This is a genomic window from Mycobacterium sp. 155 (assembly GCF_000373905.1).
Classification (GTDB): domain Bacteria; phylum Actinomycetota; class Actinomycetes; order Mycobacteriales; family Mycobacteriaceae; genus Mycobacterium.
On the sequence record NZ_KB892705.1, the window covers coordinates 1437324 to 1668009 of the forward strand.

Annotated in this window: 221 protein-coding genes, 1 tRNA gene, 6 pseudogenes and 7 riboswitches (2 of these 235 only partly in view); of the genes and pseudogenes, 94 read left to right on the forward strand and 134 right to left on the reverse strand. The window is 64.5% G+C overall.

What is annotated here, in order from left to right; translation table 11 throughout:
• Together B133_RS0106580 and B133_RS0106585 are read right to left on the reverse strand one after the other, a co-directional pair.
• Positions 1–880 carry the 5' portion of an iron chelate uptake ABC transporter family permease subunit gene (locus tag B133_RS0106580; RefSeq protein ID WP_018599933.1) on the reverse strand. Its footprint begins 161 nt before the window's first position, so the window shows 880 of its 1041 coding nt (coding positions 1–880); its start codon is at positions 878–880; its stop codon lies beyond the left edge, outside the window.
• On the reverse strand, positions 877–1692 hold the full coding sequence (locus B133_RS0106585; RefSeq protein WP_018599934.1) for a siderophore-interacting protein: 816 nt from the start codon (positions 1690–1692) through the stop codon (positions 877–879). Before B133_RS0106585 ends, B133_RS0106580 begins: the two co-directional genes overlap by 4 nt.
• A 125-nt stretch (positions 1693–1817) precedes the next feature.
• Between B133_RS0106585 and B133_RS25285 the strand changes: the two genes are divergently transcribed.
• Both B133_RS25285 and B133_RS0106590 read left to right on the forward strand, forming a co-directional pair.
• A complete protein-coding gene (locus B133_RS25285) occupies positions 1818–2018 on the forward strand; it encodes a WhiB family transcriptional regulator (protein WP_369751486.1) in 201 nt (66 codons plus the stop codon).
• Between the two features lie 256 nt (positions 2019–2274).
• On the forward strand, positions 2275–2487 hold the full coding sequence (locus tag B133_RS0106590) for a DUF664 domain-containing protein (RefSeq protein WP_018599935.1): 213 nt from the start codon (positions 2275–2277) through the stop codon (positions 2485–2487).
• Here the strand turns inward: B133_RS0106590 and B133_RS0106595 are convergent.
• Positions 2476–3012 carry a cysteine hydrolase family protein gene (locus B133_RS0106595; protein WP_232423261.1) on the reverse strand — a complete coding sequence of 179 codons (537 nt, stop codon included), beginning with the start codon at positions 3010–3012 and terminating at the stop codon, positions 2476–2478. The two genes, B133_RS0106590 and B133_RS0106595, sit on opposite strands and share 12 nt — an antisense overlap.
• Before the next feature lie 500 nt (positions 3013–3512).
• Positions 3513–4151: a cutinase family protein gene (locus B133_RS0106600; RefSeq protein ID WP_036418983.1), complete on the reverse strand. Its 639-nt coding sequence runs from the start codon at positions 4149–4151 to the stop codon at positions 3513–3515.
• 584 nt (positions 4152–4735) lie between these two features.
• On the opposite strand from B133_RS0106600, the gene B133_RS0106605 reads away from it, so the two are divergent.
• Positions 4736–5629 carry a phenylalanine 4-monooxygenase gene (locus B133_RS0106605; RefSeq protein WP_018599938.1) on the forward strand — a complete coding sequence of 298 codons (894 nt, stop codon included), beginning with the start codon at positions 4736–4738 and terminating at the stop codon, positions 5627–5629.
• A gap of 100 nt (positions 5630–5729) precedes the next feature.
• Here the strand turns inward: B133_RS0106605 and B133_RS0106610 are convergent, their stop codons facing one another.
• On the reverse strand, positions 5730–6329 hold the full coding sequence (locus B133_RS0106610; protein WP_232423262.1) for a TetR/AcrR family transcriptional regulator: 600 nt from the start codon (positions 6327–6329) through the stop codon (positions 5730–5732).
• Positions 6330–6371: 42 nt separating this feature from the next.
• On the opposite strand from B133_RS0106610, the gene B133_RS0106615 reads away from it, so the two are divergent.
• Positions 6372–7202 carry an alpha/beta fold hydrolase gene (locus tag B133_RS0106615; protein WP_026256063.1) on the forward strand — a complete coding sequence of 277 codons (831 nt, stop codon included), beginning with the start codon at positions 6372–6374 and terminating at the stop codon, positions 7200–7202.
• Positions 7203–7221: 19 nt separating this feature from the next.
• Here the strand turns inward: B133_RS0106615 and B133_RS0106620 are convergent, their stop codons facing one another.
• Positions 7222–8046, reverse strand: a complete 825-nt coding sequence (locus B133_RS0106620; protein WP_018599942.1) for a class I SAM-dependent methyltransferase — start codon at positions 8044–8046, stop codon at positions 7222–7224.
• A 131-nt stretch (positions 8047–8177) separates the two neighbouring features.
• On the reverse strand, positions 8178–8633 hold the full coding sequence (locus B133_RS0106625; protein ID WP_018599943.1) for a DUF1942 domain-containing protein: 456 nt from the start codon (positions 8631–8633) through the stop codon (positions 8178–8180).
• 244 nt (positions 8634–8877) lie between these two features.
• On the opposite strand from B133_RS0106625, the gene B133_RS0106630 reads away from it, so the two are divergent.
• Positions 8878–10074 carry a DUF480 domain-containing protein gene (locus tag B133_RS0106630; protein ID WP_018599944.1) on the forward strand — a complete coding sequence of 399 codons (1197 nt, stop codon included), beginning with the start codon at positions 8878–8880 and terminating at the stop codon, positions 10072–10074.
• Positions 10075–10142: 68 nt separating this feature from the next.
• On the opposite strand, the gene B133_RS0106635 is transcribed toward B133_RS0106630, so the two are convergent.
• Positions 10143–10304 (reverse strand): pyruvate ferredoxin oxidoreductase, encoded by a 162-nt coding sequence (locus B133_RS0106635; RefSeq protein ID WP_157625793.1) that lies wholly within the window; start codon positions 10302–10304, stop codon positions 10143–10145.
• A gap of 195 nt (positions 10305–10499) precedes the next feature.
• Here B133_RS0106635 and B133_RS0106640 point away from each other — a divergent pair, with 195 nt between their 5' ends.
• The gene (locus B133_RS0106640; protein WP_081618277.1) at positions 10500–10874 is read left to right on the forward strand and encodes a cellulose-binding domain-containing protein; all 375 of its coding nucleotides are present in this window, start codon (positions 10500–10502) and stop codon (positions 10872–10874) included.
• 145 nt (positions 10875–11019) lie between these two features.
• Here B133_RS0106640 and B133_RS0106645 read toward each other — a convergent pair whose 3' ends face one another.
• From B133_RS0106645 to B133_RS22420, 6 genes are read right to left on the reverse strand one after another with little or no spacing between them, the layout of a single operon-like run.
• The gene (locus B133_RS0106645; protein ID WP_018599948.1) at positions 11020–11718 is read right to left on the reverse strand and encodes an urease accessory protein UreF; all 699 of its coding nucleotides are present in this window, start codon (positions 11716–11718) and stop codon (positions 11020–11022) included.
• A complete protein-coding gene (locus B133_RS0106650; RefSeq protein ID WP_018599949.1) occupies positions 11699–12184 on the reverse strand; it encodes a hypothetical protein in 486 nt (161 codons plus the stop codon). Before B133_RS0106650 ends, B133_RS0106645 begins: the two co-directional genes overlap by 20 nt.
• A 9-nt stretch (positions 12185–12193) precedes the next feature.
• Positions 12194–12979 carry an urease accessory protein UreD gene (locus B133_RS0106655; protein ID WP_018599950.1) on the reverse strand — a complete coding sequence of 262 codons (786 nt, stop codon included), beginning with the start codon at positions 12977–12979 and terminating at the stop codon, positions 12194–12196.
• Positions 12976–13596 carry an urease accessory protein UreG gene (gene ureG, locus B133_RS0106660; RefSeq protein ID WP_018599951.1) on the reverse strand — a complete coding sequence of 207 codons (621 nt, stop codon included), beginning with the start codon at positions 13594–13596 and terminating at the stop codon, positions 12976–12978. The genes B133_RS0106655 and ureG overlap by 4 nt, the downstream gene beginning before the upstream one ends.
• Positions 13597–13609: 13 nt before the next feature.
• Complete coding sequence (gene ureC, locus B133_RS0106665) at positions 13610–15331, reverse strand: urease subunit alpha (protein WP_018599952.1); 1722 nt, start codon at positions 15329–15331, stop codon at positions 13610–13612.
• A gap of 2 nt (positions 15332–15333) precedes the next feature.
• The gene (locus B133_RS22420; protein ID WP_018599953.1) at positions 15334–16035 is read right to left on the reverse strand and encodes an urease subunit beta; all 702 of its coding nucleotides are present in this window, start codon (positions 16033–16035) and stop codon (positions 15334–15336) included.
• Between the two features lie 425 nt (positions 16036–16460).
• On the opposite strand from B133_RS22420, the gene B133_RS0106675 reads away from it, so the two are divergent.
• From B133_RS0106675 to B133_RS0106690, 4 genes are all read left to right on the forward strand, one after another.
• Positions 16461–17456: a helix-turn-helix transcriptional regulator gene (locus B133_RS0106675; RefSeq protein ID WP_018599954.1), complete on the forward strand. Its 996-nt coding sequence runs from the start codon at positions 16461–16463 to the stop codon at positions 17454–17456.
• Between the two features lie 226 nt (positions 17457–17682).
• Positions 17683–17949, forward strand: a complete 267-nt coding sequence (locus B133_RS0106680) for a hypothetical protein (RefSeq protein ID WP_157625794.1) — start codon at positions 17683–17685, stop codon at positions 17947–17949.
• Positions 17949–18605: an AmiS/UreI family transporter gene (locus B133_RS0106685; protein ID WP_036418989.1), complete on the forward strand. Its 657-nt coding sequence runs from the start codon at positions 17949–17951 to the stop codon at positions 18603–18605. Before B133_RS0106680 ends, B133_RS0106685 begins: the two co-directional genes overlap by 1 nt.
• Before the next feature lie 265 nt (positions 18606–18870).
• Positions 18871–19479, forward strand: coding sequence for an LGFP repeat-containing protein (locus tag B133_RS0106690; protein ID WP_018599957.1), 609 nt, complete (start codon positions 18871–18873; stop codon positions 19477–19479).
• A 129-nt stretch (positions 19480–19608) separates the two neighbouring features.
• On the opposite strand, the gene B133_RS0106695 is transcribed toward B133_RS0106690, so the two are convergent.
• The 8 genes from B133_RS0106695 to B133_RS0106730 form a co-directional block, all read right to left on the reverse strand.
• The gene (locus B133_RS0106695) at positions 19609–20553 is read right to left on the reverse strand and encodes a PDR/VanB family oxidoreductase (protein ID WP_018599958.1); all 945 of its coding nucleotides are present in this window, start codon (positions 20551–20553) and stop codon (positions 19609–19611) included.
• Positions 20554–20589: 36 nt separating this feature from the next.
• A complete protein-coding gene (locus tag B133_RS0106700; RefSeq protein ID WP_018599959.1) occupies positions 20590–21834 on the reverse strand; it encodes a cytochrome P450 in 1245 nt (414 codons plus the stop codon).
• A 46-nt stretch (positions 21835–21880) separates the two neighbouring features.
• The gene (locus B133_RS22425; RefSeq protein WP_232423263.1) at positions 21881–23638 is read right to left on the reverse strand and encodes an ABC transporter ATP-binding protein; all 1758 of its coding nucleotides are present in this window, start codon (positions 23636–23638) and stop codon (positions 21881–21883) included.
• 83 nt (positions 23639–23721) lie between these two features.
• Positions 23722–24585 (reverse strand): ABC transporter permease, encoded by an 864-nt coding sequence (locus tag B133_RS22430; RefSeq protein ID WP_157625796.1) that lies wholly within the window; start codon positions 24583–24585, stop codon positions 23722–23724.
• A gap of 56 nt (positions 24586–24641) precedes the next feature.
• Complete coding sequence (locus tag B133_RS0106715; protein WP_232423353.1) at positions 24642–25649, reverse strand: ABC transporter permease; 1008 nt, start codon at positions 25647–25649, stop codon at positions 24642–24644.
• 39 nt (positions 25650–25688) lie between these two features.
• Positions 25689–27314: an ABC transporter substrate-binding protein gene (locus B133_RS0106720; protein WP_018599964.1), complete on the reverse strand. Its 1626-nt coding sequence runs from the start codon at positions 27312–27314 to the stop codon at positions 25689–25691.
• A gap of 252 nt (positions 27315–27566) precedes the next feature.
• The gene (locus B133_RS0106725) at positions 27567–27986 is read right to left on the reverse strand and encodes an aconitase X swivel domain-containing protein (RefSeq protein WP_018599965.1); all 420 of its coding nucleotides are present in this window, start codon (positions 27984–27986) and stop codon (positions 27567–27569) included.
• Positions 27983–29239, reverse strand: a complete 1257-nt coding sequence (locus B133_RS0106730) for an aconitase X catalytic domain-containing protein (protein WP_026256067.1) — start codon at positions 29237–29239, stop codon at positions 27983–27985. The genes B133_RS0106725 and B133_RS0106730 overlap by 4 nt, the downstream gene beginning before the upstream one ends.
• A 214-nt stretch (positions 29240–29453) precedes the next feature.
• Here B133_RS0106730 and B133_RS0106735 point away from each other — a divergent pair, with 214 nt between their 5' ends.
• Together B133_RS0106735 and B133_RS22435 are read left to right on the forward strand one after the other, a co-directional pair.
• Positions 29454–30344 carry a dihydrodipicolinate synthase family protein gene (locus B133_RS0106735; RefSeq protein WP_026256068.1) on the forward strand — a complete coding sequence of 297 codons (891 nt, stop codon included), beginning with the start codon at positions 29454–29456 and terminating at the stop codon, positions 30342–30344.
• Positions 30345–30504: 160 nt separating this feature from the next.
• Complete coding sequence (locus tag B133_RS22435) at positions 30505–31182, forward strand: GntR family transcriptional regulator (protein WP_018599968.1); 678 nt, start codon at positions 30505–30507, stop codon at positions 31180–31182.
• Here the strand turns inward: B133_RS22435 and B133_RS0106745 are convergent.
• The 4 genes from B133_RS0106745 to B133_RS0106760 all read right to left on the reverse strand — a co-directional run bounded on the left by B133_RS0106745 (position 31179) and on the right by B133_RS0106760 (position 35732).
• A complete protein-coding gene (locus B133_RS0106745) occupies positions 31179–31901 on the reverse strand; it encodes an aldehyde dehydrogenase family protein (protein WP_018599969.1) in 723 nt (240 codons plus the stop codon). The genes B133_RS22435 and B133_RS0106745 overlap by 4 nt on opposite strands.
• A gap of 63 nt (positions 31902–31964) precedes the next feature.
• Positions 31965–33467, reverse strand: a complete 1503-nt coding sequence (locus B133_RS0106750; protein WP_018599970.1) for an aldehyde dehydrogenase family protein — start codon at positions 33465–33467, stop codon at positions 31965–31967.
• Positions 33468–33615: 148 nt separating this feature from the next.
• Entirely contained in the window at positions 33616–34119 is a 504-nt protein-coding gene (locus tag B133_RS0106755; protein ID WP_036418460.1) for a hypothetical protein, read from the reverse strand.
• Positions 34120–34121: 2 nt separating this feature from the next.
• Entirely contained in the window at positions 34122–35732 is a 1611-nt protein-coding gene (locus B133_RS0106760) for a GMC family oxidoreductase (RefSeq protein ID WP_018599972.1), read from the reverse strand.
• Positions 35733–36640: 908 nt separating this feature from the next.
• On the opposite strand from B133_RS0106760, the gene B133_RS0106765 reads away from it, so the two are divergent.
• Positions 36641–37309 carry a hypothetical protein gene (locus B133_RS0106765; protein ID WP_157625797.1) on the forward strand — a complete coding sequence of 223 codons (669 nt, stop codon included), beginning with the start codon at positions 36641–36643 and terminating at the stop codon, positions 37307–37309.
• Between the two features lie 140 nt (positions 37310–37449).
• Here B133_RS0106765 and B133_RS0106770 read toward each other — a convergent pair whose 3' ends face one another.
• Entirely contained in the window at positions 37450–37812 is a 363-nt protein-coding gene (locus tag B133_RS0106770; RefSeq protein WP_018599974.1) for a metallopeptidase family protein, read from the reverse strand.
• A 126-nt stretch (positions 37813–37938) separates the two neighbouring features.
• On the opposite strand from B133_RS0106770, the pseudogene B133_RS25165 reads away from it, so the two are divergent.
• Positions 37939–38091, forward strand: a pseudogene (locus B133_RS25165) (antitoxin MazE-like protein); the annotation flags it as partial.
• A gap of 28 nt (positions 38092–38119) precedes the next feature.
• Here B133_RS25165 and B133_RS0106775 read toward each other — a convergent pair.
• Entirely contained in the window at positions 38120–38686 is a 567-nt protein-coding gene (locus B133_RS0106775) for a dihydrofolate reductase family protein (RefSeq protein WP_026256071.1), read from the reverse strand.
• Between the two features lie 284 nt (positions 38687–38970).
• Between B133_RS0106775 and B133_RS0106780 the strand changes: the two genes are divergently transcribed.
• From B133_RS0106780 to B133_RS22440, 3 genes are all read left to right on the forward strand, one after another.
• Positions 38971–39204 (forward strand): hypothetical protein, encoded by a 234-nt coding sequence (locus B133_RS0106780; RefSeq protein WP_018599977.1) that lies wholly within the window; start codon positions 38971–38973, stop codon positions 39202–39204.
• Positions 39194–39505 carry a type II toxin-antitoxin system PemK/MazF family toxin gene (locus B133_RS0106785; RefSeq protein ID WP_018599978.1) on the forward strand — a complete coding sequence of 104 codons (312 nt, stop codon included), beginning with the start codon at positions 39194–39196 and terminating at the stop codon, positions 39503–39505. Before B133_RS0106780 ends, B133_RS0106785 begins: the two co-directional genes overlap by 11 nt.
• A 357-nt stretch (positions 39506–39862) precedes the next feature.
• Positions 39863–40147: a DUF4304 domain-containing protein gene (locus tag B133_RS22440; RefSeq protein WP_232423266.1), complete on the forward strand. Its 285-nt coding sequence runs from the start codon at positions 39863–39865 to the stop codon at positions 40145–40147.
• A 121-nt stretch (positions 40148–40268) separates the two neighbouring features.
• On the opposite strand, the gene B133_RS0106795 is transcribed toward B133_RS22440, so the two are convergent.
• Positions 40269–40478, reverse strand: coding sequence for a hypothetical protein (locus B133_RS0106795; protein WP_018599980.1), 210 nt, complete (start codon positions 40476–40478; stop codon positions 40269–40271).
• Positions 40479–40857: 379 nt separating this feature from the next.
• Between B133_RS0106795 and B133_RS0106805 the strand changes: the two genes are divergently transcribed.
• The gene (locus tag B133_RS0106805; RefSeq protein ID WP_026256072.1) at positions 40858–41091 is read left to right on the forward strand and encodes a hypothetical protein; all 234 of its coding nucleotides are present in this window, start codon (positions 40858–40860) and stop codon (positions 41089–41091) included.
• A complete protein-coding gene (locus B133_RS0106810) occupies positions 41043–41423 on the forward strand; it encodes a type II toxin-antitoxin system PemK/MazF family toxin (protein WP_232423267.1) in 381 nt (126 codons plus the stop codon). The genes B133_RS0106805 and B133_RS0106810 overlap by 49 nt, the downstream gene beginning before the upstream one ends.
• A gap of 325 nt (positions 41424–41748) precedes the next feature.
• Here the strand turns inward: B133_RS0106810 and B133_RS0106815 are convergent, their stop codons facing one another.
• Together B133_RS0106815 and B133_RS0106825 are read right to left on the reverse strand one after the other, a co-directional pair.
• Complete coding sequence (locus B133_RS0106815; RefSeq protein WP_026256074.1) at positions 41749–42300, reverse strand: YaeQ family protein; 552 nt, start codon at positions 42298–42300, stop codon at positions 41749–41751.
• A 686-nt stretch (positions 42301–42986) separates the two neighbouring features.
• A complete protein-coding gene (locus B133_RS0106825; protein ID WP_198291045.1) occupies positions 42987–43892 on the reverse strand; it encodes a helix-turn-helix transcriptional regulator in 906 nt (301 codons plus the stop codon).
• 118 nt (positions 43893–44010) lie between these two features.
• Here B133_RS0106825 and B133_RS0106830 point away from each other — a divergent pair, with 118 nt between their 5' ends.
• From B133_RS0106830 to B133_RS23580, 4 genes are all read left to right on the forward strand, one after another.
• Positions 44011–44988: an aldo/keto reductase gene (locus tag B133_RS0106830; protein ID WP_018599987.1), complete on the forward strand. Its 978-nt coding sequence runs from the start codon at positions 44011–44013 to the stop codon at positions 44986–44988.
• Positions 44989–45028: 40 nt separating this feature from the next.
• Positions 45029–45877 (forward strand): aldo/keto reductase, encoded by an 849-nt coding sequence (locus tag B133_RS0106835; protein WP_018599988.1) that lies wholly within the window; start codon positions 45029–45031, stop codon positions 45875–45877.
• A 22-nt stretch (positions 45878–45899) separates the two neighbouring features.
• Positions 45900–47075 (forward strand): aldo/keto reductase, encoded by a 1176-nt coding sequence (locus B133_RS0106840; protein WP_018599989.1) that lies wholly within the window; start codon positions 45900–45902, stop codon positions 47073–47075.
• Between the two features lie 202 nt (positions 47076–47277).
• Entirely contained in the window at positions 47278–47553 is a 276-nt protein-coding gene (locus B133_RS23580) for a hypothetical protein (protein WP_198290980.1), read from the forward strand.
• A 51-nt stretch (positions 47554–47604) separates the two neighbouring features.
• Here B133_RS23580 and B133_RS23285 read toward each other — a convergent pair whose 3' ends face one another.
• From B133_RS23285 to B133_RS0106860, 3 genes are all read right to left on the reverse strand, one after another.
• Positions 47605–48108 carry a cyclophilin-like fold protein gene (locus B133_RS23285; protein WP_018599991.1) on the reverse strand — a complete coding sequence of 168 codons (504 nt, stop codon included), beginning with the start codon at positions 48106–48108 and terminating at the stop codon, positions 47605–47607.
• Positions 48109–48139: 31 nt separating this feature from the next.
• Entirely contained in the window at positions 48140–48319 is a 180-nt protein-coding gene (locus B133_RS0106855) for an alpha/beta hydrolase (protein ID WP_018599993.1), read from the reverse strand.
• A 257-nt stretch (positions 48320–48576) separates the two neighbouring features.
• Positions 48577–49818 carry a multidrug effflux MFS transporter gene (locus tag B133_RS0106860; protein ID WP_157625800.1) on the reverse strand — a complete coding sequence of 414 codons (1242 nt, stop codon included), beginning with the start codon at positions 49816–49818 and terminating at the stop codon, positions 48577–48579.
• A gap of 126 nt (positions 49819–49944) precedes the next feature.
• On the opposite strand from B133_RS0106860, the gene B133_RS0106865 reads away from it, so the two are divergent.
• The 4 genes and pseudogenes from B133_RS0106865 to B133_RS24305 all read left to right on the forward strand — a co-directional run bounded on the left by B133_RS0106865 (position 49945) and on the right by B133_RS24305 (position 53189).
• Entirely contained in the window at positions 49945–50802 is an 858-nt protein-coding gene (locus B133_RS0106865; RefSeq protein ID WP_018599995.1) for a helix-turn-helix transcriptional regulator, read from the forward strand.
• Between the two features lie 90 nt (positions 50803–50892).
• The gene (locus tag B133_RS0106870; protein ID WP_018599996.1) at positions 50893–51228 is read left to right on the forward strand and encodes a carboxymuconolactone decarboxylase family protein; all 336 of its coding nucleotides are present in this window, start codon (positions 50893–50895) and stop codon (positions 51226–51228) included.
• 441 nt (positions 51229–51669) lie between these two features.
• Positions 51670–52527 carry an aldo/keto reductase gene (locus B133_RS0106880; RefSeq protein WP_018599998.1) on the forward strand — a complete coding sequence of 286 codons (858 nt, stop codon included), beginning with the start codon at positions 51670–51672 and terminating at the stop codon, positions 52525–52527.
• A gap of 188 nt (positions 52528–52715) precedes the next feature.
• Positions 52716–53189, forward strand: a pseudogene (locus tag B133_RS24305) (SDR family NAD(P)-dependent oxidoreductase).
• A gap of 83 nt (positions 53190–53272) precedes the next feature.
• Here B133_RS24305 and B133_RS25290 read toward each other — a convergent pair.
• A complete protein-coding gene (locus B133_RS25290) occupies positions 53273–54019 on the reverse strand; it encodes a hypothetical protein (protein WP_198291103.1) in 747 nt (248 codons plus the stop codon).
• Positions 54020–54188: 169 nt separating this feature from the next.
• Here B133_RS25290 and B133_RS0106905 point away from each other — a divergent pair, with 169 nt between their 5' ends.
• From B133_RS0106905 to B133_RS0106920, 4 genes are all read left to right on the forward strand, one after another.
• The gene (locus B133_RS0106905) at positions 54189–54395 is read left to right on the forward strand and encodes an antitoxin MazE-like protein (RefSeq protein WP_018600002.1); all 207 of its coding nucleotides are present in this window, start codon (positions 54189–54191) and stop codon (positions 54393–54395) included.
• Positions 54392–54724, forward strand: coding sequence for a type II toxin-antitoxin system PemK/MazF family toxin (locus tag B133_RS0106910; RefSeq protein WP_018600003.1), 333 nt, complete (start codon positions 54392–54394; stop codon positions 54722–54724). The genes B133_RS0106905 and B133_RS0106910 overlap by 4 nt, the downstream gene beginning before the upstream one ends.
• Positions 54725–54994: 270 nt before the next feature.
• Positions 54995–55240 carry an Arc family DNA-binding protein gene (locus tag B133_RS0106915; RefSeq protein ID WP_026256076.1) on the forward strand — a complete coding sequence of 82 codons (246 nt, stop codon included), beginning with the start codon at positions 54995–54997 and terminating at the stop codon, positions 55238–55240.
• Complete coding sequence (locus B133_RS0106920; protein ID WP_018600005.1) at positions 55237–55665, forward strand: type II toxin-antitoxin system VapC family toxin; 429 nt, start codon at positions 55237–55239, stop codon at positions 55663–55665. Before B133_RS0106915 ends, B133_RS0106920 begins: the two co-directional genes overlap by 4 nt.
• Before the next feature lie 477 nt (positions 55666–56142).
• On the opposite strand, the gene B133_RS23590 is transcribed toward B133_RS0106920, so the two are convergent.
• Positions 56143–56307: an FAD-dependent monooxygenase gene (locus B133_RS23590; RefSeq protein WP_232423268.1), complete on the reverse strand. Its 165-nt coding sequence runs from the start codon at positions 56305–56307 to the stop codon at positions 56143–56145.
• A 136-nt stretch (positions 56308–56443) separates the two neighbouring features.
• On the reverse strand, positions 56444–57709 hold the full coding sequence (locus tag B133_RS22465) for an FAD-binding protein (protein WP_018600007.1): 1266 nt from the start codon (positions 57707–57709) through the stop codon (positions 56444–56446).
• Between the two features lie 171 nt (positions 57710–57880).
• Here B133_RS22465 and B133_RS0106935 point away from each other — a divergent pair, with 171 nt between their 5' ends.
• The 9 genes and pseudogenes from B133_RS0106935 to B133_RS0106970 all read left to right on the forward strand — a co-directional run bounded on the left by B133_RS0106935 (position 57881) and on the right by B133_RS0106970 (position 69070).
• On the forward strand, positions 57881–59056 hold the full coding sequence (locus tag B133_RS0106935; protein ID WP_018600008.1) for an MFS transporter: 1176 nt from the start codon (positions 57881–57883) through the stop codon (positions 59054–59056).
• Positions 59057–59153: 97 nt separating this feature from the next.
• Positions 59154–60257 (forward strand): mandelate racemase/muconate lactonizing enzyme family protein, encoded by a 1104-nt coding sequence (locus B133_RS0106940; protein WP_018600009.1) that lies wholly within the window; start codon positions 59154–59156, stop codon positions 60255–60257.
• 51 nt (positions 60258–60308) lie between these two features.
• Positions 60309–61763 (forward strand): aldehyde dehydrogenase family protein, encoded by a 1455-nt coding sequence (locus B133_RS0106945; RefSeq protein ID WP_018600010.1) that lies wholly within the window; start codon positions 60309–60311, stop codon positions 61761–61763.
• An 86-nt stretch (positions 61764–61849) separates the two neighbouring features.
• Positions 61850–63328 carry an aldehyde dehydrogenase gene (locus B133_RS0106950; protein ID WP_018600012.1) on the forward strand — a complete coding sequence of 493 codons (1479 nt, stop codon included), beginning with the start codon at positions 61850–61852 and terminating at the stop codon, positions 63326–63328.
• A 95-nt stretch (positions 63329–63423) separates the two neighbouring features.
• Positions 63424–64311 carry a dihydrodipicolinate synthase family protein gene (locus B133_RS0106955; protein WP_018600013.1) on the forward strand — a complete coding sequence of 296 codons (888 nt, stop codon included), beginning with the start codon at positions 63424–63426 and terminating at the stop codon, positions 64309–64311.
• A 105-nt stretch (positions 64312–64416) separates the two neighbouring features.
• On the forward strand, positions 64417–66243 hold the full coding sequence (locus B133_RS0106960) for a putative nucleotidyltransferase substrate binding domain-containing protein (RefSeq protein ID WP_018600014.1): 1827 nt from the start codon (positions 64417–64419) through the stop codon (positions 66241–66243).
• A gap of 93 nt (positions 66244–66336) precedes the next feature.
• Positions 66337–66579, forward strand: a pseudogene (locus B133_RS25295) (exonuclease domain-containing protein); the annotation flags it as partial.
• A 130-nt stretch (positions 66580–66709) separates the two neighbouring features.
• Positions 66710–68275 carry an aldehyde dehydrogenase (NADP(+)) gene (locus tag B133_RS0106965; protein WP_018600015.1) on the forward strand — a complete coding sequence of 522 codons (1566 nt, stop codon included), beginning with the start codon at positions 66710–66712 and terminating at the stop codon, positions 68273–68275.
• 123 nt (positions 68276–68398) lie between these two features.
• Entirely contained in the window at positions 68399–69070 is a 672-nt protein-coding gene (locus B133_RS0106970; protein WP_018600016.1) for a GntR family transcriptional regulator, read from the forward strand.
• Positions 69071–69080: 10 nt separating this feature from the next.
• Here the strand turns inward: B133_RS0106970 and B133_RS22470 are convergent, their stop codons facing one another.
• Complete coding sequence (locus B133_RS22470) at positions 69081–69887, reverse strand: alpha/beta hydrolase (RefSeq protein WP_081618196.1); 807 nt, start codon at positions 69885–69887, stop codon at positions 69081–69083.
• A gap of 174 nt (positions 69888–70061) precedes the next feature.
• Positions 70062–71615, reverse strand: coding sequence for an APC family permease (locus B133_RS0106980; RefSeq protein ID WP_018600018.1), 1554 nt, complete (start codon positions 71613–71615; stop codon positions 70062–70064).
• 242 nt (positions 71616–71857) lie between these two features.
• Here B133_RS0106980 and B133_RS0106985 point away from each other — a divergent pair, with 242 nt between their 5' ends.
• Positions 71858–73090: a D-arabinono-1,4-lactone oxidase gene (locus B133_RS0106985; protein ID WP_018600019.1), complete on the forward strand. Its 1233-nt coding sequence runs from the start codon at positions 71858–71860 to the stop codon at positions 73088–73090.
• Between the two features lie 17 nt (positions 73091–73107).
• Here the strand turns inward: B133_RS0106985 and B133_RS22475 are convergent, their stop codons facing one another.
• A complete protein-coding gene (locus B133_RS22475) occupies positions 73108–73893 on the reverse strand; it encodes an LLM class flavin-dependent oxidoreductase (protein WP_157625802.1) in 786 nt (261 codons plus the stop codon).
• A gap of 317 nt (positions 73894–74210) precedes the next feature.
• Here B133_RS22475 and B133_RS22480 point away from each other — a divergent pair, with 317 nt between their 5' ends.
• The gene (locus tag B133_RS22480; RefSeq protein ID WP_157625803.1) at positions 74211–75581 is read left to right on the forward strand and encodes an MFS transporter; all 1371 of its coding nucleotides are present in this window, start codon (positions 74211–74213) and stop codon (positions 75579–75581) included.
• A 14-nt stretch (positions 75582–75595) separates the two neighbouring features.
• On the opposite strand, the pseudogene B133_RS25300 reads toward B133_RS22480, so the two are convergent.
• From B133_RS25300 to B133_RS0107010, 4 genes and pseudogenes are all read right to left on the reverse strand, one after another.
• A pseudogene (locus B133_RS25300) lies at positions 75596–75730 on the reverse strand (histidine phosphatase family protein); the annotation flags it as partial.
• Positions 75731–76248: 518 nt separating this feature from the next.
• Positions 76249–76659 carry a hypothetical protein gene (locus tag B133_RS23295; RefSeq protein ID WP_018600022.1) on the reverse strand — a complete coding sequence of 137 codons (411 nt, stop codon included), beginning with the start codon at positions 76657–76659 and terminating at the stop codon, positions 76249–76251.
• A 20-nt stretch (positions 76660–76679) separates the two neighbouring features.
• Positions 76680–76982 (reverse strand): DUF3349 domain-containing protein, encoded by a 303-nt coding sequence (locus tag B133_RS22490; protein ID WP_085974175.1) that lies wholly within the window; start codon positions 76980–76982, stop codon positions 76680–76682.
• A gap of 622 nt (positions 76983–77604) precedes the next feature.
• Entirely contained in the window at positions 77605–77829 is a 225-nt protein-coding gene (locus B133_RS0107010) for a hypothetical protein (RefSeq protein ID WP_026256079.1), read from the reverse strand.
• Positions 77830–78117: 288 nt separating this feature from the next.
• Here B133_RS0107010 and B133_RS0107015 point away from each other — a divergent pair, with 288 nt between their 5' ends.
• The 5 genes from B133_RS0107015 to B133_RS0107035 all read left to right on the forward strand — a co-directional run bounded on the left by B133_RS0107015 (position 78118) and on the right by B133_RS0107035 (position 85839).
• The gene (locus B133_RS0107015) at positions 78118–79065 is read left to right on the forward strand and encodes a LysR family transcriptional regulator (RefSeq protein ID WP_018600025.1); all 948 of its coding nucleotides are present in this window, start codon (positions 78118–78120) and stop codon (positions 79063–79065) included.
• 341 nt (positions 79066–79406) lie between these two features.
• On the forward strand, positions 79407–80597 hold the full coding sequence (locus B133_RS22495) for a M20/M25/M40 family metallo-hydrolase (RefSeq protein ID WP_018600026.1): 1191 nt from the start codon (positions 79407–79409) through the stop codon (positions 80595–80597).
• A gap of 29 nt (positions 80598–80626) precedes the next feature.
• Positions 80627–81748, forward strand: coding sequence for a diaminopropionate ammonia-lyase (locus B133_RS0107025; protein WP_018600027.1), 1122 nt, complete (start codon positions 80627–80629; stop codon positions 81746–81748).
• A 145-nt stretch (positions 81749–81893) separates the two neighbouring features.
• Positions 81894–83330, forward strand: a complete 1437-nt coding sequence (locus tag B133_RS0107030) for a YfcC family protein (protein ID WP_018600028.1) — start codon at positions 81894–81896, stop codon at positions 83328–83330.
• A 490-nt stretch (positions 83331–83820) separates the two neighbouring features.
• Positions 83821–85839 carry an MFS transporter gene (locus B133_RS0107035; RefSeq protein ID WP_018600030.1) on the forward strand — a complete coding sequence of 673 codons (2019 nt, stop codon included), beginning with the start codon at positions 83821–83823 and terminating at the stop codon, positions 85837–85839.
• Positions 85840–86104: 265 nt separating this feature from the next.
• On the opposite strand, the gene B133_RS0107045 is transcribed toward B133_RS0107035, so the two are convergent.
• From B133_RS0107045 to crcB (B133_RS0107065), 5 genes are all read right to left on the reverse strand, one after another.
• Positions 86105–86788 carry a PhzF family phenazine biosynthesis protein gene (locus B133_RS0107045; RefSeq protein WP_026256081.1) on the reverse strand — a complete coding sequence of 228 codons (684 nt, stop codon included), beginning with the start codon at positions 86786–86788 and terminating at the stop codon, positions 86105–86107.
• Between the two features lie 286 nt (positions 86789–87074).
• The gene (gene ettA, locus B133_RS0107050; protein WP_018600033.1) at positions 87075–88742 is read right to left on the reverse strand and encodes an energy-dependent translational throttle protein EttA; all 1668 of its coding nucleotides are present in this window, start codon (positions 88740–88742) and stop codon (positions 87075–87077) included.
• A 126-nt stretch (positions 88743–88868) separates the two neighbouring features.
• Positions 88869–89948 carry a DUF190 domain-containing protein gene (locus B133_RS0107055; RefSeq protein ID WP_018600034.1) on the reverse strand — a complete coding sequence of 360 codons (1080 nt, stop codon included), beginning with the start codon at positions 89946–89948 and terminating at the stop codon, positions 88869–88871.
• Positions 89945–90310: a fluoride efflux transporter CrcB gene (gene crcB / locus B133_RS0107060; RefSeq protein ID WP_018600035.1), complete on the reverse strand. Its 366-nt coding sequence runs from the start codon at positions 90308–90310 to the stop codon at positions 89945–89947. Before crcB (B133_RS0107060) ends, B133_RS0107055 begins: the two co-directional genes overlap by 4 nt.
• Positions 90307–90711, reverse strand: coding sequence for a fluoride efflux transporter CrcB (crcB, locus tag B133_RS0107065; protein WP_018600036.1), 405 nt, complete (start codon positions 90709–90711; stop codon positions 90307–90309). Before crcB (B133_RS0107065) ends, crcB (B133_RS0107060) begins: the two co-directional genes overlap by 4 nt.
• A gap of 133 nt (positions 90712–90844) precedes the next feature.
• Here crcB (B133_RS0107065) and eno point away from each other — a divergent pair, with 133 nt between their 5' ends.
• Positions 90845–92113 carry a phosphopyruvate hydratase gene (eno, locus tag B133_RS0107070; protein WP_026256082.1) on the forward strand — a complete coding sequence of 423 codons (1269 nt, stop codon included), beginning with the start codon at positions 90845–90847 and terminating at the stop codon, positions 92111–92113.
• Positions 92114–92139: 26 nt separating this feature from the next.
• On the opposite strand, the gene B133_RS0107075 is transcribed toward eno, so the two are convergent.
• The 7 genes from B133_RS0107075 to B133_RS0107105 are packed head-to-tail and all read right to left on the reverse strand — an operon-like array spanning position 92140 to position 100091.
• On the reverse strand, positions 92140–94167 hold the full coding sequence (locus tag B133_RS0107075) for a proton-conducting transporter membrane subunit (protein ID WP_018600038.1): 2028 nt from the start codon (positions 94165–94167) through the stop codon (positions 92140–92142).
• Positions 94164–94961, reverse strand: coding sequence for a ferredoxin (locus B133_RS0107080; protein ID WP_026256083.1), 798 nt, complete (start codon positions 94959–94961; stop codon positions 94164–94166). Before B133_RS0107080 ends, B133_RS0107075 begins: the two co-directional genes overlap by 4 nt.
• Positions 94962–96482: an NADH-quinone oxidoreductase subunit C gene (locus tag B133_RS0107085; protein WP_051088036.1), complete on the reverse strand. Its 1521-nt coding sequence runs from the start codon at positions 96480–96482 to the stop codon at positions 94962–94964. It abuts the gene before it with no gap.
• On the reverse strand, positions 96479–97924 hold the full coding sequence (locus B133_RS0107090) for a proton-conducting transporter membrane subunit (protein ID WP_232423269.1): 1446 nt from the start codon (positions 97922–97924) through the stop codon (positions 96479–96481). The genes B133_RS0107085 and B133_RS0107090 overlap by 4 nt, the downstream gene beginning before the upstream one ends.
• Before the next feature lie 60 nt (positions 97925–97984).
• The gene (locus B133_RS0107095; RefSeq protein WP_018600042.1) at positions 97985–98674 is read right to left on the reverse strand and encodes a hydrogenase; all 690 of its coding nucleotides are present in this window, start codon (positions 98672–98674) and stop codon (positions 97985–97987) included.
• The gene (locus tag B133_RS0107100; RefSeq protein WP_018600043.1) at positions 98671–99630 is read right to left on the reverse strand and encodes a respiratory chain complex I subunit 1 family protein; all 960 of its coding nucleotides are present in this window, start codon (positions 99628–99630) and stop codon (positions 98671–98673) included. Before B133_RS0107100 ends, B133_RS0107095 begins: the two co-directional genes overlap by 4 nt.
• Positions 99627–100091: an NUDIX hydrolase gene (locus B133_RS0107105; protein WP_018600044.1), complete on the reverse strand. Its 465-nt coding sequence runs from the start codon at positions 100089–100091 to the stop codon at positions 99627–99629. Before B133_RS0107105 ends, B133_RS0107100 begins: the two co-directional genes overlap by 4 nt.
• 59 nt (positions 100092–100150) lie before the next feature.
• Positions 100151–100229: riboswitch (Fluoride riboswitch) on the reverse strand.
• A gap of 66 nt (positions 100230–100295) precedes the next feature.
• A riboswitch (Fluoride riboswitch) is annotated at positions 100296–100377 on the forward strand.
• Positions 100378–100448: 71 nt separating this feature from the next.
• Between B133_RS0107105 and B133_RS0107110 the strand changes: the two genes are divergently transcribed.
• The 4 genes from B133_RS0107110 to B133_RS0107125 all read left to right on the forward strand — a co-directional run bounded on the left by B133_RS0107110 (position 100449) and on the right by B133_RS0107125 (position 102478).
• Positions 100449–101018: a histidine phosphatase family protein gene (locus B133_RS0107110; RefSeq protein WP_036418467.1), complete on the forward strand. Its 570-nt coding sequence runs from the start codon at positions 100449–100451 to the stop codon at positions 101016–101018.
• Positions 101019–101139: 121 nt separating this feature from the next.
• Positions 101140–101204: riboswitch (Fluoride riboswitch) on the forward strand.
• Positions 101205–101248: 44 nt separating this feature from the next.
• The gene (locus B133_RS0107115) at positions 101249–101563 is read left to right on the forward strand and encodes a hypothetical protein (protein WP_018600046.1); all 315 of its coding nucleotides are present in this window, start codon (positions 101249–101251) and stop codon (positions 101561–101563) included.
• Between the two features lie 79 nt (positions 101564–101642).
• A complete protein-coding gene (locus tag B133_RS0107120) occupies positions 101643–101927 on the forward strand; it encodes a DUF211 domain-containing protein (protein ID WP_018600047.1) in 285 nt (94 codons plus the stop codon).
• Positions 101924–102478, forward strand: a complete 555-nt coding sequence (locus B133_RS0107125) for a hypothetical protein (protein WP_232423270.1) — start codon at positions 101924–101926, stop codon at positions 102476–102478. Before B133_RS0107120 ends, B133_RS0107125 begins: the two co-directional genes overlap by 4 nt.
• A 40-nt stretch (positions 102479–102518) precedes the next feature.
• On the opposite strand, the gene B133_RS0107130 is transcribed toward B133_RS0107125, so the two are convergent.
• From B133_RS0107130 to B133_RS0107145, 4 genes are read right to left on the reverse strand one after another with little or no spacing between them, the layout of a single operon-like run.
• A complete protein-coding gene (locus B133_RS0107130; RefSeq protein WP_198290981.1) occupies positions 102519–103130 on the reverse strand; it encodes an NUDIX hydrolase in 612 nt (203 codons plus the stop codon).
• A 10-nt stretch (positions 103131–103140) separates the two neighbouring features.
• Complete coding sequence (locus tag B133_RS0107135; protein ID WP_051088037.1) at positions 103141–103953, reverse strand: ABC transporter ATP-binding protein; 813 nt, start codon at positions 103951–103953, stop codon at positions 103141–103143.
• Positions 103950–105470 carry a hypothetical protein gene (locus tag B133_RS0107140; RefSeq protein ID WP_018600051.1) on the reverse strand — a complete coding sequence of 507 codons (1521 nt, stop codon included), beginning with the start codon at positions 105468–105470 and terminating at the stop codon, positions 103950–103952. The genes B133_RS0107135 and B133_RS0107140 overlap by 4 nt, the downstream gene beginning before the upstream one ends.
• A complete protein-coding gene (locus tag B133_RS0107145; protein ID WP_026256085.1) occupies positions 105467–107002 on the reverse strand; it encodes a hypothetical protein in 1536 nt (511 codons plus the stop codon). Before B133_RS0107145 ends, B133_RS0107140 begins: the two co-directional genes overlap by 4 nt.
• Before the next feature lie 33 nt (positions 107003–107035).
• A riboswitch (Fluoride riboswitch) is annotated at positions 107036–107097 on the reverse strand.
• 135 nt (positions 107098–107232) lie between these two features.
• A riboswitch (Fluoride riboswitch) is annotated at positions 107233–107293 on the forward strand.
• 23 nt (positions 107294–107316) lie between these two features.
• Here B133_RS0107145 and B133_RS0107150 point away from each other — a divergent pair.
• The gene (locus B133_RS0107150) at positions 107317–107631 is read left to right on the forward strand and encodes a hypothetical protein (protein ID WP_018600053.1); all 315 of its coding nucleotides are present in this window, start codon (positions 107317–107319) and stop codon (positions 107629–107631) included.
• A gap of 43 nt (positions 107632–107674) precedes the next feature.
• On the opposite strand, the gene B133_RS0107155 is transcribed toward B133_RS0107150, so the two are convergent.
• Positions 107675–108118, reverse strand: a complete 444-nt coding sequence (locus B133_RS0107155; RefSeq protein WP_018600054.1) for a universal stress protein — start codon at positions 108116–108118, stop codon at positions 107675–107677.
• Between the two features lie 14 nt (positions 108119–108132).
• Positions 108133–108215, reverse strand: a riboswitch (Fluoride riboswitch).
• A gap of 196 nt (positions 108216–108411) precedes the next feature.
• On the opposite strand from B133_RS0107155, the gene B133_RS0107160 reads away from it, so the two are divergent.
• Complete coding sequence (locus B133_RS0107160) at positions 108412–109272, forward strand: metallophosphoesterase (protein ID WP_018600055.1); 861 nt, start codon at positions 108412–108414, stop codon at positions 109270–109272.
• A gap of 51 nt (positions 109273–109323) precedes the next feature.
• Here B133_RS0107160 and glnA read toward each other — a convergent pair whose 3' ends face one another.
• Positions 109324–110766, reverse strand: coding sequence for a type I glutamate--ammonia ligase (gene glnA, locus B133_RS0107165; RefSeq protein WP_018600056.1), 1443 nt, complete (start codon positions 110764–110766; stop codon positions 109324–109326).
• Between the two features lie 139 nt (positions 110767–110905).
• A riboswitch (Fluoride riboswitch) is annotated at positions 110906–110988 on the reverse strand.
• A 139-nt stretch (positions 110989–111127) separates the two neighbouring features.
• Here glnA and B133_RS0107170 point away from each other — a divergent pair.
• The 4 genes from B133_RS0107170 (at position 111128) to B133_RS0107185 (ending at position 116278) form a co-directional block, all read left to right on the forward strand.
• Positions 111128–112363, forward strand: coding sequence for an MFS transporter (locus tag B133_RS0107170; RefSeq protein ID WP_018600057.1), 1236 nt, complete (start codon positions 111128–111130; stop codon positions 112361–112363).
• A 55-nt stretch (positions 112364–112418) separates the two neighbouring features.
• Complete coding sequence (locus B133_RS0107175; RefSeq protein WP_018600058.1) at positions 112419–112973, forward strand: Chromate resistance protein ChrB; 555 nt, start codon at positions 112419–112421, stop codon at positions 112971–112973.
• Between the two features lie 628 nt (positions 112974–113601).
• Positions 113602–114252: a maleylpyruvate isomerase N-terminal domain-containing protein gene (locus tag B133_RS23605; RefSeq protein ID WP_018600060.1), complete on the forward strand. Its 651-nt coding sequence runs from the start codon at positions 113602–113604 to the stop codon at positions 114250–114252.
• Positions 114253–114442: 190 nt separating this feature from the next.
• The gene (locus B133_RS0107185; protein ID WP_018600061.1) at positions 114443–116278 is read left to right on the forward strand and encodes a serine/threonine-protein kinase; all 1836 of its coding nucleotides are present in this window, start codon (positions 114443–114445) and stop codon (positions 116276–116278) included.
• Positions 116279–116287: 9 nt separating this feature from the next.
• On the opposite strand, the gene B133_RS0107190 is transcribed toward B133_RS0107185, so the two are convergent.
• On the reverse strand, positions 116288–117436 hold the full coding sequence (locus B133_RS0107190) for a glycerate kinase (protein ID WP_018600062.1): 1149 nt from the start codon (positions 117434–117436) through the stop codon (positions 116288–116290).
• 6 nt (positions 117437–117442) lie between these two features.
• On the reverse strand, positions 117443–117568 hold the full coding sequence (locus B133_RS25170; RefSeq protein ID WP_255349242.1) for a hypothetical protein: 126 nt from the start codon (positions 117566–117568) through the stop codon (positions 117443–117445).
• Positions 117569–117681: 113 nt separating this feature from the next.
• Here B133_RS25170 and B133_RS0107200 point away from each other — a divergent pair, with 113 nt between their 5' ends.
• Together B133_RS0107200 and B133_RS0107205 are read left to right on the forward strand one after the other, a co-directional pair.
• Entirely contained in the window at positions 117682–118083 is a 402-nt protein-coding gene (locus B133_RS0107200) for a metalloregulator ArsR/SmtB family transcription factor (RefSeq protein WP_026256087.1), read from the forward strand.
• A complete protein-coding gene (locus tag B133_RS0107205) occupies positions 118080–119105 on the forward strand; it encodes a cation diffusion facilitator family transporter (RefSeq protein WP_018600065.1) in 1026 nt (341 codons plus the stop codon). The genes B133_RS0107200 and B133_RS0107205 overlap by 4 nt, the downstream gene beginning before the upstream one ends.
• 10 nt (positions 119106–119115) lie before the next feature.
• On the opposite strand, the gene B133_RS0107210 is transcribed toward B133_RS0107205, so the two are convergent.
• On the reverse strand, positions 119116–120537 hold the full coding sequence (locus tag B133_RS0107210) for a PLP-dependent aminotransferase family protein (RefSeq protein ID WP_036419029.1): 1422 nt from the start codon (positions 120535–120537) through the stop codon (positions 119116–119118).
• Positions 120538–120614: 77 nt separating this feature from the next.
• Here B133_RS0107210 and B133_RS0107215 point away from each other — a divergent pair, with 77 nt between their 5' ends.
• From B133_RS0107215 to B133_RS0107225, 3 genes are all read left to right on the forward strand, one after another.
• On the forward strand, positions 120615–121295 hold the full coding sequence (locus tag B133_RS0107215) for a pyridoxamine 5'-phosphate oxidase family protein (protein WP_018600067.1): 681 nt from the start codon (positions 120615–120617) through the stop codon (positions 121293–121295).
• A gap of 177 nt (positions 121296–121472) precedes the next feature.
• Positions 121473–122858: an alpha/beta hydrolase gene (locus B133_RS0107220; protein WP_369751487.1), complete on the forward strand. Its 1386-nt coding sequence runs from the start codon at positions 121473–121475 to the stop codon at positions 122856–122858.
• Between the two features lie 225 nt (positions 122859–123083).
• A complete protein-coding gene (locus tag B133_RS0107225) occupies positions 123084–123410 on the forward strand; it encodes a hypothetical protein (RefSeq protein WP_018600069.1) in 327 nt (108 codons plus the stop codon).
• Positions 123411–123495: 85 nt separating this feature from the next.
• Here B133_RS0107225 and B133_RS0107230 read toward each other — a convergent pair whose 3' ends face one another.
• A complete protein-coding gene (locus B133_RS0107230; RefSeq protein WP_018600070.1) occupies positions 123496–123891 on the reverse strand; it encodes a hypothetical protein in 396 nt (131 codons plus the stop codon).
• A 199-nt stretch (positions 123892–124090) separates the two neighbouring features.
• Between B133_RS0107230 and B133_RS0107235 the strand changes: the two genes are divergently transcribed.
• Positions 124091–124936, forward strand: coding sequence for an alpha/beta fold hydrolase (locus B133_RS0107235; protein WP_018600071.1), 846 nt, complete (start codon positions 124091–124093; stop codon positions 124934–124936).
• 25 nt (positions 124937–124961) lie between these two features.
• Here B133_RS0107235 and B133_RS0107240 read toward each other — a convergent pair whose 3' ends face one another.
• Positions 124962–126350, reverse strand: a complete 1389-nt coding sequence (locus tag B133_RS0107240) for a cytosine permease (protein ID WP_198290982.1) — start codon at positions 126348–126350, stop codon at positions 124962–124964.
• A 575-nt stretch (positions 126351–126925) separates the two neighbouring features.
• Here B133_RS0107240 and B133_RS0107250 point away from each other — a divergent pair.
• Positions 126926–127771, forward strand: coding sequence for a thioesterase family protein (locus tag B133_RS0107250; RefSeq protein WP_036419032.1), 846 nt, complete (start codon positions 126926–126928; stop codon positions 127769–127771).
• A 32-nt stretch (positions 127772–127803) separates the two neighbouring features.
• On the opposite strand, the gene B133_RS0107255 is transcribed toward B133_RS0107250, so the two are convergent.
• Both B133_RS0107255 and B133_RS0107260 read right to left on the reverse strand, forming a co-directional pair.
• Positions 127804–128499, reverse strand: a complete 696-nt coding sequence (locus B133_RS0107255) for an MBL fold metallo-hydrolase (RefSeq protein WP_018600075.1) — start codon at positions 128497–128499, stop codon at positions 127804–127806.
• Complete coding sequence (locus B133_RS0107260; protein WP_018600076.1) at positions 128496–129893, reverse strand: xylulokinase; 1398 nt, start codon at positions 129891–129893, stop codon at positions 128496–128498. The genes B133_RS0107255 and B133_RS0107260 overlap by 4 nt, the downstream gene beginning before the upstream one ends.
• Positions 129894–130044: 151 nt before the next feature.
• Here B133_RS0107260 and B133_RS0107265 point away from each other — a divergent pair, with 151 nt between their 5' ends.
• Together B133_RS0107265 and B133_RS0107270 are read left to right on the forward strand one after the other, a co-directional pair.
• A complete protein-coding gene (locus B133_RS0107265) occupies positions 130045–130767 on the forward strand; it encodes a DoxX family membrane protein (protein ID WP_018600077.1) in 723 nt (240 codons plus the stop codon).
• A 10-nt stretch (positions 130768–130777) separates the two neighbouring features.
• Positions 130778–131263 (forward strand): RDD family protein, encoded by a 486-nt coding sequence (locus tag B133_RS0107270; protein ID WP_018600079.1) that lies wholly within the window; start codon positions 130778–130780, stop codon positions 131261–131263.
• 5 nt (positions 131264–131268) lie between these two features.
• Here B133_RS0107270 and B133_RS0107275 read toward each other — a convergent pair whose 3' ends face one another.
• Positions 131269–132696 carry a GntP family permease gene (locus B133_RS0107275; protein ID WP_018600080.1) on the reverse strand — a complete coding sequence of 476 codons (1428 nt, stop codon included), beginning with the start codon at positions 132694–132696 and terminating at the stop codon, positions 131269–131271.
• The gene (locus B133_RS0107280; protein ID WP_026256090.1) at positions 132693–133202 is read right to left on the reverse strand and encodes a gluconokinase; all 510 of its coding nucleotides are present in this window, start codon (positions 133200–133202) and stop codon (positions 132693–132695) included. Before B133_RS0107280 ends, B133_RS0107275 begins: the two co-directional genes overlap by 4 nt.
• A gap of 124 nt (positions 133203–133326) precedes the next feature.
• Between B133_RS0107280 and B133_RS0107285 the strand changes: the two genes are divergently transcribed.
• Positions 133327–134043: a FadR/GntR family transcriptional regulator gene (locus tag B133_RS0107285; protein ID WP_026256091.1), complete on the forward strand. Its 717-nt coding sequence runs from the start codon at positions 133327–133329 to the stop codon at positions 134041–134043.
• Positions 134044–134110: 67 nt separating this feature from the next.
• Here B133_RS0107285 and B133_RS0107290 read toward each other — a convergent pair whose 3' ends face one another.
• The 7 genes from B133_RS0107290 to B133_RS0107320 form a co-directional block, all read right to left on the reverse strand.
• A complete protein-coding gene (locus tag B133_RS0107290) occupies positions 134111–134437 on the reverse strand; it encodes a YnfA family protein (protein WP_026256092.1) in 327 nt (108 codons plus the stop codon).
• Positions 134437–135186, reverse strand: a complete 750-nt coding sequence (locus tag B133_RS0107295; RefSeq protein WP_018600084.1) for an ABC transporter ATP-binding protein — start codon at positions 135184–135186, stop codon at positions 134437–134439. The genes B133_RS0107290 and B133_RS0107295 overlap by 1 nt, the downstream gene beginning before the upstream one ends.
• The gene (locus B133_RS0107300; protein ID WP_018600085.1) at positions 135170–136024 is read right to left on the reverse strand and encodes an ABC transporter ATP-binding protein; all 855 of its coding nucleotides are present in this window, start codon (positions 136022–136024) and stop codon (positions 135170–135172) included. Before B133_RS0107300 ends, B133_RS0107295 begins: the two co-directional genes overlap by 17 nt.
• The gene (locus B133_RS0107305; RefSeq protein ID WP_018600086.1) at positions 136021–137220 is read right to left on the reverse strand and encodes a branched-chain amino acid ABC transporter permease; all 1200 of its coding nucleotides are present in this window, start codon (positions 137218–137220) and stop codon (positions 136021–136023) included. The genes B133_RS0107300 and B133_RS0107305 overlap by 4 nt, the downstream gene beginning before the upstream one ends.
• Positions 137217–138254, reverse strand: a complete 1038-nt coding sequence (locus tag B133_RS0107310; RefSeq protein WP_018600087.1) for a branched-chain amino acid ABC transporter permease — start codon at positions 138252–138254, stop codon at positions 137217–137219. The genes B133_RS0107305 and B133_RS0107310 overlap by 4 nt, the downstream gene beginning before the upstream one ends.
• An 87-nt stretch (positions 138255–138341) precedes the next feature.
• Positions 138342–139556 (reverse strand): branched-chain amino acid ABC transporter substrate-binding protein, encoded by a 1215-nt coding sequence (locus tag B133_RS0107315; protein ID WP_026256093.1) that lies wholly within the window; start codon positions 139554–139556, stop codon positions 138342–138344.
• Positions 139557–139740: 184 nt separating this feature from the next.
• Entirely contained in the window at positions 139741–140367 is a 627-nt protein-coding gene (locus B133_RS0107320) for an ANTAR domain-containing response regulator (RefSeq protein ID WP_018600089.1), read from the reverse strand.
• Positions 140368–140452: 85 nt separating this feature from the next.
• On the opposite strand from B133_RS0107320, the gene B133_RS0107325 reads away from it, so the two are divergent.
• Positions 140453–140529 (forward strand) — tRNA-Leu (locus B133_RS0107325).
• Positions 140530–140693: 164 nt separating this feature from the next.
• Here B133_RS0107325 and B133_RS0107330 read toward each other — a convergent pair.
• The 3 genes from B133_RS0107330 to B133_RS0107340 are packed head-to-tail and all read right to left on the reverse strand — an operon-like array spanning position 140694 to position 142856.
• Positions 140694–141383 (reverse strand): hypothetical protein, encoded by a 690-nt coding sequence (locus B133_RS0107330; protein WP_018600090.1) that lies wholly within the window; start codon positions 141381–141383, stop codon positions 140694–140696.
• 2 nt (positions 141384–141385) lie between these two features.
• Positions 141386–142090, reverse strand: a complete 705-nt coding sequence (locus B133_RS0107335) for an MspA family porin (protein WP_018600091.1) — start codon at positions 142088–142090, stop codon at positions 141386–141388.
• Positions 142091–142121: 31 nt separating this feature from the next.
• Positions 142122–142856, reverse strand: coding sequence for an MspA family porin (locus B133_RS0107340; RefSeq protein WP_018600092.1), 735 nt, complete (start codon positions 142854–142856; stop codon positions 142122–142124).
• A 359-nt stretch (positions 142857–143215) separates the two neighbouring features.
• Here B133_RS0107340 and B133_RS22505 point away from each other — a divergent pair, with 359 nt between their 5' ends.
• Positions 143216–143794 carry a hypothetical protein gene (locus tag B133_RS22505; RefSeq protein ID WP_018600093.1) on the forward strand — a complete coding sequence of 193 codons (579 nt, stop codon included), beginning with the start codon at positions 143216–143218 and terminating at the stop codon, positions 143792–143794.
• 574 nt (positions 143795–144368) lie between these two features.
• On the opposite strand, the gene B133_RS0107355 is transcribed toward B133_RS22505, so the two are convergent.
• Complete coding sequence (locus tag B133_RS0107355) at positions 144369–145019, reverse strand: hypothetical protein (RefSeq protein WP_232423271.1); 651 nt, start codon at positions 145017–145019, stop codon at positions 144369–144371.
• A 631-nt stretch (positions 145020–145650) separates the two neighbouring features.
• On the opposite strand from B133_RS0107355, the gene B133_RS0107360 reads away from it, so the two are divergent.
• Entirely contained in the window at positions 145651–146901 is a 1251-nt protein-coding gene (locus B133_RS0107360) for an adenylate/guanylate cyclase domain-containing protein (RefSeq protein WP_018600095.1), read from the forward strand.
• Positions 146902–146947: 46 nt separating this feature from the next.
• Here the strand turns inward: B133_RS0107360 and B133_RS0107365 are convergent, their stop codons facing one another.
• Genes B133_RS0107365 through B133_RS0107395 form a run of 7 tightly spaced genes read right to left on the reverse strand, consistent with a single transcriptional unit; the run spans position 146948 to position 154066 of the window.
• A complete protein-coding gene (locus B133_RS0107365) occupies positions 146948–148756 on the reverse strand; it encodes a DUF2339 domain-containing protein (RefSeq protein WP_018600096.1) in 1809 nt (602 codons plus the stop codon).
• Between the two features lie 45 nt (positions 148757–148801).
• The gene (locus tag B133_RS0107370) at positions 148802–149455 is read right to left on the reverse strand and encodes a response regulator transcription factor (RefSeq protein WP_018600097.1); all 654 of its coding nucleotides are present in this window, start codon (positions 149453–149455) and stop codon (positions 148802–148804) included.
• Complete coding sequence (macS, locus tag B133_RS0107375) at positions 149448–150590, reverse strand: MacS family sensor histidine kinase (RefSeq protein ID WP_018600098.1); 1143 nt, start codon at positions 150588–150590, stop codon at positions 149448–149450. Before macS ends, B133_RS0107370 begins: the two co-directional genes overlap by 8 nt.
• 52 nt (positions 150591–150642) lie before the next feature.
• Positions 150643–151497: a sulfurtransferase gene (locus B133_RS0107380; RefSeq protein WP_018600099.1), complete on the reverse strand. Its 855-nt coding sequence runs from the start codon at positions 151495–151497 to the stop codon at positions 150643–150645.
• 10 nt (positions 151498–151507) lie between these two features.
• The gene (locus B133_RS0107385; protein ID WP_018600100.1) at positions 151508–152260 is read right to left on the reverse strand and encodes an amino acid ABC transporter ATP-binding protein; all 753 of its coding nucleotides are present in this window, start codon (positions 152258–152260) and stop codon (positions 151508–151510) included.
• Between the two features lie 8 nt (positions 152261–152268).
• Complete coding sequence (locus B133_RS0107390; protein ID WP_018600101.1) at positions 152269–153174, reverse strand: amino acid ABC transporter permease; 906 nt, start codon at positions 153172–153174, stop codon at positions 152269–152271.
• Positions 153175–153181: 7 nt separating this feature from the next.
• On the reverse strand, positions 153182–154066 hold the full coding sequence (locus B133_RS0107395; RefSeq protein ID WP_051088038.1) for an ABC transporter substrate-binding protein: 885 nt from the start codon (positions 154064–154066) through the stop codon (positions 153182–153184).
• A gap of 211 nt (positions 154067–154277) precedes the next feature.
• On the opposite strand from B133_RS0107395, the gene B133_RS0107400 reads away from it, so the two are divergent.
• The 6 genes from B133_RS0107400 to B133_RS0107425 all read left to right on the forward strand — a co-directional run bounded on the left by B133_RS0107400 (position 154278) and on the right by B133_RS0107425 (position 161374).
• On the forward strand, positions 154278–154862 hold the full coding sequence (locus B133_RS0107400; RefSeq protein WP_036418474.1) for an HdeD family acid-resistance protein: 585 nt from the start codon (positions 154278–154280) through the stop codon (positions 154860–154862).
• A 101-nt stretch (positions 154863–154963) separates the two neighbouring features.
• On the forward strand, positions 154964–156448 hold the full coding sequence (locus tag B133_RS0107405) for a cytochrome ubiquinol oxidase subunit I (protein ID WP_018600104.1): 1485 nt from the start codon (positions 154964–154966) through the stop codon (positions 156446–156448).
• 29 nt (positions 156449–156477) lie between these two features.
• Positions 156478–157638, forward strand: coding sequence for a cytochrome d ubiquinol oxidase subunit II (cydB, locus tag B133_RS0107410; RefSeq protein ID WP_018600105.1), 1161 nt, complete (start codon positions 156478–156480; stop codon positions 157636–157638).
• A 50-nt stretch (positions 157639–157688) separates the two neighbouring features.
• On the forward strand, positions 157689–159236 hold the full coding sequence (gene cydD, locus B133_RS0107415; protein WP_026256099.1) for a thiol reductant ABC exporter subunit CydD: 1548 nt from the start codon (positions 157689–157691) through the stop codon (positions 159234–159236).
• Positions 159223–160755 (forward strand): ATP-binding cassette domain-containing protein, encoded by a 1533-nt coding sequence (locus B133_RS0107420; protein ID WP_018600107.1) that lies wholly within the window; start codon positions 159223–159225, stop codon positions 160753–160755. The genes cydD and B133_RS0107420 overlap by 14 nt, the downstream gene beginning before the upstream one ends.
• Before the next feature lie 10 nt (positions 160756–160765).
• Complete coding sequence (locus tag B133_RS0107425; protein ID WP_018600108.1) at positions 160766–161374, forward strand: DUF4190 domain-containing protein; 609 nt, start codon at positions 160766–160768, stop codon at positions 161372–161374.
• Between the two features lie 7 nt (positions 161375–161381).
• Here B133_RS0107425 and B133_RS0107430 read toward each other — a convergent pair whose 3' ends face one another.
• From B133_RS0107430 to B133_RS0107485, 12 genes and pseudogenes are all read right to left on the reverse strand, one after another.
• Complete coding sequence (locus B133_RS0107430) at positions 161382–162248, reverse strand: acyl-CoA thioesterase II (protein WP_018600109.1); 867 nt, start codon at positions 162246–162248, stop codon at positions 161382–161384.
• Positions 162249–162265: 17 nt separating this feature from the next.
• Positions 162266–163684: a pyruvate kinase gene (gene pyk / locus B133_RS0107435; RefSeq protein WP_026256100.1), complete on the reverse strand. Its 1419-nt coding sequence runs from the start codon at positions 163682–163684 to the stop codon at positions 162266–162268.
• Positions 163685–163711: 27 nt separating this feature from the next.
• Positions 163712–165214, reverse strand: coding sequence for a glutamate synthase subunit beta (locus B133_RS0107440; protein ID WP_018600113.1), 1503 nt, complete (start codon positions 165212–165214; stop codon positions 163712–163714).
• Positions 165207–169674, reverse strand: a pseudogene (gltB, locus tag B133_RS22510) (glutamate synthase large subunit). The gene B133_RS0107440 and the pseudogene gltB overlap by 8 nt, the downstream one beginning before the upstream one ends.
• Before the next feature lie 81 nt (positions 169675–169755).
• Positions 169756–170169, reverse strand: a complete 414-nt coding sequence (locus tag B133_RS0107450) for a DUF2752 domain-containing protein (protein ID WP_018600117.1) — start codon at positions 170167–170169, stop codon at positions 169756–169758.
• Positions 170159–170602, reverse strand: a complete 444-nt coding sequence (locus B133_RS0107455) for an NINE protein (RefSeq protein ID WP_026256101.1) — start codon at positions 170600–170602, stop codon at positions 170159–170161. The genes B133_RS0107450 and B133_RS0107455 overlap by 11 nt, the downstream gene beginning before the upstream one ends.
• 56 nt (positions 170603–170658) lie before the next feature.
• Positions 170659–172332, reverse strand: a complete 1674-nt coding sequence (lgt, locus tag B133_RS0107460; RefSeq protein WP_018600120.1) for a prolipoprotein diacylglyceryl transferase — start codon at positions 172330–172332, stop codon at positions 170659–170661.
• Positions 172329–173117, reverse strand: coding sequence for a tryptophan synthase subunit alpha (trpA, locus tag B133_RS0107465; RefSeq protein ID WP_018600121.1), 789 nt, complete (start codon positions 173115–173117; stop codon positions 172329–172331). The genes lgt and trpA overlap by 4 nt, the downstream gene beginning before the upstream one ends.
• On the reverse strand, positions 173114–174379 hold the full coding sequence (trpB, locus tag B133_RS0107470; RefSeq protein WP_018600122.1) for a tryptophan synthase subunit beta: 1266 nt from the start codon (positions 174377–174379) through the stop codon (positions 173114–173116). The genes trpA and trpB overlap by 4 nt, the downstream gene beginning before the upstream one ends.
• 36 nt (positions 174380–174415) lie before the next feature.
• Positions 174416–175234: an indole-3-glycerol phosphate synthase TrpC gene (trpC, locus tag B133_RS0107475; RefSeq protein WP_018600123.1), complete on the reverse strand. Its 819-nt coding sequence runs from the start codon at positions 175232–175234 to the stop codon at positions 174416–174418.
• Between the two features lie 82 nt (positions 175235–175316).
• On the reverse strand, positions 175317–175934 hold the full coding sequence (locus B133_RS0107480) for a TIGR02234 family membrane protein (RefSeq protein ID WP_018600124.1): 618 nt from the start codon (positions 175932–175934) through the stop codon (positions 175317–175319).
• Entirely contained in the window at positions 175931–177448 is a 1518-nt protein-coding gene (locus B133_RS0107485) for an anthranilate synthase component I (protein WP_018600125.1), read from the reverse strand. The genes B133_RS0107480 and B133_RS0107485 overlap by 4 nt, the downstream gene beginning before the upstream one ends.
• Positions 177449–177500: 52 nt before the next feature.
• Here B133_RS0107485 and B133_RS0107490 point away from each other — a divergent pair, with 52 nt between their 5' ends.
• Entirely contained in the window at positions 177501–177965 is a 465-nt protein-coding gene (locus B133_RS0107490) for a peroxiredoxin (protein WP_018600126.1), read from the forward strand.
• Here B133_RS0107490 and B133_RS0107495 read toward each other — a convergent pair.
• On the reverse strand, positions 177913–179643 hold the full coding sequence (locus tag B133_RS0107495; protein ID WP_157625805.1) for a 2-isopropylmalate synthase: 1731 nt from the start codon (positions 179641–179643) through the stop codon (positions 177913–177915). The genes B133_RS0107490 and B133_RS0107495 overlap by 53 nt on opposite strands.
• A gap of 163 nt (positions 179644–179806) precedes the next feature.
• Between B133_RS0107495 and B133_RS0107500 the strand changes: the two genes are divergently transcribed.
• Together B133_RS0107500 and B133_RS0107505 are read left to right on the forward strand one after the other, a co-directional pair.
• Positions 179807–180487, forward strand: a complete 681-nt coding sequence (locus B133_RS0107500; protein WP_036418479.1) for a FadR/GntR family transcriptional regulator — start codon at positions 179807–179809, stop codon at positions 180485–180487.
• Entirely contained in the window at positions 180484–181281 is a 798-nt protein-coding gene (locus B133_RS0107505; protein WP_018600129.1) for an ABC transporter ATP-binding protein, read from the forward strand. The genes B133_RS0107500 and B133_RS0107505 overlap by 4 nt, the downstream gene beginning before the upstream one ends.
• Here B133_RS0107505 and B133_RS0107510 read toward each other — a convergent pair.
• From B133_RS0107510 to B133_RS0107525, 4 genes are all read right to left on the reverse strand, one after another.
• The gene (locus B133_RS0107510; protein WP_018600130.1) at positions 181278–182270 is read right to left on the reverse strand and encodes a hypothetical protein; all 993 of its coding nucleotides are present in this window, start codon (positions 182268–182270) and stop codon (positions 181278–181280) included. The two genes, B133_RS0107505 and B133_RS0107510, sit on opposite strands and share 4 nt — an antisense overlap.
• Complete coding sequence (locus tag B133_RS0107515; RefSeq protein WP_026256103.1) at positions 182260–183900, reverse strand: N-6 DNA methylase; 1641 nt, start codon at positions 183898–183900, stop codon at positions 182260–182262. Before B133_RS0107515 ends, B133_RS0107510 begins: the two co-directional genes overlap by 11 nt.
• Positions 183901–183964: 64 nt before the next feature.
• Complete coding sequence (locus B133_RS24315) at positions 183965–184135, reverse strand: hypothetical protein (protein ID WP_157625807.1); 171 nt, start codon at positions 184133–184135, stop codon at positions 183965–183967.
• Entirely contained in the window at positions 184132–184419 is a 288-nt protein-coding gene (locus tag B133_RS0107525) for a hypothetical protein (protein ID WP_157625809.1), read from the reverse strand. Before B133_RS0107525 ends, B133_RS24315 begins: the two co-directional genes overlap by 4 nt.
• A gap of 17 nt (positions 184420–184436) precedes the next feature.
• Between B133_RS0107525 and B133_RS0107530 the strand changes: the two genes are divergently transcribed.
• Positions 184437–185165: an ABC transporter permease gene (locus tag B133_RS0107530; protein ID WP_018600134.1), complete on the forward strand. Its 729-nt coding sequence runs from the start codon at positions 184437–184439 to the stop codon at positions 185163–185165.
• A gap of 6 nt (positions 185166–185171) precedes the next feature.
• Here the strand turns inward: B133_RS0107530 and hisI are convergent, their stop codons facing one another.
• From hisI to B133_RS24320, 9 genes are all read right to left on the reverse strand, one after another.
• Positions 185172–185522 (reverse strand): phosphoribosyl-AMP cyclohydrolase, encoded by a 351-nt coding sequence (gene hisI / locus B133_RS0107535; RefSeq protein WP_018600135.1) that lies wholly within the window; start codon positions 185520–185522, stop codon positions 185172–185174.
• Positions 185519–186298, reverse strand: coding sequence for an imidazole glycerol phosphate synthase subunit HisF (gene hisF / locus B133_RS0107540; protein WP_018600136.1), 780 nt, complete (start codon positions 186296–186298; stop codon positions 185519–185521). The genes hisI and hisF overlap by 4 nt, the downstream gene beginning before the upstream one ends.
• Positions 186295–187107: an inositol monophosphatase family protein gene (locus tag B133_RS0107545; protein ID WP_018600137.1), complete on the reverse strand. Its 813-nt coding sequence runs from the start codon at positions 187105–187107 to the stop codon at positions 186295–186297. Before B133_RS0107545 ends, hisF begins: the two co-directional genes overlap by 4 nt.
• A gap of 4 nt (positions 187108–187111) precedes the next feature.
• Complete coding sequence (priA, locus tag B133_RS0107550; RefSeq protein ID WP_018600138.1) at positions 187112–187846, reverse strand: bifunctional 1-(5-phosphoribosyl)-5-((5-phosphoribosylamino)methylideneamino)imidazole-4-carboxamide isomerase/phosphoribosylanthranilate isomerase PriA; 735 nt, start codon at positions 187844–187846, stop codon at positions 187112–187114.
• On the reverse strand, positions 187843–188460 hold the full coding sequence (hisH, locus tag B133_RS0107555; protein ID WP_018600139.1) for an imidazole glycerol phosphate synthase subunit HisH: 618 nt from the start codon (positions 188458–188460) through the stop codon (positions 187843–187845). The genes priA and hisH overlap by 4 nt, the downstream gene beginning before the upstream one ends.
• The gene (gene hisB / locus B133_RS0107560) at positions 188457–189065 is read right to left on the reverse strand and encodes an imidazoleglycerol-phosphate dehydratase HisB (protein WP_018600140.1); all 609 of its coding nucleotides are present in this window, start codon (positions 189063–189065) and stop codon (positions 188457–188459) included. Before hisB ends, hisH begins: the two co-directional genes overlap by 4 nt.
• Positions 189062–190189: a histidinol-phosphate transaminase gene (locus B133_RS0107565; RefSeq protein ID WP_018600141.1), complete on the reverse strand. Its 1128-nt coding sequence runs from the start codon at positions 190187–190189 to the stop codon at positions 189062–189064. Before B133_RS0107565 ends, hisB begins: the two co-directional genes overlap by 4 nt.
• A gap of 63 nt (positions 190190–190252) precedes the next feature.
• Positions 190253–191581 carry a histidinol dehydrogenase gene (gene hisD / locus B133_RS0107570; protein ID WP_018600142.1) on the reverse strand — a complete coding sequence of 443 codons (1329 nt, stop codon included), beginning with the start codon at positions 191579–191581 and terminating at the stop codon, positions 190253–190255.
• An 18-nt stretch (positions 191582–191599) separates the two neighbouring features.
• Positions 191600–191755, reverse strand: coding sequence for a hypothetical protein (locus B133_RS24320; protein WP_018600143.1), 156 nt, complete (start codon positions 191753–191755; stop codon positions 191600–191602).
• A gap of 308 nt (positions 191756–192063) precedes the next feature.
• Between B133_RS24320 and B133_RS0107580 the strand changes: the two genes are divergently transcribed.
• Positions 192064–193293, forward strand: coding sequence for a DDE-type integrase/transposase/recombinase (locus B133_RS0107580; RefSeq protein ID WP_018600144.1), 1230 nt, complete (start codon positions 192064–192066; stop codon positions 193291–193293).
• A 331-nt stretch (positions 193294–193624) separates the two neighbouring features.
• Here the strand turns inward: B133_RS0107580 and nadC are convergent, their stop codons facing one another.
• From nadC to nadA, 3 genes are read right to left on the reverse strand one after another with little or no spacing between them, the layout of a single operon-like run.
• Entirely contained in the window at positions 193625–194482 is an 858-nt protein-coding gene (nadC, locus tag B133_RS0107585) for a carboxylating nicotinate-nucleotide diphosphorylase (protein WP_026256104.1), read from the reverse strand.
• The gene (locus B133_RS0107590) at positions 194482–196083 is read right to left on the reverse strand and encodes an L-aspartate oxidase (protein WP_018600146.1); all 1602 of its coding nucleotides are present in this window, start codon (positions 196081–196083) and stop codon (positions 194482–194484) included. The genes nadC and B133_RS0107590 overlap by 1 nt, the downstream gene beginning before the upstream one ends.
• Complete coding sequence (gene nadA, locus B133_RS0107595) at positions 196080–197123, reverse strand: quinolinate synthase NadA (RefSeq protein WP_018600147.1); 1044 nt, start codon at positions 197121–197123, stop codon at positions 196080–196082. Before nadA ends, B133_RS0107590 begins: the two co-directional genes overlap by 4 nt.
• Before the next feature lie 48 nt (positions 197124–197171).
• On the opposite strand from nadA, the gene B133_RS0107600 reads away from it, so the two are divergent.
• Both B133_RS0107600 and B133_RS0107605 read left to right on the forward strand, forming a co-directional pair.
• Entirely contained in the window at positions 197172–197864 is a 693-nt protein-coding gene (locus B133_RS0107600; RefSeq protein WP_026256107.1) for an NUDIX domain-containing protein, read from the forward strand.
• A gap of 42 nt (positions 197865–197906) precedes the next feature.
• Entirely contained in the window at positions 197907–199238 is a 1332-nt protein-coding gene (locus tag B133_RS0107605; protein WP_018600149.1) for a lipase family protein, read from the forward strand.
• 6 nt (positions 199239–199244) lie between these two features.
• Here B133_RS0107605 and B133_RS0107610 read toward each other — a convergent pair whose 3' ends face one another.
• The 3 genes from B133_RS0107610 to bioB are packed head-to-tail and all read right to left on the reverse strand — an operon-like array spanning position 199245 to position 201212.
• Positions 199245–199916, reverse strand: coding sequence for a DUF2567 domain-containing protein (locus B133_RS0107610; RefSeq protein ID WP_018600150.1), 672 nt, complete (start codon positions 199914–199916; stop codon positions 199245–199247).
• Positions 199917–199944: 28 nt separating this feature from the next.
• The gene (locus tag B133_RS0107615) at positions 199945–200193 is read right to left on the reverse strand and encodes a hypothetical protein (RefSeq protein WP_198290983.1); all 249 of its coding nucleotides are present in this window, start codon (positions 200191–200193) and stop codon (positions 199945–199947) included.
• Positions 200194–200204: 11 nt separating this feature from the next.
• A complete protein-coding gene (gene bioB, locus B133_RS0107620) occupies positions 200205–201212 on the reverse strand; it encodes a biotin synthase BioB (RefSeq protein WP_018600152.1) in 1008 nt (335 codons plus the stop codon).
• A gap of 111 nt (positions 201213–201323) precedes the next feature.
• Here bioB and B133_RS0107625 point away from each other — a divergent pair, with 111 nt between their 5' ends.
• Positions 201324–201926 (forward strand): TetR family transcriptional regulator, encoded by a 603-nt coding sequence (locus B133_RS0107625; RefSeq protein ID WP_018600153.1) that lies wholly within the window; start codon positions 201324–201326, stop codon positions 201924–201926.
• A gap of 45 nt (positions 201927–201971) precedes the next feature.
• Here B133_RS0107625 and B133_RS0107630 read toward each other — a convergent pair whose 3' ends face one another.
• The 4 genes from B133_RS0107630 to B133_RS0107645 form a co-directional block, all read right to left on the reverse strand.
• On the reverse strand, positions 201972–202481 hold the full coding sequence (locus tag B133_RS0107630) for a 2'-5' RNA ligase family protein (RefSeq protein WP_018600154.1): 510 nt from the start codon (positions 202479–202481) through the stop codon (positions 201972–201974).
• A 24-nt stretch (positions 202482–202505) separates the two neighbouring features.
• Positions 202506–203180, reverse strand: coding sequence for a dethiobiotin synthase (gene bioD / locus B133_RS0107635; protein ID WP_018600155.1), 675 nt, complete (start codon positions 203178–203180; stop codon positions 202506–202508).
• Positions 203177–204325, reverse strand: coding sequence for an 8-amino-7-oxononanoate synthase (locus B133_RS0107640; RefSeq protein ID WP_026256108.1), 1149 nt, complete (start codon positions 204323–204325; stop codon positions 203177–203179). The genes bioD and B133_RS0107640 overlap by 4 nt, the downstream gene beginning before the upstream one ends.
• A 68-nt stretch (positions 204326–204393) precedes the next feature.
• Complete coding sequence (locus B133_RS0107645) at positions 204394–205692, reverse strand: adenosylmethionine--8-amino-7-oxononanoate transaminase (RefSeq protein WP_018600157.1); 1299 nt, start codon at positions 205690–205692, stop codon at positions 204394–204396.
• A 91-nt stretch (positions 205693–205783) separates the two neighbouring features.
• On the opposite strand from B133_RS0107645, the gene B133_RS0107650 reads away from it, so the two are divergent.
• Genes B133_RS0107650 through treZ form a run of 4 tightly spaced genes read left to right on the forward strand, consistent with a single transcriptional unit; the run spans position 205784 to position 214162 of the window.
• On the forward strand, positions 205784–207955 hold the full coding sequence (locus tag B133_RS0107650) for an acyltransferase family protein (protein ID WP_018600158.1): 2172 nt from the start codon (positions 205784–205786) through the stop codon (positions 207953–207955).
• On the forward strand, positions 207949–210126 hold the full coding sequence (gene glgX, locus B133_RS0107655) for a glycogen debranching protein GlgX (RefSeq protein WP_018600159.1): 2178 nt from the start codon (positions 207949–207951) through the stop codon (positions 210124–210126). The genes B133_RS0107650 and glgX overlap by 7 nt, the downstream gene beginning before the upstream one ends.
• A gap of 3 nt (positions 210127–210129) precedes the next feature.
• Positions 210130–212397 (forward strand): malto-oligosyltrehalose synthase, encoded by a 2268-nt coding sequence (gene treY / locus B133_RS0107660; protein ID WP_036418482.1) that lies wholly within the window; start codon positions 210130–210132, stop codon positions 212395–212397.
• Positions 212390–214162, forward strand: a complete 1773-nt coding sequence (treZ, locus tag B133_RS0107665) for a malto-oligosyltrehalose trehalohydrolase (protein ID WP_018600161.1) — start codon at positions 212390–212392, stop codon at positions 214160–214162. The genes treY and treZ overlap by 8 nt, the downstream gene beginning before the upstream one ends.
• 458 nt (positions 214163–214620) lie before the next feature.
• Here treZ and ilvA read toward each other — a convergent pair whose 3' ends face one another.
• Positions 214621–215898 (reverse strand): threonine ammonia-lyase IlvA, encoded by a 1278-nt coding sequence (ilvA, locus tag B133_RS0107675; RefSeq protein ID WP_018600163.1) that lies wholly within the window; start codon positions 215896–215898, stop codon positions 214621–214623.
• A 28-nt stretch (positions 215899–215926) separates the two neighbouring features.
• Positions 215927–216068 (reverse strand): annotated as a pseudogene (locus tag B133_RS23300) (nitroreductase/quinone reductase family protein); the annotation flags it as partial.
• A 55-nt stretch (positions 216069–216123) separates the two neighbouring features.
• Here B133_RS23300 and B133_RS0107685 point away from each other — a divergent pair.
• On the forward strand, positions 216124–216564 hold the full coding sequence (locus B133_RS0107685) for a lipoprotein LpqH (RefSeq protein WP_018600164.1): 441 nt from the start codon (positions 216124–216126) through the stop codon (positions 216562–216564).
• A 10-nt stretch (positions 216565–216574) separates the two neighbouring features.
• Here B133_RS0107685 and B133_RS0107690 read toward each other — a convergent pair whose 3' ends face one another.
• On the reverse strand, positions 216575–216979 hold the full coding sequence (locus B133_RS0107690; RefSeq protein WP_018600165.1) for a hypothetical protein: 405 nt from the start codon (positions 216977–216979) through the stop codon (positions 216575–216577).
• A 215-nt stretch (positions 216980–217194) separates the two neighbouring features.
• Here B133_RS0107690 and B133_RS0107695 point away from each other — a divergent pair, with 215 nt between their 5' ends.
• Positions 217195–218028: a class I SAM-dependent methyltransferase gene (locus B133_RS0107695; protein ID WP_018600166.1), complete on the forward strand. Its 834-nt coding sequence runs from the start codon at positions 217195–217197 to the stop codon at positions 218026–218028.
• 25 nt (positions 218029–218053) lie between these two features.
• Here the strand turns inward: B133_RS0107695 and dnaE are convergent, their stop codons facing one another.
• The 4 genes from dnaE to lspA form a co-directional block, all read right to left on the reverse strand.
• Positions 218054–221611 carry a DNA polymerase III subunit alpha gene (gene dnaE / locus B133_RS0107700; RefSeq protein WP_026256113.1) on the reverse strand — a complete coding sequence of 1186 codons (3558 nt, stop codon included), beginning with the start codon at positions 221609–221611 and terminating at the stop codon, positions 218054–218056.
• A 120-nt stretch (positions 221612–221731) separates the two neighbouring features.
• A complete protein-coding gene (gene rarD, locus B133_RS0107705) occupies positions 221732–222652 on the reverse strand; it encodes an EamA family transporter RarD (protein ID WP_026256114.1) in 921 nt (306 codons plus the stop codon).
• 2 nt (positions 222653–222654) lie between these two features.
• Positions 222655–223578, reverse strand: coding sequence for an RluA family pseudouridine synthase (locus B133_RS0107710; protein WP_018600170.1), 924 nt, complete (start codon positions 223576–223578; stop codon positions 222655–222657).
• Complete coding sequence (gene lspA, locus B133_RS0107715; RefSeq protein ID WP_018600171.1) at positions 223578–224279, reverse strand: signal peptidase II; 702 nt, start codon at positions 224277–224279, stop codon at positions 223578–223580. Before lspA ends, B133_RS0107710 begins: the two co-directional genes overlap by 1 nt.
• Before the next feature lie 42 nt (positions 224280–224321).
• Here lspA and B133_RS0107720 point away from each other — a divergent pair, with 42 nt between their 5' ends.
• Together B133_RS0107720 and B133_RS0107725 are read left to right on the forward strand one after the other, a co-directional pair.
• A complete protein-coding gene (locus B133_RS0107720; RefSeq protein WP_018600172.1) occupies positions 224322–225275 on the forward strand; it encodes an asparaginase in 954 nt (317 codons plus the stop codon).
• A 22-nt stretch (positions 225276–225297) separates the two neighbouring features.
• Positions 225298–225759, forward strand: a complete 462-nt coding sequence (locus B133_RS0107725) for a hypothetical protein (protein WP_026256116.1) — start codon at positions 225298–225300, stop codon at positions 225757–225759.
• A gap of 44 nt (positions 225760–225803) precedes the next feature.
• On the opposite strand, the gene B133_RS0107730 is transcribed toward B133_RS0107725, so the two are convergent.
• A complete protein-coding gene (locus tag B133_RS0107730; protein ID WP_018600174.1) occupies positions 225804–227168 on the reverse strand; it encodes a DNA polymerase IV in 1365 nt (454 codons plus the stop codon).
• 33 nt (positions 227169–227201) lie between these two features.
• Here B133_RS0107730 and B133_RS0107735 point away from each other — a divergent pair, with 33 nt between their 5' ends.
• Positions 227202–227420, forward strand: coding sequence for an RNA-binding S4 domain-containing protein (locus B133_RS0107735; RefSeq protein WP_018600175.1), 219 nt, complete (start codon positions 227202–227204; stop codon positions 227418–227420).
• A 77-nt stretch (positions 227421–227497) separates the two neighbouring features.
• On the opposite strand, the gene ileS is transcribed toward B133_RS0107735, so the two are convergent.
• On the reverse strand, positions 227498–230686 hold the 3' portion of the coding sequence (ileS, locus tag B133_RS0107740) for an isoleucine--tRNA ligase (protein WP_018600176.1). The gene runs 24 nt beyond the window's last position; only the last 3189 of its 3213 coding nucleotides appear in the window; its start codon lies off the right edge, out of view; its stop codon occupies positions 227498–227500.

Here is a 230686-nt window from a genome sequence, read left to right on the forward strand (position 1 = left end):
CCAAGATCCAGCGCCAATCCGGTCCGGTGAAGCGGCGCACCGCATGTGGAACCATCAGCCCGACGAATCCAATTGGCCCTGCGCCTGCCGTGGCCGCGCCGGCCAACAGAGTCACCGCTATCAAGCTGAGCGCCTGTGTGCGGGCCACGTTGCCGCCCATGCTCGTGGCCAGATCGTCGCCGAGCGCGGCGATGTTCAGCGAGCGCGACACCACGACACACAACACAACCCCGACGGCTATGAAGGGCGTGATCGCCACGGCCACCTGCAGCGGTCGTCCGTCCAGCGCCCCGGCGTCCCAGAACCGCATGTTGTCGAAGGCGCGGGGATTGCGCAGCCGGATGACGAAGCCGATACCGTCCATCACCGCGGCAATCGCCACACCGGCCAGCAGTACCCGAACGGGAGTCACCGGTGAGCGTCCAGTCATTCCGACCAGATAGACCATCACCATGGCGAACAGGGCACCCAGGAAGGCGAACCCGATGTAGGTCCAGATGCCGCTGAACCCCCAGAACGCAATCGCGGCCACGACGAACAGGGCCGCACCGGAGTTGATCCCGAGGATTTCCGAATCCGCGAGCGGGTTCCGTCCGACGGCCTGGATCAGCGCTCCGGACAGTCCGAGGGCCAGACCGACCAGAAGCCCCAGCACGGTGCGGGGGATGCGCAGGTCGTGCACGATCCACTGATCACCCACATCGTGGTAGTCGGTGACGGCGTGCCACACGGTTGAGAGCGCGACGTTCTCGGTGCCGATGGCGAGGCTGGCGACGCAGACTGCAGCCAGCAGTACGACAGCCACCGAAAGCCCTACCACGCGGCCGTTGCTGGTGATGCGCTTCCGCGGGACCGGGACCTGCGCGAGCGCCGAGCTCAAAGACCCACTCGTTCCAGGGCATCCTCAAATTCTTCGAACGCCACCTTGTCACCTTTTCCATCGGTCAGTGCGCGTTCATAGACCGGCAGCACGTCGTTTTCTACCGCGGCGAACCTGGCATCCCAGGTTTCAGAGTCGAACCGCCAGTAACCGGTGATGTCGTACTGATCGCGGTCGAAACCGAGACCCCGCAGATATTTGCGGACTGCCCGAGACTCCGCGGCCTCTCCGGCGAACCAGCAGTATCCCCGTCCGTCCGGCAGCGTCAGCTCGCGGACCAACGCACTCAATCGGCTTGGGGTGTGTCCGTTTCCAGTGCCGACGCTGGGGATGACGGATACTTGCGGATGTGCGGGCAGGTAGTCCAGGTCTGTGCGTTCGGCGACCTCGGCAATGACGGTGACCGGCACGGCGGCGCCGAGCTCCTCGATGATGCGTGCGGTGGCCGGTAACCCGGACAGGTCGGTGACCAGCAGCTGCCACTCGGTGGACGGCTCGGGCCGATACCAGAACCGGGCGTGGTCGAGTCCGATCCGGTCCCCGCTACGGGCTTGTTGCGCCCACGCGGTGCCCAGACCGCGTTCGTGGAGCAGAACGTCGAGATCGATGATGTCGCCGCGTTGGGACCGCACCGAGTAGTTGCGGCCCTCGGCATCGGAATCTGGTCCAGAGTCCGAAAAGTACACTCCCACGGCGGAATCGCCAGCCTGCTTCACATCTAACGCCGCTGGATCGTGGATACGCAGGGTGACCCGGACGAGTCGAGGATTCAGCACTTTCGTCTCGATGACGGACGCCTGCGAGTGACTCACAAGGCTTAGGTTAACCTAACCAAATTCTGTGTGAATCGATTGTGGACTGACCGAGTGTCGTGAGGAGCTGGTGTGCGACTGCCGTAACGCTTGCCCAGCCCAATGCAGACCATTGAGGCTGGCAGATACGGGCACGGTGGTGCAGTTCTCACACGCTGTCGATCGGTGAGACATTCGGGGTGTGGGGCGGTTTGTCCGGACGGGATCGGGAGCGCCTCTTGGCGGGAAGTAACCGCGGTTCTCATGACGGCGGTCGTTGCCGATGCATGTATTTACGCAGTTACTATGAGCGCGAAATGCTCTGCTGCACTGCAGATTTGACGTAACTGTGCAATCCGCAACCAAGGTCTGCGGTAGCCTGACCTAGGCTGCCGACTTACTGGCAGGCCTGTGGGTGTCGTTGGTGGCCCCGTTCACCACCGCTCGTGTGCAGTCCACGCGGTGGGTGAATCTCCTTCCCGGTCGTTCTCTCGGACCGGCCGCTTCATCCTCAAGATCAGTCGGTGCGTCGCCATCTCGTGCTGCTCAACCACACCGATACAGCTGCAATAACCGAACCGTACAACGGACGGAGGAAAGACCATGAGTACAAACCGAATTACCGAAGGTGCCGAGCGAGTCATCATCGAGAACATGCTCGATCACAACCGCGAAGCGCTCATCGAGACCGTGCGCGGCCTATCTGATGCTGACGCCCGCCGACAACTCGTTGCGTCACTGACGACACCGATTTCACTGATCAAGCATGCAGGTCACGGCGATATCCTTCGCGAACAGATCGTGTCAACCCGCTAGTTCGCGCTGCACGTCGTCTGTCGTCGTAATTTCGATCAGTGGGCCGAACAGCGCCATAGCGTCCAGTGCTCGCTGATGATCGGTATCAGTGACGCCTGCGCACGCATCGGCGACGACTTTGACGTGTATGCCGGCATCAGCTGCCGCCAGAGCGGTGGCCAATATGCAGCAGTCGGTGGACACGCCGGTCAACACCATCCCGTGTCCATCTGGAATGGCCGCTGCCAATTGCGGACCCCACTTACCAAAGGTCGTCATGGTGACAACTGGGCATGACCAGTCGGCGAAGTCAGCTGACAGGCGGTACAGCGGATCGTCGTCGGGCAGCAAGGCGAAGGGCCAACGACGGTAGTATCCGGCCCACATGCCGGCGGGTTCGACGGGCGAAATGAAGCGAGTGAGTACGACCCGGTCGTCAAACAGGGGCCTCAGCTGACAGATTCGGCGCGCAGCCTCGTCATAGCGGGGGACGAACCATTCGCTCTCTGGCAGTCGAAAGGCTTCTTGCATGTCGATGGCAACCAACGCGTACCCGTCAACCCTGTCAACCATGTGGTTTGCTCACTCACGTTGTGTAGTCCCGCGTAGCCAAACGGCGATCGGAATTAGCGGCAGACTACCATACTAGAACCGCCCTCCGGGCGGGAAAGCTGCATATCAAGCGATGTCGTGCGCGTTGCGCGCACTACTGTTCGCCGCTACTGGGTGAAGCAGGGTAGGGAAGCGGTAATTGTTGGGCCAGTTGACTTCTGATGACAAGTCCGGGAATCGGATGAAGCTTGGTCGCCCCTGCGGAGACCGGTGCCACGGCTCGCATCAGTTTCAGCCTGCATGTCTCACTTGACGCTTCTGGCATGCAAGAAGCGTCATTGTCGTTAGCTTTATGTGATCGCAACCGCCTGGCGGCACGCCCACGCCAACGCGCGAAAACCATTATCTGGCAAGATAACTCGACATCAGACCAAGCCCATGCCAATTTCCATGCAAAATCGAGGCTAGTACGCGCCGGGAATCCTCGTTCGTCGCTAGAACCGGCTGGCGGCGAATCGGGCGGCTTGGTCGACCATGCCGTTGGCGATGTAGGAGTTGTGTGCGCTGGTGGGCGGCGCGGGTGGTCCACCGTTGCAGACAGTGTCACCGGTCGCGCACAGATCGATGGTCTTGGGTACATACAGCGGGCCGATTGTGATCAGTGGTGCCCCGGCGTCACTGAGGAACTGGTTTGAGGGTTTGCCGAACAACGTCACGGCAGCGACGTGGTCGGCAATTTCCGGTGGCATCGGAGGCGGTACAAAGGCCGCAGGGACACCCGCCGGGATGTCGGCTGAGGTGGAGAACGCCGCCACGGCAGCACCCTGCGAGAATCCGCCAAGCACCATTTTGGTGGTGGGGCAGTCAGCGGCCATTGCCTGGATGTGGTTGGTAGCGTCCCTGATTCCGTCGATGACCGTGAGGGCGAACTGGATGCCGTCGGCGAAGTCGGCGCTGGCCTGGTAGTTCACCGGGTACACGCCGACCGATTTCGCGCCGGCCTTGGCGCGTAGAGAATCGACGAATGCCTGTCCGACAGCACCAACACCGGGCGGCTCACCAGTTCCGCGAGCGAACACCACTTCGGCGTCAGGGCATGGGTCCGCGTTGGCAATCGGTCCCGGGGCATTCATCAGCGCCAGTGCGATGAACACGACTACGAGCACGCTTGTGAATCTGCGGGTCCCCTTATCGTTGGGTGCCGCAGGGGCTTCGGTGCAATCGTTTGTGTGCATACAGAGAGCCCTTTGCGCCATGTCGGAGTGTCGATCGCCTGGTTTCGATGTTACGCAGGGGATAACACGGTAATGCCGTGCATGCCTCCACAGGATCGTGACCGCACGTGAGGAGGTGAGACCCATGGACGCTGTAACCCTATGGGTGCTTCCACTCGTGTTCGCGGTTTGGCGATCGAGGTAGGTATCTCCGGGAGCGTCTTCCCCGGCATCCCGGGCGGGCCGACAACACACTTGCGCAATGACGTGAACACGTATCGGCGGGCAAACTTGCACCCATCCCAGCCTCCACGACAAAGACGCGCTATATGCAAATTCGGCGACGTGTAAAGCGCACATCCGTCGATCACCCCAGGGGCGGCATATCCTGGTTCACAGGATCAGAAATCCGGCCCAGACGGCTGCCGCTATGACACCCCATAGCGACAGCCCACTATGAACGACGCCGCTTTGTGCGACGCCCGGACATCCGGGAGGCAGCGATGTTCGAAGAAGGTCAGCTTTATGCTCTGGTGACGCGCTCGGGAGATGACGTCACCGTTCATCTGGCCGCCGACCATCCGGGTGCTGTCGACCCGGAGTACCGGGTCCGCCGCAACGCCCTCGCTGCGCTGGCCATGGATTGGCAGCCTGGCACACCGCCACCAGTCGCGACCTATACCGACGCCGAACAGGAGGTCTGGCGCATCGTCTGCACCGAGCTCCGCAAGCTGCACCGGCACCGAGCCTGCGCCGTGTATCTACAGGGCCGGGAGCGACTCCAACTTCCCGAGGACCACATCCCACAGCTCGTTGAGGTCAACGAGATGCTCGGGCCCCTCACCGGCTTTCAATACGTACCAGCAGCCGGGCTTGTACCGCTGCGTGAGTTCTACGGATCCTTGGCTGACGAAATTTTCCACTCCACCCAGTACATTCGGCACCACTCCGTGCCTCTGTATACGCCAGAGCCCGACCTGATCCACGAGGTAGTCGGACACGGCAATTGTCTGGCTCATGATCGTTTCGCGGCTCTGTACCGGCTGGCCGGATACGCGGCTCGACGTGTGCAAACGGCTGAGGCACTGGAGTTCATCTCGAAGGTCTTCTGGTTCTCCTTGGAGTTCGGAGTGGTACGCGAGCATGGCGAAGTGCGCACCTATGGCGCCGGCCTGCTTTCCTCGTACGGGGAGATCCAGCAGATCGAAGATGCCGAACTACGGCCGCTGGACGTCGGCCGGATGGGTGTTCAGACATACGACATCACGCACTACCAGCCGGTGCTCTTCTGCGCCGAGGGATTCAACGAGATCGAAGACGTGATCGGCGCGTTTTTCTCCGATGTTGATGACGATATGGTGCAGCGCCTGGTGCATGACGCTTCCGCGCCAGCCTGAGCGCTCCGTCGAGACACTGATGGAGAAATCGTCAAGACCTGTGGATCGGGTGTTTGACCACCCGAAGCGGGCATGTTGACCCGAGTCTTCGGGAACCGGGTCAGCCGTTGCAGCGCAGGCCTTCGAGTAGGCGGCGCACGGCCGCGCCGATGTCTTGGCGGGCGTGAAGCGGATTTTCCGCTCCGGCTATCGCCGCCACCGCCTGGTTGCTGAGCCCCATGAGGAGTTGCGCGAGGGGCGCCACCGGCTGGGGCGCGAGCACGCCGTGTTCGAGGAGGAGAACCAGGCCGGCCTGGATGTTGGCGATGGTGTACTGGGCGTTGCGCTCCTGCCACTTTCGCCATCCGAGCACGGCGGGAGCGTCCACGACGCGGATGCGCTGAAGCGGCTCATCGACTGCGGTGTCGAGCACCGCCTCCCACCCGGCCATGAACACCGACCACGGATCCTCGCCGCGCTCGATGGCCGCACTCGCCGCAGCACGGACCTGCGAGCTGACCTGTAGGTCGGCGCGATCGAAGACCTCTTCAAACAGCGCTGCCTTGTCGGCGAAGTGGTGGTAGAGCGAGCCACGGGTCACGCCGCTGCGGCGGACGATCTCCTCGGTACCGGTTTGGTGATACCCACGCTCACCGAACAACTCAGTCGCCACTGAGATGAGCCGTTCGCGCGCATTCTGGGTTTCCTTGACCATAGCCATACAGTCTGTATGTTAGCACCATACAGACTGTATGGAGGTGTCATGAACGCCCAAGCCACCAATTCCGATCTGGTGTCCACTTGCCTTGGGACGCTGCATATTGCGCGCTTCGGTGCGGGCCCACCGGCCGTGTTATGGCATAGCCTCTGGGTCGATTCGCGTAGCTGGGGTCCGCTAGTTGACGCATTCGCCGGCCATCGTCAGGTGGTGACGATCGACGGACCCGGATATGGCCGCAGCAGACCAATTCACCGTGACTTCACTCTCGACGATTGCGTGCAAGCCGCTTGCGAGGTGATTGATCAACTCGGACTCACCGCGCCGGTGGATTGGGTGGGCAATGCGTGGGGCGGGCATGTCGGGATCACGCTGGCGGCTGCCCAGCCACACCGATTACGCAGCCTGGCGACCATCGCCGCACCGGTCGTTCCGGTCGGACGGACCCAGCGCTTGACGCAAACGTATCCACTTGCGTTGCTTTACCGACTGCTGGGCCCGCACCGTTTGCTCACCAAGGTGCTGTTCGACGCGCTACTCGGTTCCGATGCGATTGCGGCACAGCCTGATCGGGCCGCGGAGATGGTGGCTGCCTTCCGAGCGGCCGATCGCGAATCGATACGACGGACCATCCGATACATGCACCATTGGCGCCCGCTCACCGACAAACTCCCGGCCGTCACCGTTCCGACCGTGCTGATCACCGGCGACCTCGGCGATCAGCACTGGCGACCAGCCGACGCCCAGGCGGCCGCCGCGATGATGCCCGCCGCGCGCGCAGTGGCCGTGACCGGCTCGGGACACGTCGGCCCGCTGCTGCTCGACGTCGATCAAATCGCCAGTACCGTCATCGATTTCTGGAAATCGATCCCCTAGTGCCCGGCACTGTTCGGTATTACCGGCCACTGCCGAGCCGAAAGAGGTTGAGCTTGTAGCTGTTCACCATGGGCGGCACCAGTCGGGCCAGAAGCGGCATGCCGTATCGGTAGCGTAGCGGCCAGTTTTTGGCTATCTCCGGTTGCGGCTGGGCGAACGTGCGAGTCTCGATCAGCTGCAAACCCCAGTCCTCGAGGCAGCGGGGGTCGTCGCAGATCCATTGCATCCGAGCGGCCAACGATTTCATCGCCCCGTTGCGATGCTGGTTACGCATCATTACGGCCCCGCCGGTATCGAAGGCGATCAACGAGCCGTCAAAGTGACCGGCGAGTTGGGTGAGGACCGTGCGCACTTCGTCCTCTGGCAGATAGAGCAAGACCGCTTCGCTGACAAACAGGTACGGAGATGGCGCGGCGGCGATTGTGTCGAACCAATCGGTATCGAGAACCGAACCGGCCAACATCGTGTATCGGTCCTGGTCGGTAAAGAACCGGCGCCGGAGCGCGATCGAATCAGGCAAGTCGACGTCGAACCAATGCACCTCACCGTTGTCGAGCCGGTCGAAGCGGGTGTTCAAGCCTGTCCCGAGTTCGACAACCGTCGCCGCAGGGTGAGAGCGAAGAAAGTGCTGCACCCACCCATCGAAAATGGCGGTCCGAAGCACCGATCCGGGCAAGGATAGCCCTTTGAACCGGGTGAAGTCGTAGTCGATGGTTTCGACGAGCTGTACCGCTCGCCGATCGTTGAGCACGGGATGGCGTGACGTGGCATCAGAGGCTCGACCAAACAGCGGAATGAGCAATGTCTCCTGCACATCGCCGAGATCCGGCTTGATCTTGCTCACCCTCGTGCCCCCGATCCACAGGCCTTAGCATCGACAGGCGCAAGGCCCGCCCAACGAGATTAGGCTAACCTAACTGCTCGATTGAATACGTGGCTACGCCAGTGCACTAGGGCGCAGGTGCGGCGCCGTGTCTAGCCCTTCCAAACCACCTTGTCGGTTCCCCCGGCATCCCGATAGACAACGCTGTCGGGCGCCGTTCCGCCTCGCACGTCGAAGTAGATCCGACCAGATGTTTGGGCGCCCGGCGCGATCGGTTGGTTGGGAAGGCCGTCCGTCTGGTTTCCCTTCATATCCGCGTAGGTGGAGCTGTTGACAGCCCGCGCGTTGAAATCGGAAATGTTCGGGGTCGGAGAGCCGCTCACAGCTTGGGCCGTTACATCCGAGTACCACACGCCGTCGTTGTGACCGCTGGGCTGCAGGTTGCTCACCGTGTAGTCGATGGCGCCACCTGCACTGGGAATCTCTGCCGTTTGGCCGAACTGCAGTGTTTCCGGGTCGGCCACCGCCGGTATCGCCGAAACGATTCCGGCCGCCGCGATTCCAGCAGCAACTGCCGTCGTTTTCAATGCGATCTGCGAGAACGTCATGTGAAGATCCTTCCGTCATATTCCTGTTGTCCAGGAGTGATTGCCTTCTGGTTCGTTCAGGCGTATCCAAAGTCGGCCGTTTCAAACCTGTCCGGCGTAGCCGAAAGTCAAGTTGTTGACACGTGAGCGCTTTGCCGATGCCGTCGGCGTCAGGTGAGCGTTTACACGCGGGAGAGAGCTAGGGAACGGCACTGAGGCGATGAAGCCGACCACGATACGGACCGTGCGGAAGTAGGGTCTGCTCATGGACCTCGAGCCGGTCGAGCAGCGGATTCTGGGCAGCCTTCTGGAGAAACAGGTCACGGTTCCTGCGTCGTACCCCCTCACACTCTCCAGCCTTCGCACCGCCTGTAACCAGACCAGCAGCCGTGAGCCGGTGATGGACCTCGAGGAGCGGACGGTGGAACTGACGGCTCGCGCACTCAAGGACCGGGAACTGTTGCGCATCGTGTGGTCTGACACCGGACGGCGCACCCTGAAGTATCACCAGACTCTTTCGGAGATCCTCGATCTTGCTGACGACGAGCGCGCGGTGCTCACCGTGCTGCTCCTGCGTGGGCCGCAAGCCCCTGGTGAGTTGCGTACCCGGACCGAGCGGCTGTACCCGTTCGCCGACCGCGCCGCGGTCGAGGCGTGTCTGGAACGGATGCGCAAGCGGGACCAACCGCTGGTGCGGCGCCTCGATCGGCGGCCAGGTCAACAGGACTACCGATGGGTGCATGAGCTGGGACCGGTCGAGACGGGGGAGACGCCCACGCGGCCTGCCGTCGATCGTGAAGTTCCCATCGCGGACTCGCCAGAAGCGCGCGACGACCGAGTGCGGGCGACCTACGGTGTCGCGGCTTCTACTTACGCGCGTGAGCTGTCCGACGAGCTCCGCGGACTGCCATTCGAGCGCTGGCTACTCGACCGTGTGGCGGTGGCCGCCGGCGACTTACCGGTCATGGATGCGGGCTGCGGTCCCGGTCACGTGACGGCATACCTGGCCGCCGCTGGCGCTGACGTGCAGGGGCTCGATCTCAGCCCGGAGATGGTCGTCGAGGCACAACAGCGGCATCCCGACGTCGGTTACGAGGTAGGCGATCTGCGGCAGCTGATGCGTCCGGCGGCCGCCGTCGGCTGGGGAGCCGTACTCGGGTGGTACTCCCTCATCCACCTCGCAGCATCCGAACTGCCCAGTGCTATTGCTGCCCTGGCTCGGCCACTCGCATCCGGCGGGTTGCTTGTGCTTGGGTTGCACGCGGGTGACGACGTACGCCGGGTGACCAGCTGGCTCGACATCGAGGTGCCGGCACTGGACATCGTGCTGCACGACCCGGCCGCCGTCATCGCGGCGGTGGGAGCGGCAGCACTTACCGACGTCGAGTGGTATCTCCGCGGACCGTACGAATGGAACGGCGAGACCACCCAGCGGCTGTACGTCGTGGCCCGCCGGGCCTGACGCGAGGGTGAGGCGGTTGGGCGCGCCCGGATAGATTCACCCACCACGGGTACGCAGCATGTCTTGCTCTACGGTCGCAGGATATCGGCCGGGGAGACGGTTTTGACGAATGCGCGTGCCACGGCGGCAAGCTTGCTGTCGGCGGTGGCACGCGCGTCCGCCTGCAACTGGGTTAGTGCGATGTACTCGGCCTGGTAGGTGTCCGGCCAGTTCATGACAAATGTTGTCATGCCCGCACCTTCGCATGAGGTTGCATGGTTCAGGGCGGAACGAGGCAAAAATTTCGTGACGGTTTCAGTTGAGCAAAGGTCCTGCAGCCCACCCTCGATATGAAGGTCGACACCGTCTCGTTGGCTTTAGTGTTAGTTGCTGTGGTCGAACTGGGCAATTGTGTGAAGCGCTGGCGCACAGCGTTTCACATAACGATGTCGGCATTGATGGCTGCCACTCTCGGACTTGCCATCACGCCCGTGGCTCATGCGGCCGCGGCCGCGGCGACCTTATCGGTGACATCGACGTGGCAGACCGGTTTCATCGCCCGCTTCGTCATCACCAATGCGAGCGCGGTACCGCTCACCGATTGGAAGCTTGAATTCGACTTGCCGGCGGGCGAATCCATCTCGCACACGTGGAGCAGCACCCTCACGCAATATGGTACGCACTATGTTCTCGGCCCCGCGAATTGGAATCGCATCATCGCGCCGGGTGGTACAGCAACGGGTGGTCTGAGAGGTGTGCTGACCGGTCCCTACTCGCCACCGTTGAATTGTGTGCTCAACGGGCAATACCGTTGTACATAGCGGTGACTGCGCACCGAAGCTCGACCGCTCCGATTGCGTTGCCGTCTACTGGCCGGGCGGAAGGTCCACGGGCTTAGCGAAGACGCCGACCGCGAAAGTCGTCGGGTTCGCGTCTCCCTGAAGCGTCGTCACCATCGCGATCGGCTCAGGTGGCGAACAGTCTCGATGTCCGTTCCTCATGACGCATACCGCTGATTTCCAGGGCGGGTGTTGTGCTGGACAGGTCGTGTAGCGGGCGCTCGCACGCCTCCTTTGATAGCTGAACAGCCAGTTCGGCGGCATGGAGCTGGATGCGCTGGCTCTGCAGCGGGCCCAACCGGCCCAGCCGCACTGCGGCGCTGAGCAGTGCGGCCATCATCGATTGCATCGAACCGAGCACGGCCATGTGTTGGGGGATACCAAGCCGAGATTGCACCGCGCCGTCGACGACCGCCGCGTGACCCGGAAAGGTTCCATCGACCACCCCAGCGATATACGGGTCCTCGTCTACCATGCCGATATCGGTTGCAGTGGCTGCGAGTTGACGCCCGATCGATGTTGACGCGGTCCTGACGTTGCCGTAAAGCTTGTACGAGGCAGTCAGCTCATCGAGTTCGGCAAGATGGTGTGGGTGGTCTGACATTCGCCAGGCGTGAGCGGTTATCGTGGCATCCAAGGGGGCGTGGCCATGGATGAGGTAACCGAGCACGGTGGCCTCTAGGGTGTCGGCGTCCGCCTCGGGGTGGCCGGCCAGCCATTCCTCCAATCCGTGACTGTGCACCAACCGTCCTGCGGGAAAAGCGCTGTCGTGCAATTGCATCCACAGTGCCGCCCCGACATCCGGGTCAGTGGTGATGGCCGGCATGGTTATCCGCGGAGGTTCGGGACCAACCGTTGCGGGCCATTGCGACGTCGCCCACTTCGCCGACGAGGCCCATGTCGGCGAGCAGGTGCTGGGCCGCGTGGGCACTGGTGAACAGGGGTGCGGTCAGTCCGTCTTCGTCTACGTCGACCGGGGCGTGCTGGTTGCCGAGCACGTGACCGAACATCAGTAGAGCGCGACCGGTGTTGTCCGCGAATCGGACTCGGATGGCCGGTTCGGGAGGACGCCGTACCACAACGACGTTGACCCCATCGTCGCTGATCACCGCACCGTCGTTCAGGAAGCTGCCGCGGGGGAGCTGGATCAGCACCTCCAATCCAGAGTCGGTAGTGACACGTTGGCGGTGTTTACTGGCATCCCCCCAACCGATATCGGCGTGATGCACCTTGCGTCCGCTGAACTCTGGGTCGGTCGCGGTGCCGAGAATGGCGTCGGCATTCATCATCATAGGCACCTTTCAGTGCTGCAGGACCGCGTCGCGTACGGCGGCGTGGACAGTCTCTTGGGCATTTCGTAACGTCGGTGCGCGGTCTGCGGTGATACGAGCAAAAATTCCTGCACCACAGGGTAATTCGCCGACACCGCCCCGCACGTCCGGCAGGCCTGCGAGTGCCTTGCGGACCACGCTGGTCACAGCTGGGCGACCCGGGGTGAGCACCATCATGGTCGCGACATAGTCGCCGTCGAGAAACGGCGCGACCGACGGGGTGAACCGTTGTCGGTCACGTGCTATCACTTGCCCTTCACTGCGCACCGTAACGGCGAAGTCGCTGGAGGCGTAGCGGAACCGCTCGCCGTGGGCGATCCGGCCGGCGGCCACGGCTTCCCACCCGATATACGTCCCGGTCGGCGAAATATCGATGTCGAGCTTCTGGTCGAATACGGAATCTGACTGCGGTATCACCGTTTTGGGCAGGTACTCCAGGATGGCGTCGGAGCATACGGTGAACTGCAGCCGATGCCTGGCGCCCGGACCGTCCCCGGCGTACACCTGAGTGGCGGCCTGCGTGGTGAGCAAGAGATGGGATCCCGACGCGCACACCGCGGTGGTGCACAGGTTGTCGTCGGAGAAGGTCCCGCCGCTGGGGCTCTGAATACACAGCACCGCAGCGAGCGGGAACCTCTCATCGGAATGCAGGACGGTGGTGACCCGCTGCGGATACCGCTGCCGAAGCTTGCTGATGCGGGTACGCCCGGTGTCGTCGGTGCCGACGTGTACGGTCAGCTCACCGGGTGCGATCACGCGTGGCCCGGGACCAGCATGGCGCCGTCCAACAGGATCTCGGTCAATTCGGTCAGTCCCTGGCCGGAGCGCAGGTCGGTGAACACCGTCGGCTTGGTCGGCCGGGCGATGTCACAGTCGCGCCGCATTCCGTCGAGATCGGATCCCACCAGTTCAGCGAGGTCGATCTTGTTGACCACCAGCAGATCTGCTTGCAACAGACCGATACCCTTCTTACGCGGGATGTCATCACCGCCCGCCGTGTCGATGACGAAAATCCAATAGTCGACCAGGTCGGAGGTGAAGGTGGCTGCGAGATTGTCGCCGCCCGACTCGATGAGGATCAGGTCCAGGTCGTCGAATTCCGCGGCCAGTTCCCGCGCGGCGGCCAGGTTGGCCGACGGATCCTCCCGGATCGCGGTGTGCGGGCACGCCCCGGTCTCCACGGCCCGCACCCGACGCGGGTCGATGACACCGCTGCGCCGGACACGCTGGGCATCCTCGTCGGTCACCAGGTCGTTGGTGATCACCGCGACACCGAGACCTCGACGGATGAGTTCGGGAACCAGCGTCTCCACCAGTCGGGTCTTGCCGGACCCGACTGGACCGCCGATACCGATACGGATCACATCACTCACGTCGTATTCCTGTCTACTTCAGCGTGTAACGTCGGCCCAGCGGGACGGATGTCATCGGGGTGCTGGTGCACTCCTCGCCGTCCACGATCACGCGGTAGGTATCGGGTTCGATCGAGATGTCGGGCAGGTAGTTGTTGTGCAGTAGATCGGCCTTCGTCAGGGACCGGGCACCGCGGCAAGCGACCAGCGGGGTCTGCAGATCCAGCTTGTCCGCCAGTCCGCCGGCGATGGCGCCCTCGGCGACAAAGTTCACCGACACATCTGCCGGGGTGCGCCCGTAGGCCGCCCACTGCGGACGGTATCGCAGCGGCTCGCAGGTCATCAGCGAGGCATTGGCCTCACCCATCACCGACCAGGCCGGGAATCCGCCCTTGAACACCACCTCGGGGCGAATACCGAAGAACTTCGGCTCCCACAGCACGATGTCAGCCAGCTTGCCCGGTTCCAGTGAGCCGATCTCATGGTCGATACCGAAGAGCTTCGCCGGGTTGATGGTCAGCTTCGCGATGTAGCGGAGAATCCGAGCGTTGTCGGAGGGCAGCCCGCTGGTCACATCCTCGGGCAGGGGCCCGCGGGTGGCCCGCATATGGGATGCCAGTTGCCAAGTCCGCGCGATGCTTTCACCGATCCTGCCCATACCCTGGGAGTCCGAGCCCATCGCCGAGATGGCACCGAGATCGTGCAGCACATCCTCGGCTGCGATCGTCTCGCGGCGGATCCGGGACTCCGCGAAGGCTACATCCTCGCGGATGCGCGGGTTGAGATGGTGGCACACCATCACCATGTCCAGATGTTCGTCGAAGGTGTTGAGCGTGTACGGATTTGTCGGATTGGTCGACGACGGCAGGCAGTACGACTCACCGACCACCCGCATGATGTCGGGTGCGTGGCCGCCACCGGCGCCCTCGGCGTGGTAGGTGTGGATCGGCCGACCGTTGATGGCGGCCATGGTGTCCTCGAAGAACCCCGCCTCGTTGAGGGTATCGGAGTGGATCTGCACCTGCAGGTCCAGCTCGTCGCCGGCATCCAGGGAAGCGCGGATGGCTGCGGGCGTTGCGCCCCAGTCCTCGTGGATCTTGTAACCGATGGCGCCCGCGAGCCCCTGCTCGATCAGCGGTGCGGTGCTCGACGCGCTGCCGTTCGCGAGGAAACCGAAATTCATCGGGAATGCCTCGGCTGCCTTCAACATCCGGGCCAGGTTGGTCGGCCCCGAGGACGTGATACCCACCGTGACGGGACCGAGGCCGCCGCCGATCATCGTGGTGATGCCGCTGGAGATGGCTTCCTCGACCAGTCCTGCGCTGTCGAAATGAACGTGAACGTCGATCGCGCCGGCTGTGGCGATCATGCCCTCGCCGGAACGGATATCGGTGCCGGCGCCGATGACAAGTTCGGGATCGACACCGGCCATCGTGCGGGGGTTGCCGGCCTTTCCGATCCCGGCGATACGACCGTTGCGAATTCCGATGTCGGCCTTACGGATACCCAAGACCGCATCGATGATCAAGACGTTGGTGATGACGAAATCCAACGCACCTTCGGCATTGGTGACATCGCCGTGCACGGCCATACCCTCACGCATGGTCTTGCCGCCACCGAAGACGGCCTCATCGCCGTACACCGTGGCGTCGGCCTCAACCTTGGCCAACAACTCGGTGTCGGCCAAGCGGACCCGGTCGCCGACCGTGGGTCCGAACAGTTCGGCGTAGCGCTGACGGCTGATCCGGTGCGTCATTGTCACACCTCCGAATCGAGAAAGCCGTTGGCGTGCAGATTGGTCATGAGCTCTCCACTCGGTTCAGTCTTGGTCGGGCCGTTGGTCATGTCGTTCTGTCCGATGACGATCTGCTCGCCCGCGTATTGCGTCAATGAAACATTTTGTGCCTCACCGGGTTCGAAGCGCACTGCGGTTCCCGACGGGATGTCCAAACGCATTCCGAAGGCGGCGCGACGGTTGAAGCGCAGCGCCCGGTTGGCTTCGAAGAAATGAAAATGCGAACCCACCTGGATGGGCCGGTCGCCGGTGTTTTCGACCGTCACCGTTGCGGTCTCCCGGCCGGCGTTGAGCTCCAGATCACCTTCGGCAGCGAGGATTTCACCGGGAACGATGGCGAGTTCGGCGGCGGTCCTGGTGCCCGGCGTGATCGCGTCGTGCACGGTGACCAGCTTCTGTCCGTCCTCGAAGAATGCTTCGACCTGGACCGAGCCCAGCAGCGTACGCACGCCGGGCAGTACATCGTCGTCGGTCAGCAGGCTGGCACCGTGGGCCGCGGCCTCGGCAACCGTGGCGCCCGCTCGGGCCGACTCGGCTACTTCGTCAGCGATCAGCGCTCGGGCCTCGGCGTAGGTCAGGGCCAGGCCGGCAGCTCGACGTTTACGGGCCAGTTCGGCGGCTAGAAACAGCAGCAGCCGGTCTTCGTCCTTGGGTGTTAGATGCATGATGTCAGCCCGTCAAACCCGTTGCCCAGAGACATTTGTGCAGGTACGGGACGGGGTGGATCGACGGCGATCCTGGTGCGAAGGTGTCGGGTGAGTTTCGGCATGTGTCGTGGCCCCTGTCGTGTGACGGTGAACTCTCGACAGCGTAGAAACGGCCGCATCGCCCCGGCTATGGGAGGAATCTCCCATTTGACACCCACCCGGTTTCGTCACCGTCGCGACGTTGGAATACTCGCCAAATACGTCCTGTCAATGATGGTTTCGAGGTTGGTGGCATTTCCGAACATTGAGAGAACTGCCAATGGCATGCGAATTTTCTGGAAGCGGCATGGATTCGCAGTTCGAGGCATACAATCCGCGAGACCGCGGTCTGTGACAGACAGGGCGGACCAGTTCGAGTGAACTGCAGGAAGGGACTTCTGGCGATGGCAAGCACCTACGCCGCGATGCTCGACAGTGATAGCAGCATCGAAAGCCGAGCAAGCGAGGTGCTCGACGCCCTCGGCAAACGGGTGGCGTCGTCGGCCTCGGCGATCTGCCTGTGGGACCCGATTCAGCGCCGGCACCTGTCCATCGCAAACCATGGATACCCCGACGAGGTCATGGATCACTTCAACAACTGGTTTGTCGAGCACGACCCGCTGTTCGATGCGATGCGCAGGCGCAGCTTGGGGGCACTGCGGTGGCGCGATTTTCCGGCCTACCGCACGACGTACTCGGTGACCGGGGTTTTCGCGCCGGCTGGCTTCGACGAGGGACTGTCGGCTCGGTTGGTCACGGCTGAGGGCAGTTACGCCGGCACCATCCACGTCAACTGCGACGATCCGCGTTATCCGAGCGATGACGATGTGGACGAGATCAACACGCTGCGCCTGCAAATGGCCGAACATCTGGACCTCTCGGTGAGGCCGCGGATGGTGGCCGAACTGATGGGGCCGGAAGCTCAGGCCTGGGCGGTTGACAGGACCGGCCGTGCGCACTTGTTGCGGCTGGGGAGCCAGTGGGATTCGCCGATCGATCAGGCGCTTGTCCGTGAGATGGCGTCGACCGTGGTGGGGGGCGCGACGACGCGTTGGCATGACGGCACAGGCTGGCTGCATGTGCGGCGTATCGGAACCGCGCCCCGATTCCGGCAAGACAGCCTCCACGCGGTCATGTTGATCACTCGCGTCGCACTGCCTTACGGGATCACACCTCGCGAACTCGATGCACTTACCCTCGCTGCACGGGGCTTGACCAACAACCAGATCGCGGCCCAGCTGTTCATCAGCGTTCGCACTGCGGGACACCATCTGGAGAGTGCGACTGCCAAGCTCGGCGCCAGTAACCGGGCGTCGTGCGTGTCCCAGGCCATGGCCTGGGGACTGCTATCCGGCAGAATGCTGCGTGACCTTGACACTCGGGGCATGGCGGCAGGGTGAATTCGGGGTACGGGTGCCGTCGCCGCAGTAGGCTACGGCACTGCTCACTGTGCTGGGCGTACATCTATCGGTAGGTCGTCATCGACCAAGAATTCTGCAGATTCATTGGATTCGGGCGCGAGCTTCATCGGGTAGTCCCAAATGGGAGATTCCTCCCATAGCCGGGGGGATGCGGCCGTTTCTACGCTGTCGAGAGTTCACCGTCACACGACAGGGGCCACGACACATGCCGAAACTCACCCCACACCGCCCCAGCGCGGTCGTTCACCTGCAGGACTGTTCCTGGGCAACGGAGTCACGGGCTGGCTTCATGCATCTAACACCCAAGGATGAAGAGCCGCTGTTCACCGCTGAAAGTCTCGATTTGTACGAAATCATCTCGCGCCCAGCTGCTTCCCGGTGGATCAGCCGGTCCAACTCGCTGTGCGAAAAGGCCTCGACGCACGAAAAGGCTTTGCTGAGTGATCAGTCCGCGGAATGGATCGGCCGCTGATGGGTAATGTCGGACTGCTTTTCGTCGGAGTGGTGCTGCTTGTCAATGGGCTGACAGCGATCGGAGTCGTCGATCCGCGGGGAGCCGCGCCGCTGAATTTGTTCGTGGGATCCGCTCAGATTGTCGTGCCGACGCTGATACTTGCGCAGTCGGGGGGCGATCTCGCCATCGTGAACGCGGCCTGGCCGAGTTATCTGTTCGGGTTCACCTACCTGTGGTTCGGTCTGATTCAGATCTTCGGCATCGACGCGCGGGGATTCGGTTGGTACTGCTCGTTTGTCGCGGTGATCGTGACTTTCTTTGCGATCAAGAGCGTCGGCACGGACCCGGTGTTCGCCGTCATCTGGGCGACCTGGGCAATCATCTGGGCGTTGTTCTTCGTGATGCTCGGGCTTGGCGTAGCCAAGGCGGGGCGGGTCGACTTGGGGTATTTCACCGGTTGGTTCGTGATTCTGCTGGGTATCCCGACGTGCACCGTGCCGGGCCTCCTACTGCTTAACGGGGTGTGGACGACGTCGGTATCAGCGGGCTTCGGTGCGCTCGCGGTGTTGGTGCTCGCGACAGTGCTCTCAGTGGCACTGGCGCAGCGCAGCGCCCGCCGTAACTTGGCAGCTGATGCCCATTCTCATGAATCTGGGGCAGATTTACGCGTCTGAATTGCGTTGTGTCTCGTGACAAGGCTTCCCGCAGAGGCCGCAGTCACGAAAGTCATTGGGGCGGGTACATAGTGGATTTCATCGGGCATTGGTGATCCCATACTCAGGTACGCTGGCTTACTTTCTATGACCCAACGGTAGGTCTGTGCGGAGTTACGAAGACCGCAATTGCCCGCGCCGCTCAAGAGCTTCGGCTATAGTCCGGGCCGGGCGAGGGTTCGGCTATAACTCGACCCAGACCACCGGAAGACGTGAGAGGAAGCCCATGAGGACGATCGCATACCGCCGCACGGCAGTCGTCGGTCTAACCGCTGTCGCGCTGATCACTGTGGGCTGCAGCAATGGCACGAACGTCGACGCGTCAATGCCGCCTCAGGTCGGGTTGATCTCCACCTCCACATCTGAAACCCCGGTGCAGCCCGCCGAAGTGAAGCTCATCGGGGAGAGAGACGTCGAGGTGACGCTGACCGGCCCGATCGCTGCCAAGTACTCGTCGGCGACCACGAGCCAGAAGGACGCTCTGGGTAAGCCGCTGACGGGTGATCACAACGCGGGAACGCGGGAGAGTGGCGTGGTGTTCCAGCAGTTCCAGGGCGGCGTAATCGTCGCCAAGAACGACGAGGCGGGCACACCTGCGTATATCACCTGGGGCAAGATCCGGGAGGCCTGGAATGTCCAGCGCGATCCGGACGGCGTGCCTGCGGTCACCGGCAATAATGGCTCGGCAGGTCCGCTGGGCGTGCCCACCAGCGACGAGAATGCCGACGGCGATCTGCTCGTGTCGACGTTCGAGCACGGCAAGATCGCGTACAACACGAAGACCGGCCAGGTCGAGGTGACGGTCAACGGCAAGGTCGTTCCATCCGGGCTGTAGACAGTGGCGCCTACCTGCCCACTAGGTCGGTGCGGACACGATGCCTTTTTGCTGGACGGTGTCAGCACGCCGCCCTGGTGGTGAGCGCCGAGGCCGAAGGCTCTTCGGCGCGATGACACTGCACCATACTCATATCGTGAGTTCGAGTCGCGGACAACCTCTTTCGGCCCGAGACACACAGATCAGCATGCTGGTTTGCTCCTGCTGCTCGCCTTCACTCAAAATGGAGTCGCGATGTTCCGCGCGCCCAGAGACGATGGTAGTGAGGCATGTTCCACATGTACCTTCGCCACACGATGAGAAGACCGGGACACCGGCTTCCTCTGCGACCGCCAGAATCGAGCGTCCGACGGGAACGGTGACGGTAATACCGCTGTCGACGAACTCCACCTCGAATTCTTCATCTTCCCAGCTAGTTTCGACATCCTTTGGCGCAAAGCGCTCCACGTGGAGATTGTCGAGCGCGGATACCATCTGGGCTTCCACCGCCTTTAGCAGTGGCTCCGGCCCGCACGCATACACGTGAGCGCCGGGTGATTCTGCCACGGCGGTGGCGATATCGAGCAGCCCCACCTCATCCTGCGGCGCGATCGTGACCCGATCGCCAAAGCGGGCGAGTTCGTCGACGAAGGCCATCGACCTCCTGGTCCTGCCGCCGTACAGCAGTGTCCAGTCAGCACCTTCGGCGTTGGCCTGCGTAATCATCGGCAGGATCGGTGTGATCCCTATACCCCCCGCGATGAACAGGTACTTCGACGCCGATTCGAGTGCAAAGTTGTTCCGTGGTGCACTGACCTGCACGTGGTCACCTGTATGCAGTTTTCCGAAGATGAATTCGGATCCGCCGCGGCCGGCCGGCTCCCGCAACACCCCGACCCGCCACTGGGTGTGATCGCTGGGATCCGATGACAGCGAGTACTGCCGGATGAGGTCGCTGTCGAGAACGAGATCGATGTGAGATCCCGGTTCCCAAGAAGGTAATTCACCGCCGTCGGGCCGTTGCAGGATCAGCGAAATGACCCCTTCTGATTCGTCGCGGCGCTCCCGAATGATCAGTTGAATATGGGTCGGCACAATCGTCCTTCAATCGAACGTGGAAAGGTTGGGAGTTCAGCGGCGGCGTAGTGCGACGGGAAGCGCTTTCAGCTCGTGCAACAACGATGCGGGATCCCATCGCGCTTCACCGGCCAGCTCTACCGCGATGGAGTTGCCGGCAAGTTCGGCGAGCAGAACCTCGCTGAGTGCCTGAACGACACTGCGCCCGGCGCACACGTAGAAGCCGCCGCCGAAGCTGAACTGCTTGACACGATTCGCACGGTCCAGCCGATATGTAGCCGGATCGTCGAACACTTCCGGGTCGCGATTTCCGAGCAGCCACGCCATCTGGATGTTCGTGCCCCGCGGGATCAGTACGTCGTCGTATACGAAATCTTCTACTGCCCAGCGTGATAACGCTGTGATCGCCGAGTGAAGGCGGACTCCCTCTTGGTAGGCCGCGGTGGCGAAGCTCATCACCGGGCGGTCCGTCGCCTCGGGTTGCAAGCCCGCCTCCAGCAACGCATAGACCACCGAACTCAATATCGCCCCGAGGGTGTGAAACCCGTCGATGAGCGCCGCACCGAGGTGCACAAACGGGTCAGCAGGTCGGCCGAGATCATCCATTGTGGCGTACTCGGCCACCAGTTCGGTCAGCAGCGGGTATTCCCCGCCCGCGGCAGCCCGCGACATCGACGCGTTCAGCAGATCCATGTATTCGTGCGCCGAGGTGTTCGATCTGACGATGACGTCCCGGCTCGGCCTCAGGGTGAATGAGGCCTGCACCTGGCCGGCCAGGTGCACCAATTCGGTTGCTTCTTCGACCGTCAATCCGAGTACATGACTCCAGAACTGGGCCACTGCCGGACGGGCCACATCCTTAACGAAGTCGACCTGCTCCCGCGCTATCGCATCATCGAGCAGGGTCCGAACGATCTGGACGAAGGTGTCGTGAAAGCGACCCACGCTCTTCGGCGTGAACAACCTCATCAGAAGTTGCTTGCCCGGTTTGTGAACCGGGGGCTGCCAGGAGAAGGTGTTGGCACCGAACAGCCGATTGAGCCCGCTCTTGTCGACGTCACCGAAGCTTTCGAACATGACATCTATCGGCTGATGGGTGCTGCCGGGGTGCGCCCGCAGCGCGGCAAGATCGGCGTTGCTATACACCACGACGTCGCCCCAGGAGGTCCGCATTAGGCCTTTATATGGACGCGTGAAGAGGTCAGCCGTGACCCACCCGAAGTCGGTGCCGAAGTCAGGACGGTCGAACTCTTCCATGATGGGGAGGTCGTCGATTCCACGTTGAGTGATCGTTCCCACTGTTACTCCTCGTATGAGTTTCGGTCGGGCTGCGCGAACGCGTCTGTCACCCAGTCAGTTTGGTGGGCCCGGTCATGCAATTTTGTTCGACATCCCCTTCAGCACTCGGCATCCGCGGAAGATCACGAAGGAGCTGTTGCGTGTAGGGATGCTGCGGATTGTCGAGGACCTGCTGAGTCGTGCCTGCCTCCACCACCCTCCCGCGGGCGAGCACCACGACCCGCTGGGCGATGCTGCTGACAACCGCCAAGTTATGCGTGATGAACAACATCGACAGCCCACGGTCGACCTGGAGCCGCCGCAACCGCTCGACCACCATCGCCTGCACTGAAACATCGAGCGCCGAGGTGATTTCGTCGCACACCAGCACGTCCGGATTCACCAGCAGTGCCCGCGCGATCGCGACACGTTGCCGCTCACCTCCCGAGAGGTGACCCGGCATGCGGTCAGCGTAAGTCTCAGTAAGGGCTACTTCGCCGAGGACCTGCCGAATGCGGGTGTCACGCTCGGACCGGGACAGCTTATAGAACAACCTAAGCGGCTCTTCCAGACTCTGCGCCACGGTCGCCCGCGGATTCAGCGATGAATACGGATTTTGGAAGATGTATTGCATACGTCGACGCTGATCCATCGATCGTTTACCCGCATCCGGCATGACGCTCTCCGAATCGAGCGTCAGCGTTCCAGCCCAGTTTTTGTTGAGGCCGACTATGCATCGCGCCAAAGTCGTTTTTCCCGAACCGGATTCACCAACGATGGCGGTGCACTCGCCGGGCTTCAGTTCGAGATCGATATTGTGAAGTGCCTGAACCTTGCCGAACCACGCATCCAGGTTTTCGACTCGCATGATGGGCATGGCATCGCTGAGATGCACCGGAACTCGCGTACCCGCGAGCAGATCTCCGCTATCGCGCATCGCGTGGACACAGCTCGCCCAGTGCCCCTGCCGGATCGGTGTCGCAGCCGGAACTTCTTTTCGGCATTCGTCCGTGGCGACCTGACATCGGCTCGCGAACGAGCATCCTGCCGGCCACGCGCCCGGACGGGGCGGACTGCCAGCGATGCCTTGGAGTTTGGTCGGATTGTCCACGTCCGGAATCGCGTTCAGCAGGCCACGGGTGTACTGGTGCGCGGGCCGCCGAAAGACATCGTCAGTGTTGCCCATTTCGACGATGCGCCCGGCGTACATGACCGCGGTGTAGTCGGCGATGTTGGCGACTACAGCCAGGTCATGGCTGACGTAGATCGCACTCGATTTATAGCGGTCGGTCAGTTGACAGACCGTCTCCAAAACGCGCCGCTGCGTGGTCACGTCCAGACCTGTTGTGGGCTCGTCGAGGACCACCACCGAGGGCCGGCAGGCGAATGCCATCGCGATCGCGACACGCTGCTGCTGGCCCCCAGAAAGTTGATGCGGGTAGCTGCGCAGGATGCGGTCCTCCGGGGGCAGGCCGACCCCCTCGAGTAGTTCCCGAACCCTCACATCGATATCGCCTTCGACGCTGCCGGCATGGTTGGTCAGCGCTTCGCGTACCTGTGCGCCTACACGTATCGCGGGATTCAGGCCGCTGGTGGGATCCTGTGGGACGTAGGAGATAACGCGGCCGCGGACATCGCGTAGTTGACGGTCTTTGAGCCCGAGAATATTGACGCCGTCAATCACGGCCGACCCCGATACCACCTTCAACCCGGGCCGGGCCAAGCCGAGCAGACTCAACGACGCCGTGCTCTTTCCGGATCCTGACTCGCCAACCAGGGCAAGGATTTTGCCGGGCTCCAGGGTGACGGAGAAGTCGGCAACCACAGGGGTGTCGTGGTCCGCCAGCGCGATATTCACACCATTGACGACCAGCCGCAGCGGCGAGGGGGGTGTTGGGTTCGTTGAAGTCATTGCTGATCCTGGGGAAGTGAGGAGCTGAGCTCAAGTGATTCGGCACCACGTTCGCCCAGACTGACGCGCGCCAGGGCATCAGTGAACATGTTGGTGCCGACGGCCAGAAGGGCAAGCAAGACAGTGGGGACGACCACACCCCAGGGATTGATGCCCAGTCCGATGCGATTCTCGTTGATCATCACGCCCCAGGACGGCGCTGGCGGCCGCACCCCGAAACCGAGAAAGTTCAGGCCGGCGATCATGATGATCGAATAGCTCAGCCGCAGACCCGCTTCCACCGACAACGGCGTGATCAGGTTGGGCAGCACCTGCCCAATGAAAATGCGGTGCCGTTTGGCTCCCCAGAGCCGGACGACCTTGACATAGTCTTGTTCGCACACGTTCTGGGCGCAGGAGTACACCACCCGGGCCGTCTGCGGTGCTTGCGATATTGCGACCGCCAGGACGATCAGGATCTGCGATTGTCCGGAGATGCTCACCAGAACCAACGCGAAGACCAATTGCGGGATGACCAACAGGACATCGGCCGAGCGCATGAGAAGGAGTTCGGTCCAACCACCTTCGTACGCGGCGACGATGCCGACCGCAGAACCAACTAGCAGAATCACGGCGGTCGCCACCGCCGCCGAGACAAGCAGCTGCAGCCCACCGTCGAGCGTGCGATCCAGGACGCTGCGGCCAAGTTGGTCGGTGCCGAACAATCCGGCGGCACCGCCCGGTGTACTCATCGGCGGTGCAACAAAATTCGTTGTATCCGTGGTACTCACCAGGAGCGGACCGATGACAGCGGTCGCGACGGGGATTGCTGCCAGCAGCAGTCCCCAGCGGCCACGACGACTACGCGTCGCTGCGGCCACGGACCGCAGTATGCCGCCCTGTCGTCGTCCTTTTGAGCGTGCGGCGTTGGAGAAGATCATCGAGGGAACCTCCGCCTCGGGGTGGCGACGAGTACCAGAACATCGGCCAGGATGTTCACGCAGACGTAGAAGATCGCGAGAAGAACAACGACAAACTGCAACACCGGGATGTCCCGAGTGTTGATGGCATCGACCAACAATCTGCCAATTCCCGGGTAAGTGAAGACGGTCTCTACCATGACGATTCCGCCGGCGAGATAGAGCAGATTCAGCCCTACGACCTGAATGGTCGGCGCTAACGCGTTAGGTAGCGCGTGCCGGATCAATACCCGCCACGGCGCGGTGCCTTTCAGGACCGCGACCTCGCAATAGTCCGAGGCGAGTGCTTCGATGGTGGCCGCACGTACCATTCGGTACACGTACGGCGTCACGACGATCATCAACGTCAGGATCGGCAACACCATCTTTTCGGGTTGAGTCCATATCGGTGTGTCCGGCGGCACTGATGACAACGCGGGGAAAAACTTCAACGGTCCGACGGCCAAGGCCAGCAGAACAAGAACGCCGACCACAAACTCCGGCAACGAAGCGGCTACCAGCGATACCACTCCGAGTACGGTGTCCGCGAAGCCGTCGGGGCGGCGCGCCGTCCACATGCCGGCGGCCACTCCGACCACCGTGGAGAGCACGAGCACCACCGCGACCAGGGCTGCCGAGTTGAGAAGCTTCGGCTCCACGACCTGCCAGACCGGGCGGTGCTGCGTCAGGGAAGTACCGAAATCTCCATGCAGGAAACCCCATGACCAGTCGAAGAAGGCCTGCAGGGCCGGTTTGTCGAGCCCGAGCTGAGCTCGTAGTGCGGCCAGCCTTTCCGGTGTGGCGAGCTGACCGAGGATCGCCTGCGCGGCGTCACCCGGCAGGATCACAGTGGCCCAGTACACGATCACCGCAGCAACGATGACGGACAGAATTCCCAAGGGAATTCGCCGCGCGAGCAACTGCAGCACGGGGCGTGGTGGCTTGGGCTGGTCCCCGACGATAGCTGTCGCGGGCTCGATTGTCATTTCACTCACGACAAATCTCCTCTGATACAGCTGCTTTCGTCAGTCGACCCAGATGTTGGCCCAGAAGAGACCGTTGGGTCCGAGGCCGTTAGCGGTCGGCTCGATACCGTGCACCCGAGGAGAGCTGGCGTCGATCGTGGGGTAGTAGTAGGGGACGATGTTTCCACCGCGGTCGTACTCGATCCTCTGCATCTGGTGGGCAATGTCCTTCTGCTTGCCTGGATCAAGGGTCGAAACCGCCTCGGCGTACAAGGCGTTGTATTCCGGATCGTTTTGATGACTCTGGTTGAACGTCCCTCGGTCACCGTCCATCGCCATGCCGGCCACGATGAGGTAGGGAGTCGTCGGCCAGAAGTCTTGCCCCAGCTGTGTTTTCCCAAGAGACTTGTCGTAGTATTCGGTCACGCTCTGTTGCTGAACGTTGAGCTGGATACCAACGTCCTTGAGCTGCGTCGCCAAAACCTCTGCAGCTGGGACCATTCCGGGACCGAATGGCGCCACCGGCATATTGATGACCAGATTCTCGGCGCCGGCCTCCTTGAGCAGCGCCTTGGCCTGGTCCAGATCCCGCTCTCGCTGCGGGATCGAGCTGTCGTACAGCGGGTCGAGCTTGCCGACGATGTCATTGCCGATCTGGCCCTGTCCGCCGAACACCTGCTGCACCATCGCATTCCGGTCGATCGTCAGACGTACCGCCTGTCGGACACGGACATCATTGAACGGTGCGAGCAACCAATTGGTGGTGAACATGCCCAGTGAACCGGACGGCTTGCTATAGACCTGCTGTCCACTGTTCTTCAACACCGTGGCCGAGTTGTTGGACAGCTGGTTGACGACGTCGACCTGATCCGACTGCAGCGCGTTGACCGCAGAGCCCTCGTCGCCAATATTGGTGACGATGAACGTATCCACATACGGTCCCGGGCCGTCCCAGTATTCCGCGTTGCGCGTGAAGGTGCTGCCAGTTCCCGGCGTGAAGGACTGGTACTTGAACGGTCCCGTACCGTCGGGATCCTTGGGGTCGAAATCTCGGGGCACCATGATGGTGTAGTTCAGCGCTAGCGCCTCGCGCAGCACCGAATATGGCCGAGAGTATTTGACGATCAGGGTGGTTGGATCCGCGACCTTGGTCGCCGCGAAGTCGATCGGCCCGAGCGGAGCTGCAGAGAAGTACTTATTGTCGATGATCCGACGCAAGCTGTAGAGGACATCGTCAGCGGTATACGGTTTGCCCTTGTGCGTCTTGATATTCGGGTGGATCTTGATGGTCCACTCCAGGCCGGTGGCGTCCGGTTCGACCGACTGTGCCAGTGACATGACCAGCTGCCCGTTGTTATCGAGCCGCATCAAGCCGTCGTAGAGCGCGTAAGCCCGGGCCCAGTCCGCGGTGTTCGCCGGGTTCTGGCCGTCGAGGGTGTCTGCCGATCCGCCGCCGAGATAGCCGAGTGTCAGCGTGCCACCAGTCTTGGGCTGGCCACCGCCACCGCCGGCGCCGCTATTAGTGCCACCGCCCCCGCAGGCCGCCAAGGCGCCGCCGACGGCCAGCGCAGCGGCCCCGCCACCCGCGGCGCGGAGAAAGGAGCGTCGACTCCAGGTGCCCGACGCCGTCGGTAGGTAAAGCCCTGGCTGTGCGTGTTCTGCGGGATTCACCACTACTTCCTCCATCGATTCGACCTAAGCTACCGGGAGGAATCCCGCAGCCCTGACTGTTGTCGACAATGTACCATCGGGAAGCGGGATTTCGAAGGGAAATTTATATTTTTCTGACGAGCTGCCGAACCCTGGCGCAAGCCCCGAATCTTTCAGCCACCGCAGCGCCGGGACCGTTATTTTCTAGTGCGCAAACAGCTTTGGCCGACCAGCGGTCGGCTCGTATCGGCTTCTCGTCGCGGCGCGCGGCGCGAACCGCCGAGACTTCTACTCGCGACTCGCGAAGAGGGCGCCACCAGCGTCGACGGTGATGGTATGCGGACCAACCAGCTCTGGCATCTCGGGAAGGATCAGCACTGTGGGACCAGTCCGGTAGATCTCCCAAGCGGCGGCGGCCGCCACCGTCAAGATGGCATCTCGTTCAGTCAGTAGGAGAATGGCCGGGGCCGTACCAAGGCGCACGCATTCCAGAAAAGTGCTACTCGATGAGCTCGACCCCCGTGTCGCCCCCATTAGCAAGGCAGTCGCGGCCAAGCTGACGCCATGTTGTGGATGATTACGATCGATGATCGTGCCGGTCTGATCGTCGACGCCGCCCCAGAAACTGACGGGCTCACGAAGAGTGAGCAACGGGCCCGAGGCCGATCCGCCCAGGAGTAATTCGGCGTTGATCTGCTGTCTCGTCATCGAAGCGACCCATCCGTCACGGTGATCTCACCGCGGACGGCGCTGAGCAGGCAATCGGTGACGCTTGCGAGCATGACCGAGAAGCCCAGGTGTGCCGGCGCGTAGTACGCCCATTTCGCCGAGTTGGTCATCACGGCCCCCTCGGGCTGCATGATCACCGATTGCCCATAAGTGCAGGTATCGCGGACTATGGTCACTCCACTGGCCTCCAAAATCTGTTGCGCCCCTGGCTCGGCCGCCAACACCGATCGGCTGGTGGTGGCATACGTCGGAACCCGAACCTGTTGACCACGCAGTTGGGTTGCCATCTCGACTAACTGGGTCCGGGACAGATGCGGGGTGCCGATGCTCACGCCACCCAATGGTTCACCGCTCGATGCGGTAGTGAGTTCGCGGCGTGCCTGCCGCAGGTCGTCGAGAGTGACGGACTCCAGGCGAACGGGGTCTTGCCCGTGCAGTGCGGTGGCCAGGTCCGGCGCCTCGGGTGTGACACCCACGAGGTGGAACAGCGCGACACCGCCGCTGCTGGCTGCCGCCGCGCCGAAGTTCTTGCCCCAATCCTCGGTGATCTGTACCGAGCTCAAGCCCGAGAGGGCGGGGATGAGACTGCCCGTTCGACGTCCAATGTGGTGCCCCAGCAGTGAGGGAAGCAGATCGGAATCCGTTGCCTCCACCACGTCATCGCCGACCGTGAACACCATCTCGGCTCGCCGATTGGCCTCGACATGCAGGCCGCAGTAAGGAACTCGGCCGGTGATAGCCGCGCAGATATCGATCAGGTCCCCATAGCGGTTGGTGCGCAGGCCAATCATGCTGTTGCCGAAAACGATTGCATTCGACTCGGCCCATGCGACGTCTTCACCGAATGCCGGACGACCGGGCAGCTGATACGGAGCACAGGTGAATGTGGGTCTGCACCCCAGGCTCACGTATCCCGTCATGAGCTCGCGGGCTGCGGCGCCCACCGGCTCGGCACCGCGGAACAGGTCAGGCCGGGTCAGATCGAGACCACCGACGTTCAATGTGGTCGGAACGCTGACCTGAGCCCCACCCTCGACGAGTGTCCGGACGAAATCCAGACTCGACGGTCCGTGGTACAGGCAACTGTCAACATGTGCCGACTTCACAGTGAGCAGCCGCGGCGCGGCTTGCGTCCGGGCCGCCGCCATAACAATGCGCATTGCCAGCGCGGTGGCCGCCCCGTGACTCCCGGCTAACATTTCGGCCTCAAGCTCTGTTAACTCCACGGACATCGTTCGCGTCCTACTCTCCGGATAGCGCTCAGCAAGTCAGCTGCTTCCTGGCCGAGCTTGTGGATGTGCGAAACCGGTTTCGGCGCAGACCTTCTCGCACTCACCGCGTCACGATAGACGAGGCGCTCACTGAAAACTGTGAGTTGACGATACGTGTTTGCACCCTGCACAATTGTTGCACATTGTCGACAACACTCAAAAGGGGTTCGAAAATATGACTGGACAGCCGTGGCACGGGGTGGTGGTGGCCAGTGCGCTGCCGTTCAACGAAGATCTGTCGGTCGACTACGACAGCTTTGCTGAGCACGTGCGCTGGCTCGCGGCCAACGGCTGCTCCGGCATCACTCCGAACGGATCGCTCGGCGAATACCAGTGCTTGAACCCCGAGGAGCGAGCCAAGGTCGTAGAGGTTGCCGTTGAAGCGGCTCCCGAAGGCTTTTCGGTGGTGCCGGGCACCGGCGCGTACGGCGCACGGGAATCGGCGGCATGGGCGCAGCAAGCGAAAGACGCCGGTGCGCAGGCGATTCTGCAGCTTCCTCCGAACGCTTACCGCACCGACGAGACCATCGTCTATGACCACTTCAAGACAGTCGCCAAAGTTGGTATCCCAGTGGTGGCCTATAACAATCCGCACGACACCAAGACGGATCTGTCGCCGGAGCTCCTGGCGAGGATGCACGCCGACGGCTTGATCGTCGCTGTCAAGGAATTCAGTGGCGACGTCCGGCGGATCTACGAGATCGCCGAGCTGGCACCCGAACTCGACGTTTTGATCGGTACCGATGATGTCCTGCTCGAGTTGGCCATCGCTGGCGCCAAGGGCTGGATCGCCGGATACCCCAACGCCTTGCCGGCGGCCTGTGTGGAATTGTTCAACCTCGCGGTGGCAAAAGACATCGAGAAGGCCTTGCCGATGTACCGGGACCTGCACTCGCTGCTGAGGTGGGATTCGAAACCCGCGTTCGTCCAGGCGATCAAGCTGTCGATGGACATCGTGGGTCGCAAGGGCGGCCCTTGCCGGGCACCTCGCCTGCCGCTCTCGCCGGACGCGGACGCGGTGGTGCGCAAGGACACCGAAAAGGCCATCGCTGACGGGTACAAGTAACCGCCTGGGGATCGGCCGGCGGCCCGTGTGCCGCCCGCCGATCCCTGACGGGCCCAATGACTTGAGAAGACACGTTCGCCGTTGTCCTTCAACAGGAGCGCGTACCAGCGCAAGCGACTCGGTATACTGTCGACCAAATCCCGTTAAGGGGGGAAGGTTAGTGACGACGTTCGAGCCGCTCCAACACCAGAAAACGCCGAGTGCGGCGTTCATTCAGATTCGAGAAGCGATTCTCACCGGCGCATTGCCGCCAGGGACACAGTTGCGCGAGGCGCATATCGCCACCGAAATGAAGATCAGCCGGTCTCCGGTTCGAGAAGCACTTAGTCGACTCGAAGAGGAAGGGCTCGTCGAAAAAGTCGCCTTTCGTGGCGCATTCGTCGCTTCCGTCTCCCCGGTTACTGTCGCCGAGATCGCGCAGATCCGGGTCCTCGTCGAGCCGTATGTCGTTAATCTCGCTTTGGCCGGGTTGAGCGCTTCAGACTGGAAAATTCTAGAAGGACTGGTCGCCAAGCTCGATCGGGCCACGGACCAAAACAACAAGGCGGCGCAGATTGAGACCCATTTGGCGTTCCACCGTTTCTTTTACGAGCGGTGTGGCAACGCTCAATTGCTGGCGCTGTGGATGAGCTGGGAATCCAAACTGAAGTTGTTCCTCATCCTCGACCATGAAGCCTTCGCAGATATTCACGGGGTCGCCGCAGTGCACACCGAACTCTGCGAGATCTTCCGGTCCGGGGATCGGGATCGAATCCTCTCAGCGGTCGCCCACCATATCCATGACGCACCCGGAACCGAAGTGTCTGACGGGCACGCGGTTTCCTCCCCCGACGTCTAAGACGGCGGGGGAGGTGTCAGCACCCCGTCGATACGGCGTGGAATACGACTGTAACCGTCGCGCAACTCTTCGGGGAGTGCCGCTTCGGGGGCGTTCTGAAATGTGATCGGGCGCAGAAACCTACGGACCGCGGTCGCGCCGACAGAGGTATGTGAGGAATTGGTGGCCGGCCACGGACCGGCATGGGTTTGCGCCCAAGACACCGCCACGCGAATTGCGCTGTGCGCGACCAGTTCCGCTCCACCGTGCAAGCCGAAGACAATACCCAGAATGTCTGCGGGGACGCCGTAGGCGGTGGCGGCAGACACCAGGATGTCGTAGGAGAGCTTGGACGTGGCCGGGTGGGATTCGTGCGCTTTGACAATCACCGGACACCCCGCGGCCAAAGCTGAGGCGGTATCACCACCCACAACGGAGAACGCGAAGGGGTCGATAGTGGCTTCCAGGTAGCTGCCCTCATGCAGTACCTCACCAAAAAACCTCAACTGAAAAGCCGCCCGCGTCAGCTCGCCCTTCAGTTTCGCATCCGCGAAACCTGTTTCCAATGACGCGGTTTCGACGAGTTCAGTGCGGTGCTCCTCGACCGCCGAAGCCATTGCGTCGAGCAGTTCTGCGCGAGACTCGCGTGCCATGTCTGCCATTGCCAGCGCCACCGCCGCGGCCCGCCGAACCAGTTCGTGGACCGCCTTAGAAGCGGCGGGTTGGGCGACCGGGGGCAATGGCGGACATGGAGTTTAAGCCTCTGCGTTAGTCGTTGTAGGAGCGCCGCGGCGGGAACCGACTCAGTCGAGGGAGATCCCGATCTGCTTGACGCGGGTGAATTCTTCGACTCCCAAGGAGCCGCCTTCCTTCCCGTATCCGGACTGATTGAATCCACCGATGGGGAGATCTGGTGCGACGACCAGATGATTGTTGATCCACACGTTTCCGAAGTTGAGCGCGTTGACCACCCGCATGGCACGGCCCACGTCGCGGGTCCACACCGATCCCGCCAGTCCGAAGTCGACGGCGTTGGCCTTCTCAATAGCGTCAGCTTCGTCGGTGAAAGTCTGAATCGTGATCACCGGTGCGAAGATCTCCTGCTGGACGAGGTCGTCATCTTGCTGGAGCCCGACGATCAGGGTCGGTTCCAGGAAGAATCCGGGCAGCTCACCACGGCCGCCGCCGTAGACAACTTTCGCATGCGGAGGACGGTTGGCAATCAACGCTTCAGCACGGTCTCGCTGCTTGGCCGAGATCAGCGGCCCCAGATCCGTGGACTCGTCGGTGGTGTCACCAACCTTGATCTTCTTCAGTTGATCGATGATCGCGTCGACCCACTTGTCTACGACCGACTCGGCCACAATCATCCGCGAGGCCGCCATACATTCCTGACCGGCGTTGTAAAGTGCTGCACCTACCAGCTTTTCGGGAGCGGTGTCGAAATCGACATCATCGAACACGACGACGGGGGCGTTGCCTCCGAGTTCCAGCACCGTCTTGTTGGGTCGCGCGGCCGCCGCGGCGGCGATGTGGCGGCCCGTCACGGTGGAGCCGGTGAACGACACCAGGTTGACGCCGGGGTGGCCGGCCAGAGCACTGCCCACAGTCGAACCGAACCCGTTGACGATGTTGACGACGCCGGCAGGCAGATGTTTCTGCGCAAGTTCGGCGAAGGCAACCGCGGTGAGCGGAGTCAGCTCTGCAGGCTTGAGGACGACGGTGTTTCCTGCCGCGAGCGCAGGCATGATCTTCCATACGGCCTGCCACAGCGGATAGTTCCACGGGGTGATGCCGGCGACCACACCCAACGGCTCACGACGCACGAATGTGGTTGTGCCGGAGACATATTCGGTCGCTGCTTGAGCGTTCAGCTGGCGGGCTGCACCAGCGAAGTGACGTACCGAATCTGCGATATCGGGCAGCTCCTCCTCGCGGGCGGCAGTAATTGGCTTGCCCGCGTCGATCACTTCGATCGCAGTAAACTCCGCGAGCCGGTCAGTGAATTCCGCTGAGATTGCGTGCAAGATGTGCGAGCGTTCGCGAGGCGACAAGACAGCCCAGCCAGGTTGGGCACGACGTGCTGCATCCACCGCAGCGTCGACGTCAGCGACGCTCGCCGCGCGGAAGCTCGTGATGGTCTGTCCTGTTGCCGGGTTGACGACATCGATTGTCTCGTCACCCGAACCCTCGACCCACTTACCGTCGATGAGATTGGCGACCGTCGGCAGGTTCGGCGCGTTGAATGTCACGAGGGCTCCTTGAGGCTGGGGGACAAGGCCTGCTGCATCAACCAAGCCGTCCATCTGTTGCGCGTTGTCGACAATATGCCAAATTTGCACCGCATGGCAAGTCCGAAAATTGCTGTTTCCTCAGCGAATTACCGACGTTTGCAGCGCAGCGACAACGAAGGGGAGCTGCGAGGCCGCGCCTGCAGCACAGGGTTTTTCGGCGTCATTCGCCAGTTGTCGACACGTAAATCGATCCACGTTCGATCACCGGATCCAGCAGGCCGCTGCCAATCTCGTCAGCGGCCAGTGATATCGGCGCCGGGTCGCGGCGTTGGCCCGGATAACCGATGAGTGTCTTGACCTGGGGTGTCATGAAATATGCGCCGGCCACCACCGAAGACAACGGATCGAAGACTGCACGATCATCGCGCCACAGCTGCTTGAGGGTCTGCCACATCTCAGCCTTAGGCACTGCGGCGAGGCGGCCCACCGCGGCCATGACGGTGTCAAAAACATCCACGCGAGCCGAAAGGGCCAGTTGCAGAAATACCACATAGTCCTCGACGTCGCTGGGTTTGGGGTTCTGTCCGGTCGCCGGGATCAGTGAGTCGGCGATTCGAAGCAACACTTCCTGCTCTTTGTCGCTGAGTGGGCGCGGAGGTCGACTCCGATGTGGCGGCACCGAAAGTCGTTGTTGCAGAGCGCGTTCACCATCTAATGCAGTCATGATCAGGCCTTTCCGGATAGCTGTTCGACGACCTTGCGACCCACTCGCAGCGCCAGCGCGGTGATGGTGCTGGTCGGATTCGCCGATCCGGAGGTGACGAAGATGCTGCCATCGGCGATGAAGAGGTTCTGCACGTCATGGGACCTGCCGAAGGAATCGACGACGGATGTGGCCGGGTCGTCGCCCATTCGGGCCGTCCCGAGCAGGTGGCCAGGTTGGTCTACCCAGAGCTCCTGGGTGATGATTTTTGTCGCGCCTCCTGCTTTATGCAGCTCGACCAGCCTGTCCACGGTCCACCGGAGCAGCGCTCGCGTGTTATCACTGATGCGGTACTCGATCTTTGGTGCAGGCAGACCGTCGGAGTCGACGAGATCGGGCGACAACGTGACACGGTTGTGCTCCTCAGGAAGATCCTCGGTATTGGCCGCCCACAGGATCCCGTTTTGAGCCGACCGGGCGATGTCGTGCACGGCTGGCCCCCACACATCATCGAAGTCGAAGTCGCGATGGGCCTCTATCGCATTCAGCGGACCAGGGGTCGGCAACACCTGACACTTCGATCCGCGGAGGAATCCGCGGGACTTGTCGGTCTCGTAGAACTGCAGCGAATGGATCAGTTGACCGGCAGGTCCCTGCCAGCTGTCCAGCGGCTCGTCGTAGAAACCCAGCGCCGAGCAGTTCGGGTGCAGCATGAGGTTCCGTCCGACGAGGCCTGACGAGTTTGCCAAGCCGTCGGGATGAGTCTCGTCCGCGGACATCAGCAGGAGACGCGAGGTGCCAATTCCATTGGCGCACAGTATGACTACGCGGGCCGGCTGAAACACCACGCTTCCATTGCGGTCGATGTACTCGGCTCCGGTTGCCAACCCGTCGGCACCCGTACAGATTTTGCGCACCCGCGCACCGGTTATCACCTGCGCACCGAGTTGTACGGCTTGCGGCATGTAGATCAGATCGAACGATGCTTTGGCGCCTTGCGGGCATCCCCATTCACAGGTACCCCAACGCCCGCACTGTTCAAGGGTTTTGAATTTCTGACTGGCGATCGCGTTGGTACCGGGCCACCAATGCCAGCCCAGTTTGTTCGCTGATTCGGCGGCCTTGACACCGGCCTTGCCTAGAGGGTTGGGCGGCAATGGGTAGGCCAACCCGTCCGGGTAGGCAGTGTCGCCGCCAACACCCGCTACACCGATGAATGCGTCGACCTCATCGTGGTAAGGCTTGAGGTCGTCGTAACTGATGGGCCAGTCGTCGGCGACACCGTCGAGTGACTTGACCCGGAAGTCCGAGGGAACCAACCGTGGCCACTCTGCGCCGTAGTAGATCGAGCTGCCGCCCACTGCGTTGAACATGACCGGCCACATGTCTGATTCGGTGACATCGACCGGATAGTCGGAGGGCAGTTGTCGAACATTGGGGTCATGCGCCCAGTCGTGCTGAATGAGCAGTTCCCACTCCGGATGATTGGCGGGAAAGTCATTGGGATTTACCCAATCTCCCTGTTCCAAGCAGATGACGTCGAGCCCCGCTGCTGCAGCCGTGTGACTGACCACCGCCCCCGACGGACCGGCGCCGACGACCAGGACATCTACCGGTTTGACTATTGTCGACATTGTCCAATGGTACGAGCGACGGGGATGTCGCGTCAACGCAACGCCGGTTTAGCAGCAGCGTCCGTCCGACGCGATGGCGGCAATGCTGACACTCGGCTGCGGCGTGCGTCACCCAGGAGGCGAAGACTTAGCCGCCGACGTAAAGGTGGTGGCTACCGGGGCGAACCGCGGCCCATGCACGTCGTCGATGTCAGCGCTTCCGACGGCGATCCTGGATACGCGGGCTGTTCGCTGGACGGCTACAGCGGGGTAGGCGCTGCCGAGGTTGCCGCTCTACCCGAAACCTTGCCGAGCAGGATCGAGTGGATGCCCTGGCCGGTTTGCTAAGAACATCGTGTTCCTCAGCTTTGATGAGATGCGTCGCGCTGATGCGGCACTGCGCATCGTCCTTGATCTCTGAGCACTGCGCCGTCGTCGCATCGGATCAAAATGTCTGGTCTCAAATAGCCTGGCAGGCAGTAGTTTTGAAATTGCGAGAAGCCTGAGACGGTATTGCGGTTGGCGGTCTCGTCTGTTCGGACAGTTCAGTTCTGCCTACCCGGCCACCAGAAGAATTCGCGGATAGGGGGTTGCGTGCTCGACTGCCACAGACCCGATGTCGAATGGCAGCTCCACGTCTGCGTTCGCTGCCGCGAAACGTCACCGAGGTTACTGGTTAACCCGTCGTATTCGTTTCCGCCGTGTTCTTGGAAGCGCAGTGGTGAATATCTGCCATAATTCCGGCAAGAAGCCAGAGACTGGCTTGGGCGGCTATGCACGAGCCAGGGAGATTGCCTCATAGAGTGACAACCACCGCGCAGTTAGCTGCGCGATAGCTGGAATCCCCGAGGTGGCCGGGGGACGGTCTGAGGTCAACACAGCCAATCAATTGGAAACGCCTGCGGGCGCACGAGCGCGATAGGGAATTGATGAAGAAGAAGCTTGCGGCAGCGATCAGCGTCGCTGCCGCCGCTCTAGGCACCAGTGTCGCGCTCTGCTCGCCAGCGGCGGCTGACACGGATTGCCCGTACGACATGAGCACCGCAGCGGGGCAGCAAGCCTTGGTCGATGCAACTGTTGCTGCGTCCAACCAAGTCAGCAGCGACGAGGCGTCATACGGCCCGACGGGTGACCAGGCGCTGGCCGACCAAGACCGCCAAATTCAAACAGACAACAGCCGCCTGATACTCGCATGTTCAGGAAATTCATCACAGGCATCCTCACAGGCCCTAGCCAATTCCGACCAAATGGTCGCGAACGACCAAGCCGCTGCCGAACAGCAGGCCGCCGAACTCGCAGCCATGAACGCACCGGAGCCGGGAGTCCTTGCAAACGGTCAACCCGACTGCGGGTACTACCAGGCCCAGATCGACAGCATCCCGACGCCCGTCGAAATCGGGTTCCTGAAACTGCCAAGCACACTTGACCCGCAGAACGTGGTGCTCACTTGCGGGCTAGCAAACTCCGTCATCGGCGGGGCAGACCTCCTGACAGGCAACCTGCCGAGCGCGATCGAGAGCGGGCAGCAAGCCGGCCAGGCGTTCTGCAACAGCACTGCCCGCATAATCCCCTTCGTGACGCTGCCCCTACCTTGCTAGACGGCTCAAAACGAAACGGTGCTTGGGGGACAGCTTCGTCTTCAATCGAACCCGGAAAGCTGCTCGGGCGACCGGTAGACATATTGAATTACCTTGTCGTGCAAAGGATGTAGAGTAGTGTCGCCAAATAATCGAAGGCCTCAGTAGCGATCGAGTTCGATCAACCGCTCGTCGCTGATCCCGAAGTGATGGGCGATCTCGTGGAGCACGACGTGCCTGATCTCACCACGTAGACGATCCTCGTTGCCGGCAGCGAGCCGGGTGATCGGCCCGCGGTAGATGCTGATCTTGTCGGGAAGTACTCCGCCGTACTCATTGTTCCTTTGCGGCAGCGGTATGCCGCGGTATAGGCCGAGTAACCGTTGCCCGTTGGGAGGCTCGTCCTCGATGACGATCTCGACGTTGCTCATCGCCGCACGGAGTCTGGCCGGCAAGGATCTCAGCACGTCGTCGATCGCACCTTCGAACGGATCAGTGAGACTCGGCTCCGAGAGCGCATCCATCGCCACAATGGTGCCAGAATCGGTGCTGGGCTTCTTGTCAATGGACGCCAGCGGAGAGCTCTTTGGCGGCGTCTGCTCTTCGTTCGCAATTGGACCATTTGCCAGTCTGATTATCCGAGAACTCAGATCTCAGCGTTACATGTAACACCGTCGCATGACAGTGAGGGAAAGGTCGGCGAGTACCGACGACGGATGCGTGAGCGTGGCCTCCGGCCACTGCAGGTCTGGGTGCCTGATGTGCGGACCGAGGCTTTTGCGGCAGAGGCGCGCCGCCAGGCGATTCGTTGAACTACTGGTGGATGTCCGATCAGTTGTGTTTCGCCTCGTAGCGCAGCAGGACCGTGCCACCCGGGAAGGTGCGGTTCTCCAACAGTCGCAACGAGATCCATGACGGCAAGGGTGGGAAAAACGGGGTGCCGCCGCCTACGACGGTGGGCGCGACCACGATTCGGTATTCGTCCACGAGCCCGGCCTGCACGATTGGTGCCGCCAGCGTCGCGCCGGCCACCTCCAGGGTGCCGTCGGTTTCGGCTTTCAGCTTCGTCACCACCTCGACCGGGTCGCCGCGTTCCAGGCGGGAGTTCCAGTCGACGGACTCGAGGGTGCGCGAGAACACGACCTTGGGCATACCGCGCCAGATGCGAGCGAAGTCAACGATCAAAGGGGTGGCATCCGGAGCCTCGTCGGCAGTGGGCCAGTACGCGGACATCAGTTCGTAGAGCCGCCGGCCGTAGAACGACAGGGCGGTCTCACGCTCGAAGTCGTTCCAGTACTGGTGCAGTTCTTCGCTCGGATCGGTCCAGCCGATGTTGCCTTGTGCGTCGGCGATGTACCCGTCCACTGACACGTTGAAGCCATAGATTAGTTTGCCCATGCAGATCGGACTGTACCGGAGAGCAAAATTCATCGCGTTGCCACACGAAATATTGTTCAAATCCTCGTGGATGGGCGAGCGTCGGGCGGCCTCGTTCAGCACCAAACTTAGGACGGACCTTCAACCGCGGGCTATTGCGCCCACCTGGGACTGCGATCGCGAACGTCGCCCAGCACTCGCCCGCGAACTTGGCGGGCTTAATAAGTCGTGACTGGCGTCCGCGCTTAGCGAGGCAGGGGAGGCGGATTCGGTGAACGTCTTACAAAACGTCGCACATTGATGCTATGGCTGACACGATTACCTTCCGACCGGATGAAGACACATCAAAGGCACCGGAGGTCTTGACTAAAGATGGCACGGCTGTATCCGTAGCTGTTCGTGCTGCTCTCATCGATGCCGCACGCCGGAAGGCGCGCGCGGCGATTCGCGTCGAGGCGGAACGGCTCGCTCAAGACGAGTCCGACCGCGCTGAGGCGATGCAGGTGCTGCGCGATATGGAGACGCTGCGTGCGTGGTGAGGTCTTTCGGTTGGATGCCGCGCGGGGGAGCCGCGGTCACGAACAGTCCGGCTCGCGCTACGCCATAGTCGTTCAGTCGGATCTGCTGCCGCTGTCGACCTGGATCGTTGCGCTAACGTCCACGTCGGCTCGTGCCGCCAGCTTTCGTCCCGAGGTTGAAATCGGCGGCGTTAACACCAGGGTGCTTGCCGAGCAGGCTGCGGCGGTGGACCCTGGCCGGCTCGGCGGAAGCGTCGGGTTCCTCAATTTCGACGAGATGCGTCGTGTTGATGCGGCACTGCGCATCGTCTTTGATCTCTAAGCACAGCACCGTCATATCAAATGAAAATAATTGGAATGCAACGCGATACGGCGATATTTTACTCTTAACTCACCTGTTCGTTTTGCGACCGCATTCCTCCTTATGCATAGCACCGTGTCGGTCGAGACGAGGGTGGGAACGTCAAGCCGGTTGGGGGACCACTAGGACGGCTTGAATTGTGCCCAAGTGCTGCGTGAGTATGGCCCCGGTTTGATTTCGGTGCGACGCTGCTCCGTGGGCCGAGGTTGATACCACGGGCGGTGGCCTGGGGTGTGCATCCTGCCGTCGCGCGAAAATTGGTGCGCGGAAGGACAATTGGTGCGCGGAAGGACTGTGTCGCCGACTTAGCCTTGGATCATGGTTGAGGGGACAGCCGACGGATCACTACAACGGGCTTACGAAGCGATGGTTTCTGCCGATGTCGGCCCCTTCCTGCGGGCGCGGGGCTTCGACGTATCCGGCACCAGCTTTGAGCGGGAACGGGGACCGCTCTATGACACGATCAACTTTCAGGACGACTGGCATAACGGCACCATGTCGTGGCATGGATTCTTCGTCAACGTGGGCATCGGATCGGCTGAGATCGATACCGCGTGCCCCGGATACGAACGAATGGGATCGTGCTTCGTGGGAAAGTCGTGATGGTCACTGGGGGCCGCTCGTGGGATCGGCGCGTCAAGGGGCGAGGTTGTCGAGGGCTACTTACGGGAGTTGCCGGACGCCGCCAACCATCCGGTGTTCATGCCTACCGCGTTGTGTCGGTTCACACCACACTGCTGACGATCGCCATAACCAGCCCGCCCAGGGTCAGCACCCCGACCATCATCGCGGCGGCGATCGCCCGGCCCCGTCGGCGCCGGCGTATGTCGTAGATCGCTACCGCGATGCCGGCGAAGATCAACGCTGCATAGGCCGCCAGTCCCACCGTCAGCGCCGCCGCTGCGGCGGCGCTGGTCAGGGTCACGTTGTGCACGCCGTGAGCCTACGGCGCGAATGGAAGCATCGCGCCGTCTGACAGTTCCGACAAGTCACCGCCACGCGGGCGAGCGTGTTTGACGAACGCTCCGGTCAGCGAGGTCTCGATGTCCGTGATACCCGGCACCTGCGCGAGGGTGGAGAGTCGTACAGGGCGTCGACAGTCGGGCTGACAACCGTGGCTTGTAGGTCGGCCGGGCCGCTGACCGCCGCGACGAACATCGTGGGACCGTGGGTGGTGATGGCCTGGAGTTACTCTGTCCGAGATTGGAGGGCTGGGGTCCGGTAGCACGCGAGGCTTAGCCGCCGTTCGTTTGCTGAACACTGAAACGATCAGCAGCCACACCCTGTGTCTACAATTCGTCTACACTGGTTACATGGCAGCAGAAACCACAACTGTCCGCGTCCGCCGTCCCGATTCTGAGCGGCTGCAATCTCTGGCGAAGGCCCGTCAAACCGCCGTCGTCGACGTCGTGCACGCAGCCATCGACGCCTTGGAGAGACAGGAGTTCCTGCGGGGGCTCAACGGTGACTACCAGCGCCTGCGCAGCGACCCCGAACTATGGGAGCAATACCTGGCCGAGCGTCACGATTGGGACGCACTGGCTTGATCTGGCGGGGGGAGGTCTATCACGTCGATCTCGGCCAACCGGTCGGACACGAGCCAGCCTTTCGCCGCCCGGCGGTGGTGGTGTCGGTCGACATTCTCAACAACGGACCGGGCGGCCTCGTGGTCGTCGTCCCAATTACTACCGCTGGGTACGGCCTGCGAAGCCATGTTGAACTCGAGCCGGCGAGCGGCGGGCTGGGCCACATTTCCTACGCTCGCTGCGATCAGCTGCGAGTGGTCTCCGTTGAACGACTGGCATCTCGCCAGGGAATGATTAGTCCAGAACAGATGCAAGCCATTGACCAAGCACTGCGCTTCGTCCTAGATCTGTAGTGCCCTGCCTCGTTGTAGCGCCTATCCGGTCTAAGACGTACTTTGGCGGCTCGTTGCTGATCGAGGCAGGACAAAAACACTTGAGGCTCAAAGCAATACGGACCATTTTACTTATTTGATTTCTGCATAATCCATCCCGGGTCAGCTCAGAATAGGCGTGGCCCGGTGCGGTCGGCGAGCGCGCTGCTGAGCCCGGGGCATGGGCCGTCATGCCTCGCTCTTTGAGCTCGCTGGCGGCGATCATTCCGGCCAGGCCGGGCCCAACAATGATGACGTCAGTGTCCAGGGCGCTAACGTCATGGGCTAGCACCTCGGGCTCAGACGTTCACTCCAATGGCTCGGGTGTGAAGGTGACGTCGACTCCGCCTATGGTCATCGTCACCTGACCTTCGATCACCATCACTTGTGCCGAGACCCGTCGATCGACAGTCTGGGCCAGTTGCTGCACCGATGCGTGCGGTATCTGCACCACCGAGAGGTTTGGCAGCCCCGCCACTTTGGGGCCGACGGTGCGCCACCAGGTGGCCACGCCGGCGGCGAACGGGAAGAGCAGCACCTGGTCGGCCTGGCTGGCCGCCTTGCTCAAGGCGCGTTCGTCGGGCTGGCCGACGTTGATCCACTCCAGGATCCGGCCGGTGTAGTCGGCGAGCCGCAAGTCCGGTACGCCAGGGGTGGACAGGCCTGCCCCGAACGCCAACTCACCGTCGACGTCGCTGAGTCGGTGTGCGCGAAGCCCAAAAGCCAACAACCGCACCACCATCCGCTCATCGGTCTCACTGGGATGACGGGCCACGGTCAGCGCGTGATCGGCATAGTAACCGTGATCGACATCGGAGACGCCAAGTTCGACTTTGAATACTGTTGCAGAAAGGGCCACGTCATAGTGTCCACCCAGGTGGTGCGCCCTGAGCAGTCGGGCCGCTTTGAGTTGGTTAGTCCGCCGTGCGGGCCGAGAGAAACGCCAGCTGTCTGGGGCGGGTGGCTTCGCGAACCTCAGCACAGGCGTCTCCAGTCCAGCGTGGAAGGGCAACGACGCCAGGGCATGATCGACGCAGACCAGATGCAGGCCGTTGACCAAGCGCTGAGCTTTGTTCTCGATCTGTGACGCACGGGCAGGCGAGTGAGCAGACTTTCAAAACCTTTGTGACACAATGCAAAATGGAGCACTTTACTGGTGACCCTCAGTATTCGGTTTTGGCGTATTAGGTGGCCGCGTCGTGACGGGTAGTCGCATTTCCTAGCGAAGGCGGGGGAGGACTTGGTTACCGCTGGTCCGAATCTGCAGGTCGAGTTTCCCAGCGCCGCTGAAGGTGCCGAGGGTTTGCTGGATTCTGTGAGCGGCCCTGGAGAGCGAGCCTCCGCACGTGATGGCCTGCCCAACCAAAACTGGATTGCCCGTCAGCGGACGGTGCGCCTACCGTCGAGGCCGTGCCTGCAGCACGAAGTCCTATTTACGACATGGTGGCATTGATAGACCGCGGATGACTGTCGAGGACTCGAACTCGGCACGGGTGGAGCCGCACCGAAATCCGGCACGGGCATACGCCGTTCGTCCGACGCTACTCACTGCTGTTCAGTTTCGGACAACGGCGCTTCGATGCTGTCGGGCGTCGGGGTGGTGGCGGCCCAGGAGGCGAGGAAGCGCAGCGCTTGTTGGTTGGGGGTGTCGGGTTCGGCGGTGAAGACGCTCAGGCGCAGTCCAGGCTCGCCGGGTAGTTCGAAGCTCTGGTAGTTCAGTTCGATGTCGCCGACGATGTGGTGGCGCATGTGTTTGGTGCCTGTGGTGTGGCGCCGCACGTTGTGGGCAGCCCAACGGACGCGGAATTCGTCACTGCGGGTGGACAGTTCGCCGACCAGGTCTGATAGTGGCTTGTCGTAGGGGTTGCGTCCGGCGGCGGCGCGCAGGACCGCGACGACGTCGGTGGCGGCGCGGTCCCAGTCGACGAAGAAGTCGCGTGCACTCGGGTTGAGGAAGGTGTAGCGCGCGACGTTGGGTGGTTGCACGGTCTCGGCGTGCATCTCGCTGTAGAGTGCTGCACCGAGCTTGTTGGCCGCAACGATGTCGCCGCGTTCGTTGCGAATGTCGGCGGCGGCCTCGGTGATCGCGTCGAGCACTTGCTGCACAACGGGTTTGATCCGGACCCGCGACGACGCCGCACGTTTCACGGCACGTTCGGCGTTGTCGATGCGGGCCAGGTCGAACAGGTGGTCGCGTTCGGCGTCGTCGAGTTGCAGCGCGCGGGCGAGGGCGTCCAGAACACTGTCGGAGGCGCCCACCAGGTTGCCGCGTTCGAGGCGGATGTAGTAATCCGCCGATACCCCGGTGAGCATGGCGACTTCTTCACGGCGTAGCCCGGCCACACGCCGGTTACTGCCGAAGACTTCGAGTCCGGCCTGTTGGGGGGTGATACGGGCCCGTCGAGAGGACAGGAATTCGCGTATTTCGCGGCGGTGGTCCACGGTTCTCAGGTTAGGACGTGTGGAATCGGTGGTGGGGGTGTCTGGCAGTACCTGTCATCGCAGGCCCTCCCCGGCTAGCGCAACCCGCGGTTGACTCGATGGTGGAATTCAACAGAGCGGAGCGGCGATGAAGTACATCAAACTGCGGGAGCTGACGGTGTCGCGCATCGGTTTGGGGGCGATGGGTATGTCGCACGGCTACACCGGCGCCGGAAGCGACGACGCTGAATCGATCCGTGCCATCCACCGTGCACTCGATCTGGGGCTGACGTTCATCGACACCGCCGAGATCTACGGCCCCTACATCAACGAAGAACTCGTCGGCAAGGCGTTGAAGGGCCGCCGCGACCAAGTGGTGCTGGCCACCAAGTTCGGCCTGGTCTCCCACGCCGGCAGCGGCGCCTGGAACCTCGACAGCAGCCCCACCAACATCCGCACCGCGGTGGAGGGGTCGCTGCGCCGGTTGGGCACCGACCACATCGATTTGTGCTACCAGCACCGGGTCGACCCGAACACCCCGATCGAGGACACGGTGGGGGCGGTCGCTGAACTGATCGGGGAAGGCAAAGTCCGCCACATCGGTTTGTCCGCGGCCGCGGACACGACCATCCGCCGCGCCCACGCGACCCACCCGATCACCGCGTTGCAGTCGGAATACTCGCTGTGGACCCGCGATCTGGAGGCCGAGATTCTGCCCACCTTGCGGGAACTCGGGATCGGGCTGGTGCCGTTCTCCCCGCTGGGACGCGGCTTTTTGACTGGCGCCATCCGCTCACCCGAGCAGTTCGACGACACTGATTTCCGCAAGAACAACCCCCGCTTCACCGGGGAGAATTTCACCCACAACCTGCGTATCGCCGACGAAGTCAAGGCGGTGGCCGATCAGGCCGGGGCGACCCCAGCACAGGTGGCGCTGGCGTGGCTGCTCGCCCAAGGTGAGGATATCGCCCCCATTCCTGGCACCAAACGCGTTGCCCGCGTGGAGGAGAACATCGCCGCCGATGCGGTGGAGCTCAGCGCCGCACAACTGCAGGCCCTCGACGCCCTCACGCCCGCGGCCGGGGAGCGCTACAACCCCGAGCAGATGGCGATGTCCGAACGCTGAGCCCAGCCCGCCCAACGACTACTGATCGAAGGAACGTCCCATGCAGACCATCACCTTGAACAACGGCGTCGAGATGCCGATCCTGGGCTTCGGCGTCTACCAGGTACCCGAAGATAAGACCGAACACGTTGTCGCCCAGGCCCTGGACGCCGGATACCGGGCTATCGACACCGCCGCCTCTTACCAGAACGAGCAGGCCGTCGGACGCGCCCTGGCCAGTAGCGGCATCCCGCGGGAGGAACTGTTCGTCACCACCAAGCTGTGGATGGAACACGCCGGCGACACAGCCACCCCGGCCGCGTTCCAACGCTCCCTGGACCGGCTCGGACTGGACTACGTCGACCTCTATCTCATCCACCAGCCGTTCAACGACTACTACGGGGCGTGGCGAGCCATGGAGCAGCTGCTCGCGCAGGGCCGCGCCCGGGCGATCGGCGTGTCGAACTTCCTGCCCGACCGGCTCGTGGACCTGATCGTGCACAACGACATCGTTCCGGCGGTCAACCAGATCGAGACGCACGTGTTCTACCAACGTGGCGACGACCACCGGATCATGAACACCTACGGTGTGCGCCACGAATCCTGGGGACCGTTCGCCGAGGGCCGCAACAACATGTTCACCGACCCGATCTTGACCGCCATCGCCGCGGCGCACGGCAAATCCGTCGGCCAGGTCGTCCTGCGGTGGCTGATCCAGCGTGAGGTGATCGTGATCCCCAAATCCGTTCGCCCGGAGCGGATGCGGAAGAACCTCGCCGTCTTCGACTTCGAGCTCACCGCCGCGCAGATGGACCAAATCGCGGCGATGGACACGGCCACCAGCCTGTTCTTCGACCACCGCGACCCGGCGATCGTCGACCAGTTCTCCCAACGTCACATCGACGTCTGACCCCAGCGAGGAGACCCACTCGATGGACGCCCGAGGATCCGGGCATCGCCGCCGCACCTTCCTGCTGGGGGCCGCCGGCCTGGCCGCCGCGCCGGCGATCGCGGGCATCGCCACCGGCTGCGCCACCACACCGGAACCCCAGAAACCCGGAGGCGACACCAACGCCGCGGTGCGCGCGGCCACCACCGTCACCGGGAAGCGCACGCTCGGATCGTTGGAGGTGTCCGGCATCGGGCTGGGATGTCAAACCATGCCCGGCAAGCTCTACGGCCCGGTTACGAGTCGATCCGACATGGTTACGCTGATCCGCACCGCGCACGACCAAGGGGTCACCTTCTTCGACACCGCCGAGGCTTACGGACCGTTGGAATCCGAGCGCATCGTCGGGGAAGCACTACAGCCCGTGCGCGACCAGGTCGTCATCGCCTCCAAGTTCGGTTGGGACATCGACCCGGACACCGGGCAGCGTCGCGGTGGACCCAACAGCCGGCCCGAGCACATCCGCCGCGCAGTGGACGGGATGTTGCAGCGTCTGTGCACCGACCACATCGACCTGCTCTACCAACATCGCGTCGATCCCACGGTGCCCATCGAAGACGTCGCCGGCACCGTCAAAGACCTGATCGCTCAAGGCAAGGTGAAGCACTTCGGATTGTCCGAACCCGGCCTGCAGACGGCCCGCCGCGCCCATGCGGTCCAACCGCTCACCGCGATCCAGAACGAATACTCCATGTTGTGGCGCGGACCGGAAGCGCAGGTGTTAGGGCTGTGCGAGGAACTCGGTATCGGGTTTGTGCCCTGGGCACCGTTGGGTATGGGCTTCACCACCGGCACGATCACGCCCTACACCCAGTTCGCCGATGGCGACTTCCGCGCCACCGTGCCGCGGAACTCTCGGGACAACCTCGCGGCGAACATGCCTCTGGTGCAACTCATTCAACGGTGGGCCGTCCGCAAGGGCGCCACGCCGGCACAGATTTCGCTGGCCTGGCTGATGGCCCAACGCCGGTGGATCGTGCCCATCCCCAGCACCACCCGCACACCACACCTGCTGGAGAACCTCGGCGCCGACCACCTCAGCTTCACCGACGCCGAACTGCGCGAACTCAACACCGCGGTGGCGGCGATCCCCATCCACGGAGACCGACTGCTGCCGGCCAACTTGGCCCAGACCGGTGTCGAAGCACCCCCGAAGTGACACCTGGTGCTGAACCGACGCACACTCCTCATACGCTCCCTGACCGCGGGATCCGGGATTCTGCTGGCCGGATGTGCCTGCGGCGCGACAACCGACTCCGCACCGCCGCGGTCATCTTCAAAGACGCAGGAGAACAACATATCTCGCGTTGAACGCGTTCTGCTGGCGTACTTTTCGCGAGCCGGGGAGAACTACTACCACGGTGGGCGCACCGACCTCGACGTCGGCAACACCGAAGTCCTCGCCAACATCATCGCCGCGACCGTACCTGTGGACGTGTATCTTCATCGACCGCGTCGACCTCTCCGGAAAGACGGTGCACCCGTTCGTCACCTACGCAGTCAGCGGCCTCGGCGACACCGCCCTCGCCGCACACGCCTCCATCGGCGAGCCACTAGCCGTGCGTGGCGAGGACGCACATAACGCCCAACCCGACGTCGAGACATGGCTGCAGCAGATCGGCCTCACACCCACGTGAAGCTGGAGGCTCCTCAGATCTGAAGAGTGGGACCGGCGGGTGGGACCGCGTTCAGTCTGCGCGCTCCACAACCACCGTCAGTTCACCGGCGGCGTCGGCAAATACCGAGAGATCGCCGTCGAGTCGGCCGATCCGGGCGATACCGCGCCAGTACGGCGCATCGGTGCAGTAGAAGACGAGGTCGTTGCCCGGTGCGAAGTAGCCGATGTCGGCTGCCTTGGGTGCATCGCCGCTGGGCATCCCGTCCATCGTCAAGGGTTGTGGCAGCGGTCCGGTCTTCTCCTGCTGGTTGTGGTCGCGGACTCGCACCGTCACCGGGAGCCTGCTGAGCAGATCGGAGCCGGTGGGGTTGTGCCGGATGGTGCCGGCGATGGTGGTGCCGTTCACGCGGACTCGGATTGGGGTTTCCTCGACGGGAACTCCAGTGGGCTCCGCGGGCGTGTCGGTCGCGGCTGCGCGGGTGGGTTCGTCCCGCTCTGGTGAACATCCGGCGATCACCGACGGCATCAACATCGCGAGGATGATCGGAGTGAGAACTGCTGAGCGGAAGGTCATCTCGTCGCCTTTCGTGTGAGAGCCGGTGGGGCTAGCGCAGGTTCGTGCGGTAGAACTCGGTCAGGCGATCGAAGGGGATCAGGTCGACGCGGTCGTACAGGTCCACGTGGCCGGCGCCGGGCACCAGCACCAGCTCCTTCGGCTCCGCAGCGCGGCGGTAGGCGTCCTCGGCGAACTCCAGCGAATGTGCCTGATCACCGGCGACGAACATCAGCGGCCGCGGCGAGATCGTCTCGATCTCCTCGAGCGGGAAGTAGTTCAGGAACCGGGCATTGCTGGTGAGGTAGGGCCGCTGAGGCGGACGTCGGGCCGCCGGACGTCGAAGCCGTGCCGGTGTCGTCGCCGGAGGAGCAGCCGGCCGCTCCGAGCAGACCCGCGGCTGCCGCGCCGACGCCCGCCATCTGTATCACGCCGCGTCGGCTTAGTCGTAGGTCACGCATGGGTTTCCCCTCTCGATGTTGTTCAGGGTCAGTTGGTTTGGGCTGATGACTCGGGCCGGGCCAGCACGTGGAGGGCGGTGGCGGACGCCACCGCGAGAACCGTCACGATGACCGCCATCGGCACCGCCGTCTCCGTGCCACCGAGACCGGCCAGCGGGGCGATGACACCGGCCATGCACCACTGCAGAAAGCCCAGCAGCGCCGAGCCGGTGCCGGGGTGTCCGGGTACTGCGTCGGAGGCGAGCGCACCAGCGTTGGGTCCTACCAGGCCTTGGGCGGTCATGAGGATGAAGAATCCGACCAGCGCGACAGGTAGGGGCATGTGAAACCAGATCGCGCCCACCAGCAGCACGATGCCTGCGGCGGCGCTGGCGGCCAGGCCCGCTGCGACGACCTTGCGGGTGGACACCCGGTTGGCCAAGCGCGCGGCCGCCAGCGTCGCGACGGTGAGACCAACGGCGTTGAACGCGAAGTCGATCGAGTAGACCATCGGCGACAGCCCGTTCATCGACTGCAGCACGAACGCCGAAGTCGCCACGTAGGCGAAGATCATGCCCATCGACGAGCCGAACACCAGCAGATAGCCGACGAAAGATCGTTGGCGCAGTACCGCTTTGGTCGTACCCACGATGTGGCTGAGCCCGCCACCGTGCCGCTTGTCGGCGGGCAGCGTCTCCGGCACCCCGACCACGACAGCGACGAACATCAGCGCGGCCAGACCCGCGACCACCCAGAACGACACCCGCCAGTGCGAGAACTGCAGGATCACCCCGCCCAGCAGCGGACCCACGATCGGCGCGACCCCGCCGACACCGGCCACCAGGTTCATGGCCCGGACCAGCTCCGCGCCGCGGGTAAGGTCCACGACGATCGAGCGGGCGATCACCATCGCCCAGCCGCCGCTGAAGCCCTGCAAAAACCGCGCCAGCATCATCACCGCGATCGTCGGGCTGTATGCACACACCACCGACGCCGCGGCCAACACGGCCAACGACACCAGCAGTGGCATCCGCCGCCCTATCCGGTCCGAGGCAGGTCCACCGACGAGTTGCCCCAGCGCCATGCCGACGAAGAAGGTCGTCAGCGTCAGCTGCACCTGCGTGGCCGACGCGCCCAGATCCCGGCCCACCAGCGGGAACGCCGGCACGTACATGTCCGTGGCCAGCGGCGCGATCGCCGTGATCAGCACGATGGTGGCGAGCACGCTAGCGCTCAACGCGATCGGCCCGCGACTGGGCGCGTCACACGGTTGGGTAGTGGTCTGGGTCATCCCGATCCTCTCGATGTCGGCATCGACATCCATGCAAGCGCCCGGGAAAGCGGTGAAGAAGTCTCGCTCGAGAGGTGTACCGGCAAGGTATCCCTGGCGGGTCGATCCGCCGGTAGCGTCGGATCGGTGGACAACAGGGCCGAGGTGCGCGAGTTCCTGACCTCACGCCGAGCGAAACTCTGCCCCGCCGACGTCGGCCTGCCTGATGTCGGTCAGCGGCGGGTACCCGGGCTGCGTCGCGGTGAGGTCGCCACCCTGGCCGGGGTCAGCATCGAGTACTACGCCAAGCTCGAACGCGGCCAGATCGCCGGTGCGTCGTCCTCGGTCCTGGAGGCGATCGCCCAGGCGTTGCGGCTCGACGACACCGAGCGCGCCCACCTGTTCGACCTCGCCCGCACCGCCGACGGAATTCCCACCTCCGGCCGGTCACGGCGGCGGGCGGCGAAACCGAGCGTGTCCCGCCCCAGCCTGCACTGGGCGCTGGAAGCCATCACCGACGGCATCGCGTTCGTCCGCAACCCGCAGCAGGATCTGTTGGCCACCAACGCACTTGGCCGTGTCTTCTACTCGCCGCTGATCGGCGACGGGGGTCGTACCCCCAACCTGGCGCGGTTCCAGTTCCTCGACCCGGCGGCCCGGGACTTCTACCCGGATTGGGACCTATTCGCGCACATGTGCGTGTCGATCATGCGCGCCGAAGCCGGGCGCGATCCGCACGACCGCGGTCTGCAGGATCTCGTCGGCGAGCTGTCCACCCAGAGTGAGACGTTCCGCCGACTCTGGGGCACCCACGACGTCCGCACCCACGGCGCCGGAACGAAACGGTTCCACCACCCCGAAGTGGGCGAACTGACACTGGCCTACGAAGAGCTGGCTATTACCGCCGAACCCGGCCACGTGCTCATCGTCTACCCCGCCGAACCTGGGTCCCCCTCAGCGGAGAAGCTACGGCTACTGGCGTCGCTCGCAGCTGCGCTCACCTGACCTGCACATGCGACAACCCCCGAATTCCGCTTGGCACAACATGACTCACCACTGACTAATCGACACATCCCCGATAGAAGGAAACGATCAATGGCCCACGAACAGAGCGCCGGATGGACTGGCGGGCAGCGCGCCTTCGGCGACTTCGCTCCCGGGATGGTGCACTACACCGACCGGGTGCTGTTCGACGAAGTGTGGGAGCGACCGGGCCTGTCCAAACGGGACCGCAGCCTGATCACGGTCGCTGCGCTGACCGCCCTGGGCAAGATGGAACAGCTGCAGTTCCACCTCGGTTTCGCCCGCCAGAACGGGGTCACCGACGACGAACTCAAGGAAGCCCTCCTGCACCTCGCGTTCTACTCCGGCTGGCCCAACGGCATGGGCGCCACCACGGTGCTCAAGAACATCATCGAGAACCAGACGTAAGAAAAATCCATGGCAGAGAGGGATTTCGACCAAATCTTCCCCCTCGGGGAACCGAACGACGCCTACGCGCAGTACTTCACCGGGCAGAGCTACCTCGCTCCGCTCGCCTCTGGGAGCGTGCACGTGAGCAACGTGACCTTCGAGCCGTGCTGCCGCAACACCTGGCACATCCACCACGGCACCAACGGAGGCGGCGACCAGATCCTGATGTGCACGGCCGGCAGCGGCTGGTACCAGGCCCGAGGGACAGGACCCAATCAGCATGGAACCGGGAACGGTGGTCCGTGTCCCGGCCGGCACGAAGCACTGGCACGGCGCGAGGGCCGACTCGTGGTTCTCCCACGTCGCCTTCATCACGCCCGGCGAAGGCGTCAGCACCTAATCGCTCGAACCGGTCACAGACGACGAATACGGCCGGCTACCAACGAACGGAGAGAACGCATGAGCATCCTGACCGAGACCTACACCCTGTCCAACGGCGTCTCGATCCCCAAGCTGGGGCTGGGCACCTGGCTCATCGACGATGACAAAGCAGCCCAGACGGTCCGCGACGCCATCGAGATCGGCTATCGCAACATCGACACCGCCCAGGCGTACGGCAATGAACGCGGCGTCGGCGAGGGCGTCCGCACTTGCGGTGTCCCACGCGAGGAACTCTTCGTCTCCACCAAGCTCGCCGCGGAGATCAAGGACTACGACGCGGCGGTCGCCGCGATTGACGAGTCACTGGAGAAGCTCGGGCTCGACTACGTCGACCTGATGCTCATTCACTCGCCGCAGCCGTGGAACGACTTCCGTGGCGGCGACTACTCAGACGGCAACCGCCAGGCGTGGCGGGCGCTGGAAGCGGCGCACCAGGCGGGCAGGCTCCGCTCGATCGGGGTATCGAATTTCCTGCAAGCCGACCTGGACAACATCGTCGAGCACGGCAAGGTGATCCCGCACGTGAATCAGATCCTCGTCCACGCCGGTAACACCCCCGCCGAGCTGATCGCCTACTGCGAGGCGAAGAACATCCTGGTCGAGGCGTACTCGCCCATCGCGCACGGGGAGATTCTGAAAAACGAATACCTCGCGGCGATCGCCGCGAGGTATGGCGTGAGCGTGCCGCAGCTCTGCATCCGGTACACGATCCAGCTCGGCGCCGTATCGCTGCCGAAGACCGCAAACCCTGACCACATGCGCACTAACGCCGAGATCGACTTCACGATCACCGACGAGGACATGCAAACCCTGCGGGACTTGGACGAGCGCGACTACGGGCAGGCCAGCGTCTTTCCTGTCTACAGCGGCAAATAGCAACACCGACCGGGCGGCGGGGTGAGGACGCCCGCTACCCCCGCCGAGACCCTTCAATCGCGGCTGAATCTGACGCAGAATCAGCTACAACCGCTGGCTACCAATATGTTTCACGACTTTAGGGCATCCCCATGGTTACGTACGACTTCACCGGGAGGGTCGCCTTCGTCACCGGCGCCGCGGCTGGCATGGGTGCCGCCACTGCACGTGCGTTCGCCGAGGCGGGCGCGTCCGTCGCCGTCGCCGTCGCCGTCGCCGACCGCGACGCCGAGGCCGCAGCGCGGCTGGTCGCTGAACTGATCGACGCCGGTGCAGCGGCGACCGCGATCGGCTGCGATGTGTCCGACGAGTAGCAAGTCAAGAATGCCGTAGCCACAACAGTTTCCACCTACGGGCGCCTCGATATGGCCTTCAACAACGCCAGCATCATGCTGCCGCCCGTGGGTGCTGCGCAGGAAACTGCCGATGCCTTCGACCAGCTCGTCGCGGTCAACCTGCACGGGGTGTGGGCTTCGATGAAATACGAACTCGCGCAGATGCGCCTGCAGAGTTCAGGGACGATCGTCAACTGCTCTTCCCTTGGCGGGCTCGTCGGCGGGAGCGGACGCGCCACTTACCACGCCACCAAGCACGGCGTGATCGGGCAGACTGGGACGAGCTGAGGAGATCGCCGCGGCGGTGCTGTGGCTCTGCAGCGACGCATACTTGTCACTGCGGTATTGGTCAGCGAACAGATGCCGCAGTACTACTCATCAAACAATATTTCGGACTGGTCGTCTGGCTCGGAGACGGGCAGTGCAGAGTCTTCGATTTCGCGTAGACGTGCAGCCCAGCGCTGGTAGACATTTTGGCATGAGATGCCCAGTGTTTCAGCAATTTTCATCCAGGATAGGCCTGCGTGGCGTCCTTGTAATATGACGTGGGCGAGTTGTTCCTCGGCCGCTCGAACGCCGTCCTGCGCTTTATTGAGCGCGGTCGCTGCGGCCCTGAGGGATTCAAGGTGAATGTCGTAGGGGCGCACCGGGGGATCGAGGTCGAACAACGCATTGTCGGTCGAGTCGGCGCCGAGTTTGTCAGCGCTGTCGGGCCGGGCTTCTGGGGGTTCATCGGTATCCATGGCACGTCCAGCGGGTGTGGTTTGGTCGCGGGCAGCGGATGCATACTGCATCCAGGTGTTGCCGGCTTCGGCAGCGTGCTTCTGGGTGACTTGGTCGCTGTAGCCGAGCATTTCGGCGACCAGGGGAGGCGGTATCTGTGAAACGAGTTGGCGAAGGGCTGTATTACGTGAGCCCAGCAGGTTGATGCCGAGCCCTCGAAGTCGCTGCATGATCGACTGCGGGTCGAGGTGGAGGCCGGGCCGAATGCTGGGAAACAACCAGGGCGTAGGGAAGTGTTTCGGAGTCTCCGGTGAGCAGTTCTTTGAGCCAGGCCAGACGCTGGTCTTGAGTGCTTTTACTGGTAACCCGCCATATTCGATTTCGCCGTATTCCACCCAGTCGCAAGTGGCACGTCAAGGTCGGAGCATCTCCACAGGGCCGAGTTGGTGAGCATCTTCAGGTAGCTCAGGCGAAACGGCCGAGCCGTAGCTTGGCTTTGGTTGCTGTCCCGGCCCTTCTGTCTACCCAGCTACCTAGGTTTAGCGTTACATGTAACATATTGGAATGGCGGTGAGGGAAAGAGTCGGGGAGTACCGACGGCGGATGCGGGAGCGAGGCTTGCGGCCACTGCAGGTCTGGGTGCCTGACGTGCGCACTCAAAGTTTTGCGGCCGAGGCGCATCGTCAGGCTTCATTGGTCGCCAAAGCGGACGAAAGAACCGATGACCAGGAGTTCACTGAGGCCATATCGACGCCATGGGACGAGGAGTGAACAGAGGCGAGATCTGGACCGTAGCGGGAGGCGTCTATGCGACCAAACCGCGTCCCGCGGTGATTATTCAGGATGACCTCTTTGACGCCACGAGTTCAGTAACTGTTGCTCCCATGTCCAGCACGCTGTTGGATGCGCCGTTGATGCGCATCCGGATAGCCGGCGGAGACGACCGGCTATCCGGACTTGACCACGACAGCGACGTGATGATCGATAAGCTCACAACCGTCAAAAGGTCGAACGTTCACGCCCGAGTCGGGCGGCTGACAGCGGAGCAAGTCGTCGAGGTCGAGCGAGCGATGATGGCATTCCTCGGCCTTGCGCGATAGGCGAGAACCGTTCGACCGCAGTGCAATACGGCGTAGTTTGCTGGTAACCCGCCGCATTCGATTCCGCCGTATTCCTCGCATCTGACGGCTTACCCGACAGGCGCGGGTAGTCATGGGCATTCGCAACCCACCAACCGACCGTCCTCGTTTCGGCTACTTGCTTGAGGCGCATCTGGCCGCGCGGGCGAAGTTTGCTGCACAGCCAGAGCGTAATGTCGCCATTGACTGCTAGCATTGACTGCAGTGACAGCAATAGGCGAGGAGCAACTGGTGGCGACCTTGACGATTCGTGATTTCGATGAGGAGCTCAAATCTGCGCTGCGTGTCCGTGCTGCACAGCACGGACGCTCGATGGAGTCAGAGGTGCGGGAGATCTTGCGCACGGTATTGGAGCGTCCGGCAGGTGGTCCGGGGATGGGTACGCGGATTCGGCAGCGTTTCTCGGAGACTGGGGGTGTGAACCTTGATCTGCCTAGCCGCGCCGAACGCCCTCGAGCGGCGGTCTTTGACGAATGATCGTCCTGGATACCAACGTCATCTCGGAGCTTGTTCGTAAAGCTCCAGACCTGGGCGTCGTTGGTTGGCTCGACGGCTTGGACGCGTCCGACGTAATGCTGACGGCGGTGACGGCGGCTGAGCTGTTGTATGGCGTCGCCCGATTGCCGAACGGCCGATGCGGACGGGAGCTACGTGCGAAAGTCGACGGACTGCTGACAGAGGAATTCGGCGACAGGATTCTGCCGTTCGACGTGCTGGCCGCAACCCACTACGCAGATATCGTCGCCAGTCGGGAGCGTATCGGGCTCCAGATCAGCATGGCCGACGGGCAGATCGCCGCAATTTGCCGCAACTGGAACGCGGGACTTGCGACCCGCAACATTAGCGACTTTGTCGACACCGGCATCGAACTGATCAATCCGTGGGACTTGGGCACACCGTAGCGGCTCTGTCAATGTGCGTCGTACGCCGGCGCAGCGGAACTCCGACTAGACCGGACAGCGAAAGCTATTGGGGTGCAATTGAACACGGCGTACCTGACTTGACATAATGTAGCTTATCGGTACTAAAACTGCGCCGAGTTGTATTAAATGAAAGGACCCGCATCCTTTGACGATTCGGCCGTCAGGCCTAGTGGCAGACGCATGGTCGTGTGCTTGCCGTCGGTCGACACTCGGTCTCAATCACTTAATGAATGATTCGGACGTTAGGTGAAACGTTGCGAGCTTTGACGGCTGCCAGGCCGCAAGGATCCGGTGTGGGTTGTTTCAGACCTCCGCTTCGATGGCGCCCTACATCGACGCTATTGCGTCACAGTGACGAATTATCTTGTGTCGCTGATACGACTGAAAGCTGGATAACCGTGTCATGTCTGACGCCAGCCCCTCTGTGACGAACAACTCGTCGTTCGGCTCTAGTGGTCAGTGAGCCCGCGCGACCAACTCCCATATTCGGTGATTGGCCGCATAGTCGGTGGGATTGAGCCAGTCCCCCTGCTCCAGGCACACGACGTCGATGCCCGCTGACGCCAGCGTGTGCGACACGACTGCACCGGACGGCCCGGCACCAATTACCACTACCTGCACGGCGTCTCCCAGTCCGGCTCAATACCCTAATGTGTAACCGGTAGCATTCTATCTAACGCGTTCTGCGGCAACCCGACATCGCAGCCGCCCAATAAGGGTTCAGTGGATAAACCGGCTGCGACGGCCCGGCCGATGACTAGGTGAACAGCTCGCGGGTGTAGTCGTTGAGGAACAGTCCGAGCGGGTCCAACCGTCGGCGGGCATCATTGAACGCCGGCAACTCGGGGTACCGGTCGCGAATCAGTTGAGCATCGAGGTGATGCAGCTTCCCCCAGTGCATTCGGGGATTCATGTCATCAAGGGCGGCGGTGACCTCGCTCAGATGGCCGTCGAAGTCGGTGCGGGGACTGCCAGCGATGGATATGCCGACGGAATCGGCGCGGTAGGCCGGCGACAAGTAGGCGTCGTCGCCCTTCACCCAGCGCGGCTGTACAGGGAATACCTCCTCCGGTCGATGATGCCGGCAAATGTCGCGGATGCGCGTCATCGCAGTGAGAGCGTGCCCGGCGTCGACGAAGATCTCCGCTTCGAAATAGTTGCCCTCAAAGGGTCCGGGATGGATGACGTAGTTGCGGTCCACCCGACTCGCGGATGTGTCGCGAGCCGGCCCTGGACATTTGTTGATGCGCCGCCGGACAGAGCGGTCGGCGAGAGGTAGGTCGTCGGGCACCGCAAGGTTGTACAAGGCCGCGGACTCGTCGGCCGGCAGCCACCACAACGAGTAGTGGTGGTTGCCAGCAAGGTCGGCGGGCATGTCGGACACCAGCTCGTTCCAGGTCGGATAGGTCAGTTCTTCTTCGAGGTAGTACGCGTCAGTGACCTCGATCTCGATAGAGGTGATGACGCCGAGCAGGCCGAGGGAGAGTTGAGCGGCTCGAAGCAGATCAGGCTGGTCCTCGGCGATCTCCACGATGTCGCCCCGTCCGTCGACAAGCCGAACCCGACGGACCGTCGAAGACAGATTGCCCATCGTCACACCCGAGCCGTGAGTTCCCGTGGAGATCGCGCCGACCATCGTCTGAGCGTCGATATCTCCCTGGTTGATCAGCGACAGTCCGTGATCCCAGAGGGCGGGCCCGGCGGCAGAGATCCGCGTCCCAGCGTGAATCACCGCGCGCTTGCGCACTGTATCGACCGCTTCGATGCCGGAGATGCCGGTCATGTCGATCAGCATCGCGCTCGTCGCACACAGCGGTGACCATGAGTGCGAAGCGCCAACGGGGCGCACCGCCAACCCGTTGGCGATCGCGTATCGGACGCACTCGGCCACCTCGTGTTCCGAACGCGGATGTACGGTGACGGCCGGGACGGCGGCGGATTGACGCGACCAATTGACCCATGCCTGCTGGTATTCGTGTGGTGCCGGCGGAGCTGACTTACGCCTGCGGGACATGATCGTCATGGGTAACTTGCCCTTCGAGGAGGCGTTCGGAGCCCAACGGACACGCGAAGTGCGGCTGTCGCATTCAAGAAAGTGATGGGTAAGCGGTAATGTATTACAGATCACCAGCTGGTGCAATCATCGTGGAAATCGGTGCACATCTGACCGGCGCAGCCGAGGCGAAGGGACCCCATGACGGCCATTGATCAGCAGCATCGGCACCGGACGCGTTCGCGGGCAGCCGTGTTCAGCTTGTTCGGCGGGTTTGGGCTGGTCATCGCGACGTGGGCGGCGCACCTGCCGGCGATCAAAGCCGCGACCGGTGCATCGGCGTCAATGGTCGGCTTACTCCTGTTGATGCTCGGCGGCGGCGCATTACTCGGCATGCAACTCAGCGGTGTCCTGGTGGACCGCGTCGGTTCGGTGCCGGTGGCTCTGTGTGGCGTGACAGCCATGGCCGTGGCCCTCATCGGACCGCTCGCCGCACACTCTTGGGCGCTCGCGGCGATAGGGGCGGTGGCACTCGGGACCGCGACCGGGGTCGCCGAAGTGGGCATAAACGCTGTGGCGGTAGACGTCGAACGCGAGTATCGGCGCTCCATCATGGCGACGTTTCACGCCGTTTACTCGGTGGGCAACGTCTGCGGAGCCGGAATCGCCGTGGCCGGCTTCGCACTCGGAACCCGCACTGTCACGACGGCCGTGTTCGTGTCGGCGATCGCGCTGATTCTCGTCGGTAACGCAGCGGTATTGCTGCGTCACCGTCCCGCGCACGACATCGACACGGTCGACGGTGAACGCACCGACACGAGCACCGAGCGGCCCGCGCAGCGTGGCCGGATCGTCGTCCTGTGCATGCTGGCCTTCATCCTGATGCTCGCGGAGGGCGCGGGTATGGATTGGAGCAGCCTGCACGCGCAGGACCACCTTCAGGCTGGGCCGGCGGACGGTGCGCTGGCGCTCGGATCTTTCGTCAGCGCCATGACCGTGGGGCGATTCTCCGCCGATCACGTCGTCGAGCGGATCGGGGCCGTGTCGGTAGTGCGGTGGGGCTCGCTGGCCGCCATCGTCGGCCTGACGATCGTGATGACGTCGCCAGTGCTGGCGTTGACGTGCGTGGGCTGGGCGCTTCTCGGACTCGGCCTGTCCGGCGGCATGCCGCTGGCCGTCAGTGCCGCCGGCAATCTCGAGGGCGTGTCGGGCAAAGCGCTGTCGCGGGTCGTGGGCTGTGGCTATCTCGCAGTCCTCGCCGGTCCGGGCGTGATCGGCTGGCTTGCCGACCATATCTCTCTCAACGGTGCCCTGCTGCTACCGGCGATTGCCTTGACGCTGTGTGCGTTCGCCGCCGGCGCGGTCACCCGCAAGTAGGACCCGGTGCTCAAGACGCTGGCGCAGCCGGCCTGTCTCCATATAGAGTAACCGGTAACCGGTAATATTTTAGTCTTTCAGAATACGAGGAGCTGCCATGAAGGTCGTCGGTGCCGACGTCTTTGACTACCGCCTGAACTACGCCCACGGCGAATACGTGATGTCCGGCGGCCGCGCGGCCTTGTTCCAGGTCGGCACCCTGGTCCGATTGCGCACCGATGAGGGGCTGGAGGGCTGGGGCGAGATCACTCCACTCGGCAGCACCTATCTCCCTACGTCATCAGACTTGGTGCGCGCCGGACTTGCCGAGATCTTGCCCGCTCTGATCGGCCTTGACCCGACGAACATCTCGGCGGCGAATCGGGCGATGGACGCGGCCGTCCTCGGCCAGGGATACGCCAAGAGTGCGATCGACATCGCGTGTTGGGATCTCCTGGGCAAGTCGGCCGGTCTGCCGATCTCGGCGCTGCTGGGCGGGGTGTTGCAGGAGGACTTCCCCATCTACGAAGCGGTGCCGCTGGGCAGCCCGCAGAGCATGGCCGATTTCATCACAGCTCGCCGCGCGGCCGGCATCAATCGATTTCAACTCAAGGTCGGCAACCGGCCCGACGACGACGTAGCCCGCACGCGTGCGTGTGCCGAGGCCGGCGAGGGCAAGACAGTCATCATCGCCGACTCCAACGGCGGCTGGAACATCCTCGACGCGCAGCTCGCGATCCGCGGCATGGAGGATCTTCCCGTCTACGTCGAACAGCCCTGTCGCACAACCCAGGACAGCATCATCGCCCACCGCAACAGCAGCGTTCCATTGGTGCTCGACGAATCCATCACCAACGCAACTGAGCTGTTCGAAGCCAAAACCGTCGCCGGCGCCATGTCGGTCAACATCAAGATCAGCCGCGTCGGCGGGCTGACCAAGGCCGCCCGGATGCGCGACCTGATGCAGGACCTGAACATGATGGTCTCGGTCGAGGACATGTGGGGTGGCGACGTGATCACCGCCGCTGTCAGCCACATCGCCGCATCGACTCGGCCGGAGAGCCTGCTCAACATCTCGTTCTTCAACGACTGGACCGACGGTCATGTCGCCGGGTACGCACCCCGCTCGAGTAACGGCCGCGGCTCGGCGCCGTCCGGACCCGGACTCGGCATCGTCGTCGACACGGACAAGCTCGGTACGCCGATTTTCTCCATCAAGTAGGCCCACGGCGGTCTCCACCGACCAGCACAACGCGACGCAGAGGGCTATGAAATGACCGTCACGACAATCGATTTCACCATCGAGAACTTCATCGACGGGCTCTGGCGCCCGTCAACGGGACACCAGGCCGTGGAGGTGTTCAACCCCGCCGATGGGCAGGTCGTCGCCTCGTTCACCTCCTCGTCGAACGCCGACGTCGACGACGCGGTGGCCGCGGCGCGTGCCGCGCAACCAGCGTGGGCCGCACTGTCGGGGCGCCAGCGCTCGGAAGTCCTTCGAACGCTGGCCCAGCGCTTCGAGGCCAGTCTCCAGCGGTTCATCGACCTGGAGGTCCTCGATGCCGGCAAGCCGGTGACCGCGGCCAGCACCGCGGAACTACCCGACATCGTGGATGCCATTCACTACTTTGCCGGTGCCGCACGGTCGCTGACCGCGCAGTCGGGTGGCGAGTACGTCGCCGGCAAGACGTCCTTCGTGCGCCGCGAGCCGGTCGGTGTGGTCGCCGGCATCACGCCGTGGAATTACCCTCTGTGGCAGGCGGTTTGGAAGATAATACCCGCGTTGGCCGCGGGCAATACGGTGGTGATCAAGCCTGCGGAGAACACCCCGTTGGGCGCGACCGCGTTCGCTCACCTGGCCTCCGAGGTCCTGCCCGCCGGAGTGCTGAACATCGTGCATGGCTTCGGCGCTACCGCCGGCGAGTACCTGGCGGGCCATCCCGGAGTCGACCTCGTATCGTTCACGGGCTCCACCGCCACCGGTCGGGCCATCGCCCGCGCGGCGGCGGGCGGACCACACCGCACGATCCTCGAACTCGGGGGCAATGCTCCGGTCATCGTGTTCGACGATGCCGACATCGTCAAGACCGCCGAGGATGTGGTCGCCGCCGCGCTGTACAACGCCGGCCAGGAATGTATGGCGGCCAGCCGGCTGATCGTGCACGCGGACGTCGTCGAGGAGTTCACCCAGGCTCTCATCGATCACCTCGACCGAGTTGCGCTCGGGGATCCAACCGACCCGAAGACCACTCTGGGACCGTTGATTTCGGCCAAGCAAAGGGATCGGGTGGTGCGACTGATCGAGGAGCGCCCACCGCATGCCACGGTGCTCTTCGGCGGTCAACGCGTCGAAGCGGACGGCTTCTTCGTCGCCCCCACTCTCATCGGCGGCCTGCGACAGGACGACGACCTGATCCAACAGGAGATCTTCGGCCCGGTGCTGACCCTTCAGACCTTCACCGACGAAGACGAGGCTCTCGCCATGGCCAATACCGTCGAATTCGGGCTGGCCGGATCGGTCTGGACGCGCGACGTGGCCCGCGGTCTGCGTGTCGTCAACGGCCTCAACTTCGGAAACGTCTGGATCAACAGCCATCTCGTCGTGTCCGCCGACCTGCCCATCGGCGGCTTCAACCAGTCCGGCTACGGCAAAGAAGGCGGCGCTGCCGGGATCGAAGAGTTCACCCGCGTCAAGGCAATCGGCATCGACCTCGGACGCGACGACTGATCCCATCGTTACGCGAATTTTCGGCCACCGCCGCCGGAGCAACCCTCCCCCACATCTGACCTGATCCCCGCGAACGGAGTTCTCACATGTCCACCATCCGCGCTCTGCCCGACACCGTACAAACCCGCGCCTACATCGACGGCCGATTCGTCGATGCGTCCGACGACGCGACGTTCGACAATCTCTCGCCCGCTACCAACGGCCTATTGAACAAGGTCGCCGCGTGCAGCGCGGAGGACGTCGATACCGCAGTCTCCGCGGCGCGCCGTGCCTTTGACGCCGGAACATGGAGCAGGATCGCTCCAGCTGAGCGCAAGGCGGTACTGCTGCGCTTCGCCGACCTGATCGAAGCCCACGCCGCCGAGCTCGCCCAGATCGACTCGATCGACGCGGGCAAGCCGATCAGTGACTGCAACGACCTCGACATCCCAGACGTCGTGCTGACCATCCGCTGGTACGCGGAGGCGATCGACAAGGTATTCGGCAAGGTGTCGCCGACGGGAGCCGACAACGTCGGCCTGATCGTGCGCGAGCCTGCCGGGGTCGTCGGCATTGTGGTGCCCTGGAACTTCCCCTCCAACACGTTGTCCTGGAAGATCGGGCCGGCGCTGGCCGCGGGCAACTCGATCGTCGTCAAGCCCGCCGAGCTCTCACCCCTCTCGGCGCTGCGCTACGCCGAACTGGCCACTGCGGCAGGCATTCCCGCCGGTGTATTCAACGTCGTCCCCGGCCTTGGACACGTCGCCGGCAAGGCGCTGGGACTGCATCCGGACGTCGACGTCATCAGCTTCACCGGTTCGACCGAAGTCGGCCGGCTGTTCCTCAAGTACGCCGCGGAGAGCAACCTCAAGCAGGTCGCTCTTGAGATGGGCGGCAAGAGCCCACAAATCGTCTTCGCCGACATGCGTGACGAATTGTCCGACGTCGCCGAGGATCTCACCGGTGCAGCGTTTTGGAACGGCGGGCAGAACTGCTCAGCGGGATCACGGATCCTGGTGCAAAACTCGATAAAGGCGGAGTTCGTCGAAAAGCTGGTGGCACTCGCTCAAGCCCGCGTCGTCGGGGATCCCGGCGATCCGAAGACCGAGATCGGCCCATTGATCGAACCCGGCGCCAAGGAGCGCGTCCTGCGCTACATCGACGGCGCGAAATCCGACGGGGCCACGGTGTACGGCGGCGAGTCGATCCTGGAAGATACCGGTGGCAATTTTGTGGCCCCCGCGGTCATCGACGACGTCACCGCGCAGTCGGCTGTCGTCCGCGAGGAGATCTTCGGTCCAGTGGTGGCCGTAGTCGGCTTCGACACCGAAGAGGACGCCATCCGCCTGGCCAACGACACCGACTACGGCCTGGCCGCCAATGTGTGGACTCGCGACATCAATGCGGCGTTGCGAGTCGCCAAGGCCGTCCGAGCCGGCACGGTCGCCGTCAACGGGTTCAGCGAGGGCGACATCTCCACCCCGTTCGGCGGATTCGGCATCTCCGGTTTCGGGGGGCACGACAAGGGTATGGAAGCGTTCGACCAGTACAGCGAGCTGAAGACCATCTGGATCACACTGCACTGACGCCGCCTGTGATCTACACCAAGTAGAATATTACCGATCACCGGTGATACGCTAGTCGCACAAACCTCTCTCCTGCTACACCAGAAAGAACCCTCATGACTCAGAAGCCCTGGCATGGAATCGTTGTCGCCTCGACGCTGCCGTTCAAAAACGACATGTCCGTGGACTACGACCGCTTCCAGCAGCACGTTCGCTACCTCGCAGACAGCGGCGTGGACGGCATCACGCCGAATGGCTCACTCGGCGAGTATCAGGTCCTCACGCCTGAGGAACGTGCCCGCGTTGTCGAGGTGGCGGTAGAGGCCGCGCCGGAGGGTTTCAGCGTGATTCCCGGCGTGGGTGCCTACGGGTCGGCGGAGTCGCGCCACTGGACCGAACAGGCTCAGGCCGCCGGTGCGCACGCCGTACTGGCTTTGCCCCCCAACGCCTACCGCGCCGACAACGATGAGGTCATCGCGCACTACCGCGAGGTGGCGAAGGTCGGGCTGCCGGTCATTGCCTACAACAACCCGTTCGACACCCGGGTCGACCTGACCGCTGAACTCCTGTCACGTCTCGCCGAAATCGACAACGTGGTGGCCGTTAAGGAGTTCTCCGGCGACATCCGGCGCATCACCTCTATTCAGCGTCTCGCACCCCAGATCGACGTTCTCTCCGGTGCCGACGACAATGTGCTCGAAGCGACGCTGATGGGCGCCGTCGGCTGGATTGGCGGGTTCTCCAACGCCATACCCAAGCACTGCGCCAAGATCTACGAGTACGGCACCACCGGCCAGGTCGAGAAGGGCCGTGCGCTGTACAAGCATCTGCAGGCCGCGTTCTTCTGGGATACCACCCACCAGTTCGTCCAGGCCATCAAGTTGGCCCAGGATGTCGCCGGCGGCTACGGCGGACCGTGCCGCGCTCCGCGCGGCCCGTTGTCCGACGACATCCGCGCTCAGGTGATCAAGGACGTCGAGCAGGCGCTGGCCGTCGATCTCTGAGAGCCCCTGTGACGCAACGATGATGCCCGCTTCCCGTCCTGCCGCGGGGGCGGGCATCATCGCGTTCGACGTGCCACCAGATTTCCCGGTAGGACGGAGCGACCGTTGAAGGACATCACCGACTTCCTCGCCGGACACGACCCCTACGATCGTCTCGGAGACACCGACCTGCAACGTCTCGCCGCCACCGTCGAAGTCGAGTATTTCGCTTCCGGGACCACCATCGTCGAGGCCAAATCACCCACCCTTCATCGACTGTTCGTGGTTAGAGCCGGCGCGGTGGAGATCGTAGACGGCGGACTCGTCGTCGACGTCCTGGGACCCGGCGACACCTTCGGTCACATCTCGGTGTTCTCCGGCCAGCCGCCGCCACTGACCGTCCGCGCCACCGAAGACACCCTGTGCTATCTCCTCGACGATCCGCGCCAACACCTCGAACACCCCGAGCGGCTGTCGTTCTCGTACTACGGCACGCAGATTGCACGAGACCGGCTGATCTCCTCGGGCGGGACGTTCAGCCAATTGGAACGCCCCATCGGCGAGGTGATGCACCCCATCACCTGGTGTCAGCCCGGCGACGCCATCCGCGACGTCGCCCGCCGCATGACCGACGACCACCGCTCGTGTGCGGTCTTCCTGCGCGGCAACGACATCGGGATCGTGACCGACGACGATTTCCGGCGCCGTGTGGTCACCGGCGAAGTGCCCATCGACGCCCGCATCGACACCATCGCCTCGCTCCCAGCGCTGGTCATGCCGGCTGATCGCACCGTCGGTGCTGCCTACCTGTTCATCTTCGAACATGGCATCCACCACCTCATCGTCGTCGACGGTGCCACCGGGCACCCGATCGGAGTCGCCCGCATCGTTGACATGGTTGCCACCGAGGTGCGCCATCCGCTGGTCATCCGCACGTCCACCGGCGCCGCGACGGACCTGCCGCAATTGCGCACCGCCGCGCGCATGCTCAACCCCACCCTGCTTGAGCTTTGGGGCACCGGAGTACCCGCGCAACACTTCGGCGCCCTGCTGGCCGCCATGCTCGAAGCCATCTTCATCAAGGCGATCTCATTGACCGCCACTACCGCTCCACTGCCCGAATTGGAATGCGCCTGGATGCTTCTCGGCTCCGTGGGGCGACGTGAACCGCTACCCAACTCTGATGTCGATACCGCGTTGGCGTGGGTTCCGCGGGCGTCGGATCGCCCCCTGCCGGCTCGCGTCGAGGTCAGCGCCGCGACCGAACCGGTGATGCGTGCGCTCGAGGAATGCGGTCTGCGAACCTGCCCGCAAGGCCTGAACGCATCCTTCCCGCTGTTTAACCGATCGGCGGGCGAATGGCGCCAGGCGGCCGAGCATTGGCGCCAAAACCCAGATGATGCCGACAATCTCCTGATGGCGTCGACAATGCTCGACGCACGACCGGTGACCCGTGCGGCGCTGACTTGGCCGCTGCGTTCCGCGCTGACATCGGCTATCGGACGCGGTCAGTTCACCCGCGCCCTGACACAGCTTTCCATCGCCAGCCGGCCTCCACGCGGATTTGTTCGCGGGTTCGTCGCCGACCATTTCGGTGAGCAGAAGAACCGTCTCAACATCAAAAAGGCTGGTATGCGGCCGATCGTGTCGCTCGCTCAAGCACTTGCCCTGCAAACCGGTGACTTGACCGGGTCCACCACCGACCGGCTTGACCGAGCCCGCCAAGCGGGTCTACTCAACGTCGACGACGCCGAGTCCCTCAAGACCGCGTTCACGCTGTGCTATCAGCTCTCCATCGACTATCAGATGCAGGCGCTGCGGGACGGCCGCCCGATCGACGCCACGGTCGACCCGACGACCCTGGACACCCTGGAGCGCCGCCACCTGCGTGATGCGTTTCGTGTCATCGCCGCGGTCCAGGACAAGATCGCCTCCGATGGGCTCATGGACTGACCGGCGGCCCCAGTGCTTAAACGATTGCTACGCAACCTGAACTCGCGCCCTGACACCCGCACCGCTCGGTCCTGGCGTGAGGAGGAACTGTGGGTGGTCGACCTGGAAACGACCGGACTCAATCTTAGCCGCGACAAGATCGCCTCCTACGGTGCCGTCCCGGTGCGATCCGGGCGGATCCACGTGGCAGACGCGGTCTACGGATTGGTCGGCATCGCCGGGACGGTGCCACCGGCCTCGGTCCGCATCCACGGCATCCGCACCCAAGACCTGCAGACCGCACCGACACTGGAAGACGCTGTTCATCAACTGGATTCGCTTATCGGCAGCTGCCCTATCGTGGCGCACTGCGCGGTAATAGAACGGACTGACATCGCGACTCGAAAGCGGCCTAGCGGGCGTACCGCTGACCACCGCGATGCTCGTCGACCAATCCACCACCTGACCATCACAGAAAGGACACCCGATGGCCGCCGCCGTTTTCGCCGTCAATCCACGCACCGGAGAACCCCTGGACCCCGTCACCCAGGAGACAACCGCCCGGGAGGTTCGCACCCTCTGCGAGGAAGCGGCCGCAGCCGCAATCGAATTCGCCGAGCTGCCACGACAAAAGCGCGCCGACATGCTCGAACGCATCGCTGATGCGATCGACGCGCATCGCGACGAATTGATCGACGTCGCGTCACGTGAAACCGGATTCACCGCCGGCAAGCTGGGAGGCGAGGTTACCCGTGCGGCATACCAATTCCGATTCTTCGCCGAGGTTATTCGGGACGGCGCGTATCTGGAGGTCATGGTCGATCCCGCCGGCGACACGCCGATGGGGCCACGGCCGGACCTGCGGCGGTGGCTGATTCCCATCGGCCCAGTCGCGGTTTTTGGCTCAAGCAACTTCCCTTTCGCATTCTCAGTGTTGGGTGGGGACACTGCCTCGGCCCTGGCCGCCGGCAACCCCGTCATCGTCAAGGCGCACGGCTCGCATCCGGGGACATCGCAGCTGTCGTTCGCACTGATGGCGGACGCACTTCGGGCCAGCGGAGCACCCCCGGGAACACTGGGCATTGTCTACGGCACCGCGGCCGGCGCCGCGCTTGTCGCCGACCCTGCGATCAAGGCGGTCGGTTTCACCGGATCCCTGTCCGGCGGAAAGGCACTGATGGACATCATCAGCACCCGCGACGAGCCGATTCCGTTCTTCGGCGAATTGTCGAGCCTCAACCCGATGGTCGTCACCCCCGCTGCTGCTGCCGCGCGAGGCAGTGAAATCGGCGCCGGTCTCGTCGCGTCGATCACATTGGGCTCCGGACAGCTTTGCACCAAGCCCGGTTTCGTTCTCGTACCCGACAATGCCGACGGCACCGCGCTCGTCGACGCCGCTCGCAGCGAATTGACCACGGCTGTTGACCACGTTCTGCTCAACAAAGGAATCTTCACCAGCTATCGGCAGGCGACCGCTGACTACGCGAAGAAGTCAAACCTGACCACTTACACCGCGCCGGAGGGCGGCGGTCCGGGCTACCAGGTCACGCCGGCGCTGCTGGAAGTCTCCCTGGACGACCTTGACCGCACGATGGTCCGAGAAGTCTTCGGGCCGATCTCGGTCGTCGTGCGATATCAGCCCGACGACGTGCTCACCGCGGTCGCCAGATTGTCGGCCTTGTTGCCCAATTCGCTCACCGTCACCCTGCATACCACCGAATCAGACGACAACGCCGGCCTGCTCCGAGTGGCGACGGTGCACGCGGGCCGGGTGCTGTTCGGCGGCTTCCCCACCGGTGTCGCGGTGTCGTGGGCGCAAAACCACGGCGGGCCGTGGCCCTCCACCAACTCGGCGCACACATCCGTCGGTGCCACCGCGATCCGGCGTTTCCTGCGGCCGATTACCTACCAGAACGCCCCACAATCGGTACTGCCCGAAGAACTCCGTGACGATTACGATGCCATTCCGCGCCGCATCGACGGGATATTGCAATTGGCCGGCCGGCCGACCGACCGCACTGACTCGTGCACCGCACGGCCGACGCCGGGTTAGACCGGCGACGCAACGCCCCGACTCGTGCGGCCTACGTGCGACATTCTGGATGTCAGACGTAATATAGAACGTAGGATATCGATGGATGGGTTAGATATCGCGCCTGCCGAAAGGAACGTTGTCATGCTGAGCACAACAGCCAGCCTCAAACAGCCCAGCCTTCGCGACCAGGCGCTACGCGTTATCAAAGCGGGCATGGTGTCGGGTGAGCTCGCCCCCGGCGAGATCTACTCCGCGACCGCGCTGGCCAATCAGCTCGGGGTGTCTGCTAGTCCCGTGCGCGAAGCCATGCTCACCCTGGTGAACCAGGGATTGATGGAAGCGGTACGCAACCGCGGATTCCGGGTGCTGCCGCTCGATGACAACGATCGCCGCGAAATCTACGAGATGCGAACCCTCCTGGAGATCCCAGCCACCGCGGCGTTGGCCGGCCGGCAGGAGATCATCGACCAATACGAGGAGTTCCATCGCATCGCCGACGAGATCGTGACGTCGGCGCGCGCGGGCGACCTGATCAGTTACCTGGACGCCGATAGGCGTTTCCACCTCGGGTTGCTCGCGTTCAGTAACAACGAGCGCCTCGTCGCCGCGATCGACGGCCTGCGCGATAACACCCGCCAGTACGGGCTCAAGAGCTTATCCGAGAAGGGCGCCCTGGTCGCCTCCGCCGAGGAGCACCTGCCAATCCTCGACGCAATCGTCGCTGATTCCCCCGATAAGGTCCGCGAACTGATGCAGCGCCATCTCCGTCATATCCGCGGCGACTGGGCCGACCCGGGCTTCACGCAGCCATAACGTCGCGGCACTAGGCGAATACCCCGTTCAGAAAGTCGGTCTGTTCGCGAAGTGCCCGCTGGGCGACCGCGGTGCCCGGCGAGGCCATGTCGAAAACGTGAAATGTGCCGGCGTAACTATGGATATCTGTGCTGACACCCGCTGCGCACAACCGTTGGCCGTACTCGAGACCCTCGTCTTGTAATGGATCGACCTCGGCTGTGACCACGAGCGCCCGAGGCAAGCCCGTCAGGTCGATGGCCATGGCCGGGGACGCGTCGCCGGATATCGGCCCGCCCAGGCCCCGCAGGTAGTGCGCCCACATCGTGCGACTCTGGACGGCGTTCCAGGCCGGCATATCCGCGCCCTCGTCCATCGAGGCCGTCCGCAGGCGATGGTCGGTGACGGGGAACAGCAGCAGCTGACCGACCAACACGACGCTGGCGATATCCCTGCAGCGCAGCGCAACTGCGGCCGCCAGGCATCCCCCGGCGCTCTCCCCGCCGATGCAGATCAGACGTCGGTCGACGTTGAGCTCGTCGGCGTTGTCCGACACCCACTGCACGACTGCCGACATGTCGTCCAAGCCTGCGGGATAGGGATTCTCAGGCGCCAACGCATAGTCGACGCTGACGACAACGGACGAAGCGCGTTGCGCGTAGAGATGGCACCGCAGATGATCGGTCTCCAGACCGCCGAGGCAAAACGCCCCACCATGGGCGAATACCAATGCCCCCCCGGCGACGCGACCGGCCCCGGGGACGGTACAACCGCACCCGGGGTCTCGGTCGGCCGGGCGAACCCGATGAGATCGCGAACTCGGCGATACTGACCGCATCGGGATCCACGCCGGGCACGTCGCGCGGTGTCACCGACGCCACTTGCCGGGCATCAACACGGCGGGCCTCTTCGACATCGCCCAGATCGGGAACGTCCAACTGCATTGCGACCGTTTGCAGTTCGCTCAACAGCCTGGCGTGGTGCCGATTCACCGCACGAAGTTCCGGTGTCCTCAACTCAGGGCGGGTGCGCGGGGGCCGTCGTCCGGTTCTGTCTGCGACGTGGCCGCGTGCTCAGCGAGAATGCCCATCTTGCCGCGGCGGGTGAACCAGTACACCACGAACGCCAGGCCCAACATGATCGCCGGCGCCAGCACCCCACCCCACTGGAGGTACCAGTGGAATGGCTCTGCCGGGTTGTAGACATCCGGCCGCGGCCACGCGATATTGACGATCATCACGATTGCCCACAACGTTGCGGCCACTGCGACCGGGGTCCCGAATCTGCCGAGGCTGAAATACCCCTTCTCGGGCTGGGTCCAGCGACCTTGCAAGCGCTGCAGTGCATTCGGGCCAACAATGAGGAGGTAAGAGGTCAAGGCCAGGATGATGGTGGTGCCGGACACGACGAGGAAGATCTGCGGCTGCCCCATGTTGAAGACGAGTATCAAGATGGCGATGATCGCGACGCCGATGGTCGGCACCACAGGGACTTTTACTCGCTCGTTGACCTTCGAGACGAACCGCGAGCCGGGAAATGCGTTGTCGCGGGCCATGGCGAACATCAGGTTGACCGCGCCGGTCTGATTGGCCATGCCACAGACGAAGACGGCGAACGCACCGCAGAACAAGAAAAGATCGCCAACCGTATCCCCCAGTGTGCTTTTGACGACGTACGTCAACCCACCGGAGGCAATCTCGTCCGCGCCGAGATCTTTCACGGCCATCACCGAGAACAGGATCAGCAGAGCACCGAACACACCGGACGCCAGCAATGCGCGGATGATCGCCTTCGGCCCGTTCTTCCGAGGATTGATGGTCTCCTCACTGAGCGTGGTCGCCGAGTCGAACCCCCACATCACCAGCAGCCCGAGCATGAGGCACAGCAGCAGGGCGCCGAAGTATCCCGTGCTGTAATTGTTTTCGGTGCCGTTGGTCTCGAATACGACCGATGGCCCGCGCTTGGCGTGGAACAACAGCAACACGATCAGCACCAGCGACGCGACGAGTTCGATGGACACACCGATGTTGTTGACGAGAGCGCGCACCTTGGTACCGCAGAGCATGACCACGGTGGTCCCGACCAGCATGAGTGAACCGAGGATGACGGAATTGATGCTGGCGTCATTGGGTCCGGTGCCGTCGCCGTAGAGCCAGAAGACGTCCGAGATGCTGGGCAGAATCGCCTGCATGGTCAGCGCGACTGCCGCCGAAGACACCACCAACGCGAGAATCATCGCTGAGCCCGCCATCCACGCCACGCCAGTCTTGGCAATGTGCTTCGACCAGTTGTACACCGATCCCGTCAACGGGTATTTCACCGCCAGCTCAGCGAAAACCAGCGCGAACAGCAGCTGGCCGCCGATAGACACAATCCACGCCCAGAACGATGCCGGGCCACCGCTGGCGTATGTGAAACCGAACAGCAGAAACATGCCGGTGAGAATCGAAATGAATGCAAACCCCGTCGCGAACGTTGAGAACTGACCCAGTGAGCGAGTCAGCTCCTGCCGGTATCCCAGCTTCGCAAGAAGCTGATCGTCCTCGTGGTGGTCGTAGTCAGCCATTGGCGTGAGTGGTCCCTTCAGTAGTCAACGTGGGATCGGCGAGACCTAATCGTTCACCGGTAATATGTTACCGGTTACTATGCGCCCGGTCGATGGAGCTGTCAACAGATGCCCCAAGGCGATGGGGGCCAAGCGTGGACAATTTGGCCGCACGGAACACCGACGCGCGTTCGCCTCTGGACAACTCATCGGTGACATGTAGTCTGTCACATACCACCAGCGAACACATACGGAGAATGCTCATGAGCGACGCCACGGCCACCACCCGCCACTGGGAGAACTGGGGAGGAAACCAGGGCTTCGACTATGTCGCGAGCGTCACCGCAGCGACCGATGACGACGTGGTGTCAGCGGTCCGCGAGGCAGTACGTGGCAATCACGGGCTGCGCGTTGCCGGCAGCGGCCACTCGTTCACTCCGATCGTGCAGACCGACCACACGTTGCTGAACATCACGGCACTGTCCGGCGTCGTCGATGTCGATACATCGCGCCACCGGGCCACCGTGCGCGCCGGCACGGGTCTCGCCGATGTCGGCGCCCCGTTGTGGGACGCGGGAATGTCCCTTGCGAACCAGGGCGACGTTGACGCACAGACGATTTCGGGCGCGATTGCGACCGGAACCAAAGGCTCGGGACCCCTGTTCGGCAGCTTGTCGTCTACGGTCCGCGGGGTGCGTCTGGTCAATGGCGAAGGCGAGATCGTGACCATTACCGAGGACCAGCCCGACCTTCTGCACGCCGCTCAAGTTTCGGTCGGCATGCTCGGGGTCTTTCTGGACCTCACCCTGCAGTGCGTGCCCGCCTACAAGCTCCGTGAACAGAACGCCGTCCTGCCGTTCTCCGAAGTCGACGCGCGGTGGGACGAGTTCCTGTCCAGCTACCGGCATTTCTCGTTCTGGTGGCTCCCCACCGACGAGTCTTCGGCGATGTACGACCTCGGCGATCTGCCGAAGGACCATTGCGTGGTCAAACTGCTGACCGAGGAGCCCCCGACGGCCGCAGACATCGATGGCGAGCCGGGATCGCGGACAGGTCGGGCGCATCTCATCTATCCCGATGCGACGACAGACGCCCGTTTCCATGAACTCGAGTACATGGTGCCGGCCGAATACGGGCGCGCCGCGCTCGGCACGTTGCGCGATTTGATGCTGACCCGTCATACCGATCAGATCAGCCCGGTTCAGATTCGGTGGCAGCGGGCGGACGAGGCGTACCTGTCGGCGCAATACCACCGCGACACGGTGTCCGTGTCGGTGTCAGGCAAGCCCGGCACCACCTATGAACCGTTCCTGCGCGACCTCGACCGCGAGTTGCAGCAGTTCGATGCGCGACCGCACTGGGGCAAAATCCACTACCTCACCCGGGACCGCGCCGAACAGCTCTACCCGAAATACGAAGAATTCCAGGAGATCCGACGTCGGTTCGACCCGCACGGCATCTTCCTCAATCCCCACCTGCGCGAACTGTTCGGATGACGCGCCGCCCGCACGCATCAGAAGTCTGATGCGTGCGGACCAGCAAGAATCAGCGGTCGAAAATCGGTCACCCAGTCGTCGTGGAGACGACGTGGTTCGCTCACTCGCCAGTTCAGTCCGGCGGCGTCGAGGTCACGGGAGCTGACGCCGACTCGTGCGGTGGTGGCGATGACGTAGCTGTCCTCGCGCTCGACTCTCTCACGCCACTCCCGTACTTCTGCGGGCGTCAACCCCTGATAGTCCTTGGCGATCGCGAAGACCCCGTCCCAGCGCTTCGCGCGCGCGAGTGGGCCGCCAGAAGTTCCGACCGAGGCGGTCCAGATCGGCGGTCGCGGACGTTGGTAAGCGCCCGGCTTCAAGTGGGCATGCACGTTGTACGCGGGTCCCGCGTGGTCCACCGCGTCTCCGGCGAACATGGTGTCGATAATCCCGAGGCCCTCGTCAAGCAAGGCGGCGCGGGCGCGAAGTTCCGTCTCTTCGCCGAAATCCGCGAACTCCTCCTTTGACGGGGAGCCCAATCCGAAGCCAGCGATCAAGCGCCCCCGCGAAAGGTGATCGAGCGTGATGAGCTCCTTGGCGACCTTCCATGGGCGGCGCCGCGGGAGCGCGGTCACCATGGGTCCGATGGCAATCGTCGAAGTTGACGTCGCGATGGCCGACAAGAGCACAGCCGGATCCAGCACGTCGACACGTTCGTCGGCTTCGGTCTGCAGCGTGTCCCAGACGAAGAATCCGTCCCACCCTACGGCCTCGGCTTGTACCGCCAATTCCACAATGGCATTTGGGTTTCCGACGTTAGGCACATTGACTGCTTGCTTGAGATTGATGATCGTCTCCCCGCTATCGACCGTCGCCTCGGAGGGGATTGCGCCGCCGAGGATTGCTGGTTGCCGCGCTCGTCGGGTCTGCACTGCTCACTGTCGTCGCCACAGATTCGCTGAAATCCGCCAGGGTCCGCAAGGACTGACGGACCACCAGACGCCTTGTTGCAAATGGCCAAACACGCATTGCGACTGCTGCTCTAATGTTATATTTTACCTGTAACGGATAACATGTCAAAATTGCTGCTGTGTTGCTTCAAGAGGCTGGTTCACATATCAGCCCAGAGGGGATCACCACCATGACATCTCCCGTCGTCGCGCACGATCATGCCCAGATTCGCGACTGGCCCCGCCAGATCAAACGAGCAGTGCTCGGCGCCGCCGTCGGAAATATCCTCGAGTGGTACGACTACTTCGTTTATGGCACCTTGGCGGGCCTAGTCTTTCCGACGCTTTTTTTCCCCGAGGCTGACCGGTTGACGGGGACAGTCGCGTCATTCGCGACGTTCTTCGTGGGTTTTCTCGCGCGGCCCATCGGCGCCCTCATCTTCGGACATTTCGGCGACAAGCACGGCCGTAAGAACACTCTGCTGGTGTCACTATTGATCATGTGTGGCGGATCGCTCGCCATCGGGCTCCTACCGACCTATAACCATGTCGGCATATGGGCGCCAATCCTCCTGGTTGTGTTCCGGTTCGTCCAAGGAGTGGGTGTCGGTGGCGAGTGGGGTGGCGCGGTGACGCTCGCCGCAGAATGGGCACCCAACAACCGTCGCGGTCTAGTGACCAGCTTCGTGGAACTGGCTGCCCCCATCGCCACCCTCATCGCGGTCGCTGCCGTTTCGGTTTCGTCGGCGCTCTCCGGCGAGAACTTCGACGCGAGCAACTGGACTGCAGGCTGGCGTTGGCCCTTTTACGCCTCGATTGTCATCGCGGTAATCGGCTTCTACTTACGTATGAAGGTCGATGAGTCTCCGGAGTTCCTTGCTGCCAAGGAAACCCAGGCTAAGGACGTTGCGAAGGGTGCGGAGGCGAAGACGCCACTGATAGTCCTCTTGCGGACCCAGTGGCGAGAGGTCATCCTCTGCGCAATGTTGCGCGCCGCGGAGAACTCCTCCTACTACATCTTCACCACCTTCGCCGTCCCCCTGGCCGTGCTCTACGTTGGCATGAAAGAGCAAACGATTCTCAACACGATCACAATCGCCTCTGCGGTCAGCATCCCGGTGCTGCTCTACGCGGGACATCTGTCCGATCGACTCGGCCGCGCCAAGGTATACATGGGCAGCGCTGTCTTCATGATGTTCGCGACCATCGTTTTCTTCGGCGTATTGCAGTGGGGCGGAAGCGCGATCATCATCGCCGCCTTCTGCCTGTCGCTTGTGCCGTGGGCGGCTCATTACGGAGCACAGCCGGCATTGATCCTGGAGTCGTTCAATACGCTGCAGCGGTACTCTGGTGCGAGCCTCGGCTACCAGATCGCGTCGCCGTTATGGGGAGGCCTCTCTCCACTGATTGCCACCCTCCTGCTGTCAATCTCCGTTTGGCTCGTCGCGGGCTACCTCATCGCACTGTGCATTATGACCATCGTCGCCACCGCAATCCTGGTGCGGGTGGTGAAGCGCTCGTTCGGTGTGGCGGGCAGCCTCGACACGGGAAACATCGTGTAAATGGTGACGAAGTGCCGCAGGGTCCAGGCGTGTCCCCGATGGTGCAGCGCCGTCCGGCTCAGCGGTACAACGTCGATGCGCCAGAACGATTTCGGCGGAGCGTGAGCGCGAGACCATCTACCTGCCCGGCCATGCGCGCATGACGTGACCGGGCGCCGCGATGATTGTGCGGCGCCATGGTCGCCAAGGGCGAAAGGTAGCGAACTGGCCTGGCGAATCCGTTTGCGGGTACTGCTATCAGGCAGCCAAAAGAACAGTCGGAATCTGTGCATGCGGCCACGAGGGTGCGCTTCCCGGCATCGTCAACAATCGAGCCGCCACCAACCACAACGGTCAGACCGTCGCACATCCCAACTGGCCCTGGGTCTTTCGCGGATACCGACCCGGACCTTCCGGTAGGGCGCTACGAATCCGAACGCCACGGCTCCAGCTGACGAGGTCATCGCGACGATCTCGTCAGCACCAGCCGGATGTACGGCGCGCGTATCGCGCATTCAAAGGGCAGCTCGTCGACGTCGGACGCCGGGAGGAGATCACTGAAATCGCGGGGTAGCGTGCCTGTTCGGCTGAGTAGCGACGACGTCCCCAGTTCGTTGGCGAACGCTTCGGGGCAGTGCAGCGACTCAGCACGGGATTCGATTATGCGGTGCCGTCGGCGCCGCCGTCGTCAATCGCTGGCGTCGGAGGCCCTCCTTTCGAACTGCTCGGCGGGCCCGCCTTCGGCCGGACCCTGATCGCCGGCCAGACCGTGAAGGCTGGCCGAACCGCGACCGCCGGTCGGATTTGCATCGCCGGTCGTCGAAGTCGTGGTGGGGTTGGAGCCGCCGTCGGCGGGGCCTTCGCCCTCCGTGCTGCTGTCGGCGTCGTCGTCATCGCTGTAGTCATAGGCTGTTTCGAACTGCTCGGCGGCGCCTTCGCCGCCGGCGCTGCCGTCGTCATCACTGGGGTCGGAGGCCCTCCTTTCGAACTGCTCGGCGGGCCCGCCTTCGGCCGGACCCTGATCGCCGGCCAGACCGTGAAGGCTGGCCGAACCGCGACGGCTTGTCGGCGAAGTGGTGATGTCGTCGCTGATTCCCATGGGATACCTCCTTCATCGAGCTACGTCTGGACTGACGTAGAACAAATCCATCCGTCGGCGGTGAGCGGGTCGGTGACGCGTTGCACGTCGTGCGGTGAGGGCATGGTGTCGATGACTTTGGTGATGGCCACTTCGATGTCGGTGATCGACACAGGTGATTGCCCGGTGGCGGTGAGTTGCGCGGCGACCGGGCGGGCTTCATTGTCGCTGAGTTGGTGTCGCAGAAGCGCCAGCAGCGGGCACGTAATCGGTGCCGGGAACATCCTCGGGGTAGCCCGCGCAAGAAGCCGAGCACCCGGAGCCACAATCGCTGGAATTGACATCTCACACTCCCAGACCAGCCCGACCTAGTCTCCAACTCAATGTAGGCTTCAACCAGCGATTCCGCCCGCCGGAGTCTGCGGGCTAGGTCGCTGACCGTGAAGTTTGCCTCGGTCTCCCCGTCGATCTCGACCGTGATGGCCGTGTCAGGATTGTCGGGGGCCAAGTCAGGCTGTCACAGCCACCTGCCCTACTTGTACTTGCTCGGCACATTGTGCGAACCTGCCAGAGCCCGTGCAACGATCTTGAAGCGAGCATGCGTTCGCGGTTGACGTCTGCAGGACGTGGGGCCTCCCCAGGACCCGAGCGTTGCCGCTCCCCTACGTGCAACATGCACCCGTCGGTACCAGCAAACTACGCCGAGGTCAAAATCGGCGCCAATCTGCCGGCTCATTCTCCGAAAAGTCGCCGGATAGGCCAGCGATCTGAGATGGACATTGGCCCTCGCGCGTGCGGCAATGAGTCACGGTGACGCCTGGCTAGTCTAATTCCGTTATGCACCAAAGCATTCCGCCCGGTGTTGTTCCCGCACCTGGTATGGCGACCGCCACGCACCGTGCCTCGGTCGAAGTTCTACCGGCGCATATGTGGCTGGCTGTCGGCCCGGTGAGCCGGGGTGGCTATTCAACCGTCGCGCATCCATCTTCCGCGTGCCCGTTGGTATTTGACTTCAGGCATCGGCACCGAGCTCGTCAACTCGATCGCCGATGGTGGTGAGTCCGCAGTGTATGCAACGACGCATTCAAGCCGATCGATGTCGGTCTCGACGGTCACCGTGATGGCATACGTCGGATCGTCGCCGGTCAGGAACAGGGAGACCATGTGATCGTCGATCGTTACGAACTCCACCGGCGGCGATCTCCTTGTGCAGGGCCGGGTGTGACAGACAACTGCCCAACCCAGTTCGCGGCGGTATCCGCCGAGCAGGCCCGCCTCCGACAACATGCCGCGCACCATGCTCGGCTGGTCGGCATTTGGCATTTGGCGGTGGCTGCTGATGGTCTGTCCATTGTGTACCTTGCGGGTGTCCTGGCAGCGAATACATGGATGCCATCGCGGCGTTACGCTGATCCTCAGCCCCTCCAATCCGGTAGCTCAGGCGTGTGAGGTGCACTGGAGACGACGCCAAGGACGCCCGTGAAAATCTGGCCCGACATCGGCCGCTTGCACATGCTCGTCGAGTTCGAGCGCCTCGGTTCGCTTGCCGCAGTGGCGGAGTCACTCTCCTACAGCTCGTCGGCTGTGTCGCAGCAGATGACGACGCTTCAAAAGGAGGTAGGTGCTGAACTCGTGCGCAAGCGAGGAAAGGCACTCGAACTCACCGACCAAGGTCGGCTGATGGCGCAAATCGCTAAGCACGTCTTGCTTGAGCTCGAAACTGCACGCACCGCGATCGCTGCCTCCTCTGAGACGATACATGGCCAGCTACGGGTCGCCTGCTTGCAAACTGTGACGCAGGTGTTACTGCCCGAGACGATCGTTGATCTCCGTAAAAGGTTTCCCGACTTTTCAATCGAGCTTGTGCAGGGCGAGTCGCTCGAATCGCTGGAGAGCCTTGTCGGAGGCGCCGTGAGCGTCGCTATCGCAGAGCGCTTCGACACGTTTACCGACCGCGTACGAACCGACCTGACCAGTGTCGAGCTGTTCACTGAGCCGATGAGCCTCATCACGCGCGTCGGTGCTCTGCCCTTGCATGCCGCCGATGCCACCGACGAACAGTCCTGGCGGGAAGCGCTGTCCGCAGCCGACTGGGTCTTTGAACCGCTGTCGAGCCCGAGCGGACAGTGGGCCCTTGAATGGTGCCGCCGGCAGGGCTTCGAACCGAGGGTGCGCTATGAGTCGGGGGACCTCTTGTCGCATCTCCGTCTCATCGAACGGGGTCTCGCGTTCGGCTTCATCCCACACATCATCGCTGCGACCTTGCCTCGCGGGATCGCGATGCATCCGCTAGACGCAACGCAGACGCGCACGGTCTATCTCTCGACCTGGACCGCCACGGCCGACCACCCGGGCGTGATTGAACTGACCCGCGGGCTCGAGCGCGCCTACCGAGCCCACTCCAATCCACCCACCAACCCGGCCTAGAGATTTAGCAGAGCACTTCGCCGCCCACCCTCCCGAACCATGCTCGTCGACATCGCTGGAGATCCAACAACGCTGAGTAGCAATGCAATTCAACGGGCCCTACAATCCACGCGCATGAATCTTCGGCCGTGGCGCCACCGGCCGGGCCTGACAGACCTGTAGCAACATATTCCGAACATTCGGCCGTAAACGCCGCGGACGCCGGAGAGCCACATCGGACCGGAGAGCTTGATCAAGATTTACTTAAGAATCATATCCATAATTGTTCGCTTTTCATTCGGTGTGACGGCTGACACGATTCTCGGATCAGTCTGAACGGAACTCGCCGTGGAAGGCACCTCATGGACAACCAATCCCCCGCACCTCCGGCGCCGTACGAAGATGAGCTGTTGGGTCTATTGGATCGATTGATCAGCATTCCCTCGGTCAATCCGGGATTGGACCCCACCGGCACCGGAGAAGGCCAGATGGCCGATTTCCTGCAGGAATGGGCTAAGAACAATGGCCTCGAGTCCCGCCGAATCGGCGACGATCGACCCAGCATCATCCTGACCAACGCGACACAGCATCCCGGCGCGCCGACGATCCTGTTCGGCGGTCATCTCGACACCGTCGGTTTCGGCCAGATGTCCAACCCCCTCGCGCCGACTCGGGTCGGCGACCAGATCCACGGTCGCGGCGCCTATGACATGAAGTCCGGCATGGCCGCATCGCTCATCGCGATGCGGGAGCTCGCGGCAAACCACGACATCAACGTCGTCGTGGCGATGGTGGCCGACGAAGAATTCGGCAGCCGCGGAATGGAGCAAACCCTCCCCTTCCTCACCGCCGACTACGCCATTGTCGCCGAGATGACAGAACTGCAGATCGGCGTCGCTCACAAGGGCTTCGTCTGGCTTGACGTCCTGATCACGGGAAAGGCCGCACACGGCTCCCGCCCCGATCTCGGCGTGGATGCCATCATGAACGCCGGGCACGTACTGGTGGCGCTGCAGGCACTCGATGCATCGCTACGCTCCCGGCAACACCCGCTGCTTGGTTCACCGAACCTGCATGCCTCGCTGATCACTGGCGGCATCGAGGAATCCACGATCCCGGACGAGTGCCGCATCATCCTGGAGCGTCGGACGCTCCCCGGTGAAACCAGTGAGTCCGTTCTCGCCGAGGTCCAGCAGGCCGTCTTCGAATCGATCTCCGGGCTGCCCGGCGTCACGGCGGAGGTCACAGTCATCCAGCATCGCCACCCTTTCGAGATCGATCCGGCGAACCCGTTGGTGCAAGCTTTGACAGCTGCCGCCCATCAGCACGGAACGAAAGCGCCGACAGTCGGCGTGAGCTATTGGGCCGACTCCGCCCTCATCGCCGAGACCGGCGTCCCGACGGTGCTCTTCGGCCCGAGCGGCGAGGGCGCGCACGCTCAGGTGGAGTGGGTGAGCGCGGAGTCGATCGTGAAACTCGCCCAGATCTTCATCACGGCGGCTGCTTCCCTCGGAGCGTCCGCCCAATCGACCGACTCACGCGCTGCCCGGTAAGCGCTCAGGCCACACGAGAAAGTGAATCCATGACCCTCACCACCTACATCAACCCGGACGTCGACGTGACGGCGGCGCTCGCCGCGGCATCGGCTCTGCTGACCCCGGAAGCCGCCGAGCACGCGTGGGACACGATCACCTCGTGGCCGGAATACAGTCGGACACCGCTGATTTCGCGACCGGACGTGGCCAAGCGGGCCCGGGTCGGAGAGATCCTCGTGAAGGACGAGTCACTACGTTCGGAGCTTCGCAGCTTCAAGTCCCTCGGTGGGGCGTACGCCGTCCAACTCGCGTATCAGCGATGGCAGGCCCGGCGCGACGCGACACCTTTTGTAGCGAGCTGTGTAACGGACGGAAATCACGGTCTTTCCGTCGCATGGGGAGCTAAAAACCTTGGCGTCGAATGCATCGTCTACGTACCGGCCGCGGTCAGTCAGGCGCGGGCGGATGCGATCGCCGCCCAGGGAGCAACCGTCACGCGCATCGACATGAACTACGACGAAGTCACCGAGCTGCACACCAAGGACGCCGAGGCCAATGGCTGGGCAGTGATCACGGATACGGCGCCCCGAGCCGACACGCCGCTGGAGTCCGTGGTCGACGTGATGAACGGCTACAGCGTTCTCGCCAGAGAACTTGCCGACGAGCTGGCCGAGGCTCGCCCCACGCATGTGCTGATGCAAGCCGGCTGCGGCGGAATGGCCGGAGCCATCATGCCGGCGATGTTGCGTGTCGTACCGGAAGCGAAGTTCGTCGTCGTGGAGCCCGAGCGTGCGGCCTGCCTGCAGGCATCGGCCCGCGCCGGCGAGATCACCGTGGTGACCGGTGACCTCCACACCCGAATGATCGGCATGTCCGTGGGAGAGACGTCCCGGCCAACCTGGCCCATCATCCACGCGGGCACCACCGGATACGTCGCTTGCGGTGACGGCTACGTCGACGAGGCGATGCGGATGCTCGGCCGACCCGAAAATGGGTACACCGCAATCGAATCCGGAGAAACTGGGTGTGCCGGACTGGTCGCACTTCTCGAACTGTCCACCGATGACGAGGCCAGGCGGGCGCTGGGTCTCGACGAGTCGAGCCGGGTGGTCATCATCAACACCGAGGGTGCGACAGACGCGCAGAGCTACCGCGCGGTCATGGCCTAGCCGCCGTCCACCCGAGAACCCACACTGCTCGCCGAGCGCCCCGGTCTCGACGGCGGTCGCGCAGAAGCGTGCGCCCAAACCATCCGCGGCCTGGCCAACGAGGGCCAGTCACCGGTACCGACCTGAAAACAAGGAGGCCACCTCGATGTCTGCTGTCGAAGCTGGGGCGGAGCCCGGCGCGCGAAGGAAAATTCTGAAGATCCCGCACCCGTTCGTGATCTTGACGGGCGTGGTCGCCCTGATGGCGCTCCTCACCCATGTGATACCCGCAGGCGCCTACAAACGGGTGACCAACAGCCTGGGCGTCGAGGTCCTGGACCCTGGCAGCTTCCATCAGGTGGCGAGCACGCCGGTGACGCTCATGCAGTTCCTGACGTCGATCCCCCGCGGCCTCGTCGAGGCCGGTTGGATCGTCGCGCTGTGCTTCTTCGTCGGCGGCGCATTCGAGGTGATCAGCAGGATCGGCCTGATCCCGGCGATGGTGGAGAGCTTGGCGAACCGGTTTTCGAGCCGCAAGACCATGATCATCCCGGTGCTGATCCTGGTGTTCGCCACGATCGACGCCTTCATCGGCACCCCGGAGTTGATCGTCGTCTACGTACCGATCGTCTTGCCGCTGATGCTGAGGCTGGGTTTCGATTCCATCACCGGCGTTGCCGTCGTCCTCTGTGGTTCGGCAGCCGGTTTTTCGGCCGGTATCACCAATCCGTTCACCATCGCGATCGGCCAGAAACTATCCGGCTTGCCGCTCTACTCGGGGTGGGAGTTTCGCGTCGTCACGTTCTTCATCACGTGGGCGGTCGCTGTCGCGTACGTGTTGTTCTACGCTCGCCGGATCCTGAAGGACCCTACGAAGAGTCGCACCTATGAGGGAGACATCGAGAAGCGCCAGCGGTTGATCGTCGAGGCGGATCTCGACGAGGGCACCCGGCTCGGTCTGCGCCAGAAGATCGCGGGCGTGTTCTCACTGGTCGTCTTTGCGGTGATGGTCACCGGCATGGTCTCGTGGAACTGGGATCTACCCGAGATGTGTGCCGCGTTCCTCGTCATCGGGGTCGGCTCGGCGCTCATCGCGCGGATGGACGTCGACACCATGTGCGACACCCTGATGCTCGGTGCGCAGAACATGATGGTCGGTGCCCTGGTCATCGGAATATCCCGGGCTATCTCGGTGGTGATGACCGACGGACAGATCGTCGACACCGTCGTCCACGCGATGGCCAGCGGACTGGCGCAGCTGCCCCCTGGGATCACAATCTTCGGCGTCCTGATCGCGGTCACACTGCTCAACTTCCTGATCCCCTCGGGAAGCGGCAAGGCCGTCGTCCTGTTCCCGATCCTGGCGCCACTAGCCGACGTCATCGGCGTGACCAGGCAGACCATGGTCACCACGTTCCAGCTCGGCGACGGATTCACGCTGTACCTGTGGCCGACGGTCGGCTACTTCATGGCCGCGCTCGCTCTGGCGGGAGTCTCCTGGCCCAAGTGGGTGCGCTTCTACCTGCCCCTTGCTGCAATCTTCCTGACGCTGGCCATGGTGTACCTGCTTGTCGCACAGGCCATCCACTACGGTCCTTTCTGACCGGCAGATCGCTGGCGAGATGGGACCACCCAGCTTGCAGATCGGCCAACCAACGTTCCCAGGTTTAGGATGTGCGTCTCGGCGGTGGCAATTCGCAGGACCGGCCTCGAGTGGGGATACCCAGTATCGAGGGGCCGCGGAGGCTGCTTCGACAATCGGCAGCCTTGGAATCCACTGTGATAGCGAATGTTTCGCTGGGTTGGACATCAATGTCCCCGCCGCGACCATAGTGCCCGACCGAACGATTGCCCGTCATCTCGATCAGCTCGGCCCAGGTAAGTATTGGGCTGCCATCGTCGCCAAATGCTTGACTACAGCAGTGATTGCGGCGGTCTGAACCACATGACCCACGTTCACGCCCTGCCACCGGAATAAATTCGCGCCAGCGGAGGTTTGACGGCCACGTGCCCGAGTGCAACCTGGTAGCTGACTGGCCTAGCGCGGCGACCCGTCGCCACCCATCATCGGTAGTGGTCGAGGGGCGTCCGTGATGCGCCAGGGGCCGCTGGCTGGACGCTATCCGGCCGTCGCCGCCATGGTGACGCTCGCGCTCATTCCGTACCTGGCACTGTCCGCGGCGATCGACCCGTTGGTGCCGATCATCGCTGAGCAGCTGCACATGACCACTCAGGCGATGAGCCTGAGTTCCGGCTTGGGCAATGCCGCTTATGCGGTCGGTACCGTGCTGGCGGTTCAGTTCGCCCAGCACCTGCCGCAGCGCAGAATGCTGCTTGCCTATGCCGTCGTTCTGGTGATCGGTTCGGTGCTGGCGGCCGCCGCCCAGAACGCCGGAATGTTTGTCTGCGGCCACGTACTCCAAGGCCTGGCGACCAGCATGCTGCTCATCGCCGCCGCACCACCGCTGACGATCGGCTTCCCCAAATATCGACTGCGCCACACCGCCGTGATCATGAACATGTGTGTGTTCGGCGCGGTCGCGCTCGGCCCGTTCGTCGGTGGTGTACAAGCCGAGTCACACGCCTGGCGACCCTTGTTCTGGATCGTTGCGGGCATCGCACTGCTGGCACTGGTGATGGCCACGTTGACGTTCGACGACGCTCCGCCGGCCGACCTCGACGCACCACGAGATCTGTGGGCCATCGGGTTGGCCTCGGTGGGCTGCGCGGCGGCCTTCATCGGTGCCTCCCAACTCACAACGCACGGCTTCGGGGATGCGGCAGTGTCCGCACCGATGTTCGGCGGACTCGTATTGATCGTGATTCTGATCGTCTATCAATTCCGCGCCAGCCGGCCACTGCTGACGATCCGGACGATGCTGACCAGTTCGATCCCGGTGGCCGGTGTGGGCGTTGCACTGTTCGCGGCAGCCGCCTCGGTGGCGGCGACCGCATTGACTGCCGAGGTCTTCCTGCAGACATACACCCCGGTGCAGGTGGGGCTGATGTACCTCCCCGAGCTCGGTGGCGCGGTGGTTATGGCCTTCGTGTTCGGCTTCGTCATCTCCCGACGGTCAATGCATTACCTGCCACTCATCGGCATGGGCTTTCTCGCCGCCGGGATCGTCGTGTTCTGGTTCGCGCTGCCGTCCAGTCAGCCGCTGGTCCTGCTGGCGTCGGCGTTGACGGGACTGGCACTGGGTGCGACCGTGGCTCCTGCGCTCTTTGTTGCGGGCTTCTCGCTGCAGTCCAACAGCCTGCAGCGTGTCTTCGCGATCATCGAGCTACTACGAGCGGTGGCTGCATTCATGGTGGCGCCCATCTTCGCCCACTTTGCGGCGACGGTGTCGACCGATCTGGCGACAGGCACTGGCTATGCGCTATGGGTCGGATTAGGGCTGGCGATCGGCGGCGCAGTCTTCGGGGTGGCGGTCTACGTTCTGAGTGGCGCGCGACCCCAAGTACCCGATCTCAATCGCTTTCTCGATGGCGAAGCTCCCGCGTGGTATTCGCCACCGCTGCTGGCCAAGCTCAGGGGCGGGACCGCGGCGTCTCCGATCCCTGCTGAACCCGCCCCGCTCGGCAGCCCCTCACCAGTGCATGACGCGTCGGCGAGTGCCGGGCCCGTATTGTTCGCCTACGACGGTTCCGAGCTTGCTGGATTTGCCATCGAGCAGGCTGCCGCGCAGCTTCCGCCATGGCGCGATGCACTCGTGGTGTGCGTGTGGCAACCCGTCGACGTGGGGTTCACCCCGATCGGCTCACGGCATTTCGACGCTGATCAGGCGACTGAGGTTCGGCACGCCGCGGAGCGCACCGCGGCGCATGGTGCGTCGCTCGCAGACGATGCCGGATTTCTCGCCAGCAGCGTCGCCGTCGAGTCCTCCCCCACTTGGCGGGGCATCGTCGAGACCGCTCGTGAGCACAACGCAAGTCTGATCGTGATCGGTCCCCACCGGCGGAGCGGACTGCTGGGACACCTGCAAGGCAGCGTGGCCGGCGCAGTCATCGCACACGCCACGACGCCGGTTCTTGTGATTCCTGAGCAAGCGAACCGACAGAGTGACGACACGGGCAGGGTGGTCGCTGAAACAGGCGTTGCTGGCCTGTAGGCGAAGCGTCACTATGCGCTCCCGGCTGTGTATGCGTACAGCGCAACGATGCTGACGACAACCGAGACGTGCGCCCCTGACTCGGTGACGGCCACGCTGTGGTCGTGGGAAACGCCTTGGAGTGCAAACCCTTCGGTGGAATCAGCCGCACTGTTGATCTTTTCCTCGAGTGACCGGAGCGCAGCGCCGAGCGCCTGTGTCAACACGTCGTGAACGTTGCAACCGATTTCCGCCGCAACCGCGGACAAGCTGGCGTGATTCATGGTCAGTAGTGGTCAACGCCGTCGTAAGAGATCAGTCCCCCGATGTAGACCCAACCGTCCTCGCGCCATCTGGTCTTGATGGTCGAGCCCAGGCCTTGGATGATCGTGAGGTCGCGGCTGAGGTAGTCGGTGATACGTATCGCGGCAGCCCCCGTAGCCTCGTCTTCGTCCACCCCTAGTTCCGGTGCGAACGATCGGGATCGGATCGTGCCGGCCGATTCGTCGATCCAGGCCCACACGTAGCGTGGATAGCCGTCGGAGTAATCGTCGACGTCGGCATTGCAGACTTCTTCAGCTGAAGACAGTTGTTCGATCACGAACTCGGGTGTCCAGTCAGCTGACGCGCACACCACCGTGGATGCGCCCTCGTAGGCGACCTCGACCAGGCCTACCGGCAGCTGGAGGGTACGCACGGGTGTCTGCTGGTGGCGCAGCCACGCAGCAGCTCCGACGACGGGGTGTCCCGCGAACGGCACCTCGACGGCAGTGGTGAATATCTGGGCGCGCGCAGCGCCGGATCCCGGCTCGGGCCGATCGACGAAAATAGTCTCGCTGCAAGGCAACCGGCTGGCGATCGCCTGACGGTCGGATTCGGGAACAGTGCCGGCATCGATTACGCCCAGCGGATTCCCAAGTTTTCCCTCAGCGTTGGTGAATACACGTAACAGCATTACATCGATACTCATCAAGTGTCTCCTCGGTGTGTGTGATCTACTGCGCCGTGGACAGAGCGGATTGCCCGCACCGGCTGCGCCGGTAGCTGTTGAGGTTGCCTTCGTGGAACACCCAGTGTCCTGGCTCGGCGGAGCAGACAGTCGAGCAGAGCCGACCGACCGGTGTTGAGCGGCGGGGCATAGTTCCTCCCTGATTGTCATCAGGGACCGTCAGCGGTATTCCGCGGAGTTGGGCGAGCCCCATCGCCGCTTTCCATCATGCCGCCTAACAAGCAGATTCGCCAGAGATCGCCGCGACTCAGTCGCGGCCGAGTCGTCGGTGCGTGCCGGCTATCGGGTTTATCGCCTGCTGGCCCAGCCTGGCGACCTTGTCTTCTTCGTACTTCTCGAAGTTGCCCTCGCACCAATACCATTGCACCTGACCGGTTTCGGTTGTTTCCCAGGCCAGGATATGGGTGGCGACACGGTCGAGAAACCAGCGATCGTGCGCCGAAACGACCACACACCCGGCGAATTCGCCGATCGCATCCTCCAGTGACGAGAGCGTGTCGATGTCGAGGTCGTTGGTCGGCTCATCCAGCAACAGCACGTTGCCACCGACTTTCAGGGTCAGTGCGAGATTGAGCCTGTTGCGTTCGCCACCCGAGAACAGGCGGGCCGGCTTCTGTTGGCCGGGCCCCCTGAATCCGAAAGTAGCGAGGTATGCCCGCGAATTCACTTCACATCCGCCGATCTGCAGAACGTCGTGCCCACCGGACACCACTTCCCATGCCGAACTGGCAGGGTTGATGTGTGCGCGGTCTTGGTCTACGTAGGCGATGCGTACGCTCTCGCCGATTTTGACCGAGCCGGCGTCGGGCATCAGGTTGCCGCTGAGTATCTGGAACAGAGTCGTCTTACCGACCCCGTTGGGTCCTACGACTCCGACAATTCCGTTGCGCGGCAGGGTGAATGACAGGTCGGCGAACAGTTCGCGACCGTCAATAGACTTGCGTAGATGGTCTACCTCGATCACCGAGCTACCCAGCCGCGGACCAGGAGTGATGCGAATGCCGTCGAAGTCGGCATGACGCGGGCCCGCCGCAGACATCTGCTCGTAGCGGCGTAGACGGTCGCTACTATGTGTTTGACGGGCGGTGTGGTCGAAGCGCACCCAATCGAGTTCCCGCTGCAGCTGGCGCAGTTGTTTGGCATCCTTGCGGCCCTGTACCTGCAGTCGCGAGGTCTTTGCCGTCAGATAGGCGGCGTAGTTGCCCTGATAGAAGTCGACGCGACCGCGGTCAAGTTCGAGAATCCATTGCGCAACGTTGTCGAGGAAGTACCGGTCGTGAGTGACGGCCACGACGGTGCCCGGGTAGGCGGCGAGATGTCGCTCGAGCCAGTGGACGCTCTCGGCGTCGAGGTGATTCGTGGGTTCATCGAGCAACAGCAAGTCTGGGCGCGCGATCAGCAGGCGGCACAGTGCCACCCGGCGCCGTTGCCCGCCCGACAAGCATCGAACCGGCATGTCGGGCGGCGGGCACCGCAGCGCTTCCATCGCCTGTTCCAGCCGAGAATCGAGGTCCCATGCCCCTGACACATCCAATTGTTCTTGCAGCGCACCCAACTCCGCGATGAGCTCGTTGTCGAAATCCAGTGCAAGCCGGGCCGCGACGTCGTGGTAACGCGTCAACAGTGCCTCGATAGAGGCCACGGCGTCACGAACATTGCCTACGACCGTCTTGTCGTTGTCGAGAACGGGTTCTTGTGCCAGAAGACCGGTTGAGATTCCGGGCGCCGGGCGTGCATCGCCCTGAGCGGTCCGCTCGTGTCCGGCCAGCACTGCCAGTAGTGTCGATTTACCGGCGCCGTTGGGTCCGATGACGCCGACCTTCGCGCCCGGCGTCAACGAAAAGGTGACGTCGTCAAGAACGACCTTCTCTCCGCGCACGACACGGGCTTCATTCAGTTGATAGATCCATCGCATGGTCGGCCTCCACGGATCGTCGCATCTCCGCAGGAACCATTGGCGTGACCACATCGAGGTGGTGCGCAGTTGATGGCGAGTTCCACCGCCCGTTGCTGCATGTCATTCTAGCTGGCGGTGCAACGGTCAGTAGTTGTGACGGGCCAGCTGCGTTCCGCCATCGCGGCGATCGCCGTCGAGGCTGACTTGTGCGGGGACCATTTCGCTGGTGACCAAGCCGTGCTCAGCGGTGATGTCGTCGACGATGTCGAAGGATGCGGCGATGTTGTCGGGGGTGTCGATGATGATGGTGGTGACGGGGACGTGGCGAACAAGTTGGAACATCTTGTCGCCGTGGGGTTCATGGTCTCCGTGGAAGCCCCAGATGCCGCGGAGTACCGTGGCGCCGCGTGAGGATCGCTGGCGACGCAGTTCTTGCACGAGTGCTCGGTGGATGGGCTGGCCCCCGTGGGAGGTGGCCTCAGACGTATACACCATGAGCTTCTGCCACAACGGCAAGCCGTGCTCATCGGTCCCTGGTAACGCATGCGGTCGTTCGAAAAGCTGACCGTCGCGTTTGCAGATGCGAACGCGTTCGATGGTGATCAGCGGCCGGTGCAGCAGACCGCCCAGTTCGGGAATGATCTTGCCGATCTGTTCGCCGCTGCCCACGGCGATGATCATCACCGGCACATCGGCATTGCGGTCGAAGAAGCGTGCTCGAGCGCGGCGCCCATGACTGGTCCCGTCGACTCCGAGAAACACCGAGGCTCCGGCGAGCCTGCGTCGGTACATCAGATCGCACAACGCGACATACGCCGGTACGCCGTAAACGCGTTCTTTCCTGCCGACATAGATGGTGAGTTTGGTCGCTTCGTGTAATTCGTCGGTCAGCTCGATCGACCCGATGTCGTTTTGTAGCATGCGCGCACGCTCCAATGTGAGCAGCCCGCGCTTCTTCATGGCGATGAGTGGTTCGAGAACGCTGTTGATCACCGGTGCGGTGTCGACGGCCACCACTGCCACAGGCGGGTCTTCGGACATGGACAGTGACTGGTCGGTGCGCATGTGGTGGCGCAAACCGAATCCGGCGATGCCGCGTAGCACGATGCTGGAGGCGACCTGGTGGCGGCCGTAGAGGTCCAGCATCGCGTCGGCGAGGAACCGACCCTCGGTGCGTTGGCGTTCGCCGAAATAGGTGGTGAGTTTGAGGCAGTCGTCGGTCACAAGTGTTCTCCGATCAGTTGTCCGCACATCGCCGCCGCCAGGCCGCAGGCGATGCTTGCTACCACGTTGACGATGGCCAGCCGGTGTTGGTGTTCTTCGGTGAGCCTCTGGGTTTCGAGCATCCATGTCGAGAAGGTGGTGTACGCGCCGATGACTCCGGTGCCCACGAGAAACGTGATGTGTGGATCGGGGGCAAGACCACTGAGCCCGCCGAGTACGACGGCTCCCGTGAGGTTCACCGTCAGCGTGCCTGACGGAAACCGCCCGGCCGTGCGCGACATGACCTGGCGATCGACGACGAACCGTAAGACCGCCCCGAAGCCGCCCGCCAGAAGCAGTCCGCCCCACGACAGCGCTGTCATGCGCGCCCACGGCTCTGAACACGGCGAGTCAACACACTGGCCACGTGCACCGCGGCAAGGCCCACGCTGATGCTGACTGTCGCGTAGCCCGCTGCCAGGCGGTACTGCTGAGCTTCGATCATGTGGACGATCTCGACCTGCATGGTGGAAAACGTTGTCAGACCCCCACATACGCCAGTCCCGAGCAGCGGCCGTCGGTAACTCGACAACGGCAGCCGCTCCAGCAGGCGTGTGGTGAAGTATCCCACGAGGAGTGCCCCGGCAATGTTGACGATGAAGGTGGGCCAGGGCCATTGGCCTGGCGCCGCGGGCAGGACGGTGGCCACCACAGCCCGCAGGCCAGTGCCGACTGCCCCGCCGGCGAACACCGCTGCGAGTTCTCGATTGTCGTGACCGAACATTGATCTCCTTTGTCGTGTGGAGGGATATCGTGGAACCGATGGCGGTGGGGCTCGCCAGAACCGCTCGTCCACACCGGAGAGCCAACGGTCCCTGATCAGTGGTGAACGCTGGGCAGTCGACGGAGGTATGCAGATGGTGGTCCGGTTCTTGTCCTTGTCGGCTTTGGAAATTCTCGATTCTCGTGCCCAGCCCACCGTGTGGGTGCAGGCACAACTGGCCGCGGGTCCCCGTGTCTGCGCCGGGGTGCCCTCGGGTGCCTCTACCGGTAGCCACGAGGCGGTCGAACTGCGCGATCACACCGACCGCTACGACGGCCGGGGTGTCGAGCGGGCAGTGGCCAACGTGAACGGTCCGATCGCCGACATACTGATCGGCCCGGAATGGTCGTCGCTCGCCGAAATCGATCTGGCACTGCGAGAACTCGATGGCACGCCCGACAAATCGCGGTTGGGTGCGAACGCTATCGTAGGGGTGTCGATAGCAGCGGCGCGTGGCTTCGCGGCCGTCGCCGACCAACCGTTGTGGCGATGGCTGACTCCGGCCGGTGTCACGGCGCGCCTGCCGGTCCCCTATTTCAATGTCATCAATGGCGGGGTGCATGCACCGAATCCTCTTGACTTCCAAGAGTTCATGATCGCTCCGCAGGGAGCGCCGTCGCTGCCCGAGGCAGTGCGCGCCGGAGCTGAGATCTATGCACAGCTGCGGAATACGCTGAGCCAACGTGGTTTTGCCACGTCGCTGGGAGATGAGGGCGGCTTCGCCCCCGATGTCAGCGGCCCCGAGGACGCACTGGTGTTGCTCACCGAGGCCATCGATGCGGCGGGCTACCGATGCGGACGTGACGGTGTGACGATTGCTCTTGACCCCGCCGCGAGCGAATTCTACCGGGACGGGCGGTATCTGGTGGATGGTCAAGAGTTGTCCAGCCAGGAGATGATCGACCGCTACCGGACGATCATCGACGAGTTCCCGGTGTCCAGTATCGAAGACGGTTTGGCGGAAACCGATCATGAGGGTTGGCGCACCTTGACCGAATCCCTGGGTGAGTGTGTCCAACTCGTCGGTGATGACAACTTCGTCACGCGCGCCGACACCATAGCCGCCGGGGCGCGAAGCGGTATCGCCAACGCCGCATTGATCAAAGTCAATCAGGTCGGCACGGTATCGGAAACCCTTGATGCCCTGCATACCTGCCGGACCTGCGGCTACGGTGCCATGGTGTCGCACCGCTCCGGCGAGACCATTGATGCCTTCATCGCCGACCTCGCCGTGGGGTCCGGATTCGGCCAGATCAAGTCGGGAGCTCCGGCTCGCGGCGAGCGTTCCGCCAAGTACAACCGGCTGCTGGACATCGCCGCGCACAATACCGCGCTGCCATTCGGTCTGCTCAGTGGTGAGTGAAGCGGTCATATCGAGGCGTCCGGCGGCTACGAGGTGGCGATGACGACGGCCAGGACAGCGAGGACGGCCAGCAGCATGTAGGCCATGTAGGCGTCGAGGCGCCCGGACTGCAGCCTTTTGGCGGTGCGTGACAGCCACAGCACGGCGCGGATCATCGGCCGATAAAAGTACCGTTCGATGACGTCAACGACATCGACGTGATAGGCGAGCGAAGGCATCGATGTGGCCGACCCGGGCGCTGGAGAGCTGTTGACCAGTTCCGATCGGGTGAGCAGTACGGTGGCCAGGACGTGGCGCACCGGATTGGCGTAGGCAAACGATGTGTAGCCCACACCGCGGCCGACCCCCGGCGATGCCGACGACCAGGCCGGCGCGCGACGTACTCGAAACGGGTTGCGGCCGGACAGTATTGCCGCTGTCGCGGCGACCAGCACCGCCAGCGTTGGCAAGACGATCCACAGCCAGCTCGGCGACAACGCGGAGAAATCGGCGAACACGGGCTGCAAAACCCATGGGGCCGCATTAGCCCCGGCGGCCTGGCCGCCGACGATCGGTGCCAGCCCTGCGGCGATCATTCTGACGACCAATGGAGCGCCGGCAGCCACGCCCAGGCAACCAAAGACGAGGATCGCCACGGCCGTTCGATAGAGCCACTGACGGTCGAGTCGGCGGCCGGCGCCGTCGTACCCAGGCTCGTCCAGACGAGGCGGCCCGAATGCGGTGAGCGATACGACCCGGACGAACGTGACCGCTGCGATACCGATGGTCAATGCAACCAGCGCGCCAGCAACGGCGGTGACCAGCTGCATGGACAGGCTTGACACCCGGAACTGCTGCATCAGTGATTCGAGGGTGAACCATTCAGAGGCGAACCCTGCTGTCAGCGGCAGTCCGGCCAACGTGAATGCACCGATCACCAACGCTGTTCCAGCACATGGCAGTCGTTTGACGACTCCGCCGAGGCGATCCAGATCGGTAGTCCCGGTGGCCGATTCGATGGCAGTGGTGGCGACGAAGATGGTCGTCTTGCCCAGGGCATGGGCGATCACTTGCGCGGTTGCGGCAACCAATCCGGCGGCGGTCATCGCGGTGTTGCCGGCAGAGGCGCCGACCAGTGCTGCACCGTAGCCCGCAGTGATGACACCGGCGTTTTCGACGCTCGACCACGAAACCAGCACCGCGAGATCCGGATGGACGGCGGCATGGGCGATGCCGAGGATCGCGGTCAGTCCGCCGACCATCAAGACGGTGCAGGTGAGCCAGACCGGTGGCGGACCGAGAACTTGCAACGTGCGCCACATTCCGTAGAAGCCGACGTTGACCGCTGAGCCGGCCATGACCGCGCGCGCCGGGCCCGGTGCGGCAGGGTAGCCCCGTGGCATCCACAGGTGAGCCGGCACGAGCCCCACCTTGATGCCGAAACCGAGCAGCAGCATCGCATAGGCGGTTTGCCCGAGTGCACTGTGCGTATCGACGCCATGGGCGGTGAAGGCAAACGTGTGGGTTCGTCCCGCGATGAGCAGCGCACCCGTCAACAGCGCGGCGCCGCTGGCGCGGCCGAAGACGGCGGTCATTATCGATCCGGTATCGCGCCCGGGTCGCGTCCGGTCATAGCCGGACAGCAGATAGAAGGCCACGGTGAGCGCTTCCCAGCCGAACAGCAGAATGAACAGATTGTCGGCACTGACGATCAGCGCGACCGCAGCCAACGCCGCGGCAACCGCGGCAGCGAGGCGAGGCCGGTACTCATTACCGGAGCCGGCCGCAGCAATCAGAGCGGGAATCGCGGCGCCGAAGGCGATGATCAGAAACAGCCCTGACAGGGCGTCCACCCGAAGGGTGGCCGGGCCAAAGGCATCCAAGCCGTAGAGGGTGATGTGTTGGGGGTGACCCATCACGGCAGCCGCACCGGCGATGACCATCAGTCCCGCGGCGCCAATGGTCAACAGCCACGCCAAAGTTATGAGAACCTGCTTACCCGGTATCGGACCCCAGCCGACGGCCCAGCTGACCAATGCCGCTGCACCGAACACGATCAAGCCCGCGATGATCATGTCGTCGTCCTACTGCGTTGTTCAACGCGCCCAAGTGCCAACAGGATTGCATGCAGGAGGCTGAAAGGGGTTGCCGGCGAACCCGGAACCCAGATGTCCACCGGGACGATGTCACCGACGCCGGTGCCGCCGGTATATCCCCCGCCGATCAGGCCGCCGCTGATCGCGTCGGTTCCGGCCGCGATGACCACGGTGGGCGCCGGCATCGCCTGCAGGGTGCGGCGCAGTGGTTCGACCATCCCGGCAGTTCCGATGCCGGTGACGAGCAGGATGTCGGCATGACGGGGGCTGGCGGTGAAAAACAGTCCAAGGCGGTGAATGTCGTAGACCGGGTTGGTCAATGCCTGCACTTCCCACTCGTCGCTGCCGTCAGACCCCGCGTCGACGTGCCGCAGATGGACCGAACGCCGCAGCCGTCGGACCCGTCGTGCCAGCTGCACACGCAGGTGAGCCAACGCCTCTTCGGATTCATCGACCTGCCCGACGACAAGGCTTTCGCGGTCGACAACGCCCGTGTCGCTGCCGATGTCCCAGCCGAAGACCGCCGGATCCGCATCGATGCAACGGCCACACATAATGCACCGGCCGCGGTCCAGCCGCACTGCCGGATCGACGGTGATCGCTGCGGTCGGGCATGCCGCGGCAGCCCGCTCGACCCGTGCCAGGTCCTGTGGCGAGTCGACAGCCCGAACTACCTTCACCGCCCCCGCAAACGCGGTGAAGTATGGGTCTGGCCGGGCCGGCCAGCGGGTGGTCAGCACCCCGTTGCGTAATCCTCGTAGTACCCAGGGCATCTACATCGCCACCCCGGCGTACGAGAGCCCGAAACTGGCTTCGATGAACGGGAAGTCGGTGAAAACGTCGTGGCCGAAGACATCGTGGAACAGCAGCATGTTGTGCAGTGAGGCACTGCGTGCAAAGCAGCGGCCCACGATACCGTCTCGCGCGTCCAGCCCGTAGATGACTTCGCCCTGGGGTGCCTCAGCCCAACCGATCGTGTACCCATCGGCGTCAGTGGGCACCGGCGTGTGGATCGGACTGTCGGGCAGGTCGATCAGGCGATCACAGGCTTGCCGGATCAACAAACAGGATGAGTCGATCTCGTTGAAGCGCACCCGAAGTCGGGCTTGGGCGTCGCCGCGATCCTCCACAGCAAGCTGGATGCTTGGAAGTTCGGCGTAGCCGTCATAGACGCGGTGGCGAGCATCGTCGACGCAGCCCGAGCCGCGCCCCACCGGACCGAGCGCCCCGTGGGCGGCAGCAAGCTGCGGATCGAGGTGACCGGTTCCTCTCACCCGGTCCAGAAACGTGGAATCGCTCATGAGCGCCTTGCGATCTGAGCTGATGCGGGCGGCGATGGTGTGAAGTTGTCGGCTTATCTGGTCGGGGCTCAGCCCCACCGGGCCGACGATTCCCCCCGGGCACACCACGCCGCGGCCGAACCGGTTGCCGCACAACGCCGACACAAGACGCATCACTGTTTCCTTATGCCACGCGAACCGTGCGGTCGCGACTGACAGTCCGGCCGCTTCGCAGAGTCTCGCGACGACGTCGAGATGGTTGGCGACACGTTCCAACTCGGCGTGCACAACCCGCATGAGACCTGCCGTGCGCGGCGGGACCACGGTGGTGAGTGCTTCGACGGCGTGAGCATAGGCGAGTGCGTGGGCGACCGACGCGATACCTTCGACGCGCTCGGCGACCAGGATGCCGTCGGCCAGTGCCCGGCCCTCGAATTGTTTGGCGATGCCGCGATGTTTGTAATGCGGACGGATATTGAGGTGCGGGATGTTCTCCCCCGGTGTCTCGATCAGAAACTCGATCGACTCGAAAACCCCGGACCGCACCGGGCCGAGGGGCAGGCTGAACATGCCGCGTCCGACGACATCGACGGGACCGTGATGGTCGGTCGCGCGCGAATGGGGATGTTCCTGCAGGGCGATGTTGTCGAGCTGGCCGGGCCGCGGTGACGGCTGGCCGGGGTCGCGAGGTAACAGCAATGGATCCAGGCGCGGATGCCCGAGCGGCGTGACATCGGAAAGGTCGTGCAGTGCTCGCTCATACCAGAACGCCGCGGGCACGTGCGGGGTCAACGCGGGATACGACGTCTGGCCGGCGGCGTCAGGTGCCAGCGCGGTGCGCAGACACCTGACGGTGTCGGGGCCGACCAGCAAGGCGTGCAGGACCGCGAGGTCGTCTCGGTGGGCGCAGTACACCCCGGCGAACCGGTCGCCTGTCTCGACGCGCCCGGTGACCTGTTCATACCAGAGCGGCAGCAGCAGATCCGTCACCGTAGTGGGAGTCGTCAGGGTCACGGTGTCCCCCCAATGAGGGTTCCCGCGGCGTGCTGCAGCAGTGTCGACAGTGCGCTCGGTGGAGCCAGTCCCAACAACAGAAGTACGGCCACGCCGGCCATAACCGGGACAACCATCCACAGACTGGGCTCGCCCGCGCTCAACGCGCCGCCGTCGGGCTGCTGCGGTGCAGGCCTGGCCCGAAAGATGATGCGTGTTGTGGCCACCATCAATCCGAGGAAAGCCAATGTCACCAGACAGACGAGTCCGGCGGTTGCCACATAGCGGCTTTGACTGAATCCCCCTGCCACAATCTGGAATTCACTGCGGAACAGCGCAAACGGCGGCATCGCCGAGAGCGCCAGTATGGCGACGACGAACATCGGGCCCGACCACGGCAGCAGACGCAAGCCGTCGGCCATCCGGGTCAGGTCCTTGGTGCCGAACTTGTGCACGATCACACCCGCACCCATGAACGCATTACCTTTCGCCGCTGCATGCGCCAACACGTGCAGCAGGACACCTGTGGCCGCGACGGGTGCACCGAAGCTGATGCCGATCGCGAGAATTCCCATGTGTTCGACGCTGGAGTAGGCCAGCATTCGCTTGATGTCACGTTGTTCGAGTAGATACAGCGCCGCCAGCAGCAGCGAGAGCACACCGAAGACCAGCAGGACCCTCTGCGGAAAATGTGGTCCCAGGGTCACCACGCTGATCTGGTAGTACCGCAGCACGGCGTAAAAGCTCACCGCCAGAAGCGAACCCGACAACAGCGCCGACACCGGTGTGGGTGCTTCGGCGTGCGCGTCGGGCAGCCAGGTGTGCATGGGAAACAGGCCGACCTTAGTGCCGTAACCGACGACGGCCAACACGAACGCCAGCCGCACCGGAGTGGCGGGTAGGTGCGGTGCGGCGGCCATGAGCGGATCGAAGGCCAGATCGTAGGACTGGCCAAGGACTTGGGCGCCGGCGTAATACATGAAGATGGTGGCCAGCAGCGCGATCCCGAGCCCGGAGGACGCCAGCAGAACGTACTTCCAGGCAGCCTCGGTGGCGCCCTCGGTGGCATCCAGGGCCACCAACAGTGCCGAGATGACGGTGGTGATTTCCACAGCGATCCACAGCAGCGCCAGGCCATTGACCAGCGGTGCGCAGATCATCGACCACGCGAATGCGTTGAACCCCACGTAGAACCGGCGGCTGTGAGACGCGAAATGCGCGAGGCTGAGCTCACCGGAGCCATGCTGTTGCGGCGTCAGATATCCCACCGCGTAGATGGCGGTCGTTGCATACAGGAAACATGTCGCCAGCAAGAACACGACCGACAGCGCATCGGCACGCAAGTAACCCAATGCGGACTGAGTGGTCTCTGTTGTGGCTGAAACCAGGGCAAGGGCACCGACGAGGGCCGCGACCCCAGTCAGCGCGGTCAGCCAGCCGGCAACCCGGTGTGGAACAACCAAACAAGCGATGGTGGTCCCCAAGGGCACACACACCAGGAGAATCAGAATCGTCGACATTCGTCAGCCTCGCAACTGATCCAGGGTCTCGGTGGACAGCGATCGCGTCCGCCGATGATGAGTACGCATCAACACGCCGAACACCACCACGGCGACCAAAAGGTCGAACAGGAACGCCACTTCCAAGATCAGGGGCATCCCGGCGGCCACCACCAGACTGGCCAGTGACACACCGTTTTCAAGTGAGAAGAATCCAATCGCCTGGCTGACGACGTCGCGGCGCAGCACCATGAGAATGAACGCCACCAACACCACCGCAATCGATAGGCTCAGTGCCGTCGTCGGTAGGACATTGGAGTGGATGTCGAGAACACCGACGGCGAAGAATCCGAATGCCGCCACCACGATGGAGATCAGCACCTCGTTGGCCACCCCCAGCGCGCCGCTGCCGGCGATTTCCTCGTCCGCGTCGCGTAATAGCGACAGCACCAGTAGCGGTACCACCACCACTTTGAGCAACAGTGACAATCCGGCTAGCGCGTAGAGTTCGGGCACGCCGCGACCGAACGCGACAACCGCGGCCAACACACTGACCGCCAACGATTGGCCTGCATAGAGCCGCACCTGTGTCCGCAACAACCCCGCACGCAGCATTCCGAATTCGAGCAACAACACCACCAATGCCACGGTGTTGGCGATGCCGTCGAACACGGTGGGTACCGGGTGCCCCGCGGCGAGCTCGATCACCATCATCCACCACCCAGGTACAGAGTGAAGACTGCAAGAACCGCCAAAAGTAGTGCTGCCGAAACAAATTCAGTTATTTTGAACAAACGGAGTTTCGCGTAACTGTTGTCCAGCACCGCGATGACACACCCCAGCAGCAGTGCCTTGCCGACGATGGCCGGGATGGCCAGCGCGACTGCGACGGCGTCCGTTGTGGAGGCCAATCCCCACGGAGCGATGAACACGTTCAGAAAGATGACGAACAAGACGAACTGTTTGGTCGCCGACCCCCATTGCAGCATCGCCAGATCCGGGCCGGAGTGCTCGAACGAACGCCCCGCCTCGATCATGCCGAATTCGGTAGTGCCGGTGTGGGTTTCCACAGGGATCCGAGCTGTCTCGAATAAGATCACCATGAACAACGCGGCGGAGGCCAATAGGTGCGCCGGCCGCACGATCTGTTCGGGACCGCTTCTGACCGTGGCACCCAACACGTAGGGCAGGTCAGTGGTGGTGATCAGCGCAACCGTGAAGACCACCAGCAACATGACCGGCTCGGTGATCGCCGCGAAGGTTTTGGCTCGGCTCGACGACAGCTGTGCGTAGGCGTCGCCGGTTTCGGCTGCGGCTGCAGCCACCAAGAAACTCGCGAATGCCAGAATCAGGCCGCCGCCAAGGATGTCACCCATGTACCCCAGCGGCAACGGATAGCTGGTCAGTACGGGAATCAGCAGCGGAACAGTCAAATACGAGGCCAGCGATACGACCGGCGCCAGCCGAAACAACACGCTTGCCCGAGTCGGGACAATGGTCTCTTTACCGAAGAACTTCATCAGGTCGTAGTAAGGCTGCAGGACTCGCGGCCCACGCCGCCCCTGCAGGCGTGCTTCGGCCCACGCGATGAAACCGGTGACGCCCGGGGACGCCCCGGCCACCGTGAGAACCTGCAGGCCCTGAATCACCGGCAGCGGAAGGGTGGTCACGAAGAACCTCCGTCTGGCCGCCACATATTGCCGACATAACGACCAATCTCGCCGCGGTGGTATGCCAAGTCAGGCAGGAATCCACCGATCGGCGGACTCAGGCGTAGATGCTTGATCTCGGCCAGCGACACCCAGCCGGGATGCCGGCCCGGCTCGCCCACCAACGGCGTTGTGCGGTTGAAAAGTTCAGCCAGAAATACCAGTTCGACGATGCGGCGCCGGCGGATCGGATCATTGACCTCCAACACCAGTCCACAGCGATTGGGATGGACGTCCAAGCCGGTTTCTTCACGGACTTCGCGCCGCGCGCAGCTGCCCATGTTCTCGTGGCCACGGGGTCGCCCGCCGGGCAACACCCAGTCCCCACGGTCGGGTCGTTCGATCAGCAGCACCGTGTCATCGCGGACAACCACCACCGCGCAGCGCAAGTCGACCGGCGAATCGGCCTCTGGCGTGCTCATATGGTCCACCCGCACAGCCCGAGCGGAAGATTAGCGGCATACTCCACCTGCGACTCCTCATGTTCGCAGGGGTCATTAGCCGGTGGGCGGTTCGGAACCGTACAGCAGTTCCCGGCGGACTCCATCGCCGCCACAAGTTAATCAACGTCGCTTCAGGTTGGTCAAGCCAGCCGCGCCACACCATCGGCAATTCCCGGCTACTGTGGTCCACACGGCGATGGATCACCGCCGGAGGCGGCCGCCGCGCCGCCCGAACCGCCGACCGGCTGATGGCTCCTACCCCGCTTCGACGACGGGAGTGACCATGGCGATCGATATCGGCAATCTGCCGCGCACCACCGGCTTCGGGAGTTGACGGTGGCCCCTGTGATCCGGGTGTATCTGGCCCGGCATGGGCGTACGCGACTCAACGCCGAGGACCGTCTCCGCGGCCTCAGTGACCCGCCACTGGACGAGGTCGGTCGCGCCGAGGCGTCGCGGCTCGCCGTTGCCCTTGCCGGTACCCGGCCGGTGGCAGTGCTCAGCAGCCCCTTGCAGCGTGCTGTGGTTACCGCGCAGATCATCGGTGCCGCAACACATGCCCCGGTTTCCATCGACAATCGACTCAACGACCGCGACTACGGATCGCTGACCGGACACCTGCGCAGTGAGGTCATCGAACGCTACGGCAGTGTCGATGCCGCACCCGGAGTGGAACCGTTGAGCGAGTTGACGCAGCGCGCACGAACTGCTTTCGAGGCAGTCACGGCCGAATACGACACCGGCCCACTGGTACTGGTGTCTCACGACGCGTTCAATCGAGCGCTGTTGGGCACTATCGATCCCGAGCTGGTCAACGTCGCCCAGCGGACTGCGTGTTGGAACCAGCTGAGCCTGGTCGACGGCAGTTGGCACGTCGATGTCTATGACCAGAAGCCGGCAGAGTAGACCGGCGGCTCGCCCGGTGAACGCACATCGAAACCGTTGCGACGACAGCGATCACGATGCGGGCGTTTCACGACGAGTTCGTTGTGGTGGTGCTACCGTGAAGTGTGCTGCGGTGCATCGGTTCGCAGCTGGCGATGAGGCTCCGCCACGTTCGCGCTATCTAGCGCTGATGGCTTCTACCCCTACGGTGACTCGGATGTTCGCCGTCACCGTCGACGGGAGGAGCTGGTATGGACGTCATTGATTCCCCGGAATCACAAGTGGTTCGGGCCGCCGAGCGGATCGTTTACCGCGAGAAATGGCGGCTGTGCGAGGAGTGGGCCGCCCAGCTCCTCGCCCAGACACGATCGTTGAAATGGACACCGCTCTTCCCGGAGTCCGATGTCATCCAGGTTGTTGCGATTGACGGGGTGGTGGTGGGTCAGCTCCGATTCGGCGCCGGCCGGTGGATTGCGCTGACGGTCGGTGACGGGGTACGTGTGGCCGAGAGCTCGAGCTTCCGCGACGCCATCTTGGCGCTGGCATGTGCGGCTGTTCCGTGGTGACCACCGAAGGCGGTCCCCGATTCAACCGCCCTCAACCAGGAGACTCGCCAACCGTAACCGAGCGAATCGTGGCAGCGCCATGAACATCCGGCGGCTCCAGCTCGACGTCGACAAAGCCATCGCCCGTCCGGATCTGTTGGAGCTTGCCGAGGCCATCGATACCGTTCCCGGCGTCGAAGCAGCCAACATCACCGTTGCGGAGATCGATTTGGAGACAGTGGGTCTTGAAGTCACGGTGGAAGGGGATCACATCGATGTCGCGCGCCTCATCCGCGAGATCGAGAAGGCGGGCGCAGCCGTGCACAGCATTGACGAGCTGGTGATCGGCACCCGCATCGTCGAGCGGGTGCCGCGAACCCGATGAGGGGACTGCGCCGCAGACCACGCCTGCGACCGCACGGCAGGCTCATGTTCGCGATGGCGTTGGGCGTATCCGACGGAATCCTCAACGCGCTCACGCTGGCCTCGGCGACCGTGGTACACGGATCCGGTCTGACCATTGGTTTGGGCGCGCGCGTCGGAATAGTCGCGCTCGCCTCGGCGGTGCTGACCTTGTTTGTCGCTGAATACGCACAACTCCGTATGGAGCTGGTGCTCGCAGAGCGGCAGTTGATGTTCACGAAATCCGGGCGGTTGGCGGCAACCAGTCTGGGGCGCGCCGTCATCCGCGATTCCGCTTTGGTGGCGGTGCTGGCGGGCGCGTCCAGCTTCGCCGGTGCGGCCTTGCCGCTGGTTATCGGTGCGCTGTTACCAAGAGCGAGGTGGGTCGCGTTGATTGTGTCCGCGCTGGCTCTGGCGGTGCTGGGGATCCTATTGGCACGCAACGTCGGTGGACGTCAGAAGGTATGGGCGACCGGTCTTGTTGCGGCCGGTGTAGTGGTGACCGTCATCGGTATCCAGGTCGATCTGGTCTGACGGCGCGGCTGCCGCCGGCCTTTGTCGACGTCGAATCGCCCTATCCACACTCCTCGGTCGTCCGGTCTGAGGTTGTCGGATCGTTGTGCCGCGTTGTCCACCGTGCGTGGGAATGCGTTTGTGGCGCACGGCGCGGCTGGGTACGGGGCAGCGGCGGCAAGGCTGTCACCCCGTGCTGGCGGACGGTGGCGACCAGCTCGGCCGCGATGAGAGCGAGTCGTTGCTCGTCGGGATATTTGAGCGTGGAGGTCAGCTCGCCGAGCGTCACCCATGCCACGTCGCACACCTCGTGGTCACGAGTGGACAACTCGCCGTCGACATACCGCAACAAATAGTGGTGCACCTTTTTGTGGACGCGGTGATGATCCGCGGTGAACCAATACTCGGTGCGACCCAGCAATGTGAGCGGTACACCGTGTATACCGGTCTCTTCGGAGACCTCGCGTGCTGCGGCGTCCTCGATCCGCTCCCCCTGTTCCACATGACCTTTCGGCAGCGACCACAATGTGCGGCCGCGTCGATCAGAGCGTCCGATGATGGCTGCAACTTCGGATCCGACCGGCCCATCGAGCCCGGCGATCACCAAACCACCTGCCGAAGTCTCATGGACACTGGGCAATTGACCGGAGTGACTTCGGGGGCGCTGGCTCATCGCATGTCTCCTATCGGGTCGCGTTCGCTCGAAGGGCGACGTTGTCGTCTTCGTAGGCGCCTATCACGTCCTTCACGTCACCGGCCATCACAATGGTGCCGCGATCGATCCACAGTGCAGTAGTGCACAACTGGGCCAGAAACTCGTGGGAATGGCTGGCGAACACGACGATGCCCGATCGCTCGACCATGGCCTTGAGGCGCGCCAGCGCCTTCGTGAGGAATGACGCGTCGACTGCGCCTACGCCTTCATCGAGCAGCAGGATCTGCGGATCGATGCTGGTGAGCACTCCCAGTGCGAGCCGAACGCGCATTCCGGTGGAATAGGTGCGCAACGGCATCGACAAATACGGTCCCAGTTCGGTGAATTCGGCTATCTCGTCGACTTTGGCGCGCATTGACTTTCGCGTCTCACCGAGAAACAGGCCGCGGATGACGATGTTCTCATAGCCGGACATCTCGGGGTCCAGGCCGACGCCGAGATCGAAAACTGGTGCAACACGCCCGTTCACCATGGCAACACCGACCGTCGGTTCATACACCCCAGACAGGAGCCGCAGCAGTGTGGACTTGCCTGCACCATTGCGACCGACCAGTGCGACGCGGTCTCCGGCGGCAAGTGACAAGGTGATTCCCCGGAGCGCTTCGATCATGACGACTCGCGACGACGTACGCCCGATGGCGCCACCCGCGGAGCCGATGAAGGCGGCCTTCAACGAACGGGTCTTGGCATCGAACACCGGAAACTCCACCGATGCGTCCCGCACATGCACGCTGACCGCTGATTGCGGCTCTGCCGCTGCGGGCCGACGAAGGGGCCTCATCGCGAATTCTCTATGAGTCCGGCCGTGTTACCGAATACCCGCAGGAACGAGTCCACTCCGTAACTGGTCGGCTCGGGCTCGGCGACGATGAGTCGGAAGGTGCGCGCGCCGTCGTCGCAGCGTTCGGCGCGCAAGAACAGAGCGGTTGGATCGTCGCGGTCGTACAAGCTGTGCGCGAGGTCGTACAAATGGGTCACGAACACCACTTTGACGTTCGCGGCGGCGCACGCATCGATCACCCCGCGGGCGATTTGCGAGCCTTCCCGTTCGTTGGTCGAGGCGAACGATTCGTTACACAGCAGCAGTGACTGTGGTGTCATAGTGTCGGCGATCGTGCTCATCCGCGCCAGCTCCTCATCGAGTTTGCCGCTGGTCATCGTGTTGTCTTCCTCACGTTTGAAATGCGTGAACGTCGCACGCACGACATTGGCTTCGAAGGATTCCGCGGTGACGAACATGCCGGCTTGCATCAGCATTTGCGCGTTCCCCACGCTACGGAGGAAGGTTGATTTACCGCCCTCGTTGGCGCCGGTGGCCATAATCAGTTTGCTTCCATGGCCGTTGATATCGTTTCCGACAACAGGCTTGCCGGTCGTCAGACACAAGCCGACGTCGCGCAACCCGAGTGCACGCAATCGGCAGGTGGCCAACGGTGTCGGGGTTGGAAAGCACGTGGGGATACCCGATTTCTCGAGCCTTTCCGACAAATTGACACATCCCCGATAGAAGCCCAGTTCGATGCGCAACCGTTCGAAGAACCCTTTGACGTGGTCGGCCGACTGTGCGACCGTGTTCGCTGCATCGTTGATTGCCCTGCCGGCGAGATCGTTGAGCGCCTCTCCCCCGGCCTGGTCACGGGGATCTATCTCAAATCCATAGGGACCGTGGTAGTTTCCGGTGACCTTGTCCCACCAGCTACGTCGCGGAGTGCGGTGCAAGACATGATCTACACCCTTGTTGCCGAGGGCGAGATGAGCGCTCAGCAGAACACCCCGCGGCAACAAGAGCTCGGCGAGCTCGCGGTCGAGAAGGTTCAGATACTCGTCGGACAACTCCTCGCTGATCATCGACACGAACTGCCCGAAACCATCCGATTTGAAGCCGTCGCAGTCGTTGTCACACACAGCACGAAGCTGTCTGAGATTTTGGACAAGATATTCGAGTATCCGGACCGCGCTGCGCAGAATCGCTTCAGGATCCCGGAACAGCAGACCACCGAACAGGACTTTGCGGTGCACCTGCACCGCGTCGGACGCGATGGCGTACATCCTGTCGACCACCTCACGATGTGCCACACAGTCGGCCAGGACGTTCTGCCGGTACTCGATGACGACGGGGTCGATCAGGCTCAGCGGAATGATCTTTGCAGCGACCTCGTAGAGGAAGTCGTCGCCACCGGCCATCGCGCGGTAGAGGGTTCGAAGCTCGAGGTCGTCTTCGACCAGGGCGATGATCGGTGGCGGCAGTGTCGGTTCCAGCTTGTTGTCGCGGTCGGGATCGAGAAGTCGAACCTTCATCGCGTGATCCTCCTTTCCAGCACGTCACGGGACAGCCCGTACTTGTCGGCTAACGCCGCGGCATAGGCCAGGCCGTCGGCGGAGCGTCGGGTGAAGTGGAAAGTCCGCTGGGTCGGGTCGTCGGCAGCAACGTCACCAACCATGCTCACGCACGCCGCATCGAGGCTGGCGAGTTCGTCGATGAACGTCACATAGACTGCGACGCACCCCAGCTCGATGATCCTGCTCAGAACGGCGGTGCCGATACATGAGGCATCGTTGACGGTGGTGGACGAGAAACTCTCGTTCATCACTATCACACTGCGTGCAGTGGCCTGCGACAAAATATCGTGGATTCGTACGAGTTCGTTGTCGAGCTTCCCCCGCAACGTCGAAAGGCGTTCTTGCCGTTCAAAATGCGTGAAGACGGCGTCGGGAAGCATCAGCGTGGCTCGGGTAGCCGGGACGGGGCAGCCCAACGCTGCCAGGTGGAAGACCTGGCCAACTGTGCGGGCAAAGGTGGTCTTTCCGCCTTGATTGGGGCCCGTCACCACGAGCACACGCTCACCCTCACCGAGCCGGAAGTCGTTACCGACCACTGGGTCACCGGAGATCCTTTGCTTGTCGGCCAAGGCCACGTCGAAGGCGTCCTCGACATAGATGCTGCCGGAGCCTGCGGTGACCACCGGATAGCTGAACCGGAGGTGTTGTGCGGCGAAGCGCCTGACGTAGTCCAGGTAGGTCAAGTAGAACTTGACCTCGCGGTCGAACCGGGCGATCGTTGCGTCGATGAAATCGCTGTTGTCTGAGCAGAAGTCTCGGAGCTCGGCGAACTCGTCGGGATACAGCTTGGCGACACAGTCCAGGATCTGCTCTTCGACATGATTCATGTCGGGGAAATCCTTTCGCTGCACGTGATAATCGCGGCCGGTTTCGGTGCGGAACCGTTCGAACACCGCGGCGACGTCGGCGCTGTAGTCGCTTTGATGGTCGTATGTGTCGACATCGACCCGGGGACCTTCGATATGCACCGTGTAACGGACGTTGGTGAGCTGGGTACGAACGGTGCGGGTGTGGTCCACCAGAGAGCGAAATGTGGAGTCATCGACGTAGGTGGCGATGTAGTCACAGATTTGGCGCAGGCCGTCCGAACGAATCTCCATGTCTGCCATGGCATCACTGAGCGTCAGCAGGCCCATGCAATACGCTTCGGCAGCGTGAACCAACCAGCCTTGTTTCTGGAGGGGGTGCCAGACCTTGGCGGCAAAGGCCAGATGGTTGTGCACGGTGTCCATCGTTCTTACGAAAGTGTCTATAGCGCTGCGGTTTTGGTCAAGTTCCAGATCGCGGAACACATCTTGGCGATAGTGCACGTCTGCCACATCGCGCAGCGTGGCGTAGAAGTACGGCTCGAGGCGATCGTCGGGGTAGTTGCGCACGATCGTCCCGACAATGAGGTCCAAATGCAGATCGCCGCTACCGTCGGGCGCGGTGAGCTTGTCGAGGTCACGCATTGTGCCCCGGCGGAACAAAATGCTGGGAACGCGGGCCATACCCACTCACCTACCTTCTACCGTGCGTTCATCCACTCGGTAGAAGCCATCAGCCGGTGCGGCATTCGAAGGCGAGCTTCATCGCCTAGTCGCATGGTAGCGCGTGTCGGGTCACCGATGCCAACAACTGGCTATTTGCCGCCACGTCGTGGCGGCAAATAGCCGAGGAGCAACAGCGCTGGTGCGGCAGACTGCTAACGGCTCGCCAGCAGGCCGGGAGCTGGGGCAAAATGGGCGAAGGCGATGGAGCTCGCCGAAGCCGCGCAGGATGCTGATGGCTCCTACCCAGTTCGATCTGGTGAGGGAAGGCTGTCGTGAGTTCACCTTTCAATCCCATTGGGAACCCCGCACAACGGGACATTGCGTTCTGGCTGCCGCCGGGCGGCATGGACAACGGCGTATGGGCATCGGCGTGGGCCGAGCTGGCCGATCTCGACGAAGCTGACATTGCGCCCGTGCTCGCGGAATTGGCCGACGCCGACGTCGCCGGTTACGTGGCAACACCGGGGGGTACTCGGTCGCGGTATCGGCATCCCGTTGTTCACCGGCTGTGGGTGGACTCGTTGCGCTACCACCGCGCCGAGGATGTGTTGATGGCGTACTTACACAACCGATCTCGGCACCACTGACGGGCCGCCGTCGACACCGTCGAGGATCCGACACAGGCTCACCTCACCATGGACCCCGTTCTCGTCGTTCGCTGTTGGGAACGACGAGAACCGGCAGAGGGCTGCGCCGGATCAACGTGCGCGCCACAGCCCCGGTGACTATATGGCCGAGTGCCGCACCGATGCCGTCCTCGGGACGCCCGACCACGATTATCGATGCGTCGTACTGCGAGGCCGCCTCCAACAGCGCATGCGCGGGATCACCGTCGTCGCGCCGATGAAACGTCCATTGCACATCGAGACCCTCCAGCGCGCCCGCGACACGAACCTGATCGCTGGTGACGGCCGTCGTGGGTTCGCCACTGCCGTGCGTGGCCAGAGTGCCGTCGGAGACGCTGGTGACGTGCACGACGTGGACTTGGGTACCCAAGGCGGCGGCCAAGTCCCCGGCACGCTGAAGCGCCACCATGCTGGCTGGATGATGATCGAATCCGACAATCACACTCATGCGGCCTCCCCACGGTGTCCGTAGGAACCATCAGCCGTGACGGCAGTTCGGATGGGACACATACCCATCCCGGCGGGGATCCATCGCCCTCGCCCCTAAGAATATGCGATGAAGGCGCCTGCGTCATTGCTCGTTGGTCGTGGCGCGGATAGCCTGTAATCCTCACTGCGGTGGGGCTCGCATCTGCGGTCGCAGTACTGTGTCGTCGATCGCCAACGGTCCCTGGGAACTGAATCACGGCCGCCACCATGGCGTCTTGCAGATGGACCGGCCCACGCACCCAGGAGCCCCCCATGGTCACTACGTCCCACCCGCGGCGATCGTCAGAGCGCTCGACTCGCCCGGAGTTTTTCGCCACCCCGGCGCGCATCGCCATCGCCGGGGACTGGCACGCCGACACCGAGTACGGGGTCGCGGCCATCCGCCACGCGGCCCGGCGCAATGTCTCGGTTCTTGTACATCTCGGTGACTTCGGATTCAACTTCACCGACGAATACCTTGACGCGCTCGATCGCGCGTTACGCCGCCACGACATGGTGCTCGGTTTCGTCGACGGCAATCACGAGAACTTCGACCGACTGCTCGCCTGGCCGGTGTCACCGGACGGCCTCCGTTACCTGCGTGAGCGAGTCATTCACCTGCCGCGCGGATTGCGCTGGCAATGGGGGAATACTCGGTGCCTTGCGGTCGGCGGTGCCTACTCGATCGACAAGTTTCTGAGGACCCCGGGCAAGACGTGGTGGCCGCAAGAGATGATCACCCCGGAACAAGCCCGCGACATCGCCGCCGCCGGGCGGGCAGACGTGATGTTCTGCCACGACTGCCCAGCCGGCATCGTGGTGCCCGGTGCGGCCGCCGACCGGTACGGATGCCCGCCAGAGGAACTAGCCACCTCAGAGATGCACCGCGCCCTCCTACGCTCCATTGTTGACGCAGTGCGACCAGCCCGGTTGTGGCACGGTCATTTTCATCACCGCTACCGTGCCCTGCTCACTGGACCTGACTATCGGACCGTCATCGACGGCTTGGGGAAAAACGGCAACCCGATAGACAACAACATGGTCGCGGTCAACCTCGATGAACTCGGGCACCATCGGTTCAGCTTTACCGGAGACGAAAGCGCATCACCGTCAACTGCAGACCGCGCCAGTTGACACCGACCCGCGAGTACCCTTTGTGGCCAGGCGGGCCAGCGACCCGCGCCATCAGCAATCGTAGTAGAGGGCGAATTCGTAGGGGTGGGGTCGGATTTGGATGGGGAGGATTTCGTTTTCGCGTTTGTAGGTGATCCAGGTTTCGATGAGGTCTTCGGTGAAGACGCCGCCTTCGGTGAGGTAGTCGTGGTCTTCTTCGAGGCGGTCGATGACGGTGGCCAGGGAGGTGGGGGCTTGGGGGATGTTGGCGGCTTCGTCGGGGGGCAGTTCGTAGAGGTCTTTGTCGACGGGGGTCAGCGGTTCGATTTTCTTTTTGATGCCGTCGATGCCGGCCATGAGCATGGCGGCGAAGGCGAGGTAGGGGTTGCCGGAGCTGTCGGGGCAGCGGAATTCGAGGCGTTTGGCTTTGGGGTTGTTGCCGGTGATGGGGATGCGCACGCAGGCGGAGCGGTTGCGTTGGCTGTAGACCAGGTTGATGGGGGCTTCGTAGCCGGGGACGAGGCGTTTGTAGGAGTTGACGGTGGGGTTGGTGAAGGCCAGTAGGGATGGGGCGTGGTGCAGGATGCCGCCGATGTAGTGCCGGGCGAGGTCGGAGAGGCCGGCGTAGCCGGATTCGTCGTGGAAGAGGGGTTGGCCGTTTTTCCACAGGGATTGGTGGGCGTGCATGCCCGAGCCGTTGTCGCCGAAGAGGGGTTTGGGCATGAAGGTGACGGTTTTGCCGTGGGTCCAGGCGGTGTTTTTGATGATGTATTTGAAGAGTTGGACGTCGTCGGCGGCGTGTAGCAGGGTGTTGAACTTGTAGTTGATCTCGGCCTGCCCACCCGTCCCCACTTCGTGGTGGCCGCGTTCGAGGGTGAAGCCGGCGTTGATCAGGTTGGTGGCCATTTCGTCGCGCAGGTCGACGTAGCGGTCGTAGGGGGCGACGGGGAAGTAGCCGCCTTTGGGGCGGACTTTGTAGCCGCGGTTGGCGGTGCCGTCGGCTTCGAAGGGTTCGCCGGTGTTCCACCAGCCGGATTCGGAGTCGACTTCGTAGAAGGTGCCGTTCATGGTGGAGTCGAAGGCTACGGAGTCGAAGATGTAGAACTCGGCTTCGGCGCCGAAGAAGGCGGTGTCGGCGATGCCGGTGCTAGCCAGGTAGTTTTCGGCTTTGCGGGCGACGTTGCGGGGGTCGCGGGAGTAGGCCTCGCGGGTGAAGGGGTCGTGGACGAAGAAGCTCAGGTTGAGCGTCTTGGCGGCCCGGAACGGGTCGATGCGGGCGGTGTCGGGGTCGGGTAGCAGCATCATGTCGGATTCGTGGATCGACTGGAAACCGCGCACCGAGGACCCATCGAAAGCGAGCCCGTCTTCAAACACGCTCTCATCGAACGCCGACGCCGGAATCGAAAAATGCTGCATCATCCCGAGAACATCGCAAAACCGCACGTCCACGTACTCGATGGCTTCTGTGGATACGTAGTCCACCAGAGCCGTCGGATCGATCGGCGGAGTACTCATCGCACTCCCCCGTTGCTTTCAGGCCGAGTCGAGGCAAGCGCCCACCCCCGTACCAGGCAGCGTCTAAGCCTCAGTGCGGGACCGCGCGCGTCCCCAGCGACTTTGTGAATACGACCAACAGGCATGATTCCTCCACAATCGTGCGGGAGGAGCCATCAGCCCAGGACGGGCGGTTCAGATCCGTAGAACAGGATCTCGGCGGGGTCCATCGCCGCACACACCATATGCCAGCCACGGCTTCGACGCAGCGAGAATCGCCCCGACTGACGGAACACGATGTCGGGCTTTCCACTGCGCGCTCCAAGAGCCGCAGCAACCTGACTGGTTGCGCCCATAAACTAACCACAGTTATGTTCTTGATGTGCCAGATGACAGAGACCATCCGGTCGATACCGAAGCAGTCGAGAGGTGGTTGACGCCCGGCGTTGGTGCGGTCGGTGCGGCCAGTTTCTTCTCGGACACCGGTCACGAGGTGACAACGTCGGTGTTGCCGACCTTCTTGACGAGCACGCTCGGTGCACCCGCCAGCGCGTTGGGTCTCATTGACGGCATCAGCGACGCCCTCATCGGTGTGATGAAACTCGTGGGCGGGCCGCTGGCCAACGATCCTGAGTGGCGGGGGCGGGCGGCATCGGGCGGCTATATCGGAACCGCGCTCGCCACCGGGGCGATCGGGGCAACCGTCACAGTGTGGCAGGCCGGGGTGTTCCGCGCGCTTGCGTGGATGTCGCGCGGGCTACGATCCCCCGCGCGCGACGCGCTTTTGGCATCGCTGGCTCCAACGTCGATGCACGGCAGGGCTTTCGGGCTCGAGCGCGCCGGTGACAATCTGGGAGCAGTAGCCGGGCCGCTGCTGGCCGCAGGTTTGGTGGCATGGCTCGGCGTTCGCCCAGCCCTGTACCTTGCCGCGATACCCAGCCTTTTCGCCGCTGCGGCAATTCTCTTGGCGGCCAGGGAATCTCGTCGCCGAGTCGCTACAGGGCAAAGCCCTCGCCTGAGCCGTCGAATCGATATCGCGGCACTGCGTGAGGCGGGAATGCTACGTGCGCTGCTGCCAGTTGCACTGTTCGAATGTGGCAATCTTGCAACAACTCTGTTGATTTTGCGGGCCACTCAACTGTTGCAGTCGCCATATCGCAGCCTCACCGCGGCGACCTCGTTGGCGATCCTGATATACGCAGCCCATAACGTGATTGCGGCGGTTGGCTCACTGGTCGCCGGCCGATGGTACGACCGTGCCGGACCACGCTTGGTCTTCGCCACCGGCGCCACAGCCTACGTCGCCGGCTATGGGTTGTTTGCGATCGGCGGACATGCACCGTGGATGATCGCGGTGGCGTTCGCGGCAGCCGGCGCCGGGATCGGACTTGCCGAGCCGACGCAATCGGCGGTGGTGTCCCAACTCTTGCCGGACCACTTGCGCGGCAGCGGCTTCGGCGTTCTCGGCGCAGTTCAGGCCGCCGGTGATCTGATGGCCACCGTCGTAGCCGGAGTGCTCTACACCCTGGTGTCACCCGCGTGGGCGTTCAGCTACGCGGCGGTGTGGATGATCGGTGCCGTCCTGGCTTCAGGGTTATTGCGACCCACGCAGTACTGAACGCCGTCGACCCCTAAAGAGATAGCCATGTTCGAGGTGATGGCATGCTAGTCCCATGGCAGCGCTCGACGAGCCCGACAATGTCACTGTGTGGCTGCTGCTGGCGTATCGCATACCCCGCGAGCCAACCCGACTGCGCGCCACAGCCTGGCGTCGCCTCAAGGCTCTGGGGGCCGTCTACGTGCAAAATTCGGTAGCAGCACTTCCAGATTCCGCAATGAACGAGCGCGCGCTGCGCTCATTGCGCCGCGAAATCATCGACATGGGTGCAACGGCGCAGGTTATGCGGGCCGAAATACTGGCCGGCAGTAACGATCTTGTCGACCTGTATCGGACCGCACGCGACGAGGAATACGCCGAGATCGTCGACAAGTGCCAGGACTTTCTCACTGAGATTCGCAACGAGACCGCGGATGAGCACTTCACTTACGCGGAACTCGAAGAAAACGAAGAAGACCTCAACAAGCTCAATAGCTGGTTTGTAAAAATCCAGTCGCGTGACTGTCTCGGAGCGAAGGGCCGCGAGGCAGCCGAGGCCGCATTGCAAGAATGCGCCAGGGCCCTGGACGGATTCGCGAACGCCGTTTACGTTGTCGAGGATCAGCTCTAGCGATCATGACCACAGTCCAGTGCGGCGCGGCACCGGCCGAGTCATGAAGTATCCAGTGGCGGGTAAGTTGATACTGTTGCATTGCAGTCACTTTCGGCTGCACAGAGACTGCCGGACGCGTGTCGACCGTCGCGCTGTCGGCGCGGTGGTAGCGTCAGAGCTGTTCTGGCGAGGAGTCGGCAAAATGCCTATCACGGCGTGGCGAGTCACACGACGGACAACAGTATGCCTGTCAACGGTTGCGATGCTCGCGGCGATCGTCGGCTGCGATGCCGGATCGAGTCAGCCTGCCGCATCGGACGATGCGGTGACAACGTTGCCTGTGCCGGCGAATATTCCAGCTGTCCCCTTGCCCAGTGACATTCCGCCGGTGCCGTTGCCGAGTGCCGTCCCCGATGTGCAGATGCCAAGTGAACTCCCGAGGGTCGAGATTCCGGCAGACGTGCCTCGCGTCGAGTTACCCGCAGAGATCCCGCAGGTCCCGCTGCCCTCCGCGATCCCCCCGATCTCCTTTCCCTGAGTCGGCAATCTGTACCGCTATGAATCGTCGATGCCGCGAGATACGTCACCTTCGACATCGTCCGGCAGTCTGGGTGATCATGGTCCGGATACGGTGAGGAATCAAGGCGTGTTCGCATTGGCGTGGAAGTCGCTACTCGATACCGCCCAGCGGATCCCCGAGCAGGACTTTACGACGCCGTCGGGCTGCACAGGGTGGTTGGTTCGAGATCTTCTGTGTCATCTGGTGATTGACGCTCAAGACATTCTCATCACTCTGGCGACACCGAGCTCTGAAGAGCCGACGCGCGATGCAGCGACATATTGGGAGGTCTCCCATTCCCCACCGACCGGGCACGATCCTCTCGATGCGCTCGTGGTCCGATTAGCCGCCGCGTACGAGCGGCCCCGTTTGCTCAAGCATCATCTCGATGATGTGGGTTCTGCAGCCGGGCGGGCGGCCCGATATGCCGCCCCGCAGCTTCGGGTCAGCACTCGCGGAGAAGTCCTCACCGCCGCCGATTATCTGGATGCCTACGTCCTTGAGGCCACCCTGCACCACCTCGACCTGACCGCATACGTCCCTGACGTATCCGGGCCTCCAGCACAGACATTGGCGGCATCCCGGCAACTCTTCGAGAGGATCACCGGAGCAGCGTTTCCGGCGTGGATGTCGGACGGGGCCGTCCTGACAGTCGGAACGGGCCGGCGAGCCGCAACAGCATCCGAGCGGGATGCGCTCGGTTCTCTCAGAGACCGTCTGCCCTACGTTCTCGGATAGTGCGCCGCGGCGGCCCGCTCCGTCTGGACACTGCACCACAGCGGCCGTGGTTGATGGCTGTTTTGTCCAGTTGGCCGAGCGGCTCTGACGTGCACCTTCAGCGTAGGCGCGTAGCAGACTGCTGCCGCTGATTCATTCCTTGGCCAGCAAAAACGACGGTATTTCCATCCTCGTTTGTAGGCTCCAACATATGCCGTTCAACTCCGGTGACGTCTTCGCCGGCTACTCCATTCAGCGGCTCCTCGGTGCAGGTGGCATGGGAGAGGTCTACCTCGCCCAACATCCCCGGCTGCCCCGTCTGGACGCGCTCAAGGTTCTGTCGACGGACGCCACCCGCGACGATGAGTTCCGCGCCAGATTTACCCGAGAGGCTGAGCTGGCCGCGACGTTGTGGCATCCGCACATCGTCGGTGTACACGACCGTGGCGAGTTCGAAGGTCATCTGTGGATCTCGATGGACTATGTGGAGGGCACCGACGCCCGTCACATGCTTGAGCAGCAGTTCCCGTCAGGCCTGCCCTATCAGGATGTGGTGGAAATCGTGACGGCGGTGGCCGAAGCTCTCGACTTCGCGCACGAACGACGGCTGCTGCATCGCGACGTCAAACCGGCGAACATCCTGGTGACCACGCCGACGGCGAGCACCCGGCGTCGCGTCCTGCTCACCGACTTCGGCATCGCTCGCGAAGCTGACGACACCAATGGGCTCACCGAGACCAACATGGCTATCGGTACCGTCGCCTACGTTGCGCCCGAGCAGCTCATGGGCAAGATGCTCGACGGTCGGGCCGATCAGTACGCCCTGGCCGCGACGGCTTTTCATCTGTTGACCGGCGCGCCCCTGTTCGACGACGCCAATCGCATCGTGGTGGCCGGAAAACACCTCAACACACCACCGCCACTGCTGTCGGAGCGCCGTCCCGACCTCGCGCACCTCGATGCCGCCATGGCCAAGGCACTGGCGAAGAACCCTGATCAGCGCTACGTGCGGTGCATCGACTTCGCCCAGGCCCTCGGCGGGCGCCTGGACGTGGCGACCGCACCCGAGCCGGCCCCGGAGCGGACTTCACGTGAGCCGGCTGTCCACACCGCACCGCTGGAGCCCTCTGGCGAAAGCGATCGGGGCAGTCCCCCGCACACCAGACGACTGACCGTGCTCACGGTGCTCGGTACCGCCCGTGCGGTGCAGAAGCTGCCGGCCGGGCCCGACGGTGACGAAGTCTGGTCCTTCCGGGTGGAGCGATACGACTCGACAGGGGCGGCCCACACCGTTGTGCCGGTCGAACTGCGTGGCAACGCCATCACAGGCGAACTGTCCGACGGTGATGTAGTGGAGGCCAGCGGTTTCTGGGACGACCGGACACTGTTCGCCGACGCCGTAGTCAACCATTCGGGAGGTACGCGCGACCGCCGGCGACGCACGACATCCGGGGTGAAGCCAGGTAAGAGCTCTGCGTGGGCGTCCCGGCCGCTGCGCATCGTCGGGCTGGTGGTCGTGTTCGTAGTGGTGCTGGCCACGGCGGCCTACTTTGTCACCGGAGGCTTCGGGTTTTCATCGCACAGTGGACCGGGGCCGGTCGTGACGCCGGAACGGGCGACGGTGTTCTCCCCCGGCGGCTCACCCGATCACCCGGACGAGGCAGGCAACGCCATCGACGGCAATCCCGATACTGCGTGGCCCACCGACGTCTACCAAGATGCCGCCCCGTTCCCCACCTTCAAACAGGGCGTCGGTCTGATGCTGCAATTGCCTGCGCCCACCGCGTTGAGCGAAGTGACCCTCGATGTGCCCAGCACAGGAACAGAGGTGCAGATTCGAGCGGCCGACAGCACCGACCTGAACAGCCTGGCCGACACGACCGAGCTGACCCCCAACGTGTCGCTGCAGCCAGGACAGAACACCATCACCATCGACGATCAGAAGAAAACCTCCAATGTGCTGGTGTGGATTTCGAAACTCGGCACCGTCGGCGGACAGAGTCGCACGGCCATCTCCGACATCACGTTGAGGGCGGCTCGGCAGTGAAATCGGCACTCATGATTCTCCTTGTCGGCTGGTGTCGATGACGTCGGCGGACACCGCGATGGTGCGTCCGATCCGGCGCAGCAGGTCTGCCGCATTCACCATGGACGCGTGCGTGTCGGGCTCGAGTTCGGCGAGCGTATACGCCCGGGTGATTCCGGCGGCGCGCAACTCGATGTCGCGTAGTGAACTGCGGCCGGCAACCGCGACGACGGGTACGCCCATTTTTGTGGCAACCGCAGCGACTCCAATGGGAGCCTTGCCGTGCAGGCTCTGTGTATCCAGTGACCCCTCGCCCGTGATGACGATATCCGCCTGGATGAGCTTGCGCCGGAAGTCGATGAGGTCCAGTACGGTTTCGATGCCGGGCCGGGTTGTGGCGCCCAGGACCGACATGGCCCCGAATGCGGTCCCACCGGCCGCTCCCGCTCCCGGCGTACGGCTGTCGTCGCGACCGGTGGTGGTGCGGAGCAGATGGGCCCACCGCGTCATCGCGTCCTCCAGAAGCATCAGGTGCTCGGCTGTCGCGCCTTTTTGCGGTGCGTACACCGCTGTCGCACCGCTTGGACCGACCAACGGATTGTCCACGTCGCAGGCGAGCTGAAAATGCGCCGTACGGGCCGCTGGATGCAGATCGCTGAGATCGACCTTCGCGGCTTCGCGCAGTGCCGCGCCGCCGGGTCCGACCTCGTTGCCGTCGCCGTCGAGAATCCGTACCCCGAGGGCCTGCAACATCCCCGCACCACCATCGGTCGACGCGCTACCGCCGACCCCGACGATGATCTCACGTGCGCCCAGGTCGAGTGCGCGTCGGATCACAGTGCCTAGTCCGAATGTGCTGGCTCTCAAAGGATCCAGCACACCCGGTGGGAGCGTCACGAGGCCGACTGCCGCGGCCAGTTCCACCACCGCGACCGGCCCGCGGCGCGCGTAGAGAGCGGTACCGGGACGACCCGTCGGACCGGTAGTCTCTACCGCAACTGGCGTCCAGCCGGCGGCAACGACCGCCGCCACCGTGCCGTCTCCCCCGTCGGCCACCGGGGCCGTGGTGACCGACCAGGAAGGGTTACCCGCCGTGAGTCCGTCGGCGAGCGCTTCGGCCACCTCCGCTGCGGTCAATGAGCCCTTGAACTTGTCGGGCGCGACGAGCACGCGTGTCACGACGACCTAGTCCAGCTCCAGGAGGGCCGTCGGGGCGAGTACGGCGCTCATGACGAGCTCCTCGAACTCGGCGGCATTGTCGGTCTCGGTGCCCATGGCGTAATCCATGTCGACCGCGAGTTCTTCTTCCATGAACCGGAAATCGTAGTCACCTGAGAGCGCAAGCATGGTCGCGTCCCGTGTCCCAGGATGATTCGTCCAAGCGTTGCTCGACGGCGCCTTCCCGCGAGGGTTACTATCTGCATATGAATGCAGATAATGCTTCAGTGGGTTCCCTCGATGAGGAGCAGGCCGGTCTGATTGTCGAGGTGTTCCGAATGCTGGCCGATGTCACCAGGATTCAGGTTTTGTGGGCGCTCACCGGGGGTGAGTTGTCGGTCAACGATCTCGCATCGCGAGTGGGCAAACCGGCTCCTTCGGTGTCGCAGCACCTGGCCAAGCTCCGCATGGCGCGGCTAGTACGCACCCGTCGGTCGGGCACCACGATCTTCTACAGCCTGGAGAACGAGCATGTCCGCCAGCTGGTCGTCGATGCGGTGTTCAACGCCGAGCACGCCGGCCCGGGTGTTCCGCCACACCACCGCGACGATGCGCGGGTACGTGAACTGACCGTCGACCCCAATCCGCGGAAAGCTGCACGGCGATGAGTGGCTATCACCCGCATCACCACCATGAGCATGACCACGACCACGGGCACCCGAAAGGCATGCGCGGGCTGCTCCGGGAGATCTTCGCGCCACACTCCCACGATGCTGCGGACAGCATCGACGGCGCGCTGGAGTCCAGCGCGGCCGGAGTCCGGGCGGTCAAGATCAGTCTGTTGGCGCTGGGACTGACGGCGATCGCGCAGATCGTCATCGTCGCGCTTTCGGGATCGATCGCGTTGGCGGCCGACACCATCCACAATTTTTCCGACGCGTTGACCAGCGTGCCGCTGTGGATCGCTTTTGCGCTCAGCGCCAAGGCTGCTACCCGCCGATACACCTATGGCTTCGGCCGCGCCGAGGACATCGCGGGACTGTTCGTCGTCGCGATGATCGCCTTGTCTGCGTTGATCGCCGGCTGGGAAGCGATACGTAGGTTGATCGAGCCGCAGCAGATCGAGCATGTCGGTTGGGTCGCCCTCGCGGGGTTTGTGGGCTTCATCGGCAATGAATGGGTCGCCTTGTTGCGCATCCGAGTAGGGCGCAGGATCGGTTCAGCTGCGCTGGTCGCCGATGGGCTGCACGCCCGCACCGACGGCTTCACCTCCCTGGCGGTGCTGATCGGTGCCAGCGGCGTAGCGCTTGGATTCCCGCTCGCCGACCCCATCGTCGGACTGTTGATCACGGTCGCGATTCTGGTGGTACTGCGCACGGCCGTTCGCGATGTGTTCCGTCGTCTCATGGACGGTGTGGACCCCGCATTCATCGACACCGCCGAGACCGTCCTGGCCGCACATCCAGGAGTGCAAGCGGTGCGTAGTGTCCGCATGCGCTGGATCGGGCACCGTCTGCACGCCGACGCGGAACTCGATGTCGACCCCGACCTCAGCCTCACCGACGCCCACCGGATCGCCCACGACGCCGAGCATGACCTCATCCATGCGGTGCCCAAGTTGAGCACCGCGCTCATCCATGCCTATCCCGCTGAGCACGTGGTTCTCGGTACTTCGCGGACAGGCTACTGAGGTCGATCGATTACCCGAGAACCTCGGCGAGGCGAATCGCGAAGCTGTTTGCCGACACTCGGTCGATGAGCGCGAAACCGACTGCCAGTCCGTTGATTTCGCGGTCTGCGGCACCTGGAAAGAGCGACAGGGCTTCGATGACGAATCCCTGTGCGGTGAGGAGTTCACTGACGCGGCGGTCATCGTGTTCTCGGGGCAGCAGGATGGCGACGTGGAGACCGGCCTCGACGCCGAGTACGGAGAGCCCGGGGCAATGCGTGCCGAGTGCCGCAATGAGCACGTCGCGGCGATGCCGGTATTCGCGTGCGGCTCGGGCCAAATGCCGCTGTAGATCACCGGCGACGATCAGTTCCGCGAGCGCATCCCGGGTGATCACGGAGAGCGCGAGCCGACGCTCGCGCACGTAGGCCAGCACCGCATCGCGAAGCGGCCGCGGTGGTACCAGCCAGGCGGCACCCAGCCCGGGCGTGAGGATCTTCGATGCCGTCCCGATGTAGGCGACGCGCTCCCCCGCTCCCGGGACGGACCGAACCGCCGGGAGTGGTGCAACCCCATAGCGGAACTCGCCGTCATAGTCATCCTCGACGATGATCGAGCCGGTCCGCTCGGCCCAGGCGACCAATGTGGCGCGCCGGTTGACCGACAATCGGTGTCCGAGCGGGTACTGGTGCGCCGGCGTGCAGTACACCAGGCCGGCGGCGTCGCCCAGCTGATCGACGCAAAGGCCGTCGTCGTCGACCGGCACAAAGACGGGGCGCAGCCCAGCACCTACGAATTCCTCGTATGCGGCTGGATAGCAAGGGGACTCAAGATAGCACCGCGTGAGACCGCTCACGGCCGCGACCGCCTGAAAGGCTGCCCCGGAGCCGGGCACGTCGATCACCGTGCCGGCATCGATCCCGCGATTCGTGCGCAGGTGATCGGTCAATGCCGTGACGAACAGCTCGCTCGTGTCCTGCCACGGTGAGGAGGTCGTCGGGGTCCGAGCCGCCGCCATGCGCCAGGCGCGAGTCCAGGCGCGCATATCGATCAACCCGGTGTCAGGATAGCCTGGGCGGAGATCAACCGTTGAGCCACGTTGGGGCGCAGCACTATTGGTCGGCGACGCACGCCGCTTGCGGTCGGTGCCAGGGTGGTCGGACGGGCGACTGGAGAGACCGGCGGCGGCCGCGGCCGCCGCGCCGGACGTCGTCCGGGTACCCGACCCGGGCACCCCTTCGAGAAAACCGGCGGCGACCAGCTCATCGTAGGCAGCCGCCACCATGGTGCGTGAACATCCGAGTTCGTCGGCCAGCGTGCGAGTGGAGGGCAGCCAGTCACCGTCGGCGAGTTGCCCGTCGGCGATCAGGGTCACCATCTGGGTGGCGATCGACTTGGCGCTCAGATCGCTGGTGTCCAACGGGAGATGGACCAATCGGGTGTGCCGCGGCATCTCCACACAATACTGGCATCTGATATCCACCTTTTCTGGCCATTTCGATAATGCCGCAATCATGGTGTTGTTTAAGCATGGAGAAGCTCACCCGCAAACAAGGTCGACAGCCCACCGAGCGTGCCGCATTGGAGGAATTCCTCGATGGACAGTGGTGGGGAGTGCTGACCATAGGCAGCGTCGAACGACGTGACGGCAGAACGCGGCCCCTCGCGGTACCGACGCTGTTCGTCCGGCATGAGGACCGGATTCTCATGCACGGTTCGACTGGCGCCGGTGCGATGGGACCTGCCGAGACGGTAACGTCTGCAGCCTTCTGCGTGACGGCAATGGACGCGCTCGTGGTCGCACACAGCACGTTCGACTCGACGGTGCATTACCGCTCGGCGGTGCTCTACGGTGATCTGCAGGTCGCCCACCGCGAGGAACGAGCCATGCTCCTGGACCGCTTCAGCGATCTGCTGCTGCCCGGGCGCACGGCCGAAGTCCGTGGGATGACACCCAAAGAGATCGCCGCCACCAACGTTGTCGCGATGCCCATCACCGATGGAGACTGGGTGTACAAGGTCAACGACAGTCCGGTCAAGGAGCCCGACGAGGATACCGACGTGTGGGCGGGGACCGTCCCGTTCATCGTCAATTACGGAACTCCGCACCGGGCTTCGTGGTCATCGGCCGAATTGCCGGACTCCGTGCGGACGTTGGTCGCGGCGGGACGTGTGTCCGACCGGAATCACGACCCCTCACTCAACTGCTGACATTGTTGCAGTGAGCCTGGCAGTCCGATGGGAACATCGCGCTACCGCATGTCGCAACGCTCGCGATGCGCCGAGCCGGGGTAGACCAGCTGATTGTGGGTGTCGGCAGGCGGCGACAGCAACCGCACAGGTTCTCGTCTGCAAGATATAACCGTGGCGGTTGAGATGGCAGAGCCTTTGCGCCACCGCATCGCACAACTGTCACTGGTCGACGGGTGGGTGCCGATCGCGGTGCAGGTGCTGGCTGCGCTGCTTCTGCTGTACGTGGTGTGGGCGCACGCTGATCGCCGGGGCTGGCGGCGGCTGGCGATCGCCGCTCTGACCGGGATGCCGCTCGCGGTGTGGGCGCACCACTACATCTCCTCGATCGGGGTCTCCGGTGAGGCGGCGCCGCGCCGATTATGGCTGTGGATCGGCCTGATCGGCGTGGCTCTCAGCCTCATCTTCCTCACCTGGAGGCGTGCATCGTGGTGGCGGCGCGGTGCGTCGGTGCTGGTTGTGCCCCTGTGTGTGGTGTGCGCGGCGCTGTCGGTAAACACCTGGGTCGGCTACTTCCCGAAAGTGCGCACGGCGTGGAACCAACTCACCATTAGCCCGCTACCTGATCAGACCGACCGGGTGGGCGTCACCGCCATGCAATTGTCGAACGCAAAGCCGGACCGAGGCGTTGTGGTTCCGGTGCGGATCAACTCCAGCGCGTCTGGGTTCGCCCATCGTCGAGAATTCGTCTACCTGCCGCCGATATGGTTCGCGAGCAAGCCGCCGCCTCGATTACCCACGGTGATGATGATCGGGTCGGCGTTGAACACGCCGGCCGACTGGCTGCGGGTAGGTAATGCGGTCGCCACCATCGACGACTTCGCCACCCAGCACGAGGGCAGCGCGCCTGCGGTGGTCTTCGTGGACGCGACCGGAGCGTTCGACAACGACACCGAATGCGTCAACGGACCCCGCGGGAATGCCGCCGATCATCTGACCAAAGATGTCGTCCCATTCATGGCTTCGAATTTCGGTGTCAGCGCCGAGCGTGCGCACTGGGGCGTGGCTGGATGGTCGATGGGCGGCACGTGCGCGGTCGACTTGGCTGTGATGCACCCGGACCTGTTCAGCACGTTCGTCGACATCGCCGGTGACATCGGCCCCAACACCGGCAACCGGGAGCACAGCGTCGCCACGCTGTACGGCGGTGACGCCGACGCGTGGGCCGCGTTCGATCCCACCACGGTCATGAAGAAGCACGGCCGCTACACCGGCGTGACGGGATGGTTCGAGGTGCCCGGCTCGCCCGACGGCACGCCGCATGATCCCGCGTCGAATCCGGAGGGCCAGGACCTCGCCGCGCGTTCGCTGTCGGCTACTGCCGCGACACAGGGCATCACGTCGACGGTGGTGACGCGGTCCGGCAAACATGACTGGTTGTTCGCCTCCCAGGCGTTCGGTGATGCGTTGCCCTGGCTGGCGGCGCAACTCGGAACCCCTGCGGTACCGCGGGTTGCGATGCCGAATTCGACCACTGACGCGTCGGGACCGACCGGCATTCCTAGCCTGGCTCAACGTCATTGATCCAGCGGTTCGTCCCGGTCACGCAACCACCTCCGGAAAGTCTGCCGGATAGGTGCCGTCAATAACATTGACGGCAAACAGTTTTCGAATCGTTACCCGGTGTCCGAACCGTTATCGCTTCCACAGCTCAACCACACCGCCGGCACAGTAGCGGCAAAAATCCGGGCCATAGCTTTACTTCGCATCCGGCTAAGAAGCCGTAACACGAAGAAACGGAGCAAAGCTATGAGTTTCAAGCGAACCCTGGGTGTTTCGGCGCTGGCCGCCGGCATCGGAGTGGCTGGGCTGCTCGGAGTCGGCCTGGGTACGGCAAGCGCGGACCCGGGCTGGGGCTGCGACCGTCCCGGAGCCCCGCCGTGTGACAACCACCGCGACGACCGTGGGCCCGGCCGCGGACCTGCTGGTCCTGTCGACTGGCACAACCGTGGCATCGACCAGGGCCGCTACGATCACCAACCGTTCAACTGGAACGGACAGCAGGTGACACCGATGCAGGCAGGGGACGGCCACGGGTGGGGTTTCTGGTTCCTGAACAACTGGATTCCGATGTAAAGTCCACTGAAATCGATTGCGGGCCGCCCCTTTTGGGGCGGCCCGCCTGGCATCCCAGGGCCGTGACCGGTCCGGAAAGTTGGAGTTATCTGGCGTTGCCGCGCTCGTGGGTCGGGCGCGGCGCGAACGGATTGAACTTCGACAGACCCGGGATGTTCGACAGCATCCGGAAGACATCGTTTCCCGTGGCGACAAGCGCCTCCAACTGCGGCAGAAGCCGATCCATCGTGCGGAACATCGGGTCAGCCATCGCCAGATAACGCTCGGTGCGGTCGATCGTCGTATTCAGCCGTTCGGTTGCAACCGCCAGGTTCTCGATCAGATCGGGCAACTGCGCGGCAAGTTGAGCCGAGGCCGGTGGAATGCGCAGGGCGCTATTTGCGACAGCCTGCGCGGTCTCGACCGCCGACTGAGCAGTCTCCACCGCAGCCTGCGCGGCCGACTTGAGGTCACTCGGTTTGGGAAGCTTCGGACTGGTCATGTCGGTAACTGTGCCGCACCGCGACCTCGATGTCAGCAGGTTTGGTCCGGGGTGTCCTGGTCGCGGCAGATCCGATGATGCCCGTACGGGTTAGGCTATCGGCAGCCGCAGATCTTTTGAGTCTGAGCCAACCGCCAAAGATGCTGCCTGAGAGGTCAATCCGCGCTGCACAGTGTCACTTCCGGAATGAGGGTGCGATATGGAGCAGTTCCGCCGCGACGGCCTGGTTTTTGACGTCATCGACGACGGTCCCGCCGATGGCGCCGTCGTTGTTCTCCTACACGGATTCCCGCAACCTAACACCAGTTGGGCGGCCGTGATGGCTCGGCTGACCGCACGCGGATATCGCTGCCTGGCACCGAATCAACGGGGCTACTCCCCCGGCGCACGCCCTCCGCGCCGCCGCGACTACCGAATGGCCGAATTGGTCGACGATGCGCTGGCCCTCATCGATGCCAGCGGAGCCGATCGCATCCATCTCGTCGGACATGACTGGGGTGCGGCCGTTGGCTGGGGTGTTGCGACGCGGGAGCCGGCGCGACTGGCGTCATTTTCGGCGCTTTCGGTGCCGCATCCGGTGGCATTCCTGAGAGCGATACCGACCAGCCGCCAGGGACTGGCGTCCTGGTACATGTACGTCGCCCAACTTCCTCGGTTGCCTGAGCGGCTGCTGCTCGGTCGGGATGGTTCCGGTATCAGGATCACCGATGCCCTGCTCCGCAGCGGGCAGTCCGTCGCGCACGCGGAACGCGACACCGAAGCGATGCTCGAACCCGGCGTGCTGACCGCCGCACTCAACTGGTACCGCGCGATGCTGCTGTCCGATTCGCGCCAGGTCAAGCACCGGGTGCGGGTGCCGACGATGTACATCTGGAGCGACGGGGATACCGCGATCACCGCCAAACCGGCCCACGACACTGCGAAATATGTGAAAGGGCCGTACCGATTCGAGACCATTCGGGGAGCCTCGCACTGGCTCCCCGACGAAAAGCCCGACACCATGGCGGACCTGCTCCTGGAATGGTTTGCCGCGCACCCGGTCTGAAGTGCGCACCGATCATCTGTCGCGACTACAGCTGCCGGCGCTTGACCCGCATCAACCGATAGCCGCCGTAAAGCAGCAGCGCCACACCGAAATTCACGAAGTACGCGATGTCTGCGCCATGCCACGCCGTCGCCACCGCGCCATGGATCAGCGTCGTGTTCATGAACGGCATCGCCACCACATACGCGATGACGAAGGTGGCCAATGCGGCCACCGCATCGGAACGGTCAGTCTCTTCGACCGACGGGTCAAGCGTGTTGCGCCCCTGTATCCGCACTACCCAGTCCACCGTGACCACGGCCACGAATGCCGGAATCCAGTAGCTGACCAACAGCAGTACATCGGTGAACCGGCTGGCGGTGTCGGCGGCGTGCAGCCATAGGATCAAGAAGAAGGCCAGAGTCGTGACGATGACAGCGGATACGGGGCGCCGCACCCGCACCCCGATGGTCTGCAAGGCCAGAGACCCGCTGTAGTCGTTCATCACTCCTGAGCCGACCGCGGCGAGCGCGATGATCAACAGGGCCAGGCCGCCGAGCCACCCGCCACCCATCACGGTCCGCACGCCCTCGGCGGTCTGTTCACCGATCGCAGCGGCGCCCGCGATGCCGATACCCTGAACAAAGATGTACGCCGACGCGATTCCGGCGAATGTGTACCCGAAGACCTGCGTCCGGGGTGCGGTCGCGGGTAGGTACCGGCTGAAGTCGGCGGCATAGCTGGCCCACGAGATCGCCAGGCTCAACGCGATCGTCACCTCGAAGACGAAGGCGCCGACCAGTGCCGGACCGTGTACACCGGCAGGGGTGATGACGTCCTGACCACGGACCAACTTGATGGCGAATACCACGAACGTGACGAGCAGGACGATCGTGAGTACCGCCTGCAATCGGTGGATGAGCTCGTAACCGAAGAATCCGACCACGCCTTGGACGCCGAGCACTATGAGTACCGCGAGCCAGAACGGGATGCCTACCAAGACAGCCAGGGCCTCGCCGCCGAACAAACCGACCAGGGCGTCCCATGCGATCGACGATCCCCACTGCAGCACCCCGGGCACGACCACGAAGCCACCGAACGCCATTCTGGCGTTGGGCAACTGACCGGCGCCGGTGCGCGGCCCCCACGTCGACAAATAGGCCACCACCAGTGACCCCAGCACTGTTCCGATCACCATGGCCAGCATTCCCAGCCAGAATCCGAGACCCAGCGCGATGGCCAGTGTCCCGGTGAAGACGCCCGTCATGTTCACCTGGGGCGCGAACCACACGGTGAACAACCTGGCCGGACTGCCGTAACGCTGGTCTTGAGCAATCGGTGCGATACCGTGCGTTTCGACCACAAGGTCGCCGGCGCCCGTAGGGCGGCGACCGGTGAAGGCCGTGGAATTGAGCACGTTAGGTCGAGAAGGCATAGCCTATTTGATCACGTCGACTGCCGCCAACTCAGAGTCACCTGAAAAGGCCGACCAGGGGTCGGCGCGCCGTGGGCGCGATCTCGGCCCTTTCCAGGACGCTCGGTTTCAGCGGGGCGCCGGGCTCGTCGAGACGGAGTCACACGCGACGAACGATGAATGGTGGCTTGCCGTGGCCACATGCGCCCTGCGTTATCGGATTACACGTAATAACTGCCTTCAGACGAGGGATTCCATTGCACAACTGTCAGATTGTTGCGGGATCGCTTGTGAACGTCGGCTTGATCCGCAGTGGTTTATCCATGGCATCATGCGGCCACGCCGACCGGTTGGTGTCGTCGAGATTGACGTCAGGGCTGTGAATCTCTGCTTTTGACAGCCCTGGCATCAATCTCGACGGCCGGCGCCTCCGCAATGCGCACAGTACTGAGCGCGAACATGTTGAGCGGCTTAGTATCTGACCGATCACCGCGTCGATGGCCTATGCCTGTAAGGTCAAAGTTCATGGTTTTTCATCCCCTGTACCCGCTCGAGTGTCGCGACGCCGATTGCTCGTCGTGCCGGTGACAGACGACATGACCGAAACAGTGACCAGTACCCGCCCGTTCACCGATCTGACGAAGCTGGAGCCCGTCGGCCACGGAACGTACTCGGCTTCCGTCGATCCGATCTGGACCATCGGGCGCAAGGTGCACGGCGGCTGCATGATGGCACTGTGCGCGGCTGCAGCGTGCAGAGCACTCGGCGCAGAGACCGATCTACAGCCAATTGCCGTGAGCGCCAACTACCTTCACGCACCCGAGCCGGGCAGCGTCACCCTCGCCACTGCGGTGCGCAAGAGGGGACGCCAGGTCAGCGTCGTCGACGTCGAGCTGTCCCAAGGCGATCTGGTGGCGGTCTCCGCCGCAGTAACCCTTGGTCATCTGGATATCGCCGAGCCGCGCCACCAGGGGCCGCTGGCCTTGTCCGACATGCCTGACGAACCGTCCGCCGATGCTGTGCACGTCACCCCGGCCCACCCCATAGGGCAGATCGTGCATGTCGCACGGGGTTGCGATCTGCGGATCGACCCGTCGGCGGCGCTGTTCCTGACCGGACAGCAGGGTGAACCGGTCAACCGGATGTGGCTGCGGCCGTTCGCGCACGACGAGGCCGACCCTGACACGGCGCTGCTGTTCGCGCTGATGGCCGGTGACATCAGCGCGCCGGTGACGATGAACCGGGGCATGTCCGGCTGGACGCCGACCGTTCAGCTCACTACCTACCTGCGCCGCCGACCGGTACCAGGCTGGATGCGTGTCATGGCGAGCGCAACCGTCATCGGCGCGACCCTGTTTGAGGAGGACCATCTCGTCCTCGACGCGACAGGGCAAGTCATCGTCCAGAGCCGGCAGCTCGCAATGATCCCGAAGGGCAACTAACGCCGGGGCGCGGCTACCGGTCAGCATGCGGATCAGCGCGACGCTCTTGCACGCAGCCATTGCTGTTGCCGCCAAACGAAATCCGCGTCCACGACGGCACCGTGACCCGGCACCAACAGTGCGTCGGGACCCGCAGCGGAGAGCATCACATCCAGCGTCGACGGCCATGCCGTGATGTCCGAGTGCTCATCGATCACCGGATCACCGGACTCCTCGACGAGATCCCCGCAGAACGCCACGGTGCGTTCACCCGGAACGACGACGATGAGGTCGTGGTCGGTGTGCCCGCGCCCGGGGTGCGTCACCGTGACCGAACGACCGAGATCCAGTGTCGTATCGCGGGTCCGGTGGGGCGAGACACGCAAGGCACGAATCGCCCGATCCACCTCGGCCGGATCGGCGCCGTGGCTGATCGCGTCGGCGCGCAGGTCGGCTCGGCCGACCGCAAGGGTTTCGGCGACCTCCGGCGCGCAATGGATGCGTGCCGCGGGAAACTCGGCGATACCGAGTACGTGGTCGAAATGATTGTGAGTCAACACAATATCACCAACCGGCTGACCGGTGAGGGCACGAACGTCCGCGTCGACGGCCTGCGCCTCGGCCAGAGTCGTCCCAGAGTCGACCAACAGCGCACCGCGGTCCCCCGATACAAGGCCGACGGTCACATCCAGGAACGGGAGACGGACCCGCCACACGCCCTCCGCCAGTGGCTCCCAGTCAAAGTTCATTGACCGAGCGTCAGCGGCTGGGCGGCGCAATACTGCTCGAACACCTGCGGAGTCGGCGGCGCCGTGTACGGAGTAACGGGGCCCAGGCTCCACGCCGGCGGCACATCCTGCTTGCTCAACACCCACGCCGCCTGCCGGGCGGCACCGAGCGCGACATATTCGGCAGGCGGTGGGACGTGCACGGGTCGGCCCCAGATGGCTGGAGCGATCCGCCGCACCGCTTCCGAACGGGCGCCGCCACCGACGAGGATGATCCGGTCGACGTCGATGCCGTAACTGACGATCTTGTCGATGCAGTATGCCATCGACGCCAACAGTCCCTCCACGCCTGCGCGGGCGAGGTTGGCGGAGTTGAAGTTTCGCGTTGTCACACCGTGGAGCGCACCGCGGGCCTGCGGAAGGTTGGGCGACCGTTCGCCTTCGAGGTAGGGCACCAGGGTCAGACCGTCGGATCCAGGCGGTGCCGACAGGGCCAACTGGTCGAAGTCGTCGTAGCCCACCCGCAGCATGGCGGCGGTGGCGGCCAGCACAGGTGCCCCGTTGAGTGTGCAGACCAGCGGCAATTGCCTGCCCGTGGCGTCGGCGAAGCCGGCCACGATACCGTCGGGATCATGTGGCGCAGCATCGCCGACGGCGCTGACCACACCTGATGTGCCGAGCGAGACAACACAATCCCCCGGTCCTGCGCCCAGCCCCAGCGCGGCGGCGGCATTGTCGCCGGCGCCAGCGGCCAGTAACGCCCCACCGGGCAGCGTCCCCGCGATCTCGGCCGGAGCCAGCACGGTGGGTAGTTCGGGCCGTCGCCCGCGCATCGCCAATTCCAGCAGATCCACGCGGTAGCTATCGGTCTCTGCCGAGAAGTAGCCGGTACCGCTGGCGTCGCTGCGGTCGGTGCGCAAGTCGGCGATGTCGGTCGAGCTACTCAAGCGCCAGGTGAGCCAGTCGTGCGGCAGGCACACAGCGGCCGTGGCATCGGCGTGCGTCGGCTCGTTGTCGACCAACCACCGCAATTTGCTCGCAGTGATCGCCGCGACGGGTACCACACCCACGCGGTTCGCCCATTCCGCAGGCCCACCCAGCTCGTCGACAAGTTGGGCTGCGCTGGCGGATGAACGGGTGTCATTCCACAGCAAGGCATCTCGCACCACTGCACCGGACTGGTCCAGGCACACCATGCCGTGTTGCTGGGAGCCCACGGCCACTGCCTCGACATCGTCGAGTCCGCCGGCCGCGGTGATCGTCGTCTGCAGAGCTGCCCACCAGCGCTGTGGGTCTATCTCGGTTCCGCCGGGGTGCGGGGTAGATGCCGAGCGCAGTATCGCGCCGCTCCCCGCGTCGCAGACCACGACCTTGCACGATTGGGTGGATGAATCGATGCCGGCAACAAGAGCCACGCCCGCGAAGCTACACCGATGAGGCGGTTTCTGGTCCGTGCTTCGGGCACTGTTGCCAGACCCGCCGGCCAGCCGGTTTTGCGCGGTAGGTTTGCGGTACCGCCGCTGCGGAAACACCTAGGGCATGCTGATCAGACGAATTGCCCGGCCCATGCTGGCGACCACCTTCATCGCCCGCGGCGTCGATGCGCTGCGGAGCCCCAAACCGGCCGCGGACGCGGCCCGGCCCGTGGTGGGAGCCGTGCGCAAACTGCCGACTCCTGTAATGCCGGACTCGATGCCCAGCGCCGAGACCGTGGCCCAAGTCAATGCCGCGGTGCAGATCGGCGGAGGTTTGTTGCTCGCGACCGGCAGAATGCCCCGACTCGCCTCGGGATTGCTCGCGCTCAGTGTGATCCCAGGCGGCCTCGGCGCGCACGCGTTCTGGTCTGAGCCCGATCCTGAGAGACAGGCCGAGCAGCGGCGCGCGTTTCTTGCCGACATCAGCCTCATCGGTGGGCTCATCATCGCCGCGGCGGACACCGCCGGCAAACCTTCGCTGGTATGGCGCGGCCGAAGGGCGGCCCGTGCCGCCTCCGCCACAGTCGCCGCAGCATTGCCGCTCGGAGAATCGGCCGGGGAGTCATTGGCCGACAGTGTCATCGCCGAGAAGATCGGTCACGGCCTACAGGCCGGCGCCGAACGTGGCCGAGAAGTTGCCGAAGCGGCCCGCGAGCGTGCAGTCGATCTGGCCCAGGTGGCCCGCGAGCACGGTCCCGACCTTGCTCAGGCCGCCAGCGAGCGGGCAGCCACGGTAGCCGACCTTGCCCGTGAACGTGGCGCGGAACTGGGCGAGAAGGTCCGGACCCAGCTGAACGAGCGCCGCGGACGGTAACTTGGATGGCATGACAACGGGTGATTTCCAACCGAGCCAGTACGGCCAACCGGGGTTTCCCCCGGCGTACGGCGCCCAGCAGCCGGGCGGGCTGGCCGCGCGATTCTTCGCTCGCGTCATCGACGGTGTCCTGGTGGGCATCGCTTCGATCTTCCTGTCGTTTGTCACCGACTCGCTGTCGAGCTATTGGGTGACCGGGTTGTTCACGGGTCTACTGAGTTTCGTCTATTTCGTCGTGTTCGAGACCACCACCGGCTGGACGCCGGGCAAGCGGCTGCTCCGGCTGGCAGTCCACGGGCCCGGCGGTGCTCCCAAGCCCACCGCCGCACAGTCGGCAATCCGAAATGCGTTCACCCTGTTGCCGGTCATCCCACTGGTCGGTGGATTCCTCGGCGTGGTGGCCATCATCGTGATCGCGGTGACCATCAGCAGCAGCCCGACCAAGCAGGGTAAACATGACCAACTCGCCGGCGGCACACAGGTTGTCAAGGGCTGAGCCCGTCAGACCACCAGGCTGAGCAAGAGCACGAACAGCAGCCCGGTGACCGACAGCACGGTCTCCATCAGCGACCAAGTCTTGATGGTCTGGCCGACGCTGAGCCGGAAGTACTGGTTCACCAACCAGAAACCGGCGTCGTTGACGTGTGAGAAGAACAGTGAGCCCGCGCCGACCGCAAGGACGACGAGCGAGGTCTGACCCGTGCTCATCCCCTCGACTAGACCCAGCACCAGCGCTGAGGCGGTAATGGTCGCCACCGTTGCCGAGCCAGTGGCGAGCCGGATGAGAACTGCAAGGACCCACGCCAACAGGATCACCGAGATACTGACATTCTCGGCCCAACGCGCCAGCATCGTCCCGATGCCACTGTCGACGAGCACCTGCTTGAATCCTCCACCGGCCGCGACGATCAGGATGATTCCAGCGACCGGAGGCAAGCCCGACTCGACGCACTTGGTGATCGCTGCCCGCGACATCCCCGCGCCTCTGCCGAGCGTGACCATGCCGACAATCACGGCGATGAGCAGCGCTACCAGCGGCGTGCCCAGCAGATCGAAGGTGGCCCGCAGCCACTGATTCTTGTTGTCGATGAAGATGTCGCACAACGCTTTCCCCATCATCAGCACGACGGGGAGCAGAACGCTGAACATCGTGATACCGAACGACGGGCGTTGACCGGTTCCCGCGTCGGGCCGGTCACCTTCGAAGGTGTCGGGGGCCTCGACGACGACCCAGCGCCCGGCCAGCTTGCCGAACAGCGGACCGGCCACCACCACGGTTGGCACCGCTACCAGCACACCGAGCGCCAGTGTCACGCCGAGATCGGCATGCAGCAGATCGATCGCGGTGAGAGGGCCGGGGTGCGGGGGCACGAACCCGTGCATTGCCGACAAGCCGGCCAGCGCCGGGATGCCGACGGTGATGAGCGACAGTTGCGAGCGCCGTGCCACCAGATAGATCACCGGCATGAGCAACACCAGACCGATCTCAAAGAACATCGGCAGCCCGATGATGGCGCCCACCAAGGCCATCGCCCACGGCAACATCCTGGGTGAGGCGTGCCCGATGATGGTGTCGACGATCTCGTCGGCACCCCCGGAGTCGGCCAGCAGCTTGGCGAACATGGCGCCGAGCGCGATGAGGATACCGACACCGGCTGCAGTGGATCCGAATCCGTCGCTGAACGACTTGAGTACCGCGGTCAGGCTCTGGTTGACCGTGTCACCGGTGAACAGGCTGAGCACGAGTGGTACGACACCCACGGTCAAGGCGCCGAAGATAAGCGCAAGGAACGGATGCAGTTTCACCCACGAGATCAGCACGACGATGACGGCGATACCGACCAGGAACGCCACGACCAATTCCCAGCCCGGTGCGACCGGCTCGGGTAGCTTCGCGTCCTCGGCGAGGAGCGTCAGTGCGGGGCTCATCGGTCGTTCCCAGCCGGTGCAGAGGTGGTGGCGATGTAAGCGTCGACGATGGCATCGATGTTCTGGTCGACATCGATGACGATCCCTGCCTCATCGGTGCCCAGCGGCTCCAGGGTGTCGAACTGGGAGGTCAGCAAGGTCGCCGGCATGAAGTGCCCGGGACGGCTGGCCTGCCGCCGAGCGATCACTTCCGGGGTACCGGTGAGGTGCAGGAAGTGCACGTCCGGGCAGTGCCGACGTAACTGGTCACGGTACTTGCGCTTGAGTGCCGAGCAGCTCATGACGCCGCCGTCGTGGTGGTCGGCCAACCATTGGCCGATCGTTTCCAGCCACGGGTAGCGGTCATCGTCATCGAGTGGGTGGCCGGCCGACATCTTTGCGATGTTGGCGGGCGGGTGGAAGTCGTCGGCATCACCGAACGACACCCGCAGTCGCTGCGCCAGCGCAGCACCCACAGTCGATTTCCCTGAACCTGAAACGCCCATGACGACGATTGGTGATCCCATCCACTCCACCTCACGATTGTGTTTGATGTCACGTAGCATGCCTTAAAAATCATACGTTTGCAAGATCTTCTCAAAGATAATCAGTTTTTATTTCGTGGTGATCTATTTATGACACGATGTAAGCGTGTCCTCGCCATCAAACGTCGGTGCGTTGCATGGCAATCTGCTGACCGCGCTCGGTACCGGGATTGTCTCCGGCGAACTCGCCCCGGGCCAGGTCCTCACCCTTGACGCGGTCAGCGCCGAGCACGGCGTCTCGCGCAGTGTCGCGCGCGAGGCCATGCGGGTGCTGGAGTCAATGGGCATGATCGCATCACGGCGCCGGGTCGGCATCACCATCCAACCGGCGAGCAAATGGAATGTATTCGACCCCAGGCTGATTCGCTGGCGCCTGGAAGCCGGCGACCGAGCCGCCCAACTGGTGTCCCTGTCGGAACTGCGCCGAGGAATCGAGCCGGCCGCTGCGGCATTGGCCGCCCGCCGAGCCAATCCCGACCAGTGCCGCATCATGGCTGCTGCGGTGTCCGACATGGTGGTACATGGCCTCTCCGGTGATCTCGCGGCATACCTGCTGGCGGACAAGATGTTTCATCAGACCCTGCTGGAAGCCAGCGGCAACGAGATGTTCCGGGCACTCAACGACGTGGTGGCCGAGGTGCTGACCGGACGCACGCACCACGGGCTGATGCCGGTGCAGCCCAATCCGGCCGCGATCGAACTGCACGATGAGGTCGCCCGCGCGATCCGGCTGCGTGACGAGGATGGTGCCGAACGGGCGATGCGCGCAATCATCGACGAAGCGGTCACCGCGGTTGATCCCCATGACAAGCCCGGCGATTAACTGCCCACCCTGAGCTGTTCACCGTCGTTGGCGCGATCTTGCCGACTGCGCGTATCTGGGGTGAGGGTCAGCGCGGGCCGTACATGATGAAGCCGACGCCACCCAGACATATCAGTGCCCCGATGACGTCCCAGCGGTCCGGCCGGAAGCCGTCGGCAATGACGCCCCAGATCAACGACCCGGCGATGAACACGCCTCCGTAGGCGGCAAGAACCCGGCCGAAGTGGGAGTCAGGCTGGAACGCCGCCACGAATCCGTAGGCGCCCAATGACACCGCACCCGCGCCGATCCACAACCATCCCCGATGCTCACGCAAGCCTTGCCACACCAGCCAGGCACCGCCGATTTCGAGCAGTGCGGCCAATACGAACAGGACGATGGATTTGAGAACCATCACGCCACACCGAGGTAAGCCGCCCGAACAGCGTCGTCGGCCAACAGTTCTCGGGCAGGGCCGGTGCGGGTGACGTTGCCGGTTTCGAGAATGTAGGCCCGGTCCGACCGGCTCAGTGCCTGTTGGGCGTTCTGCTCCACGAGCAACACCGTGGTGCCCTGGTTGTTGATCTCGGAGATGATCCGGAAGATCTGCGAGATCACCATGGGGGCCAGACCCATCGACGGCTCGTCGAGCAACAGCACGCGGGGTCGTGCCATCAACGCCCGGCCGATCGCGAGCATCTGCTGCTCTCCGCCCGACAATGTGCCGCCCACCTGACTGCGCCGCTCAGCTAGCCTCGGAAAGGTCTCCAGCACCCAGTCCAGCCGCTCGTCATGCTCGGATTTGGCGGCGAACTTCCTTCCATAGCAACCCATTTCCAGATTCTCCAGGACCGACATGCCCGGGAACACCCCGCGGCCCTCCGGTGCCTGGATCAGGCCACTGACGACTCGGAGATGCGCCTTGACGCGAGAGATGTCCTGGCCCTCGAACCACACCGAACCCGAGGTCAGCGCGCGCAGACCCGAGATCGCGCGCATCATCGTGGTCTTGCCGGCGCCATTCGAGCCCAGTAGCGTCACCAGTTCACCCTCGTGTACCACCAGCGAAACCCCGTGCAGCGCCTGGATCCTGCCGTAGTGCACGACGACATCGCGGACCTCGAGCAGGACCCGGCGGTTGCCGGTGTCAGCCGAGCTCGTCATCAGGCACCCCCAGGTAGGCGGCGATCACCTTCGGGTCCTCCCGGATTACCGAGGGCAGGCCATCGGCGATCTTGCGGCCGAATTCCAGCACCACGATACGGTCGGTGACTCCCATCACCAGCCGCATATCGTGCTCAATGAGCAGCACGGTGTATCCGTCGTCGCGAATCTTGCGAATCAACTCGATGAGTGCGGCCTTCTCACTCGGGTTGAACCCCGCGGCGGGTTCGTCGAGACACAGCAGCTTCGGCTCGGTCGCCAGTGCGCGAGCGATCTCGAGCCGGCGCTGATCCCCGTACGGCAGGTTCTTGGCCTTCTCTTCACCGCGATGCGCGATCCCCACAAAATGTAAGAGCGCAGCGGCGCGCTCGATCGCAGAACGCTCTTCGCGGCGGTGCCTCGGTGTCCGGATCAGCGCGCCCGGCACCGAAGTCCGGTGGCGCGCGTCCGTGCCGACCACGACGTTCTCCAGGGCTGTCATCTCGCCGAACAGGCGGATGTTCTGAAACGTGCGGGCAATTCCACGTCGCGTGATCTGATGACGTTTGATCCGGCCCAATGGAACACCGTCGAACAGCACCGATCCCGAACTGGGCCGGTACACACCCGAGATGGCATTGAAGCAGGTGGTCTTGCCTGCGCCGTTGGGCCCGATCAGGCCGAGGATCTCGCCGCGGCGGATATCGAAGGTGACCTTGTCCAACGCGACCAGGCCGCCGAACTTGACCGTCAGATCCACAGTCCGCAACAGCACTTCGCCCTCGGCGGCATTGATTTCGCGGTGGACTCCGGACAGCTCCTCGATGGTCTCCGTCGTCCCGGTTATGTCCTCGGTCATGGCGCCGACCTTTCCACCGGGCCGGCACGCAACAATTGCCGTGCCGCGCCGCCGTAGGTGAGCAAGAATTGACGTGCCGGGAACAGGCCCTGCGGCCGGAAGATCATCAGTATCACCAGTGCCAGCCCGAAGAACAGATACTTCAGATCCCCCAGGTTGATGCCGAACACCTCGACACCCAACAGTCGGTTGGGCAGATACACGATGATGAACGCACCGAATATCACGCCGAGCTTGTTGCCCTGGCCACCGAGCACCACCGCGCACAGGAACAACATCGAGTTGATGATGTTGAACGTCGGGGGTGCGACAAACTGGACCTGCCCGGCGTACAACGCACCGGACAACCCGCCGATGGCTGCCCCGATGACGAACGCCCACAGCTTGAACCGGAAAGTGTTGACGCCCATCACCTCCGCGGCATCCTCGTCCTCGCGGATCGCGACCCAGGCCCGACCCACGCGACTGCGCTCCAGATTGCCGACGATCAGCAGGATCACCACGATCAACAATAGGCTCAGCCAGAACCACCAGGTGCCATAGTTGTCCTTGCCCATCGAGTTGCCATGGGAGAAAACACCGTTCGGCGGTTCCTGAGCTTCCCGGAACCGCGGGTAGGCGAGTTCGTTGAGACCGCGCGGGCCGTTGGTGACTCCAGCCAGGTTGTCGGCGAGCAGTCGGATGATCTCGCCGAAACCGAGGGTCACGATGGCAAGGTAGTCTCCGCGCAGCCGCAGCGTGGGAATTCCCAGCACCAGACCGGCCATGGCGGTGACGGCCATCGCCAGCGGCACACAGGCCAGCCACGCCCAGTGGCTGCCGAGAAGTCCGTTGGGCCCCACCTGATTCCACGGACTGCTGGGGCTGGTCAACAACGCCACCGTGTAGGCACCGACTGCATAAAAGCCGACGTAGCCGAGATCGAGCAGACCGGCTTGGCCGACAACGACATTCAGGCCGATGGCGATGACGGCGACCATCGCGAACTGTGCCATGGTGCCGCCGAAACTCACACCGGGGGTGTCGAGGAACTCCGGGGGGCTCAGCGGCAGCAGTGCCAGCAGCACGAAGACCGGTACGCCGACGATCCACTTCGCTTGGCGTGGCAGCGCCGACCACCGGTCGCGGATGGCATCACCCGGTGCCAAGAATGCCCGACTGATCGATCGATGCGAGGGTTCTTGCCGATTGGTCATGCCCGCGCCTTTCCGAGGCTCTCCCCCAGGATGCCGGTGGGCCGGAACAGCAGCACCAGCACCAGCAATGCGAACGCGACGACATCACGCCATTGAGTGCCCAGCACCGCCTGCCCGTAGTTCTCGATGATGCCGAGCAGCAAACCTCCCAGCAGCGCACCGCGCAGATTGCCGATACCGCCGAGCACGGCCGCCGAGAATGCCTTGATACCGAGAATGAACCCGCCCCAGTACACGATGCCCTGCGGCACCTTCAGGGTGTAAAGCAGTGCCGCGGCCCCCGCCAGCAGACCACCGATGAGGAACGTCGCCATGATGATCCGTTCCCGTGACACGCCCATCAATGTCGCGGTGGTCGGATCCTGGGCCACCGCCCGAATACCGCGACCGAACTTCGTCCGGTTGATCGCGATGTCGGTGAGCACCGCGAGGATCACCGCGGCGACGATGACCACCACCGTGACGTTCGAAACACTCGAGTTGAACACGTGAAACTGAGTCTTGGGCTGCACCAGGATGATCGGTGGCTGGGCATTGCTGCCGCCGTAGCCCCTCAACAGCTGCGGCAACACGAAATGCACCACTTCCTGCAGCACAAAGGACATGCCGATAGCCGTGATGAGGAAGGTCAATGGCCGCGCGTTGCGTCTTCGCAGCGGCCGGTAGGCGATCAGCTCCAACCCCACGGCCGCTGATCCTGAGACCAGCATCGCGAAGATCATCGCGATGCCCAGGTACATCACCGTCAACCCGATCCCCACGTTGTAGGCATTGCCGTTGGCGCTGAAGCCCAGTATCACGTCGAGGCAGAAGTAGGCACCGAACATGCCGAGCATGAATATCTCGGAGTGTGCGAAATTGATCAGGCGCAGTACGCCGAAAACGAGGGTGTACCCCACTGCGACCAATGCGTAGATCGAACCCCACGCCAGACCGTCGATAGTCAGCTGCCAGAACCCGTGCAGCAGGTTCTCGACATTGAAGTTGATGTCGGCGGCCGTGCATACGTAGCCCTCGACGCAATCCGGCGTCATCCGGGTGCGGCTCCTCTTCGCTTGGCGTTACCGACGAAGAACGCGTCCGGAACTGGTTGTTCCGGACGCGCTTCCGCTGTCAGATCGTCACTGAACCTTGTACACCCAAATCAGCGTGTTGGTGAGTTCACCGGTGTCGGTCCACTGATATTGACGGGCCACGCCAGGCGCGTTGTAAGTCCGCACGTACTCCAACATTGCGGGCCGGTCCTTGATGCCGGAATCGATGCCCTTGAGCAGGATGGTGGCCAGGTCATAGCCCTCCGTGCTGTAGGTACCCGGCTCCTGATGGAACTTGTCGTTGTACTCCTTGGCGAACGCCTCCGGCGCGGGGCTGCACGGGCAGCTCAGGATGGCATCCTTGGACGACTGGCCGGCCTGCTTGACGAACTCCGGATCCTTGGTGCCGTCGGCGCTGACGAACGTCGCTGTGACTCCGCCGTCGCGCAGCTGCTGCACGAACGGGGCTGCCTGCGAGTAGTAGCCGCTGTAGAAGATGGAGTCCGGATTGACACCCTTGATCTGGGTCACCGCGGCCGACAGGTCCTTGTCCTCTTTCTTCACCGAGATGTTGCAGCCCGAATCAGCCACGGGCCCAAGAGTTTCCCGCACCACGGTGGCAAGACCGATGCCGTAGGCCGACTGGTCGTCGACGACGCACACCTTCTTGTTGCCGAGGGTGTTCTTCAGGTAGTTGGCGATCGCGGTGCCCTGACTGCCGTCGTTGCCGAGGCCGCGGAAGAACGTGCGCCACCCGTTGTTGCTGAGATCGACGCGGGTCGCCGATGCGGTGGTCGCGACCAGGCCCGCCTGGTTGAACAGACCACCGGTGGCATCGGTCTCGCCGGAGAATGCGGGGCCGATCAGGCCGATGATCTCCTGGGTGTCGACAACCCGCGGCGCGATGCCGTTGGCCTTGTTGGGATCACCTTCGGTGTCGAACTTCTCAAGTGTCACCTGGCAGCCGGGGTTGGCCGCATTGTGCTTGTCGACCGCCAACTGCGCACCGTTGAGAATGTTGATGCCCAGGGCGGCATCCGGGCCGGTGAGCGCGCCCATCATGGCGAGCTTCACGGGCCCGCACGTGGCCTTGCCGTCACCGGCCGGATCGGCCGCCGCCGCGGTGTCAGGCGGCGTGATCTGGGCGCCGTTTTCATCGATCGGGAATTGCTCGACGATCGTCAGATCCGTCTGCGCCGCCTGTTGCTCGGGCGACGACTGCTTCTGACAGCCGGCCATGCCGAGCACAATCAGCCCGGCACTGCCGAGAACAAATGCTTTTCGTGCCATGCCACCGCGCACGCTCCACCTCCGGGTCAGTGTTGTCAGCGGCGCCGACGACCATGCCCGACCAGGCAGGTGCCGGTGCTTAGGGGTAGAACATAGCCAAAGCATCGCCACAGTGCGGGATGTTGACCGATGCCGGTCGCGTCGGCACTAGTCGAATGCGATCCTCCGCAACATCAGAAACCCGGAATTGACACCGCTAGCTGTCGTCGTCGGCGGTGTGTTCCGGTTCGTCGAGGGATTCCAGGACCACTTCGGCGACCCGTTTCATGGTGGTCCGGCGATCCATCGCAGCCCGCTGAATCCACTTGAACGCCTCGGGCTCGGTCATCTGGTGCTTGCTCTGCAGCAGGCCTTTGGCGCGCTCGACCAGCTTGCGAGTCTCCAACCGGTCCGACAGGTTGGCAACTTCGGATTCCAGTGCCGTGATCTCGCCGAAACGGCTGACCGCAACTTCGATAGCCGGGATGAGGTCGGTGACATTGAACGGTTTCACGAGGTAGGCCATGGCACCGGCGTCGCGGGCCCGCTCGACCAGCTCGCGCTGGCTGAACGCGGTGAGCACGACGATTGGGGCGATGCGCTTGCTGGCGATCTCGGCGGCGGCGTCGATCCCGTCGCGACGCGGCATCTTGACGTCCATGATCACCAGGTCCGGCCGCAGCTTCTCGGCGAGGTCGACAGCTTCCTGCCCGTCACCGGCCTCGCCGACCACGTCATAGCCCTCCTCGCGCAGCATCTCGGCGAGATCGAGCCGGATGAGTGCCTCGTCCTCGGCGATGAGGACGCGGTGGGGCTTGCCAGTGTGAGTCGGTGACCCGGTCATGGAGATATTGTGTCGCGGCAGCCGCTGGCGAGCGACCGCGGGGCCATCCTCTATGGTGGTAGGCCGCAGCATCCAACGGAGCGACGCCCTCGTATCCCAACTGGCAGAGGAAACGGATTCAAAACCCGTCCAGTGTGAGTTCGAATCTCACCGAGGGCACCAAAAACGCCAGGTAGAAGCAGGTTTTCCTGCCAGTGTGGCAGCAAGCTGAACCGTCCAGTAAGCAGGGCCCGCGCACTATGCGGCCCCTGAGAGCCCCAACGCGCAGCTCGCAAAAGTTTTTGACCGCGGCAAGCGCTGGCCGCCCGACGACGATGAATCCGGGGCTATGGGGCCGGCGCGTCCACCGGCGGGGCCGGCTCAGGGAGCCGCGGACCACCCTCGACCGGCGCGGTCCCGTACAGCGGGACGCTGGCAGCCCCGGGGTCGTCAAGGTTGCCGACCGGGCCGACCGGGATGTTGGTGCCCGCCGGCGGGGCGGTCCCCGGCAGCGGTTCGGACAGCTGCGGCGCCGGCATCCGGCCGAGCGCACCGTGCAGCATCGCGTGCGTGCCCTTTAGCCCGTCGACCCGGGCGAACGGGCCGGGTGCACCCGGCTGCAATTGGTACTGATTGGCGGCGCCGTCGCCGGGCACCCGGTACTGGGTCGGGTTGAGGAACTGGCCCGCCGACAGCAGGTCGGTATTGGGCGCCGATGCACCCGGGTCGCCGGAGGGTATGCGCTGGCCCAGCAGGAACTGGTCCATCGACAGTCCCGCCGCACCCAGTGGCCCGAGGCCCTGCACCTGTGGCGCGGCCGGATCCAGCGGGGCCGGCTCGGCTGGTGCGCCCGGATCGGGCGACGATGTGACGTCCGGAGCCGCCGCGGCGGCGGCCGGGTCCAGCGGAGTCGGATCACCTGCGTCGGCCACGGCTGTCGCAGCGGTAACGACGGGGAGCGCGCACAGCAGCGCCCCGCCGAGCACGCCGGCGACCCGCCGCCGCGCCGAGCGTCGATCGTTCGACTGTGAGGCCACGATCAGAACGTCTTGGTGATGCCGTAGTACGCGACGATGTCGTCGGCGTCGGTCCCCGAGCTGGTCAACACCGCATACGACCGCAGCGACGAGGCGCCGACGCAATTGTCGATCTTGATGTGGATGTCACGGACCGTGACGCGGGTCTTGTTTCCCTTGAACGACTTCTTGTCGACGACGACGTTGGTGACGGTGCCCGGGCGCGGCTCGACCTCGATCTGGCCTTGGATCGGCATGGTGAACACCGACCCCACCCGGCCGCTCGGGTCGCTGAGCGACGGATCGAAGGCGAAGTTGCCGGTGCCCAGACCGATGGATCCGTTGAGCTTGACCTTGTCCATTTCGATGCCGCAGCCGATCTGGTATCCGGTCTCCAGGGTGCCGCCCTTGACGTCGCTCATCCCCTCGCCGGTGAAGGTGGCGCCCACCAGCCACTCCCGCGACGACAGCGACGTGGTCAGTGGCGCGATCGGCAGCTGGGTCTCGTCCTTGGCGGTGACGGTGAGGGTGCGGCCGTCGGGGGTGTGCGCGATCCCCGGCGGACCGGAGATCACCGCACCGGTGTCCGGCGGCGGACCGGCGTCCGGTGCCGCGGCGTCAGGCGCCGGAGCGGTATCTGCGGCGGCCGGTGGGTCGGCAAGGGCGGGTGGGGCTGCGGCCACCGCGACGAGCAGGGCAGCGGCGGGGATGCCGAAGCGATGCAACATATCTGACGTTCCTTGTCTCGGGTGGGGTGGGCTAAACGGCCTTCGTCACACCGAGGTAGGTGATGACGTCGTCGGTGTTGTCGGTGGAGCTGGTCAGTGTGGCGTAGGACCGGATGAACGACTGCCCGGCGCAACCGTCGATCTTCACCCGGAACCCGGTAATGGATATGCGCGGTTTGGTGCCCTTGAACGACTTCTTACCGACCGGGACGATGTTGACCGTGCCGGGCTTGAGGTCGATCTTGATCTGCTGGTTCAGGCTGGCCGCGATGCCCGCGGGGAAAATGCCCTTCGAGTCCAGCGACGGCGTCGGGAACAGGTGGATCGGCGAGGAGATGAACGGCGTGATGCCGCCACTCGTGATCGACTCGATATCGTCCTGGATGATGCCGCAGCCGATCTGGTAGCCAGCCTCCAGGGTTCCGCCGCCCAACTCGGTGTTGCCGGTACCGGTGACTGCACCGACGAAGGTGCCGTCGACCAGGTATTCGCGCGAGGTCGGCGAGCCGGTCAGCGATGCCACCGGCTCCATCGACTCGTCGAGGCCGACGACGTTCAGTTGCCAGCCGTCGGGGGTCATCAGCTGGCCGGGTGGGCCGGAGGGCACCGGTCCGGCCGGTCCGCCCGGCGCCGGGGCGTTCGGTGCGGCATTGGCGGCCGGGACGACGTTTGCGTCGTTCGACGGATCGGCTGCCGCCGACCCGGCCAGCACCACCGGGACTACCAGCAATGCGGCCGCGGACACCGCGGCAAGTCGTTGCATCATGACGGTTCGATGCCTCTCGTTTGTTATCTCGTGTTATGTCGTGTTATGTCGGCGTGACTTGTCCGCCCAGAATCGTCAGCCAATCGGATTTCAGTTCGGTAAACGCTAGAACAACTCCCGACGGCGCACCGGCCACCGTCGGGAATATGGCTGTGAGATACCTGTCAATTCATTGAAATCTGCTGCTCAGCGGCATTATTCATACTCGCGCCGAGTCCGAATCACGCTGATTGGAACGGCGTCGAATTATTTAATTCCTGTTTACCGTACGGACACGTCATTTACCGATCATTGCGCTGACCCGCCCCAGGCCCGTCGGCGAAATCGACGCGCAGGCCGATGAAAGGAACTTTGCTGCCATGACTTTCTCGATCACTCGGGGCTTTCACGCCCTGCTAGTGGCCGTCTGCGTCGGCCTTTCGGCCGCTCCGATCGCCGCAGCCGACGCGGAAGACAACCTAGTGTCCACGGGCGCGGCGGCAGCTCCGCAATCCACTGACGCCGAAACCCCTGCCCAGCTGCCGGACGCCGCCGCACCCGTCGCCGACGACGGCGGTGCCGACCCGTCGGTAATGGCATGCAAATCATTCTCCGGCGCAATGAATTTCGCCGCCAGCAACTACGAGGACTTCGCCTACGACAGCGCGGGCAACGGCAACACCGTCAACTGGTCCGACCCGAACGTGCAGAGTTCGAACTTCACTGGGCGGACAGCGCTGCGGATGGCCGCCGGCACCGCGATGAATGCTGCCGACACCCCCGGCCTGGACCCGGCGATATCCGAGCCGATGCGGTCATGGTCGATGCGAGCGACCAAGCTGCTGATCATCATGGGCCTGCACGCCGGCGGCGAGCGGCTCAACAACACCGCGACCGATATGAACACCGACGCACGCAACGTTCAAATGGTCTGCGCTGCTGCGGGGACCGCTGTGTGACGCCGCGAGCCCAGCGCCTCGGCGGTGATCACCGCGTCGTTGATGCGATGGTGCTCAGAGGCCGGGGCGCCACGGACCATTACCGTGCCAGTGCCACTGGTCGCGGGGTTCGCCGTCGTAGTACCAGTCATCGTGACATCTACGGAAGTCCCAGTTGAAGCCCCATTCGGGATGCCAGAATTCACCCGGGCACCAGTGGTAGTCGGGTATTGGCGCTACCGGTGCAGCCTGTGCTACAGATCCACCGATACCGGCGAGTCCGATACCTGCTGCTAATATTGCGGCAATAGTTGTAATCCGCATTTTGGTCATCAATTCATGAGACCACGTGATTCCCGGCGGACACCTGACAAAAAACTTCGGGTCTACTGCCGTTGCTCGCTCAATTCCTTCGCGATACACCGACCATAATTTTCGCAACTGTAAAATTTGTAATTCCTATGTTCGGCGACAAGACTGGCCGAATTTTCGCGCAGCCTACAACTGGTCGAAGTGTGGGAGTCGGGTCACGCACGAATTGGCATACCCACATTGGACTCTAGCCAGTCGACGACAAAGATTCGCCGACGTCGTGCTACGGCATGAAGCGGGCGATTTGCGGCGGCTGCAGCGCGCGTACCGCGCGCGCCTGTCGGATACCTAGGGCGCCCCCGGTCGCGGTGAGCAGAACAATCCCGGCAAGCCCAGGCAGTACCGCGAACAGCAGGCCCGGTGTGTTGGCCACACGCAGGTAGTTGGGGTAGCCGGCACGGAACGTCTCAGGAACTGCGCCGATCACCGGCGTGGCCGGCTGCAAAGCCTGCACAGTGGGCACGGTGGCCTGCGGCGCGCTCGGTATAGCCGGTGACGCAGCGGGCACCCCACCACCTGCCGCGGCCGGCGGAACGACGACCGACAGGGACGGAAGCTCGACTGGGGCCGGCGGAACGACCACCGGGACCGACGGAACGACCACGGGGATCGACGGCGTAGCCAGCACCGGAGACTGCGCCTCGGATCCCGCTTCGGCAGGTACCGACAGTGTCCCGGGCAGCTGGGGGCGGACCACGATCTGGAGACTGCTCGGGGCGGTTGGCACGGGTGCGAGGCTCGGCGACCGGCCGATGCGCCCGCTCATGGTGGCTCCGCCGCCGATCGAAGAGATGTTTGACCGGATCTGCGGAACGCTCACCTGCCCCTCGGAAGCGGCGACCGACGTTTCCGAGGGGCCCACTCCCGTGCTCAAGGTCGAGGTTGTGTTCGCTGACTGCATCGACCGACTTGCGCCGACTCTGTCGGCACCGACAGACTTCTGACTAGCGGATTCACCGCTCACACTCGTCTTCTGCTTGACGGTAAGGCCAGATCTTCCGGTCTTCTGGTTGTCACCTTGGCCGAGCCGGCCAGTTGTCGTTGCGCCACCGTTCTGCCTACCGTCCGTGCCGGCACGGCGGTGTGAACCCTTTTTGTTGTCCTTGTTGTGACCGGGGATGCGGAGCACGTCGGCGCCGGGACCGAACAGATCAGCGTGCGCGACCGGAGTGCCGGAGACCCCGGGCCCACCGACCATGGCGCCGCAGGCAATTGCCGCACCGATCGCGGTGTTCCGTACCCATACCCGGTCCACGTTCACATTCCCTCAGAGGTCCACGACACTGGCGCCGCACTCGCTGGACGATGCCCCATTCTGACACATGAACATCACAAAAGAGTTTGCTGACGCTGGATCGGACCGTCGTCGCGCCGGAACAACCGCAGCAACCGGGCTCACGACGGCGTCGCCGGCGTGAGACGCTGTGCGAATGTCGACCGACTGACCGGTCGGCGACGATACGCTCTCAATCGTGGCAGTCAGCGAGTTTCGACGCTCGATATGCATGCCCGAGCTGGCGTTGAACGGTCAGCTGCCCGCGCGGACCGCGCACTACGCGGAGAGCCTGTCCAGTCGGTTGCGGGTGCTGACCATCGCAACGTGGATCGCCGCTTCGGTATCCGGCTTTTTCGGCCTGTTCCAGCTAATTGTCGGTGGGGCCATCTGGCGAGTCGGGTTTCTCAACCTCGGGTTCGCAGCCCTGTTCGTGGTGGTACCGCTGCTGTACCGATTTGGTGAGCTCGTCGCACCGTTGACCTTCTTCATCATCGCCTACGTCTCGGTGTCGTTGATGTGTTATCAGGTGGGCACGGGGTCCGGCCTACAGCTCTATTTCCTGGTGTCGGCCTCGTTGGTGGTGCTGGTGCTGGGTATTGAGCGCATCGGCCTCGCTGCCGTGCTCGTCGGGCTGGGCGTCATCGCATCGATCGCGCTGGCATTCTTGGCCCCGGTCGACCGTGGCCTCGGCCCGTCGTGGACGTTGCGCTTCGGCTTCGTGGTTACGGCGATTTCGTCGACCGTCATGGTCTTCGCCACGGTGTGGTTGGTGTTGCGCGAGAATGCCCGCGCCGAAGCGGCTATGGAAGCCGAATACCAGCGCTCCGAGCAACTGTTGGCCAACATCCTGCCGGCCACCGTCGCCGCCCGCCTCAAGGATCCGGCCCGCACGATCATCGCCGACAAATACGACGATGCGTCCATCCTGTTCGCCGACATCGCCGGCTACACCAGCCGCGCCAGCGACACTTCGCCTGCCGACCTGGTGCGCTTCCTCGACCGGCTCTACACCGACCTCGATGCGTTGGTGGACAAGCACGATCTGGAGAAGGTGAAGACCAGCGGCGACTCATACATGGTGGTCTCCGGTGTGCCCAACCCAAGGACCGACCACGTCGAGGCGTTGGCGTGCTTTGCGCTCGACATGGCCGACGCCGTCGCCGATCTCAAGGATCCGCAGGGCCGGGCCGTACCACTGCGTATCGGATTGGCGGCCGGCCCCGTCGTGGCCGGTGTGGTCGGTGCCCGCAAATTCTTCTACGACGTGTGGGGCGATGCCGTCAACATCGCATCTCGGATGGAGACCACCGACGTCGAAGGGCGAATTCAGGTGCCGCAGAACGTCTATGAGCGCATCAGCGACCGCTTCGTGCTCGAGGAACGCGGAGAGGTCGACATCAAGGGCAAGGGCGTAATGCGGACCTGGTACCTGGTCGGCCGCCGCGACGACGATGTGCGTGCGGCGGTCGAGACCAGCTAGTCCTTGCCGTCGTGCACCCCACGCAGGGTGTTCACTACGGCGGGGATCACATCTGCGATTCGGTGAGCTGCTCATCGTTCTTGTCCTGCTGGCTCAGCAGCCGGGCGTATCCGGCGCCCATTCCCAGGAGCGTCAGCCCTACGACGATGAACACCGCAACCCGGAAGATACCGTCGAGGGTGCCCAGGTCGAATAGGAAAAGCTTGGCCATCGCTGCAGCCACCAGCGCGAGTCCGCCACCGATGGGCAGTGATCGCTGCAGCCTCGGTCGGCTCGCGGCGTAGTGGAACAAACCGGCTGCCAACACGATCCAGCAGATGGTCGCCGCCATGTGCCCACCGAAGAACCCGGCACCGGTCCCGCCGACGAGCACCCCGACTGTCACGGTGAAGGTCGTCACCGCGTAGCCGATCACCGCCGCCGCGACCACCCACAGCAATCGAATCGAGTCGTCGTGTACCGGTCTGCCAACTCTCCACGACCACACGATCGTCACTGCGGCGGCGATCGCCAGGATGCTCGACGTCAACACCGACGCCGCGACACCCCCACTGAGTTCGGTTGCGTGCATGAGGGTTTCCGGTGGCGCGTAGCTCAGGAAGTACAGGCCACCGACCACCGCGAACCCGACCGCCGCCCACCTTCCGATGTCACTGCGCGGGGCGGTGATCGCAACCGCGACCGCCATCGCCAGTAGTACCGGACCGGCTACCGTGCCCTCGAAGGCCACGGTGACCGCGATCAGGGCCGCGACTGCCGAGAGCACCGACCACACCTGTCGCACCACAGCCGTGACGCCGGGCACCTGATTACCTATCGCGGCGATTCCGACCAGGGCTGCGGCCAGCACCCCGATCATCAGAGCGGCCACCGCCCGATCCACCGCGGCCGAAACACACAGCAGCGGGATGGTTCCCGCGGCCGTCGTGAGCGCCATCCCAGCCTTGTTGGCAGTCCAGCGCAACAACAGCACCCCCGAGGCAACGGCCAGCACCGCACCTATCGCGCAGGCCAACGCCAACCGCAGATCGTTGTGGTCGCCGAACGTCGCCCCCATCAACGCAACCAGAAGCGGCACCGTGCCCGCAGTAATCCGTGCGACGTGCAATGTCATCCAGTCGCGCCCCCACTGCACGGGCAGTGTGGCCGCCGACAACGCCAGCATGAATCCGATCAGAAGCAGCGTGACACCGTCGGTGACGACCGGTGCCAACACGATCAATGGCACCAGAACCAGAAGGCCCAGATGCTCGGAGTCCCACATGCGGGCCAACGTCAGCCCGGCACCGCCGATGACCGCGGCGATGGTCAGCCCCACGGGGGCCGAGACCCAGTGGTAGATCGCCGTCACGGCGATCACATCTATGTAGGCCGCGGCGATCCCGGTCGCGGCCAGTGCGATCGCGCCTATGCGCCCACCGGGCCGCGCCTGCTGCCACCAGGCCACCGCGATCAGTGCCACCGCCAGCACCGCGCCCGCTGCGACGCGGAATCCGGGCCGCAGAATGCCCGCCTGCGCGGCCAGTACCACGAGCAGCACGACACCGACAAGGGTGACGGCCACACCGGCGACAGCCAGGACCTTGCCGATCCAGCCTTCGGGGCGTTCGCGACGCGGAGGCGGAGCTGCGACCGGGGGCGGAGCGGGTACGGCCACCGGGGGTGCGACAGCGACGGGCGCTGCGACCTGTGGAGCCGCAGGGTAGGGGCCGGCAGCCCAGTGTGGAGCGACAGGTTGGTAGGCCAGCAGGCGGTCCAGCTGCGCCAGGTCCGCCGACACCCGGCCCGTGTAGGCGTTGATCGCAGAGATGTCCGCAGCCAACCGGGAGATGAGGGCACGATGCGGTTCGGTCATGCCTGTGATCGTCGCAGCAAACCCAGACCGTCCGGATGAGTAGGACTACTCGTCGAGCCCGTGCTCAATCGCGTACCGGGCCAGTTCGACCCGGTTGGCCACCTGCAATTTACGGAACGTCGCCTGGACGTGGTTCTCGACGGTCCGGTGGCTCAGCGACAGCCGCGTGGCAATCTGCTTGGCGGTCAACCCTTTTGCCACAAAGCGCAGCACCTCGGTCTCGCGTTCGGTGAGACTCGGTGTGGCCGCGTCCCGGTCCGGCCGCGCTGCCATGCGCCGATACTCCCCCAGCACCAGACCGGCCAGACCAGGTGTGAACACGGCCCGCCCCTGCGCGGTCGCCCGAACAGCTTCGCCCAGTTCGGCTTTCGATGCGCTCTTCACCAGGTAACCGGTGGCTCCCGCCTTCACCGCCTCAAGCACGTCGTCGCGCTCGTCGGACGCCGACAACACCAAGACCTTGGTATCCGGGGATACCGCCAACACTTCCGCGGTGGCCTGCGCGCCGGTGCCGTCAGTCAACCGCATGTCCATCACCACCACGTCGGGGCGGACAACTGCGGCGCGGCGCCGGGCCGCGGCGACCCCGTCGGCCGTCGCGACCACCTCGAAGCCGTCGTCGGCAAGATCACGGGCCACCGCATCCCGCCAGATCGGGTGGTCGTCCACCACCATCACCTTCGGTACAGACTCAACCATCACCGTCCCCCTCCTTGCGCGGCACCGTCAGTTCCCATTCCGTGCCGGCGCCCGCTGCAGTGGTCAACTGGGCCGTGCCACCCAGCCAATCCATCCGCCCCACAATCGATTTCGATATACCCAAGCGACCCTGCCGGACTGCCTCGGCCAGCCGGCCACCGGCGATGCCCACGCCGTCATCGCGGATACTGACCGTCACGGTCTCCCCCAGATCCTCGACGAGGACGAACGCCCGGGCGTTCGGCCCGGCGTGGGCGGCTACATTGTCGAGAGCATTGCCGGCCGCCGCGAACAATTCCCGGGCCACCGCATCTTCGAGCAGCACGGGCTGCGCAGGCAGACTGACCGAAACCCAATCGCTGGCCCGGCTGCGCAGCAGTGCACCGATATCGGTCAGTGTTCCCACGGCAACTTCGGTATCGGGCGCACTGACCAGCCGGCGCAGCGCCCGCTCTTGCTCCCCGGCAAGCTCTGCGAGCGCCGCGGTCTCACCACCGATTTCACGGCCCCGCCTGGACACCAGCGCCAACACCTGGATGGCCCCGTCGTGCACCCGGCGAGACAGCCGTTCCCGCTCCTCCAGGGCCGCGGCCATTCGGACCGCCCGCTCGAGTTCGGCGTGGGCACGCCGGGCGGTCTGAGCCGCCATGCCGACCGCGAACCCAACCGCCACCTCGATGACGATCGTGGCGTTGCGACCGAGGTTAGGGCTCACATACCCCTTCAATGTCGCTGCAGCCGCCACCACCGCCAGTCCGGTCGCCATGCCGCCAACCGGGCCAAACTGAAGAGCCGCCGAGATGGTGGCGTTCGTCGCCCACAGTGTGGTCGGCCACGATTGGTTGTCGGCCGCCCAGTGATCGGACGCGACAACCTCCGTCGACAACATCAGGGCCAGCACGATCACGATTTCGGTGATCACCCAGGCCGGCCGGCGACCAAACCCTTTTAGATAGGCGACTGCGCACGCGATACTCCAGAGCAGCAGCACAGCAAATAACAGCCAGGCCAGAATCGGCCGGCTCAGATCGTCGTTGATCGCGATCTGGAAGCCAGATGCGTAAATGCAGCTCAGCAGCCGGAAGCCCTGCGCCGCCCGCCACAGCGGGGTGACCGGATCCGAACGGCGCTGCACCTGCTCAGCATAAGGTCGGCGGCGCGACCGGTGTGGCACCAGCTCAGCGCGACTAGGGTCCGACCGCGACCGGACGAGTGGGATCGCTGACCCACTCTGACCACGATCCGGGGAACAGTGCAGCATCCACGCCGGCAGCCGCGAGCGCCGCGACTGTGACAGCTGCGGTGACACCCGAGCCGCAATAGGCGCCGATCTCGGTGATGTCGATCAGCCCTTGTTCAGTGAGCAACTCGCGGAGCTCGGAATGCGGCAGCACGGTGCCGTCGGCCGCGAGGACCCGGGTGCTGGGCAGATTCACCGCACCCGGGATGTGGCCGGCAGCCGCATCCATCGGTTCGACGTCGCCGCGGAACCGCTCCGGCGCACGGGCGTCGAGCAACACACCAGCATGGGCTCCCGCCTCGTCGGCGGTGATCGTGCGACGGCCTCCGTGGTACAGGTCATCGTGGGTGACGACGACATCGCCCGGCACGGGCTCGACCGGTCGGGTCTGCAAGGCGCCACCTGCGGCAGTCCACGCTGCAAGTCCGCCATCGAGGATGCGGACGTCGGCGATGCCGGCTGCGGTCAGCACCCACCAGGCCCGGCCGGACCCAGCCCGGTTCCAGTCGTCGTAAACCACGACGGGCACCCCGGTGCGCAGGCCCCAGCGGCGTGCTGAGGCCTCGAGGTTGCGGCCGGAAGGCAATGGATGGCGCCCCTTTCCGACGACACCGTGGTCGGTCAGCTCGTCATCGAGGGACACGTACACCGCGCTTGGCACGTGGCCGGCCAGATACGCGGCAGTGCCGTCGGGCTCAGGCAGTGTCCACCGCACGTCCAGGACCGTGACGGGATCCCCGGACTCGATGAGTCGTCGCAGTTCGGCGGCGGTGACGAAAACGTCTGTTCGTACTGCGCTCACCGCATCGAAGCTACATCACCTTCGATAAAAACGCTTTCGTGCGTTCATGTTTCGGGTTGGCCATCACCTCGCGGGGATTACCGCTCTCGACGATGACGCCACCGTCCATGAACACCAGCTTGTCGGCGACCTCACGGGCGAAGCCCATCTCATGGGTCACGACCACCATGGTCATCCCCTCGCTGGCGAGGTTCTTCATCACCGCCAGCACCTCTCCGACGAGCTCGGGATCCAACGCCGAGGTCGGCTCGTCGAAAAGCATCAGCTTGGGACTCATCGCCAAGGCGCGCGCGATGGCCACGCGCTGCTGCTGACCACCGGATAACTGCGCAGGGTATGCGTCGGCTTTCGCGGACAACCCGACCTGCCCCAGCAGATCCTTGGCCCGCGCCACCGCCTGATCTTTCTTGACCTTCTTGACGTGGATGGGCGCCTCGATGATGTTCCCCAGCACCGTCCGATGCGGGAACAGATTGAAGTGCTGGAACACCATGCCGACCTCGCGGCGCTGTTTGGCGGCTTCTTTGGGGCGCAGCTCGTGCAGCTTTCCACCGCGCTCCCGGTAACCCACCAGCTCACCGTCGATGTACAGACGACCCGCGTTCACCTGCTCCAGGTGGTTGATGCACCGCAGGAACGTCGACTTTCCCGAACCCGAAGGCCCGACCATGCAGAGCACCTCGCCGTGGCCGATATCGAGTGTCACGCCCTTGAGAACGTCCAGCGCACCGAAGCTCTTACACACACTCTGGGCGCGGACCATGGGTTCAGTCATGGATGTGGCTCTCCCATCTGTGCCTTGGCCAGTGTCTCGAGCTGTTTCGTCGTCAACTTCCGGGATGCGCCCCTGGCGTAGTGACGCTCCAGATAGAACTGGCCGACCATCAGCACACTCGTGACCGCCAGATACCAGGTGGACGCCACCAGCAGCAGCGGAATCGGCTGAAACAGCGCGACGCCGATGTCTTTCGACCGACCGTACAACTCGAAGCTGTACGGGACTGCGGTGACCAGCGAGGTGGTCTTGAGCATGCTGATGAACTCGTTACCGGTCGGCGGGATGATGACCCGCATCGCCTGTGGCAGAACAATTCGGTGCATCGTCATCCACCACGACATGCCGAGGGCAGTCGATGCCTCGGACTGCCCCTCCGGCACCGAACTGATGCCGGCCCGGATGATCTCGGCCATGTAAGCCGCCTCGTTGAGACCCAGTCCCAGGATCGCCAGCATGAAGAAATTCGGTTCGCTGAGACTGAATTTGAAGAGGGTCGGACCGAACGGGACGCCGAGCTGAATGTTCTTGTAGATCACCGGGACCAAGCCCCAGAGCACCAACTGCACGTACACCGGTGTGCCGCGGAATATCCATAGATAAAGCCACGACACCGACTTGAGCACCGGGTTCGGCGACAGCCGCATCACCGCCAAGGCGACCCCGAGGACCAGTGCGAGCACCATGGAGAAGATCGTCAGCTGCAGGGTGTTCCAGGCGGCCTGCGAAATCCGTTGATCAAACAGGTATTTCCCGTACGTATCCCACCGGTAGGCCTCGTTCGTGGCCGCGCCGTAGACGAACAGCGCGAGACCGCAGATGATGAGGACGGCCGTGATCCACCGCCACGGATGTCTCAGCGGGACAGCATCGATGGCGGGTGGCGGCGACGCGTCGGCCATCGCCGGCTCAGCTGGTCGCGCCGTTGATGACCGGCTTGTCGATCAGTCCGTTTTCGGCGCCCCAGTTGGCTGCCACCTGCTTGTACGCTCCGGTTTGAATAAGGTGCTCGAGCGCCTTCTGCAGCGACTCGGCCAGTGGCGAGCCCTTCTGGACGACCCAACCGTACGGGGCCGAATCGAAGATCTTGCCGACCTGTTCGAGTTTGCCGTCACTCTGCTTGACCGCGTAGGCCGTCACCGGTGAGTCCGCCGACATCGCGTCCGCCTGGCCCAGCAGGACCGCGTTGGTGGCTGCCGACTGATCATCGAACTTGAGGACGGCGATGGCGGGCTTACCCTCCTTGACACACTTGTCGCTGCGCGCGGGCAACTCCTTGGTGTCCTGCACGGTTGCGGTCTGGACCGCGATTCTCTTCCCGCACGCGTCGTCCGGGTTGATGCCCGCGCCGACCTTCTGCGCCCACGCCGAACCTGCCTCGAAATAGGTGACGAAGTCCACCTGCTCTTCACGCTCTTTCGAGTCGGTGAACGACGACATGCCGACGTTGTAACTGCCGCCCTGGACCGAAGGGATGATCTTGTCGAACGCCGACGGTCGGTACTCCGGCGCCAGCCCCAGTGTCGCAGCGATCGCGTTCATCAGATCGACATCGAAGCCGATGATCTTGCCGTTGGGATCCTTGAACTCGTTCGGCGCGTAGGTCGGGTCGGTGCCGACGATGAGCTTGCCGCTCGACTTGATCGCATCCGGCACCGTGTCGGCGATGGCATCGACCTTCTCAGCCGTTGCCGCAGTCGTCGCCGTGCCCGATGTGCCGCTGTCACTGTTATTTGCGCACCCCGAGAGCATCAGGGCGCCACTTGCCGCAATCACCCCTGCAACACGCCACATTTTCCCCCGACGGACGTGACATCCAGCTTTCACAGTTGCCTCTTCTCTCTGCCTAGGGCCGTTTTGGGTCTGTTGTTCCAAACCGGCGACATCAACGGGCCGTGGATCCAACGCGTAGTGCCGGTAACGAAACATTAACGACCGCAGTACGACACCACAGCCGTACTGTAAAATCCGGCTTAGGCGCTATTTGTTGTGTCAAACTGCCGGCATGGAAACCACTACTGCCCCAAGCCTCTTGCCTCATCTGTGGAAGGCAAGTCTGGCGACCGGCGTCCTCGCAGTCATCTTGGGCATTCTCGTGTTTGTCCGCCCGGGCGCGGCGATCATCGTGACCGCGGCCTTCTTCGGCGCGTACCTCTTGGTGACTGGTATCTGGCAGGTCGTACTCGCCTTCAGCCTGCGTTCCACGGCCGGTAGCCGTGTGCTGCTGTTCATCACCGGTGCCGCGTCGCTCGTTCTGGCGGTGCTGTGTTTCGTAAACCTGGACAACTCGATTCAGCTGCTGGCCATCTGGATCGGTGTCGGCTTTATCTTCCGCGGTGTGGCCACGGCGATGTCGGCGATCGGTGATCGGTCTCTGCCCGGCCGTATTTGGGAGATCATCATCGGCATTCTCAGCGTCATCGCCGGCATCATCATGTTCGTCGCGCCGCTCAATGGCCTCGTCGCCCTCACTCAGGTCACCGGCATCATCCTGATCGTGCTCGGCGTGGCCGAGGTCATTTCCGCCTTCGGCATCCGCAGCGACGCCAAGAAACTGAGGGCCGCTTTCAGCCCGGAACCTCGCCAGTGACGTAACACACTGTCCTGACCACGCCGGGACGCGGTCGTCGGAGGGCGATCGCTACTACACTTCGTAGTAGCTCGCCCGAGCGACCTCGGAAGTAGGGTCAGATGGATGCGTTGGATGTGTCTCGGTGGCAGTTCGGAATCACCACTGTCTACCACTTCATTTTTGTTCCGCTGACCATCGGGTTGGCACCGCTGATCGCCATCATGCAGACCGTATGGGTGATCACGGGGAACGACAGCTGGTACCGACTCACCCGATTCTTCGGCAAGCTCTTCCTGATCAACTTCGCGATCGGGGTGGCCACCGGAATCGTGCAGGAATTCCAATTCGGCATGAACTGGAGCGAGTACTCACGATTCGTGGGCGACATCTTCGGCGCTCCACTGGCCATGGAGGGGTTGGCCGCGTTCTTCTTCGAATCCACGTTCATCGGCCTGTGGATCTTCGGCTGGACGCGACTGCCCCGCCTGGTGCACCTCGCCTGCATCTGGATCGTCGCCATCGCGGTGAACATGTCGGCGTTCTTCATCATCTCGGCCAATTCGTTCATGCAGCATCCGGTCGGGGCCGTGTTCAACGCCGAAAAGGGGCGCGCCGAGCTGACCAGCATCGTCGCGCTGTTCACGAACAACACTGCGATCGCCGCGTTTTCGCATGCTGTCGCCGGAGCATTCCTGACCGCCGGGGTGTTCGTAGCGTGTGTGTCGGCCTGGTGGATGGTGCGCTCACACCGGGCGGGCGCCGCTGACCACAAGACCGCCGGAACGGCCGTCGATGATGCGGTGCACATGTACCGGCCCGCCACCATCCTCGGCTGCCTGGTCACACTCGTCGCCGCCATCGGACTCTTCTTCACCGGCGATGCCCAGGGCAAGCTGATGTTCCAGCAACAGCCGATGAAGATGGCCTCTGCAGAATCGTTGTGTCACAGCCAAACCGACCCGGATTTCTCGGTGCTCACCGTCGGGACCCACAACAACTGCGACAGCGTCGTGCACGCCATCGAGGTGCCTTTCGTCCTGCCGTTCCTGGCCGAGGGCAAGTTCACCGGCGTGCACCTGGACGGCGTGCAGGATCTGCAGCAGCAGTATGAGCAGAAGTTCGGGCCCGGTGACTACCGGCCCAACCTGTTCGTCACCTATTGGTCGTTCCGCGCGATGATCGGATTCCTCGCAGCCCCCGGCCTTTTCGCACTTGTCGCGCTGTGGCTGACCCGCGGCGGCCGGATTCCGAACCAGCGCTGGTTCTCCTGGTTCGCGCTGCTGACCATCCCGACACCGTTCCTGGCCAACAGCGCGGGCTGGGTGTTCACCGAGATGGGCCGCCAGCCCTGGGTCGTGGCGCCCAACCCAACCGGTGATCAGGATATTCGGCTGACCGTGGCCCAAGGCGTGTCACACAACTCGATGACCGTCGTGGTGCTGTCCCTGGTGACCTTCACGTTGCTCTACGCCGTGCTTGCGGTCATCTGGTTCTATCTGCTGCGCCGCTACATCGTCGCCGGGCCGCTGGAACACGACTCCGAACCGGCGCCGCCGGTACCGCCGGGTGCCGACGACGTCGCGCCGTTGTCGTTCGCCTACTGAGCCCAACGCACGAGTCGAGGAGCGATTCGATGGGATTACAAGAACTCTGGTTCATTCTGCTGGCCGTGCTGTTCCTCGGGTTCTTTGTGCTCGAGGGATTCGACTTCGGCGTCGGTATGCTGATGAGCTTCTTCGGCCGGGCTGCGGGCGCGAGGAGCACATCAGACACAGCGGACGCGAGGAGCAGATCAGACACTGCGGACGCGAGGAGCACATCAGATCCGGCGGACGCGAGGAGCACATCAAACCCCGCTCACGGCCGCACCGGAACCGACGCCGAACAGCACCGCCGTGCGGTACTCAACACGATCGGTCCGGTGTGGGACGGCAACGAGGTGTGGCTCATCACCGCGGGCGGTGCCATGTTCGCGGCGTTCCCCGAGATGTACGCCACTGTCTTCTCTGGTCTGTATCTGCCGCTGTTGGCGATCCTGTGCTCGATGATCGTGCGCGTCGTCGCCATCGAATGGCGCGGCAAGATCGATGATCCCGGCTGGCGCCGATGGGCGGACATAGCGATCGGCATCGGGTCGTGGGTGCCCGCGATTTTGTGGGGCGTCGCGTTCGCCGGGCTCGTGCACGGCCTGCCCGTCGACGCAGACGGACAGATGCACGCCGGAATCACCGACGTCCTGAACCCGTACACCCTGTTGGGTGGGCTGGCCACCGGCGCATTGTTCGCCTTGCACGGTGCGGTGTTCGTGGCGCTGAAGTCGAGCGGAGCCGTTCGTACCGACGCTTTCGGTTTCGCCGCCAAACTGGCGATTCCGGCGACGGTACTGGTCGCCGGCTTCGGACTGTGGACCCAGCTGAGCCACGGAAAGAACTGGACCTGGCTCGTGCTGGGCGTCGCGGTGGTTGCGCAGCTGGCCGCCGTCATCCGGGTGTTCAGCCGCAGCGGCGAGGGTTGGGCGTTCATCTACACCACGATTGTCGTTGCCGCCGTGGTGGTTCTGCTGTTCGGCGCGCTATACCCGAACCTGGTGCCGTCCACGCTCGACCCGCACTGGAGCCTGACCATCTACAACGCCTCGTCGTCGCCGTACACGCTGAAGGTCATGACGTGGGCGGCGCTCGCGTTCGCACCGCTTGTGATGCTGTACCAGGCGTGGACGTATTGGGTGTTCCGCAAGCGGATCTCGGCTGATCGGATTCCCGAGCCAATCGGACTCTCCCGGCGGTCGGACTGAATCTCTGGCGCGCCCTCGGCATCCGCGGCGGTACGGGATCCGGCACGGCCCTGCGCCGCTACCTCGTGGCCGCGGTGGCGTGTGGTGTGGTGATCGCCGGCAGCACCATCGCGTCGGCGGTGGTGCTGGCGCACCTGGTCGCCGGAATTGTCGTCGCCCCGAACTCCGGTGCGCGGTGGGGCTCGTCGCTCGTCGCACTGGGCGTGGTCTGGACCGTCCGGACCGTCGCGCAATGGTTGCAGGGCAGGCTCTCGCAGCGCGGTGCCACCGCGGTCATCGGCGAATTGTCCAGCCAGGTCCTACGTTCGGTGACAGCGCAGTCACCACGGCAACTGACGGCCGACCGGGCCGCGGCCGCCGCGGTGGTGACGCGCGGCCTCGACGGCCTGCGACCGTATTTCAGTGGCTATCTGCCGGCCGTGGTGCTCGCCGCTGTCCTTACTCCGGCGGCTCTGGTGGTGATGGCATGCTACGACCTCCAGGCCGCGGCGATCGTGATGATCGCGCTCCCACTCATCCCCGTGTTCATGGTGTTGATCGGGCTGCTCACGGCGGAAAGGTCGGCGGCCGCGCTGAGCGCGTTGACCACCCTGCAGAGCCGGCTTCTGGATCTGGTGGCCGGAATCCCCACTCTGCGCGCCCTCGGCAGGGCCGGAGGATCGGTCCAACGCATCGCCGAACTGTCTGCCGCACATCGGCGTTCGACGATGGCGACACTGCGGATCTCGTTCCTGTCGGCATTGGTCTTGGAACTTCTGGCCACGCTCGGGGTGGCTCTGGTGGCGGTCAGTGTCGGTCTACGGCTGGTATTCGGCGATATGACACTGGCAGCCGCCCTGACCGCGTTACTGCTCGCGCCCGAGGTCTTCTGGCCGCTGCGGCGGGTGGGTGCCGCATTCCATGCCGCGCAGGACGGTAAGACTGCCGCAGAGGCAGCCTTCGAGCTGTGTACACCGGCCACCCGGCCGAACGGTAGCCGGATCCCGGCGACGGCAGCACCCACGATCGAGGTCGACGGACTCGACCGCACGATCGAACCGGGGCGCGTCACCGTCCTGACCGGACCCAACGGCGCCGGGAAAAGCACGGTACTACAGGCGATTCTCGGCCTCACCGACACGCCGAGAGTGCTGGTGGACGGCATCGCGGCCACCGAACTCGATCTGAGCGCCTGGTGGCGGCAGATCGCGTGGCTGCCGCACCGCGCGGTGCTGATCCCCGGCACGGTTCGCGCCAACCTGGAGTTGCTCGGCCCGCTCCCGGACCTCGAGGGTGCCTGCCGTGCAGCAGGATTCGACGAGGTCTACGACAACCTGCCAGACGGGTTGGACACAGTCGTCGGCCGCGACGGGGTCGGCCTGTCCCTAGGGCAGCGGCAACGGCTCGGGCTGGCCCGCGTGCTCGGATCCCCGGCCCCGGTACTGCTACTGGACGAGCCCACCGCGCATCTCGACGCCGAGCTCGAGGCCCGGGTCCTGGCCACGATCGCGGCCAGGGCCCGGACCGGCGCAACGGTGGTCGTGGTCGGACACCGAGATCCGGTTCTGGCCATCGGCGATATCGTTCTCACGGTGAGTGATTCACGTGTTCGGTCCTGACCCGCTGCTGCGGTATTCCGTGCGACTGCTCCGTCCCCGGGTCGGACGGCTGGCGCTGGCAAGCATGCTCGGTGTCCTTTCCCTCGGCAGCGCGCTGGCGTTGGCCGGGATCTCAGCCTGGCTCATCACGCGGGCCTGGCAGATGCCCCCCGTGCTCGACTTGTCGGTGGCCGTCGTCGCAGTCCGCGCTCTGGGTATTTCCCGGGGGCTGCTCGGCTATTGTCAGCGACTGGCATCACACGACACTGCACTGCGGGCGGCGGCCAGCGCCCGCACCGGGCTGTACCGCCAACTTGCGGACGCCGCCGCAGATGACGTGATGCGCATGCCCAGTGGTGAACTGGTGGCCCGAATCGGTGGATCGGTCGACGATCTGGCCGAGGTACTGGTACGCGCACTGCTGCCGATCGTGGTGGCCGTGGTGCTGTCGGGTGCCGCGGTCGGCGTCATCGCGGTGATTTCCCCTTCCGCAGCAGCGGTGCTCGCCGTCTGCCTGCTGATCGCGGGTGCAGTTGCTCCGGCTGTGGCGGCCCGCTCCGCAGCCACGGCCGAAGCTGTTGCCGCACAACATCGCTCCCAGCGGGACACGGCAACGATGTTGGCTCTCGAATATGCCCCGGAGCTACGGGTCAGCGGACGCCTGGACGCAGTGATCGCCGAGTCCGAACGGCAGCACCACTCGTTGGGCCGCGCCGTCGACCGGGCCGCGGCCCCCGCCGCCGTGGCCGCTGCCATGCCCAGTGCCGCGATCGGTGTGAGCGTGCTGGGCGCTGTGATCGCAGCAATCGCGTTGGCACCGACAGTCGCGCCGACCACCTTGGCGATCCTGATGCTGCTGCCGCTCTCGGCATTCGAGGCGACCACCGCACTTCCGGAAGCCGCCTTGCAGCTGAGTCGGTCGAGGATCGCTGCACACCGGTTGCGGGAACTGACCGAGCCCGGGGAGAACACTCGGCGACGTCCCCCCGCCCGATCGGTGAATCTGGAACCGGGGGCGCGGCTGGCGGTCATCGGCCCGAGCGGTTCGGGCAAGACGACGCTGTTGATGGCGATCGCCGACCGCTACTCCGAGAAGCCGCAACGCGCAGCATTTTTCGCAGAGGACGCGCACCTGTTCGACACCACGGTGCGCGACAACCTGCTGGTGGCCCGGGGTGACGCCACTGACGACGAACTGCTGGCAGCTCTGTACCGCGTGGGTCTCGGAACATGGTTCGCGGCGCTTCCCGACGGGCTGTCCAGCGTCCTCGCGGGCGGAGCCGCTGCGGTGTCAGCCGGCCAGCGCAGGCGGTTGCTACTGGCCCGCGCGCTGATCTCCAGTTTCCCGATGGTGCTGCTCGACGAACCGACCGAGAATCTCGACGCGGCCGACGCCGAGCGCATCCTGACAGAACTGCTCGTCCCGGACGGCCTGTTTCCCGCGGACCGGACCGTCGTTGTGGCCACGCATCATCTGCCGGCCGATGTCGATTGCCCGACCATCCGCTGTCCCGAACTGCAGTACCTGCCCGGCGGGTAGCCTCACTCTCATGACCGATGCGCGCGACGGTGCCAACGAGTCGGACAAGCCCGTCGCACCGGGCGCACCACCGGCGCCACGGATACCGTACGGGCCTTACCCGGGCCCCTACCCACCCCCGTACGGCGCCTATCAACCTCCGCCGCCCTACGGGGGTGGCTATCCTCCGCCGTCGTACGGCGGCTATCCCGCGCCGCCCCCGGTTCAGGTTCCACACGGACTGGTCGGTCCCCGCAACGGTCTGGGTATCGCCGCACTGGTGACGGCCATCGTCGGGCTGGTACTGGTGTGGTCGGTCGTCGGGGGTATCGCGCTCGGACTTGCCGCGATAGTCATTGGATTCGCGGCGCGGGGTAGGTGCAAACGCGGTGAGGCCGACAACATGGGCATCGCCACCAGTGGCATCGTGCTCGGAGTCATCGCCGTGCTGGTCTCGATGGTCTTCATCTGGATCTGGATCAGCGTGGGACAGCGCTGGTACGACGAATTCGGCGGCCACGAATACATGGACTGCATGCGGCGGGCCGGCAGCGATCGCGCCGCTCAGCAACAGTGCGAGGACGCCTTCCGCGACCGGCTAGAAACCGGCCTCGGCGTCACCCCGAATTCGACGCGCTAGAGCCGCGTCACTTCGACGCCGGGAAGTATTTGACGATGCCTTCCTGCACGACGGTCGCCAACAGCTGTCCCGACTCGTCGAAGAAATGACCAGTACCCAGGCCACGGGACTCGGCGGCCACCGGCGAGGTAGTGGAATACAGCACCCATTGGTCGAACCTGATGGGACGGTGAAACCACACCGAGTGGTTCATCGTCACCGCGAAGATGCGGTCGAAGCCCCACGACAGCCCGTGCGTGGTGATGATCGAGTCGAGCACAGTGGTATCCGACGAGTACACCAGGGCCGCCGCGTGCAGTACCGGGTCGTCAGGCATGGTGCCCTCGGCCTTGAGCCACACCCGGTTGTGTGCGAGCCGCTCCCCTTTATCCCGCATCACCCACGCCGGATCGTTGGTGTAGCGCCACTCGATCGGCCGCAACGCGTTGACGAACAGCGGCACGGTCTCCTCGTAACCCCGCAGCAGCTCGTCGATCTTCGGCAAGGTGTCGGGGTGCGCAACATCAGGTGCGGCCACGCTGTGTTCTAGGCCGCGCCCGGCATTCATGTAGGAGAGCATCACCGTCGTCAGCAGTTGACCGCCCTGCATGACATCCACCCGGCGATTGGCGAAACGCTTCTCGTCGCGCAGTCGCACGACGTGGAACTCGAGATCCTTCTCGGGGTCACCGCCGGCGATGAAGTGGGCGTTGAGTGCACTTGGCTGTTGCTTGTGCTCGAGCGACCGTCCGCCGGCGACGAACGCCTGCGCGATCATCTGGCCGCCGAACGTCCGCACCGGGTTCTTACTCGGATGCGTCCCGACGAAAAGGTTGTCGTCGGCGCGCTTGAGGTCGAGAACCGCCAGCAGCTCCTCGAAATCCGAGTGCGACACTGCGCCGCTTTCCTCGCCTAGACGTCTTCCTCGCCGATGCGGTGCACGTGGATCAGGTTTGTGGAGCCTACTGTGCCAGGAGGGGCACCTGCGACGATGACCACCAGTTCGCCGCGTTTGTACCGACCGAGTTCCAGCAACGATTTGTCGACCTGCCGGATCATGTCGTCGGTGCTGGTCATCTGCGGGACGATGAACGTCTCGGTCCCCCAGGTCAGCGCCAGCTGGCTACGAACCTCGGGCAGCGCGGTGAACGCCAGGACCGGCAGCGGCGTATGCAGCCGCGCCAGTCGGCGGACCGTGTCCCCGGACTCGGTGAACGCGACCAGCGCCTTGGCGTCCAGCCGCTCACCGATGTCGCGCGCCGCGTACGAGATGACGCCGCGCTTGGTGCGCGGGACGTGCGTCAGCGGTGGCACGACGACAGAATTCTCCTCGACCGCATGGATGATGCGGGCCATTGTCCGCACCGTTTCCAGCGGGTACTTGCCCACCGAGGTCTCACCGGAGAGCATCACCGCGTCCGCACCGTCGAGCACCGCGTTGGCCACGTCGGATGCCTCGGCCCGAGTGGGCCGCGAACTGTCGATCATCGACTCCAGCATCTGGGTCGCGACGATGACGGGTTTGGCGTTCTCCCTTGCCATCTGGATCGCGCGCTTCTGCACGAGAGGCACTTCCTCCAGCGGCAGTTCCACACCCAGATCACCGCGGGCCACCATGATCGCGTCGAATGCCAGCACGATCGCCTCGAGGTTCTCGACGGCCTCGGGCTTTTCCAGCTTGGCGATCACCGGAACCCGACGGCCGGCGCGGTCCATCACCTCGTGCACCAGCTCGACATCGGCTGGCGAGCGCACAAACGACAGGGCGACCAGGTCGACGCCGAGCTGCAGCGCGAACTCCAAGTCTTTGATGTCTTTTTCCGACAGTGCCGGGGCCGAGACATTCATGCCGGGCAGCGACATACCTTTGTTGTTGCTGACCCGGCCACCCTCGGTGACCTTGCAGATGACGTCGTTGCCTTCGATGCTCTCGACGGTCAGACCGACGTTGCCGTCGTCGACAAGTACCCGATCCCCCGGTGCCGCGTCCTCGGCCAGTCGCTTGTAGGTAGTCGACACCCGGTCATGGGTTCCGGCGCAGTCGTCGACGGTGATCCGCACAGTCTCGCCGGTCGCCCAGACCGTCGGCCCATCGGCGAAGCGACCGAGGCGGATCTTCGGTCCTTGCAAGTCGGCGAGGATACCGACGGCCTGACCGGTGATGTCGGAGGCTGCCCGTACCCGACGGTAGGCGGCCTCGTGATCCGAATAGTCGCCGTGGCTGAAGTTCAGCCGAGCGACATCCATGCCAGCTTCCACCAGCAATCTGACGACGTCTTCAGTGCCGGTAGCCGGACCAAGGGTACAAACGATCTTCGCGCGTCTGTTCACGGATTCAGAGCATAGTCGTTAATCGATTCAGACGACGGCCAGCGGCAGAGCACCGGGACGCACCGGCGCGGGCAGGTCAGAGTCACCCATCAGATAGGCGTCCACCGCATGCGCTGCGCTGCGGCCTTCGGCGATGGCCCACACCACCAACGAGGCCCCGCGGTGTGCGTCACCACAGACGAATACCCCCGGTGCATCGGTCTGCCAGTCCGAACCGCACGACAACGCGCCGCGCCGGTTGAGCCGCAGGCCGACATCGTCGAGCAATGCCATGTGCTCGACACCCTCGAATCCGATCGCCAACAAGGCCAGGTCGCACGGAATCTCCAGTGATTCGCCGACCGGGGTGATCTGTCGTCGGCCTTCGGCGTCGCGGGTGACCCGCACCTCGGCGATCTCCAGCGCCCGCAGGTGCCCTTCCTCGTCGCCGACGAACCGCTGGACTGCCACCTCGAAGTGACGGGCTCCGCCCTCCGCGTGCGCCGGTGACGTTCGTAACACCAGCGGCCACGTCGGCCACGGGGAGAGAGAAATGTCACGCATTTCGGGCGGTTCGGGGTTGTAGTCCAACTGGGTCACCGACTTTGCCCCTTGCCGGTGCGCGGTGCCCAGACAGTCGGCACCGGTGTCGCCGCCACCGATGATGACCACATGCCGCCCGGCGGCCGATATCGGTGACGGTCCGTCGCCTTCACATTCCCGGTTGGCCGGCACCAAGTGGTCCATCGCCAGATGCACACCCGCAAGTCCGCGTCCGGGCACGTCGTAGTCGCGGGCCCGCAGGGCGCCGACGGCCAGCACGACCGCCTGGTACCGAGCCCGCAGCTGCTCGACGGTCAGGTCGACACCGACCTCGCACTCGGTGACGAACCGGGTTCCCTCGGCCCGCATCTGAGCCAGCCGCTGATTGAGGGTCGCCTTCTCCAGCTTGTACTCGGGGATGCCGTAGCGCAGCAGCCCACCGATCCGGTCGTCGCGTTCGTAGACAGTGACATCGTGGCCGGCCCGGGTGAGTTGTTGTGCCGCAGCCAATCCCGCGGGGCCGGAGCCCACCACCGCGACACTCTTGCCGGTAGTGACGGCGGCGGGCTGCGGCTGGACCGTGCCATCCATCCAGGCTTCGTCGGCGATGGTCTGCTCGATGCGTTTGATCGTGACGCTGCCGCCGGTCTGCTCCTCGGCGATCGACAAGACGCATGCTGCCTCACAAGGCGCCGGGCACAACCGCCCGGTGAATTCCGGGAAGTTGTTGGTGGCATGCAGCCGGTTGCTGGCCGCGTCCCAGCGGCCGCGCCGCACGAGGTCATTCCACTCCGGTATGAGGTTGCCGAGTGGGCACCCCGCAGTTCCTGAGTGGCAGAACGGGATACCGCAGTCCATGCAGCGTCGGGCCTGTTGGGACACCTCACCGGCGCGCTCGTGCGGATCCTGCTGTTCGTATACCTCACACCAGTCGCCGACGCGTTCGTCGACGGGGCGTTTGACGGCCTCGACCTTGGCTACTCGCAGGAACCCAGTTGGATCAGCCACGGCTGGCCTCCATGATCGCGTTGTCGACATCGCGGCCCTCGGCCTTGGCCATCCGGGTGGCCTGTAGCACGCGCTGATAGTCGGTGGGCATGATCTTGGTGAATTGGGTACTGCGCCTTGGCCAATCGGACAACACCGACTTGGCCACCGTGCTGTCGGTGTGTTCGGCGTGCCGGGCCACGACTGCGTGCAGCCAGGCGAGGTCCTCGGGTTCCAGGTTCTGCAGTTGCACCATCTCGGTGTTGACTTTCGCAGGATTCAGGCCGAGCACGTAGGTGATACCCCCGGACATGCCCGCTGCCATGTTGCGCCCGGTGGGGCCCAGCACCACTACGCGGCCTCCGGTCATGTATTCACAGGCGTGGTCGCCGACCCCTTCGACAACAGCCAGCGCGCCGGAGTTACGTGCGCAGAATCGCTCCCCGACCCGGCCGCGCAAGAAGACCTCACCGGAGGTGGCCCCGTAAAGCACGGTGTTGCCGGCGATCACGTTGTCCTCTGGTAGGAACAGCACGTCGTCGGGCGGCCGGACGATGACTCGGCCGCCGGAAAGTCCCTTGCCCACATAGTCGTTGGCGTCGCCGATGAGGTCGAGAGTGACGCCGCGCGGCAGGAAGGCGCCGACCGACTGCCCGGCGGATCCGGTCAGGGTGACATGGATGGTGTCGTCGGGTAACCCGGTGGCACCGTAACGGCGAGTCACTTCAGAACCCAGCAGGGTGCCGACAGTACGGTTGACGTTGCGGACCGGCAGTTCCAACCGGACTGGGTGGGCGTCTTCCAGAGCGCCCTCGGCAAGCTGGATCAGCGTGCGGTCCAGAGCCTGCTCCAGTCCGTGTTCTTGACCGCGCAAGCGGCGGCGCTGGGTCAGCTTGGCGCCGTGCGCGTCGGTGGGCAGCGCAAAGATCGGGCTCAGGTCCAGACCCCGGCTCTTCCAGTGCGCGACGCCCGGTACGGTGTCGAGCACCTCGGCGTGGCCGATCGCCTCGTCGATGCTGCGGAAGCCCAGTTCGGCCAAGTAACGGCGGATGTCTTCGGCGATGAAAGTGAAGAAGTTCTCCACGAACTCGGGCTTGCCGTTGAAGCGGGCTCGCAGTTCAGGATTCTGGGTCGCCACGCCGACCGGGCAGGTATCCAGGTGGCATACCCGCATCATGATGCAGCCCGCCACCACCAGCGGCGCGGTTGCGAAGCCGAACTCCTCGGCGCCGAGCAACGCCGCCACGATGACATCGCGTGCGGTGCGAAGGCCGCCGTCACACTGCACGGTAATGCGATCACGTAAACCATTGAGCACCAACGTCTGCTGTGCATCGGCCAGACCGATCTCCCACGGTGCCCCGGCATGCTTGAGCGAGGTGAGCGGCGCCGCGCCGGTACCGCCGTCATAGCCGGAGATCAGCACCACATCGGCGTGCGCCTTGGAGACGCCGGCCGCGACGGTACCGACCCCCACACTGCTGACCAGCTTGACGTGGATGCGCGCATCGGCGTTGGCATTCTTCAGGTCATGGATGAGCTGCGCGAGGTCCTCGATGGAGTAGATGTCGTGGTGCGGTGGCGGTGAGATCAGTCCGACACCAGGCGTGGAGTGCCTGGTCTTGGCGATCTCCGGGTACACCTTATATCCCGGAAGCTGGCCGCCCTCACCAGGTTTGGCGCCCTGAGCCATCTTGATCTGGATGTCCGTGGCATTGACCAGGTAGACGCTCGTGACGCCGAACCGGCCCGACGCGACCTGCTTGACCGCGCTGCGCCGGAGCGGATCGTAGAGCCGCTCGACATCTTCACCGCCCTCACCGCTGTTGGACCGGCCGCCGAGCTTGTTCATGGCGATGGCCATGGTCTCGTGCGCCTCGGCGGAGATCGAGCCGTAGCTCATCGCGCCGGTGTTGAATCTCGTGATGATCGATTCGACCGACTCGACTTCATCCAGAGGCACGCGCGCACGCAGCCCCTGCTTGAACTCGAAGAGGCCACGCAGCGTCCCACCGTCGCGCGACAGCCGGTCGACCTCCTCGGAATAGCGGGCAAATATGTCGCGCCGGCCGGTCCGGGTCGAATGCTGCAGCAAAAAAACCACTTCCGGAGTGAACAGATGCAGTTCGCCTTCCCGCCGGAACGCGTACTCGCCGCCGACCTCCAACCGGCGGTGCACACGTTCGGTCGGGTTCTCCGGGTAGGCGCAGCGATGACGCAGCTTGACTTCCTCGGCGAGCACATCCAGGCCGACACCTCCGAGCTGGCTGGTGGTGCCGGTGAAATACTCCTCCACCAGCTGGTGGTCGAGTCCGATCGCCTCGAAAACCTGTGCCGCGGTGTAGGAGCCAACGGTGGAAATACCCATCTTGCTCATCACCTTCACCACGCCCTTGCCAAGGGCCCTGACGTAGTTGTGCACCGCGGCCGCAGGCTCGATACCGGTCAGCTCACCTTCGCGGATCAGGTCCTCGATCGACTCGAACGCCAGATAGGGGTTGACCGCGGCCGCGCCGAACCCGATGAGCATCGCGATGTGGTGGACTTCGCGGGCGTCACCACTTTCCACCACCAGGGCCACCTTCGTGCGGTCCTTGGTACGGACCAGATGGTGATGTACCGCCGACACCGCGAGCAACGATGGGATCGGCGCGCGGGTGTGGTCGGAGTCACGGTCGGAAATCACCAGGGTCCGAGCGCCGTTGGCGATCGCCTCGCTTGCCCGCAGGCGTAGGTCCTCGATCGCGTCGGCCAGTCCTTCTCCGCCGCGTTCGACCTCGTAGAGACCGCGCAACACGGTCGAGCGCAGACCGGGATGTTCCCCGTCATCGTTGATGTGGACGATCTTGCTCAGCTCGTCGTTGTCGAGAACCGGCCACCGCAGCAGGATCTGACGGCAGGACGCGGCACCGGGCTCCAGCAGATTCTCCTCGGGCCCCATCACCCGGGACATGGAGGTGACCACTTCCTCGCGAATAGCATCCAGCGGCGGGTTGGTCACCTGCGCGAACAGTTCGACGAAGTAGTCATACAGCAGCCGGGACCGCGAGGAGAGCACGGCTGTCGGCGTATCGCTACCCATCGACCCGAGCGGCTCCCCGCCCGACGCCGCCATCGGAGTGAGCAGGATGCGCAGCTCTTCCTCGGTGTACCCGAAGGCGATCTGCCGCCGGACCACCGATTCGTGGTTCGGCTGCAGGCGAGTGCGATCAGGCAGGGCGGCAAGGTCCAGCAATCCTGCGTGCAGCCACTCACCGTACGGTTCGGCCTGGGCCAACTGGTCCTTGATCTCGTCGTCGGAGACGATGCGGCCCGCGATGGTGTCGACGAGGAACATCTTGCCGGGCCGCAACCGGCCCTTGGCGACGATCTCCCCCGACGGCACATCCAGCACGCCGCTTTCGCTGGCCAGGATGACGCGGTCGTCAACGGTGCGCCACCACCGGCCCGGTCGTAAGCCGTTGCGGTCCAACACCGCTCCCACCAACGACCCGTCGGTAAACGTCACGCAGGCCGGACCGTCCCACAGTTCCATGAGTGAGGAGTGGAACTGCCAGAACGGCCGTTCCGCGGGATCCATCGTGATGGCGTTCTCCCACGCCTCGGGAATCATCATCAGCACCGCATGCGGCAGGCTGCGGCCGCCGAGGTGGAGCAGTTCGAGTACCTCGTCGAACGAAGCGGAATCGGAGGCGTCGGCCGTGCCGATCGGTGACAACCGGCTCAGGTCACCGGAGATGTACGCAGTGGCGAGCTTCGCTTCGCGGGCGTACATGCGGTTGCGGTTACCGCGAACCGTATTGATCTCGCCGTTGTGCGCGACGAACCGGAACGGGTGAGCCAGCGGCCATGATGGGAAGGTATTGGTGGAGAACCGGCTGTGCACGATCGCGATGGCACTCCGACAGTATTCGTCGCGCAGATCCGGAAAGTATTGCGGCAGCTGCACTGTCGTCAGCATGCCCTTGTAGACCATCGTGCGGCTGGACAGGGACGAAAAGTAGACGTCCGAGCGCTCGGCACGCTTTTGCAGCGGGTAGACGCGCCGGTCCAGGTGGATTCCGCCGGGCCGGGCACCCTCAACTTCGGGCGCGGCGACGAACAACTGCGCCATGTACGGCATACAGCTCAGCGCCGTTATGCCGATACCGGCACCTTCGGGGTCGACCGGCACCGCGCGCCAGCCCAGAACTTCCAGGCCTTCCTCCGCGGCGATGGTTTCGACCCGCTCGCGCGCTACCTGTCGGGCCACGGGATCCTGCGGCAGAAAACAAATTCCGGCGGCGAACGTGCTGGTGCCGTCGGCGGCGGGCGCAGGCAGAGCGAAATCCACCCCGTGGCTCAACAGTTCGACCGGCAACTGCAGCAGGATGCCTGCGCCGTCGCCCGTGAACATCGGCGATCATCGCCACACCACAGGAATCGGCTTCGTTGGCAGGGTCGTACAAACCCTGAGCGTTCGGCAATACCGAGAAGAGCACGGGGATTGCATCTCCACAGTCCGGAACATCCTGGCTCCGGGACTGCACCGGCCCGAGCATGGGTGTATCAGTGCAGGTCAGCTATCCGCCGACGAATGTCGGGACCAACGGGAAGCCCGGGAGGTTTCGGACCACGGTCCAAATGATGGCAGTGATCAGGATCGTGACGATGGCAGGCACCGGAAAGAGTGGCTTGCCCAGGCGCCACCGCACCAGAATCCAGGCGGCCAGTAGCGGAAGCCCCACGAGAGCGAACGCATTGTCGACGACGGCTGCACCCAGGTCTGCGTGCAGCACATCGTGCGTCATCCGCAGACCGCCGCATGCCGGGCAGTTCCAGCCGGTGATCAGCTTGAACGGGCATGTCGGGAACAGGAATCCGGGGCGATGCGGATCGGCCACACCGGTATAGGTGACAGCCCCGGCCAGCACGACGCCGGCGCCGAACGCACCGTAGCGCCTCGCCCTGACGCTGAGTTCCGAGCTAGGTCCCATCGCGCAGCGGACGTCCGTTCGGGTCGCGGACCTTGTCGGTGAAGATGAGGATCGCATCGATGATGCCCCAGATCCAGGCGCCGATTCCGCACGTCAGGATGCCGACGACGAGTTGGATCACGCCCATGGTGGTGTCGCCGAGATAGATGCGGCCAATCCCCACGAGGCCGAACAAACCCAACAACTGCAGCAGCCCGGCGGTGGTCTTCGATTTGTCCGAGAACGGCTCCCCGGTCAGCGGATGACGTCCGTATGGAGCGGCCGGATCGACATACATCGGCGGCGGATAATAACCCTGGGGCTGCTGTCCGTAGCCAGGCGGCGGGTACCCGGGCGGGGGCGCATAGCCGGGCGGCGGCGGGTATCCGGCAGGCGGCGGGAACGGCGGTACCGAGCCTTCAGCACTGGCGCCGGGATCCGGGCGATCGGTCATGCTCTCAGCATGCCAGAACATGACCCAGCTGAGCCGCCATCATCTTCCGGCGTCGGTCAGCGCCGGCGTCGCCACCAACGACGGTGTTCGGGCGCTGATGCTGCCGGCGGGCTCGGGACAGCAGCGGCATCTTCTGACGCTTCGTCCTTGACCTCGGCTTCGGCCGGTTCGGCGGGCTCGTCTACTTCCGTCGGCTCCGAATCAGCCGAATCATCTTCTGCGACTTCCGATTCGGTACCCTCAGAGTCGGCTGTGTCCTCGTCCACCGACTGCTCGTCCGTCTCGGCCGCTTCGTCGACAGGCTCGGGCTCTTCGGCCGCGGGCTCGGACTCTGGCTGTTCAGTGTTGGCAGCAAGCTCGGCGGATTCGGCCTTTTCGCTTGCACTCTCGGCTGATTCGTCGGTCTCGGGTTCTTCAGTCGCTACCTCAGCGACCGAACCCTCTTCCGCGGTTGTATCCGCTTCAGTCTCGTCGTCTTCCGCCTCGGCCTCTTGCTCGCCCTGCTCGGTGACAGCGACGTCCTCGTCCTCGGCAACCACCGCATCTTCGGCTTCGAGCTCTTCGCTTGCAGCCTCCGGTGATTCCTCTTCAGGCTCGGCGCCTTCCGCAGCGTCTTCGGCGGGTGCGTCTTCGGCGGTATCAGTTTGCGGGACGATCGCCTTCAATTCGACCGCGGCGGCGGCATCGGCCCCGTCGTCCTCCGTCACCGCATCCGGATGCATGTCCTCGGAATGTTCATCGGAGACATCGTCGACAGTGTCGGAATCCCCGGCAGCCTTCGCGGCAGCCACCACACCCGTTGTGGCGGCCACACCGATCACTTCTTTGCCGAACTCGTCGATCACCGTTTCGGCGGTGTCGCCACGCCGGTGACCTGACAGCGTGGCTGGGTCCTCACGACCCTTCGGCGCCAACATGATGTAGACGACGGCGCCGATGAACACGAACGTGGAGGTGAAGGTGTTGATGCGGATACCCGCCAGGTGCGTGGCGGCGTCGCTGCGCATCAGCTCGACCCAGAATCGACCCACGCAGTACCCGGCGACATAGAGTGCGAACAACCGGCCGTGGCCGATCCGAAAACGGCGGTCCGCCCAGATCAGCAGCGCGAAAATCAGCAGGTTCCACAGCAGCTCGTAGAGGAAGGTGGGATGCACAACGGCCAGCACCGTGCCGTTGGAGACACCGTTGAGTTGATCGGGCAGGCCCGCGGCATTGCGCCGGTCGTAGATCTCCAGGCCCCACGGCAGCGTGGTGGCGCGGCCGTAAAGCTCCTGGTTGAAGTAGTTGCCGAACCGGCCGATCGCCTGGGCGAGCACGATTCCTGGTGCGATCGCGTCGGCGAACGCGGGCAACGGAATTCCGCGCCGGCGACACGCGATCCAGGCACCGACACCACCGAGCGCGACGGCACCCCAGATGCCGAGGCCGCCTTCCCAAACCTGGAAGGCTGCGGCCAGGCCTTTACCCTCGGGACCGAAGTAGGTACGCCAGTCCGTCATCACGTGGTACAGCCGGCCCCCGACCAGACCGAAGGGGACAGCCCACAGCGCGATGTCGTAGATGACACCCGGCTCACCGCCGCGCGCCGCCCACCGTCGGTCCCCGATGACAAGCGCGGCGACGATGCCGCCGATAATGCAGAGGGCATACGCGCGGATCGGTACCGGACCCAGATGCCAGACGCCCTGAGATGGGCTGGGCAGGTACGCGAGGACAGCTGTGGTCAAGCCGAGACCCTTTGCCGAACACCGGTGGCCAGTTCTTCGGTGAGTGTGCGCACGGCGTCGAGCCCGTTGCCTAGTGCCGAGACCAGTGCCGAGCCGACGATCACACCGTCCGCGAAAGACCCGATCTCCGCCGCCTGCCGGCCCGACCGCACGCCGAGGCCGACACCGACCGGGATATCGGAGACCTCGCGGACCCGGCTCACCAATTCGGGCGCGGCGCTGGAAACGGCGTCGCGGGCGCCGGTGACACCCATAGTCGAGGCGGCGTAGACGAACCCTCGGGACGCTTGCACGGTGGCGACCAGCCGCTGCGGGGTCGACGACGGCGCGACGAGGAAGATGCGATCCAGCTGGTGGGCATCGGAGGCCGCCAGCCAGTCGTCAGCCTCCTCCGGAATGAGGTCGGGGGTGATCAGACCGTAGCCGCCCGCTGCGGCCAGATCACGCGCGAACGTGTCAACTCCCTTGCGCAGCACAGGGTTCCAGTAGGTCATCACGACCGCCCGGCCGCCGGCATTGCTGATCGCCTCCACGGCGGCCAGGGTGTCGCGGACCCTGACTCCACCGGCCAGCGCGGTTTCGGTCGCGGCAGCGATGGTGGGGCCGTCCATCCCGGGATCCGAATACGGCACACCCACTTCGACCAAATCACAACCGGATTCGACCAGTGCGGTCATCGCTGCGATCGACGTCGGCACATCGGGAAATCCGGTTGGCAGGTAGCCGATAAGGGCCGCCCGTCCTTCTGCTCGGCACCCGTTGAACAGTTCCGCCAACCGGCTCATCGGGCGCCTCCCTCGTCGAGCAGGCCGAACCACTTGGCTGCTGTCTCCACATCCTTGTCACCACGGCCGGAGACATTGACCAGGATGATCGCCCCCGTGCCGAGTTCGTTCCCGAGTTTCAGCGCGCCCGCCACCGCGTGTGCCGACTCGATGGCGGGGATGATGCCCTCGGTCCGACACAACAACGAGAACGCATCCATCGCCTCGGTGTCGGTTATCGGCCGGTAATCGGCCCGCCCGATGTCCTTCAGAAACGCATGCTCCGGTCCGACACCCGGGTAGTCCAGACCAGCTGAGATGGAATGTGACTCGATGGTCTGACCATCCTCATCCTGCAGCAGGTAAGAGAACGAACCCTGGAACGCCCCCGGCGAACCGCCCGAGAAGGTCGCGGCGTGCCGCCCGGTTTCCACACCGTCGCCGGCCGCCTCGAAACCGACTAGTTTCACGCCGGGATCGTCGATGAACGCGTGGAAGATACCGATCGCGTTCGACCCGCCACCGACGCATGCGGTCACGGCGTCGGGCAGCCGTCCGGCCTGGTCCTGGATCTGCGCACGCGCCTCCAACCCGACGACGCGCTGGAAATCGCGCACCATGAGCGGGAACGGATGCGGGCCCGCAGCGGTCCCGAAGCAGTAGTACGTCTCGTCGGCATTGGTGACCCAATCCCGGAACGCCTCGTTGATAGCGTCCTTGAGCGTCTTCGACCCGGCCTCCACGGAGACCACCGTGGCGCCCAGCAGGCGCATCCGCGCGACGTTGAGGGACTGCCGCTGCGTGTCGACGGCGCCCATGTAGATCACGCACTCGAGGCCGAGAAGGGCGCACGCGGTGGCGGTCGCGACACCATGCTGGCCGGCACCGGTCTCGGCGATCACCCGGGTCTTGCCCATCTGACGGGCCAGCAACGCCTGCCCGAGGACATTGTTGATTTTGTGAGAACCGGTGTGGTTCAAGTCTTCCCGCTTGAGAAAGAGGCGGGCCCCACCGGCATGCTCGGAGAGCCGGGTGGCCTCGTAGAGCGGTGACGGCCGACCGGTGTAGTGCCGCTGCAGCCGGTCGAGCTCGTCGAGGAACGACTGCTCGCCGCGGGCCTTCTCGTAGGCCGCGGTCACTTCTTCGATCACCGCCATCAAGGCTTCCGGAACGAGTCGGCCACCGTAAGAACCGAAATGGCCGCGCGCGTCGGGATCATGGACAGTGGGTTCGGCCACGGCTGCGCTGGACCGCGGCAGCTCGGGACCGGCGATATCCGCCATCAGTGTGCCTCTTCGTGCCAGCGGCTCATTGACGATTCAACGAGCCGGTTTCGGGCAGGACGGGTGTGTCCCGGCGGTGACCAGATCGGCTACCGCACTTCGGGGGTCACCACTGGTGACCAGCCCTTCGCCTACGAGGACCGCATCTGCGCCCGCGCCGGCATACGCCAACAGGTCGGCCGTTCCGCGGACGCCGGACTCGGCGACCCGAATGACGTTGCTGGGCAACCCCGGTGCAATTCGTCCGAAGCAATCGCGGTCAACCTCGAGGGTCTTGAGGTCCCGTGCGTTGACCCCGATCACGCTGGCGCCGGCCTGCAACGCACGGTCGGCCTCCTCTTCGGTGTGCACCTCGACCAGAGCCGTCATTCCCAGAGACTCGGTGCGCTCCAACAGCGATTCCAGTATCGACTGTTCGAGCGCGGCGACGATGAGCAGCAGCATGTCGGCGCCGTGCGCGCGGGCTTCGTGAATTTGGTACGGCTTGACGATGAAGTCCTTGCGCAGCACGGGAATTGAGACCGCGGCGCGCACCGTGTCCAGATCGGCCAACGATCCGTTGAACCGGCGCTCCTCGGTCAACACGCTGATCACCCGGGCGCCGCCGTCCTCGTAGGCCCGGGCCAGCTGCGCCGGGTCGGCGATGTTGGCGAGCGCCCCGCGCGACGGGCTGGCCCGCTTCACCTCGGCGATGACGCCGATACCGGGCTCGCGCAACGCCGCCATCACGTCCAGCGGTGCGGGTGCATCCAGGGCGCGCGCCTTGATTTCGTCAAGACTTACGACGGCCTCGCGAGCGGCAACGTCGGCGCGGACTCCCTCGATGATGGAGTCGAGCACAGTGGCCGAACTCATCGCCGTCGATTCCTTTCCGGTACGCCCGGGACGATCCCGGTGGACCTCACTCGAAGGGTAGCCGCCGCCGTACCTTCTGCTGTCACCGACCCTTGTTGTCCGGATCGGTGTGCTCGCCCTTCTGCTCACCTGTCGGATCGTGTCCTTCGTCGAGCGCATCCCAGATCATTCGTTCCGACATCGAGGCGTCGCCCTCGTCGCTGTGTGCGGCGGCTCGACGGGCACTTGGCGCCGCATAGCGAGAGGCCACCGCGCGCGCCCCGGTCGCCGACCTCATGAGCAGTATCGCCGCGGCGAGCGAAGCCACCGCGGCGGCCAGCGTCAACATGGCTCCGCCGTAGTACTGCTGGGTACCGGTCAGTTGCGCCACCGGCACCAACGCCAGGTCCGCGGCGCGCACAGCGATGTCCTTGGCAACCCACAGGCTGATGCCCAGGTAGCCCATCCCGGCGCTGGCGACGGCGACGAGCAGCGCCAAGAGTCGCAGCAGCCAGCCCCGCAAGGCCAGCACGGCGACCGCGGCCGCCAACACCAGTAAGGCGAGCGGTATCAGCGCCGTGGACCACATGGCACCCGTCAGCACCGTGTTCTTGGGCTGCCCCAATCCGTCGAATGACGACACCTGCACCCAGGACATCCGCGACGCGCCCCACAGGGCCGCCGCGGCGGCCACGAGCAATACCTGTGCGATCCGCATCATGGTTCGGTGAGCGTGTCGGCGGCAGCAATCGCGTTGAGTACCGCTTTGGCCTTGTTCGCCGACTCGTTGTATTCGTAGGGACCATTGGAATCGGCAACGACTCCCCCGCCGGCCTGCACATAGGCGGTGCCGTTGCGCATCAGGGCCGTGCGGATGGCGATGGCGAAGTCAGCGTTGCCGGCGAAGTCGAGATACCCCAGCACACCACCGTAGAGGCCGCGTCGGGTCTTCTCGACTTCCTCGATCAGCTCCATGGCCCGCACTTTGGGGGCGCCGGAAAGGGTGCCCGCCGGGAAGCAGGCAGTCACCGCATCGAGTGCGGTTTTCCCGTCGGCGAGCTCGCCGGTCACGGTGGACACCAGGTGCATGACGTGGCTGTAGCGCTCGATGTGGCTGTAGTCCTCCACCCGCACGGTGCCGGGGCGGCACACCCGGCCCAGATCGTTACGCCCGAGATCGACCAGCATCAGGTGCTCAGCGCGTTCCTTGTCGTCGGCCAGCAACTCCTTCTCCAGAAGGAGGTCTTCCTCGTCGGTGGCCCCACGCCACCGGGTTCCGGCGATGGGGTGGGTGGTGGCGCGCCCGTCGGTGACCGTAACCAGCGCCTCGGGACTGGAACCCACGATTGAGAAGTCCAGTCCGCCTTCGGCATCAGGGACGTTGAGCAGATACATGTACGGGCTGGGGTTGGTGACCCGCAGCAGTCGATACACATCAAGAGGATCCGCACTGGTCGTCATTTCGAACCGCTGCGAGGGCACCACCTGAAACGCTTCGCCGGCTTCGATATCACCCACCAACTTCTCCACGATCGCCGAGTACTCCTCGAGCGTGCGCTGCGCCCGGTGCTGCGGTGCGGGGCGGCTGAACGTCGCCACCGCCGACGCCAACGGTTGCCCGAGCGCTGCCGTCATCACGTCCAGTCGCGCGACCGCATCGTCGTAGGCCCAGTCGACGCGGTCATCGGTGGCGTTCCAGTTGACCGCGTTCGCGATCAGCGTGATGGTTCCCTCGTGGTGGTCGACCGCGGCGATGTCGGTGGCCAGCAACAGCAGCATGTCGGGCAGGCCCAGATCGTCGACGGCGAGTTCCGGCAGCCGCTCCAGGCGCCGGACCATGTCGTAGGCGAAGAAGCCGACCAGTCCCGAAGACAGGGGCGGCAGTCCGGGCATCGCCGCGGTGGCCAGCAGATCGAGCGTCGTGCGGACCGCGTCGAGCGGATCGCCCCCGCTCGGGGCGTCCTGCGGCGTCGTCCCCAGCCACACCGCCTGGTCGTCGCGAACGGTCAGCGCTGACGGCGCACCTGCGCCGATGAACGACCAACGCGACCAGGAGCGGCCGTTCTCGGCCGATTCCAGCAGGAACGTTCCGGGCCGGTTGGCGGCCAGCTTGCGGTACGCCGACAGTGGCGTCTCGCTGTCCGCCAATACCTTGCGGGTCACCGGGACCACGCGGTGTTCGGCGGCTAGCGCCCGGAAGTCCTCACGCGATGTGGTGGAAGCAAGCGTGTGCACGCAGATGATCCTCCCAGACTGACCGCACACGCTCGGCGTAGCGTGGACGCCCATGACACCTCTTAGGCCGGGTGACATTGTTGCGGAGTTCGAGCTCCCTGACCAGACCGGCACGGTGCGAATCCTGACGAGTTTGCTGGCCAACGGTCCGGTGGTGCTGTTCTTCTATCCCGCTGCGATGACACCCGGCTGCACCAAGGAGGCCAGCCACTTCCGCGATCTGGCCGGTGAGTTCGCCGCCCTCGGTGCGTCCCGGGTCGGCATCAGCACCGACCCGGTCGTCAAACAAGCCAAGTTCGCCGACATTCAGCGCTTCGATTTCCCGTTGCTGTCCGACGCAGACGGAAAGGTGGCAAGCCACTTCGGTGTCAAACGCGGCCTGCTCGGCAAGCTGATGCCGGTCAGGAGGACCACGTTCGTCATCGACACCGACCGTGCGGTCCTCGACGTGATCTCCAGTGAGATCAACATGGACGCCCACGCCGACAAGGCACTGGAGGTGCTGAGGGCGCGTTGACTGCGCGCAGCACGGCTGTCATCGATGCGGCGAGCACCGAGTCGCTGCGCCCGCACGCCCAACCTGTCACACCGCCCCTGCGGTACTCCAGATAGCTGACCGCCGCCCGGCCGACAGACTGCTGCGTGAGGCTCAGCACCTCGACGTCGCGGCCGACGGCACTCAGCGCCGCTGTCAGCGCATCCAGTGGGCCGATCCCGTGATGTGTGCTGGTCCGGGTCTGCCCGTCGACGACGAGGGTGATCTCGGTAGTTTCGTCATGGCCGGTGTGCCAGTCCTTCAGTTCGACCGGGCCGCCGGGTTGCAGATAGGCCGCATCGAACAGTTCGAACAGTTCGGCGGCGGTGATCTCCGCACCGTGGGCGTCGGTGTGTGACTGAACGCGGCGGGCGAAGTCGATCTGCAAGCGGCGGGGCAGGTCCAGCCCGTACTCGGTGAGCAGCAGGTAGGCGATGCCACCTTTCCCCGACTGCGAGTTGACCCGGATCACCGCGTCGTAAGTGCGTCCGATGTCGGCCGGATCGATTGGCAGATACGGTACCCGCCAATCGATTTCACGCTCGGAGCGACCTTCGAGTGCGGCCCTGGCGCGATGTTCGGCCAACCCCTTCTTGATGGCGTCCTGGTGGGTACCCGAGAACGCGGTGTGCACCAGGTCACCGACGTACGGATGTCGTTCGGGGATCGGCATACGCGTGCAGTACGCGACGGTGCGGGCGATTTCGTCGATATCGGAGAAGTCGATCATCGGGTCGACGCCCTGAGCATGCAGATTCAGGGCCAGAGTCGCGATGTCGACATTGCCGGTGCGTTCCCCGTTGCCGAAGACACAGCCCTCGACGCGTTGCGCGCCGGCCAGGACCACGAGCTCGGCACAAGCGATGCCGGTGCCCCGGTCGTTGTGCGGATGCACCGACAGGATGACGCTGTCGCGGCGGGACAGGTTGCGGTGCACGTACTCGATCTGATCGGCGTACACGTTGGGCGTGGCCACCTCGACCGTCGCGGGCAGGTTCAGGATCACCGGCCGCTGCGGCGTGGCCCGCCACAGCTCGGTCACCGCGTCGCACAGCTGAAGGACGTAGTCAGGTTCGGTGAGGTTGAACACTTCCGGGCTGAACTCGAACCGGACGTTTGGCAGGTCACCGGCGAACTCGAGGACGTCCCGGGCACCCGAGAGGATCAGCTCACGCAATTCGGTGCGGTCCTTGCCCAGCACGGTGTTGCGCCACACCGGTGCCGTGGCCGTGTACATGTGGATGACGACCTCGTTGCGCAGGCCCCGCACCGAGTCCACGGTGCGCTCGATGAGGTCACGGCGGGCCGGCGTGAACACCACGATCCCAACATCGGGCGGGGCGATCTCGGATTCGGCCAGCAGCCGGACGAAGTCGAAATCGGTCTGCGACGCCGACGGGTAGCCGACTTCGATCTCCTTGTAGCCCATGGCCACCAGCAGCTCGAAGAAGCGGCGCTTGCGGGTCGGGTCCATCGGCTCGGCCAGCGCCTGGTTGCCGTCGCGCAGGTCCACCGGAACCCACAGGGGCGCCGCGCTGAACCTGGCGTCGGGCCAATGTCGTTGTGTGAGTGGGACGTCCACGCGGTCGAAGACGGATGCGTAGCGATAGGACGGCATTCCTGAGGGCGCCTGCCGATTCCAGGTTGGGGTTTGGATCATGCCGGGTGCTTTCTGCTCGGTCGGTTATGGGTCGACCGGCGCAACGACAGCCCCGCGGCAGGGGGCCGGTCGTTCAGGCCCTGCCGAGGCAGCTAAGGAGAAGCAGGCGCTTCATGATGGCTAGAATATACACAACTCCTCAGACAAGCAGAGAGGTTCCCGATTGACTTCCCAAGTCCGCCAGGTGACACGGCACCCGCTGGCTGCGCAGACGGCGCAGTTGCTGCTGATGCGGATCCGCGACGGTGAGTGGCCACTCGGTCACCGGCTCCCCGGGGAGACCACGCTGGCCGCACAACTCGGGGTGGGCCGCTCCACGCTGCGTGAAGCCATCCGCGAGCTAGCCGGCAAAGGCGTGCTGGACAGCCGGCAGGGCGCCGGGGTGTTCGTCACCGCACTGGACGTCACCGAGGACTGGGACACCGTGCTGCGCAGCGCGAACATTGCCTCGGTGATCGAAGCCCGCATCGCCATCGAGGCCGAGGGCGCCGCACTGGCCGCAACTCGCCGCACCCCGGCCGACCTACGCACGATCCGGCGCACCCTGGCTGCCCGCGGTGTGCAGGGCCAGTCGGTGCCCGAGCACGTCGACGCCGACATGGCATTTCACCGCGCGGTGATCGCCGCAGCGCACAACGACGTGCTGACCCAGTTGTTCGACGCGTTCCTGCCGCGGCTGCGGCTGGCGATGATCGACATGCTCAGGATCCGCCCGATCGCGTCCGAGCCGCACGACCACGCGCTACATCAGCAGCTTGCCGATGCCATCATCGCCCGCGACCCTGCGGCCGCGGCAGCCTCCAGCAGAACCCACCTGAGCGCACTGAAGGAATCCTTTTCATGACACCGGTTTTGGAAATCAGCGATGTCACATTCCGTCGCGACGGCAAGCAGATCATCGACGGGATCTCCCTGACGGTGCAGTCCGGGGAGCACTGGGCCCTGCTGGGACCGAACGGCGCCGGCAAGAGTACCCTGCTGGGATTCTGTGCGGCCGTGACGTTTCCGACCACGGGCACGGTCCGGGTGCTGGGCGGGCAGATGGGTCGGACCGACCTCGCGGTGCTGCGGCGATCCATCGGCCACGTGAACCCGCGGCACCGGCTGCAGTATCCGCTGACCGTGCGCGACGTCGTGCTCACGGGGATCACCGCCACCATCGACACCGCGGCCCGCTGGAGGCCCAGCCCTGAACAGGTGGCCCGCGCCCGGGAGCTCATCGACACCGTCGGGCTGACGGCGCGGGCCGACGCGACATGGCCGACGCTGTCGCAGGGTGAGCGGGGCCGCACACTGATCGCCCGTGCCCTGATCTCCGATCCTCGGCTGCTGCTTCTCGACGAGCCGACCACGGGCCTGGATGTCGCTGCTCGCGAACAGCTATTGGAAACCCTTGACACCCTGGATGATTCGCATCCGGACATGGCGTCGATCCTGGTGACACATCACTTGGAGGAGCTGCCGACGTCGACGACACACGCACTGCTGATCGCGCACGGGCGGACCGTCGCGAGTGGCCCGGCCCGGGAGACGGTGACCACCGATCACGTGACAACGGCGTTCGCCCATCCGGTCGAGGTTGGGTTCCACGACGGCCGCTGGACCGCACGAGCCAAAGCCGGACCCCGGATCCGCTAACCCGCAGGTGCCTCCCGGCGACGGCGGCGGGCTTCGCGGTGCCTGGTCACCGGCGTCGTATCGACGACACGTGTGACCATGGCGGCCAGAAAGCGTGACGGCTGCAGCTCGGGTGGCACCGTATCGTGGCGAATCGCTATGTCGGGAAGCGCCGCCAACGCCTCGTCCACCGCGGCGGTCTCGACATCAACGATCTCGAAAAGCGCGTCAGGCTCGGCCTTTTCGATGCTGTCCACCTCGTCGTCCTCGACCGGCGCCGCGGCGTCGTAGTCGATCATCACCAGCGCTACAGCATGGTAGGCATCGTCCTCGGTGCCGAGTTTGCCGAGCAGGTCGATCAGCCATTCGGCCTTGTCCGGCTCCGTGTTGAGAATGGTCGAACGCAGGCCGTAGACGAACCCGAGCGCGGCCATCGGGTGGCGCAGCCGCAAGTTCTTGGCGTCGCCGTAACTCTCCTCGACCCGGTTGGCGGCGTTCTTACCGAAGCTGGAATCCATCCGCTTGGTGCTGATGAGCAGTTCCGGACCGGTATCCCAGTCCGACATCACCACGTCGACCTGCTTCATGTAGTGCTTGCCGAGGATGCTGGCGCTGGATCCGGCGACGCCCTTCATAGACCGGCGAAGCCGATTTTCGATGAGTTGGCGTTCCTTGAGCGGCAGCGCCTCGAGCAGGTTGGCGATGGCGCTGGGCATGATCCTCGGCTCGCTGGGCCGCGGCCACACAGCATCAGGGTCGAACCCGGCCCGCCGCAGTTCGTACGCCAGCCACACATCCAGGGCCAGCGCCGGCACACCCGTGGTCGACGGCGCGTCGAGGTGAAGCGGGACACCCAGCAGCCTGCGCAGCACCCGGAAGTCGGGCCGGTAGACGAGTCCGTCTCCGCAGCGCACCCAGGGATTGGTGTGCTCACCACCGGGCGCGGCGTCGGCGACGATCCGGTCGAAGATGGCCCACGCGGTGGCTTTCGTCGACGGTTCAGCGGGCACGCCGCGACCTTACCGCCCGGCGGGTGGCCAACGAATACCGCGCTGCGCGAATGGATTCCAGGTCGGTCAGACCGAGTGCATCGTCGACCAGATGTACGGCGTCGAGCAACTGACCGTTGCTCAGCAGGGTCGCTGTCCGACGCCGCACAGCACGCAGATGCGGTGTGCGCGCGGCTATCAGCTCAGGCGCCGGCACCAACCAGCGATCCGCTTCGCGTGGTTCGATTTTGAGTATTCCGCCGCCGTAGGAGCGGCCGGTCATCTCGGCGTGCAACAGCGTCACCGAGTTCAGCGTCGCCAACGGCAACAGGTCACGCCCGAGCGCGGCCAAACCGTCCCGCAGATACACCCCGTGCACCGAGTTGAGGTGATGGGCCTTGGCCCGGTTGGTCACCAACCGCGGGGTGTCGGCGTTCATGCACGTCAACAAAAGGTCGGCGGGCGCCACGAGCGGCACCAGGTACCAGGGCTTCCGCACCCGGCACTTGTAGGCCAGGTGCACCCCGGCAGCGTGACCAGCGTCGAGGTAGCGCTGGGCAGCCGCCGACAATCGGCCCGCAGGCCGGAACAATTGAGTGGACTTGCCCTGCTCCCCCAGCTGAACAAGCTGATCAGCGGCGAGCGTGAGGCCACGGAGATGGGCACTGCCCGGCGGGGACAACGGCAGCAGATCGCTGCGGTGAAGCCCCAATTCCCCGACCCGCTGCGGGGACAGCGCGAAGAAGGCGTTGTTGCCGGTCACCATGCCCAGCGTGGTATCTCCCCACAACTCCAGGTACGCGAACCGCCCCGCAGTGTGTAACGCGTGCAGCGCATCGACGGGTGCGTTGCCGATCAGCCCGCTGACCCATTTATCGGCCGGGTCGCGCGGCGACCAGTTGCGTTGCACCAGTTCCGATGTCAGCGATGCGGCATTGTGCGCACGGTGAATGACGGCATGGCCGGACGGTCCCTGATCGAATCCGTCGGCCAGCAATAGCACGATGTCGGCCTCGGCCTCGGGGAACACCTGCTCGTCGAACATCACCAGCTCGACATGGGCGAACCGGTCGAAGAGAAACCTGCGTACGGCAGCCGCGTAGTTGACGCTCAGCAGCTCCGCGGGCAGCACCAGAGCCATCCGGCCGCCGGGGCGCAAGAACAGCGCGGAGTGCACGGTGAAGGCCGCCCAACTGGAGGCCAGCCCCGACAGCGCCACGCCGGCCTGCAGGGCGGCCCGGCGGGACTGGGCCCGCACGGGCCCGCGGAAATCCTGGTATCGGATATAGGGCGGATTGCCGATCACGGCGGTGTACTCCGGCCGCGGGGTGATACCGAAGAAATCGGCGGTGCGGATGTGTGCCGTGCCTCCGGCGTCGGCCACTCGACGCCGTGCTGCGGCAGCGCTGGCGGGATGGATCTCGACGCCATCGACCTGCGGGGCCGCACTTCCGAGGTCCTGCAGCCGGTGGGTGGCCGCGATCAGGAATGCCGCGTCGCCGGCCGAGGGCTCGAAGATCCGTTCTTCAGCGCAACGCACGGCCCACCGGGTGAGGTACCGGGTGATCTCGGCAGGTGTGAAGAATGCCCCACGCGCCTTACGTGCCGTGGCGGAATCGCCGTCGGCGTGGGCTGCGGTGTCGGTCACCACGTCATTGTTATCGAAGCCACCGACAAGCCGACGCACCGCAACGCCGGGATGCGTTCATGCCCTGCTAGATGCGCCGGTTGGCCCAGCCATCGTCGTTGTGCGCCAGTAGCCGCAATTCACGCTCCCAAGCGTTTGCACGCATCCGGTCTAGCAACCGCCGGACAAGATAGGCGATCAGCACGCTCAACGCCACTGCACCGAGCCACACACCGGCCGACTGCACAAATGCACTCAACCCGGCATCGGCCCTACTTCTAGGGGCAGCAACGACCTTGCCCTGATTGTCCGTTCGGCGATCGCACGCACCTGTGCGGCGTAGACATCGGCGCCCGACTGTGCGGCGGTCGGGACAACGAGAAGCGCAGTAGCCAGAACCGTCAGCACGGCAATCGCTTCCACCCGATCGGTCATGCGGGCCAGAGGATTACGTGCCAGCCCACGAAACACCCACAATCGGCCGAGTCCATCGGTGTCACCCTCCGCTGAATCGACCACCATGGCGCTCGATGCGCGCGTCACAGTGATGAGATGCTCGTATGCCGTATGCGACTTTGCTGCTTGGCGCCGCAGTCCTGCTCGCCATCACCTCGGCGGTGATGTGGTGGGCCAAGATCGAACATGCGGCCGCACCCTGGTGGGCGGTCACCCGCGCGCTCGGGCAGTTGGCGCTGATCAGTCTCGCGCTGCGCGGAATTTTGGCTCACCCTGCACTCGTGGCGCTGGCATTGGCGGTGATGGTCAGCGTGGCGGCGTGGACGGCGGCCCGCAGGCTGCGGGATCTGCATGGCGGCCCGATCGCGGTGGTGATGTCGACGGTGGCGGCGAGTGCACTGACCATCGGCGTGGCGTTCGGACTGCACATGCTGGCGCTGGAGAGCCGGTTCGTGATCGCGCTGGGCGGCATCGTCATCGGTTCGACGATGACCGCGACCACCTTGGCGGGTCGTAATTTTCAGCGGATGTCGGTGAAGTCGCGGGCCGAAATCGAAGGCTGGCTGTCTATCGGCGCGACGCCGAGCCAATCGGTGGTGCACATCGGCCGAGCTGCGGCCGGGGACGCCGTGCGCCCGGTCCTCGACCAGACCAGGACGACGGGGCTCGTCACACTCCCCGGTGCATTCGTGGGTGCGCTGATGGCGGGTGCTCTGCCGTTGGAAGCCGCACGGTTTCAGGTAGTGGTGCTGGTGTGTCTGATCACCGCCCAGACCGTTGCGGCCACCCTGCTCGTACGCATCCTGGGCCGATCACCCGTCCTCGCGGTCTGAGGCTGGCTAGCCCTCGGGCGGTAGCAGCAGATCGGCGTCGAAGCAGGTGTGATCGCCGGTGTGGCAGGCTCCGCCGACCTGGTCGACCTCCAGCAACACCGTGTCACCGTCGCAGTCCAGCCGCACCGAATGCACGCGCTGGGTGTGCCCGGAGGTGGCGCCCTTGATCCACTGCTCGCCTCGCGAACGCGAAAAATATGTCGCCTCACGGGTTTCCAGCGTGCGGGCCAATGCGTCGTCATCCATCCAGGCGACCATTAGCACGTCACCAGTGCCACGCTCCTGCACCACAGCGGCGAACAGACCGTCGGCGTTGCGCTTGAGCCGCGCGGCGATAGCCACATCGAGTCCACTCATCGCACAGTGATCCCTGCGGCCGCCATTGCCGCCTTGACCTCGGCGATGGTCAGCTCCCGGAAGTGAAAAACGCTCGCGGCCAGGACGGCATCGGCGCCTGCGACAACGGCCGGCGGGAAATGTTCCGCCGCGCCGGCGCCGCCGCTGGCGATCACGGGCACGGTGACCGCCGCACGCACAGCGCGCAGCATGTCCAGGTCGAAACCCGCTTTGGTGCCATCGCGGTCCATCGAATTCAGCAGGATCTCGCCGACACCGAGTTCGGCGCCACGGGTGGCCCACTCGATGGCGTCGATACCGGTGCCACGCCGCCCGCCGTGCGTCGTGACTTCCCAGCCCGACGGGGTGGGAGCCGCACCGGCCGGAACAGTGCGGGCATCGACACTGAGCACGATGCACTGCGAGCCGAATTGCCGGGCCAACTCGGCGAGGAGTTCGGGCCGAGCGATCGCGGCCGTGTTGACCGAAACCTTGTCCGCGCCGGCCCGCAGCAGCATGTCGACGTCTTCGACGGACCGCACGCCACCGCCGACCGTCAGCGGGATGAACACCTGCTCGGCGGTGCGCTTGACCACCTCCAGCATGGTGCTCCGGCCGGACGACGACGCCGTCACATCCAGGAAGGTCAGCTCGTCGGCACCCTCGGCGTCGTAGGCCGCAGCCAGTTCGACGGGATCCCCGGCGTCGCGGAGGTTTGCGAAGTTGACGCCTTTTACGACGCGACCGTCGTCGACGTCCAGGCACGGAATGACCCGGGTAGCAACGTCACTGGTCACAGGTAATCCTCCGGGTTGCCTGCAGATTTCACGATGTCCAGTATGCGGTCGTGCACACCGGGTGCCGCGGCCAGCGCCGATTTGGACTCGGCAGTCCATGGCTCACCGGCAAGATCGGTCACGACACCGCCGGCCGCGCGGACGAGTGCCACGCCGGCCGCGTGATCCCAGATGTGATGCCCGAAACTGATGGCGGCGCTCAGGATTCCGGCAGCCACATACGCCAGATCGATGCCGGTGGCGCCATGCATCCGCACACGCGAGCACTCACGGCTCAGATTCGCCAGCACCTGGGCCCGGTACCGCCCCGGGAACCGCCCTCGCGAGTCGATGTTGAACGACTGAATTCCCACGATGGAGTCGGCCAGTGTCGGAGAGCCGAGCGGAGGAAGCGCTTCGGCGTTGTCGTATACCGGTCCACCGGCGAGCGCCGAGTAACGCTGTCCCATGAAGGGCAGCCAGGTCAGGCCCGCGATCGGTTCGCCATTTGCCAACAGCCCCAGCAGAATTGCGGCCATCGGCGAACCCGCCGCGTAGTTGAAGGTGCCGTCGATCGGGTCGAGCACCCACACCAGGTCGGAATCGATCGGTTCACCGCCGAACTCCTCACCGTGTACCCCGATCCCGGTCGCTTCGGCCAACGCCCTGACCACCTGTCGCTCGATGGCCAGGTCGACCTCGGTGGCGAAGTCATTGCCCTGCTTACGGACCGCGGAATCGGCCCGGTGCCCGGCAATGAACGGAGCCGATGCCTCGTCGAGAATCTCGGCCGCAGTGGCGAGCAGCGCGGCCAGCCGGTTGGGGTCCACCGGCTCAGCCGCTGACCGCGGCCAGAGCCTCGGGCAGGGTGAATCGTCCGGCGTACAGTGCCTTTCCGACGATCGCGCCCTCGACACCACGCTCAGTCAGGGTGGCGATGGCCCGCAGATCGTCGAGGCTGGACACACCACCGGAGGCGATGACCGGCACCCCGCTGCGCTCAGCTACCGCGCCGAGCAGCTCCAGATTGGGCCCGGTCAGTGTGCCGTCCTTGGTGACGTCGGTGACCACGTAACGCGAACATCCCTCACGCTCGAGGCGTTGCAGCACGTCCCAGAGGTCGCCGCCGTCAGTTTCCCACCCTCGCCCTCGGAGCCGATGCGCACCGTCCACGATCTGCACATCCAGACCGACGGCCACCTTGTCGCCGTACTCAGCGATAGCCGCCGCGCACCACTGTGGATTCTCCAGCGCCGCGGTACCGATGTTGACTCGGGCGCAGCCGGTGTCCAGGGCGGCCTTCAGCGATTCGTCGTCACGGATGCCGCCGGAAAGTTCCACGTCGACATCCAGCTTGCCGACGACCTCGGCGAGCAACTCCCGATTACTCCCCCGGCCGAACGCCGCGTCGAGATCCACCAGATGGATCCACTGCGCGCCGTCCCGCTGCCAGGCCAGCGCGGCATCGAGCGCCGAGCCGTAGTCGGTCTCGCTGCCCGCCTTGCCCTGAACCAGCCGCACCGCCTTGCCCTCGACCACGTCGACGGCCGGCAATAAAATCAAAGTCACAGTCCCTCAACCCAATTCGCGAGCAGCGTCGCACCAGCGTCACCGCTCTTCTCCGGATGAAATTGTGTGGCCGCCAATGGCCCGTCCTCGACCGCCGCGATGAACCGAACATGGTGCGTCGCCCACGTGACCAGCGCGTCAGGATTGCCTGACCACTCCTGTGCGGCGTAGGAGTGCACGAAGTAGAACCGAGTGTCGGCGTCCAGCCCCCGGAACAGCCTACTTCCGGCGGCAGCCTCGACGACATTCCAGCCCATGTGCGGGATGACCGGCGCGTCGAGGCGGGTGACCGCACCGGGCCACTGACCACACCCGACGGACTCCACGCCGAACTCGACACCGCGAGCGAACATGATCTGCATGCCGACGCAGACCCCGAGCACTGGGTGGCCGTGCTGTAAACGATCCGCGATGATCTTCTCCCCGCCGATCGCCCGCAGTCCCTGCATGCACGCTTCGTAGGCGCCGACACCTGGCACCACCAGACCATCGGCGGCCGCCGCGGCACCCGGGTCTGCGGTCACCTCGACATCGGCGCCGACCCGCTGCAAGGCCCGTTGCGCCGAGCGCAGATTTCCCGAACCGTAGTCGAGAACAATGACTTTCTTCGTCACAAAGTGCCCTTTGTGGACGGCACCCCGGTGACACGTGAGTCGTATTCGACCGCTTGGCGCAGCGCCCGCGCGACGGCCTTGTACTCGGCTTCGGTGATGTGGTGTGGATCGCGACCATAGATGGTGCGCACGTGCAGGGCGATGCGGGCGTTGAACGCCAGCGACTCGAACACATGCCGGTTGATCACTGTGTGATACGGCGTGCTGGACCCGGCGATGGTGAACTCGACCATGTAGTCCGGCTCGCCGGTGTGCACGAAATAGGGACGGCCCGAGACGTCGACAGCGGCGTGCGCCAGCGTCTCGTCCATCGGGATGAACGCGTCACCGAATCGCCGGATGCCGGTCTTGTCGCCGAGCGCCTGACCGAGGGCCTGACCGAGCACGATCGCGGTGTCCTCCACGGTGTGGTGACCCTCGATCTCGATGTCTCCCTTGGCCTTCACCGTCAGGTCGAAGCTGGCGTGGGTGCCCAACGAGGTCAGCATGTGGTCGAAAAACGGTACCCCGGTGTCGATGTCGACCACACCGGTGCCATCGAGATCGATCTCGACGACGATCTCGGATTCCCTCGTCTTCCGTTCGACTTTCGCGCGACGGGTCACGATGCTCCTACCGTGCTGTTGAGTTCGGTCTTGGCAAGTTCCGCACTGGCGACCAAGAATGCGTTGTTCTCGTCGGCCAGGCCAATCGTGGTGCGCAGATATCCCGGGATGCCGACATCGCGGATCAGCACGCCGGCGTCGAGGTAGCGCTGCCACGTTGCGGGCGCATCAGCGAATTCTCCGAACAACACGAAGTTGGCATCACTGGGTATCACGCGGTAACCCAGGTGCGCCAGCTCAGCCGTCACTCGATCACGTTCTGCGGCAAGAGTTGCCACACTGCCCAAGGTATCGTCGGCGTGACGCAGCGCCGCTCGGGCTGCGGCTTGGGTCAGCACGGACAGATGGTAGGGCAACCGCACCAGCAACAGTGCATCGACCACTGCGGGCGCGGCCGCCAGATATCCCAGCCGACCGCCCGCGAACGCGAAGGCCTTACTCATCGTGCGGCTGACTACGAGCTTGGTCGGGTACTCGGCCAGCAGCGCGACAGCACTGGGCTGCGACGAGAACTCGCCGTAGGCCTCATCGAGGACCAACATCCCGCCAGGCATCGCATCCAACAGACGACGCAGATCCTCTAGCGGGACACTCTGTCCCGACGGGTTGTTCGGGCTCGTGACGAACACGACGTCGGGTCTGCGGTCCTCGATGGCTGCGACTGCCGCCTCGACATCCAGGCTAAAGTCATCCGCACGGGTCGCCCGCAACCATTCCGTCTGGGTGCCGTCCGAAATGATGGGGTGCATCGAATATGACGGCACAAATCCTATCGCGCTGCGGCCCGGTCCGCCGAACGCCTGCAGCAATTGCTGCAGGATCTCATTGGAACCATTTGCCGCCCAAAGATTTTCGGTGGTGAGCGGGACGCCGGTGGCCGACGTCAGGTAAGCGGCCAGATCAGCGCGCAGAGCCACCGCATCACGATCGGGATACCGGTGCAGTTCAGCTGCGGCATCGCGGACAGAGGCCGTGACGTCCTCTATGAGTGCCGGCGTCGGCGGATGCGGGTTCTCATTGGTGTTGAGCCGCACCGGAACCTGCAACTGAGGCGCCCCGTAGGGCGACTTACCCCGCAGATTGTCTCGCAGCGGCAGATCCGCCAGGGTCACGTCACGCATCATCAGTGCTCTCTGTTCTTCGCGCAAGCGCTCATCAGTACCCTCTGTTCTTCGCGCAAGCGCTCATCACCGCTCGAACCTCCGTCGTACCGCCTCACCGTGCGCGGGTAGATCTTCCGCCTTCGACAGCGTGATCACATGCCCGGAAACATCTTTCAGCGCGGCTTCGTCGTACTCCACCACGTGGATGCCACGCAGGAAGGTCTGCACCGACAGCCCGCTGGAGTGTCGAGCACAGCCCGCGGTGGGCAGCACGTGGTTGGACCCTGCGCAGTAGTCACCGAGGCTCACCGGCGACCAAGCGCCGACGAAGATCGCCCCGGCAGACCGGATCCGGTCTGCGACCCCTGCGGCGTCGACGGTCTGGATCTCCAGATGTTCGGCCGCATAGGCATTGACGGTGCGGATACCGGCGGGGATGTCGTCGACGAGCACGATGGCAGACTGCTGCCCGGACAGGGCCGCGGTCACGCGCTCGACATGCACTGTGGTGGCCAGCTGGGCGGTCAATTCACGGTCGGTGGCATCAGCCAGCGCGACACTGTCGGTGACCAGCACACTGGCGGCCATCTCGTCGTGTTCGGCCTGGCTGATCAGATCGGCGGCCACGTGCACCGGGTCGGCGGTGTGGTCGGCCAGGATGGCGATCTCAGTAGGCCCGGCTTCGGCGTCGATACCCACCTGCGACCGGCAGATCCGTTTGGCGGCGGTGACATAGATGTTGCCGGGCCCGGTGATCATGTCCACGGGTGCCAACTCGGCTCCATCGGTGTCGGTGCCGCCGTAGGCGAGCAGCGCAACGGCCTGAGCCCCGCCGACCGCCCACACTTCTTCCACACCGAGCAATGCCGCGGCAGCCAGGATGGTCGGATGCGGGAGCCCGCCGAACTGAGCCTGCGGGGGGCTCGCGATCACCAGGGAGTCCACCCCCGCGGTCTGCGCGGGCACCACGTTCATCACCACGCTGGACGGATAGACCGCGTTACCGCCCGGAACATAGAGGCCGACCCGCTCGACGGGCACCCAGCGTTCGGTGACGGTCGCGCCCGGCGCCAGGGTCGTGGTGGTGTCGGTGCGGCGCTGATCAGCGTGCACCGTGCGGGCGCGCTCGATCGACACCTCCAGCGCGGCCCGCACGTCCGGGGCCAACTCGGACAGCGCCTGCGCCAGCATTACGGCCGGGACACGCACGGTCGCGGGCCGGACTCCGTCGAACGATTCCCCGTACTCCAAGGCCGCCGCCGCACCTCTCTCGGCGATTGCGTCGACGATCGGGCGGACTCTGGGCACCACTGCGTCCACGTCGACGCCACCGCGCGGCAGGGCAGCGCGCAATTGCGCGGCGCTCATCTCGCGGTTACGCAGGTCGATACGGGACATCTGAAACTCGGCCATCTTTTCAATTGTCCCTGATCAGTCCAGTTGAATAAAAATCCGGGCAGCCGCACGTCGGCAGTGCCCTACGAAACCATCGTCACCAGCCACCGCAAAGCCAATACGCTCGCGGTGCTGCTCGCCCACGACGAGACGCAGGGGCTTGGTGTTCAGGCCGAGTTCGCCGGCGGTCATCAGTCCCAGCTGTCACAGCTGCAACGGCAGTCACGACTCTCAGATCATGGTGGTACTGCCCGCCTGTTAACGACAAAGTCGCTGAGATCGCCCCGCCAACCACATCAGCATCATCACTCTCACCCCAGCCGGTGTCGTCTTGCCACATATGTCCCGTAAACCCCACGGACCCCGGTGATCACGTGCCGCGTTGACTCCGCGTTGACTCATCAAAAATGTCCGTTTCGTTGATTCGTTGCCTCATGTGACAGTGCCCGGTTGCGGCGTGTCGTTGCGGTGGTGGGGTGGGGGTGGGTTAGCGCCGGGGGATGGGGTTGACGTTGACGGAGCGCACGGCGGTGACCAGGGCGATCGCGGTGCGGTATGTGCAGGCGAGTCGGGACGAGAAGTCCCGGATTCTCGATGAGTTGTGTGCCACGACGGGCTGGCATCGCGATCATGCCCGCAAGGCGTTGCGGGGTGCGCTGCGGCCGCGGGTGGTGCGGGCGCGGCGGCCCCGGCCCCCGACCTATGGCCCGGAAGTCATTGAGGCCCNGGTGTTGTGCTGGAAGGTGGTGGGGATGCCGGCCGGTAAGCGGTTGGCGGAGGTCTTGGGTGAGTTGGTGGTGGTACTGCGCCGGTGCGGGGAGTTGGTCATCGACGATGCCACGGCAGGGTTGTTGGCGGGGATGTCGGCGGCCACCATTGATCGTCGACTGGCTCCGGAACGGAAGAAACACCAGCTTAAGGGTCGTTGCCGGACGAAACCGGGCACGTTGCTCAAGAGTCAGATCCCGGTGCGCACTTGGGCGGCGTGGGACGATGCGGTGCCGGGGTTCGTCGAGATCGANCTGGTCAGCCATGACGGTGGGGTGGTCACCGGGGTGCATGCCTACACGTTGACGGTCACCGACATCGCCACCGGTTGGACCGAGACCCGCAGCGTGTTGGGCAAAGGCGAGAAACGGGTGATGGTCGCGTTGAGTGAGATCGCGGCGGGGATGCCGTTCCCGATCCGGGGGGTGGATTCGGACAATGGGTCGGAGTTCATCAACTTCACCCTGTTGGAGTGGTGCCGAACGCGGCATATCACCTTCACTCGGTCGCGGGTGGGCAACAAGAACGATGGTTGTCACGTCGAGCAGAAGAACTGGACCACGGTGCGGGTCCTGGTGGGCTATCACCGCTACGACACGGCCGCAGAGGTGGTGTTACTCAACAAGATCTGGGTATTGCAGTCGTTGTTGGGCAACTATTTCTCCCCGCAGCAGAAACTCAAGTCGAAGGTCCGTCGGGGTTCCAAGGTGACCAAGAGGTATCACAAGGCCGCCACCCCGTACCGTCGGGCCCAGGCCCATGCGGTGGTCACCGCCGAGGAGGTCAAACACCTGGCCGAGATCTACGCCGGGCTCAATCCCGCCGCCCTGCAACGTCACATTCAAGCGTTGTGCGCTGAGCTGCTCACGGTGACCACCAGCAAAGCCGGTCCCCGACCGATCGCCCGCCTGGGGCGGGCACCGGTGGCTGAGGCAACGAATATTTCCACCCCCAACGCCTGAACCCGGACACCACCAATTGAGGCAACGATCACCGCCGGGCATTGTCCAATTGAGGCAACGAATCCCCCCGCGGGCATATTGACATGAGGCAACAGGGTGCCCGGGCTGCGAGCGACAAAGTCGCTGATAGTCGGGCAAACCCAAATCTGGGACTGCCGCGGCTGGCGGTACTGCCGTGGCCAGTGGGATTGACGGGTTGGGTCAGCAGTGAATGGTGGTACTCATGAGGCGTTTTCCGCGACTTTGTCGCTAACAGCCGGGCAGCACCACTATGGTTTCGGGGCCGTGACGGTTGTGACACATGTGGCTCGGCCCTGAATCCGCGCCGAACTCAGATGTCCAATCCCAGGTCGAGCACCCGCACCGAGTGCGTGAGCGCACCCACTGCGAGATAGTCGACGCCGGTGCCGGCGTACTCCGCAGCGGTATCCAGCGTGAGGCCACCCGAGGATTCGAGCTTTGTCATCGACGACCGGGAGTCCCGTCGCTGCACGGCGATCTGGGTCTGCCAAACCGGGAAGTTATCCAGAAGAACCAGTTCCGCCCCGGCCGAGAGCACATCGTCGAGTTGCTCGAGGGAATCCACCTCGACCTCGCAGGGCAGCTCGGGCGCTGCGGCACGCACGGCCTGCAATGCGGCCAGCACCGACCCGGCCGCCGCCACATGATTGTCCTTGATCAACGCGGCGTCACCCAACCCCATCCGGTGGTTGACCCCGCCGCCGACGCGTACCGCATATTTCTGCAGCGCACGCAGGCCGGGCAGCGTCTTGCGGGTGTCGCGGATCTTGGCGTTCGTGCCGGCCACCGCATCTACCCAGGCGGCGGTCGCGGTGGCGATACCGGACAGGTGGCACACCAGGTTCAGCATCGTGCGCTCGGCGGTGAGCAGCAGTCGGGTCGGGGCCTCGACGGTCAGCACGGACGACTGGGCGTCCAGCCGGGCTCCATCGTCGACACGGTGGATCACCCGGTATCCGTCGGGCCCGATCACTTCGTCGAGTACCAGCACGGCGATGTCGACACCGGCGATGACCCCCGCCTCCCTGTTGACCACCGACGCGGTGGTCAACGACGACGCCGGCACGGTCGCCTGGGTGGTGACGTCGGGGCCGTAGCGCAGATCCTCCCGCAGCGCACCAGCGATCGTGGCCCTGGCCTCGATGAGTTCGGATTCCGAAAGTGCCATCAGCACACCGTTGTCGGTGTCGCGACGATGATGCCGTCGGCGCCGTGTCGAATGCTCAACGGATGCTCCTGAATCCGGTCGGATTCAGGGAAGTCGGCACGATGGTGGCAGCCTCGCGACTCGGTACGGGCGAGTGCCGAGGCAGCCACCGCCCGCGCCGCCATGGTGAGCGTCGCATCTTCAAAACTTCTGCGGCTCAGAGCTTCCCGTTGATGCGCTGTAGCCAGCACTTCGCCGAGGCTACCCAGCCCAGCGGCGTCGCGGACCACGGACGCATGCGTGGACATCGCGTGCTGGAGCAGGTCGCGGTCGACGATGTCGAGGCGACGGTCCCGCGGGGCCTGCGCGCGGACCGACCCGACTTGTGCCGCATGGTCGGCCGCGACACGTCCGGCGCGGCCTCCCACCACGAGCCCCTCGAGCAGACTGTTGGAGGCCAGCCGGTTGGCGCCGTGCATACCGGTGCGGGCCACTTCGCCGGCAGCGAACAAGCCGGGCAGTTCGGTGCGGCCGTGCACGTCGGTGGCCACGCCGCCACAACTGTAGTGCGCACCGGGCACCACCGGGATCGGCTCACGGGTCGGGTCGATTCCGGCCGCGGCGCACGATGCCGTGACAGTCGGAAACCTACGCCGGAAATCGTTGATGCTGCGAGCGTCGAGATATACGCACGGGTCACCGGTGGCGGTCAGACGGGTGTCGATGGCAGCTGCCACCACATCGCGGGGCGCCAGATCGCCCATCGGATGGACCCCGTCGGTCACCGAACGACCTTGTGAATCAACGAGAACAGCGCCTTCGCCACGGATCGCCTCAGTTACCAGCGGCAGCGAGCCGCCGGCGCGACCGGCGAACAGCATGGTCGGGTGGAACTGGACGAATTCGATGTCGGCCACCGCCACCCCGGCCCACAGTGCCAGGGCGATGCCGTCGCCTGTCGAACCCTCGGGATTGGTCGTGGCCGAATACAGATGCCCAAGACCGCCAGTGGCCAGGATCACCGACGGCGCGTGCAGGATGCCGATGCCGTCCTGGTTGTGCACGAGAACGCCTGTGACCACGGAACCGTCGTGAAGAACCTGCAGTGCAACGTGGTGACGCCGGATGTCCAGGCTGGTCGCCGCGACGTCGAGGGCGCGTTGCACTTCCGCGCCCGTGGCGTCACCGCCGGCGTGGATGATGCGGTACCGGGTATGCCCACCCTCGCGGGTCAGTGCCCATCGGCCGGGAGTGGTCTCGTCGAACCGCGCGCCATCGCCGACCAGGTCAGCCACGGCGCGGTAGCCGTCGGCGACGATCGAACGCACCGCGTCGTGATCGCACAAGCCACCCCCGGCGGCCAAGGTGTCGGCGACGTGCGCCTCGATCGAATCGTCGTTGCCGGGCATCACGACGGCTATGCCACCCTGGGCATAGCCGGTCGCGGTCTCACCGCTCTTGCTGAGCACCACGACCCGTCGGCCTCGTCGGTGCGCGGCGAGCGCCGCCACCAAGCCCGCAACCCCGGTGCCGATCACCACGACATCGGCGCGCTGTTGCCACAGCGTCGCCGTACCGCAGGCGAACTGGCGGCCGGCGACGCGAGCTGACAACGCGCTCACTCGCCGCCGCCGGGTTGGCCGATGGAAATCATCCGTTGCACACTGGCGCGGCCCAGCCGGGCGGTTTCGGGATCGACGTGCACCTCGTCGGCCCCGTCGATCAGGCACCTCAGCAGGGCGGCGGGCGTGATCATCTTCATGAACCGGCAGGACGCCCGATCGTTGACCGCCAGAAAGTCGATGTCCGGTGCGGCCCGACGTAACTGGTGCAGCATGCCGATCTCGGTGGCCACCAACACCTGGTGCGCCTGGGTTTCCCGCGCCGCGTCCAGCATGCCGCCGGTGGACAGGATCTTCACCCGTTCCTCGGGCACCGCACCTTCACCGGCGAGGTACAACGCCGAAGTGGCACAACCGCATTCGGGGTGCACGAACAGTTCGGCATCCGGATGCGAGCGCGCCTGGTCGGCAAGTTCGTCGCCGTTGATGCCGGCGTGTACGTGGCATTCACCGGCCCAGATGTGCATGTTGGTACGGCCGGTGACGCGCCGGACGTGCGCTCCGAGGAACTGGTCGGGGCAGAACAGCACTTCGCGGTCCGCGGGAATGGAAGCGACCACGTCGACAGCATTCGCGGACGTGCAGCAGATGTCGGTGAGCGCCTTCACCGCTGCGGTCGTGTTGACATACGACACGACGACGGCGTCGGGATACTCGTCCTTCCATGCCCGCAGTTGCTCGACGGTGATCGAATCAGCCAACGAACAGCCTGCACGCTGATCGGGAATCAGCACAGTCTTGGCCGGGCTGAGGATCTTGGCGGTCTCGGCCATGAAATGCACGCCGCAGAACACGATGGTGTCCTCGGGAGCATCGGCGGCGATGCGGGACAGCGCCAACGAGTCACCGACATGGTCGGCGACGTCCTGAATCTCAGGCAGCTGGTAGTTGTGCGCCAACAGCGTCGCGCCACGCTGATCGACGAGCCGACGAATCTCGGCGGCCCAGCGCTCGTCACCAACCACGCCGGCATAGCCATCGGGACCGGCCACGATCATGTCGGCCAACTCCCCCGCAGTCGTGCCATCGAGAACCGTCACGGCGGCCTCCTCAAATCCAATTCAGGTTTTCGACTTATAATCGAAAACATGTCATATATTAGCACCGAGCATGAAGTGCTCGCCGTCGTGTTCCAGGTTCGCGGCCTCGACTCCCGGCAACCGACGCTCAACGTGCTGCTATGGCAGCGTGCACGCGAACCCGAACGCGGCAAATGGTCCCTGCCCGGTGGCCGGTTGGGTGAGGACGAGGATCTGACCAGCTCGGTCCGACGTCAGCTTGCCGAGAAGGTGGACCTGCAACAATTGGCCCACCTGGAACAACTCGCGGTGTTCTCCGCACCGGGCCGTGTTCCCGGAGTCCGCACGATCGCATCGACGTTCCTGGGGCTGGTGCCCTCCCCCGCCATGCCGGAACTGCCTCCGGACACCCGATGGCACCCGGTCCACGACCTACCTCCGATGGCCTTCGACCACGCCCCGATGGTCGAACACGCGCGGGCCCGCCTGGTCGCCAAGATGTCTTACACCAATATCGGATTTGCCTTGGCACCAACGGAATTCGCCCTCTCGACATTGCGCGACGTGTACGGTGCTGCGCTCGGCTACCAGGTCGACACGACCAACCTGCAACGAGTCCTCGAACGCCGCAACGTCATCACCCGCACCGGTACCACCGCACGCTCCGGGCGCAGCGGAGGACGCCCGGCCGCGCTGTACCGCTTCACCGAATCGCACTACCGCGTGACCGACGAATTCGCCGCGCTACGCCCGCCTGGGTAACCCGGCTGGATTCTTAGACCCTTCTTAAGCAAGAATGCCGGGATGAACTTGGGCAGTACTGCCGACTTGACGGGCGCCGAGTGGATCGGTCGTGCCCCACACGAGGAGCTCGACCGCGCTGCCCGCCCTCAGCTGCCGGCCGACGATCCGTTCTACACACCGCCAGCCGGCTTCCAGCACGCCGCTCCCGGCACCGTACTGCGCAGCCGTGACGTGGAGCTGTCCTTTCTCGGGTTCATCCCGCAGCGTCTGCACGCCACACAACTGCTCTATCGGTCGACCGACCGCAACGGGGTTCCCGAAGCCGCAGTCACCACGGTGATCGTTCCGCCTGACGCCGAACCGGACTGCCCGCTGGTGTCCTACCAGTGCGCAATCGACGCCATCACCGCGCGCTGTTTCCCGTCGTACGCGCTGCGCCGCCACGCCAAGGCCACCGGATCCTTGGCCCAACTCGAACTCCTGCTGATCACCGCTGCGGTGGCCCAGGGTTGGGCGGTGTCGATCCCTGACCACGAAGGCATCCGGGGCATGTGGGGTGCGCCCTACGAGCCCGGCTATCGCGTTCTCGACGGGCTGCGGGCCGCGCTGGAATCCGAACACCTCGGTCTCTCGCCGGAGGCCCCCATAGGTCTGTGGGGTTACTCGGGGGGTGGGCTCGCCACCGCCTGGGCTGCGGAGACGTGTGAGTCCTACGCGCCCGAACTCAACGTCGTCGGCGCTGTCCTCGGCTCGCCAGTCGGCGATCTCGGAAATACTTTCCGCAAGCTCAACGGCACCATTTTCTCCGGCCTGCCCGCACTGGTCGTCGCCGCGCTCGCCGACATCTATCCAGAGCTCAACCGCGTCATCTCCGAACATGCCACCCGCGAAGGCCGCAAGCTGCTGGACCGGTTGCACGGGATGACCACTGTGGAAGCCGTCCTGCGCCTCATCGGCACCGACATGGACGATCTCGTGGACATGCCGCTGGAAGAGATCCTCGCCATGCCCGAGGTCAGTGACGTGTTCGATGACATCAAGCTCGGGACTGCCGCTCCGCGGCCGCCGGTGCTGATCGTCCAGGCCGTGCACGACGAAATCATCTCGGTCGACGACATCGACGCCCTCGCCGACGTGTACGCCACGGGTGGCGCCGACGTCACCTACCACCGCGACATGTTCTGCGACCATCTTCTGCTGCATCCCATGTCAGCCCCGATGGCGCTGCGCTGGCTGGTGGACCGGTTCGCCGAGCGCCCGCTCAGCGAGCACATGGTACGAACCAAATGGCCGACGCTGCTCAACCCCATGACCTACGTGGGCATGGCCCGGCTCGTCGGCGTCGGCATCAAGATGGTCACCGGCCAGACAGTGCGACACCGGCCGCTCTGAGCCGTCTCACGCTCCAGGTTGGCCTACCGTGGCCGGCAGCATCGGATAGGCGGTCGTCTCCTCGGGCGGCCACGCGCCCAGATCGTCACGAGCTGCGGAAACCGCCATCAAGGCATAGACCAACGCTGCGATGGCCGCCGGGAACAGGATCGTCGTGGCAATCTGCAGCGGGCCGTGCCCGAAGAACACCGGCGGAGCTTCTACGACATATTGCACGCGATGTTCGGGAGTGACCGGAGCTCCGAACAAGTCGATGGTGCCGTACCGCAGATGCGCCAGAGCAACGCCCACACCGGCGGCAGTCGCAGCCGACACCGCACACCCGACGGCCAGTGCTCCGGCGAGCACCGGACCGCGATGCTCGCGCCACTGCCACACCAGCACGGCCGCCACCACTGACAGCACCACCAGGAAACCGACGAACACAAACGCCGCGGTGAAGAAATTATCGGACTCGTTGCCGAGGTAGGCATGGATCCGATCGCCGCTGCGCGTCAACGCCACCACCCCGTGGATCGGCGGCGCCAACCACGCCCACAGCGCACCGACGACCGCGCCGGCCACCGCCAGCGCCACGATGACCGTCACCACTGCGCGCTGTCGTGAAACGCGCGGAACGAGAGCATCATCGGCCACAGCGACGACAACGATTGCGGGCTCTTCGGCGGGCATGCTCATCGGGCCCCTCGGCTCTTCGCGCAAGCGCTCATCGCTGCGTCTCCAGGTCCTTGGAGTCCACCACCCCGTGCCGCGAGCACTTCGCCCACCAACCATCTGGGCGCACCTGCACAATCATGCGGCGGCCACATCCGGCGCAGAACCGTGGCGGCTCAAGGCCCAACTGCGCGGCGGTCGGAACTGCTGCGCCAGCCACGGCGTTGACCTCGACTCCGGTGTAGACGTTGTACACACCGGCGCTGACAGGCGCGGGCAGCGCCGGCATCTCGCTAATCATCACCCACAGTTCTACAGGGTGGCGTTGAGAGCCTTGATCGGCATCTGCAGATCATCGAGCAGTTCCAGGTCCGCCTCGGCCGGACGGCCCAGCGTGGTCAGGTAGTTGCCGACGATGACGGCGTTGATGCCGCCCAGGATGCCCTGCTTGGCGCCGAGGTCACCCAGTGTGATCTCCCGACCGCCGGCGAAGCGCAGCATGGTGCGTGGCAACGCCAGCCGGAACGCCGCCACTGCCTTGAGTGCCTCAGAGGCGGGCAGTACCTCCAGGTCGCCGAAGGGGGTGCCCGGGCGCGGGTTGAGGAAGTTCAACGGCACCTCGTGCGGATCCAGCTCGGCCAAATTCGCCGCAAACTCGGCGCGTTGCTCCAGCGTCTCCCCCATGCCGAGGATGCCGCCGCAGCACACCTCCATGCCGGCCTCGCGGACCATGCGCAGGGTGTCCCAACGCTCTTCCCAGGTGTGAGTGGTCACGACGTTGGTGAAGAACGAGCGCGCGGTCTCCAGGTTGTGGTTGTAGCGGTGCACGCCCATCTCGGAGAGCCGTTGCACCTGGTCTTCGGACAGCATGCCCAGCGAGCAGGCGATCTGGATGTCGACCTCGTTGCGGATAGCCTCGATGCCGGCGGCCACCTGAGCCAGCAGCCGCTCGTCCGGGCCACGGACCGCCGCGACGATGCAGAACTCGGTCGCGCCGGTCTTCGCAGTCTGCTTGGCCGCCTCCACCAGGCTCGGGATATCCAGCCAGGCGCTGCGCACCGGAGAGGCGAAAAGCCCCGACTGAGAACAGAAATGGCAATCCTCAGGGCAGCCGCCGGTCTTGAGGCTGATGATCCCCTCGACCTCCACGTCGGGTCCGCACCACTTCATCCGGACCTCGTGCGCCAGAGCGAGAAGTTCCTCGAGGTGCTCATCGGACAGCTGCAACACCTGCAGCGTCTGGTCCTGATCGAGGCCCACGCCACGCTCCAGGACCTGTTCGCGGGCCACACCCAGCACATCCACGGTCGCCTGCGTCACGGTGGTTCCTCCTGAGGATCGTCGACTTACACACGCACACGTCGGCGGTGCGGACAGTTGAACACGTCGGCGGTGCCGGCAGTTGAACACCGTTCAGGTTAGGGTAGCGGCGTGCAACTCCACAAACCCGACGTGGTGGATGCGGCGACGGCCATCCTCGACAGCTACGGCATCGCGGACCTGACCATGCGGCGACTGGCCCGCGAGCTCAACGTCAGCCCGGGCGCGCTGTACTGGCATTTTGCCAACAAGCAGGAACTGCTCGGGGCCGTGGCAGACCGTATTCTGGAGCCCGCCGGCACCGATGCGGAGTCCTTCGCCTGGCGTGACCGGATCCACGAGATCTGCGCGGCCCTGCGTAACGCTCTGCTGTCGCACACCGACGGCGCCGAGCTGGTGTCGTCCAGCTTCGCGGCCGGTCAGTCGGCCCGCGCCGCGGCGATCGTCGCACAACTCACCGAGGCTGCCCGTGACGCCGGTGTGGCGGAGCAAGACGCCCAACCCGCAGCTCGCACCGTGATGTATTACGTTCTCGGATTCACCGTCGACGAGCAGTCCCGGCTGCAGTGGGATGCAGCCGGCGCGCTCACCGACGAGCAGTCGGTGTTGATGGCCGATACCGGCCGCGAGTTCACGTTCGGGCTGCAACTGCTCGTCGACGGACTCGGCGTGCACGGCGCTGACCTTGGCGCGCTGCAGCTGCACTTCGAATAGCACACGGCCACAGGCGATCTGGCCGCAGCAGAAGTGGATCGCAAGTCAGCCGATCAGATGCTCTGTCCTGTGGTCGCCGTTCCATCGCCGCAGACCCGTGATCTCGCCGGCGATCTCCCGCGGTCGGCCCGCGATCCGCAGCGCCGTGGCGAGCTTCGTCGGGGGGATCCGGCGGGCCAGTGTGACATGTGGAGTCCAGTGCCCTGGTTCGGTGTGCGGCATCGGACCCGGCCCCATCAGCGGTAGGCAGGACCGATAGACGTGGGCATGCACATCGAGGAGCTCCGGCGAAGGCAGCAACAGCCGACCGAGCACGTCGGCCGACCGCCCGAAGATCAGTGTGGCGCCTACGTGACATGGCAGCGGGAAGCGGTCGACGATCGGCAGTAAGACCGTCTCGACCGCCGGGTCGATGTGTTGGGCCACCGTCAGCGTCGCGTGTGGCCGGCTCGCCGGTGCCTGGCTGGGGATCCCAGCGTCACGCAGTCCGTCCCAGATAGCGCGGACCGCCGCCTCGGTATCGGCGTCGAACACGAACTCGACGGAATGCACCACGCTAATCGCTCTTCGCGCAAGCGGTCACAGGCTCTCGATCCACCCTCGGTCGAACGCGCTAGCGCTGATCACCTCGAACTCGTCGGCAGTCACGGTCCCAGCGCCGGCGGGCAGTACTGCGCGTAGCGGTGCCAGCCGTGCCAGCTCCGTAAGGTTGCCTTCCTCGGCCGGGCCGGGTTGCACGGGCCACGCGCCGATCACCAAACCCGCACATGGAATACCTTGCCCTGCAAGCGATTCAAGAGTCAGTTCGGTGTGGTTAAGGGTGCCGAGACCGGCCCGGACCACAATCAGCACGGGTGCGGACAGTTCGGCCGCGAGGTCGCGTAGTGTCACGCCGTCCGCGCCGATCCGCACCAGCAGCCCGCCTGCTCCCTCCACCAGGGTCAGCCGTCCGGGCGCGTCCACGGAACGCGTCGCCGTGACCAGTTCGGCGCGGGTGGGAAGCGTCAGTCCCGCCCGTTGTGCGGCCGCCTCGGGCGCCAGTGGTTCCGGATAGCGCCAGCCCCCGTGAAGCGCGGTGATGCCGGCAAGCCTGCGGACTTCGCCGAGGTCGTCGTCGCCGTCGGCGGTCCCGGTCTGCACTGGTTTGCACACGGCCACATCGCGCCCCGCGAGCCGGGCCGCGCACGCCAGTGCAGCGGTACCCACCGTTTTCCCGACGCCGGTGTCAGTGCCGGTGACGATGACGATGCTCATGGGCGTGCGGCCGCGAGCACCTCGGTCAGCACCCGCCGCGCCAGGTCCATCTCGTCGTCGGACAGCGAAGCCCGCGCGGTCAGCCGTAGGCGCGAGGTCCCGGCCGGGACGGTCGGGGGACGGAAGCAGCCCACCCGCACGCCCCGCTCCAGACAGGCGATGGCGGCAGCGAAAGCAACTTCAGGCTCGCCGAGAATCACAGACACCACGGCGGAGTCGGGGTCGCCCATCACACCCGAGATCCGGGCCAACTCGGCAGCGTGGGTCAACACTGCCTGGGCCCGCTGCGGCTCGGCGATCAGCACGCGTAGTGCCGCGTACGCGGCACCGACGGCGGCCGGCGCCAGCCCGGTGTCGAAGATGAACGGCCGGGCCGCGTCGATCAGGTGGGCCCGCACCGCCTCGGGCCCGAGGACCACACCCCCCTGGCTGCCCAGCGCCTTCGACAGAGTGGTCGTCATGACCACGTCGGGCGCTCCGGCCAGACCCACTTCGTGCAGTAGCCCCTGTCCGCCGGCACCTCGGACACCGAGACCGTGCGCCTCATCCACGATCAGCAGCGCGTCGTTGCGGCGGCACACTGCGTGCAGTTCGCGCAGCGGGGCCAGCACACCGTCGGCGCTGAACACCGACTCGGTCACCACGATTGCACGCTTTTCGGCGCGCCCGCCAAGCGCGGCCTCGACCGCGGATACGTCGCGATGCGGCGAAACCACCACCCGAGCGCGCGAGAGCCGGCACGCGTCGACCAGCGACGCATGGGTCAACGCATCGGATACCACCAGCGACCCGGGTCCGGACAGCGCCACGACAGCCCCGAGATTCGCGGTGTAACCCGACGAGAAGACCAGGGCGGACTCGGCACCGACGAACTCCGCGAGGGCGTTCTCGAACTCCTCATGGAGTTCGGTGTTGCCGGTCACCAGGCGCGATCCGCCGGCGCCGGCACCCCAGGTCCGCAATGCCTCGACACCGCCGTCGAGCACGTCAGGGTGCTGCGACAAACCCAGGTAGTCGTTGGAGGCCAGGTCGAGTTCGGCCCCGACCGGTGGGCGGACCCGTAATTCGCGTCGCAATCCAGCGGCCCGGCGCTGCTGTTCGACATCGGCCAGCCAGGACAACGGGGAAAGATCCGTGCGGGTCACCTTGATGCTCCTCGGTGGCGGTACCGACAAATTGAACACGTCGGCGGTGCCGACAAATTGAACACCGTTCAGGCTAGTGCACGCGCGACGCCGACCATCGCCGCGGTGATCTGTTCGATCTCATCGGGCGTGCAGATATACGGCGGCATCGCATAGACCAGGTTGCGGAATGGGCGCAGCCAGACCCGGTGCCGCAGCGCAGCCGCGGTCGCCACCCTCATATCAACCGGCTGCTTCATCTCCACCACACCGATCGCGCCGAGCACCCGCACATCGGCGACGCCGTCGAGGTCGCGAGCGGGAGCCAGGCCCTCTTGCAACCCTGCCTCGATGGTGCGCACCTGGGTGCGCCAGTCGCTGTCGATCAGCAGCTCCACCGCTGCCACACCGACCGCGCACGCCAGGGCATTCGCCATGAAGGTGGGCCCGTGCATGAGCGCACCCGGCTCCCCCGAGCTGATCGTCTGCGCGACCGCGGTCGTGCAGAGGGTGGCGGCCAGGGTGATGTAGCCGCCGGTCAGTGCCTTGCCGACGCACATGATGTCGGGGCTGACCCCGGCATGGTTCGCGGCGAACAACTCGCCGGTACGACCGAAACCGGTGGCGATCTCGTCGAAGATCAGCAGCACGCCATGGCGATCGCAGGCTGCGCGCAGATCCGACAGGTAGCGCGGATCGTGGAACCGCATACCGCCCGCACCCTGCACGACCGGCTCGACGATCACCGCAGCGATCTCATCGGCGCGCTCGGCGAGCTGCTGCTCGAACGCCTCGCTGTAGGCGGGGTCATAACCACTGGGTACCTGCGGTGCGAACTCCTGGGCGACCAACACGTCGGTCCACAGTGAGTGCATGCCGCCGTGGGGGTCGCACACGCTCATCGGGGTGAACGTGTCGCCGTGGTAGCCACCCCGCCACGTCATCAGGCGGTGCTTGCCGACACGCCCGACGCTGCGCCAGTACTGCAGCGCCATTTTCACAGCCACCTCTACCGAAACCGAACCCGAGTCGCTGAAGAAGACGGTGTCAAGGCCGGCCGGAGTCAGCTCTACCAGCAGCTGCGCCAAGCGCACCGCCGGCTCATGTGTGAGGCCGCCGAACATGACGTGGTTCATCGTGGTCATCTGGTGGGTGATCGCCCGGTCCAGGACGGGGTGCCCGTGGCCGTGCACCGCCGTCCACCAGGAGGCCATCGCGTCGAGTACTTCGATCGGCTCGCCGTCAGTGGGATCGATCACGGTCAACCAGGCGCCCTTGGCGCCGACGGCCACCACCGGCGCCAACGCTTCGGACCCGACGGGGCTGTACGGGTGCCAGACGTGTGCCGCGTCGATGGCACTGATCTGGGCTGGTGTCAGCTCAGCCACAGAGCGGCAGCCTATCGCTTTGCTCATCGACGACGTCGCTGGCATGTGAAATGTGAGCGTCACGGGGTTATTAGGTAAATTGTCCTCGACCATGATGACCCTCGCCCCAGCCCGGTCGGCGCCGAGCACCGACGATTCGCGCGCGACCCCCGCCGCCATGGGGACCCGGAAGTCGGGTTTCTACCGGCACGATCTGGACGGCCTGCGCGGTATCGCCATCGCGCTGGTCGCTGTTTTTCATGTCTGGTTCGGGCGTGTTTCCGGTGGTGTGGACGTTTTTCTGGCGTTGTCGGGGTTCTTTTTCGGCGGCAAGTTGTTGCGCACCGCCCTCACCCCTGGCGTGTCGCTGTGGCCTGTCCCCGAGGTGATCCGGCTGGTCCGTCGGCTGTTGCCAGCATTGGTCGTGGTGCTCGCGGCCGCAGCGGTGCTGACCATCCTGATCCAACCGGAGACCCGCTGGGAAACATTTGCCGACCAGAGCCTGGCAAGCTTGGGCTATTACCAGAACTGGGAGCTGGCCAGCACCGCAGCGAACTATCTGCGTGCAGGTGAAGCTGTCAGCCCACTGCAGCACATCTGGTCGATGTCGGTGCAAGGCCAGTTCTACATAGCGTTTCTTGCCCTGATCTTCGGATTTGCCTGGCTGTGCAGGAAGGTCTTCGGTCGACACCTGCGCACGGCATTCGTCGTACTGCTGAGCACGCTCACCGTCGCGTCCTTCGTGTACGCGATCATCGCGCACAACATCGACCAGGCGACCGCGTACTACAACAGCTTTGCGCGCGCCTGGGAGTTGCTGCTCGGGGCCCTCGTCGGCGCGGTCGTGCCCTTCGTCCGGTGGCCCATGTGGCTGCGCACCGTGGTCGCGACGGTTGCCCTGGCCGCGATCCTGTCCTGCGGCGCGTTCATCGACGGCGTCAAGGAATTCCCTGGCCCCTGGGCCCTGGTCCCGGTCGGGGCCACGATGCTGTTCATCCTCTCCGCGGCCAATCTGATGACGGGCACCGGATCGGATGACCGACTCCCGGCACCCAACCGGATGCTGGCAACCAAGCCGTTCGTCTCACTCGGCTCGATGGCCTACTCGCTGTACCTGTGGCACTGGCCCCTGCTGATCTTCTGGCTGTCCTACACCGGCCATACGCGGACCAGCTTCCTCGAGGGCGCGGTTGTGCTCCTGATCTCCGGGGTGCTGGCCTGGCTCACCACCCACTACGTCGAGGAGCCGCTGCGGTTGCAGAGGTCGACGAAGTCGGCCACGCCGGCGCCGGTCATCCCGCTACAGGCTCGGTTGAAACGCCCGACCATCGTGCTGGGCTCCGTGATCGCCCTGCTCGGTGTCGCCCTGACCGCCACGTCGTTCACTTGGCGGGAACACGTCACCGTGCAGCGGGCCAACGGCAAGGAACTGGCCGGGTTGTCGGCGCGGGACTATCCCGGTGCCCGAGCTCTGCTCAACCACGAGCGGGTGCCGAAGCTGCCCATGCGGCCGACGGTCCTGGAAGCCAAGGACGATCTGCCGGCCACCACGCTGGAAGGCTGCATCAGCGATTTCTCCAACGCCGATGTCATCACGTGCACCTACGGTGACAAGAATGCAACGCGCACCATCGCACTGGCCGGCGGATCGCACGCCGAGCACTGGATCACTGCACTCGATCTGCTCGGCCAGTCGCACCACTTCAAGGTCGTCACGTACCTGAAGATGGGCTGTCCGCTGACCACCGAGGAAGTTCCCCTAGTGATGGGCGACAACCGCCCGTATCCGAAGTGCCACCAATGGAATGACGAGGTCATGTCCCGGCTCATCACCGACCGGCCCGACTATGTGTTCACCACCTCGACCCGGCCCTGGAACATCAAACCAGGTGATGTAATGCCGAGCACCTATATCGGCATCTGGGACACGTTGTCCAAGAACAACATTCCCGTTCTCGCCATGCGGGACACACCCTGGCTGGTACGGGACGGTCAGCCGTTCTTTCCGGCCGACTGCCTCGCCAAAGGCGGCAACGCAGTCTCCTGCGGCGTGGAGCGGTCCAAGGTACTCTCCGACCGGAACCCGACACTGGATTTTGTCCAGCAGTTCCCGATTTTGAAGCCGCTCGATATGAGCAATGCGGTGTGCCGTAAGGACTATTGCCGTGCGGTGGAGGGAAATGTATTGCTGTACCACGACTCTCATCACATTTCTACGACGTATATGAGAACCATGACGGGTGAGCTCGGTCGTCAGATGGCAGCTACCACGGGTTGGTGGTGACAGTGACCTCCTCCTCTACCCAGCCGCCCCTGCCCCCGGCCCGCGCGACATCGACGGTCTGGCCCGGTGACCCCTATCCGCTGGGTTCGACGTATGACGGCGCCGGAACCAACTTCTCCCTGTACTCCGAGGTCGCCGAACGCGTCGAACTGTGCTTGCTCGCCAAAGACGGCACCGAGGAGCGGATCAACCTCGACGAGGTTGACGGATACGTGTGGCACGCCTATCTGCCGACCATCACCCCGGGCCAGCGGTACGGATACCGGGTTTACGGTCCGTGGGATCCGAGCGCCGGGCATCGGTGTGATCCCAGCAAGCTGTTGCTGGACCCGTACGGCAAATCGTTCCATGGCGACTTCGACTTCACCCAGGCGCTGTTCTCCTACGACCTGACCGCGGAGCCGCCCGGCACCGGGACTCCCCCGCAGGTGGATTCGCTGGGCCACACCATGACCAGCGTGGTGATCAATCCGTTCTTCCAGTGGGGGTCCGACCGCGCACCCAAGACTCCGTATCACGACACGGTGATCTACGAGGCGCACGTCAAGGGCATGACTCAGACCCACCACGGTATCCCCGAGGCGCTGCGTGGAACGTATGCAGGCCTGAGTCATCCGGTGATCATCGAGCACCTCAAATCCCTGCACGTCACGGCCATCGAACTGATGCCCGTGCATCAGTTCATGCACGATCAACGGCTGCTGGACCTGGGGTTGCGCAATTACTGGGGTTACAACACCGTGGGGTTTTTCGCGCCGCACTATCAGTACGCCGCCAACCGACACGCGGGCGGCGCTGTGGCCGAGTTCAAGACCATGGTCAAGGCGTTCCACGACGCGGGCATCGAGGTGATCCTCGACGTGGTCTACAACCACACCGCCGAAGGCAACCACCTGGGCCCGACCATCAACTTCCGCGGCATCGACAACGCCGGCTACTACCGTCTGATGGACGGCCAGCGTGAGCTCTACAAGGATTTCACCGGGACCGGCAACAGCCTCAACGCGCGTCATCCGCACACCCTGCAGCTCATCATGGATTCGCTGCGGTACTGGGTGCTGGAGATGCACGTCGACGGGTTCCGCTTCGACCTGGCCTCGACGCTGGCGCGCGAGTTCTACGACGTCGACCGGCTTTCGGCGTTCTTCGATCTGGTGCAGCAAGATCCGGTGGTCAGCCAGGTCAAGCTGATCGCCGAACCGTGGGACGTCGGCGAGGGCGGCTACCAGGTTGGAAATTTCCCAGGTTTATGGACAGAGTGGAACGGGAAATACCGCGACACTATGCGTGATTACTGGCGGGGAGAGTCCGCAACCCTGGGTGAGTTCGCGTCCCGGCTGACCGGTTCGTCGGACCTTTATGAGGCGACGGGCCGCCGGCCCGGCGCCAGCATCAACTTCGTCACCTGCCACGACGGCTTCACGCTGCGGGACCTGGTGTCCTACAACGAGAAACACAACGCGGCCAACGGCGAGGACAACCGCGACGGCGAAAGCCACAATCGGTCCTGGAACTGCGGCATCGAAGGACCGACCGACGACCCCGACATCCTGACGCTGCGCTCCAAGCAGATGCGCAACATTATGGGAACCCTGATGCTCTCGCAGGGCACCCCGATGATCGCGCACGGCGACGAGATCGGCCGCACCCAGCTGGGCAACAACAATGTGTACTGCCAGGATTCGGAGCTGTCCTGGATAGATTGGTCGTTGTGCGAGACCAACGCCGACCTGCTTGAGTTCACGCGCAAAATCGTCGAATTCCGCAAGCAGCACCCGGTCTTCAAACGCCGCAGGTTCTTCGAGGGCAAACCGATCCGCAGTGGGGATCAGGTGCGTGACATCGCGTGGCTGACTCCATCCGGAACCGAGATGACACCAGATGACTGGGGCACGGGCTTGGGCACGTGCGTGGCAGTTTTCCTCAACGGCGATGCCATCGAGGCGCCCGATGCTCGAGGCGAGCGCGTGGTCGACGATTCATTTCTGCTGTGCTTCAACGCCAATGACCACCCTCAGGATTTCGTCACGCCGGACGGCGACTACGCCAGCCAGTGGACTGCGGTGTTCGACACCGCCGATCCGACCGGCGCGTCAGATCTGGTCGTGGCCGCCGGAGAGAAGATCTCGCTGCAAGCCCGTTCGCTCGTCGTCCTGAAGAAGACGGCCTGAGCGGTGACGTTCCCCGTCCTGTCCACGTACCGACTCCAGATGCGTGGCGACTGCTTCACGTTCGACGATGCGTTGGCGCTGCTCGACTATCTCGACGAGCTCGGGGTGTCGCATCTATATCTATCGCCGATCCTCACCGCCGACACGGATTCGACTCACGGGTACGACGTCACCGATCCGACGGCGGTCTCACCGGCGCTGGGCGGGCCGGACGGGCTGCACCGGCTCTCTGTGGCCGCGCGCAAGAGGAAGATCGGCCTCATCGTTGATATCGTGCCCAACCACGTCGGCGTCTCCCATGCCGAGCAGAACCGGTGGTGGTGGGATGTCCTCGCCAACGGGCCCGACTCCCCCTACGCGCAGTTCTTCGATATCGACTGGGATCTCGACAACGGCCGGATCGGGTTGCCGATCCTGGGTTCCGACGAGGACGTCAAGCACCTGGAGGTCGACGGCGACGTTTTGCGGCTGGGCGATCTCGTGCTGCCGGTGGCCGCGGGCACTGGCGACGGCACCGGTGCGCAGGTGCACGACCGGCAGCATTACCGGCTCACCGGATGGCGCACCGGACAGTGCGGGTATCGCCGGTTCTTCTCGATCACATCGCTGGCCGCGCTGCGGCAGGAGGACCGTGCGGTGTTCGACGCCACCCACACCGAGGTCCGGCGGTGGTTTGACGAGTCGCTTGTCGACGGCGTGCGCATCGACCACCCGGACGGATTGTCCGATCCCGCAGGATATCTCGCCTGGCTGCGCGAACTGACCGGGCCGACGGCGTGGATCGTGGCGGAGAAGATCCTCGCCACCGACGAAAGCCTGGACTCCTCGCTGCCGGTGGACGGCACCACGGGTTACGACGCGCTGCGGGAGGTCGGCGGTCTGTTCGTCGAGCCTACGGGGGCAGCCGCCCTGACGAAACTGGCGGCGCAGGACGACGCGACCTCGGAGATCGAACTCAAGACCACCGCCGTCACCGACACTCTGGCCAGTGAGCTGGACCGGCTCTGCCGCGTCATCTCGGCTGCCACTGGCGTTCGCGACGTCCGTCTACCCGCAGCCGTCGCGGCGTTGGTCGGCAGGATCCCGGTGTACCGCTGCGACTATCCCGCACTGGCCGCTGTGCTGCCGGTCGCCCTCGGCGAAACAGTGGTGGCCACACCGGAATTAGCTGACGTGCTGGCCATCGTGGCCGCAGCGGTGTCGACCAGCCCTGAAGCGGCAGCCCGGTTCAACCAGCTGTGTGGCGCGGCGACCGCGAAGTCGGTCGAGGATTGCCTCTTCTACCGAGACGCACGCCTGGTGTCGCTCAACGAGGTCGGGGGCGACCCGGCGCTGTTCGGTGTCAGCGCAGCCGAATTCCATCAGCGGGCCGCAGCTCGGGTCCGCCACTGGCCGTTGGCGATGACCGCATTGACCACGCACGACACCAAACGTGGTGAGGATGTGCGCGCCCGCATCGGCGTGCTGTCGCAGGTGTCCTCGGAGTGGGCCGACCGGATCGGCGAGTGGTCAGCACTGGCCCCGCCGCCGGATGCGAGCACCGGGTTGTTCCTGTGGCAGAACATCTTCGGCGTCTGGCCGGCCGATGGCCTGGTGACCGACGAGTTACGCACCCGGCTGCACGTCTACGCCGAGAAGGCCATCAGGGAGGCGGGCATCCACACGTCCTGGCACGAGCAGGATCCCGATTTTGAGGCAGCCGTGCACAATTGGCTCGATCAGGTGCTCGACGGTCCGGTCGCAGCCGGGCTGACGAACCTGACGACGCGTCTGCATGCCCACACCCGCAACGACATTCTGGGCCAGAAGCTCATCCAGCTGACCGCACCGGGTGTACCCGACGTATACCAGGGCACCGAGTTCCCCGAGGACAGTCTGGTCGACCCGGACAATCGCCGGCCCGTCGACTACGCAGCGCGTCGTCGCGCACTGCGGGAGAACAGCGAAGACAAACTGCGCGTGACGAACGCGGCGTTACGGTTGCGCCGGGAACGACCGGAGAGCTTCCTGACCGGCAGCTACCGGCCGGTATCGGCCGACGGACCCGCCGCAGCGCACGTGGTGTCGTTCCAACGCGGTAGCGACGTGCTGGTGGCTGTGAGCCGCTGGACCGTTCGCCTCGCCGAAACCGGTTGGGCAGACACCACGCTCACGCTTCCCGACGGTGTCTGGGCCGACCGGCTCACCGGCACGCAGTACAGCGGGGCGATCCCCGCCAGCGGACTTTTCGCCGAACTGCCGGTCGCGCTGTTGGTGCGCAGCGATGACTGAATTCGCGGTCTGGGCCCCGAAGCCCGAACGCGTCCGGCTCGACGTAAACGGCACCCAGCACGAGATGGACCGCACCGAGGACGGCTGGTGGCGCACCGATGTCGACGCCCCTGCTGACGCCCGGTATGGATTCGTCCTTGGTGACGACCCGCAGGTGCTTCCGGATCCGCGCTCACCCCGCCAGCCCGACGGTGTGCACGAACGCTCCCGGCTGTGGCGCGCTCGACCGGACGCCTGGACCGATGCCGGCTGGACAGGCAAGTCCATCGCGGGCGGGGTGATCTACGAACTGCACATAGGCACGTTCACCCCGGCCGGGACTTTCGACGCAGCGATCGAAAAGCTCGACTATCTGGTGGGTCTCGGAGTCGACTTCGTTGAGCTGATGCCGGTCAACGCCTTCAACGGAACATATGGCTGGGGCTACGACGGCGTGCTCTGGTACGCGGTGCACGAACCCTACGGCGGTCCCGACGGCCTCGTCCGGCTCATCGACGCCTGCCATGCCCGCGGACTCGGTGTTCTCGTCGACGCGGTGTTCAACCACCTCGGCCCGTCCGGCAACTACCTCCCCCGGTTCGGCCCCTACCTGTCCGCCGGCCACAACCCGTGGGGCAGCTCGATCAACTTGTCCGGCAACGACGCAGACGAAGTACGTCGCTACATTCTCGACTGCGCCCTGCGGTGGATGCGGGAGTTCCACGCCGACGGCCTGCGGCTGGACGCCGTGCACGCGCTGATGGACAACACCGCGATCCACCTGCTGGAGGAACTGGCCACCGAAACGGACGCGCTGGCAGCAGAACTCGGCCGCCCGCTGTCACTGATCGCCGAGAGCGACCTCAACGACCCCCGTCTGATCACCCCGCGGGACCGTGGCGGCTACGGAATGACCGCACAGTGGGACGACGACATCCACCACGCCATCCACACCGCGGTCTCAGGCGAAAGGCAGGGCTACTACGCCGACTTCGGGTCACTGCAGACCTTGGCGAGCACACTCAAGAACGGCTACTTCCACGCCGGTACGTACTCGTCGTTTCGGCACCGCAGGCACGGCCGCCCGCTGGACACCACGACTATTCCCGCCACCCGGCTGCTGGCCTACACACTGACCCACGATCAGGTCGGCAACCGGGCTGTCGGAGACCGGCCGTCACAGCGGCTGGATACCGGGCAGCTCGCCGTAAAGGCCGCGCTTGCGCTCGGATCTCCCTATACTGCAATGCTTTTCATGGGCGAGGAGTGGGGCTCGTCGTCGCCGTTCCAATTCTTCAGCTCGCACCCGGAACCTGAACTGGCCCGTGCCACGGCCGAAGGCCGCAAGGCCGAGTTCGCCGAACACGGCTGGGATGCCGACGAGATTCCCGATCCTCAGGACCCCGCGACATTCAAGCGGTCCAAGTTGAACTGGGACGAGATCGACGAAGGCGACCACGGCCGGTTGCGGCGGCTGTACCACGATCTGATCGGCCTGCGCCACAGCGAGGCCGATCTCGCCGATCCCTGGCTGGACCATCTGCACATCCAGTTCGACGAGCGGCAGCGCTGGATCGTGTTGCTCCGTGGCACCCTCGCCATCGCCTGCAACCTGGGGGAAGCGGCCGCCAGCGTCCCGGTGACCGGGGACGTGGTGCTGGCGTGGGGCGAACCCGCGGTCGGTCCCGATGCCACGACGCTGGCCGGACATTCTTTCGCGATTTTGCGCACTGTCAAACCGCCGTCCACAACCGCAGAGCCTGTGGATAACGCGTTACCCCACTAGGCATCCTGGCGACGATGATGCGGACATGAGTCATCGTGAATTGCTGCCCATACCGCCGATCGAAACCGCCACCGACCCGATCCATTCCGCCGTCGACTTGCGCGAGCGTTGGCGCGCCCTCATGGGTGACCTCGGGTTCGGGCAACGGTTGTTGTGGGTCGGATTCGTCGGCGGCGACCGCCGGATGTATACGGCCATGAGCCAGGTGCCGGTGCGAGCCAGGCCCCAGCCGGGACTGGTCGAGTACATCGTCAGTCGGCTCCCGCGAGTTCTGACGGGGCTGGAAGACGGCACCACCGTTGCCATGCTGCTCACGCGGCCGGGGCGCGGCCCGGTGTCGAACCTCGACCGCGACTGGGCATCGCTGCTGACCGTGTCTGCCGCCGCATACGGTGTGCCGCTGGAACCGATCTTCCGCGCCAACGACGAGGCGGTGCTCGAGGTGAGGCCGACGCCAGCTAGGTCAGGTAGCGGTACGTCGGGGATCCGGGCTCGAGCAACTCGACGTGAATATCGGAGGCCTCCATCCGGGCCAGCAGACCTTCCAGGTCGGCCGCCGAGCTCAGCTGAACCCCACACAGCGCCTCGCCGGTCTCCCGGTTGTTGCGTTTGACGTACTCGAAGAGGGTGATGTCGTCACCCGGCCCGAGCACCTCGTCGAGGAAGCGCCGCAACGCGCCGGGCTCCTGTGGGAAATCCACCAGGAAGTAATGCTTGAGACCCAGGTGAACCAGCGATCGTTCCAGCACCTCGTTGTACCGGGAGACGTCGTTGTTGCCACCGGAAATCAGGCAGACCACGGTGGAGCCGGGCTCGATGTCAGCCTCCAGCAGGGCCGCCACCGACAGAGCACCGGCCGGCTCGGCAATGATGCCCTCGTTCTGGTACAGGTCGAGCATCGCGGTGCAGACCGCGCCCTCGTCGACGGTGGTGATCGACACCATGTCGCCGGCTGCCGCCAGCGCGGCGTAGGGTCGCGCACCCGCCCGGGCGACCGCGGCCCCGTCGACGAACTGGTCCACATGCTCGAGGGTGACCGGCTCGCCCGCCGCCAGCGCCGCGATCATCGACGCGGCACCAGCCGGCTCGGCACCGAGCACCGACGTGCTGGTGGTGCGCTCGGCCAGGTAGGTGGTGATGCCGGAGATGCAACCCCCGCCACCGACGGGCACGATCACCAGGTCGGGTTCGGCATCGAGCTGCTCAAGCAGTTCGGCGGCGATGGTGCCCTGCCCGGCCATGGTGCGCACGTCGTCGTACGGGGGTACGAGAGTGGCGCCTGTGCGTGCCACATCGTCGAGTGCCGCGGCGGCGGCCTGGTCGTAGGTCGCCCCGACAGCGATCAGCTCGATGAACTCGCGGCCGTGATACCGGATGCGGTCGCGCTTCTGCTTGGGAGTCTTGGCCGGCACGTACACCCGGCCGTGGATGCCCATCGACCGGCACGCCATCGCGAAGCCCTGAGCATGGTTTCCGGCCGAAGAGCACACCACGCCCGCGGCCTTCTCCTCCTCGGACAACTGGGCCATCAGATTGAAGGCACCACGCACCTTGTAGGACCGCACTGCCTGCAGATCTTCGCGCTTGAGGTACACCGTGGCACCGGTGGCCTCGGACAACCGCTCACAAATCTGCAGGGGGCTTTGCGTGACCACACCGGAAATTCGCCGGGCAGCCTCATCGATGTCGGCCGCACAAAGCGGCGCAGACGTACGGGAGCTCAGTTCGGCAGTCACTGGTCAATAGTGCCACCGGCCAGCGGTTTCACTTCACCGGGGTGAGCACGAACACCGGGATCTGCCGCTCGAGTCTTCTCCCGGTACTCGGCGTAGTCCGGGAAGGCCGCCATTGCACGGACCCAGCACCCGGCCTTCTCGTCCCCGAAAACCTCCTGCGCCTCGTAGTCGCCGGAATAGGCACGACTATGGCCAAACAGGCAGACAAGGGGTAAACCCATTCTCATGCGCCACACCCAACGGCGGATCCGGTCGATGGGGGCGCGCACTGTGGTGCTCGCCGCTCTGGTGGTGAGTGCGTGTTCAACCCAGCCCGGACCTCTCCCCGGCGGGAACACCGCGCGGATCACGATCAATGGCCAGCAGTCTTCGACCGCGTTTCCGATCGACTGCACGCAGCGAGCCTGGCTGTGGATCATCGAGTCGTCGGAGAAGGAACCGGGTTTCACGGCGATGGTCGAGACCGGAGCTGCCGTCACCCCGAGGGCGGTTCGACTCCGCGGCATCGACGGTTTCACCGGCAGCTGGGCAGAAGGACGGCCGGGCACCACCGAGGCCAGCATCGACGGATCGACGTTCACCATCACCGGCACGGCACGCGGCGCCAATGACGATCGTCCCACCAGACCGGCCGACGTTCAGTACCGGCTGGAAGCGCGCTGCTGAAGTCCTGCGGTCACTGACCTTCGAGCAGGCCGCGAAGAGTCTCGAGATCGGCGGTCACTGCGGCGATATCGGCGTCGAAGTCCTCATCGGCGACCCCCGGCCGCTGCCGCACGGTAAACACCACCTCGCACTGTGCTGCCCCGGGGCTGGCGGCGACCACACGCATGGGGTTGTAAACCTCCTCGCCGGACGGCAACCGCACCACATGGTCGAGCACGCCGAAAGTGTTGGGCGGGCTGAACTGCACGGTCACCTGCCCCATCGGGGAATCCGCCAGCCAGCCGTCGGCTGACGGCCGCAGCGAGCCTCCGGCCAAACCCGCGGCCCAGCGCGACAACTGGTGCGGGTCGGCGGCGAACGCATACACCGCGTCGGGCGCGGCATCGATCCAGACACTGATATGACGACTCCGCATGTTTCACAGCGTAGGCAGCCACACTGACACCCCGATAGGGTTCACGCGGTCGGTACGCCACCTCCAACATCATCGTGTTCGGCATCTGGCGTTGCCAAACCGGATTGATGGTCCAGGCCGTGGTGGCACTGTCCACTGCTAGATGCGTAATCGCCAGGGCGGTAAACGTTTTGGGCTGATCGTTCAGCGCGACGACGGGGTGTACCGTCGCACCTATGAGGACTGTCATCGCCGATCTGACTCCGGTCGAAGAGACGGCCTTGCTGACGCTGTATGCCCGAGCATTGGACAATCGCGCGGCGCACCCGATACTCGGGGATTCGCTGGCCGATTCGATCGTCGACGATATCGACTACGACTTTGCCGGGCTGGGTGTTCAGACCAGCGTGGTGTGCCAGGCGGCGCTGCGGGCCAAGATGCTCGACGACCGGGTCCGTACCTTCACCGCGGCACATCCAAACGCGGTCGTGGTCGATCTCGGGGCCGGTCTCGACAGCGGCCTGTACCGCGTCTCGCCGCCGGCGACCGTGGACTGGTACCACATCGACCTCGCGGGCATCAGCGCGCTGCGCGAGGGTCTCCTGCCTCCGGATCCGCGTTCACACATCGTGGCGGCATCGCTGGCCGCTCCGGATTGGGCAGCGACGATTCCGGCGGACCGGCCCACCATGCTCGTGGCCGACGGATTGCTCGCATTCCTCACCGAACCGGTGATCGCGGGGATCTTCCGCGGCATCACCGAGCACTTCCACACTGGCGAGATCGCCTTCAACGACTACGGTGGGATCGGCTGGTTCAGCCGCGCAGCGCTCAAGTTCTATCCCCAGAAGATGTTCAAAGACGTTGGTAGTCAATGGGGTTATCTCGGATTCAAAGACGCTCACCATCCGCAGACCTGGAATCCGCGGCTGCGCCTCGTCGAGGAGGCCAGCCTCACCCACGCCGACGAAGTCGACCTCTTCCCCGGATGGCTGCGAGTCGCCACCCGATTGATGGGAAAGACGAAGGCGACAGCGCGCAAGGGCCGGATCCTGCGTTACCGGTTCTAACGTACATCCGCCACGGGCAGGACGGCTAACCCAGACAGCCCGGACCCAGCAGCGCCTTGAGGTCACCCATCAATGCCGACGACGGCGTCACCCGCAGCGACTGATCCAACTCCAGGGTGGTGATCCGCTCACCGCTGATCAGCCGCAGATGCACCTGGGCCGTACCCGGATGATTGGCCAGCACTTGCTTGAGTGCACTGACCTTGTCGATGGTGCATTGCCGAGTCGGCAAGCTCACCGCAAGAGGCCGGTCGGCCTGGGCGCTGGTGAAGTCCGGCACCACGAGCTCGTGCGCGATGAGCGAGATCCGGTCGTCGCGCGCAGCAACTTTGGCCTTGACCAACACCACCACGTCGTCGGCGATCTCGCCGCCGAACAACGAATATGTCTGAGGGAAGAACAGCACCTCGATACCACCGGTGAGATCTTCCAATTGTGCTGATGCCCAAGGCAATCCGTTCTTATTGACGCGCCGGTTGACCGAAGCCAGGATGCCGCCGACCACTACCTGGGCGTCGTTGGCGACGTCGCCGTCGAGGATCGCCGGGATCTGGGTATCGACCTGGGCAGACAGTAGATGCGCGACGCCGTTGAGCGGATGGCCGGACACGTACAGGCCGAGCATCTCGCGTTCGAGCGCCAGCTTGTGCTTGTCATCCCACTCCTCGTCGGGGACTTTGATGGTGAACGCGGCATCTCCGGAATCGGCGGCGTCACCGCCACCGAACAGGTCGAACTGCCCCATCGCCTCGGCCTTCTTGGTACCGAGCACCGAATCGACGGCGTCGGTGTGCACGAGGAACAGGCCCTTGCGCGGATGGCCGAGAGAGTCGAACGCGCCGGCCTTGATCAGCGATTCTGTGACCTTCTTGTTGCAGGCCGCGATGTCGATCTTGTTGAGGTAGTCCGAGAAATCGGTGTACTTGCCCTTCTCGGCGCGGGTACTCACGAGCGACGCCACGACGTTCGCGCCGACGTTGCGCACCGCACCGAGCCCGAAGCGGATGTCGGCTCCCACCGAGGCGAAGTTCTGCACCGACTCGTTGACGTCGGGCGGCAACACCGTGATGCTGAGCCTGCGGCAGTCGGCGAGATACACCGCGGCTTTGTCCTTGTCGTCACCGACCGAGGTGAGCAGGCCCGCCATGTACTCGGCCGGGTAATTCGCCTTGAGATAGGCGGTCCAGTACGACACCAGGCCGTAGCCGGCCGCATGCGATTTGTTGAACGCGTAGCCGGCGAACGGAAGGATGGTGTCCCACAAGGCTTTCACCGCGCCCTCGGAGAAGCCGTTGGCGGTCATGCCCTCCTTGAAGCCCTTGTACTCGGCCTCTAGCACCTCAAGTTTCTTCTTACCCATGGCCTTTCGGAGCGCATCGGCTTTGCCCATCGAGTACGAGGCGACCTTCTGGGCGATGAACATGATCTGCTCTTGGTAGACGATCAGGCCGTAGGTCTCGGCGAGGATGTCTTTGAGCGGCTCCTCGAGTTCGGGGTGGATCGGTTTGATCGCCTGGCGCCCGTTCTTGCGGTCCGCGTAGTCGTTGTGGGCGTTCATGCCCATGGGGCCGGGCCGGTACAGGGCCAGCACCGCGACAATGTCGTTGAACCCGGTGGGCTGCATGCGGCGCAGCAGGTCGCGCATCGGACCACCGTCGAGCTGGAACACCCCTAAGGTGTCACCGCGGCCAAGCAGTTCGTAGGCGGCTGGGTCGTCGAATGGCAGCGTTTCGAGGTCGAGGTCGACACCGCGGTTGGCTTTGATGTTCTCGATGCAATCACCGATGATCGTCAGGTTCCGCAGGCCCAGAAAGTCCATCTTCAACAGGCCGATGGCCTCGCACGACGGGTAATCCCAGCCCGTGATGACCGCGCCGTCCTGGGGCCGCCTCCACAGCGGAATGGCGTCGATGAGCGGTTCGGAACTCATGATCACCGCGCACGCGTGCACACCGGCGTTGCGGACCAGGCCCTCAAGGCCCCGCGCCGTCTCGTAGATGGTGCGCACATCCGGATCGGTGTCGAGCAGGCCGCGGACCTCGGCTGCTTCCTTGTACCGCTCATGGCTCGGATCGGTGATACCCGACAGCGGGATGTCCTTGGCCATGATCGGCGGCGGCAGCGCCTTGGTGATCCGGTCGGCGATGGCGAAGCCCGGCTGACCGTAGTGGACACGCGCCGAGTCCTTCAGCGCCGCTTTGGTTTTGATGGTGCCAAAGGTGATGACCTGGGCGACCCGGTCACTGCCCCACTTGTTGGCCGCGTAGCGAAGCATCTCGCCGCGGCGACGGTCGTCGAAGTCGATATCGATGTCAGGGGCCGACGGACGTTCCGGGTTGAGGAACCGCTCGAACAGCAGGCCGTGTGGGATCGGATCGATATTGGTGATACCGAGCGCGTAGGCCACCAGGGATCCGGCGGCAGACCCGCGGCCCGGACCCACCCTGATGTCGACCGAGCGGGCGTAGTTGATCAGGTCGGCGACGATGAGAAAGTAGGAGGGGAAGCCCTTGTCGCAGATGACCTTGATCTCGTAGGCGGCGCGGTCGGAGTACTCGGCAGGCACGGCACCGCCACGGAACCGTCGCTGCAGCCCCGCGGTCACCTCGCGGGTCAGCCACGTCGCCTGATCATGGCCTTCGGGAACCGGGAACACCGGCATCCGGTCGGTCGGGGTCCACACGTCGGCATAGGACTGGACCCGCTCGCCGATGAGCACCGTGGAATCGCACGCGCCCGGCACCTGCGAGTCCCACAGCGCCCGCATCTCTTCGGCCGATTTGAGGTAGTAGCCGTCACCATCGAACTTGAAGCGGTTCGGGTCGGACAGCGTCTTGCCCGTTTGGATGCAGAGCAGCGCCTCGTGGTTCTGCGACGCCTCGCGCGTCACGTAGTGGCAGTCGTTGGTCGCCAGCGGTGGGATGGCGAGCTTCTGCCCGATCTCCAGGAGGCCCTCGCGGACGCGACGCTCGATGTCGAGGCCGTGGTCCATGAGCTCCAGGAAGAAGTTCTCCTTGCCGAAAATGTCGCGCCACTTGGCGGCCGCTTCGAGCGCCTCGTCCCGATGACCGAGCCGCAGCCGGGTCTGCACCTCCCCGGACGGGCACCCCGTGGTTGCGATGATGCCCTCGGCGTGCTCGGCGATGATCTCGGCGTCCATGCGCGACCATTTGCCGAGCTGACCTTCGAAGGACGCCAGCGACGAGAGCTTGAACAAGTTACGCAGACCGGTGGCGTTCTCGGCCATCATCGTCATGTGGGTGTAAGCACCGCTACCCGAGACGTCGTCGCCCTTCTGGCTCGGGTCACCCCATTGGACCCGCTTGGTGTCGAACCGCGACGCGGGAGCGATGTACGCCTCGACGCCGATGATCGGTTTGATGCCAGCTTTGGTCGCCGAGTTGTAGAACTCGCTGGCGCCGAACATGTTGCCGTGGTCGGTCATGCCGATCGCGGGCATGCCCAGCCGCTGCGCCTCGGCAAGCATCGGAGTGATCTTCGCAGCGCCGTCCAGCATCGAATACTCGGTGTGGTTGTGCAGGTGCACAAAGGACCCTGAAGACCCCGAAGATGAACCGCTCATAGGGTCGCCAGTCTATTGCCGCCCACCGACACATCCGAGCGTGTCGCCGAGCGTGTCCCCAGCCACAGCTCAGTGGGCCCGCTCATCTCAGTCCAGCAGCCCGGTGTTCGTTTCGGGCTGTCACAGTGACGACGATTCCGGTTCGATTCGATCGACAGACGAAGAAGGCCCCGGAGTCTTTCTCCCGATCGCCGCGACGGTCATGACGATCAGCGCCAGCCAGATCAGCGCGAACCCGATCCACCGGCCCAACGGCATCGGTTCATGTCCGATGAACACGCCCCACGCCATCTGCAGAGCCGGGTTGAGATAGAACAACAGCCCCAGGGTGACCAGCGGGAGTCGTTGCGCCGCCGCGGCGAACAGCAGCAGCGGGATCGCCGTGACCGGGCCGGCCAGCAACAACAGGGCCGCGTGCCTGGCGCCGCTGTTGAGGAAATGCCCCTGCCCGAGCACACCGAGAGTGATCAGGTATCCCGCGGCCAGCGGCAGCGCCAGTAGCGTCTCGACCGCCACACTGACTCGTGGATCGGCCGCCACCACCTTCTTGACCAGTCCGTAGACGGCGAACGACACGGCCAGCACGACGGCGATGTAGGGCGGCGCACCGACCTGCGCGGTCAGCACCGCGACCGCCGCCACGGCGATGGCCAGAGCCACCGCCTGCCAGCGGTTGATGCGTTCACGGAACACCACGACCCCGAGTGCGACGGTCACGAGTGGGTTGATGAAGTACCCGAGCGCGGCGTCGACGACGTGGCCGTTGGTGACCGCGTATATGTAGGTGCCCCAGTTGACGGAGATGAGCGCCGCCGCAGCCAGCAGTTGCAGCCAGGTGCGGGGGCTCAGCTGCCGCAGATCGCCGAGCCGACGCGTGACAGCCAGCACCAGGAGCAGGAACACCGCGCTCCAGACAATGCGGTGCGCCAGCACCTCGAGAGCTCCGGCCGGCAGGAGGAGCAGGAAGAAACCGGGGCACAGGCCCCACCAGATGTAGGCAGCTGCGCCGTAGAGCACTCCGGTCCGGCGAGCGTCACTCACGGTCAGTGCTGGCGGAGCACGTCGAGGGCGTGCTGCAGGTCTGCCGGATACGGACTGGTGATCTCGATGCGTCGGCCGTCGGCCGGGTGTGCAAAGGCCAGCGACCTGGCATGCAGCCACTGGCGTTCGAGCCCGAGCCGTTTCGCGAGTGTCGGATCGGCGCCGTAGGTCGGATCACCGCAGCACGGATGGTGCAGGGCGGCGAAATGGACCCGAATCTGATGGGTGCGGCCGGTTTCCAGTGCGATATCGACCAGGCTGGCCGCCTGGAAGGCCTCGATCGTGTCGTAGTGGGTGACGCTGTGGCGTCCGTCCTCGACCACCGCGAACTTCCAGTCATGACCCCGGTGCCTGCCGATCGGCGCGTCTATGGTCCCGCTCGAGGGGTCAGGGTGTCCCTGCACCAGGGCGTGATAACGCTTGTCGACGGTGCGCTGCTTGAACGCCCGCTTGAGCACGGTGTAGGCCCGCTCCGACAGCGCCACCACCATCACCCCCGAGGTGCCGACGTCCAGGCGTTGCACGATGCCCTGTCGCTCGTGGATACCCGACGTGCTGATCCGGAAGCCCGCGGCCGCCAACCCGCCCAGCACCGTCGGGCCGTGCCAGCCGACCGTGGCGTGCGCGGCGACACCCGGCGGCTTGTCCACCGCAACGACATCGTCGTCGGAGTAGAGGATGGTCATGCCCTCGATGTCGACGGGGGTGTTCTCCACCTGCGCGGGAGCCTCGGGCAGCCGCACCTCCAGCCAGGCTCCGGCGACCAGCTTGTCGGATTTGGCGGCCGGCGCTCCGTCGAGGTCGACACCACCGTCCTCGGCCAGCGCCGCCACGGCGGTCCGAGACAGCCCGAGTAGCCGCGCCAACCCTGCGTCGACCCGCATACCAGCCAGCCCCTCGGGGACCGGCATCGACCGCGTGGCCACTATGACGGATCGGCCTGGCGGCCGACCGGGCTCGACTCGTCGGCCGGGTCCTGCGCGTCCTGGTCGCCGGCTTTCTCGGGCTGTGCGGGGTCGGCCTCGGCAGTATCGGTCTTCCCCGATGCCGTCTTCGCCGTCGCCTCGTCCGGCTGACGCCGGCCGACGGTATCGAAGTCGAAGCCGAACAACGACAACGCCACCAGCAGGATCGCCCCGCCCACCACGGAAGGGTCGGCCACGTTGAACACCGGCCACCAACCGACGGAGAAGAAGTCGACCACGTGGCCGCGCAGCGGCCCTGGCGACCGGAAGAACCGGTCCACCAGGTTGCCCATAGCACCCCCGAGGATCATGCCCAGCCCGATCGCCCACCACGGCGAGACCAGGCGACGTCCCATCCAGATGATGCCGATGACGACCCCGGTGGCGATCAGCGTCAACAGCCACGTGTAGCTGGTCGCCATGGAGAACGCGGCACCAGAGTTGCGGACCAACGTCCAAGTCACCGTGTCCCCGATGATCGAGACCGGCTGGCCGGGCGTCAGCAGCCGCACCGCGAGCACTTTGGTCACGATGTCGAGGAACAGCACCACCCCGGCAACCGTCAGCAGCAGGGGCAGTCGGCGTCGGGGCGGGGCAGGGGACTCGGTATCCCCGGAAGCCTCGGTCACCGGCTCCGCCGGGGTGGGGGTTTCCTCAGTCACTCCCCCATCATCCCAAAGTGTCGATGCGCGACAATCTCAGCCGTGCACAAGCCCGTGACTCTGACCGTCATCACCACCGGCGGGACCATCGCCACGAGCACCGACAGCGCCGGGGTACGGCACCCGACCCGCACCGGCACCGACCTGACCGCAGGCCTCGACATCGCCACCGACATCGACATCGACATCATCGATCTGCTGGCCATGGACAGCGCCATGATGACACCGGCTGACTGGGACCGGATCCGGGCTGCGGCCGAGTCGGCGGCGAGCACTTCCGACGGTGTGGTGATCACCCACGGAACCGACACCATGGAGGAAACCGCGCTGTGGCTTGAGCTGACGTACGCCGGGGCCGTGCCGGTGGTCCTCACCGGCGCCCAGCGCAGTTCCGACGCGCCGGACGCGGACGGGCCCGCCAACTTACGCGATGCCCTTGCGGTGGCGGCCAGCCCAAAGACCCGTGACCTGGGCGTCCTGGTCACGTTCGCCGGCACGGTGTGGCAACCGCTCGGGCTACGGAAGGATTCCACCGTGAACCTCGCAGGGTTCGCGGGTACCGCGGTGGGCGCGGTCACCGCGGGGATGTTCGAGCCCGGAGTAGCCAAGGTGCGACCCCAGCTGGGCGGGCTGGTTGCCGCGACCGCGCCCCGGGTCGACATCGTCGCGGCTTACCCGGGCAGCGACGCTGCCGCCATGGATGCCTGCGTCGCCGCGGGGGCGCGCGGGATCGTGCTGGAAGCGATGGGCTCGGGCAACGCGGGAGAGCCGATCATCGACGGTGTGCGCAGGCACATCGCCGCCGGCGTGACGGTTGCCGTGTCCACCCGGGTACCTGACGGGCCGATCAGGCCCGACTACGGACCTGGTCAACGCCTCCTCGACGCAGGCGCGGTACTGGTACCGAGCCTGCGTCCCGGCCAGGCTCGGGTATTGCTGATGGCGGCCATCGCCTCCGGACAACCGGTGAGCGGCATCGTCGGCCAGTGGGGTTGACCGCTCAGGTTCAATGGATTGCATGCTGTACCGCTTAGCTGTCGCGGCCGGCGTACTGGCCTTGGCGGTCGCGCCGCCCGCAGGCGCCCAACCGCCACCCGGTGCCGACGACATCGACGGCTACCCCAACGCTCGAGGCACGTTCTCGTCGGCCGCGCCCGGCGACTTCTACTGGGTATTCTTCAAAACCCCTGACGGCAGACACTGTGGCATCGGCCCCAACGGCGGCCCTGTGGGCTGCGACGCCGTGCCGACCGACGCGCCGGCGGGAACCAACCAGACCGTAGTCAACAGCTGGGGGCCTGCGGACTACGAGCACTCCGACGACGCCAGATTCACGCGCGATGTCGACGTACTACCCGAAGGCCAACGGCTGGAGAACTGGGGAGCCAGTTGCGGCGTCGGATATCAGGGCGCGGTGACCTGCAAGACCTACGGCGAGCATGGTTTCATCCTGTCCGCCACCTACGGTGAGCTCTGGTAGTCCGGGTCAATTTGCTCCTCACGTCCGCCCTGCCAATTTGCTCCTCACGTCCGCCCGAGCCCCTCGAGGTAGTCGGCCCACGCCAAGCTGTCGACCGGGTTGGCCCGGGTGACCCCAGGTGTGTCCGCGGCGAAGGTGCGGGTCGGGCCTGGCCCCGACGCCCGCGTTTCGAACCGGACGGTCATCACACCGTGCCCGGCGCCCTGGATCCAACCGAAGCCGTGGTCGGGGTGTACCACGTCGTCGCCGATGCGCCATACCGTCGCGGCGACAGGGGCGGTGTCGTCGGACTGGTGGGTGTCCCAAACTTCCTGCGGCTGCTCCAGATCCGGGAACAACGACTCCTGCCGGGTATCCGACAAACCTGAAAATCCCACGCCGACCAGGCGAATCGGCCCGACCTCGACCGGGTCGAGAAGTAGTCGGCGCGCAGTACCGATGAGGGTGGCTGCCTCGGTGGTGGCGTAGGCCAGGGTCGCCGAGCGCGTCAGCGTGCTCATGTCCGACCTCTTGAGCTTGACCGTGACGGTACGAGCGCCGCGACCATCCTTCTCCAGGCGTTGGTGTGCGTGCTCGCCGATCGGGCCGATGGCGTCCTGCAACTGCCCGAGCGTGGTGAGGTCCTCGGGAAACGTCGACTCGGCGCTGATCTGCTTGGCCTCCGCACGCTCGGCCACCGGACGGTCATCGATGCCGCGGGCCAGCCGATGCAGGGCCGGCCCGACCGTCGCGCCGAGCACACTGGCCACCTCGGTGTCGGACAGCGCCGCGAACGCGCCGACGGTCTCGATGCCCAGCCGGTGCAGCTTCTCCTCGGCCACCGGGCCGATCCCCCACAGTCGCCGCACCGGCAACCCGTCGAGCAGCACCCTCTCCTCATCACGCCGTACCACCCGCACCCCGTCTGGTTTCGCTAGGCCCGACGCGATCTTGGCGATCTGCTTGCCCGAACCAGCACCGACCGACGACACCAGCCCGGTGCGCTCACGTACCTTGGCCCGCAGCTGCTGGCAGAACGCCTCCACCTCGGCCGCCGAAGCACCGGCAAGCTCGGCAGGTTCGCCGAAGGCTTCGTCGAACGACAGCTGTTCCAACACCGGGACCACGCTGCGGACGGTGTCGAGCGCCCGGCGGCTGGCGACTCTGTACACCGTGCCGCGTGGCGGAAGCACCACCGCGGGCGCCCCGACCAGCCTGCGTGCCTGGTGCATCGGCATCGCCGAACGGGCGCCGAAACGCCGCGCCTCGTAACTTGCGCCGGCCACCACGCCGCGCCCGCCCAGCCCGCCGACCAGCACGGGTCGCCCGCGCAGGGTCGGCCGGGTGAGCTGCTCCACGGACGCGAAGAAGGCATCCATGTCGAGATGCAGGACCCAGCGTCCGCCCGCCCGGACCCCGCTGCCTGCCATACCTGTCGATGCTATGGCGCTACCCTGACCGGCATGGCATCCGATGACGTCCCGATCCGTGACGAATCGATCCGCCTCGGCCAGTTCCTCAAGCTGGCCTCGCTGATCGACACGGGGGCCGACGCGAAAGCGGTGATCGCCGAAGGGCTCGTCACCGTCAACGGTGATGTCGAGGTCCGACGCGGCCGCCAACTGCGGCCCGGCGACACCGTATCGCTCGGCGGGCGCGCGGCGCGCGTCGTCCAGGGCTGACTCTCGTGTCGTTCGCCGAGTGTGAACTTGTGCGCCAAAAAGTGGAAAATCTCGCACACAAGTTCACACTCGACTGATCAAGGCGTTGTCAGTCGGGTCATCTCGACGGGATAGCCGCGGCCGACAGATCCGGTAAGGGTGTTGCCGGCCGTACTCACGCTGCCTCCTTGGGCGTCCCGGTCAGGGAATAGATCTTCATGCAGCTTGACGGACGGATCAGTTTCGATCTGGAAATCCAGTGCGAGAAGCTCTCTACCAATGAGGGTCTCGAAATCGTCCTTCCATCCCCCAGGTAACTCGGGAACCGTGAGGCGCAGCCGTACTCGGTCACCCACCTCAAGGCCACCCTGTCGACGGAACTCTTGGAGCTCACGAATGATGTCACGAGCCCAGCCCTCGGCCTCGAGCTCCTCGGTGACCGTGCCATCGAGCACCACCAGCCCGGCACCGTCGGGCAGTGCCGCAGTCGATTCGGGATCCGCCGCGACGAGCTTGGAGGTGTACTCCTCAGGCCGCAGCACCACCGGTCCGGCGGTCAGCGTGCCGTCAGGGTTAACCACACCCCCGCCCGACTTGACAGCCTTGATGGCCACCTGCACGTCCTTGCCGATACGCGGTCCGGCGACCCGGGCGTTGACGGCGAGTTCGAACTCACCGTAGGCGGCGATGTCGTCGGTCAGCTCGACAGCCTTGACGTTGAGCTCGTCGGCGATCAGGTCGGCGAACGGCGCGAGCGCCTCAGGATTATCCACAGCCACAGTCAGTTTCGGCAGCGGCAGGCGTACCCGCAGTTTCTTGGCCTTGCGCAGCGAGGAGCCCACCGAGCACACCTCACGCACCTGGTCCATCGCCGCGACCAGGTCGGGGTCCTTCGGCAGCAAACCGGCTTCCGGCCAATCGGTCAGGTGCACCGACCGCTCACCGGTCAGCCCACACCAGATCACCTCGGTGGCCAACGGCAGCAGCGGGGCGGCGAGCCGACTGGTCACCTCGAGCACGGTGTGCAGGGTGTCGATGGCGTCGGCATCCTCTTCCCAGAATCGCGAACGCGACCGGCGCACATACCAGTTCGTCAACGCCTCGGTGAACTGCCGCAGCTCGTCACACGCACCCGAGATGTCGCAGACATCCAGCGACGCGGTGAGATCGTCGCGCAACTGCGCCAGCTTGGCCAGGATGTAGCGATCCAGCACGTTCGCCGAATCGGTGCGCCATCTGCCCTTCTCAGGCGCATAAAGGGCCAGGAAGCTGTAGGCGTTCCACAGCGGCAGCAGCACCTGGCGCACGCCCTCACGGATGCCCTGTTCAGTGACGATGAGGTTGCCGCCGCGCAGGATCGGCGATGCCATCAGGAACCACCGCATGGCATCGGAACCGTCGCGGTCGAACACCTCGCTGACATCGGGGTAGTTGCGCAGTGACTTGCTCATCTTCTGGCCGTCGTTACCCAGCACGATCCCGTGTGCCACACAGGTTTTGAATGCCGGCTTGTCGAACAGCGCGGTGGCCAGCACGTGCATGGTGTAGAACCAGCCGCGGGTCTGGCCGATGTACTCGACGATGAAGTCGCCCGGGAAGTGAGCGTCCTCCCTGACCGTGCCGACACCGTCAAACCATTCCTGGTTCTCGAACGGATAGTGCACCTGGGCGTACGGCATCGAGCCGGAGTCGAACCACACGTCGAACACGTCCTCGATACGGCGCATCGTGGACTTACCGGTCGGGTCATCGGGATTCGGTCTCGTCAGCTCGTCGATGAACGGCCGGTGCAGATCGGTCGGCCGCACGCCGAAATCGCGCTCGAGCTCGTCGAGGCTACCGTAGACGTCGATCCGCGGGTACGAGGGATCGTCGGACTTCCACACCGGAATCGGTGTGCCCCAGTAGCGGTTTCGTGAGATCGACCAGTCCCGGGCGCCCTGCAGCCACTTGCCGAACTGGCCGTCCTTGACATGCTCCGGGTACCAGGTGATCTGCTGGTTCAGCTCGACCATCCGGTCGCGGAACTCGGTGACCCGGACGAACCAGGACGACACCGCACGGTAGATCAGCGGGTTCCGGCACCGCCAGCAGTGCGGATATGAGTGCTCGTACGTTTCGTGGCGCAACAGCACCGCGCCGTTCGGACGGGCTGCGCCGTCACTGTTCTTGAGGTCGCGGATGATCTGCGAATTCGCCTCGAACACATGCTGACCCGCGTAGTCCGGCACCGTTTCGTCGAAGCGCCCCTTGGAGTCGACGGGTGTGACGGCGACTATGTCGGCGGCATCGGCCGTGGCCTTGTCGTCCTCACCGTAGGCCGGAGCCATATGCACGATGCCGGTGCCGTCCTCGGTGCTGACGAAGTCAGCAGCCAGCACCCGAAAAGCGTTGGGCGAACCCATGAAGTACGGAAACGGCGGCAGGTAGTGCGTACCCAGCAGATCTCGGCCGGTATACGCGCCGAGCACCTCGGGCTCCTCACCGAGCTCGCGTGCGTAGGCGGCCAGCCGAGCCTCGGCCAGCACATAGCGCCGCCCGTCGGGGCCCTGCACCAGGACGTAGTCGATGTCGGGGTTGACGGCGACGGCCTGGTTGGACGGCAGCGTCCACGGCGTCGTCGTCCAGATCAACAGATGGGCACCCTTCAGCGCACCCTCGGTAACGGTGAATCCGACCGTCACGGCCGGATCCTGACGGCTCTGGTAGACGTCGTCGTCCATCCGCAACTCATGGCTGGACAGCGGGGTCTCGTCGTTCCAGCAGTACGGCAGGACCCGGTTGCCCTCGTAGGCCAACCCCTTGTCCCACAGCTGCTTGAACGCCCAGATCACGGACTCCATGAACGTCGGATCCAGGGTCTTGTAGTCGTTGTCGAAGTCGACCCAGCGGGCCTGGCGGGTGACGTAGGCCTGCCACTCGTCGGTGTACTTGAGCACCGAGGCGCGGCAGGCAGCGTTGAACTTCTCGATGCCCATCTCTTCGATCTGCGCCTTGTCGGTGATGCCGAGCTGGCGCTGCACCTCGAGTTCGGCGGGCAGCCCATGAGTGTCCCACCCGAACCGGCGCTCCACCTTGTAACCCCCCATCGTGCGATAGCGCGGCACGATGTCCTTGACGTAGCCGGTGAGCAGGTGGCCGTAGTGGGGCAGGCCGTTGGCGAATGGAGGTCCGTCGTAGAACACGTACTCCGGAGCGTCCTGACGACGGGCCACGCTGGCCCGGAAGGTATCGTCGCCGGCCCAGTAATCCAGCACCTCAAGTTCGCGCTCCGGGAAATTCGGTGC

What these genes read in the sequence shown, in the direction of transcription:
- B133_RS0106940 (WP_018600009.1), top strand. Translation starts at nt 59,154, where the DNA reads ATGAAGGTCGTCGGTGCCGACGTCTTTGACTACCGCCTGAACTACGCC.
- B133_RS0106750 (WP_018599970.1), bottom strand. Translation starts at nt 33,467, where the DNA reads ATGGACGGCTTGGTTGATGCAGCAGGCCTTGTCCCCCAGCCTCAAGGA.
- B133_RS0107735 (WP_018600175.1), top strand. Translation starts at nt 227,202, where the DNA reads ATGGCATCCGATGACGTCCCGATCCGTGACGAATCGATCCGCCTCGGC.
- trpB (WP_018600122.1), bottom strand. Translation starts at nt 174,379, where the DNA reads ATGGCGGATATCGCCGGTCCCGAGCTGCCGCGGTCCAGCGCAGCCGTG.
- B133_RS0107370 (WP_018600097.1), bottom strand. Translation starts at nt 149,455, where the DNA reads ATGGTTGAGTCTGTACCGAAGGTGATGGTGGTGGACGACCACCCGATC.
- B133_RS0106675 (WP_018599954.1), top strand. Translation starts at nt 16,461, where the DNA reads ATGGCAAGCACCTACGCCGCGATGCTCGACAGTGATAGCAGCATCGAA.
- B133_RS0107270 (WP_018600079.1), top strand. Translation starts at nt 130,778, where the DNA reads ATGACAACGGGTGATTTCCAACCGAGCCAGTACGGCCAACCGGGGTTT.
- B133_RS0107290 (WP_026256092.1), bottom strand. Translation starts at nt 134,437, where the DNA reads ATGGTTCTCAAATCCATCGTCCTGTTCGTATTGGCCGCACTGCTCGAA.
- B133_RS22480 (WP_157625803.1), top strand. Translation starts at nt 74,211, where the DNA reads ATGACATCTCCCGTCGTCGCGCACGATCATGCCCAGATTCGCGACTGG.
- B133_RS22420 (WP_018599953.1), bottom strand. Translation starts at nt 16,035, where the DNA reads ATGCATCTAACACCCAAGGACGAAGACCGGCTGCTGCTGTTTCTAGCC.
- B133_RS0107265 (WP_018600077.1), top strand. Translation starts at nt 130,045, where the DNA reads ATGCTGGCGACCACCTTCATCGCCCGCGGCGTCGATGCGCTGCGGAGC.
- B133_RS0106835 (WP_018599988.1), top strand. Translation starts at nt 45,029, where the DNA reads ATGCAGACCATCACCTTGAACAACGGCGTCGAGATGCCGATCCTGGGC.
- B133_RS0106635 (WP_157625793.1), bottom strand. Translation starts at nt 10,304, where the DNA reads ATGACAACATTTGTCATGAACTGGCCGGACACCTACCAGGCCGAGTAC.
- B133_RS0107120 (WP_018600047.1), top strand. Translation starts at nt 101,643, where the DNA reads ATGAACATCCGGCGGCTCCAGCTCGACGTCGACAAAGCCATCGCCCGT.
- ureC (WP_018599952.1), bottom strand. Translation starts at nt 15,331, where the DNA reads ATGACGCACCGGATCAGCCGTCAGCGCTACGCCGAACTGTTCGGACCC.
- B133_RS0106730 (WP_026256067.1), bottom strand. Translation starts at nt 29,239, where the DNA reads ATGTCCGTGGAGTTAACAGAGCTTGAGGCCGAAATGTTAGCCGGGAGT.
- cydB (WP_018600105.1), top strand. Translation starts at nt 156,478, where the DNA reads ATGGGATTACAAGAACTCTGGTTCATTCTGCTGGCCGTGCTGTTCCTC.
- B133_RS0107360 (WP_018600095.1), top strand. Translation starts at nt 145,651, where the DNA reads ATGCCCGAGCTGGCGTTGAACGGTCAGCTGCCCGCGCGGACCGCGCAC.
- B133_RS0107105 (WP_018600044.1), bottom strand. Translation starts at nt 100,091, where the DNA reads ATGAGCACGCCAGAGGCCGATTCGCCGGTCGACTTGCGCTGCGCGGTG.
- B133_RS0107490 (WP_018600126.1), top strand. Translation starts at nt 177,501, where the DNA reads ATGACACCTCTTAGGCCGGGTGACATTGTTGCGGAGTTCGAGCTCCCT.
- B133_RS0107095 (WP_018600042.1), bottom strand. Translation starts at nt 98,674, where the DNA reads ATGATGGTGATCGAGCTCGCCGCGGGGCACCCGGTACCCACCGTGTTC.
- B133_RS0106640 (WP_081618277.1), top strand. Translation starts at nt 10,500, where the DNA reads ATGTCGGCATTGATGGCTGCCACTCTCGGACTTGCCATCACGCCCGTG.
- B133_RS0107175 (WP_018600058.1), top strand. Translation starts at nt 112,419, where the DNA reads ATGGCAGCGCTCGACGAGCCCGACAATGTCACTGTGTGGCTGCTGCTG.
- B133_RS0106840 (WP_018599989.1), top strand. Translation starts at nt 45,900, where the DNA reads ATGGACGCCCGAGGATCCGGGCATCGCCGCCGCACCTTCCTGCTGGGG.
- B133_RS0106645 (WP_018599948.1), bottom strand. Translation starts at nt 11,718, where the DNA reads ATGCCGGCCATCACCACTGACCCGGATGTCGGGGCGGCACTGTGGATG.
- B133_RS0106855 (WP_018599993.1), bottom strand. Translation starts at nt 48,319, where the DNA reads ATGTTCGTCGCCGGTGATCAGGCACATTCGCTGGAGTTCGCCGAGGAC.
- B133_RS0107725 (WP_026256116.1), top strand. Translation starts at nt 225,298, where the DNA reads ATGCTGTACCGCTTAGCTGTCGCGGCCGGCGTACTGGCCTTGGCGGTC.
- B133_RS0107135 (WP_051088037.1), bottom strand. Translation starts at nt 103,953, where the DNA reads ATGAGGCCCCTTCGTCGGCCCGCAGCGGCAGAGCCGCAATCAGCGGTC.
- B133_RS0106720 (WP_018599964.1), bottom strand. Translation starts at nt 27,314, where the DNA reads ATGGAGGAAGTAGTGGTGAATCCCGCAGAACACGCACAGCCAGGGCTT.
- B133_RS0107295 (WP_018600084.1), bottom strand. Translation starts at nt 135,186, where the DNA reads ATGACGAGCTCGGCTGACACCGGCAACCGCCGGGTCCTGCTCGAGGTC.
- B133_RS0107565 (WP_018600141.1), bottom strand. Translation starts at nt 190,189, where the DNA reads ATGATGCGTGACGTGACCCTGGCGGATCTGCCGCTGCGAGACAATCTG.
- hisD (WP_018600142.1), bottom strand. Translation starts at nt 191,581, where the DNA reads ATGGCCGAGTTTCAGATGTCCCGTATCGACCTGCGTAACCGCGAGATG.
- B133_RS0107075 (WP_018600038.1), bottom strand. Translation starts at nt 94,167, where the DNA reads ATGATCATCGCGGGCTTGATCGTGTTCGGTGCAGCGGCATTGGTCAGC.
- eno (WP_026256082.1), top strand. Translation starts at nt 90,845, where the DNA reads ATGGTGGTCCGGTTCTTGTCCTTGTCGGCTTTGGAAATTCTCGATTCT.
- B133_RS0106935 (WP_018600008.1), top strand. Translation starts at nt 57,881, where the DNA reads ATGACGGCCATTGATCAGCAGCATCGGCACCGGACGCGTTCGCGGGCA.
- B133_RS0107650 (WP_018600158.1), top strand. Translation starts at nt 205,784, where the DNA reads ATGATGACCCTCGCCCCAGCCCGGTCGGCGCCGAGCACCGACGATTCG.
- B133_RS0107505 (WP_018600129.1), top strand. Translation starts at nt 180,484, where the DNA reads ATGACACCGGTTTTGGAAATCAGCGATGTCACATTCCGTCGCGACGGC.
- B133_RS0106600 (WP_036418983.1), bottom strand. Translation starts at nt 4,151, where the DNA reads ATGAATGCCCCGGGACCGATTGCCAACGCGGACCCATGCCCTGACGCC.
- B133_RS0107395 (WP_051088038.1), bottom strand. Translation starts at nt 154,066, where the DNA reads ATGTGGCGTGTTGCAGGGGTGATTGCGGCAAGTGGCGCCCTGATGCTC.
- B133_RS0106775 (WP_026256071.1), bottom strand. Translation starts at nt 38,686, where the DNA reads ATGGGCAAACTAATCTATGGCTTCAACGTGTCAGTGGACGGGTACATC.
- B133_RS0106680 (WP_157625794.1), top strand. Translation starts at nt 17,683, where the DNA reads ATGCCGAAACTCACCCCACACCGCCCCAGCGCGGTCGTTCACCTGCAG.
- ettA (WP_018600033.1), bottom strand. Translation starts at nt 88,742, where the DNA reads ATGCGATGGATCTATCAACTGAATGAAGCCCGTGTCGTGCGCGGAGAG.
- B133_RS0106735 (WP_026256068.1), top strand. Translation starts at nt 29,454, where the DNA reads ATGACTGGACAGCCGTGGCACGGGGTGGTGGTGGCCAGTGCGCTGCCG.
- B133_RS0107160 (WP_018600055.1), top strand. Translation starts at nt 108,412, where the DNA reads ATGGTCACTACGTCCCACCCGCGGCGATCGTCAGAGCGCTCGACTCGC.
- B133_RS0107185 (WP_018600061.1), top strand. Translation starts at nt 114,443, where the DNA reads ATGCCGTTCAACTCCGGTGACGTCTTCGCCGGCTACTCCATTCAGCGG.
- B133_RS0107255 (WP_018600075.1), bottom strand. Translation starts at nt 128,499, where the DNA reads ATGAACTTTGACTGGGAGCCACTGGCGGAGGGCGTGTGGCGGGTCCGT.
- bioD (WP_018600155.1), bottom strand. Translation starts at nt 203,180, where the DNA reads ATGAGCATCGTCATCGTCACCGGCACTGACACCGGCGTCGGGAAAACG.
- B133_RS0107610 (WP_018600150.1), bottom strand. Translation starts at nt 199,916, where the DNA reads ATGAGCATGCCCGCCGAAGAGCCCGCAATCGTTGTCGTCGCTGTGGCC.
- B133_RS0106690 (WP_018599957.1), top strand. Translation starts at nt 18,871, where the DNA reads ATGAGGACGATCGCATACCGCCGCACGGCAGTCGTCGGTCTAACCGCT.
- B133_RS0107235 (WP_018600071.1), top strand. Translation starts at nt 124,091, where the DNA reads ATGGAGCAGTTCCGCCGCGACGGCCTGGTTTTTGACGTCATCGACGAC.
- B133_RS0107385 (WP_018600100.1), bottom strand. Translation starts at nt 152,260, where the DNA reads ATGGTCCGCGCCCAGAGTGTGTGTAAGAGCTTCGGTGCGCTGGACGTT.
- B133_RS0107275 (WP_018600080.1), bottom strand. Translation starts at nt 132,696, where the DNA reads ATGAGCCCCGCACTGACGCTCCTCGCCGAGGACGCGAAGCTACCCGAG.
- B133_RS0107140 (WP_018600051.1), bottom strand. Translation starts at nt 105,470, where the DNA reads ATGAAGGTTCGACTTCTCGATCCCGACCGCGACAACAAGCTGGAACCG.
- glnA (WP_018600056.1), bottom strand. Translation starts at nt 110,766, where the DNA reads ATGAGTACTCCGCCGATCGATCCGACGGCTCTGGTGGACTACGTATCC.
- B133_RS0106950 (WP_018600012.1), top strand. Translation starts at nt 61,850, where the DNA reads ATGTCCACCATCCGCGCTCTGCCCGACACCGTACAAACCCGCGCCTAC.
- B133_RS0106830 (WP_018599987.1), top strand. Translation starts at nt 44,011, where the DNA reads ATGAAGTACATCAAACTGCGGGAGCTGACGGTGTCGCGCATCGGTTTG.
- B133_RS0107530 (WP_018600134.1), top strand. Translation starts at nt 184,437, where the DNA reads ATGCCGTATGCGACTTTGCTGCTTGGCGCCGCAGTCCTGCTCGCCATC.
- B133_RS0106715 (WP_232423353.1), bottom strand. Translation starts at nt 25,649, where the DNA reads ATGACAATCGAGCCCGCGACAGCTATCGTCGGGGACCAGCCCAAGCCA.
- B133_RS0107400 (WP_036418474.1), top strand. Translation starts at nt 154,278, where the DNA reads ATGGAAACCACTACTGCCCCAAGCCTCTTGCCTCATCTGTGGAAGGCA.
- dnaE (WP_026256113.1), bottom strand. Translation starts at nt 221,611, where the DNA reads ATGAGCGGTTCATCTTCGGGGTCTTCAGGGTCCTTTGTGCACCTGCAC.
- B133_RS0106870 (WP_018599996.1), top strand. Translation starts at nt 50,893, where the DNA reads ATGGCCCACGAACAGAGCGCCGGATGGACTGGCGGGCAGCGCGCCTTC.
- B133_RS22490 (WP_085974175.1), bottom strand. Translation starts at nt 76,982, where the DNA reads ATGTCAATTCCAGCGATTGTGGCTCCGGGTGCTCGGCTTCTTGCGCGG.
- crcB (WP_018600035.1), bottom strand. Translation starts at nt 90,310, where the DNA reads ATGACAGCGCTGTCGTGGGGCGGACTGCTTCTGGCGGGCGGCTTCGGG.
- crcB (WP_018600036.1), bottom strand. Translation starts at nt 90,711, where the DNA reads ATGTTCGGTCACGACAATCGAGAACTCGCAGCGGTGTTCGCCGGCGGG.
- B133_RS0107455 (WP_026256101.1), bottom strand. Translation starts at nt 170,602, where the DNA reads ATGACCGATCGCCCGGATCCCGGCGCCAGTGCTGAAGGCTCGGTACCG.
- B133_RS22495 (WP_018600026.1), top strand. Translation starts at nt 79,407, where the DNA reads ATGGACAACCAATCCCCCGCACCTCCGGCGCCGTACGAAGATGAGCTG.
- B133_RS0107200 (WP_026256087.1), top strand. Translation starts at nt 117,682, where the DNA reads ATGAATGCAGATAATGCTTCAGTGGGTTCCCTCGATGAGGAGCAGGCC.
- B133_RS22465 (WP_018600007.1), bottom strand. Translation starts at nt 57,709, where the DNA reads ATGACGATCATGTCCCGCAGGCGTAAGTCAGCTCCGCCGGCACCACAC.
- B133_RS0106615 (WP_026256063.1), top strand. Translation starts at nt 6,372, where the DNA reads ATGAACGCCCAAGCCACCAATTCCGATCTGGTGTCCACTTGCCTTGGG.
- B133_RS0107600 (WP_026256107.1), top strand. Translation starts at nt 197,172, where the DNA reads ATGTCATATATTAGCACCGAGCATGAAGTGCTCGCCGTCGTGTTCCAG.
- B133_RS0107250 (WP_036419032.1), top strand. Translation starts at nt 126,926, where the DNA reads ATGACCGAAACAGTGACCAGTACCCGCCCGTTCACCGATCTGACGAAG.
- B133_RS0107030 (WP_018600028.1), top strand. Translation starts at nt 81,894, where the DNA reads ATGTCTGCTGTCGAAGCTGGGGCGGAGCCCGGCGCGCGAAGGAAAATT.
- treZ (WP_018600161.1), top strand. Translation starts at nt 212,390, where the DNA reads ATGACTGAATTCGCGGTCTGGGCCCCGAAGCCCGAACGCGTCCGGCTC.
- B133_RS0107225 (WP_018600069.1), top strand. Translation starts at nt 123,084, where the DNA reads ATGAGTTTCAAGCGAACCCTGGGTGTTTCGGCGCTGGCCGCCGGCATC.
- B133_RS0106625 (WP_018599943.1), bottom strand. Translation starts at nt 8,633, where the DNA reads ATGACGTTCTCGCAGATCGCATTGAAAACGACGGCAGTTGCTGCTGGA.
- B133_RS0106945 (WP_018600010.1), top strand. Translation starts at nt 60,309, where the DNA reads ATGACCGTCACGACAATCGATTTCACCATCGAGAACTTCATCGACGGG.
- B133_RS0107240 (WP_198290982.1), bottom strand. Translation starts at nt 126,350, where the DNA reads ATGCCTTCTCGACCTAACGTGCTCAATTCCACGGCCTTCACCGGTCGC.
- B133_RS0106765 (WP_157625797.1), top strand. Translation starts at nt 36,641, where the DNA reads ATGAAGAAGAAGCTTGCGGCAGCGATCAGCGTCGCTGCCGCCGCTCTA.
- B133_RS0106920 (WP_018600005.1), top strand. Translation starts at nt 55,237, where the DNA reads ATGATCGTCCTGGATACCAACGTCATCTCGGAGCTTGTTCGTAAAGCT.
- B133_RS0107130 (WP_198290981.1), bottom strand. Translation starts at nt 103,130, where the DNA reads ATGAGCCAGCGCCCCCGAAGTCACTCCGGTCAATTGCCCAGTGTCCAT.
- B133_RS0106780 (WP_018599977.1), top strand. Translation starts at nt 38,971, where the DNA reads ATGGCTGACACGATTACCTTCCGACCGGATGAAGACACATCAAAGGCA.
- B133_RS0107080 (WP_026256083.1), bottom strand. Translation starts at nt 94,961, where the DNA reads ATGCCCTGGGTACTACGAGGATTACGCAACGGGGTGCTGACCACCCGC.
- B133_RS0106905 (WP_018600002.1), top strand. Translation starts at nt 54,189, where the DNA reads ATGGCGGTGAGGGAAAGAGTCGGGGAGTACCGACGGCGGATGCGGGAG.
- B133_RS23285 (WP_018599991.1), bottom strand. Translation starts at nt 48,108, where the DNA reads ATGACCTTCCGCTCAGCAGTTCTCACTCCGATCATCCTCGCGATGTTG.
- B133_RS0107205 (WP_018600065.1), top strand. Translation starts at nt 118,080, where the DNA reads ATGAGTGGCTATCACCCGCATCACCACCATGAGCATGACCACGACCAC.
- B133_RS0107495 (WP_157625805.1), bottom strand. Translation starts at nt 179,643, where the DNA reads ATGATCCAAACCCCAACCTGGAATCGGCAGGCGCCCTCAGGAATGCCG.
- B133_RS0106755 (WP_036418460.1), bottom strand. Translation starts at nt 34,119, where the DNA reads ATGACTGCATTAGATGGTGAACGCGCTCTGCAACAACGACTTTCGGTG.
- B133_RS0106650 (WP_018599949.1), bottom strand. Translation starts at nt 12,184, where the DNA reads ATGATGATGAATGCCGACGCCATTCTCGGCACCGCGACCGACCCAGAG.
- B133_RS0107730 (WP_018600174.1), bottom strand. Translation starts at nt 227,168, where the DNA reads ATGGCAGGCAGCGGGGTCCGGGCGGGCGGACGCTGGGTCCTGCATCTC.
- hisI (WP_018600135.1), bottom strand. Translation starts at nt 185,522, where the DNA reads ATGAGTGGACTCGATGTGGCTATCGCCGCGCGGCTCAAGCGCAACGCC.
- B133_RS0107390 (WP_018600101.1), bottom strand. Translation starts at nt 153,174, where the DNA reads ATGGCCGACGCGTCGCCGCCACCCGCCATCGATGCTGTCCCGCTGAGA.
- trpA (WP_018600121.1), bottom strand. Translation starts at nt 173,117, where the DNA reads ATGAGCCGGTTGGCGGAACTGTTCAACGGGTGCCGAGCAGAAGGACGG.
- B133_RS0106770 (WP_018599974.1), bottom strand. Translation starts at nt 37,812, where the DNA reads ATGGATGCGCTCTCGGAGCCGAGTCTCACTGATCCGTTCGAAGGTGCG.
- B133_RS0107045 (WP_026256081.1), bottom strand. Translation starts at nt 86,788, where the DNA reads ATGAGTATCGATGTAATGCTGTTACGTGTATTCACCAACGCTGAGGGA.
- B133_RS23295 (WP_018600022.1), bottom strand. Translation starts at nt 76,659, where the DNA reads ATGGGAATCAGCGACGACATCACCACTTCGCCGACAAGCCGTCGCGGT.
- B133_RS0107365 (WP_018600096.1), bottom strand. Translation starts at nt 148,756, where the DNA reads ATGACCGAACCGCATCGTGCCCTCATCTCCCGGTTGGCTGCGGACATC.
- B133_RS0106630 (WP_018599944.1), top strand. Translation starts at nt 8,878, where the DNA reads ATGGACCTCGAGCCGGTCGAGCAGCGGATTCTGGGCAGCCTTCTGGAG.
- B133_RS0107685 (WP_018600164.1), top strand. Translation starts at nt 216,124, where the DNA reads ATGCGCCACACCCAACGGCGGATCCGGTCGATGGGGGCGCGCACTGTG.
- B133_RS0107425 (WP_018600108.1), top strand. Translation starts at nt 160,766, where the DNA reads ATGACCGATGCGCGCGACGGTGCCAACGAGTCGGACAAGCCCGTCGCA.
- B133_RS0107210 (WP_036419029.1), bottom strand. Translation starts at nt 120,537, where the DNA reads ATGCCGCGGCACACCCGATTGGTCCATCTCCCGTTGGACACCAGCGAT.
- B133_RS25170 (WP_255349242.1), bottom strand. Translation starts at nt 117,568, where the DNA reads ATGGAAGAAGAACTCGCGGTCGACATGGATTACGCCATGGGCACCGAG.
- B133_RS0107230 (WP_018600070.1), bottom strand. Translation starts at nt 123,891, where the DNA reads ATGACCAGTCCGAAGCTTCCCAAACCGAGTGACCTCAAGTCGGCCGCG.
- B133_RS0107695 (WP_018600166.1), top strand. Translation starts at nt 217,195, where the DNA reads ATGAGGACTGTCATCGCCGATCTGACTCCGGTCGAAGAGACGGCCTTG.
- B133_RS0106970 (WP_018600016.1), top strand. Translation starts at nt 68,399, where the DNA reads ATGCTGAGCACAACAGCCAGCCTCAAACAGCCCAGCCTTCGCGACCAG.
- B133_RS0107145 (WP_026256085.1), bottom strand. Translation starts at nt 107,002, where the DNA reads ATGGCCCGCGTTCCCAGCATTTTGTTCCGCCGGGGCACAATGCGTGAC.
- B133_RS0106860 (WP_157625800.1), bottom strand. Translation starts at nt 49,818, where the DNA reads ATGACCCAGACCACTACCCAACCGTGTGACGCGCCCAGTCGCGGGCCG.
- B133_RS0106955 (WP_018600013.1), top strand. Translation starts at nt 63,424, where the DNA reads ATGACTCAGAAGCCCTGGCATGGAATCGTTGTCGCCTCGACGCTGCCG.
- B133_RS0107340 (WP_018600092.1), bottom strand. Translation starts at nt 142,856, where the DNA reads ATGATGCAACGACTTGCCGCGGTGTCCGCGGCCGCATTGCTGGTAGTC.
- nadC (WP_026256104.1), bottom strand. Translation starts at nt 194,482, where the DNA reads ATGGCACTTTCGGAATCCGAACTCATCGAGGCCAGGGCCACGATCGCT.
- trpC (WP_018600123.1), bottom strand. Translation starts at nt 175,234, where the DNA reads ATGAGTTCGGCCACTGTGCTCGACTCCATCATCGAGGGAGTCCGCGCC.
- B133_RS0106590 (WP_018599935.1), top strand. Translation starts at nt 2,275, where the DNA reads ATGAGTACAAACCGAATTACCGAAGGTGCCGAGCGAGTCATCATCGAG.
- B133_RS24320 (WP_018600143.1), bottom strand. Translation starts at nt 191,755, where the DNA reads ATGACCGCCGGCGAACTCGGCCTGAACACCAAGCCCCTGCGTCTCGTC.
- B133_RS0107690 (WP_018600165.1), bottom strand. Translation starts at nt 216,979, where the DNA reads ATGCGGAGTCGTCATATCAGTGTCTGGATCGATGCCGCGCCCGACGCG.
- B133_RS0107115 (WP_018600046.1), top strand. Translation starts at nt 101,249, where the DNA reads ATGGACGTCATTGATTCCCCGGAATCACAAGTGGTTCGGGCCGCCGAG.
- B133_RS22505 (WP_018600093.1), top strand. Translation starts at nt 143,216, where the DNA reads ATGACTTTCTCGATCACTCGGGGCTTTCACGCCCTGCTAGTGGCCGTC.
- B133_RS0107300 (WP_018600085.1), bottom strand. Translation starts at nt 136,024, where the DNA reads ATGACCGAGGACATAACCGGGACGACGGAGACCATCGAGGAGCTGTCC.
- B133_RS0106965 (WP_018600015.1), top strand. Translation starts at nt 66,710, where the DNA reads ATGGCCGCCGCCGTTTTCGCCGTCAATCCACGCACCGGAGAACCCCTG.
- B133_RS0107615 (WP_198290983.1), bottom strand. Translation starts at nt 200,193, where the DNA reads ATGATTAGCGAGATGCCGGCGCTGCCCGCGCCTGTCAGCGCCGGTGTG.
- B133_RS0106810 (WP_232423267.1), top strand. Translation starts at nt 41,043, where the DNA reads ATGGGAGCAATACCTGGCCGAGCGTCACGATTGGGACGCACTGGCTTG.
- B133_RS0106980 (WP_018600018.1), bottom strand. Translation starts at nt 71,615, where the DNA reads ATGGCTGACTACGACCACCACGAGGACGATCAGCTTCTTGCGAAGCTG.
- B133_RS0106880 (WP_018599998.1), top strand. Translation starts at nt 51,670, where the DNA reads ATGAGCATCCTGACCGAGACCTACACCCTGTCCAACGGCGTCTCGATC.
- B133_RS0106805 (WP_026256072.1), top strand. Translation starts at nt 40,858, where the DNA reads ATGGCAGCAGAAACCACAACTGTCCGCGTCCGCCGTCCCGATTCTGAG.
- B133_RS0107155 (WP_018600054.1), bottom strand. Translation starts at nt 108,118, where the DNA reads ATGAGTGTGATTGTCGGATTCGATCATCATCCAGCCAGCATGGTGGCG.
- B133_RS0107310 (WP_018600087.1), bottom strand. Translation starts at nt 138,254, where the DNA reads ATGACGCCGGATTGCGTCGAGGGCTACGTATGCACGGCCGCCGACATC.
- B133_RS0106985 (WP_018600019.1), top strand. Translation starts at nt 71,858, where the DNA reads ATGAGCGACGCCACGGCCACCACCCGCCACTGGGAGAACTGGGGAGGA.
- B133_RS0107280 (WP_026256090.1), bottom strand. Translation starts at nt 133,202, where the DNA reads ATGGGATCACCAATCGTCGTCATGGGCGTTTCAGGTTCAGGGAAATCG.
- B133_RS0107215 (WP_018600067.1), top strand. Translation starts at nt 120,615, where the DNA reads ATGGAGAAGCTCACCCGCAAACAAGGTCGACAGCCCACCGAGCGTGCC.
- B133_RS0107480 (WP_018600124.1), bottom strand. Translation starts at nt 175,934, where the DNA reads ATGATGCGGATCGCACAGGTATTGCTCGTGGCCGCCGCGGCGGCCCTG.
- B133_RS0106605 (WP_018599938.1), top strand. Translation starts at nt 4,736, where the DNA reads ATGTTCGAAGAAGGTCAGCTTTATGCTCTGGTGACGCGCTCGGGAGAT.
- B133_RS0107035 (WP_018600030.1), top strand. Translation starts at nt 83,821, where the DNA reads ATGCGCCAGGGGCCGCTGGCTGGACGCTATCCGGCCGTCGCCGCCATG.
- B133_RS22470 (WP_081618196.1), bottom strand. Translation starts at nt 69,887, where the DNA reads ATGCGGTCAGTATCGCCGAGTTCGCGATCTCATCGGGTTCGCCCGGCC.
- B133_RS0106610 (WP_232423262.1), bottom strand. Translation starts at nt 6,329, where the DNA reads ATGGCTATGGTCAAGGAAACCCAGAATGCGCGCGAACGGCTCATCTCA.
- B133_RS0107335 (WP_018600091.1), bottom strand. Translation starts at nt 142,090, where the DNA reads ATGTTGCATCGCTTCGGCATCCCCGCCGCTGCCCTGCTCGTCGCGGTG.
- B133_RS0106685 (WP_036418989.1), top strand. Translation starts at nt 17,949, where the DNA reads ATGGGTAATGTCGGACTGCTTTTCGTCGGAGTGGTGCTGCTTGTCAAT.
- B133_RS0106725 (WP_018599965.1), bottom strand. Translation starts at nt 27,986, where the DNA reads ATGACGAGACAGCAGATCAACGCCGAATTACTCCTGGGCGGATCGGCC.
- B133_RS0107025 (WP_018600027.1), top strand. Translation starts at nt 80,627, where the DNA reads ATGACCCTCACCACCTACATCAACCCGGACGTCGACGTGACGGCGGCG.
- B133_RS0107405 (WP_018600104.1), top strand. Translation starts at nt 154,964, where the DNA reads ATGGATGCGTTGGATGTGTCTCGGTGGCAGTTCGGAATCACCACTGTC.
- B133_RS22440 (WP_232423266.1), top strand. Translation starts at nt 39,863, where the DNA reads ATGGTTGAGGGGACAGCCGACGGATCACTACAACGGGCTTACGAAGCG.
- B133_RS0107125 (WP_232423270.1), top strand. Translation starts at nt 101,924, where the DNA reads ATGAGGGGACTGCGCCGCAGACCACGCCTGCGACCGCACGGCAGGCTC.
- B133_RS0107320 (WP_018600089.1), bottom strand. Translation starts at nt 140,367, where the DNA reads ATGACCGGGTCACCGACTCACACTGGCAAGCCCCACCGCGTCCTCATC.
- B133_RS0107450 (WP_018600117.1), bottom strand. Translation starts at nt 170,169, where the DNA reads ATGGGACCTAGCTCGGAACTCAGCGTCAGGGCGAGGCGCTACGGTGCG.
- B133_RS0107605 (WP_018600149.1), top strand. Translation starts at nt 197,907, where the DNA reads ATGAACTTGGGCAGTACTGCCGACTTGACGGGCGCCGAGTGGATCGGT.
- B133_RS0107305 (WP_018600086.1), bottom strand. Translation starts at nt 137,220, where the DNA reads ATGACCAATCGGCAAGAACCCTCGCATCGATCGATCAGTCGGGCATTC.
- B133_RS0106760 (WP_018599972.1), bottom strand. Translation starts at nt 35,732, where the DNA reads ATGTCGACAATAGTCAAACCGGTAGATGTCCTGGTCGTCGGCGCCGGT.